Annotated in this window: 202 protein-coding genes, 2 tRNA genes, 4 rRNA genes, 1 other RNA gene and 1 pseudogene (2 of these 210 cut by a window edge); 91 read left to right on the top strand and 119 right to left on the bottom strand. The window is 64.8% G+C overall.

Annotated features, from left to right (window positions below):
- From cysW to ACDI39_RS18340, 14 genes are all read right to left on the bottom strand, one after another.
- Positions 1-32, bottom strand: partial view of a sulfate ABC transporter permease subunit CysW gene (cysW, locus tag ACDI39_RS18405; protein WP_253079837.1) — the 5' end (the start) only. 841 nt of this gene lie to the left of the window's left edge; only the first 32 of its 873 coding nucleotides appear in the window; its start codon is at positions 30-32; its stop codon lies beyond the left edge, outside the window.
- Between the two features lie 13 nt (positions 33-45).
- Entirely contained in the window at positions 46-864 is an 819-nt protein-coding gene (cysT, locus tag ACDI39_RS18400) for a sulfate ABC transporter permease subunit CysT (protein ID WP_225787627.1), read from the bottom strand.
- 89 nt (positions 865-953) lie between these two features.
- Positions 954-1,961 (bottom strand): sulfate ABC transporter substrate-binding protein, encoded by a 1,008-nt coding sequence (locus tag ACDI39_RS18395; protein ID WP_225787628.1) that lies wholly within the window; start codon positions 1,959-1,961, stop codon positions 954-956.
- A 47-nt stretch (positions 1,962-2,008) separates the two neighbouring features.
- Positions 2,009-2,191 carry a sulfur starvation response protein OscA gene (oscA, locus tag ACDI39_RS18390; RefSeq protein WP_070092048.1) on the bottom strand — a complete coding sequence of 61 codons (183 nt, stop codon included), beginning with the start codon at positions 2,189-2,191 and terminating at the stop codon, positions 2,009-2,011.
- Between the two features lie 171 nt (positions 2,192-2,362).
- Positions 2,363-5,413, bottom strand: a complete 3,051-nt coding sequence (locus ACDI39_RS18385; protein ID WP_486536977.1) for an efflux RND transporter permease subunit — start codon at positions 5,411-5,413, stop codon at positions 2,363-2,365.
- The gene (locus ACDI39_RS18380) at positions 5,410-6,477 is read right to left on the bottom strand and encodes an efflux RND transporter periplasmic adaptor subunit (RefSeq protein ID WP_486536976.1); all 1,068 of its coding nucleotides are present in this window, start codon (positions 6,475-6,477) and stop codon (positions 5,410-5,412) included. Before ACDI39_RS18380 ends, ACDI39_RS18385 begins: the two co-directional genes overlap by 4 nt.
- Positions 6,474-7,562 carry an efflux RND transporter periplasmic adaptor subunit gene (locus ACDI39_RS18375; RefSeq protein ID WP_368815376.1) on the bottom strand — a complete coding sequence of 363 codons (1,089 nt, stop codon included), beginning with the start codon at positions 7,560-7,562 and terminating at the stop codon, positions 6,474-6,476. The genes ACDI39_RS18380 and ACDI39_RS18375 overlap by 4 nt, the downstream gene beginning before the upstream one ends.
- Before the next feature lie 158 nt (positions 7,563-7,720).
- Positions 7,721-8,611, bottom strand: a complete 891-nt coding sequence (locus ACDI39_RS18370; RefSeq protein WP_225787632.1) for an ABC transporter permease subunit — start codon at positions 8,609-8,611, stop codon at positions 7,721-7,723.
- Positions 8,608-9,528: an ABC transporter permease subunit gene (locus tag ACDI39_RS18365; RefSeq protein WP_225787633.1), complete on the bottom strand. Its 921-nt coding sequence runs from the start codon at positions 9,526-9,528 to the stop codon at positions 8,608-8,610. Before ACDI39_RS18365 ends, ACDI39_RS18370 begins: the two co-directional genes overlap by 4 nt.
- Positions 9,525-10,667 carry a polyamine ABC transporter ATP-binding protein gene (gene potA, locus ACDI39_RS18360; protein ID WP_225787634.1) on the bottom strand — a complete coding sequence of 381 codons (1,143 nt, stop codon included), beginning with the start codon at positions 10,665-10,667 and terminating at the stop codon, positions 9,525-9,527. The genes ACDI39_RS18365 and potA overlap by 4 nt, the downstream gene beginning before the upstream one ends.
- A 72-nt stretch (positions 10,668-10,739) precedes the next feature.
- Entirely contained in the window at positions 10,740-11,834 is a 1,095-nt protein-coding gene (locus tag ACDI39_RS18355; protein WP_486536975.1) for a polyamine ABC transporter substrate-binding protein, read from the bottom strand.
- Between the two features lie 157 nt (positions 11,835-11,991).
- Positions 11,992-13,089, bottom strand: a complete 1,098-nt coding sequence (locus ACDI39_RS18350) for a polyamine ABC transporter substrate-binding protein (RefSeq protein WP_410045093.1) — start codon at positions 13,087-13,089, stop codon at positions 11,992-11,994.
- Between the two features lie 169 nt (positions 13,090-13,258).
- Positions 13,259-14,620: an aspartate aminotransferase family protein gene (locus tag ACDI39_RS18345; RefSeq protein ID WP_253079835.1), complete on the bottom strand. Its 1,362-nt coding sequence runs from the start codon at positions 14,618-14,620 to the stop codon at positions 13,259-13,261.
- 48 nt (positions 14,621-14,668) lie between these two features.
- Positions 14,669-16,027, bottom strand: a complete 1,359-nt coding sequence (locus ACDI39_RS18340) for a glutamine synthetase family protein (protein WP_225787637.1) — start codon at positions 16,025-16,027, stop codon at positions 14,669-14,671.
- Positions 16,028-16,694: 667 nt separating this feature from the next.
- Here ACDI39_RS18340 and ACDI39_RS18335 point away from each other — a divergent pair.
- The gene (locus ACDI39_RS18335) at positions 16,695-18,071 is read left to right on the top strand and encodes a glutamine synthetase family protein (RefSeq protein WP_225787638.1); all 1,377 of its coding nucleotides are present in this window, start codon (positions 16,695-16,697) and stop codon (positions 18,069-18,071) included.
- Positions 18,072-18,152: 81 nt separating this feature from the next.
- Here ACDI39_RS18335 and argA read toward each other — a convergent pair whose 3' ends face one another.
- Positions 18,153-19,451, bottom strand: a complete 1,299-nt coding sequence (gene argA, locus ACDI39_RS18330) for an amino-acid N-acetyltransferase (protein ID WP_225787639.1) — start codon at positions 19,449-19,451, stop codon at positions 18,153-18,155.
- A 124-nt stretch (positions 19,452-19,575) separates the two neighbouring features.
- Complete coding sequence (gene argE, locus ACDI39_RS18325; RefSeq protein WP_253079834.1) at positions 19,576-20,718, bottom strand: acetylornithine deacetylase; 1,143 nt, start codon at positions 20,716-20,718, stop codon at positions 19,576-19,578.
- Between the two features lie 147 nt (positions 20,719-20,865).
- On the opposite strand from argE, the gene ACDI39_RS18320 reads away from it, so the two are divergent.
- Complete coding sequence (locus tag ACDI39_RS18320) at positions 20,866-22,233, top strand: CYTH domain-containing protein (RefSeq protein WP_225787641.1); 1,368 nt, start codon at positions 20,866-20,868, stop codon at positions 22,231-22,233.
- 57 nt (positions 22,234-22,290) lie between these two features.
- Here the strand turns inward: ACDI39_RS18320 and ACDI39_RS18315 are convergent, their stop codons facing one another.
- Complete coding sequence (locus tag ACDI39_RS18315; RefSeq protein ID WP_225787642.1) at positions 22,291-22,761, bottom strand: Lrp/AsnC family transcriptional regulator; 471 nt, start codon at positions 22,759-22,761, stop codon at positions 22,291-22,293.
- A gap of 126 nt (positions 22,762-22,887) precedes the next feature.
- On the opposite strand from ACDI39_RS18315, the gene ACDI39_RS18310 reads away from it, so the two are divergent.
- The 3 genes from ACDI39_RS18310 (at position 22,888) to ACDI39_RS18300 (ending at position 25,409) form a co-directional block, all read left to right on the top strand.
- Positions 22,888-23,214 carry a hypothetical protein gene (locus tag ACDI39_RS18310; RefSeq protein ID WP_225787643.1) on the top strand — a complete coding sequence of 109 codons (327 nt, stop codon included), beginning with the start codon at positions 22,888-22,890 and terminating at the stop codon, positions 23,212-23,214.
- Between the two features lie 111 nt (positions 23,215-23,325).
- Entirely contained in the window at positions 23,326-25,005 is a 1,680-nt protein-coding gene (locus tag ACDI39_RS18305; protein WP_253079833.1) for a GspE/PulE family protein, read from the top strand.
- An 89-nt stretch (positions 25,006-25,094) separates the two neighbouring features.
- Positions 25,095-25,409 (top strand): DUF2388 domain-containing protein, encoded by a 315-nt coding sequence (locus ACDI39_RS18300; protein WP_225787645.1) that lies wholly within the window; start codon positions 25,095-25,097, stop codon positions 25,407-25,409.
- A gap of 84 nt (positions 25,410-25,493) precedes the next feature.
- On the opposite strand, the gene gcvP is transcribed toward ACDI39_RS18300, so the two are convergent.
- The 5 genes from gcvP to ACDI39_RS18275 form a co-directional block, all read right to left on the bottom strand.
- Complete coding sequence (gcvP, locus tag ACDI39_RS18295; RefSeq protein WP_253079832.1) at positions 25,494-28,367, bottom strand: aminomethyl-transferring glycine dehydrogenase; 2,874 nt, start codon at positions 28,365-28,367, stop codon at positions 25,494-25,496.
- Positions 28,368-28,444: 77 nt separating this feature from the next.
- Positions 28,445-28,828: a glycine cleavage system protein GcvH gene (gene gcvH, locus ACDI39_RS18290; RefSeq protein WP_225787647.1), complete on the bottom strand. Its 384-nt coding sequence runs from the start codon at positions 28,826-28,828 to the stop codon at positions 28,445-28,447.
- Positions 28,829-28,875: 47 nt separating this feature from the next.
- Positions 28,876-29,958: a glycine cleavage system aminomethyltransferase GcvT gene (gene gcvT, locus ACDI39_RS18285; protein WP_225787648.1), complete on the bottom strand. Its 1,083-nt coding sequence runs from the start codon at positions 29,956-29,958 to the stop codon at positions 28,876-28,878.
- A gap of 124 nt (positions 29,959-30,082) precedes the next feature.
- On the bottom strand, positions 30,083-31,705 hold the full coding sequence (locus ACDI39_RS18280) for an ABC transporter permease (protein WP_225787649.1): 1,623 nt from the start codon (positions 31,703-31,705) through the stop codon (positions 30,083-30,085).
- A gap of 184 nt (positions 31,706-31,889) precedes the next feature.
- Entirely contained in the window at positions 31,890-32,891 is a 1,002-nt protein-coding gene (locus ACDI39_RS18275) for an extracellular solute-binding protein (protein ID WP_225787650.1), read from the bottom strand.
- Between the two features lie 273 nt (positions 32,892-33,164).
- Here ACDI39_RS18275 and ACDI39_RS18270 point away from each other — a divergent pair, with 273 nt between their 5' ends.
- Together ACDI39_RS18270 and ACDI39_RS18265 are read left to right on the top strand one after the other, a co-directional pair.
- On the top strand, positions 33,165-34,571 hold the full coding sequence (locus ACDI39_RS18270) for a PAAR domain-containing protein (RefSeq protein ID WP_486536974.1): 1,407 nt from the start codon (positions 33,165-33,167) through the stop codon (positions 34,569-34,571).
- Positions 34,564-34,962: a hypothetical protein gene (locus ACDI39_RS18265; RefSeq protein ID WP_225787651.1), complete on the top strand. Its 399-nt coding sequence runs from the start codon at positions 34,564-34,566 to the stop codon at positions 34,960-34,962. Before ACDI39_RS18270 ends, ACDI39_RS18265 begins: the two co-directional genes overlap by 8 nt.
- Positions 34,963-35,405: 443 nt before the next feature.
- Here the strand turns inward: ACDI39_RS18265 and ACDI39_RS18260 are convergent, their stop codons facing one another.
- The 5 genes from ACDI39_RS18260 to ACDI39_RS18240 are packed head-to-tail and all read right to left on the bottom strand — an operon-like array spanning position 35,406 to position 40,218.
- Positions 35,406-36,623, bottom strand: a complete 1,218-nt coding sequence (locus tag ACDI39_RS18260) for a 2-octaprenyl-3-methyl-6-methoxy-1,4-benzoquinol hydroxylase (protein ID WP_225787652.1) — start codon at positions 36,621-36,623, stop codon at positions 35,406-35,408.
- A 9-nt stretch (positions 36,624-36,632) separates the two neighbouring features.
- Positions 36,633-37,115 (bottom strand): DUF4442 domain-containing protein, encoded by a 483-nt coding sequence (locus ACDI39_RS18255; RefSeq protein WP_225787653.1) that lies wholly within the window; start codon positions 37,113-37,115, stop codon positions 36,633-36,635.
- On the bottom strand, positions 37,112-38,311 hold the full coding sequence (gene ubiH, locus ACDI39_RS18250) for a 2-octaprenyl-6-methoxyphenyl hydroxylase (protein ID WP_225787654.1): 1,200 nt from the start codon (positions 38,309-38,311) through the stop codon (positions 37,112-37,114). Before ubiH ends, ACDI39_RS18255 begins: the two co-directional genes overlap by 4 nt.
- Positions 38,308-39,642: a Xaa-Pro aminopeptidase gene (gene pepP, locus ACDI39_RS18245; protein WP_225787655.1), complete on the bottom strand. Its 1,335-nt coding sequence runs from the start codon at positions 39,640-39,642 to the stop codon at positions 38,308-38,310. Before pepP ends, ubiH begins: the two co-directional genes overlap by 4 nt.
- 21 nt (positions 39,643-39,663) lie before the next feature.
- On the bottom strand, positions 39,664-40,218 hold the full coding sequence (locus tag ACDI39_RS18240; RefSeq protein ID WP_253081680.1) for a YecA/YgfB family protein: 555 nt from the start codon (positions 40,216-40,218) through the stop codon (positions 39,664-39,666).
- A 181-nt stretch (positions 40,219-40,399) separates the two neighbouring features.
- On the opposite strand from ACDI39_RS18240, the gene ACDI39_RS18235 reads away from it, so the two are divergent.
- The 4 genes from ACDI39_RS18235 (at position 40,400) to ACDI39_RS18220 (ending at position 41,782) form a co-directional block, all read left to right on the top strand.
- Positions 40,400-40,582, top strand: coding sequence for a TIGR02449 family protein (locus ACDI39_RS18235; RefSeq protein WP_041166806.1), 183 nt, complete (start codon positions 40,400-40,402; stop codon positions 40,580-40,582).
- Entirely contained in the window at positions 40,579-40,896 is a 318-nt protein-coding gene (locus ACDI39_RS18230) for a cell division protein ZapA (protein WP_225787657.1), read from the top strand. The genes ACDI39_RS18235 and ACDI39_RS18230 overlap by 4 nt, the downstream gene beginning before the upstream one ends.
- Positions 40,897-40,913: 17 nt before the next feature.
- A non-coding RNA gene (gene ssrS / locus ACDI39_RS18225) (6S RNA) lies at positions 40,914-41,093 on the top strand.
- A gap of 80 nt (positions 41,094-41,173) precedes the next feature.
- Positions 41,174-41,782, top strand: a complete 609-nt coding sequence (locus tag ACDI39_RS18220) for a 5-formyltetrahydrofolate cyclo-ligase (protein WP_225787658.1) — start codon at positions 41,174-41,176, stop codon at positions 41,780-41,782.
- Between the two features lie 19 nt (positions 41,783-41,801).
- Here ACDI39_RS18220 and ACDI39_RS18215 read toward each other — a convergent pair whose 3' ends face one another.
- A complete protein-coding gene (locus ACDI39_RS18215; RefSeq protein WP_225787659.1) occupies positions 41,802-41,951 on the bottom strand; it encodes a hypothetical protein in 150 nt (49 codons plus the stop codon).
- Between the two features lie 180 nt (positions 41,952-42,131).
- Between ACDI39_RS18215 and ACDI39_RS18210 the strand changes: the two genes are divergently transcribed.
- The 4 genes from ACDI39_RS18210 (at position 42,132) to ACDI39_RS18195 (ending at position 47,468) form a co-directional block, all read left to right on the top strand.
- Positions 42,132-42,581, top strand: coding sequence for an EVE domain-containing protein (locus ACDI39_RS18210; RefSeq protein WP_225787660.1), 450 nt, complete (start codon positions 42,132-42,134; stop codon positions 42,579-42,581).
- Between the two features lie 96 nt (positions 42,582-42,677).
- Entirely contained in the window at positions 42,678-43,637 is a 960-nt protein-coding gene (locus tag ACDI39_RS18205) for an HlyD family secretion protein (RefSeq protein ID WP_225787661.1), read from the top strand.
- Entirely contained in the window at positions 43,634-46,354 is a 2,721-nt protein-coding gene (rbbA, locus tag ACDI39_RS18200) for a ribosome-associated ATPase/putative transporter RbbA (RefSeq protein WP_486536973.1), read from the top strand. Before ACDI39_RS18205 ends, rbbA begins: the two co-directional genes overlap by 4 nt.
- A 1-nt stretch (position 46,355) precedes the next feature.
- Positions 46,356-47,468 carry an ABC transporter permease gene (locus ACDI39_RS18195; protein WP_225787663.1) on the top strand — a complete coding sequence of 371 codons (1,113 nt, stop codon included), beginning with the start codon at positions 46,356-46,358 and terminating at the stop codon, positions 47,466-47,468.
- Here ACDI39_RS18195 and ACDI39_RS18190 read toward each other — a convergent pair whose 3' ends face one another.
- Complete coding sequence (locus tag ACDI39_RS18190) at positions 47,469-47,873, bottom strand: flagellar basal body-associated protein FliL (protein ID WP_225787664.1); 405 nt, start codon at positions 47,871-47,873, stop codon at positions 47,469-47,471.
- A gap of 219 nt (positions 47,874-48,092) precedes the next feature.
- Here ACDI39_RS18190 and ACDI39_RS18185 point away from each other — a divergent pair, with 219 nt between their 5' ends.
- A complete protein-coding gene (locus tag ACDI39_RS18185; RefSeq protein ID WP_225787665.1) occupies positions 48,093-49,070 on the top strand; it encodes an NADPH:quinone oxidoreductase family protein in 978 nt (325 codons plus the stop codon).
- A 45-nt stretch (positions 49,071-49,115) separates the two neighbouring features.
- On the opposite strand, the gene ACDI39_RS18180 is transcribed toward ACDI39_RS18185, so the two are convergent.
- The 5 genes from ACDI39_RS18180 to trxA all read right to left on the bottom strand — a co-directional run bounded on the left by ACDI39_RS18180 (position 49,116) and on the right by trxA (position 54,551).
- The gene (locus ACDI39_RS18180; RefSeq protein ID WP_486536972.1) at positions 49,116-49,766 is read right to left on the bottom strand and encodes a gamma-glutamylcyclotransferase; all 651 of its coding nucleotides are present in this window, start codon (positions 49,764-49,766) and stop codon (positions 49,116-49,118) included.
- A 338-nt stretch (positions 49,767-50,104) separates the two neighbouring features.
- Complete coding sequence (locus tag ACDI39_RS18175; protein ID WP_225787667.1) at positions 50,105-51,073, bottom strand: CDP-6-deoxy-delta-3,4-glucoseen reductase; 969 nt, start codon at positions 51,071-51,073, stop codon at positions 50,105-50,107.
- Positions 51,073-52,539: a 4-hydroxy-3-polyprenylbenzoate decarboxylase gene (gene ubiD, locus ACDI39_RS18170; protein ID WP_225787668.1), complete on the bottom strand. Its 1,467-nt coding sequence runs from the start codon at positions 52,537-52,539 to the stop codon at positions 51,073-51,075. The genes ACDI39_RS18175 and ubiD overlap by 1 nt, the downstream gene beginning before the upstream one ends.
- 198 nt (positions 52,540-52,737) lie before the next feature.
- The gene (gene rho / locus ACDI39_RS18165) at positions 52,738-53,997 is read right to left on the bottom strand and encodes a transcription termination factor Rho (protein WP_043212134.1); all 1,260 of its coding nucleotides are present in this window, start codon (positions 53,995-53,997) and stop codon (positions 52,738-52,740) included.
- A gap of 227 nt (positions 53,998-54,224) precedes the next feature.
- A complete protein-coding gene (trxA, locus tag ACDI39_RS18160) occupies positions 54,225-54,551 on the bottom strand; it encodes a thioredoxin TrxA (RefSeq protein WP_012274768.1) in 327 nt (108 codons plus the stop codon).
- A 246-nt stretch (positions 54,552-54,797) separates the two neighbouring features.
- Between trxA and ppx the strand changes: the two genes are divergently transcribed.
- Positions 54,798-56,300, top strand: a complete 1,503-nt coding sequence (ppx, locus tag ACDI39_RS18155) for an exopolyphosphatase (protein ID WP_225787669.1) — start codon at positions 54,798-54,800, stop codon at positions 56,298-56,300.
- On the opposite strand, the gene ppk1 is transcribed toward ppx, so the two are convergent.
- Both ppk1 and hemB read right to left on the bottom strand, forming a co-directional pair.
- Positions 56,287-58,512 (bottom strand): polyphosphate kinase 1, encoded by a 2,226-nt coding sequence (gene ppk1 / locus ACDI39_RS18150; protein WP_368816221.1) that lies wholly within the window; start codon positions 58,510-58,512, stop codon positions 56,287-56,289. The genes ppx and ppk1 overlap by 14 nt on opposite strands.
- Before the next feature lie 19 nt (positions 58,513-58,531).
- Entirely contained in the window at positions 58,532-59,542 is a 1,011-nt protein-coding gene (hemB, locus tag ACDI39_RS18145) for a porphobilinogen synthase (RefSeq protein ID WP_225787671.1), read from the bottom strand.
- Positions 59,543-59,750: 208 nt separating this feature from the next.
- On the opposite strand from hemB, the gene ACDI39_RS18140 reads away from it, so the two are divergent.
- On the top strand, positions 59,751-60,395 hold the full coding sequence (locus ACDI39_RS18140; protein ID WP_225787672.1) for a DedA family protein: 645 nt from the start codon (positions 59,751-59,753) through the stop codon (positions 60,393-60,395).
- Between the two features lie 161 nt (positions 60,396-60,556).
- On the opposite strand, the gene ACDI39_RS18135 is transcribed toward ACDI39_RS18140, so the two are convergent.
- Together ACDI39_RS18135 and ACDI39_RS18130 are read right to left on the bottom strand one after the other, a co-directional pair.
- Positions 60,557-61,861 carry an IS1380-like element ISPa33 family transposase gene (locus tag ACDI39_RS18135; RefSeq protein WP_010793081.1) on the bottom strand — a complete coding sequence of 435 codons (1,305 nt, stop codon included), beginning with the start codon at positions 61,859-61,861 and terminating at the stop codon, positions 60,557-60,559.
- Between the two features lie 84 nt (positions 61,862-61,945).
- Positions 61,946-63,088, bottom strand: a pseudogene (locus ACDI39_RS18130) (sterol desaturase family protein); the annotation flags it as partial.
- 113 nt (positions 63,089-63,201) lie between these two features.
- Here ACDI39_RS18130 and elbB point away from each other — a divergent pair.
- Entirely contained in the window at positions 63,202-63,870 is a 669-nt protein-coding gene (elbB, locus tag ACDI39_RS18125) for an isoprenoid biosynthesis glyoxalase ElbB (RefSeq protein ID WP_225787673.1), read from the top strand.
- Between the two features lie 264 nt (positions 63,871-64,134).
- Here the strand turns inward: elbB and ACDI39_RS18120 are convergent, their stop codons facing one another.
- Together ACDI39_RS18120 and ACDI39_RS18115 are read right to left on the bottom strand one after the other, a co-directional pair.
- Entirely contained in the window at positions 64,135-64,587 is a 453-nt protein-coding gene (locus tag ACDI39_RS18120; protein WP_225787674.1) for a YaiI/YqxD family protein, read from the bottom strand.
- A gap of 87 nt (positions 64,588-64,674) precedes the next feature.
- The gene (locus ACDI39_RS18115; RefSeq protein ID WP_225787675.1) at positions 64,675-66,606 is read right to left on the bottom strand and encodes a cytochrome c/FTR1 family iron permease; all 1,932 of its coding nucleotides are present in this window, start codon (positions 66,604-66,606) and stop codon (positions 64,675-64,677) included.
- 212 nt (positions 66,607-66,818) lie between these two features.
- Between ACDI39_RS18115 and ACDI39_RS18110 the strand changes: the two genes are divergently transcribed.
- Genes ACDI39_RS18110 through ACDI39_RS18095 form a run of 4 tightly spaced genes read left to right on the top strand, consistent with a single transcriptional unit; the run spans position 66,819 to position 69,947 of the window.
- The gene (locus ACDI39_RS18110) at positions 66,819-68,207 is read left to right on the top strand and encodes a COG3014 family protein (RefSeq protein WP_225787676.1); all 1,389 of its coding nucleotides are present in this window, start codon (positions 66,819-66,821) and stop codon (positions 68,205-68,207) included.
- Positions 68,208-68,222: 15 nt separating this feature from the next.
- Positions 68,223-68,591 (top strand): YcfL family putative periplasmic lipoprotein, encoded by a 369-nt coding sequence (locus ACDI39_RS18105; RefSeq protein WP_225787677.1) that lies wholly within the window; start codon positions 68,223-68,225, stop codon positions 68,589-68,591.
- A gap of 21 nt (positions 68,592-68,612) precedes the next feature.
- On the top strand, positions 68,613-69,200 hold the full coding sequence (lpoB, locus tag ACDI39_RS18100) for a penicillin-binding protein activator LpoB (protein WP_225787678.1): 588 nt from the start codon (positions 68,613-68,615) through the stop codon (positions 69,198-69,200).
- 3 nt (positions 69,201-69,203) lie between these two features.
- Positions 69,204-69,947 carry a penicillin-binding protein activator LpoB gene (locus ACDI39_RS18095; protein WP_486536971.1) on the top strand — a complete coding sequence of 248 codons (744 nt, stop codon included), beginning with the start codon at positions 69,204-69,206 and terminating at the stop codon, positions 69,945-69,947.
- Between the two features lie 173 nt (positions 69,948-70,120).
- Here ACDI39_RS18095 and ACDI39_RS18090 read toward each other — a convergent pair whose 3' ends face one another.
- Both ACDI39_RS18090 and ACDI39_RS18085 read right to left on the bottom strand, forming a co-directional pair.
- Complete coding sequence (locus ACDI39_RS18090) at positions 70,121-70,576, bottom strand: REP-associated tyrosine transposase (protein WP_225787680.1); 456 nt, start codon at positions 70,574-70,576, stop codon at positions 70,121-70,123.
- Positions 70,577-70,834: 258 nt separating this feature from the next.
- Entirely contained in the window at positions 70,835-71,086 is a 252-nt protein-coding gene (locus ACDI39_RS18085; protein ID WP_225787681.1) for a DUF3077 domain-containing protein, read from the bottom strand.
- Between the two features lie 697 nt (positions 71,087-71,783).
- On the opposite strand from ACDI39_RS18085, the gene ACDI39_RS18080 reads away from it, so the two are divergent.
- Positions 71,784-72,695, top strand: coding sequence for an RHS repeat-associated core domain-containing protein (locus ACDI39_RS18080; protein ID WP_317246587.1), 912 nt, complete (start codon positions 71,784-71,786; stop codon positions 72,693-72,695).
- A gap of 65 nt (positions 72,696-72,760) precedes the next feature.
- Here ACDI39_RS18080 and ACDI39_RS18075 read toward each other — a convergent pair whose 3' ends face one another.
- From ACDI39_RS18075 to ACDI39_RS18050, 6 genes are all read right to left on the bottom strand, one after another.
- The gene (locus ACDI39_RS18075) at positions 72,761-74,179 is read right to left on the bottom strand and encodes an efflux transporter outer membrane subunit (RefSeq protein WP_410045085.1); all 1,419 of its coding nucleotides are present in this window, start codon (positions 74,177-74,179) and stop codon (positions 72,761-72,763) included.
- Positions 74,176-75,051 (bottom strand): efflux RND transporter periplasmic adaptor subunit, encoded by an 876-nt coding sequence (locus tag ACDI39_RS18070; protein ID WP_225787683.1) that lies wholly within the window; start codon positions 75,049-75,051, stop codon positions 74,176-74,178. Before ACDI39_RS18070 ends, ACDI39_RS18075 begins: the two co-directional genes overlap by 4 nt.
- Positions 75,048-75,260, bottom strand: coding sequence for a DUF1656 domain-containing protein (locus tag ACDI39_RS18065; RefSeq protein ID WP_225787684.1), 213 nt, complete (start codon positions 75,258-75,260; stop codon positions 75,048-75,050). Before ACDI39_RS18065 ends, ACDI39_RS18070 begins: the two co-directional genes overlap by 4 nt.
- On the bottom strand, positions 75,257-77,344 hold the full coding sequence (locus tag ACDI39_RS18060) for an FUSC family protein (protein ID WP_225787685.1): 2,088 nt from the start codon (positions 77,342-77,344) through the stop codon (positions 75,257-75,259). The genes ACDI39_RS18065 and ACDI39_RS18060 overlap by 4 nt, the downstream gene beginning before the upstream one ends.
- The gene (locus ACDI39_RS18055; protein ID WP_225787686.1) at positions 77,341-77,793 is read right to left on the bottom strand and encodes a MarR family winged helix-turn-helix transcriptional regulator; all 453 of its coding nucleotides are present in this window, start codon (positions 77,791-77,793) and stop codon (positions 77,341-77,343) included. Before ACDI39_RS18055 ends, ACDI39_RS18060 begins: the two co-directional genes overlap by 4 nt.
- Positions 77,794-77,936: 143 nt before the next feature.
- A complete protein-coding gene (locus tag ACDI39_RS18050) occupies positions 77,937-78,746 on the bottom strand; it encodes a tetratricopeptide repeat protein (protein WP_486536970.1) in 810 nt (269 codons plus the stop codon).
- A gap of 207 nt (positions 78,747-78,953) precedes the next feature.
- Here ACDI39_RS18050 and ACDI39_RS18045 point away from each other — a divergent pair, with 207 nt between their 5' ends.
- Positions 78,954-79,511, top strand: coding sequence for a WYL domain-containing protein (locus tag ACDI39_RS18045; protein ID WP_253168305.1), 558 nt, complete (start codon positions 78,954-78,956; stop codon positions 79,509-79,511).
- A 46-nt stretch (positions 79,512-79,557) separates the two neighbouring features.
- Here the strand turns inward: ACDI39_RS18045 and ACDI39_RS18040 are convergent, their stop codons facing one another.
- From ACDI39_RS18040 to bcsE, 13 genes are all read right to left on the bottom strand, one after another.
- Positions 79,558-80,421, bottom strand: coding sequence for an ABC transporter permease (locus tag ACDI39_RS18040; RefSeq protein ID WP_225787689.1), 864 nt, complete (start codon positions 80,419-80,421; stop codon positions 79,558-79,560).
- 14 nt (positions 80,422-80,435) lie between these two features.
- A complete protein-coding gene (locus ACDI39_RS18035) occupies positions 80,436-81,299 on the bottom strand; it encodes an ABC transporter ATP-binding protein (protein ID WP_225787690.1) in 864 nt (287 codons plus the stop codon).
- Positions 81,300-81,305: 6 nt separating this feature from the next.
- Positions 81,306-82,325 (bottom strand): ABC transporter substrate-binding protein, encoded by a 1,020-nt coding sequence (locus ACDI39_RS18030; protein ID WP_253103454.1) that lies wholly within the window; start codon positions 82,323-82,325, stop codon positions 81,306-81,308.
- A gap of 19 nt (positions 82,326-82,344) precedes the next feature.
- Positions 82,345-83,244, bottom strand: coding sequence for a TauD/TfdA dioxygenase family protein (locus ACDI39_RS18025; protein ID WP_225787692.1), 900 nt, complete (start codon positions 83,242-83,244; stop codon positions 82,345-82,347).
- Positions 83,245-83,518: 274 nt separating this feature from the next.
- Positions 83,519-87,028, bottom strand: coding sequence for a cellulose synthase complex outer membrane protein BcsC (bcsC, locus tag ACDI39_RS18020; RefSeq protein ID WP_225787693.1), 3,510 nt, complete (start codon positions 87,026-87,028; stop codon positions 83,519-83,521).
- Positions 87,016-88,128: a cellulose synthase complex periplasmic endoglucanase BcsZ gene (bcsZ, locus tag ACDI39_RS18015; protein WP_253081311.1), complete on the bottom strand. Its 1,113-nt coding sequence runs from the start codon at positions 88,126-88,128 to the stop codon at positions 87,016-87,018. The genes bcsC and bcsZ overlap by 13 nt, the downstream gene beginning before the upstream one ends.
- Before the next feature lie 2 nt (positions 88,129-88,130).
- On the bottom strand, positions 88,131-90,410 hold the full coding sequence (gene bcsB / locus ACDI39_RS18010; RefSeq protein ID WP_486536969.1) for a cellulose biosynthesis cyclic di-GMP-binding regulatory protein BcsB: 2,280 nt from the start codon (positions 90,408-90,410) through the stop codon (positions 88,131-88,133).
- Entirely contained in the window at positions 90,407-93,019 is a 2,613-nt protein-coding gene (gene bcsA, locus ACDI39_RS18005; protein ID WP_486536968.1) for a UDP-forming cellulose synthase catalytic subunit, read from the bottom strand. The genes bcsB and bcsA overlap by 4 nt, the downstream gene beginning before the upstream one ends.
- Complete coding sequence (gene bcsQ, locus ACDI39_RS18000) at positions 93,016-93,723, bottom strand: cellulose biosynthesis protein BcsQ (RefSeq protein ID WP_253081309.1); 708 nt, start codon at positions 93,721-93,723, stop codon at positions 93,016-93,018. The genes bcsA and bcsQ overlap by 4 nt, the downstream gene beginning before the upstream one ends.
- The gene (gene bcsR, locus ACDI39_RS17995) at positions 93,720-93,935 is read right to left on the bottom strand and encodes a cellulose biosynthesis protein BcsR (RefSeq protein ID WP_225787698.1); all 216 of its coding nucleotides are present in this window, start codon (positions 93,933-93,935) and stop codon (positions 93,720-93,722) included. Before bcsR ends, bcsQ begins: the two co-directional genes overlap by 4 nt.
- Positions 93,932-95,545, bottom strand: a complete 1,614-nt coding sequence (bcsG, locus tag ACDI39_RS17990; RefSeq protein WP_486536967.1) for a cellulose biosynthesis protein BcsG — start codon at positions 95,543-95,545, stop codon at positions 93,932-93,934. The genes bcsR and bcsG overlap by 4 nt, the downstream gene beginning before the upstream one ends.
- A complete protein-coding gene (gene bcsF, locus ACDI39_RS17985) occupies positions 95,538-95,714 on the bottom strand; it encodes a cellulose biosynthesis protein BcsF (RefSeq protein ID WP_225787700.1) in 177 nt (58 codons plus the stop codon). The genes bcsG and bcsF overlap by 8 nt, the downstream gene beginning before the upstream one ends.
- Complete coding sequence (bcsE, locus tag ACDI39_RS17980) at positions 95,711-97,213, bottom strand: cellulose biosynthesis protein BcsE (RefSeq protein WP_262923730.1); 1,503 nt, start codon at positions 97,211-97,213, stop codon at positions 95,711-95,713. The genes bcsF and bcsE overlap by 4 nt, the downstream gene beginning before the upstream one ends.
- A 263-nt stretch (positions 97,214-97,476) precedes the next feature.
- On the opposite strand from bcsE, the gene ACDI39_RS17975 reads away from it, so the two are divergent.
- A complete protein-coding gene (locus tag ACDI39_RS17975; protein WP_225787701.1) occupies positions 97,477-97,818 on the top strand; it encodes a tryptophan synthase subunit beta in 342 nt (113 codons plus the stop codon).
- Positions 97,819-97,884: 66 nt separating this feature from the next.
- Here the strand turns inward: ACDI39_RS17975 and lapD are convergent, their stop codons facing one another.
- Together lapD and lapG are read right to left on the bottom strand one after the other, a co-directional pair.
- The gene (gene lapD, locus ACDI39_RS17970; RefSeq protein WP_225787702.1) at positions 97,885-99,831 is read right to left on the bottom strand and encodes a cyclic di-GMP receptor LapD; all 1,947 of its coding nucleotides are present in this window, start codon (positions 99,829-99,831) and stop codon (positions 97,885-97,887) included.
- A gap of 10 nt (positions 99,832-99,841) precedes the next feature.
- On the bottom strand, positions 99,842-100,603 hold the full coding sequence (lapG, locus tag ACDI39_RS17965) for a cysteine protease LapG (RefSeq protein ID WP_253081308.1): 762 nt from the start codon (positions 100,601-100,603) through the stop codon (positions 99,842-99,844).
- 207 nt (positions 100,604-100,810) lie between these two features.
- Here lapG and ACDI39_RS17960 point away from each other — a divergent pair, with 207 nt between their 5' ends.
- From ACDI39_RS17960 to ACDI39_RS17920, 9 genes are all read left to right on the top strand, one after another.
- The gene (locus ACDI39_RS17960; protein WP_225787704.1) at positions 100,811-101,503 is read left to right on the top strand and encodes a GntR family transcriptional regulator; all 693 of its coding nucleotides are present in this window, start codon (positions 100,811-100,813) and stop codon (positions 101,501-101,503) included.
- 656 nt (positions 101,504-102,159) lie between these two features.
- On the top strand, positions 102,160-102,936 hold the full coding sequence (locus tag ACDI39_RS17955; RefSeq protein ID WP_225787705.1) for a DUF3050 domain-containing protein: 777 nt from the start codon (positions 102,160-102,162) through the stop codon (positions 102,934-102,936).
- Entirely contained in the window at positions 102,933-103,862 is a 930-nt protein-coding gene (locus ACDI39_RS17950; RefSeq protein WP_253081307.1) for a diiron oxygenase, read from the top strand. Before ACDI39_RS17955 ends, ACDI39_RS17950 begins: the two co-directional genes overlap by 4 nt.
- A gap of 10 nt (positions 103,863-103,872) precedes the next feature.
- On the top strand, positions 103,873-107,295 hold the full coding sequence (locus tag ACDI39_RS17945) for an amino acid adenylation domain-containing protein (protein WP_486536966.1): 3,423 nt from the start codon (positions 103,873-103,875) through the stop codon (positions 107,293-107,295).
- 31 nt (positions 107,296-107,326) lie between these two features.
- Positions 107,327-107,794, top strand: a complete 468-nt coding sequence (locus tag ACDI39_RS17940; protein ID WP_253091486.1) for an SRPBCC family protein — start codon at positions 107,327-107,329, stop codon at positions 107,792-107,794.
- Positions 107,795-108,047: 253 nt separating this feature from the next.
- Complete coding sequence (locus tag ACDI39_RS17935) at positions 108,048-108,548, top strand: sigma-70 family RNA polymerase sigma factor (protein ID WP_225787709.1); 501 nt, start codon at positions 108,048-108,050, stop codon at positions 108,546-108,548.
- A gap of 4 nt (positions 108,549-108,552) precedes the next feature.
- Entirely contained in the window at positions 108,553-109,521 is a 969-nt protein-coding gene (locus tag ACDI39_RS17930; RefSeq protein WP_253091487.1) for a FecR domain-containing protein, read from the top strand.
- Between the two features lie 102 nt (positions 109,522-109,623).
- Complete coding sequence (locus ACDI39_RS17925; RefSeq protein ID WP_253103460.1) at positions 109,624-112,110, top strand: TonB-dependent siderophore receptor; 2,487 nt, start codon at positions 109,624-109,626, stop codon at positions 112,108-112,110.
- 85 nt (positions 112,111-112,195) lie between these two features.
- Complete coding sequence (locus ACDI39_RS17920; RefSeq protein ID WP_225787712.1) at positions 112,196-113,380, top strand: PepSY-associated TM helix domain-containing protein; 1,185 nt, start codon at positions 112,196-112,198, stop codon at positions 113,378-113,380.
- A gap of 55 nt (positions 113,381-113,435) precedes the next feature.
- On the opposite strand, the gene rrf (ACDI39_RS17915) is transcribed toward ACDI39_RS17920, so the two are convergent.
- The 8 genes from rrf (ACDI39_RS17915) to ACDI39_RS17880 form a co-directional block, all read right to left on the bottom strand.
- Positions 113,436-113,551 (bottom strand): 5S ribosomal RNA (gene rrf, locus ACDI39_RS17915).
- Between the two features lie 110 nt (positions 113,552-113,661).
- Positions 113,662-113,777: ribosomal RNA gene (rrf, locus tag ACDI39_RS17910) — 5S ribosomal RNA — on the bottom strand.
- 129 nt (positions 113,778-113,906) lie between these two features.
- Positions 113,907-116,797: ribosomal RNA gene (locus ACDI39_RS17905) — 23S ribosomal RNA — on the bottom strand.
- A 234-nt stretch (positions 116,798-117,031) separates the two neighbouring features.
- Positions 117,032-117,107, bottom strand: a tRNA-Ala gene (locus tag ACDI39_RS17900).
- Between the two features lie 25 nt (positions 117,108-117,132).
- Positions 117,133-117,209, bottom strand: a tRNA-Ile gene (locus ACDI39_RS17895).
- 82 nt (positions 117,210-117,291) lie between these two features.
- Positions 117,292-118,828: ribosomal RNA gene (locus tag ACDI39_RS17890) — 16S ribosomal RNA — on the bottom strand.
- The 16S, 23S and 5S rRNA genes sit together here with 2 tRNA genes alongside, the layout of an rRNA operon.
- A 560-nt stretch (positions 118,829-119,388) precedes the next feature.
- A complete protein-coding gene (locus tag ACDI39_RS17885; RefSeq protein WP_225790030.1) occupies positions 119,389-120,609 on the bottom strand; it encodes a CaiB/BaiF CoA transferase family protein in 1,221 nt (406 codons plus the stop codon).
- 15 nt (positions 120,610-120,624) lie between these two features.
- Positions 120,625-121,806, bottom strand: a complete 1,182-nt coding sequence (locus ACDI39_RS17880) for an acyl-CoA dehydrogenase (protein ID WP_225790029.1) — start codon at positions 121,804-121,806, stop codon at positions 120,625-120,627.
- 162 nt (positions 121,807-121,968) lie between these two features.
- Here ACDI39_RS17880 and ACDI39_RS17875 point away from each other — a divergent pair, with 162 nt between their 5' ends.
- From ACDI39_RS17875 to ACDI39_RS17830, 10 genes are all read left to right on the top strand, one after another.
- Positions 121,969-122,886 (top strand): LysR family transcriptional regulator, encoded by a 918-nt coding sequence (locus tag ACDI39_RS17875; protein WP_253081721.1) that lies wholly within the window; start codon positions 121,969-121,971, stop codon positions 122,884-122,886.
- 429 nt (positions 122,887-123,315) lie between these two features.
- A complete protein-coding gene (locus ACDI39_RS17870) occupies positions 123,316-124,437 on the top strand; it encodes a Re/Si-specific NAD(P)(+) transhydrogenase subunit alpha (protein WP_225790027.1) in 1,122 nt (373 codons plus the stop codon).
- 11 nt (positions 124,438-124,448) lie between these two features.
- Positions 124,449-124,763 carry an NAD(P) transhydrogenase subunit alpha part 2 gene (locus ACDI39_RS17865; protein ID WP_003256966.1) on the top strand — a complete coding sequence of 105 codons (315 nt, stop codon included), beginning with the start codon at positions 124,449-124,451 and terminating at the stop codon, positions 124,761-124,763.
- A gap of 2 nt (positions 124,764-124,765) precedes the next feature.
- Positions 124,766-126,202: an NAD(P)(+) transhydrogenase (Re/Si-specific) subunit beta gene (locus ACDI39_RS17860; protein WP_225790026.1), complete on the top strand. Its 1,437-nt coding sequence runs from the start codon at positions 124,766-124,768 to the stop codon at positions 126,200-126,202.
- A 211-nt stretch (positions 126,203-126,413) separates the two neighbouring features.
- Positions 126,414-127,907, top strand: coding sequence for a succinyl-CoA:acetate CoA-transferase ScpC (gene scpC, locus ACDI39_RS17855; RefSeq protein WP_253081720.1), 1,494 nt, complete (start codon positions 126,414-126,416; stop codon positions 127,905-127,907).
- A 474-nt stretch (positions 127,908-128,381) separates the two neighbouring features.
- Entirely contained in the window at positions 128,382-128,597 is a 216-nt protein-coding gene (locus tag ACDI39_RS17850) for a DUF1127 domain-containing protein (protein WP_225790024.1), read from the top strand.
- A 314-nt stretch (positions 128,598-128,911) separates the two neighbouring features.
- Positions 128,912-129,232 carry a DUF2388 domain-containing protein gene (locus tag ACDI39_RS17845; protein WP_225790023.1) on the top strand — a complete coding sequence of 107 codons (321 nt, stop codon included), beginning with the start codon at positions 128,912-128,914 and terminating at the stop codon, positions 129,230-129,232.
- Between the two features lie 89 nt (positions 129,233-129,321).
- Positions 129,322-129,615: a DUF2388 domain-containing protein gene (locus ACDI39_RS17840; RefSeq protein ID WP_225790022.1), complete on the top strand. Its 294-nt coding sequence runs from the start codon at positions 129,322-129,324 to the stop codon at positions 129,613-129,615.
- Positions 129,616-129,651: 36 nt separating this feature from the next.
- The gene (locus tag ACDI39_RS17835; RefSeq protein WP_225790021.1) at positions 129,652-129,972 is read left to right on the top strand and encodes a DUF2388 domain-containing protein; all 321 of its coding nucleotides are present in this window, start codon (positions 129,652-129,654) and stop codon (positions 129,970-129,972) included.
- Positions 129,969-131,927 carry a DUF7844 domain-containing protein gene (locus tag ACDI39_RS17830; RefSeq protein ID WP_253091308.1) on the top strand — a complete coding sequence of 653 codons (1,959 nt, stop codon included), beginning with the start codon at positions 129,969-129,971 and terminating at the stop codon, positions 131,925-131,927. The genes ACDI39_RS17835 and ACDI39_RS17830 overlap by 4 nt, the downstream gene beginning before the upstream one ends.
- Before the next feature lie 68 nt (positions 131,928-131,995).
- Here ACDI39_RS17830 and ACDI39_RS17825 read toward each other — a convergent pair whose 3' ends face one another.
- Complete coding sequence (locus ACDI39_RS17825) at positions 131,996-132,397, bottom strand: GFA family protein (RefSeq protein WP_225790019.1); 402 nt, start codon at positions 132,395-132,397, stop codon at positions 131,996-131,998.
- A gap of 268 nt (positions 132,398-132,665) precedes the next feature.
- On the opposite strand from ACDI39_RS17825, the gene ACDI39_RS17820 reads away from it, so the two are divergent.
- The 9 genes from ACDI39_RS17820 (at position 132,666) to ACDI39_RS17780 (ending at position 143,140) form a co-directional block, all read left to right on the top strand.
- Positions 132,666-133,973, top strand: a complete 1,308-nt coding sequence (locus ACDI39_RS17820) for a CitMHS family transporter (protein ID WP_225790018.1) — start codon at positions 132,666-132,668, stop codon at positions 133,971-133,973.
- Between the two features lie 66 nt (positions 133,974-134,039).
- Positions 134,040-134,810 (top strand): TerC family protein, encoded by a 771-nt coding sequence (locus ACDI39_RS17815; protein WP_225790017.1) that lies wholly within the window; start codon positions 134,040-134,042, stop codon positions 134,808-134,810.
- Positions 134,811-135,254: 444 nt separating this feature from the next.
- Positions 135,255-136,913 (top strand): Na/Pi cotransporter family protein, encoded by a 1,659-nt coding sequence (locus ACDI39_RS17810; protein WP_225790016.1) that lies wholly within the window; start codon positions 135,255-135,257, stop codon positions 136,911-136,913.
- A gap of 30 nt (positions 136,914-136,943) precedes the next feature.
- Entirely contained in the window at positions 136,944-138,350 is a 1,407-nt protein-coding gene (locus ACDI39_RS17805; protein ID WP_225790015.1) for a M16 family metallopeptidase, read from the top strand.
- A gap of 166 nt (positions 138,351-138,516) precedes the next feature.
- Positions 138,517-139,539, top strand: coding sequence for a DUF5924 family protein (locus ACDI39_RS17800; protein ID WP_225790014.1), 1,023 nt, complete (start codon positions 138,517-138,519; stop codon positions 139,537-139,539).
- Positions 139,540-139,657: 118 nt separating this feature from the next.
- Complete coding sequence (locus tag ACDI39_RS17795; RefSeq protein ID WP_225790013.1) at positions 139,658-140,791, top strand: ABC transporter permease; 1,134 nt, start codon at positions 139,658-139,660, stop codon at positions 140,789-140,791.
- Complete coding sequence (locus tag ACDI39_RS17790) at positions 140,788-141,582, top strand: ABC transporter ATP-binding protein (protein WP_225790012.1); 795 nt, start codon at positions 140,788-140,790, stop codon at positions 141,580-141,582. The genes ACDI39_RS17795 and ACDI39_RS17790 overlap by 4 nt, the downstream gene beginning before the upstream one ends.
- A gap of 2 nt (positions 141,583-141,584) precedes the next feature.
- A complete protein-coding gene (locus ACDI39_RS17785) occupies positions 141,585-142,523 on the top strand; it encodes an MlaD family protein (protein WP_225790011.1) in 939 nt (312 codons plus the stop codon).
- Entirely contained in the window at positions 142,520-143,140 is a 621-nt protein-coding gene (locus tag ACDI39_RS17780; RefSeq protein WP_253080766.1) for an ABC-type transport auxiliary lipoprotein family protein, read from the top strand. The genes ACDI39_RS17785 and ACDI39_RS17780 overlap by 4 nt, the downstream gene beginning before the upstream one ends.
- Here the strand turns inward: ACDI39_RS17780 and ACDI39_RS17775 are convergent.
- From ACDI39_RS17775 to ACDI39_RS17750, 6 genes are all read right to left on the bottom strand, one after another.
- Positions 143,122-144,351 carry a nucleoside recognition domain-containing protein gene (locus ACDI39_RS17775; protein WP_225790009.1) on the bottom strand — a complete coding sequence of 410 codons (1,230 nt, stop codon included), beginning with the start codon at positions 144,349-144,351 and terminating at the stop codon, positions 143,122-143,124. The two genes, ACDI39_RS17780 and ACDI39_RS17775, sit on opposite strands and share 19 nt — an antisense overlap.
- Before the next feature lie 135 nt (positions 144,352-144,486).
- Entirely contained in the window at positions 144,487-145,821 is a 1,335-nt protein-coding gene (gene gltP / locus ACDI39_RS17770) for a glutamate/aspartate:proton symporter GltP (protein ID WP_225790008.1), read from the bottom strand.
- Positions 145,822-146,609: 788 nt separating this feature from the next.
- The gene (locus ACDI39_RS17765; RefSeq protein WP_225790007.1) at positions 146,610-147,080 is read right to left on the bottom strand and encodes an inhibitor of vertebrate lysozyme family protein; all 471 of its coding nucleotides are present in this window, start codon (positions 147,078-147,080) and stop codon (positions 146,610-146,612) included.
- Between the two features lie 2 nt (positions 147,081-147,082).
- On the bottom strand, positions 147,083-147,244 hold the full coding sequence (locus tag ACDI39_RS17760; RefSeq protein WP_011531543.1) for a DUF1328 domain-containing protein: 162 nt from the start codon (positions 147,242-147,244) through the stop codon (positions 147,083-147,085).
- A gap of 41 nt (positions 147,245-147,285) precedes the next feature.
- Complete coding sequence (locus tag ACDI39_RS17755) at positions 147,286-147,570, bottom strand: hypothetical protein (protein ID WP_253080764.1); 285 nt, start codon at positions 147,568-147,570, stop codon at positions 147,286-147,288.
- Between the two features lie 172 nt (positions 147,571-147,742).
- Positions 147,743-148,564: a BON domain-containing protein gene (locus ACDI39_RS17750; RefSeq protein ID WP_486536965.1), complete on the bottom strand. Its 822-nt coding sequence runs from the start codon at positions 148,562-148,564 to the stop codon at positions 147,743-147,745.
- Between the two features lie 208 nt (positions 148,565-148,772).
- On the opposite strand from ACDI39_RS17750, the gene algB reads away from it, so the two are divergent.
- On the top strand, positions 148,773-150,119 hold the full coding sequence (gene algB / locus ACDI39_RS17745) for a sigma-54-dependent response regulator transcription factor AlgB (protein ID WP_225790004.1): 1,347 nt from the start codon (positions 148,773-148,775) through the stop codon (positions 150,117-150,119).
- Positions 150,116-151,894: a KinB sensor domain-containing domain gene (locus ACDI39_RS17740; RefSeq protein ID WP_225790003.1), complete on the top strand. Its 1,779-nt coding sequence runs from the start codon at positions 150,116-150,118 to the stop codon at positions 151,892-151,894. Before algB ends, ACDI39_RS17740 begins: the two co-directional genes overlap by 4 nt.
- An 81-nt stretch (positions 151,895-151,975) precedes the next feature.
- Here ACDI39_RS17740 and ACDI39_RS17735 read toward each other — a convergent pair whose 3' ends face one another.
- From ACDI39_RS17735 to ACDI39_RS17705, 7 genes are all read right to left on the bottom strand, one after another.
- Positions 151,976-153,577 (bottom strand): EAL domain-containing protein, encoded by a 1,602-nt coding sequence (locus ACDI39_RS17735; RefSeq protein ID WP_225790002.1) that lies wholly within the window; start codon positions 153,575-153,577, stop codon positions 151,976-151,978.
- A 145-nt stretch (positions 153,578-153,722) separates the two neighbouring features.
- Entirely contained in the window at positions 153,723-154,499 is a 777-nt protein-coding gene (locus ACDI39_RS17730) for an N-acetylmuramoyl-L-alanine amidase (RefSeq protein WP_225790001.1), read from the bottom strand.
- Positions 154,500-154,560: 61 nt separating this feature from the next.
- On the bottom strand, positions 154,561-156,447 hold the full coding sequence (locus tag ACDI39_RS17725) for a GGDEF domain-containing protein (RefSeq protein WP_225790000.1): 1,887 nt from the start codon (positions 156,445-156,447) through the stop codon (positions 154,561-154,563).
- Between the two features lie 63 nt (positions 156,448-156,510).
- Positions 156,511-157,365, bottom strand: coding sequence for an endonuclease/exonuclease/phosphatase family protein (locus ACDI39_RS17720; protein ID WP_225789999.1), 855 nt, complete (start codon positions 157,363-157,365; stop codon positions 156,511-156,513).
- 12 nt (positions 157,366-157,377) lie between these two features.
- On the bottom strand, positions 157,378-158,010 hold the full coding sequence (gene dsbA / locus ACDI39_RS17715; protein WP_225789998.1) for a thiol:disulfide interchange protein DsbA: 633 nt from the start codon (positions 158,008-158,010) through the stop codon (positions 157,378-157,380).
- A gap of 152 nt (positions 158,011-158,162) precedes the next feature.
- Positions 158,163-158,780: a c-type cytochrome gene (locus ACDI39_RS17710; RefSeq protein ID WP_225789997.1), complete on the bottom strand. Its 618-nt coding sequence runs from the start codon at positions 158,778-158,780 to the stop codon at positions 158,163-158,165.
- 31 nt (positions 158,781-158,811) lie between these two features.
- On the bottom strand, positions 158,812-159,114 hold the full coding sequence (locus ACDI39_RS17705) for a c-type cytochrome (protein WP_225789996.1): 303 nt from the start codon (positions 159,112-159,114) through the stop codon (positions 158,812-158,814).
- 193 nt (positions 159,115-159,307) lie between these two features.
- On the opposite strand from ACDI39_RS17705, the gene yihA reads away from it, so the two are divergent.
- On the top strand, positions 159,308-159,940 hold the full coding sequence (gene yihA, locus ACDI39_RS17700) for a ribosome biogenesis GTP-binding protein YihA/YsxC (RefSeq protein ID WP_225789995.1): 633 nt from the start codon (positions 159,308-159,310) through the stop codon (positions 159,938-159,940).
- Positions 159,941-160,276: 336 nt separating this feature from the next.
- Here yihA and polA read toward each other — a convergent pair whose 3' ends face one another.
- Positions 160,277-163,042, bottom strand: coding sequence for a DNA polymerase I (polA, locus tag ACDI39_RS17695; RefSeq protein WP_225789994.1), 2,766 nt, complete (start codon positions 163,040-163,042; stop codon positions 160,277-160,279).
- A gap of 75 nt (positions 163,043-163,117) precedes the next feature.
- Between polA and ACDI39_RS17690 the strand changes: the two genes are divergently transcribed.
- Together ACDI39_RS17690 and ACDI39_RS17685 are read left to right on the top strand one after the other, a co-directional pair.
- Positions 163,118-163,405, top strand: a complete 288-nt coding sequence (locus ACDI39_RS17690; protein ID WP_225789993.1) for a DUF2782 domain-containing protein — start codon at positions 163,118-163,120, stop codon at positions 163,403-163,405.
- Positions 163,406-163,477: 72 nt separating this feature from the next.
- The gene (locus ACDI39_RS17685; RefSeq protein WP_225789992.1) at positions 163,478-164,428 is read left to right on the top strand and encodes a homoserine kinase; all 951 of its coding nucleotides are present in this window, start codon (positions 163,478-163,480) and stop codon (positions 164,426-164,428) included.
- A 111-nt stretch (positions 164,429-164,539) separates the two neighbouring features.
- On the opposite strand, the gene ACDI39_RS17680 is transcribed toward ACDI39_RS17685, so the two are convergent.
- Positions 164,540-165,451 carry a zinc ABC transporter substrate-binding protein gene (locus tag ACDI39_RS17680; protein WP_253080761.1) on the bottom strand — a complete coding sequence of 304 codons (912 nt, stop codon included), beginning with the start codon at positions 165,449-165,451 and terminating at the stop codon, positions 164,540-164,542.
- 66 nt (positions 165,452-165,517) lie between these two features.
- Between ACDI39_RS17680 and zur the strand changes: the two genes are divergently transcribed.
- From zur to ACDI39_RS17660, 4 genes are all read left to right on the top strand, one after another.
- On the top strand, positions 165,518-166,003 hold the full coding sequence (gene zur, locus ACDI39_RS17675) for a zinc uptake transcriptional repressor Zur (RefSeq protein WP_225789990.1): 486 nt from the start codon (positions 165,518-165,520) through the stop codon (positions 166,001-166,003).
- Positions 166,000-166,773: a zinc ABC transporter ATP-binding protein ZnuC gene (gene znuC, locus ACDI39_RS17670; RefSeq protein ID WP_225789989.1), complete on the top strand. Its 774-nt coding sequence runs from the start codon at positions 166,000-166,002 to the stop codon at positions 166,771-166,773. The genes zur and znuC overlap by 4 nt, the downstream gene beginning before the upstream one ends.
- Positions 166,766-167,548 carry a zinc ABC transporter permease subunit ZnuB gene (znuB, locus tag ACDI39_RS17665; RefSeq protein WP_225789988.1) on the top strand — a complete coding sequence of 261 codons (783 nt, stop codon included), beginning with the start codon at positions 166,766-166,768 and terminating at the stop codon, positions 167,546-167,548. The genes znuC and znuB overlap by 8 nt, the downstream gene beginning before the upstream one ends.
- A 127-nt stretch (positions 167,549-167,675) precedes the next feature.
- On the top strand, positions 167,676-168,383 hold the full coding sequence (locus ACDI39_RS17660) for a PA5502 family lipoprotein (RefSeq protein ID WP_225789987.1): 708 nt from the start codon (positions 167,676-167,678) through the stop codon (positions 168,381-168,383).
- A gap of 127 nt (positions 168,384-168,510) precedes the next feature.
- Here ACDI39_RS17660 and katE read toward each other — a convergent pair whose 3' ends face one another.
- The gene (gene katE / locus ACDI39_RS17655; RefSeq protein ID WP_253102764.1) at positions 168,511-170,655 is read right to left on the bottom strand and encodes a catalase HPII; all 2,145 of its coding nucleotides are present in this window, start codon (positions 170,653-170,655) and stop codon (positions 168,511-168,513) included.
- A gap of 224 nt (positions 170,656-170,879) precedes the next feature.
- On the opposite strand from katE, the gene ACDI39_RS17650 reads away from it, so the two are divergent.
- The 3 genes from ACDI39_RS17650 (at position 170,880) to ACDI39_RS17640 (ending at position 173,393) form a co-directional block, all read left to right on the top strand.
- A complete protein-coding gene (locus tag ACDI39_RS17650; protein ID WP_225789985.1) occupies positions 170,880-171,887 on the top strand; it encodes a methionine ABC transporter ATP-binding protein in 1,008 nt (335 codons plus the stop codon).
- Positions 171,887-172,558: a methionine ABC transporter permease gene (locus ACDI39_RS17645; RefSeq protein WP_225789984.1), complete on the top strand. Its 672-nt coding sequence runs from the start codon at positions 171,887-171,889 to the stop codon at positions 172,556-172,558. The genes ACDI39_RS17650 and ACDI39_RS17645 overlap by 1 nt, the downstream gene beginning before the upstream one ends.
- Positions 172,559-172,622: 64 nt before the next feature.
- Positions 172,623-173,393, top strand: a complete 771-nt coding sequence (locus ACDI39_RS17640; RefSeq protein WP_225789983.1) for a MetQ/NlpA family ABC transporter substrate-binding protein — start codon at positions 172,623-172,625, stop codon at positions 173,391-173,393.
- A 139-nt stretch (positions 173,394-173,532) separates the two neighbouring features.
- Here the strand turns inward: ACDI39_RS17640 and ACDI39_RS17635 are convergent, their stop codons facing one another.
- From ACDI39_RS17635 to ACDI39_RS17615, 5 genes are read right to left on the bottom strand one after another with little or no spacing between them, the layout of a single operon-like run.
- Positions 173,533-174,165, bottom strand: a complete 633-nt coding sequence (locus ACDI39_RS17635; RefSeq protein WP_225789982.1) for an SCO family protein — start codon at positions 174,163-174,165, stop codon at positions 173,533-173,535.
- Positions 174,162-175,061, bottom strand: a complete 900-nt coding sequence (cyoE, locus tag ACDI39_RS17630; protein WP_225789981.1) for a heme o synthase — start codon at positions 175,059-175,061, stop codon at positions 174,162-174,164. The genes ACDI39_RS17635 and cyoE overlap by 4 nt, the downstream gene beginning before the upstream one ends.
- Positions 175,046-176,119, bottom strand: coding sequence for a COX15/CtaA family protein (locus tag ACDI39_RS17625; protein WP_225789980.1), 1,074 nt, complete (start codon positions 176,117-176,119; stop codon positions 175,046-175,048). The genes cyoE and ACDI39_RS17625 overlap by 16 nt, the downstream gene beginning before the upstream one ends.
- Positions 176,120-176,128: 9 nt before the next feature.
- The gene (locus tag ACDI39_RS17620; RefSeq protein ID WP_225789979.1) at positions 176,129-176,713 is read right to left on the bottom strand and encodes a hypothetical protein; all 585 of its coding nucleotides are present in this window, start codon (positions 176,711-176,713) and stop codon (positions 176,129-176,131) included.
- Positions 176,679-177,419: an SURF1 family protein gene (locus ACDI39_RS17615; protein WP_253080759.1), complete on the bottom strand. Its 741-nt coding sequence runs from the start codon at positions 177,417-177,419 to the stop codon at positions 176,679-176,681. The genes ACDI39_RS17620 and ACDI39_RS17615 overlap by 35 nt, the downstream gene beginning before the upstream one ends.
- A 63-nt stretch (positions 177,420-177,482) precedes the next feature.
- On the opposite strand from ACDI39_RS17615, the gene ACDI39_RS17610 reads away from it, so the two are divergent.
- The gene (locus ACDI39_RS17610; RefSeq protein ID WP_225789977.1) at positions 177,483-177,686 is read left to right on the top strand and encodes a twin transmembrane helix small protein; all 204 of its coding nucleotides are present in this window, start codon (positions 177,483-177,485) and stop codon (positions 177,684-177,686) included.
- A gap of 21 nt (positions 177,687-177,707) precedes the next feature.
- On the opposite strand, the gene ACDI39_RS17605 is transcribed toward ACDI39_RS17610, so the two are convergent.
- From ACDI39_RS17605 to coxB, 4 genes are read right to left on the bottom strand one after another with little or no spacing between them, the layout of a single operon-like run.
- A complete protein-coding gene (locus tag ACDI39_RS17605) occupies positions 177,708-178,595 on the bottom strand; it encodes a cytochrome c oxidase subunit 3 (protein ID WP_225789976.1) in 888 nt (295 codons plus the stop codon).
- 16 nt (positions 178,596-178,611) lie between these two features.
- A complete protein-coding gene (locus ACDI39_RS17600; RefSeq protein ID WP_225789975.1) occupies positions 178,612-179,178 on the bottom strand; it encodes a cytochrome c oxidase assembly protein in 567 nt (188 codons plus the stop codon).
- A 10-nt stretch (positions 179,179-179,188) separates the two neighbouring features.
- Positions 179,189-180,778 (bottom strand): cytochrome c oxidase subunit I, encoded by a 1,590-nt coding sequence (ctaD, locus tag ACDI39_RS17595; protein WP_225789974.1) that lies wholly within the window; start codon positions 180,776-180,778, stop codon positions 179,189-179,191.
- A 52-nt stretch (positions 180,779-180,830) separates the two neighbouring features.
- Positions 180,831-181,958: a cytochrome c oxidase subunit II gene (gene coxB, locus ACDI39_RS17590; RefSeq protein ID WP_225789973.1), complete on the bottom strand. Its 1,128-nt coding sequence runs from the start codon at positions 181,956-181,958 to the stop codon at positions 180,831-180,833.
- 368 nt (positions 181,959-182,326) lie between these two features.
- On the opposite strand from coxB, the gene ACDI39_RS17585 reads away from it, so the two are divergent.
- The gene (locus ACDI39_RS17585) at positions 182,327-182,971 is read left to right on the top strand and encodes a hypothetical protein (RefSeq protein ID WP_225789972.1); all 645 of its coding nucleotides are present in this window, start codon (positions 182,327-182,329) and stop codon (positions 182,969-182,971) included.
- Positions 182,972-183,074: 103 nt separating this feature from the next.
- Positions 183,075-184,163: a hypothetical protein gene (locus ACDI39_RS17580; RefSeq protein WP_253166293.1), complete on the top strand. Its 1,089-nt coding sequence runs from the start codon at positions 183,075-183,077 to the stop codon at positions 184,161-184,163.
- Positions 184,164-184,165: 2 nt separating this feature from the next.
- On the opposite strand, the gene ACDI39_RS17575 is transcribed toward ACDI39_RS17580, so the two are convergent.
- The 6 genes from ACDI39_RS17575 to prlC all read right to left on the bottom strand — a co-directional run bounded on the left by ACDI39_RS17575 (position 184,166) and on the right by prlC (position 192,584).
- Positions 184,166-185,695: a SulP family inorganic anion transporter gene (locus ACDI39_RS17575; RefSeq protein ID WP_486536964.1), complete on the bottom strand. Its 1,530-nt coding sequence runs from the start codon at positions 185,693-185,695 to the stop codon at positions 184,166-184,168.
- Between the two features lie 202 nt (positions 185,696-185,897).
- Positions 185,898-186,617 carry a carbonic anhydrase gene (locus ACDI39_RS17570; protein ID WP_225789969.1) on the bottom strand — a complete coding sequence of 240 codons (720 nt, stop codon included), beginning with the start codon at positions 186,615-186,617 and terminating at the stop codon, positions 185,898-185,900.
- A gap of 276 nt (positions 186,618-186,893) precedes the next feature.
- Positions 186,894-187,952 (bottom strand): PA0069 family radical SAM protein, encoded by a 1,059-nt coding sequence (locus ACDI39_RS17565; RefSeq protein ID WP_225790031.1) that lies wholly within the window; start codon positions 187,950-187,952, stop codon positions 186,894-186,896.
- Between the two features lie 61 nt (positions 187,953-188,013).
- On the bottom strand, positions 188,014-190,083 hold the full coding sequence (locus tag ACDI39_RS17560; RefSeq protein WP_486536963.1) for a M3 family metallopeptidase: 2,070 nt from the start codon (positions 190,081-190,083) through the stop codon (positions 188,014-188,016).
- 138 nt (positions 190,084-190,221) lie between these two features.
- On the bottom strand, positions 190,222-190,500 hold the full coding sequence (locus tag ACDI39_RS17555; protein WP_225789967.1) for a YheV family putative zinc ribbon protein: 279 nt from the start codon (positions 190,498-190,500) through the stop codon (positions 190,222-190,224).
- Entirely contained in the window at positions 190,497-192,584 is a 2,088-nt protein-coding gene (gene prlC, locus ACDI39_RS17550; RefSeq protein ID WP_253080755.1) for an oligopeptidase A, read from the bottom strand. The genes ACDI39_RS17555 and prlC overlap by 4 nt, the downstream gene beginning before the upstream one ends.
- A gap of 66 nt (positions 192,585-192,650) precedes the next feature.
- Here prlC and ACDI39_RS17545 point away from each other — a divergent pair, with 66 nt between their 5' ends.
- A complete protein-coding gene (locus ACDI39_RS17545) occupies positions 192,651-193,199 on the top strand; it encodes a gamma carbonic anhydrase family protein (RefSeq protein WP_225789965.1) in 549 nt (182 codons plus the stop codon).
- A gap of 44 nt (positions 193,200-193,243) precedes the next feature.
- The gene (locus tag ACDI39_RS17540) at positions 193,244-193,894 is read left to right on the top strand and encodes an HAD family hydrolase (RefSeq protein WP_225789964.1); all 651 of its coding nucleotides are present in this window, start codon (positions 193,244-193,246) and stop codon (positions 193,892-193,894) included.
- A gap of 39 nt (positions 193,895-193,933) precedes the next feature.
- Here the strand turns inward: ACDI39_RS17540 and ACDI39_RS17535 are convergent, their stop codons facing one another.
- Positions 193,934-195,025: an aminopeptidase gene (locus tag ACDI39_RS17535; protein WP_225789963.1), complete on the bottom strand. Its 1,092-nt coding sequence runs from the start codon at positions 195,023-195,025 to the stop codon at positions 193,934-193,936.
- A gap of 66 nt (positions 195,026-195,091) precedes the next feature.
- Between ACDI39_RS17535 and ACDI39_RS17530 the strand changes: the two genes are divergently transcribed.
- Positions 195,092-195,505: a PA0061/PA0062 family lipoprotein gene (locus ACDI39_RS17530; protein WP_225789962.1), complete on the top strand. Its 414-nt coding sequence runs from the start codon at positions 195,092-195,094 to the stop codon at positions 195,503-195,505.
- 89 nt (positions 195,506-195,594) lie between these two features.
- Positions 195,595-196,008, top strand: a complete 414-nt coding sequence (locus tag ACDI39_RS17525; RefSeq protein WP_225789961.1) for a PA0061/PA0062 family lipoprotein — start codon at positions 195,595-195,597, stop codon at positions 196,006-196,008.
- Positions 196,009-196,207: 199 nt separating this feature from the next.
- Here ACDI39_RS17525 and ACDI39_RS17520 read toward each other — a convergent pair whose 3' ends face one another.
- Together ACDI39_RS17520 and ACDI39_RS17515 are read right to left on the bottom strand one after the other, a co-directional pair.
- The gene (locus ACDI39_RS17520; protein WP_225789960.1) at positions 196,208-196,441 is read right to left on the bottom strand and encodes a DUF1161 domain-containing protein; all 234 of its coding nucleotides are present in this window, start codon (positions 196,439-196,441) and stop codon (positions 196,208-196,210) included.
- Positions 196,442-196,513: 72 nt separating this feature from the next.
- A complete protein-coding gene (locus tag ACDI39_RS17515) occupies positions 196,514-196,939 on the bottom strand; it encodes an OsmC family protein (RefSeq protein WP_225789959.1) in 426 nt (141 codons plus the stop codon).
- Between the two features lie 156 nt (positions 196,940-197,095).
- Between ACDI39_RS17515 and ACDI39_RS17510 the strand changes: the two genes are divergently transcribed.
- On the top strand, positions 197,096-198,100 hold the full coding sequence (locus tag ACDI39_RS17510) for an LLM class flavin-dependent oxidoreductase (RefSeq protein WP_225789958.1): 1,005 nt from the start codon (positions 197,096-197,098) through the stop codon (positions 198,098-198,100).
- A gap of 104 nt (positions 198,101-198,204) precedes the next feature.
- Here ACDI39_RS17510 and ACDI39_RS17505 read toward each other — a convergent pair whose 3' ends face one another.
- Together ACDI39_RS17505 and ACDI39_RS17500 are read right to left on the bottom strand one after the other, a co-directional pair.
- Positions 198,205-198,426: a DUF1161 domain-containing protein gene (locus ACDI39_RS17505; RefSeq protein WP_225789957.1), complete on the bottom strand. Its 222-nt coding sequence runs from the start codon at positions 198,424-198,426 to the stop codon at positions 198,205-198,207.
- Between the two features lie 110 nt (positions 198,427-198,536).
- Complete coding sequence (locus tag ACDI39_RS17500) at positions 198,537-198,752, bottom strand: dodecin (RefSeq protein ID WP_225789956.1); 216 nt, start codon at positions 198,750-198,752, stop codon at positions 198,537-198,539.
- A 150-nt stretch (positions 198,753-198,902) separates the two neighbouring features.
- Here ACDI39_RS17500 and ACDI39_RS17495 point away from each other — a divergent pair, with 150 nt between their 5' ends.
- Entirely contained in the window at positions 198,903-199,226 is a 324-nt protein-coding gene (locus ACDI39_RS17495) for an ElaB/YgaM/YqjD family protein (protein WP_225789955.1), read from the top strand.
- Here the strand turns inward: ACDI39_RS17495 and ACDI39_RS17490 are convergent.
- Positions 199,223-200,119: a LysR family transcriptional regulator gene (locus ACDI39_RS17490; RefSeq protein ID WP_225789954.1), complete on the bottom strand. Its 897-nt coding sequence runs from the start codon at positions 200,117-200,119 to the stop codon at positions 199,223-199,225. The two genes, ACDI39_RS17495 and ACDI39_RS17490, sit on opposite strands and share 4 nt — an antisense overlap.
- A 107-nt stretch (positions 200,120-200,226) precedes the next feature.
- Here ACDI39_RS17490 and trpB point away from each other — a divergent pair, with 107 nt between their 5' ends.
- Complete coding sequence (trpB, locus tag ACDI39_RS17485; RefSeq protein WP_225789953.1) at positions 200,227-201,444, top strand: tryptophan synthase subunit beta; 1,218 nt, start codon at positions 200,227-200,229, stop codon at positions 201,442-201,444.
- Positions 201,441-202,250: a tryptophan synthase subunit alpha gene (trpA, locus tag ACDI39_RS17480; RefSeq protein ID WP_253102767.1), complete on the top strand. Its 810-nt coding sequence runs from the start codon at positions 201,441-201,443 to the stop codon at positions 202,248-202,250. Before trpB ends, trpA begins: the two co-directional genes overlap by 4 nt.
- 56 nt (positions 202,251-202,306) lie before the next feature.
- Here the strand turns inward: trpA and ACDI39_RS17475 are convergent, their stop codons facing one another.
- Positions 202,307-202,636, bottom strand: a complete 330-nt coding sequence (locus tag ACDI39_RS17475) for a DOPA 4,5-dioxygenase family protein (protein ID WP_253102768.1) — start codon at positions 202,634-202,636, stop codon at positions 202,307-202,309.
- Positions 202,637-202,714: 78 nt separating this feature from the next.
- On the opposite strand from ACDI39_RS17475, the gene ACDI39_RS17470 reads away from it, so the two are divergent.
- The 4 genes from ACDI39_RS17470 to ACDI39_RS17455 all read left to right on the top strand — a co-directional run bounded on the left by ACDI39_RS17470 (position 202,715) and on the right by ACDI39_RS17455 (position 207,678).
- A complete protein-coding gene (locus ACDI39_RS17470; protein WP_253102769.1) occupies positions 202,715-203,332 on the top strand; it encodes an NAD(P)-dependent oxidoreductase in 618 nt (205 codons plus the stop codon).
- A 172-nt stretch (positions 203,333-203,504) separates the two neighbouring features.
- Positions 203,505-205,022 (top strand): choline-sulfatase, encoded by a 1,518-nt coding sequence (gene betC / locus ACDI39_RS17465; protein ID WP_253080752.1) that lies wholly within the window; start codon positions 203,505-203,507, stop codon positions 205,020-205,022.
- A gap of 14 nt (positions 205,023-205,036) precedes the next feature.
- Positions 205,037-205,963: a choline ABC transporter substrate-binding protein gene (gene choX, locus ACDI39_RS17460; RefSeq protein WP_253080751.1), complete on the top strand. Its 927-nt coding sequence runs from the start codon at positions 205,037-205,039 to the stop codon at positions 205,961-205,963.
- 149 nt (positions 205,964-206,112) lie between these two features.
- Positions 206,113-207,678 (top strand): SulP family inorganic anion transporter, encoded by a 1,566-nt coding sequence (locus tag ACDI39_RS17455; protein ID WP_253080750.1) that lies wholly within the window; start codon positions 206,113-206,115, stop codon positions 207,676-207,678.
- Positions 207,679-207,718: 40 nt separating this feature from the next.
- Here ACDI39_RS17455 and aroE read toward each other — a convergent pair whose 3' ends face one another.
- Positions 207,719-208,543: a shikimate dehydrogenase gene (gene aroE / locus ACDI39_RS17450; RefSeq protein ID WP_225789946.1), complete on the bottom strand. Its 825-nt coding sequence runs from the start codon at positions 208,541-208,543 to the stop codon at positions 207,719-207,721.
- Between the two features lie 25 nt (positions 208,544-208,568).
- A complete protein-coding gene (hemF, locus tag ACDI39_RS17445; protein WP_225789945.1) occupies positions 208,569-209,480 on the bottom strand; it encodes an oxygen-dependent coproporphyrinogen oxidase in 912 nt (303 codons plus the stop codon).
- Between the two features lie 135 nt (positions 209,481-209,615).
- Here hemF and ACDI39_RS17440 point away from each other — a divergent pair, with 135 nt between their 5' ends.
- Positions 209,616-210,593: an NADPH:quinone reductase gene (locus tag ACDI39_RS17440; RefSeq protein WP_225789944.1), complete on the top strand. Its 978-nt coding sequence runs from the start codon at positions 209,616-209,618 to the stop codon at positions 210,591-210,593.
- A 147-nt stretch (positions 210,594-210,740) separates the two neighbouring features.
- On the opposite strand, the gene ACDI39_RS17435 is transcribed toward ACDI39_RS17440, so the two are convergent.
- The 3 genes from ACDI39_RS17435 to dprA form a co-directional block, all read right to left on the bottom strand.
- Positions 210,741-211,046, bottom strand: coding sequence for a DUF3077 domain-containing protein (locus ACDI39_RS17435; RefSeq protein WP_225789943.1), 306 nt, complete (start codon positions 211,044-211,046; stop codon positions 210,741-210,743).
- Between the two features lie 376 nt (positions 211,047-211,422).
- Positions 211,423-211,980 (bottom strand): L-threonylcarbamoyladenylate synthase type 1 TsaC, encoded by a 558-nt coding sequence (gene tsaC, locus ACDI39_RS17430; protein WP_225789942.1) that lies wholly within the window; start codon positions 211,978-211,980, stop codon positions 211,423-211,425.
- Between the two features lie 37 nt (positions 211,981-212,017).
- On the bottom strand, positions 212,018-213,115 hold the full coding sequence (dprA, locus tag ACDI39_RS17425) for a DNA-processing protein DprA (RefSeq protein ID WP_253168140.1): 1,098 nt from the start codon (positions 213,113-213,115) through the stop codon (positions 212,018-212,020).
- A gap of 209 nt (positions 213,116-213,324) precedes the next feature.
- On the opposite strand from dprA, the gene def reads away from it, so the two are divergent.
- From def to ACDI39_RS17400, 5 genes are read left to right on the top strand one after another with little or no spacing between them, the layout of a single operon-like run.
- Positions 213,325-213,831, top strand: a complete 507-nt coding sequence (gene def / locus ACDI39_RS17420) for a peptide deformylase (protein WP_225789940.1) — start codon at positions 213,325-213,327, stop codon at positions 213,829-213,831.
- Positions 213,832-213,891: 60 nt separating this feature from the next.
- On the top strand, positions 213,892-214,824 hold the full coding sequence (gene fmt / locus ACDI39_RS17415; RefSeq protein ID WP_225789939.1) for a methionyl-tRNA formyltransferase: 933 nt from the start codon (positions 213,892-213,894) through the stop codon (positions 214,822-214,824).
- A complete protein-coding gene (gene rsmB / locus ACDI39_RS17410) occupies positions 214,821-216,131 on the top strand; it encodes a 16S rRNA (cytosine(967)-C(5))-methyltransferase RsmB (RefSeq protein ID WP_225789938.1) in 1,311 nt (436 codons plus the stop codon). Before fmt ends, rsmB begins: the two co-directional genes overlap by 4 nt.
- 25 nt (positions 216,132-216,156) lie before the next feature.
- Positions 216,157-217,530: a Trk system potassium transporter TrkA gene (trkA, locus tag ACDI39_RS17405; RefSeq protein ID WP_225789937.1), complete on the top strand. Its 1,374-nt coding sequence runs from the start codon at positions 216,157-216,159 to the stop codon at positions 217,528-217,530.
- 11 nt (positions 217,531-217,541) lie between these two features.
- Positions 217,542-217,859, top strand: a complete 318-nt coding sequence (locus ACDI39_RS17400) for a tetratricopeptide repeat protein (protein ID WP_253102771.1) — start codon at positions 217,542-217,544, stop codon at positions 217,857-217,859.
- Positions 217,860-218,115: 256 nt separating this feature from the next.
- On the opposite strand, the gene ACDI39_RS17395 is transcribed toward ACDI39_RS17400, so the two are convergent.
- On the bottom strand, positions 218,116-219,003 hold the full coding sequence (locus tag ACDI39_RS17395) for a lysophospholipid acyltransferase (RefSeq protein WP_225789935.1): 888 nt from the start codon (positions 219,001-219,003) through the stop codon (positions 218,116-218,118).
- 41 nt (positions 219,004-219,044) lie between these two features.
- On the bottom strand, positions 219,045-219,596 hold the full coding sequence (locus ACDI39_RS17390; protein ID WP_225789934.1) for a DNA-3-methyladenine glycosylase I: 552 nt from the start codon (positions 219,594-219,596) through the stop codon (positions 219,045-219,047).
- An 83-nt stretch (positions 219,597-219,679) separates the two neighbouring features.
- Between ACDI39_RS17390 and glyQ the strand changes: the two genes are divergently transcribed.
- Genes glyQ through ACDI39_RS17370 form a run of 4 tightly spaced genes read left to right on the top strand, consistent with a single transcriptional unit; the run spans position 219,680 to position 224,027 of the window.
- Positions 219,680-220,627, top strand: a complete 948-nt coding sequence (gene glyQ / locus ACDI39_RS17385; RefSeq protein ID WP_225789933.1) for a glycine--tRNA ligase subunit alpha — start codon at positions 219,680-219,682, stop codon at positions 220,625-220,627.
- Entirely contained in the window at positions 220,624-222,678 is a 2,055-nt protein-coding gene (gene glyS / locus ACDI39_RS17380; protein WP_225789932.1) for a glycine--tRNA ligase subunit beta, read from the top strand. The genes glyQ and glyS overlap by 4 nt, the downstream gene beginning before the upstream one ends.
- Before the next feature lie 4 nt (positions 222,679-222,682).
- Positions 222,683-223,213: a D-glycero-beta-D-manno-heptose 1,7-bisphosphate 7-phosphatase gene (gmhB, locus tag ACDI39_RS17375; protein ID WP_225789931.1), complete on the top strand. Its 531-nt coding sequence runs from the start codon at positions 222,683-222,685 to the stop codon at positions 223,211-223,213.
- 43 nt (positions 223,214-223,256) lie between these two features.
- On the top strand, positions 223,257-224,027 hold the full coding sequence (locus tag ACDI39_RS17370) for a lysophospholipid acyltransferase family protein (protein WP_225789930.1): 771 nt from the start codon (positions 223,257-223,259) through the stop codon (positions 224,025-224,027).
- Positions 224,028-224,207: 180 nt separating this feature from the next.
- Here ACDI39_RS17370 and ACDI39_RS17365 read toward each other — a convergent pair whose 3' ends face one another.
- Both ACDI39_RS17365 and ACDI39_RS17360 read right to left on the bottom strand, forming a co-directional pair.
- Complete coding sequence (locus ACDI39_RS17365; RefSeq protein ID WP_225789929.1) at positions 224,208-225,827, bottom strand: MFS transporter; 1,620 nt, start codon at positions 225,825-225,827, stop codon at positions 224,208-224,210.
- 96 nt (positions 225,828-225,923) lie between these two features.
- Positions 225,924-226,206 carry the 3' end of a GMC family oxidoreductase gene (locus tag ACDI39_RS17360; RefSeq protein ID WP_225789928.1) on the bottom strand. The gene runs 1,367 nt beyond the window's last position, so 283 of the gene's 1,650 nt are visible here — the last part of the coding sequence; the start codon falls outside the window, past its right edge — the gene reads right to left on this strand; it ends in the stop codon at positions 225,924-225,926.

The raw sequence follows: 226,206 nt of genomic DNA, 5'->3' as shown, positions 1-226,206 counted from the left end.
GCGGCGGCGGCGCCAAGGGATGACGAAGACATTACCGGGCCTCCTTCAAGGGGTTTCGATGCGCCGCTGCAGCAGGTTGATCAGCAGCAGCAGGATGAAGGAAACCACCAGCATCAGCACGCCGATGGCGGTGGCGCCGGTGTAGTCGTACTGGTCCAGCTTGACCATGATCAGCAGCGGCAGGATCTCGGTCTTCATCGGCATGTTGCCGGCGATGAAGATCACCGAGCCGTATTCGCCGACACCCCGGGCGAAGGCCAGGGCGAAGCCGGTCAGCCAGGCCGGCAGCAGCGCCGGTGCCAGCACGTGGCGGAACACCTGCAATGGCCTGGCCCCCAGGCAGGCGGCGGCCTCCTCGACCTCGCGGGGGATGTCGGCGAGTACCGGCTGCACCGTGCGCACCACGAACGGCAGGGTGACGAAGGTCAGCGCCAGGGTGATGCCCAGCGGCGTGTAGGCGATCTTGAAGCCAAGGTCGGTGGCGAACTGGCCGACCCAGCCGGCGGGCGCGTACAAGGCAGTCAGGGCGATGCCGGCGACGGCGGTGGGCAGGGCGAACGGCAGGTCGATCATCGCGTCGATGATCTTGCGCCCGGGGAAGTCATAGCGCACCAGCACCCAGGCCAGCAGGGTGCCGATCACGCCATTGATGAGGGCGGCGGCCAGGGCGGTGCCGAAGCTCAGCTTGAGCGCGGCGAGCACCCGTGGTGCGCTGACGATGCTCCAGAACTGCTCCCAGGTGAGCTGCGCGGCATGCACGAACATGGCGGCCAGTGGTATCAGCACGATCAGGCTGAGATACACCAAGGTGTAGCCCAGTGTCAGCCCGAAGCCGGGTATGACGGGGGAAATACGACGTGACATAAAGGTCCCTGGTTGAACGCACGAAGCCCGGGACGCGTCCCGGGCCCATGCAGGCTACTGAAGGGTGAAGCTCGTGTCGGGCAACAATATCACTGTGCCTGGTAGATCTGGTCGAACACGCCACCGTCATTGAAGAATTTCGGTTGTGCAGTCTTCCAGCCACCGAAGTCCTTGTCGATGGTCACCAGTTCGAGTTTCGGGAACTGCTTGGCATATTCGGCGGCGACCTTCTCGTCACGCGGACGGTAGAAGTTCTCTGCCGCGATCTTCTGCCCGGCGGGGCTGTACAGGTGCTTGAGGTACTCGGTGGCGATCTCGGTGTTGCCTTTTCTCTCGGCGTTCTTGTCGACCACGGCCACCGGCGGTTCGGCGAGGATCGACAGGGACGGCACGACGATCTCGAACTTGTCGTTGCCACCGTCTTCCTTCAGTGCCAGGAAGGCCTCGTTCTCCCAGGCCAGCAGGACATCGCCCTGGCCGTTGTTGACGAAGGTGATGGTCGAGCCACGGGCGCCGGTGTCCAGTACCGGCACGTGCTTGAACAGTTCCTGGACGTATTCCTTGGCTTTTTCTTCGCTGCCGCCGGTCTTCAGGCCGTAGGCCCAGGCGGCGAGGAAGTTCCAGCGGGCGCCGCCGGAGGTCTTGGGATTGGGGGTGATGACCGAGACGTCCGGCTTGACCAGGTCGCCCCAGTCCTTGATGCCCTTGGGGTTGCCCTTGCGCACCAGGAACACGATGGTCGAGGTGTAGGGCGTGCTGGCGTCCGGCAGGCGTTTCTGCCAGTCCTCCGGCAGGGTCTTGCCGAGCTTGGCGATCTCGTCGATGTCACCGGCCAGGGCCAGGGTCACCACGTCGGCACGCAGGCCGTCGATCACGGCACGGCCCTGCTTGCCGGAGCCGCCATGGGATTGCTGGATCTTCACCTTGTCACCCGGGTGGGACTGCTGCCAGTGCTTGATGAATTCGGCGTTGTACTGCTGGTACAGCTCGCGGGTCGGGTCGTAGGACACGTTCAGCAGTTCGTAGTCCTTGGCGATCGCGGAACCGGCAAAAACGGCACTGGCCAGGGCGGCCAGGGCATAACGGCGGATGGACATGGTGAAGCTCCCGATTGGCATTTTTTCTAGTTGGAAGTGATGCGGTGTCAGCCGGACTTGTTGCCCGGCTGTTGCAGGCGGAACTTCTCCTTGCGCTCGATCTGCACCACCTGGGCGTTATGCACGGTGATCTCCACCGCGCCAAAACGCAGATCCCGCAGTGCGCTCTGGATCTCACGCAGAATGGTGGCTTCGTCCTGGCCGTCGATGCTACGCACAGATGCACTCATGCTCGTTCTCCTGTGAATGAGGGCGCCGGGCAGAGGAAGGGGTTTGCGCCTGGCTTGAGGGCAATCTTAGAGAGCGGTATTTATTCTGAAAAATACTGTTTAAGAATTTTTATATAACCAACCATCATTGGATGTGAGAGGCCTGGGCTGTTTTGCAGCCCTGGCCGGTCTTCAGCCTTGCGTCTCTGGCTCGCGGATCTTGTACCAGGCCACGTACAACGCCGGCAGGAACAGCAGCGTCAGCAGCGTTGCACTGATGATGCCGCCGATCATGGCGTAGGCCATCGGCCCCCAGAACACCTCCCGGGCGATCGGGATCATGCCCAGGCTGGCCGCCGCTGCCGTGAGCAGGATCGGCCGACGCCGGTGGTTGGTCGCCTCCATCACCGCATCCCAGGGGGCGTACCCCTGCGCCTCGAACTCGTCGATCTGGGTCACCAGGATCACCGAGTTGCGGATGATGATGCCAATCAGCGCGAGGATCCCGAGGATCGCCACGAAGCCCATCGGCGTCCCCGTGGGCACCAGCGCCAGGACCACGCCGATCAGCCCCAGCGGCGCCACGCTGACCACCAGGAACAGCTTCTGAACGCTGTGCAGCTGGATCATCAGGAAGGTCGCCATGAGGAATAGCATCAGCGGGATGACCTTGGCGATCGGCCCCTGGGCCTTGCTGCTCTCCTCCACCGTACCACCGGTGGCCACCTCGTAGCCGACCGGCAACTGGCTGGCGAACGCGTCGATGCTGGGCTTGAGCTGGGCCACCAGGTCGGTGGGCTGGATGTCGCCGTTGACCGAAGCCTTGATGGTGATGGTCGGCTTGCGGTCGCGCCGCCAGACCAATGGTTGCTCCTGTTCGTAGCGCACGGTGGCGAAGGCCAGCAGCGGGATGGACGTGCCGTTGGGGCTGACGATCTGCAGGTTCTGCAGGGTGTCGGGCGAGCCACGCTCGCTGTCCTCGGCGCGTGCGATCACGTCGACCAGGTAGATAGTGTCGTTGACCTGGGTGATCGGCACGCCGCTGACGATGCTGTTCATCACATTGGCCACATCCTCGGACGACAGCCCCAACTGGCGCGCCTTGTCCTGGGCGATCTCCACCCGCAGCACCTTGCCCGGCTCGTTCCAGTCGTAGATCATCTCGCCGATATGCGGGTTGCCATCGAGCAGCGTGGCCAACTCGATGGCATGACGGCGCACCTGGTCGATGTCCTTGCCGCTGACCCGGTACTGGATCGGCCGGCCCACCGGCGGGCCCATTTCCAGCGACTGGACGTTGGTGCCGATGCCGACGAAGTCCTTGCGCAGGCGCTCCTGCAGGCGCGCCATGAGCGCGCCACGGGACTCCAGGCCCTTGCTGACGATCACCAACTGGGCGTAGTAGGGGTTCTGCAACTGCTGGTCCAGCGGCAGGTAGAAACGAATCGCGCCCTGGCCGATATAGGTGCTCCAGCGCTCGATGTCCGGGTCGCCCTTCAGGGTCGCCTCCAGGCGATCGACCACCTTGCGGGTTTCCTCGATCGAGGCATTCTGCGGCAGGTTGAGGTCCACCAGGATCTCCGGCCGGTCCGAGGACGGGAAGAACTGGTTCTGCACGAAACGCATGCTGACCACCGACAGGGCGAACAGCACGATGGTGCCGATCACCGTCAGCCAGCGATGGCGCATGCACCACAGCAGGCCATGCTCGAACGCCTTGCCGACCCGCCCCGCCTCCGCCGCGTGGGGTTTGACCTGGGTGCTGAGGATATGCACGCCCAGCACCGGGGCGAAGAACACCGCCACCACCCAGGACACCAGCAATGCCACGGCGATCACCGCGAACAGGGTGAAGGTGTACTCGCCCGCTGAGCTGGCATTGAGCCCGATCGGCACGAAGCCGGCCACGGTCACCAGCGTGCCGGTGAGCATGGGAAAGGCGGTGGAGGTGTAGGCGAAGGTCGCCGCCTGCTCCTTGCTCTCACCCATCTCCAGGCGGGTGACCATCACCTCCACGGTGATCATCGCATCGTCCACCAACAGGCCCAGGGCGATGATCAGCGCGCCCAGGGAAATCCGCTGCATGGTGATGCCGCTGTACTCCATGAACACGAAGACCATGGCCAGCACCAGCGGGATCGAGCAGGCCACCACCAGGCCGGCACGAATGCCGAGGCTGACGAAGCTCACCACCAGGACGATCACCACCGCCTCGAACAGCGCACTGGTGAAGCCGCCGACTGCCTGCTTGACCACCACCGCCTGGTCGGACACCGTGTGCACGCCAATCCCTACCGGCAGCTCGCCGATGACGCTGTCCATCTTCGTCTTGAGCAACTGGCCGAACACCTCGATGTTGCCGCCGGCCTTCATGCCGATGGCCAGGCCGATCGCGGTCTGGCCGTTGTAGCGGAACATCGGTGACGGTGGATCGGCATAGCCTCGCTCGATGTCGGCGATGTCGGCCAGGCGGAAGAAACGGTCGTTGATACGCAGGTTGACGCCTTCCAGGTCTTTCTCCGAGGCGAACTGGCCGGTGGTGCGCACGGAGATGCGTTCGGGCCCGGCCTCGATCACCCCCGCCGGGGTCACCGCGTTCTGCGCTTGCAGCGCCTGCATGACCTGGCGCTGGTCGATCCCCAGGGCCGCCAGCTTGCGGGTCGAGAAGTTCAGGTAGAGCACTTCGTCCTGGGTGCCGATCAGCTCGATCTTGCCGATGTTGGGGACATCGCGGACCTCGGCACGCACCTGCTCCACATAGTCGCGCAGTTGGCGCAGGGTCAGGCCGTCGGCGGTGAAAGCGTAGATCGAGCCGAACACGTCGCCGAACTCATCGTTGAAGCCCGGCCCCTGGATGCCCTGGGGAAACTCGCCACGGATGTCCTGGATCTTCTTGCGCACCTGGTACCAGATGTCCGGAATGTCCTCGGCCTTGGTGGTGTCGCGCAGGTAGACGTAGACGGTGGACTCGCCCGGGCGGGTGTAGCTCTTGACGTAGTCGAGCGAATCCAGCTCCTCGAGCTTTTTCTCGATGCGGTCGGTGACTTGGTAGAGCGTCTCGTCCTGGGTCGCACCGGGCCAGCGGGTCTGGATCACCATGGTCTTGATGGTGAACGAGGGGTCTTCCTCGCGGCCCAGGTTGAAGTAGGAGAACACACCCATCAGCAAGCCAACGAACATCAGGTACCAGACGAAGGACTGGTGCCTGAGGGCCCATTCGGACAGGTTGAAGCTTCCTTTCATCGCGCGTCCTCGTCGAAGGTGACCTTCTGGCCAGGCTTGAGGCTGTTGACGCCGGCGGTGACCACCCGCTCGCCCGGCTGCACGCCGGAGGCCAGGACGATACGCTTGGCGCTGCGCTCGATCAGGGTGACGTCACGGGTGGCCACGGTCTTTTGCTGCGGGTCGACCACCCACACCTGGGTCTTGCCGTCGCGCTCGAGCAGCGCGGTGCTCGGCAGTTCGCTGCGAGGGGAAACCGCCGAGGTCAGGGTGACACTGATCGCAGTGCCCAGGTGAAAGGCATCGGGGGTACTGGCCAGGGTCAGGCGGGCGCGCCGGGTACGGGTGGTGGCGTCGGCCTGGGGCTCCAGCTCGCGCAAGGTCGCGGTGGTGTGGATGCTGGGCTCGAGCTGCAAGGCGACGGTGAAGGTCAGGTCCTTGCGCAACTGTTCGGCCAGGTGGATCGGCAGGTCGATCACGGCCTCCTTGACGTCCGGCCGCGCCAGGGTGACCACCGCCTGGCCGGCGCTGACCGTCTGCCCGGCCTCGGCCTGCCAGGCCGTCACCACCGCCGCGTGGTCGGAGCGCAGGGTGCTGTAGTCGAGCTGGTCGCGGGCCTGGCTGACTGCCGAGCGCGCCTGCTCCAGGGAGGCACCGGTGGTCTTCAGGTCTGTCTGGGCGATGTCCAGCTGGGCCTGGGCGCCGACGCCACGGTCGTACAACTGCTGCTGGCGGCGTGCGTTGGCCTGGGCATTGATCCACTGCGCCTGGACCCTGGCCAGGTCGCCCTCGGCGGCGCGCAACTGGTTCTGCTGGTCGGTCGGGTCGAGGGTGGCCAGGGTGTCGCCTGGCTTCACCTGGGTGCCCACGTCCACCCAGCGCCGGGCGATGCGCCCGGACACGCGAAAACCCAGGGTGCTTTCGTAGCGCGCCTGGATGCTGCCGGCGAAGCGCCCCAATTGCGCCTGTACCTGGGGTTCGACGAGCGTGGACAGCACCGGGCGCACCGGTTCGGTGTTTTGCTCATCGCTGCTGCACGCGGCCAGCAGCAAGGCAGCGCAGAACATCGGCAGCAGGCGCTTCATGGATCGCCCCCTTCATCCTGGGTGTCGACCTTTTCCACCTGCATGCCCGGATGCAACAACTGGCCGCCACGGACCACCACGGTCTCGCCACTCTTGAGGCCACCTGCGATCACCACCTTGCCGGTCAGGTAGCGCGACACCTGGACCTTGCGCAGCTCCACCTTGTCGCCCTCGCCCACCACCCATACCGCAGGCTCGTGCAGCGCCTTGGTCAGGGCCGACCAAGGCAGCTCGACGCTCGGCCGCCCCTGGGAACTGGCCGTGGCGGTCACCGGCGAGCCCAGGCGCATGCCCGGCGGCACGTTGCGCAGGCCCACCTTGACCTGCACCGTACCGCTCTGGGCGGAAACGGTCGGGGTGATCTCGCGGACATGCCCCTCGGCACGGACACGCGGATCGTCCAGCAGGCTGACGATCACGCCCTCATCGCTCGCCGGCGCCACCAGCAGGGACTCGTAGACGTTGAACACCGCGTCGCGATCGCCGTCGCGGGCCAGGCTGAAGATCGGCATGGTCGCCTGCACCACCTGGCCGACCTCGGCCTGGCGCGCGGTGATCACGCCGTCCGCCTCGGAAACCAACGCGGTATAGCCCAGTTGCTCCTGAGCGTTGGCCAACTGCGCCTGGGCGGCCTTCAGAGCGCTCTGGCTGCTGCGCAGGGCGGCTTCGGCGGCGTCGTATTCACTCTGGCTGGTATAGCCCTTGGGCAGCAGTTTCTGCTGGCGCACGAAGGCGGCGCTGGCCTGGGTGACCCGCGCCTGCTCGGCGAACACCTCGGCCTTGGCCGAGTCGACGTTGTTCTGCAGGTCCTTCGGGTCCAGGCGCGCCAGCACCTGGTTGGCCTTGACGTGGTCGCCCACATCGACACTGCGGGAAATGATCTTGCCGCCCACGCGAAACGACAGGTCGGTCTGGACCCGCGCCTGGACATCGCCGGTCAAGGTCACCCGGGCTGCGAAATCGGTGGGCTCGACCCGCAGGACACCGACCCTGGGCAGCGCTGGCGTGCTCTCTTCCCTGCTACAGCCCGACAGCATGTACGGCAGCACCAGGCAAACGACCAACAGCAGACGCGTCAACGTCATGCAGGCTCCTTGTTTGCGCGCAATGATTCGAGGGATGCGACTGTTAGCGTAGATCAGGGTTCGATAAACAGCACTGGGGCGGTGTGTTCGAGGCGAGGTGGGGCAGTCAGGCGGGGACGTTGTCATCCTGGGGCCGCGAAGCGGCCCCAGGAAGTGGATCAGGCGGATGCTGCAGCCGGTGGGCGCTGGCCCTCTGGCTGGCGCCACTCGCCGGCGGCACTCTCCTCGATCGCCTGCTGGATCGCCCGGCGGCGACGCTCTTCGGCGCGGCGGCTGAAATACCAGACCAGGAAGGTCATCAGCGATACCGACAGCAGGATCAGGCTGGCCACCGCGTTGATCTCAGGCTTCACGCCCAGGCGCACGGCAGAGAACACTTCCATCGGCAGGGTGGTCGAGCCCGGACCGGACACGAAGCTGGCCAGTACCAGGTCGTCCAGCGACAGGGCGAACGACATCATGCCGCCCGCCGCCAGCGACGGGGCGATCATCGGGATGGTGATCAGGAAGAACACCTTCCACGGCTTGGCCCCCAGGTCCATGGCCGCTTCCTCGATGGACAGGTCGAGCTCGCGCAGGCGCGCCGACACCACCACCGCCACATAGGCCGCGCAGAAGGTGGTGTGGGCAATCCAGATGGTGACGATGCCGCGCTCCTGGGGCCAGCCGATCATCTGGGCCATGGCCACGAACAGCAGCAGCAACGACAGACCGGTGATCACCTCGGGCATCACCAGCGGCGCGGTGACCAGGCCGCCGAACAGCGTGCGGCCCTTGAAGCGGGTCACCCGGGTCAGCACGAACGCCGCCAGGGTCCCCAGCGCCACCGCGGCGACCGCGGTGTAGCAGGCGATCTCCAGCGAGCGCATCACCGAACCCATCAGCTGGGAGTTGTCGAGCAGGCCGACGTACCATTTCACCGACCAGCCGCCCCAGACCGTCACCAGCTTGGAGGCGTTGAACGAGTAGATCACCAGGATCAGCATCGGCAGGTAGATGAACAGCAAGCCGAGCACCAGCATCAATGTGGAGAAACTGAAACGCTTCATGCCCTGCCCTCCATTTCCTTGGCCTGGCTGCGGTTGAACAGCAGGATAGGCACGATCAGGATCACCAGCATCACCACCGCCAGGGCGGACGCCACCGGCCAGTCACGGTTGTTGAAGAACTCCTGCCACAGCACCTTGCCGATCATCAGGGTTTCCGGGCCGCCGAGCAGCTCGGGGATGACGAACTCGCCCACCACCGGGATGAACACCAGCATGCAGCCGGCGATGATGCCGTTCTTCGACAGCGGCACAGTGATCTTCCAGAAGCTGTTGAAGGTGCTCGAACCCAGGTCCGACGCGGCCTCGAGCAGGCTTGGGTCGTGCTTCACCAGGTTGGCGTACAACGGCAGGATCATGAACGGCAGGTACGAATAGACCACGCCGATGTACACCGCCAGGTTGGTGTTGAGGATCTGCAACGGCTGGTCGATCACCCCGAGCCACAGCAGGAAGCTGTTGAGCAAGCCGTTGTTGCTGAGGATGCCCATCCAGGCATAGACGCGGATCAGGATCGCGGTCCAGGTCGGCATCATGATCAGCAGCAACAGTACGGTCTGGGTTTCCTTGCGTGCATTGGCGATGGCGTAGGCCATGGGGTAGCCGATCAACAGGCACAGCAGGGTGCTGAAGAAAGCGATCTTCAACGAGCCCAGGTAGGCCGAGATGTACAGTTCGTCCTCGGTCAGCAAGCCGTAGTTGGCCAGGTTCAGCACCAGCTGCACCTTGTCCTCGACGTAGCTGTAGATCTCCGTGTAGGGCGGGATCGCCACGTCGGCTTCGGCGAAGCTGATCTTCAGGACGATGAAGAACGGCAGCATGAAGAACAGGAACAACCAGATGAACGGCACACCGATCACCAGGTGGCGCCCCTGCGGGGTGACCTTGTTGAGTGCTCGCTTGAGCTTGCGGATGTTCATGAGCGCAGTACCACGCCGCTGTCGTCTTCCCACCAGACGTACACGTCGTCGCCCCAGGTCGGCCGGGTACCCTGGCGCTCGGCGTTGGCGACGAACGACTGGACGACCTTGCCGGTGGGCAGCTCCACGTAGAACACCGAGTGGCCGCCCAGGTAGGCGATGTCGTGGACCTTGCCGCGCGACCAGTTGTGCTCGCAGGTCGGCTGCTCGGTGGTGACCAGCAGCTTCTCCGGCCGCAGGGCATAGGTGATGCGCTTGTCCTCGACCGAGGTCGTGACGCCATGGCCCACATAGATGTTGCGCTCGAGCTCCGGCGAGGCGATCAGCGCGTGGCCCTCGGCATCGTCGACCACTTCACCCTCGAACAGGTTGACGTTGCCGATGAATTCGCAGACCAGGCGGCTGGTCGGGGTCTCGTAGACGTCCACCGGCGAGCCGATCTGGGCGATCCAGCCCAGGTGCATGATGGCGATGCGCTGGGCCATGGTCATGGCCTCTTCCTGGTCGTGGGTCACCATCACGCAGGTCACGCCGACCCGCTCGATGATCTCGACCAGTTCCAGTTGCATCTGCGAGCGCAGCTTCTTGTCCAGCGCGCCCATGGGTTCGTCGAGCAGCAACAGCTTCGGCCGCTTGGCCAGCGAACGGGCCAGGGCCACACGCTGGCGCTGGCCACCGGAGAGCTGGTGCGGCTTGCGCTTGGCGTACTGGGTCATGTGCACCAGCTTGAGCATCTCGGCCACGCGGGCGTCGATCTCGGCCTTGGGCATCCTGTCCTGTTGCAGGCCGAAGGCGATGTTCTGCGCCACGGTCATGTGTGGGAACAGGGCGTAGGACTGGAACATCATGTTGATCGGCCGCTCGTAGGGCGGCATGTCGGTGATGTCGACGCCATCGAGGAAGATCCGCCCTTCGGTCGGGCGCTCGAAGCCCGCCAGCATGCGCAGCAAGGTCGATTTGCCGGAGCCGGAGCCACCCAGCAGGGCGAAGATCTCGCCCTTGCTGATTTCCAGGGACACATCGTCCACAGCTACCGTTTCGTCGAACTTTTTCGTGACCCGATCGATCTTGACCAGCACCTGCTTGGGCTGCTGGCTACCCTCGAGGGCTTTCTTATAGGCTCCGGAGGCAACTGCCATGAATGAAACTCCCAACAAGATTTTTATGCCCGCACACCCTGTCGCTGCAGGGCGCGCGGCGGCTCTGGATTGTTATTTGCCCGACTTGACCTTGGTCCAGCTGCGGGTCATCAAACGTTGTACCTTGGGTGGCAACTCGGCATTGACGAACATCTTGTCCAGTACTTCCTGCGGTGGGTAAACCGCAGCGTCAGTCCTCACATCCTGGTCCATCAGGTCGCCAGCCTTGGGGTTGGGGTTGGCATAACCGACGTAGTCACTGACCCGGGCGATAACCTCAGGCTTCAGCAAGTAGTTGATGAAGGCATGGGCCTCCTTGGCGTTGCTGGCATCCTTGGGGATGGCCAGCACGTCGAACCAGAGGTTGCCGCCTTCCTTGGGAATGGCGTAGGCCAGCTTCACGCCCTTGCCGGCCTCTTCGGCGCGGGCCTTGGCCTGGAATACATCGCCGGAGAAGCCGGCGGCGACGCAGATGTCGCCGTTGGCCAGGTCGGTGATGTACTTGGAAGAATGGAAGTAGGTCACGTAGGGACGCACGGCCAGGAGCTTCTCCTCGGCCTTCTGGTAGTCCTTGGGGTCGGTGCTGTTGGGGTCCAGGCCCAGGTACTGGAGGACCGCCGGCAGCATCTCGTCGGCCGAATCGAGGAAGGCCACGCCGCACTTGGCGAGCTTTTCCATGTTCTGCGGCTCGAACAACACCGCCCAGGAGTCGATCGTGTCGGTGCCCAGCGCGGCCTTGACCTTCTCGACGTTGTAGCCGATACCGTTGGTGCCCCACAGGTAAGGCACGGCGTACTGGTTGCCCGGATCGTTCTTCTCGAGGCGCTTCATCAGCGCCGGATCCAGGTTGGAATAATTGGGCAGCAGGCTCTTGTCGAGCTTCTGGAAAGCGCCCGCCTTGATCTGCTTGCCGAGGAAATGGTTGGACGGCACCACCACGTCGTAGCCGGTACGGCCGGCCAGCAACTTGCCTTCCAGGGTTTCGTTGGAGTCGAAGACATCGTACTTGGCCGCGATACCGGTTTCCTTCTGGAAGTCGGCAAGGGTCGTCGGGCCGATGTAGTCGGACCAGTTGTAGATGTGCACCGTAGGCGCTGCTTGGACGCCGAATGCCAGCGTCAGACCCGCTCCAGCCATCATGGCCTTGCGAAATATGGAAATAGACAAGTGGGTGGTCCTCTCAATCAGTGCCTGTGACGGCGCGAAGCGGCCGTACACGCAAAACCGGCGCGCAACTTACCTTCGCGGCATCGATGCCGCAAACTTATTTGCCTCACATCGCCTCTGGGCCGGGAAGCCCCGGCCCAGAGGGCCCGCGACGGGCTTACTTGCCCGACTTGATCTTCGTCCAGCTGCGGGTGATCAGACGCAGGGTGCCTGCATCCTGGTCGCTGATCGCATACAGCTGCTTCTTCACGTCATCCGAGGGGTAGATGCTCGGGTCGCCGGAGATTTCCTTGTCCACCAGCGGGGTGGCCGCCTTGTTACCGTTCGGGAAGCGCACGGCATTGGTGATCTCGGCCATGATTTCCGGCTGCATCAGGAAGTCCATGAACTTGTAGGCGCCTTCGACGTTCGTGGCGTCCTTGGGGATGGCGACCATGTCATAGAAGGTACCGGCGCCTTCCTTCGGAATGACGTATTCCAGCTTGACCTTGTCGCCGGCCTCGTGGGCACGGGCCTTGGACTGCTCCAAGTCGCCCGAGTAGCCGACGGCCACGCAGATGTTGCCGTTGGCCAGGTCGGAAATGTACTTGGAGGAATGGAAGTAGGTGATCGACGGCCGGACGCTCAGGAACAGCTCCTCGGCGGCCTTCAGGTCCTGCTTGTCCTTGCTGTCGGTCGGCTTGCCCAGGTAGTGCAGGGCCGCCGGGATCATCTCGGTCGGAGCATCGAGGAAACTCACGCCGCAGCTCTTGAGCTTGGCGATGTTCTCCGGCTTGAACACGGCATCCCACGAGTCGATCTTGTCCACGCCCAGCGCGGCCTTGACCTTCTCCGGGTTGTAGCCGATGCCGATGGAGCCCCACATGTAGGGGAAGGCGTACTTGTTGCCCGGGTCGCTGGCATCACCGACGGCCTTGAGCAGGTCTTCGTCGAGGTTCTTCCAGTTCGGCAGCTTGGAGCGGTCCAGCTCCTGGTAGACGCCGGCCTTGATCTGCTTGGCCAGGAAGTTGTTCGATGGCACGACCACGTCGTAGCCGGACTTGCCCGCCAGCAACTTGGCTTCGAGGGTCTCGTTGCTGTCGAAGACGTCGTAGACCACCTTGATGCCGCTCTGCTTCTCGAACTTGGCCACGGTTTCCGGGGCGATGTAGTCCGACCAGTTGTAGACGTGCAGCACCTTGTCGTCAGCCTGAACAGCGGTCGCCATGACACCCATCAGGGCCGTGGCCAGCAGCGTCTTGCCCATTTTCTTCATGCGTAATGCTCCAGAATTTATTATCAAGCCATCTGTTCAGCAGCCAAGATCCCACGGTGCAGCGCTGGGCGACTGAAACAGCCGCTAGTCTGGCAAGTTACAAGGCGCTGTTTCAAGGAAAGCAGGGCCTTGTAACCGCTTAATGTCACTTCGCTAGCGTAGCAGGCGGTCACCGGACCGCTTCGAGCGTCAGGTCCAGGCATTTGCGCGCCTTTTCCACCAGCTCGTCGACCTCCTCACGGCTGATCACCAGAGGCGGTGCGATGATCATGGTGTCGCCCACCGCACGCATGACCAAGCCGTTTTCGAAGCAGAAATTACGGCAGATCATGCCCACGCCCTTGCCTTCGTAGCGGCTGCGGGTCGCCTTGTCCTTGACCAGCTCGATCGCGCCGAGCAGGCCCAGGCCGCGTACCTCGCCCACCAGCGGGTGGTCCTGCAGCTCACGCAGACGCTTTTGCAAATAGGGTGCCGTTTCCGTGCGGGCACGCTCGACGATCTTCTCGTCGCGCAGGATACGCAGGTTTTCCAGGCCCACCGCGGCCGCCACGGGGTGACCGGAGTAGGTGAAGCCGTGGTTGAAGTCGCCGCCCTCGCTGAGCACCTGGGCCACGGTGTCACGCACGATCACACCGCCCATGGGGATGTAACCGGAGGTCAGGCCCTTGGCGATGGTCATCAGGTCGGGTTGCAGGTCGTAGTAGTCGGAGCCGAACCACTCGCCGGTGCGGCCGAAACCGCAGATCACTTCGTCGGCGACGAACAGGATGTCGTACTTGGCGAGGATCTCCTTGATCTTCGGCCAGTAGGTCTCGGGCGGGATGATCACACCGCCAGCCCCCTGGATCGGCTCGGCGATGAAGGCGGCGACCTTGTCCTCGCCGACTTCCAGGATCTTCTTCTCCAACTGCTCGGCGGCCCAGACCCCGAATTCGTCCGGGGTCATGTCGCCCCCTTCGCCGAACCAGTACGGCTGCGGGATGTGCACGATGCCAGGGATCGGCAGGCCGCCCTGCTCGTGCATGCCGCTCATGCCACCGAGGCTGGCGCCGGCCACGGTGGAGCCGTGGTAGCCGTTGACCCGGCCGATGATGGTCTGCTTGCCCGGCTTGCCCTTGAGCGCCCAGTAGTGGCGCACCATGCGCAGCACGGTGTCGTTGCCCTCGGAGCCGGAGCCGGTGAAGAACACATGGGTCATGCCCTTGGGCGCCACGTCGGTGATCGCCTTGGCCAGCTCCAGCGCCGGCGGGTGGGCGGTCTGGAAGAACAGGTTGTAGTACGGCAGTTCGCGCATCTGCTTTTCGGCCGCCTGCACCAGCTCTTCACGGCCATAGCCGACCGCCACGCACCACAGGCCCGCCATACCGTCGAGGATCTTGTGGCCCTCACTGTCCCACAAATGCACGCCCTGGGCCTTGGTGATGATGCGCGGCCCCTTCTCCTTCAGCTGCTTGTAGTCGCTGAAGGGAGCCAGGTGGTGCTCACCGCTCAGGGTTTGCCATTCACGGGTTTGCGGGTTGTTGACGCTCATGTGCTTCTCCGTTATCCGACAGCCGCGCTCCTGCGGCCCCAGGGTTGATCAGACGGCAAACAGCAGGAACTCGCGCTCCCAGGAGCTGATTACCCGTTTGAAGTTTTCATGTTCCGCCCGCTTGGTGGCGACATAGCCGGTGATGAATTTCTTGCCCAGGTACTGGTCCAGGGCCCGGCAGTTCTGCATGCGCTCCAGCGCATCCTCGATGGTCAGCGGCAGGCGCAGGTTACGCCGCTCGTAGCCCCGCCCCTGGACCGGCGCGCTGGCACCGATGCCTTCGACCATGCCGATATAGCCGCACAGCAGGCTCGCGGCGATGGCCAGGTAGGGGTTGGCGTCGGCGCCCGGCAGGCGGTTCTCCACGCGGCGGTTCTGCGGGCCGGCGTCCGGTACGCGCAGGCCGACGGTGCGGTTCTCTTCGCCCCATTCGACGTTCACCGGTGCCGAGGTGTCTGGCAGGAAGCGGCGGAACGAGTTGACGTTGGGGGCGAACAGCGGCAGCGCCTCGGGAATGAACTTCTGCAGGCCGCCGATGTGGTTGAGGAACAGCTCGCTCATGCTGCCGTCCTCGTTGGCGAAGATGTTCTTGCCGGTGGCGACGTCGACCACGCTCTGGTGCAGGTGCATGGCGCTGCCCGGCTCGCCGGTCATGGGCTTGGCCATGAAGGTGGCCGCCACGTTGTGCTTGAGCGCGGCCTCGCGCATGGTGCGCTTGAACACCAGGATCTGGTCGGCCAGGTGCAGGGCGTTGCCATGACGGAAGTTGATCTCCATCTGCGCCGTGCCGTCTTCATGGATCAGGGTGTCGAGGTCCAGCTGCTGCAGCTCGCACCAGTCGTAGACGTCCTCGAACAGCGGGTCGAATTCGTTGGCGGCCTCGATGGAGAACGACTGGCGCCCGGTTTCCGGACGACCGGAGCGGCCCACCGGCGGTTGCAGCGGGAAGTCCGGGTCTTCGCTGCGCTTGGTCAGGTAGAACTCCATCTCCGGCGCGACGATCGGCTGCCAGCCCTTGTCGGCATAGAGCTTGAGGACTTTCTTGAGTACGTTGCGCGGCGACAGCTCGACCGGGTTGCCCTTCTTGTCGTAGGTGTCGTGGATCACCTGGGCGGTCGGCTCGATCGCCCAAGGCACGAGGAACACCGCGTTCTCGTCGGGGCGGCAGATCATGTCGATGTCGGCCGGGTCCAGCAGTTGGTAATAGATGTCGTCGTCGACGTAGTCGCCGGTCACGGTCTGCAGCAGGACACTCTCGGGCAGGCGCATGCCTTTTTCGGCGATGAACTTGTTGGTAGGCGAGATCTTGCCGCGGGTGATGCCGGTCAGGTCGCTGATCAGGCATTCGACTTCGGTGATCTTGTGCTCTTTCAACCAATCGGTGAGCTGGTCGAGGTTGTTACTCATAAATACCTCAGGAGGTAATGTGGCCCGGCCGGCGAAAGCCGGGCGCCGCTGACGCCTGGCGTCGGTCAAGGGGGTTGCCGTGCGACCCGAACGGCCGCGGCAGACCCGTGCCTTGATTCTGGATGGAGTGGATTGCTAAAGCAAAAACCCCCGCGCAGGACGACAGTGGATACACGCCAGTGGAGTGCGTCCGGGCAGAACTCGAAGGGCAGATGAGCGAAAAAGCGTGCAGTAAACTGCTACGAAAGGAGGATGGGCTGTACCCGCCGTCAATTATTGCGGCCAGAGCGCTCACGCGATCGGCGATGCGTGCGAAGCCCTTGCGGCAAGTGACGGAAATACCTGACTGCGCGGCGCAGGCGGCGCTTTCAGGTCGCGGCAGGCGGACCATGTGACCCTCGTATTATTGTGTTCTGGGTTGAGACCGAGCTTAGCCTTGTTCATTTTTTTACACAACACCTCTGTAAAAAATAAAACACGTTAAGCCCGAGATAGCCCTTCCACGGCAAAATAGCGGATAATGGCACGCCCCTATATGCAGCAAATCTGCCGTCGATGTGCCATTTCAGGGCATCATGGGGCTGGCTTGACTTCACCTGGTCTTTCGGATTGACTGGGCTTGCAAGCCCCCCTTGATTGATATTTTTAACAACAAAGGTGTTGCATCATGTCGGTACCCCCGCGTGCCGTTCAGCTTAACGAAGCGAACGCGTTCCTTAAGGAACATCCCGAGGTTCTCTACGTTGACCTTCTGATTGCAGATATGAATGGTGTGGTGCGTGGCAAACGCATCGAACGCACCAGCCTCCACAAGGTTTACGAGAAAGGCATCAACCTGCCCGCCTCCCTCTTCGCCCTGGATATCAACGGTTCCACCGTCGAGAGCACAGGCCTTGGCCTGGACATCGGCGATGCCGACCGCATCTGCTACCCGATCCCCGGCACCCTGTCCAACGAACCCTGGCAGAAGCGCCCCACCGCCCAGCTGCTGATGACCATGCACGAGCTCGAAGGCGAGCCGTTCTTCGCCGACCCGCGCGAAGTGCTGCGCCAGGTGGTGAGCAAGTTCACCGACATGGGCCTGACCATCTGCGCGGCGTTCGAGCTGGAGTTCTACCTGATCGACCAGGAGAACGTGAATGGCCGTCCGCAGCCGCCGCGCTCGCCGATCTCCGGCAAGCGCCCGCAGTCGACCCAGGTCTACCTGATCGACGACCTCGACGAATACGCCGACTGCCTCCAGGACATCCTCGAAGGCGCCAAGGAACAAGGCATCCCGGCCGACGCCATCGTCAAGGAAAGCGCCCCGGCGCAGTTCGAGGTCAACCTGCACCACGTCGCCGACCCGCTCAAGGCCTGTGACTACGCGGTGCTGCTCAAGCGCCTGATCAAGAACATCGCCTACGACCATGAGATGGACACCACCTTCATGGCCAAGCCCTACCCGGGCCAGGCAGGCAACGGCCTGCATGTACACATCTCCGTGCTGGACAAGGATGGCAACAACATCTTCACCAGCGAGGATCCCGAGCAGAACGCCGCGCTACGTCACGCGGTCGGCGGTGTGCTCGAGACCCTGCCCGCGTCCATGGCGTTCCTCTGCCCGAACGTCAACTCCTACCGCCGCTTCGGTGCGCAGTTCTATGTGCCGAATGCGCCGAGCTGGGGCCTGGACAACCGTACCGTGGCCCTGCGCGTGCCGACCGGCACCCCGGACGCCGTGCGCATCGAGCACCGCGTGGCCGGCGCCGACGCCAACCCGTACCTGATGATGGCCGCTGTCCTGGCCGGCGTGCACCATGGCCTGACCAACAAGGTCGACCCAGGCACTCCGATCGAAGGCAACGCCTACGAGCAGCTGGAGCAGAGCCTGCCGAACAACCTGCGCGATGCCCTGCGTACGCTGGACGACAGCGAGATCCTGAACAAGTACATCGATCCGAAGTACATCGACATCTTCGTCGCGTGCAAGGAGAGCGAGCTGGAGGAGTTCGAGCATTCGATCTCCGACCTCGAGTACAACTGGTACCTGCATACCGTGTAAACGAAAACGCCGCCCCCAGATGTGGGAGCGGCCTTTCGCGACACAAGGCCGCTCCCACACAGAAACCGCGCTACAGGCTACTTACAGGGGCTTCTCGAAGATCTTCGAATTGCGCTGGTAGTTGTACAGCGACGCCCGCGCCGCCGGCAGCCGCTCCACGCCACTGGGCGCGAAGCCACGCTCGCGGAACCAGTGGGCGGTACGGGTCGTCAGCACGAACAAGGTCTTGAGCCCAAGCTTGCGCGCCCGGCTCTCGATCCGCTCGAGCAACTCGTCCCCCCGCCCACCATGGCGATACTCCGGGTTCACCGCCAGGCACGCCAACTCCCCCGCCTCGGAATCGGCGATCGGGTACAACGCCGCGCAGGCGATGATCATGCCGTCACGCTCGACCACGCTGAACTGCTCGATCTCCCGCTCCAGCACCTCGCGCGAACGCCGCACCAGGATGCCCTGCTCTTCCAGCGGGCTGATCAGCTCCAGCAGGCCGCCGACATCCTCGATCGACGCCTCGCGGACGATCTCGAACTGCTCCTGGGCCACCAGGGTGCCGCCGCCATCACGGGTGAACAGCTCGGTGAGCAGCGCACCGTCCTCGGCATAGCTGACGATATGGCTGCGCGCCACGCCGCCCTTGCAGGCCTCGGCCGCAGCGTCCAGCAACTCGCCCTGGTAGTCGCTGCCCAGGCGCAGCAGGTGCGGTGCGACCTGCTGCGGACGCAGCTCGCGCACCAGCTTGCCGTGCTCGTCGAGCAGGCCCGACTCGGCACCGAACAACAGCAGCTTGTCGGCTCCCAGCTCGATGGCGGCGCGGGTCGCCACGTCCTCGCAGGCCAGGTTGAAGATCTCGCCGGTGGGCGAATAGCCCAGGGGCGACAGCAGCACGATGGAGCGCTCGTCCAGCAGGCGGTTGATGCCCTTGCGGTCGATCCGCCGCACCTCGCCGGTGTGGTGATAGTCGACCCCTTCGAGCACGCCGATCGGCCGGGCGGTGACCAGGTTGCCGGCGGCCACCCGCAGGCGCGAGCCCTGCATGGGCGACGCCGCCATGTCCATGGACAGGCGCGCCTCGATGGCGATGCGCAGGGCGCCCACCGCATCGATCACGCATTCGAGGGTCGCCGCGTCGGTGATGCGCATGCCGCGGTGGTAGTGCGGGGTCAACCCGCGGGCGGCCAGGCGGCTCTCGATCTGTGGACGAGAGCCATGCACCAGCACCAGCCGCACGCCGAGGCTGTGCAGCAGCACCAGGTCATGGACGATGTTGCCGAAATTGGGATGCGCCACCCCATCGCCGGGCAGCATGACCACGAAGGTGCAGTCGCGATGGGCATTGATGTACGGGGAGGCATGACGTAGCCAGTTGACGTATTCGGGCATGACGGGGCCTGTGGATAAGTGAACGGAGAACGGCGAAACGGACGCGGTTCAAAATCATCGTCGGAACAGGCTTGCGGTCACGCGCGCTCTCCTCTAGGCAGGAACGAATCAGGTCAATGGACGTTTAGCTCAGGCAATAATGCCGGATCAGGTCACGCAATAGACGTACGGTAGGCTCGATTCGTGACATTTCCAGGTATTCGCCCGGCTGGTGGGCGCAGGCGATGTCACCGGGGCCGAGCACGATGGTCTGGCAACCGAGTTGCTGAAGATAAGGCGCTTCGGTGCCGAAGGCCACCGCTTCGGCGCGATGGCCGGTCAGACGTTCGGCCAATTGCACCAGCTCGGCATCGGCGGCCTGCTCGAACGGCGGCACCTCGGGGAACAGCGGCGCATAGTCGATCTGCACCTCGAAACGCTCCGCCACCGGCACCAGCTTCTCGCGGATCGCCGCACGCAACTGCTCGGCGTCCATGCCCGGCAAGGGGCGCAGATCGAACTCCAGGGCACACTGGCCGCAGATACGGTTGGGGTTGTCGCCACCGTGGATGCAACCGAAATTCATCGTCGGCGTCGGTACCGTGAACTGCGGGTTGCGATAGGTCTGCTGCCATTGCTGGCGCAGCCCCATCAGCTCGCCCATCAGCGCATGCATGGCTTCCAGGGCGCTGCGGCCCAGGCTCGGGTCCGACGAGTGGCCACTGCGACCAAGGACCTCGATGCGCTCCATGAGAATCCCCTTGTGCATGCGGATCGGCCGCAGGCCGGTAGGCTCGCCGATCACTGCCGCACGCCCCAGAGGCTGCCCGGCCTCGGCCAGGGCGCGGGCGCCGGACATGGAGCTTTCTTCGTCGCAGGTGGCGAGGATCAGCAGCGGTCGCTTGAAGCCATGCTCCAGCAAGGGCCTGACCGCCTCGATGACCAGGGCGAAGAAGCCTTTCATGTCGCAACTGCCCAGGCCTATCCAACGGCCATCGACTTCGGTCAGCGTCCACGGGTCGCTGGCCCACAAATTCGGGTCGCAAGGCACGGTATCGCTGTGTCCGGCCAGCACCAGGCCGCCCGGGCCGCTGCCACGGCTGGCCAGCAGGTTGAACTTGCCCGGCGTGACCTGGCGGATTTCGCAGGCGAACCCCAGGTCGCCCAGCCAGCTGGCCAGCAGATCGATGACCTGGCGGTTGGACTGGTCCAGCGCAGGCTGGGTACAACTGACCGAGGGGGCGGCGATCAGGGCGGCGAACTGGTCTTTCAGCGACGGCAAGGGCATGCACGTTCTCCTCGGAATCGTTGCCCATCATAGCAACGCACGCCCGTCCCCGGGCAAGCTGACGGCCCGCCCCCAGCAGTAAACCCACAGTGCGCAAGCGACTCCTGTAAACTGCCTGGCAACGATGCCCTCTCCTTCGAGCCTGCGATGCACAAAGAAACCGAACTCAAGCTCCGTGCCAGCCGCGAAACCCTCGCCGCGCTGCGCGAGCACCCCTTGCTGAAAAAGCGCAACAAGTCCGGCTGGCAGACCCGCGAGCTGCTCAACCAGTACTTCGACACCCCGGCCCGCGACCTCGCCGCCGCCCGCGTCGCCCTGCGCCTGCGCCGCGACGGCGAGGTGATCATCCAGACCCTCAAGTGCCGTGGCCAGAGCGTGGCCGGCCTGTCCGAGCGCAACGAGTACGAATGGTACCTGGACAAGGTCAAGCTCGACCTGAAGAAGCTCGACGACAGTTGCTGGCCGGCGCAATTGGCCGACCTGGACAAGAAGACCATCAAGCCGCTGTTCACCACCGACTTCACCCGCGAATACGCCGAGATCGCCTGGGGCCGCGGCAAGGCCAAGGTGGTGATCGAGGCCGCCCTCGACCAGGGTTTCGTCATCGCCGGCAAGCGCAAGGAAGCGATCAGCGAACTGGAGCTGGAACTGCGTGAAGGCGCCCCCGAAGCCCTGCTGGAGCTCGCGGCGGAGCTGGCCGCCAGCCTGCCGCTGATGCCTTGCGACATCAGCAAGGCCGAGCGCGGCTACCGCTTGCTCGAGCCCGATAGCTACGAATTGAGCCTGCCGAGCACCCAGCTGGACGCCGAGATGGCGCTGGACGACGCCTTCGCCGCCCTCGCCTGGCAGTTGTTGGGCAGCAGCCAGCGCCTGGCCGAGCAATACCGCCACAACGGCCACTGGCGCCTGCTGCAGGACTGGGTCGGCTGCCTGGTCGAACTGCGTGCCCTGGTCGGCAGCCTGGGCCAGGCTGCGCCACGGGCCAGCACCCGCACCCTGCGCACCAGCCTCGATGCCCTGCTGGAAGACTGGCGTCCACTGGTACACGCCGGCAACGACGACGAGGACGTGCGCCGCGCCGCCCCGGAGCAGTTCGCCGAGGAGCTGGAAGACACCCGCTGGGGCCAGTTCTCCCTGGAGACCTCGCGCTGGCTGCTGGCTCGCGCCTGGACCGCCGAACGCACCGGCCGCGGCGAGCGCCAGGGCAAGGCGCAACTGGCCAGCTGGCTGCTGCACCTGCTCGCCGAGGAAGCCCGCGCCCTGCAGTTGCCACTGTATGCCCAGCGCCCGGAAGACCTGGCCGAGCAACTGCCACGTATCGAGCGCCTGCAGGCCTGGCTGCACCATGCCCGCCAGGTGGTCGAGGCGCCGCAGCTGGACCGTCTCTATGGTGAGCTGAACAAGCTGCACCAGTTGGCCGAACGGCCACTGTCGGATGAGTTGCTGGAAGCCCGCGTCGAGCAGGCACGTCTGGTGGACAAGAGCCGCGCCTGGAAGCACCTGCTCAAGGCTTGAGCCACCCGGGGCCGCCGAAGCGATATTGGGGCTGCTTTGCAGTCCCAACTGGCGGCATCACCGCCCCAGCGGCAAGCTGGTCGTGGACTTGATCTCCGACAACGCGACGATCGAGTTGACCTCCTGGATCCCCGGCACATTCGACAGTTTCTCGAAGAAGAAACGCTCGTAAGCCTCGATGTCCGAGGTCACGATGCGCAGCAGGAAGTCCACCGACCCCATCAGCACATAGCACTCCAGCACCTCTGGAAAGCCCCGGATCGCCTCGGTGAACTCGGTGAAGTTGGAGCGCCCGTGGGCGTTGAGCTTCACTTCGGCGAATATCTGCGTGTTCAGGCCGACCTTCTTGCGATCGAGCAGGGTCACCTGGCCACGGATCACCCCTTCCTCCTTGAGCCGTTGGATACGCCGCCAGCACGGCGATTGCGACAGGCCCACGCGCTCGGCAATCTGCGCGCTGGACAGCGAGGCGTCTTCTTGCAGCAGCGCCAGGATGCGTCGGTCGTAGGCGTCCAGCTCACCTTGCATGAATGATTCTCCAATCTGCCTAATGACGAATAGATCTATCTGCCCAATAGGCAAATTGATGGAATCATAGCGAAAAAATACCCGCCAAGGCGTGCAAGAATTTCTCCCTCACCGATGGAGACCGGCATGAACGCACTCGAACGGCCCGACACCCCGCACCGCACCGACACCTGGGCCGCCAGCGCCGTCCACTGCACCGTGCACTACCGCCTGCAGGCCGAAGCCGAGCCAGACAGCCTGTGCCGGGTGCTCAACCTGTTCGCCTTGCAGTTCCTCACGCCACATCGCGTCCAGGTCAACCAGCGGGATGACCTGCTCGACATCGAAGTGGGCGTCGACGGCCTGAGCTGGCACCGGGCCGAGGTGATCGCGCAGAAGCTGCGCAACCTAGTGTGCGTGGGTGACGTCAGCCTGGAGAACATGCCGAAGATGGTCGAACTCGCGGTGGGCTGAACTCATCGCGCAAGGCCCGTGCCGCAAGATCCGGAAACCCTTTGCCAGCGCGCATCTGCTTCCCCCCGGCTAGCCTTCCCCAGGACACCTACACCTGGCACGGACGCCGCCATGTATACCGACCAACACCATGCCCTGGACCTTAATCGCCTGCTCGACGCCCTGCTGGCCGAGCGACGCCTGGACGCCAACGACGTCATGCGCGTGCTCGAACGGGCCGCCAGCCACCCCGACGAACATCCCCTGGAAACCCTCGCCAGCCTGGCCCTGGACGATCGCCAGCAGCCCGGCCAGCGCCTGGACCTGGACAGCCTGGGCCAGTGGCTGGCCGGCAAGGTGGGCCAACCCTACCTGCGCCTCGACCCGCTGCAACTGGAGCTGTCGCAGGTCGCCGGGCTGATCTCCCCTGCCTTCGCCCAGCGCCATGGCATCCTCGCCGTGGCGGTCGATGAACACGGCGTCACCGTGGCCAGCGCACAACCCTGCCAGCGCGACTGGGAAATCGACCTGGCCCGCAGCCTGGGCAAGCCGATCCGTCGCGTGCTGGCCAACCCGGTGCAGATCCGCCAACTGGGCCAGACCTTCGTGCGCCTGGCCCACTCGGTACAGGGCGCGCAATACCAGGCCACTGGCCTGGGGGAGCTGGAGCAACTGCTGGAGCTTGGCAAGCGCCAGGCCGAAGCCAGCGCCGACGATGCCCATATCGTGCACATCGTCGACTGGATCCTGCAGTACGCCATCGAGCAGCGCGCCAGCGACATCCACCTCGAACCCGGCCGCGAGCAGGGCCGCCTGCGCTATCGCATCGACGGCCTGCTGCACACCGTCTACGCCTTCCCCGCCGGGGTCACCCTGGCGCTGGTCAGCCGCCTGAAGCACCTGGGGCGCATGGACGTAGCCGAAAAACGCCGCCCCCAGGACGGCCGCCTGAAAAGCCGCCTGCCCGGTGGAAGCGAAGTGGAACTGCGCCTGTCCACCCTGCCGACGCCCTTCGGCGAGAAACTGGTGCTGCGCCTGTTCGATCCGCAACAGTTGCACGAAGACTTCGACAACCTGGGCCTGGATGGCGAACTGCTGCAACGCTGGCAGGCCCTGCTGCGCCAGCGCCAAGGCATCATCCTGGTCACCGGCCCGACCGGTTCGGGCAAGACCAGCACGCTCTATGCCAGCCTCAAGCAACTGGCCACGCCGCAGGTCAACCTGTGCACCATCGAAGACCCCATCGAACGCCTGGAGCCAGCCTTCAACCAGTTGCAGGTCCAGCCTGCGCTGGACCTGGGCTTCGCCAATGGCGTGCGCGCCCTGCTGCGCCAGGACCCAGACATCATCATGATCGGCGAGATACGCGACCGCGAGACCGCCCAGGTCGCAGTCCAGGCCGCCCTCACCGGGCACCTGGTGCTCTCGACCCTGCACACCAACGATGCCTGCGGCGCAGTGACCCGCCTGCAGGAGCTTGGCGTAGCCGACTACCTGATCAAGGCCACCCTGATCGGCGTCATGGCCCAGCGCCTGGTACGCACCCTATGCCAGGACTGCCGGGGCAGTGCCCAGCACGGGGCAGCCTCCTGCCGGACCTGCCGGAGCACCGGCTATCACGGCCGCACCGGCCTGTTCGAGCTGCTGCTGCCGGGCGAGCGCCTGCGCGCCAGCATCGGCCCCGGCACGGACCTCGCCGCCTTGCGCCAGTTGGCCCTGGCCGAGGGGCTGCGCGATCTGCGGCGCTGCGGGGACGAAAAAGTGGCTCGCGGCCTGACCAGCCCAGCGGAAGTGCTACGGGTCTGTTCCTGAGGAAAACCCCTTGTATACAGGGAACTTACGTCATCGCGACACGCTCAAAGTGGTCATCCACAGCCCTCACCAACCGAGGTGAAACCATCATGCGTCTTAAAACCGCCATCGCAGTCACTGCCCTGCTCTCGCTACCCTTTGGCTCTGCCCTGGCCGACACCTTCTGGCGCAATATCATCTCGTCAGGCGCGACCACGGCATCGACCTACCTGACGTTCAAGGACCACAAGCTGATCGTTGCCGCCCAGGACGACGCCGGCAGCTTCGTCGCCAGCGACGGCGCGATCCGCGGGCCGTTCCTGGAGGCGGCGATCCGCCAGGTGCGTGCCGACAATCCGGGTGTGCAAGCCAGCGACATGGAACTGGCCAACGCGATCCTGGCCAAGAATGCCGTCGTCGAATAAACCTCCTCGGGCGAGCTTCGAGGTCGCTCACCCTGTAGGCGCGTTGTAATCCTGGGGCTGCTTTGCAGCCCCAAAGCCAATCCCTCAGCGATACGCCCCCACCGGCACGCACGCACAGAACAGGTTCCTGTCCCCATACACATTGTCGACCCGGTTCACCGCCGGCCAGTACTTGTGCTGGCGCACGTGAGCGCTGGGCGCAACGCCCTGCTCCAGGCTGTATGGCCGCTCCCACGGCGCCAGCACGTCGGCCAGGGTATGCGGCGCATGCTTGAGCGGGTTGTCCTCGGCGGGCCAGTTGCCCTCTTGCACCTCGCCGATCTCGGCGCGGATCGCCAGCATGGCCTCGACGAAACGGTCCAGTTCGGCCTTGGACTCGCTCTCGGTCGGCTCGACCATCAAGGTACCCGGCACCGGGAACGACATGGTCGGCGCATGGAAGCCGTAGTCCATCAGGCGCTTGGCCACGTCTTCCTCGGTGATGCCGGTCAGCGCCTTCAACGGCCGCAGGTCGAGGATGCACTCGTGGGCCACGCGCTGGTTGCGCCCACGATAGAGCACCGGGAAAGCCCCGCCCAGCTGGCTGGCCAGGTAGTTGGCCGAGAGGATCGCCACCTCGCTGGCGTCGACCAGTTGCGGCCCCATCATGGCAATGTACATCCAGCTGATCGGCAGGATGCTGGCGCTACCCCAGGGTGCGGCGCTGACCGCGCTGTTGTTCGGGTCCAGGCCCGGAACCGGTACCACCGGGTGGCTGGCGACGAATGGCTGGAGATGGGCGCGCACGCCGATCGGCCCCATGCCTGGGCCACCACCGCCATGGGGGATGCAGAAGGTCTTGTGCAGGTTCATGTGCGAGACGTCGGCGCCGATGTCCGCCGGCCGCGCCAGGCCGACCTGGGCATTGAGGTTGGCGCCGTCCATGTAGACCTGTCCCCCCTGCCGGTGGACCACCTCGCAGATCTCGCGGATACCTTCCTCGTACACACCGTGGGTCGACGGATACGTGATCATCAGGCAGGAAAGCCTGTCCCCGGCGGCATGGGCCTTGGCCTTGAGATCGTCGATATCGACGTTGCCATCGTCGTCGCACTCGACGATCACCACCTCCATCCCCGCCATCTGCGCCGACGCCGGGTTGGTGCCATGGGCCGACGACGGGATCAGGCACAAGGTGCGCTGGGGCTGGTGGCGGCTGCGGTGATAGCGGGTGATCGCCATCAACCCGGCGTATTCACCCTGGGCACCGGAGTTCGGCTGCATGCAGATGGCATCGAAACCGGTGATGGCGCATAACCAGCGTTCCAGCTCGTCGATCATCGCCTTGTAACCCTGGGCCTGGGCCTCTGGCACGAAGGGGTGCAACTGGGCGAACTGCGGCCAGGTGATGGGAATCATCTCGCTGGTGGCGTTGAGTTTCATGGTGCAGGAACCCAGCGGGATCATCGACTGGTTCAGCGCCAGGTCCTTGTTCTCCAGTTGCTTGAGGTAACGCAGCATCTCGGTTTCGCTGTGGTGCAGGTTGAACACCGGGTGCTCGAGCAAAGGTGTGCGGCGCACCAGAGCTGCGGGAATGCCTTCGGGCAGGGCCTTGTGGTCCAGCTCGGCGATGTCCAGGTCGTGGTCGACGCCGAGGAAGATGTCGAACAGGCGTAGCACCGTTTTTTCCGTGCAGGTCTCGTCGAGGCTGACGCCCAGGTGGCCACGGCCGAGGATGCGCAGGTTGATGTGCGCAGCCTCGGCGCTCTCGATGATGGCCGCCTGGGTGCCGCCCACGTCGAGGGTCAGCGTGTCGAAGAAGTGCGCATTCAGCCGCTTGATGCCCTTTGCCTCCAGCCCGGCGGCGAGGATGAAGGTCAGCCGGTGCACCCGCTGGGCGATCCGTCGCAGCCCCTCGGGGCCGTGGTAGACCGCGTAGAAACCAGCGATGTTGGCCAGCAGCACCTGGGCGGTGCAGATGTTCGAGTTGGCCTTCTCACGGCGGATATGCTGCTCGCGGGTCTGCAGGGCCATGCGCAGGGCGGTATTGCCACGGGCATCGCGGGACACGCCGATGATGCGCCCTGGCATGGCCCGCTTGAACTCGTCGCGACAGGCGAAATAGGCCGCGTGAGGGCCACCGTAGCCCATGGGCACGCCGAAGCGCTGGGTCGAGCCGAGCACCACGTCGGCACCCTGTTCGCCTGGCGGCGTGAGCACCACCAGGCTGAGGATATCCGCGGCGACACAGGCCAGGGCGTGTTGGCCGTGCAACTGGTCGATCAGAGGCCGCAAGTCGCGCACCTCGCCATGGGTGTCGGGGTATTGCAGCAAGGCGCCGAACACCGAGTGCTGGCCCAGGTTATCCACGGAGTCGACGATCAGTTCGAAGCCGAAACCCTCGGCGCGGGTGCGCAGCACCGAGAGCGTCTGCGGATGGCAGTGCTCGTCGGCGAAGAATGCGTTGCTCTTGCTCTTGGCCACGCGCCGGGCCAGGGCCATGGCCTCAGCGGCGGCCGTCGCCTCGTCGAGCAGCGAAGCGTTGGCCAGGGGCAGGCCGGTGAGGTCGATGACCATTTGCTGGAAGTTCAGCAGCGCCTCCAGACGCCCTTGGGCGATCTCCGGCTGGTAGGGCGTATAGGCGGTGTACCAGCCTGGGTTCTCCAGCACGTTGCGCAGGATGACGGTCGGCGTGACGGTACCGTGGTAGCCCATGCCGATCAGGCTGGTCCAGACCTGGTTCTGCCCGGCGTACTCGGCCAGCCTGGCCAGTGCTGCCTGTTCATCCAGGGCGGGCGGCAGGTCGAGAGGGCGATCGAAGCGAATGCCTGGCGGGACGGTCTGCTCGATCAGTTCGCTGCGGCTGGCGACGCCGAGGGCGTCGAGCATGGCCTTCTGCTCCGAGGCGTCAGGCCCCAGGTGACGATGCAGGAAGGGGTTGAGCTCTTGCAGTTGACTCAGGGATGGCGACTGGGACATGGCGACGCTCTCTTCCTAGACCAGGTCTCATGGAGACTTATAAGTCTAGGAAGGGATCGCCAATACCGTGGGAAAACTTACTCGCCTATGGCGGCTTTATAACCGGCGGCGTCCAGCAGGCTGTCAAGTTCAGCAGGATTGCTTGGCTTGAGCTTGAAGATCCAGGCACCGTAAGGGTCGTTGTTCAGCTCTTCGGGGCTGTCCGCCAGCGCTTCGTTCACGGCGATGACTTCGCCCCCCACCGGCGCGTAGATGTCCGACGCGGCCTTGACCGATTCGACGACGCCCGCGGCGTCGCCTGCGGCGAACACCTTGCCCACTTCCGCCAGCTCGACGAAGACCACGTCACCCAGGGCTTCCTGGGCATGGTCGCTGATACCTACGGTCACGCTGCCATCGCTTTCCAGGCGCGCCCACTCGTGGCTTTCGGCAAAACGCAGTTCGGCGGGGATATTGCTCATGTCTTGTATTCCTCGATTGGCTCAGCGGTCGGCCCGCCGGTAATTGTTCAGATCAGGATCTTGCCGTGGCGCACGAAGGTCGGCTTGACCACCCGCACCGGGTACCACTTGCCGCGGATCTCCACCTCGGCGCGATCGCCGGTGGCCATGGGCACGCGCGCCAGGGCGATGGACTTGCTCAGCGTAGGCGAGAAACTACCACTGGTGATCTCCCCTTCGCCAATCCCGGCCACCCGCACCACCTGGTGGGCACGCAGCACGCCGCGCTCCTCGAGCACCAGGCCAACCAGTTTCTCCTGCACGCCGTGCTCGATTTCCGCCAGCAGCCCGGTACGGCCGATGAAGTCGCGCCCGGCCGGCTCCCAGGCGACGCTCCAGCCCAGGTTGGACGTCAGCGGAGTATGGTTTTCGTCGATGTCCTGGCCGTAGAGGTTCATGCCGGCTTCCAGGCGCAGGGTGTCGCGGGCGCCCAGGCCGCTCGGCGCGATGCCGGCGCCGACCAGGTCGTTGAAGAAGGCCGGCGCCTGCTGGCCGGGGAAGATGATTTCCAGGCCGTCCTCGCCGGTGTAGCCGGTGCGGGCGATGAACCAGTCGCCCTCGGCGACGCCCTCGAACGGGCGCAGCTCGCGGATCAGCGCGGCGCGCGCGGCACTGAGCAGGTCGGCGACCTTTTCCCGCGCATGGGGGCCTTGGATAGCCAGGATGGCCAGCTCCGGCCGCTCCACGAACCCGACCGCGAAGCCGGCGCTCTGCGCCTGCAGCCAGGCCAGGACCTTGTCGCGGGTGGCGGCGTTGGCCACCAGCCGGTAGCCGCTTTCGGTACGGTAGGCGATCAGGTCGTCGATGACGCCACCCTGCGCGTTGAGCAGCGGGCTGTACAATGCCTTGCCGGGGCCGTCCAGGCGCGCTACGTCGTTGGCCAGCAGGTGCTGCAGCCAAGGGGTGGCGGCAACGCCATCGACGTCGATCACCGTCATGTGGGAGACATCGAAGACGCCGCAGTCGCTGCGCACCTGGTGGTGCTCCTCGACCTGCGAACCATAGTGCAGGGGCATGTCCCAACCGCCAAAATCGACCATCTTGGCGCCAAGCGCCAGGTGCAGGTCATACAGAGGCGTACGCTGTCCCATGGGTTTCTCCTTCCGGGCGTGGCGAAGCAGCGGTGGGGGGCGACGTCTGTCCGTCATCCGATCTTGTAAGGCCCGCTGCAGCGAATGCCGCGCATTGTAGCTGCAAGGGCGAAGCCTGGCACCCTCAGCGAGGGTGCCCCGGGCGCCGGGCCGAGCGGCGGATCAAGCCGATGACCGGCAACAGGCCGACCAGCACCAGGGTCAGCGCTGGCAACGAAGCCCGTGCCCACTCGCCTTCGCTGGTCATCTCGAAGACCCGGACTGCCAGCGTGTCCCAACCGAACGGACGCATCAGCAAGGTCGCCGGCATTTCCTTGAGCACGTCGACGAACACCAGCAAGGCGGCGCTCAGCGCACCGGGCACCAGCAGCGGTAGATACACCTTGAAAAACAATCTCGCCCCGCCGACGCCAAGGCTGCGCGATGCCTCCGGCAGCGAGGGACGGATACGCTCGAGGCTGCTTTCCAGTGGGCCGTAGGCCACGGCGATGAAACGCACCAGGTAGGCCAGCAGCAACGCCGAGAGGCCTCCCAGCAGCAGTGGCTTGCCGGCACCACCGAGCCACTTGGAGAGGGGCACCACCAGTTGGTTGTCGAGGTAACTGAAGGCCAACATGATCGACACCGCCAGTACCGAGCCGGGCAAGGCATAGCCCAGGTTGGCCAGGCCGACACCGGCCCGCACGCCACCGGTCGGCGCCTGGCGCCGGGCGAAAGCCAGCAGCAGGGCCACGCAGACGGTGATCAGCGCCGCCATGGCGCCCAGGTACAGGGTGTGCAGGACCAGCCCGACGTAACGCTCGTCGAAGTCGTGCCGGCCGCGCTGCCAGAACCACGCCAGCAGTTGCAGCAGCGGGATGACGAAGGCGCAGGCGAATACCAGCAGGCACCAGCCACTGGCCGCCAACGCCTTGAAGCCACGCAGGTGATAGAGCGCCTGGCCCCGGGGCCGCTCGTTGCCGATTCGGGTCGCACCACGGGCACGGCGCTCGCCATACAGCACCAGCATCACGGCCAGTAGCAGCAGGCTGGCCAGCTGGGCAGCGCTGGACAGGCTGAAGAAGCCGTACCAGGTCTTGTAGATGGCCGTGGTGAAGGTATCGAAGTTGAACACGGCCACGGCGCCGAAATCCGCCAGGGTCTCCATCAGCGCCAGGGCGATGCCGGCTCCGATGGCCGGACGCGCCATCGGCAAGGCCACCCGCCAGAACGCCTGCAGCGGCGACAGGCCCAGGACCCGCGCCGCTTCCATCAGGCCCTTGCCCTGGGCCAGGAAGGCGGTCCGCGCCAGCAGGTAGACATAGGGATAGAACACCAGCACCAGGACGATGATCACGCCACCGGTGGAGCGTACCCGCGGTAGCCGCATGGGCCCGAATACCTCGCGCAGCGCCGTCTGCACGGGGCCGGCGAAGTCGAGCAGGCCGACGAAAACGAACGCCAGCACATAGGCCGGGATGGCGAAGGGCAGCATGAGTGCCCAGTCCAGCCAGCGCCGTCCAGGGAACTCGCAGAGGCTGGTGAGCCAGGCCAGGCTCACGCCCAGCAAGGTCACGCCGATGCCCACGCCAAGCACCAGGGTGAGGGTGTTGTTCAGCAGCCGGGTCATCTGGGTGTCGAGCAGGTGCGACCAGATCTGCGTGTCGATCGATTGCCACGAGAGCACAAGGACGCTCAGGGGCAGGAGTACCAGGGCGGCGATGAGGAAGACCGGAAGGTACCAACGGCGTTGGGGGGCGTGGGACAAAGCTGAAATCTCGGTGACGTGGCGACCGCATCGCGGCGGTTCGGCGCCCCGGCAAGCCCGCGCCCAATAGGGGCCGAGTCGATCACACAATGTGATGTACCCGGCCATGTGGGAGCGGGCTTGTCGGGGCGCCGAACCGCCGCGAATCAGGGCCTGAATGGCCCCAAAGGATAAGGCCTGCCGCTTAGTTCCAGCCAGCCCGATCCATCAGGCGAATCGCCTCGGCCTGGCGCTTGCCAGCCACTTCGACCGGAATGCTGTCGGCCTTGAAGCTGCCCCAGGCGGCGACTTCATCGGAAGGCTTGACCTTCGGATTGGCCGGGAACTCCTGGTTGACGTCAGCGAACAGCTTCTGCGCGCGCTCGCCGGTCATCCACTCGACCAGTTTCTTCGCGGCCTCCGGATGCGGTGCGTGCTTGGTCAGGCCGATGCCCGACAGGTTCACGTGCACGCCACGGTCAGCCTGGTTGGGCCAGAACAGCTTGACCGGCAGGCTGGGTTTCTCCTTGTGCAGGCGGCCGTAGTAGTAGGTGTTGACGATGCCCACGTCGCACTGGCCGGCCTCGATGGCCTGGAGCACGGCGGTGTCGTCGGAGAACACGTCGGTGGAGAGGTTGTTGACCCAGCCCTTGATGATCTCTTCGGTCTTGGCCTCGCCGTGGTTCTCGATCAGGGTGGCGGTCAGCGACTGGTTGTAGACCTTCTTCGCGGTACGCAGGCACAGGCGGCCTTCCCACTGCTTGTCGGCCAGGGCCTCGTAGGTGCTCAGCTCCTCGGGCTTGACCCGCTCGGTGGAGTAGACGATGGTCCGCGCACGCAGGCTCAGGCCCGTCCAGTCATGGGACGAGGCACGGTATTGGGAGGGGATGTTCTGGTCGATGACGTCCGACTTGATCGGCTGCAGGATACCCATCTGCTCGGCCTGCCAGAGGTTGCCGGCATCCACGGTGAGCAGCAGGTCGGCGACGCCGTTCGCGCCCTCGGCCTTGATGCGCTGCATCAACGGGGCTTCCTTGTCGGTGATGAACTTGATCTTCACGCCGGTTTCGGCGGTGTAGGCGTCGAACACCGGCTTGATCAGCTCGTCGATGCGCGAGGAGTACACCACCACTTCGTCCGCCGCCTGAGCGGTGCCGCCGAACAGGGTCAGGGCCAGGGCGGCCAGTAGGGGCTTGCGGGGCAACATGGAAGGCACTCCTCGATGGGTTTAGAGGTACGAATGGTAGTGAATCCCATTTTTCCTCTCACCCGCATAGAGGTTACTGAATGTTGCAGCCCACCCATGACAGGCGAAACGAGATCGGAGAGGCGTCGAGGCCAGCTCTTTTTACTCAGTGCGACAGCATGACGGAAATTTCTGCATTGCTTGTAGGAAGCGTCTATTGCGCCGCATGCAGGGAAAAAGCCCCAGCCTGAGCTGCTAGGTTCCTTGGCTTGACCAAGCACAAGGAGCTGGCACATGCGTGTGAGTCTGGATGGCAAAGGGCAGGCGGTCGATGGCGACCTCACCACCACGGGCGCAACCTGTATCGGTACGGGCGCGGGTTATTTCTCCGGCGGACGCATGGTCCTTCGAGAGGGCGACGCCACGACACCCTGTCCGTTGTGTGGCGAGGTTGGCCGAATAGTCGAGGGGTACCCCTTCTTCATTTCCGATGGCCGACCCGTGGTGATGGACGGGGCATTGGTGGCCTGCGGGTGCCCTAGCGGGAGCAACCGTGTGGTGGCGCCGCTCTTCAGCCCGCCGCCGTCTCCGCAGGCCTCGCAGCAGGCCACGGCGCGAGCCAGTACGCCCCCTGCCCAAGCCTGGAACCCTGCGCTCGACGGCGCTTCGCGGCATTACGCCAGCGCGCTGCCCGGCACCCTCGAGCCCGGTTTCTACATCGTGCCACGCAGCATGTCCTTTTCCCAGGTGCTGCTTGAGCTGGCCGAGCATGACAACACCTTGCCGATCTCTCGGCTGCAAATGCTCAACCCCACGTTCGAGGAGGGGTTCAAGGCGGGAGAGATCTTCGTCATCGGCGACCCGGACAAGGGTGATGCCTGCACCCGTGAGGAAGCCCAGTTGATGGACGCCGCAGAGCGGGCGCGGGAAAAGCTGGCAATACTGGAGCTCGATGAAGCTGATTTCATGATGCGGCATCAGCCTGAAATCGCCGGTTTGCTCAACGGTGCCAGTCAGTCCATGGGCGTAGGCAAGGACATGCTGTCGCATGGACTGGCTCAGGTCAGGGAGACGCTAGTGAGCATCGAACGGCTGCACCAGCAGCAATTCGCCCAGCATGGTCACCTTCGCAGCAACGAGTTCTTCGCGGCTCGACAGCGCTTGCTAAAGCAGTTGGATGGCCAGTTGAAGGCGGCTTTTCTCAATAAGCAATTGAAACTGGGAAGTTACGAGAGGCTTCGGCGGGAGTTGGGCATTTCTACCAAGAGCCTGGTCCATCACTGGTCGAAGGCGGGCGGGCCGGGGCAGATACCGGGTTATGCGACACATCTGGACGAAGTTTCCAGAGCCGCGAAGTACCTCAAGTACGGCGGCAATATAGCCATTGGATTGGGCGGCACCGCTTCATATTTGAAAGTGCAAGACGTCTGTCGTGCAGGGGAAACGGAAGAGTGTAAGCGGATTCGACTGACCGAGGCAGGTAACTTCACTGGAGGACTCGGGGGTGGGGCACTCGGCGCTGAGCTTGGCGTACTGGCCACTGCCGGCCTATGTGGCGTGTTCTCAGTTGCAACTAGCGGCTTCGGAGCTCCGGTATGCGGCATCGTACTGGTCGGCGGTGGTTCATTGGCCGGAGGACTGATTGGGAATGAGCTTGGCGAGTTGGCCGGTGAATGGATCTATGAGTTCAGTCATGATTGACTTTAACGGCTGGCCGCTCCCGGTGCAGCTTGTTTTCCTTATAGGCCCCCTCGCCACAGGTTTGCTTGGTGTCGCTATCAAACTCCAAGTCGCATGCACTCATGAGTTTCACATCATGCTTGGAGTCATTAAGAGTAGTCCATGGCTTGAACAGCAAAAACGATCTTGGGGTACATCCAGTGTCAGGTCCCGCTGGATGCTCGTTTGTTGTGTTTGCGGTCTGCTCTTGTTCGCAGGCCTTCATATACGAAAAGGGCTGTTGGATGCTGATGAGCTGCGCCACTTTCCCGCAAAGCTAAAGAGAAAATTGTTGATCTCTTCGTGGCTAACCGTGGCTGGATCAGCTTGGATGGTGACCAGCTTTATATTGGTGAAGCTGAGCAAGGCATGACGCTCAAGCTTATGGATACGGAGTCCTATCTCCGTCCCGTGTTTCCATATCACGCTTGAGGATGTTCATTCGCTGAGGACTTGGACGTTTTCCCTCAGCCCTTGAAACTTCGCGCTCACGCAGGGCGCCTGCTGATGTATACAGGCCTAGCCTTGTGCGCGCTCTTCTATGTTGTGTTCCACTTCACGGCTCCCGCCTCTTGAACGGCATCCCAAAGCCCCTGTCATACACCCATGCTCCAGAATGGATCTGTTCGCGGACAAGAGCCGCCATTTGGGGCCGCTTCGCCGGCAAGCCAGTCCCACATGGTCGTGCAGCCGGCATCATTCGTGATCGACTCGGACCCTGTGGGGGCCGGCTTGCCGGCGATGGGCTGCAAAGCAGCCCCAAGACGACATAGCACCGCTTGACTGACGGCCATTGGGACGTGCCCGAGAATGGCCTCAGGCTTTCGCCAGCTCCGGCAAGTCGCCCGACAACCCCAGCGCCTGGCGCACGAACAGCGCCTTGGCCTCTGGCATCTGCTCGACCAGCTTCAGCCCGCTGTTACGCAACCAGCGCAATGGCAGTGGGTTGGCCTGGAACAGCCGTTCGAACCCTTCCATCGCCGCCATCAGCGCCAAGTTGTGTGGCATGCGGCGGCGCTCGAAACGGCTCAGCACCTTCACATCGGCCAGGCGTTCACCACGCTCGCAGGCGTGCTCCAGTTCTTCGGCCAGCACCGCGGCATCGAGAAACCCCAGGTTGACGCCCTGCCCGGCCAGCGGATGGATGGTATGGGCCGCATCGCCGATCAGCGCCAGGCCCTCGTCGACATAGCGCTTGGCGTGCCGCTGGCGCAATGGCACGCACAGTCGAGGGTCAGCCTGCAGGACCTGGCCCAGGCGGCCTTCGAAGGCCCGTTCCAGGGCCTGGCAGAAGGCCTGGTCATCCAGTGCCATGAGCTGCTCGGCCTGCTCCGGAGTGGTCGACCAGACGATCGAGCACCACGCCTGCCCGCCATCACGGGCCAGCGGCAGGAACGCCAGCGGCCCCTCGTCGGTGAAGCGCTGCCAGGCCGTGGCCCGGTGCGCCTCACTGCAGCGCACGCTGGTGACGATGGCGTGGTGCAGGTAATCCCATTCGCGTGTCTGGCAGCCGGCCAGGCGGCGCACCGCGGAGTTGGCGCCATCGGCAGCCACCACCAGCGTCGAGCGCAGGCGCCGGCCGTCGGCCAGGGTCAGCAGCCACTCGTCGCCGGAGCGGCGCATCTGTTCCAGGCGGGCGTTGGGCAACAGGCCGACGTCGCTGTCGTGCAGGCGCTCCAACAGACCATCCTGCACCACCCGATTCTCGACGATATGGCCCAGCACCGGAGCATGCACGCTACCCGCCGAGAAATGGATCTGGCCGGTGCCACTGCCGTCCCACACCCGCATGTCCGTATAGGGCGAAGCGCGTCGCCCGGCAATGCCTTCCCAGGCGCCCAGACGCTCGAGGATGCGCTGGCTGGCCGCCGACAGGGCGCTGACCCGCGGTTCGAACGGCGCCTCGGCGTCGAAGGGCCTGACCGACAGCGGGCTGCCGTCGAGCAGGAGAATCTCCAGGCCGCTATGGCGCAACGCCAGGGCCAGGGCGCTGCCGACCATACCGGCACCGACAATCAACAGATCTGCGCGCATTTCCATGCCTTAGGCGTGCCTCGCTTGCGGCTTGAGCCGCACGTAAAGGGTTTTATCGACCCGCGCCACCAGCTCGCCAGTGCCGTCGCGGATATCGACCTGCAAACGGGGCAGGTATTTCTTGCCGCTGGCGGTCTGCTGGCGGATCTCCTCCAGCAACGCATCGTCGACGTGGAACTCGGCGAACACCGGGCCCTTGCCCGGCGTGATGAAATCGATGCTGGCGGCCTTGTCCCAGACGATGTATTCGCGCCCCAGGCGCTCGATCAGCAGCAGCATGTAGAACGGATCGACCATCGAGTACAGGCTGCCGCCGAACTGGGTACCGACGTAGTTGCGGTTCCAACGGGTCAGGTTCATGCGCACCTTGATGCTGCGCATGTCCGGGCTGATGTGCTGCACACGGATGCCGGCACCCAGGTAGGGCGGGTAGAGGTTGAGCAGCCACCGCAGCATGCGAGCCTTGCGGGCGAGCCTGTGCGAATCGCTCATGCCCTGCCCCGCAGGTCTGGACGGGTGCCCAGGCCCATGGCCTGACGGGCGAACCAGCTTTTCGCCGGCGGCAGCAGGTCGAGGCCGAGCAGGCCGATGTTGCGCCCGGCCGCCAGCAACGGTTGGCTGCTGCCGAACAGGCGAGTGACCTGGTCGGAGAAGCCGATGGTCAGGGCCTGGTCCAGGCGCTGGCGCTGGTGATAGGCCTGCAGGGTGGCCAGGTCACCTGGCAGCGCAGGGCCATCCAGCAGGGCATCGGCCAGGGACTGCACGTCGCGCAGGGACAGGTTGAAGCCCTGCCCGGCGATCGGGTGCAGGCTGTGGGCGGCGTTGCCCAACACCACCAGGTGAGGGCGCACCTGCTCTTCGGCCTCGACCAGCGCCAACGGGTACAGGTGGCGCACGCCGACCTGGCGCAGGGCGCCCAGGCGGTAACCGAAGGCGTCCTGCAGCTCACGCAGGAAGCTACGTTCATCGGTCTCCACCAGACGCTGGGCGTCCATCCCCTGGCGTGTCCAGACCAGCGCGCAACGGTTTTCCGGCAGCGGCAGCAGGGCCATCGGGCCCTGCTCGGTGAAGCGCTCGAACGCCTGGCCACCATGGGCCTCGCCAGGGGTGATGTTGGCGATCAACGCACTCTGGTCGTAGGGGATGCGGCGCACATGGATACCCAGTTGCTCGCGCAGGCCGGAGCGACCACCGTCGGCCAACACTGCAAGGTCGCACTCCAGGTGAGTGTCGTCGTCCAGTTGCAGGCGGTAGCCGCCGGCGATGGCCTGCATGGCCTTGACCTCGGCGGGGCAGCGCCAGCTGACCACCTCGGTGTCCAGGGCCTGCCACAGGCACTGGCCGAGCCAGGCGTTCTCCACCACGTAGCCAAGCGCCGGCACGCCTTCTTCGCGGGCATCCAGTCGGGTAGCGCCGAAGCGGCCACGGTCGGACACCTGGATCTGGCTGATCGGCTCGGCACGCTGGCTGATGACCGGCCACAGGCCGAGCTGCTGGTAGATCTGCTGGGTGCCGAACGACAGCGCCGAAGAGCGCGCGTCGTAGCTGGGTTGGAAACTGTGGCCGGGGGCGAAGGGTTCGATCAGCAGGAGTTTCCAGCCCCGAGCCTTGGCCCCGGCCTGCAGGGCCAGGGCCAGGCTGGCACCGACCAGGCCACCGCCGATGATCGCCAGGTTGACCCGGCTCATGCCACGTCCCTGCGTGCGTCAGCCATCAGCGCCTCGATCTCGGCGACGGTCTTGGGGACGCCCGTGGTCAGAATTTCACAGCCTTGCCTGGTCACTACCACGTCGTCCTCGATCCTTACGCCGATGCCGCGCCATTTCTTCGCGACGTTCTGGTTGTCGGGGGCAATGTAGATGCCCGGCTCGACGGTCAGCGCCATGCCCGGCTCGAGCACTCGCCACTGGCCGCCGACTTTGTAGTCGCCCACGTCATGCACATCCATGCCCAGCCAGTGCCCGGCGCGGTGCATGTAGAAGGCGCGGTAGGCCTCGCTGTCGATCAGCGCCTGCACCTCGCCCTTGAGCAACCCCAGCGCCACAAGGCCCTCGGTGATGACCCGCACGGTCGCCTCGTGGGCGTGGTTCCAGTGCTTGCCTGGCGCGATCTCGGCGAACGCGGCCTCCTGGGCCTTGAGCACCAGCTCATAGATGGCCTTCTGCTCCGGCGAGAAGCGCCCACTGACCGGGAAGGTGCGGGTGATGTCGCTGGCGTAGCAGTCGATCTCGCAGCCGGCATCGATCAGTACCAGGTCGCCGTCCTTGAGCGGGGCGTCGTTCTGCTGGTAATGCAGGATGCAGGCGTTACGCCCGGCGGCGACGATCGAACCATAGGCCGGCATCTTCGCCCCGCCCTTGCGGAACACGTAGTCCAGCTCGGCTTCCAGGCTGTATTCGTGCAGCCCCGCGCGGCAGGCCTGCATGGCCCGCACATGGGCCTGCGCGGAAATCGCCGCAGCGGTGCGCATCACCTTCACTTCCGCTGCCGATTTATACAGGCGCATGTCGTGCAGCAGATGATCCAGGGCAACGTATTCGTTCGGCGGCTGGGCACCGAGGCGCGCCTTGGAGCGGATCACATTGATCCACTCCATGAGCCGGCGGTCGAACTCGGGGTTGCTGCCCATGGCCGTATAGACCCGGTCGCGTCCCTCGATCAGGCCCGGCAGGATCTCGTCGATATCGGTGATCGGGAAGGCATCGTCGGCGCCGTAGTCGCGCACCGCGCCCTCCTGGCCGGCCCGCAGGCCGTCCCACAGCTCGCGCTCGGGGTTGCGCTCGCGGCAGAACAGCACGTACTCGCCGTGTTCACGGCCCGGGATCAGGGCGATCACCGCCTCGGGCTCGGGAAAACCGCTGAGGTACTGGAAATCGCTGTCCTGGCGGTACACGTGCTCGACGTCGCGGTTGCGGATGGCGACTGCAGCGGCCGGCAGGATGGCGATGCTGTTGGGGACCATCTGCGCCATCAGCGCCTTGCGCCGACGGGCATACTCGGCCTTCGGGATGTGGCTCATGGGCAGGACTACCCCCAGGTGTCAGTGCAGCGATGGCTTGGGCGCGGGTGCGGCCGGCTTGGCCAGCTCCGTATACAGCAGCAAGGGCGCCACGCGCAGGTACTCCATGACTTCCATGTAATCGCTCTCGCCGTCCTCGGACTCCTCGAGGGCATCCTGGACCTGGGAGATGGCCACCAGGTCCTGCAGCACTTCCTTGGCCTCGCCGGAGAGTTCCTTGCCGCCGGCATTCAGGCCGAAGCCGGTGATGAAGCCCTGGCACCACTGGCCCAGGGCCGCGGCGCGCTCGGCCAGCGGTGCCTCGTCGCCGGGCAGCAGCAGGACCAGGGTGATGTCCTCGCCGGTCAGCTCGGCCTTGACCATTTCCTGCAGGCCGATCAGGGCGTTGCGCACGGCGTCCTCGGCATCGTTCTCCAGCAGGCCGGCGGCGTCGGCCAGCCAGGCGTCGGCATCGAACCCTGCGCCGGCACAGCTGCGGCCGATCAGCAGGCCGTGCAGCTCGGCCGGGGAAACAGGATGGCCATTGCTGGCGAGCAGCGTGGCGAAGGCGGTGTAGGGCGATTGGGTATTGGGCATGGGCAGCTAGGCGCCAGACGGCGCAATGACTAGAATGAAGACCTTGTATCCTAGCACCGGCAGGCGCGCCAAGACCATCGGCACTGGCCGCCGCGGCCCAGGGAGAGGCATGATCGCCTGGTGAGTCCACGATGGAGCGAATCGAGTGCAACCCACGCAAGAGAACGACCTGCAAGCGCTGATGAGCCGATTCGAGTTGCTGATCGAGCGTGTCGAGCAACTAAAACGGCAAAATGCACTCCTACTAGCTCAGGAAAAATCCTGGCGCGAGGAGCGCGCCCACCTCATCGAAAAGAACGAGATCGCGAAGCGCAAGGTCGAATCGATGATCCTGCGCCTCAAGGCCCTGGAGCAAGACTCATGAGTTCAAGCAATAGCGTCACCGTCCAGATCCTCGACAAGGAATATTCGATCATCTGCCCGCCCGAGGAACGCAACAACCTGGTCAGCGCCGCGCGCTACCTGGACGGCAAGATGCGCGAGATCCGCAGCAGCGGCAAGGTGATCGGTGCCGACCGCATCGCGGTCATGGCGGCGCTGAACATCACCCACGAACTGCTGCACCGCCAGGAGCGCCCGGACGTGGCCGGCAACGGCACCACCCGCGAGCAGGTACGCGACCTGCTGGAGCGGGTCGACCAGGCACTGTCCGACGACGCGGATACCAAAATCGGCTGAGATTGGTATACTGGCGCCACTCCCTGGGGGATGCGCCAGTCGGTTATGTCCCTGAGCCGATACGCACAACCACGGGGGTTGCACGCTGGGGCAGGTGTGCATGTCCGCTCGACGGAAAGCCTTAACGCCCCCTGCAATCTCCACCTTGAACTTTCGGGTTCAAGGGCTACACCGACAGCGGTTCCATCGGGGAGCCTGAATTCCGCCTTGCCCGCCTTCCCGGCGGGCAATTCGTCTGGCCGCAGCGGCGGCCGGCACCTCTGGGAACGCCTGTGCCATGACCGACACCGCGCCGCTCACCCGCCCTCAACTCCGTCGCCTGCTCCGTAATGCCCGCCGCGCTCTCACCCCGGCCCAACAGCGCCAGGCCTCCCTTGGCCTGTACCGCCAACTGGCCCAGCATCCACTGTTCCGCCGTGCCCGGCACATCGCCCTGTACCTACCCAACGACGGCGAGATCGACCCGCGCCTGTTGCTGCGCGAGGCCCAGCGGCGCGGCAAGCGTACCTACCTTCCGGTGCTGCACGCCTGGCCGCGCACGCGCATGGTGTTCCAGCGTTTCGAGCGTGGAGAAAAACTGCGCCCCAACCGCTTCCGCATCCCCGAGCCGCTGACCGATCGCAAGCGCCAACGACCGATCTGGTCACTGGACCTGATCCTGCTACCCTTGGTGGGCTTCGACGAAGTAGGCGGCCGGCTGGGCATGGGCGGTGGCTTCTACGACCGCAGCCTGGCCTATCAGGCGCGGCGCAAGGCGTGGAAGAAACCGTTGCTGCTGGGGCTGGCCCATGAATGCCAGAAGGTCGAGCGGCTGGCCCAGGCCAGTTGGGATGTGCCGCTCAAGGGAACGGTCTCGGACCGTGGCTGGTACCTGGCGCCGAACTGAGCGGCGCCAGCGAAGGGGGTCAGCGTTGCTGCTGGGCGGGATCGACCGGCATCTGGTAGGCAGCGTCCATCTTGCGCTCCCAGAAACTCTGCGCATAACCGGTGGTGACGACACCCAGGCCGAAGATGAAGACCAGGATCCAGAGCAAATCCGGTTTGCGTTGGTTCATCGATGAATGCCCCCCTAAGGCAAACTGTTCAGGCTCGGCAACCTTCTTGGTGTTGCCGGAGCGTCTAGCTTTAAAATCGGCGCATTTTCCGACAACGTGCGACGACACGCAAACGTTGACGCCAACCGACCGTCGGTTTAGTGGGCCAGGTTATTTCAAATTTTGTCAGGAGCAGCATCCATGGCCTATTGGCTGATGAAATCCGAGCCCGACGAGCTCTCCATCGACGCCTTGGCACGCCTCGGGCAGGCACGCTGGGACGGGGTGCGCAACTACCAGGCGCGCAATTTCCTGCGGGCCATGAGCATAGGCGACGAGTTCTTCTTCTACCACTCCAGTTGCCCGCAACCGGGTATCGCCGGCATCGCCCGGATCATCGCCGCGGCCTACCCCGACCCCACCGCGCTCGACCCGCAGAGCCCCTACTTCGATGCCAAGGCCAGTGCCGACAAGAACCCCTGGAGCGCAGTGGACGTGGCCCACGTGAAGACATTCGGCCAGGTTCTGGGCCTGGGCCTGCTCAAGCAACAGGCCGCCCTGGCCGAACTGCCGCTGGTACAAAAAGGCAGCCGCCTGTCGGTGATGCCGGTCACCCCACAGCAGTGGGCGGCCATCCTCGCGCTGGGCTGAACCTGCGACTATCGTCAGTGGCTTGACCAACATCAAGGCGCACGGCGCGGCCCTGCGTCACTATCGGGTGTGCAATACAGCAGGGACGCAGCCTCGATGAGCCGATACGCACCGAAACTCTTTGCCACTGCCCTGCTCGCCCTGTTGCTGGCGGCGGGCGGCCTGGGTTACTGGAAATCCCTGCACGATCGCCTGCCCGAAGGCGTGAGCATGGGCAACGGCCGCCTCGAGGCCACCGAAGTGCAGATCGCCAGCAAGGTCCCGGGGCGCCTGGCCGAAGTGCTGGTCGATGAAGGCGACAGGGTGACCCGCGGCCAACTGCTGGCACGCATCGATACCCGCACGCTGGAGGCCCAGCGCAGCCAGGCCGAGGCCGAAGTGCTGCGGGCGCGGGAGAACCATGCCGCCGCCGTGGCCAACGTGCAGTTGCGCCAGAGCGAGCGGTTGCTGGCCAGCCAGGAGCTCAAGCGGGTCCGTGAGATCTACCAGCGCAAGTTCGCCAGCCAGCAACTACTCGACCAGCAGCAGGCCCGCTACGACACCGCCAACGCCGCAGTCGTCGCCGCCCGCGCCCAGCTGGCGGCGATCAAGGCCGCCATCGGTGCCGCCGAGGCCCAGGTGGCACAGCTCACCAGCGAAATCGACGACAGCAGCCTGCGCGCGCCCATCGACGGCATCATCCAGTTGCGCCTGGCCGAGCCCGGCGAAGTGCTGGGCGCCGGCGGCCGCGTGCTGATGCTGATCGACCCGAGCGACCAGTACATGAACCTCTACCTGCCCGCCTCCACCACCGGTCGCCTGACCGTCGGCGACCCGGCGCGAATCGTGCTCGATGCTCTGCCGGGGCAAGCCTTGCCGGCGAAGGTAGCGTTCGTCGCGGCCAAGGCGCAGTTCACCCCCAAGCAGGTGGAAACCCGTGACGAGCGCCAAAAGCTGGTGTTTCGGGTCAAGCTGCGCCTGACCGAGCCCAGCGCCGTGCCCCAGGCCAAGCCAGGCATGCCGGGCGCCGGCTACGTGCGCACGGCCGACGTGAACTGGCCGGCCGACCTGCAATGAGTGCTCCGGCGCTGGTGGCCGAGGGCATCAGCCACCGCTACGGCGACCTGGTCGCCTTGCAAACCCTGGGTTTCAGCCTACCGGCCGGCACCCGCTGTGGCCTGATCGGCCCAGACGGTGCCGGCAAGTCCACGCTGCTAGGGCTGATCGCCGGGGTCAAGCGCCTGCAGCAGGGCGAGTTGCAGGTGCTGGGCGGCCCGATCCGCCGACGTCGCCACCGCAACCAGCTCTATCCACGGGTCGCCTTCATGCCCCAGGGCCTGGGCAACAACCTGTACCCGGAGCTGTCGATCCGCGAGAACATCCGCTTTTTCGCCACCCTCTTCGGCCTGGGCCGCGCCCAGCGCGAACAACGCATGGCCAACCTGCTGCGCGCCACCGACCTGGAGCGCTTCGCCGATCGCCCGGCGGGCAAGTTGTCCGGCGGCATGAAGCAGAAGCTCGGCCTGTGCTGCGCGCTGATCCACGAGCCCGACCTGCTGATCCTCGACGAACCGACCACCGGCGTCGACCCGCTGTCCCGCCGGCGCTTCTGGGAGCTGGTCGAGCAGGTCCGCGCGCAGCGCCCGCAGCTGACCCTGATGGTGGCCACGGCCTATATGGAGGAAGCCGAGCAGTTCGAACATTGCCTGATGCTCGACGGCGGTCGCCTGCTGGCCGCCGGCCCCAGCCGCGAACTGGCCGCGGTGACCGCCAGCGGCAAGCTGGACGATGCCTTCACCTATTTCCAGGACGGCAAAGGCGAGACGGCCGAGCCCTTGAGCATTCCGCCCCGCCAGGCGGACGATGGGCCGGTCGCCATCGAAGCCCACGGCCTGACCCTGCGCTTCGGCGACTTCACCGCCGTGGACAAGGTCAGCTTCGCTATCGGCCGTGGCGAGATCTTCGGCTTCCTCGGCTCCAACGGCTGCGGCAAGACCACCACCATGAAGGTGCTCACCGGCCTGATGCCGGCCAGCGAAGGCAGCGCCAACCTGCTCGGCCGGCCGGTGGACGCCCGCGACCTGGCCACCCGCAAGCGGGTCGGCTTCATGTCCCAGGCCTTTTCCCTGTATGGCGAGCTGAGCGCCCGACAAAACCTCGAGCTGCACGCCCGCCTGTTCGACCTGCCCAAGGCCGACAGCACCCCGCGCATCGCCGAACTGCTACAGCGCTTCGGCCTGCAGGCCATCGCCGACCAGCCCTCCGGCGCCCTGCCCCTGGGCCTGCGCCAGCGCCTGTCGCTGGCGGTGGCGGTGCTGCACCGGCCCGAGGTGCTGATCCTCGACGAACCGACCTCCGGCGTCGATCCGGCCGCCCGCGATGACTTCTGGCGGTTGCTGGTCGAGCTGTCGCGAGAGCAGGACGTGACTATCTTCCTGTCCACCCACTTCATGAACGAAGCCCTGCGCTGCGACCGTATCTCGCTGATGCACGCCGGCCGGGTCCTGGCCTGCGACACGCCTGCCACCTTGCAGGCGCAGTTCGCCGGCGCGACGCTGGAGGACGCCTTCGTCCGCTGCCTGGAGCAGGCCCAGGAACAAGGCCAGCAGGCATCGACCAATGCCACCCTGGAGCAGGCCGAGGACGCCACACGCCCGTTGCGCCAGGGCTTCAGCCTGCGCCGGCTGCTGGCGGTGGCCAGCCGCGAGGGCAAGGAACTGCTGCGCGACAAGGTCCGCCTGGCCTTCGCCTTGCTGGGTGCGCTGTTCATGATGGTGATCTTCGGCTACGGCATTTCCCTGGATGTGGAAAACCTTGCCTTCGCCGTCTATGACCAGGACCAGAGCCCGCAGAGCCGCGCCTACCTGGAAGCGTTTCGCGGCTCGCGCTACTTCGCCGAGCAGGCGCCGATCCGCGATGCCACCCAATTGCACCAACGCCTGCAGCGCTCGGAGATCAAGCTCGCCCTGGAGATCCCACCCGGCTTCGGCCGCGACCTGCATGCCGGCCGCCAGCCGGTGGTGGCAGCCTGGCTCGACGGTGGCATGCCGTTTCGCGCCGAGACCAGCCGCAACTACGTGGAGGCGGTGCACCAGGCCAACCTCGAGCAACTCGCTGCGCTGAGCTCACAACCGCAGCCTCGGCAGGCGCCGGTCAGGCTGGAGACACGCTTTCGCTACAACCAGGACGTGGTCAGCGTGAACGCCATCGGCCCTGGCGTCATGGCGCTGATCCTGGCGTTCATCCCGGCCATGCTCACGGCCCTGGGCATCGTCCGGGAAAAGGAACTGGGCTCGATCACCAACTTCTACGCCACGCCCCTGACTCGCCTGGAGTTCCTGCTCGGCAAGCAGGCCCCCTACCTGGCGGTGAGCCTGGTCAACCTGGCGCTGCTGGTGGCGATGAACCGCTGGCTGTTCAGCGTACCGCTCAAGGGCAGCCTGCCGGCCCTGGCCTGCGGCGGTTTCCTGTACCTGCTGGCGACCACCAGCCTGGGTCTGCTGATCTCGGCCTTCACCCGCACGCAGATCGCAGCGATCCTCGGCACCATGATCATCACCAGCCTGCCGACCATCCAGTTCTCCGGGCTGATCGTGCCGCGCTCGTCGCTCGATGGCGCCGCGGCGCTGATGGGCCAGTTGTTCCCGGCCGGCTACTTCCTCGACATTGCCGTCGGCACCTTCACCAAGGCCCTCGGCCTGCGCGAGCTATGGCCACAGTGCCTGGCCCTGCTGGGCTTCTTCGTCGCCTTCAGCGGCCTGAGCCTGGCCATGCTGAAGAAGCAGGAAGCCTGACATGCACCGCCTGCACCATACCCTGCGCCTGGGCCTGAAGGAGCTGACCAGCCTGCGCCACGACAGCGTGCTGCTGCTGTTTCTGCTGTACGCCTTCAGCGTGGCGATCTACATGCCGGCGGCCGGCTCGGTGATCGGCGTGCACAACGCCAGCGTGGCGGTGGTCGACGAGGATCGCAGCCAGGTCTCGCGCAAACTGGCCGAATCGCTGCAACCGCCCGAGTTCCAGCCCGCCGTGCCACTGGCCCTGGACCGCCTCGACCAGGCCATGGACAGCGGCCAGTACACCTTCGTGATCAACGTGCCGGTGAACTTCCAGGGCGATCTGCTGGCCGGGCGCTCGCCCGAGCTGCAGATCAACGTCGATGCCACGGCCATGAGCCAGGCGTTCATGGGGGCGGGCTACATCGGCCGGATCTTCGAGCGCGAACTGCTCGACTACGCCGGCGGCACCGCCGCAGCCAGCCCGGCGACGATCAGCCCGCGGGCGCTGTTCAATCCCAACCTGGAAGGTGGCTGGTTCCTGGCGGTGATCCAGATCGTCAACAACATCACCATCCTGGCCATCATCCTCACCGGCACCGCACTGCTGCGCGAGCGCGAACATGGCACCCTGGACCACCTGCTGGTGCTGCCGCTGACAGCGCTGGAAATCATGCTGGCGAAGATCGGCAGCAACGCCCTGGTGGTCGTGCTGTGCACCTGGGTATCGCTCGAGGTGGTAGTCAAGGGGGCGCTGGGCGTGCCGCTGGCCGGGTCCATGGGCCTGTTCCTGGGCGTGACCGCCCTGTACCTGTTCGCCAGCACGGCACTGGGCATTTTCCTCGCCACCCTGGCGCGCTCGACCCCGCAGTTCGGCCTGCTGGCGATCCCGGTGATCATCCCGATGCTGCTGCTCTCCGGCGGCAGCACACCGCTGGATAGCATGCCGCAGTGGCTACAGTGGGTCATGCAGGGCTCGCCCTCGACCCACTTCGTCAGCCTCGGCGCGGCAATCCTGTTCCGCGATGCCGGGTTTGCGGTGGTGTGGCCGGATGTCCTGGCCCTGGCTGTGATCGGCCTGGTGTTCTTCAGCGTGGCCCTGGCGCGCTTTCGCCGCAGCCTGACCTCCTGATCACTGCACGATCAGGTTGTTGAACAGCAGGTCCTCGACGATCGGCTTGCCCTCCTCGGCCTCCATGACCTGCTGGACCTGCCTGAGCGCTTCCTGGCGCAGCTGCTCCTTGGCCTCGACGCTGTTCATGTTGTCCACGCCCTGCTGGGTGAACAACGCCACCAGTTGGTTGCGGATCAGCGGCTCGTGGTGCTTGACCGCCGCCGCTGCGGCATCGCCGGACACGCGCAGGGCCACATCGGCCTTGTACACACGCAGCCTGGGGCTGCCGTCGAGGGCGTAGTTGCCGACGAAGGGCGGGCTCAGGCTGATATAGGAAACCTTGGGCTGCCCATCCTTGGCGTCCTCGGCCAGGGCCGCAGCTGGCAGCAGCAAGGCCAGCACCATCAAGATCCACGCTTTCACGAATTCGCTCCTCAATACAGTTGGCGCCAGCTTACCCAGCACATCGTCCAAACCCAAGCCGCTGCTTGGCAGCCCTGGCCCCCGGCTCATGCTTGCCCTTCAGGTCAATGTCGAACCGATGCGGGGCTTATGTCGGCCCATCAGGGCGGGCCATGCTCGTTGACCGGGCACCTGCCCCTCCTACACTTATCGGCCACCACACGCAAAGGAATAGCCCCGATGAAAGCCGTATTGTGCAAAACCCTGGGCCCGGCGCGGGACCTGGCCCTGGAAGAGGTGGCGAGCCCGGAGCCGAAGAGGAACGAAGTCCTCCTCGACGTGCACGCCGCCGGGGTCAACTTTCCCGATACCCTGATCATCGAAGGCAAGTACCAGTTCCAGCCACCCCTGCCGTTCTCGCCGGGTGGCGAGGCCGCCGGAGTGGTCGCCGCCGTGGGCGAGAAGGCCGGCGCCTTCAAGGTTGGCGACCGGGTCATGGCCCTGACCGGCTGGGGCGCCTTCGCCGAACAGGTGGCCGTGCCCTTCTACAATGTGCTGCCCATTCCCGAGGGCATGGACTTCACCACCGCCGCCGCCTTCGGCATGACCTACGGCACTTCGATGCATGCGCTGAAACAACGCGGCCAGCTCAAGGCCGGCGAGACCCTGCTGGTGCTCGGCGCCTCCGGTGGCGTCGGCCTGGCGGCAGTGGAAATCGGCAAGGCCATGGGTGCGCGGGTGATCGCCGCCGCCAGCAGTGCCGAAAAGCTCGCCGTGGCCAAGGCCGCTGGCGCCGACGAGCTGATCGACTATGGCCAGGCGAGCCTCAAGGACGAGATCAAGCGCCTGACCGGCGGCCAGGGCGTGGACGTGATCTACGACCCGGTCGGTGGCGAGCTGTTCGACCAAGCCGTGCGCGGCCTGGCCTGGAACGGCCGGCTGCTGGTGGTGGGGTTTGCCAGCGGGACCATTCCGCATTTGCCGGTGAACCTGGCGCTGCTCAAGGGGGCTTCGGTGGTGGGGGTGTTCTGGGGGGCCTTCGCCCAGCGCCAGCCCGAGGACAATGCTGCCAACTTCCGCCAGTTGTTCGCCTGGCATGCCGAGGGCAAGCTCAAGCCACTGGTGTCGCAGACCTATCCGCTGGCCGAGGCCGGAACGGCCATCGAGCGGCTGGGGCAACGGCAGGCGGTGGGCAAGCTGGTGGTATTGACCCGCTGAGCGCTGGGGCCTTCAGTTGTCGGCGACGGGCCGCAAAGCGGCCTGTCAGACCTCGCGCAGGTTATGGCAGCGTCGAAACCGCGCCTCTAGGTTGCGATCCGGCATCTGGTGGTGGCGCAAGGCGTTCAAGGTCTGCTCGACATACTCGCGGGTACTGCCGAAGCGGCCCTTGGCACTGGCCAGGATCTGGCTGAACAGGGTATCCGGCAGATTACCGGCATAGCACGGCAGATGCCGCTCCAGGACAAAGCCCAGGGCCTGGACCTTGCTGCCATCGCCCAGCCGGCAATTGAGCCAATGAGGCCGATACGCGGGGTAGGGCATCTCCCGTTGCCACAGGGCCAGCAACGAGTCCTCCAGGCCGTTCTCGTCCAGGCGGTAGGCGAACCCGCTGCACGAGCCGCCACGGTCGAGTCCGAACACCAACCCTGGGCACTCCGGCGTGCCGCGATGTTCGTGCGACCACAGGTACAGGCCGCGATGATAGCCATGCACCCGGGGTCGCTGGCGTTCGACCGCATTGCATTCCGGCCGCCAGATCAGCGAACCATAGGCGAACAACCACACCGGGCCGCCTTCGTGGCGCGCCATGGTCATTCTCATGGAGTTGAGCAATTGCTCGCGGGTCAGTTGCTGGCCGAAATCGAGCGACGGTGGATAGGTGATCTGCCAGGGTGAACTTTCAAGTGCCGACATGCGCTGCCGCCATTATTCAACGTGAACTATCGAAATGCTGCCCTGCAACTCCTGGACATTCAGAAAGCCATGTTTCGCGGCATGCCGGCTCTCGCCCGGATGCGGGCGAGCCTGGCGCCATGGGAGCTGCGTCGAGAACTGGTCTGTAACGTAAGACAGACGCCATCGACACTTCAAGCCCTCGCCACAAGTTTAGTGCACACTTCCGACCATTGGTGCCGATTGTTTCGAGCCACGTGAAAGTTATTAACCCGCGCAGCAACAATAAGCGGCTTATACTCTTCGCTGGCAACTTTGGTTATTAAGCACGGCACGCCATTGCGGCGAGCCGTTCATCTTCAACCGCGCGGCGCGTAGGCGAATACGTCGGCACGCATGCGGTGGGCATCCATGCCAGCCTCGACCAGGGCATCGAGAGTGGCGTAGACCATGGTCGGTGAACCGCTGGCATAGACATGCACCTGGTTCAGGTCGCCGATGTCCTCGCAGACGGCTTCATGCAGCAAGCCGCAGCGCCCTTCCCAACCGCACAGGTCGCTGACCACCTTGTGCAGGAAGAGATTCGGCAGGCGCTCCCACTCGTCCCAGTGCTCGATCTGGTAGAAGTCCTCAGGCCGTCGCACGCCCCAGTACAGGTGCACCGGGTGCTTGAAACCCTGGGCGCGGCAGTGCTCGACCAGGCTGTGCATCTGGCCCATGCCGGTGCCAGCGGCGATCAGCACCAGCGGGCCATCGGGCAGCTCGGCCAGGTGGGCATCACCGAAGGGCAGTTCGATACGTGCCACGCGGTCACGCTGCAGTTGCTCGATCAACTGGCGGGCACTGTTCTCCCGCACCAGCACATGCAGCTCCAGCTCGCGCCCGGCGTGCGGGGCCGAAGCCAGGGAGAAGGCCGCCTTGCCCGCGCCCTCACGCTCGATCATCAGGTACTGCCCGGCGTGATAGCGTGGTGGCTTGCCGGCTGGAGTGCGCAGCCGCACGCGCCAGACATCGCCGCCCACCTCCACGCACTCGCTCAGAGTGCAGGCCAACGTGCGCACCGGCAGCTCGCCCAGGGCCAGCACACCGTCCCAGAGCAGCACGCAGTCTTCCAGCGGCTCGGCGATGCAGGTGAACAGCTCGCCATGATCGCGGACCTGGCCATCCTGGCGCACGCGCCCTTCCACCAACAACGCCGCACAGGCATGGCAGTTGCCGTTGCGGCAACTGCTCGGGCAGTCATAGCCCAGGCGCCGTGCCGCATCCAGAATCCTTTCCCCGGGTTCGAGTGCCAGTACCGCTCCGGACGGCTGCAAGGTTACCTGCATCAATCTATTCCCAACTGATCCCACAGCTCATCGATACGGCGGGTGACGGCCTCGTCCTTGACGATGGCGCGGCCCCATTCGCGTGTAGTCTCGCCCGGCCACTTGTGCGTCGCGTCCAGGCCCATCTTCGACCCCAGCCCCGATACCGGCGACGCGAAGTCCAGGTAGTCGATCGGCGTGTTGTCGATCATCACCGTATCACGCTTGGGGTCCATGCGCGTGGTGATGGCCCAGATCACATCATTCCAGTCACGGGCGTTGATGTCATCGTCGGTGACGATAACGAACTTGGTGTACATGAACTGTCGCAGGAACGACCACACGCCCAGCATCACACGCTTGGCGTGACCCGGGTACTGCTTCTTCATGGTCACCACCGCCATGCGGTAGGAACAGCCCTCAGGTGGCAGGTAGAAGTCGACGATCTCCGGGAACTGCTTCTGCAGGATCGGCACGAACACTTCGTTCAGCGCCACGCCGAGGATCGCCGGCTCATCCGGCGGACGCCCGGTGTAGGTGCTGTGGTAGATCGGCTTGCGGCGGTGGGTGATGCGCTCGACGGTGAACACCGGGAAGGTGTCGACCTCGTTGTAATAGCCGGTGTGGTCGCCGTAGGGGCCTTCCGGTGCGGTCTCGCCCGGGTGGATCACGCCTTCGAGGATGATCTCGGCAGTGGCCGGCACCTGCAGGTCGCTGCCGCGGCACTTGACCAGCTCGGTGCGGTTGCCACGCAGCAGCCCGGCGAAGGCGTATTCGGACAGGGTGTCCGGCACCGGGGTCACGGCACCGAGGATGGTCGCCGGGTCAGCCCCCAGCGCCACCGCCACGGGGAACGGCTGGCCGGGGTGCTTCTCGCACCATTCACGGTAGTCCAAGGCGCCGCCACGGTGGCTCAGCCAGCGCATGATGACCTTGTTGCGGCCAATCAGTTGCTGGCGGTAGATACCCAGGTTCTGGCGGTCCTTGTTGGGGCCACGGGTGACGGTCAGGCCCCAGGTGATCAGCGGCGCCACGTCGCCCGGCCAGCAATGCTGGATTGGCAGCTGGGTCAGGTCGACGTCCTCGCCCTCGACCACCACCTCCTGGCACACCGCGTCCTTGACTACCTTCGGTGCCATGGACACGACCTTCTTGAAGATCGGCAGCTTCGACCAGGCATCCTTCAGCCCTTTCGGCGGCTCGGGCTCCTTGAGGAAGGCCAGCAGCTTGCCGATCTCGCGCAGTTCGTCGACCGACTCGGCGCCCATGCCCATGGCCACCCGCTCCGGGGTGCCGAACAGGTTGCCCAACACGGGTATGTCGAAGCCCGTGGGCTTTTCGAACAACAGCGCCGGGCCCTTGGCGCGCAGGGTGCGGTCGCAGACTTCGGTCATTTCCAGGACGGGGGAGATCGGAACCTGGATGCGCTTGAGTTCACCGCGCTGCTCCAGGCCTCGGATGAAGTCGCGCAGGTCGCGATACTGCATGCATGAGCCTCGTGGTTGGCCGTATCGGTCGGGGTTGCAGAGTGTAGCGCCGTTCAGGGCCCAATGGCCAAAAATGACTTGGGGCCGCTTCGCGCCCTTCGCAGGCAAGCCCGCTCCCCCAGGTTCGTGCGATCCCTGTGGGAGCGGGCTTGCCCGCGAAGGGCTGCGAAGCAGCCCCAGTTCACTGTGCGGTGGTGCTTATTTGCGCTTCATCGACAGGAAGAACTCGTCGTTGGTCTTGGTCTGCTTGAGCTTGTCGACCAGGAACTCGATGGCAGCGACTTCGTCCATCGGGTGCAGCAGCTTGCGCAGGATCCACATGCGCTGCAGTTCGTCGTCGGCGGTCAGCAGCTCTTCGCGGCGGGTACCGGACTTGTTGATGTTGATGGCCGGGAACACGCGCTTCTCGGCGATGCGGCGGTCCAGCGGCAGCTCCATGTTGCCGGTGCCCTTGAACTCTTCGTAGATCACCTCGTCCATCTTCGAGCCGGTCTCGACCAGCGCGGTGGCGATGATGGTCAGCGAACCGCCTTCCTCGATGTTGCGGGCGGCACCGAAGAAGCGCTTGGGCTTCTCCAGGGCGTGGGCGTCGACACCACCGGTCAGCACCTTGCCGGAGCTCGGGATGACGGTGTTGTAGGCACGGGCCAGACGGGTGATGGAGTCGAGCAGGATGACCACGTCCTTCTTGTGCTCGACCAGGCGCTTGGCCTTCTCGATCACCATCTCGGCGACCTGCACGTGGCGGGTCGGCGGCTCGTCGAAGGTCGAGGCGACCACTTCGCCGCGCACGGTGCGCTGCATCTCGGTCACTTCTTCCGGACGTTCGTCGATCAGCAGCACGATCAGGTGGCATTCGGGGTTGTTGCGGGTGATGTTGGCCGCGATGTTCTGCAGCATGATCGTCTTGCCCGCTTTCGGCGGGGCGACGATCAGGCCGCGCTGGCCCTTGCCGATCGGGGCGCACAGGTCGATGACGCGGCCGGTGAGGTCTTCGGTGGAACCGTTGCCGGCTTCCATCTTCAGGCGCTCGTTGGGGAACAGCGGCGTCAGGTTCTCGAACAGGATCTTGTTCTTGGCGTTTTCCGGGCGGTCGAAGTTGATGGTGTCGACCTTCAGCAGGGCGAAGTAGCGCTCCCCTTCCTTCGGCGGACGGATCTTGCCGACGATGGTGTCGCCGGTGCGCAGGTTGAAGCGACGGATCTGGCTGGGCGAGACGTAGATGTCGTCAGGGCCGGCCAGATAGGATGCATCCGCCGAACGCAGGAAACCGAAACCATCCTGGAGAATCTCCAGCACGCCGTCACCCGAGATCTCTTCGCCGCTTTTCGCGTGTTTCTTCAACAGGGCGAAAATCACGTCCTGCTTGCGCGAACGGGCCATGTTTTCGATGCCCATCTGTTCGGCCATTTCCAGCAGATCGGTAATCGGCTTTTGCTTGAGTTCAGTCAGGTTCATAAGGGGAGTGACGTAATCATGTAAGAAGGGAGAATTAAGCTTCTGGCTTAATGAAGCCGCGCCGCGAGATGGCGACAGGATCGCGTACTGATTCGAATTAGGAGTGCGTCGGCGACGGCGTGCAGAGGGCACTGAAGGAACAGTGCGAGGCCGAATGTAACACTTGCTTTTTTCGGCGTCTAGTGCTCGGAAAAAGAAAAGCCCCGCAGTTGCGGGGCCTTTTCACATCACAGGTGGGCGTCGAGGAACGCGGCCAGCTGCGACTTGGACAGGGCACCGACCTTGGTGGCCTCGACGTTGCCGTTCTTGAACAGCATCAGGGTCGGGATACCGCGCACGCCATGCTTGGCCGGGGTTTCCTGGTTCTCGTCGATGTTCAGCTTGGCGACGGTCAGCTTGCCCTCGTAGGTGGCGGCGATGTCGTCCAGGACCGGAGCGATCATCTTGCATGGGCCGCACCATTCGGCCCAGTAGTCGACCAGCACCGGGCCTTGAGCCTGCAGAACGTCGGCTTCGAAGCTGGCGTCGGTGACATGTTTGATTTTGTCGCTCATGGAAATCTCCAAGGTCGTAAGCAATAAAAAACGTTGCCCATCATAGCCGCACCTACGCCCTACAGGAAGTCACGGCCGATTGAGTGTAACTATAGTTGTGCAAGACACCGCGAATCGAAACTGTCACACGGCTGTCATAGCATTCCAACACACCTTGCCTTGCATCAAGCCTTGCAATGCCATGCGTTGGCGTCCGTCCACGATCGTGGCACGATTGCCGGGTTATCGACCGAGAACATCGAGATCATGCCGCATACCACCGCGAAGAACCTGTCTTTGATCGCCGCCATCGACCTTGGCTCCAACAGCTTCCACATGGTCGTGGCCAAGGCCCACCACAGCGAGATCCGCATTCTCGAGCGGCTGGGGGAAAAGGTTCAGTTGGCCGCCGGCATCAGCGAGGAGCGCCAGCTCAGCGAAGAAGCCATGCAACGCGGCCTCGAGTGCCTCAAGCGTTTCGCCCAGCTGATCAACGGCCTGCCCGCCGGCGCCGTGCGCATCGTCGGTACCAACGCCCTGCGCGAGGCGCGCAACCGCAACGAATTCATCCAGCGCGCCGAAGCCATCCTCGGCCACCCGGTGGAGGTCATCTCCGGTCGCGAGGAAGCGCGCCTGATCTACCTGGGCGTGTCGCACACCCTGGCCGATACCCCTGGCAAGCGCCTGGTCGCCGACATCGGCGGCGGCAGCACCGAGTTCATCATCGGCCAGCGCTTCGAGCCGTTGCTGCGCGAAAGCCTGCAGATGGGCTGTGTCAGCTTCACCCAGCGCTATTTCCGCGACGGCAAGATCACCCCGGCGCGCTACGCCCAGGCCTACACCTGCGCACGCCTGGAACTGATGAGCATCGAGAACGCCCTGCACCGCCTGACCTGGGACGAGGCCATCGGCTCTTCCGGCACCATTCGTGCCATCGGCGCCGCCATCAAGGCCGGTGGCCTGGGCAACGGCGAGGTCAATGCCGAAGGCCTGGTCTGGCTCAAGCGCAAGCTGTTCAAGCTCGGCGAGACCGACAAGATCGACTTCGACGGCGTCAAGCCAGACCGCCGCGCCATCTTCCCGGCGGGCCTGGCGATCCTCGAGGCGATCTTCGACGCCCTCGAGCTGCAACGCATGGATCACTGCGAGGGCGCCCTGCGCGAAGGCGTGCTGTACGACCTGCTGGGCCGTCACCACCACGAGGACGTGCGCGAGCGCACACTCAATTCGCTGATGGAGCGCTATCACGTCGACCAGGGCCAGGCGGCGCGGGTCGAGCGCAAGGCCCTGCATGCCTTCGACCAGGTCGCCGAGGCCTGGGGGCTGGAGCAAGGCAACTGGCGTGACCTGCTGAGCTGGGCGGCGAAAGTCCACGAAGTGGGGCTGGACATCGCCCACTACCACTACCACAAGCACGGCGCCTACCTGATTGAGCACTCCGACCTGTCCGGCTTCTCCCGCGAGGACCAGCAGATGTTGGCCCTGCTGGTACGCGGCCACCGCCGCAACATCCCCAAGGACCGGTTCGCCGAGTTCGGCGACGAAGGCATCCAGCTGATCCGCCTGTGCGTGCTGCTGCGCTTCGCCATCCTCTTCCACCACATCCGCGGTACCCAGCAGATGCCGAAGGTCGTGCTGCAGGCCGGCGAAGGCAGCCTGGACGTGGTTTTCCCCGACGGTTGGCTGGAACAGCACCCGCTGACCCAGGCCGACTTCGCCAACGAGGCGCAGTGGCTGGACCGGGTCGGCTTCGTCCTCAGCGTACGTTGAGGACCGGGTTGCTCAGGCGCTCCAACAGGGTCGCCTGGGCATTGCGCGGGTTCTGGTTGCCGGTCGGCGTACTGCGCACGTAGCGGCCGTCCGGCTGCAGGATCCAGGCGTGGGTGTTGTCGGTCAGGTAGCTTTCCAGCTCCTTCTTGACCCGCAGCAGCAGCTTCTTGCCCTCCACCGGGAAGCAGGTCTCGACACGCTTGTCGAGGTTGCGCTCCATCCAGTCGGCGCTGGACAGGAAGATCTGTTCTTCGCCGCCATTGAGGAAGTAGAACACCCGCGTGTGCTCGAGGAAGCGGCCGATGATCGAGCGCACCTGGATGTTGTGCGACACCCCGGGGATGCCCGGCCGCAGGCAGCACATGCCACGCACCACCAGGTCGATGCGCACGCCGGCCTGACTGGCCTTGTACAGCGCACGGATGACCTTGGCGTCGGTCAGCGAGTTGAACTTGGCGATGATGTGCGCCGGCTTGCCTTCCTGGGCGAACTGGGTCTCCCGGGCGATCATGTCGAGCATGCCCTTCTTCAGGGTGAAGGGGGCGTGCAGGAGCTTCTTCATGCGCAGGGTCTTGCCCATGCCGATCAGCTGGCTGAACAACTTGCCGACGTCCTCGCAGAGGGCATCGTCGGAGGTGAGCAGGCTGTAGTCGGTATACAGGCGGGCGTTGCCGGCGTGGTAGTTACCCGTGCCCAGGTGGGCGTAGCGCACGATCTCGCCCTGCTCGCGGCGCAGGATCAGCATCATCTTGGCGTGGGTCTTGAAGCCGACCACACCGTAGATCACCACCGCGCCAGCCGCTTGCAGGCGGCTGGCCATCTGCAGGTTGGACTCTTCGTCGAAACGCGCGCGCAGCTCGATCACCGCGGTGACCTCCTTGCCGTTGCGCGCCGCATCCACCAGGGCGTCGACGATTTCCGAGTTGGCGCCGCTGCGGTACAGGGTCTGGCGCACGGCGAGCACGTGCGGATCCTTGGCGGCCTGGCGCAGCAGGTCGATCACCGGGGTGAAGGACTCGAACGGGTGCATCAGCAGCACGTCCTGCTTGCTCACCACGCTGAAGATGTTGTCGGCGTTCTGCAGCAGCTTGGGGATGCCCGGGGTGAACGGGGTGTACTGCAGCTCCGGATGGCTGTCCAGGCCAGTGATGCTGAACAGGCGGGTCAGGTTGACCGGGCCGTTGACCTGGTACAGCTCGCTCTCGCTCAGGCTGAACTGCTTGAGCAGGTAGTCGGACAGGTGTTTCGGACAGGTGTCAGCCACCTCCAGGCGCACGGCGTCGCCATAGCGGCGCGAGAACAGCTCGCCGCGCAGGGCTCGGGCCAAGTCCTCGACATCTTCCGAATCCAGCGCCAGGTCGGCGTTACGGGTCAGGCGGAACTGATAGCAGCCCTTGACCTTCATGCCCTGGAACAGGTCGTCGGCATGGGCGTGGATCATCGACGACAGGAACACGTAGTTATCGCCCGGGCCACCGACCTCCTCCGGCACACGGATCACCCGTGGCAACAGGCGCGGCGCCGGGATGATGGCCAGGCCCGAATCACGGCCGAAGGCATCGACACCCTCGAGTTCGACGATGAAGTTCAGGCTCTTGTTGACCAGCAACGGGAACGGGTGGGTCGGGTCGAGGCCGATCGGGGTGATGATCGGCGCGATCTCGTCACGGAAGAAGCGGCGCACCCAGGTCTTGAGCTTGGGCGTCCAGTAGCGACGGCGGATGAAGCGGATCTGGTGTTTCTCCAGCTCCGGCAGCAGCACATCGTTGAGGATCGCGTACTGGCGCTCCACCTCGCTATGCACCAGGTCGCTGATCCGCGCCAGGGCCTGGTGCGGCTGCAAGCCGTCGGCGCCGGCCTGCTCGCGGGCGAAGGTGATCTGCTTCTTCAGGCCCGCGACGCGGATCTCGAAGAACTCGTCCAGGTTGCTGGAGAAGATCAGCAGGAACTTCAGACGCTCGAGCAGCGGGTAGGACTCGTCCAGCGCCTGTTCCAGCACGCGGATGTTGAACTGCAGCTGGGAAAGCTCGCGATGAATGTACAGGCTGCTGTCGTCCAGGCTCGGGATGGCGATCGCCGGAGCCGGCGCGGGCGCCGGTGCCTCGGGGGCGGGCTCCGGAGCCGTCGGCAGGTCCGGCGGCGTCTGTACCATCTCCTCGGGGATCGCCTGGGCGTCCTTGATCTCGACAGGGGTTAGCACTTCATTATTCATCTGACGTTCCTGGAGGGCCTTATTGCCCTCTCAACAATTGAGCGGCACGGACGGCGAAGTAGGTCAGGATGCCATCGGCGCCTGCCCGTTTGAAAGCAGTGAGGGACTCGAGGATCACGGCCTCGCTGAGCCAGCCGTTCTGGATCGCGGCCATGTGCATGGCGTATTCGCCGCTGACCTGGTAGGCGAAGGTCGGCACCTTGAACTCGGCCTTCACCCGGTGAACGATGTCCAGGTACGGCATGCCCGGCTTGACCATGACCATGTCGGCGCCTTCGGCCAGGTCGGTGGCCACTTCGTGCAGGGCCTCGTCGCTGTTGGCCGGGTCCATCTGATAGGAAGCCTTGTTGGCCTTGCCCAGGTTCAGCGCCGAGCCGACCGCGTCGCGGAACGGGCCATAGTAGGCACTGGCGTACTTGGCGGAGTAGGCCATGATGCGCACGTTGACGTGGCCGGCCAGTTCCAGGGCCTCGCGGATCGCCTGCAGGCGGCCGTCCATCATGTCCGAGGGGGCGACCACCTGGGCGCCGGCCTCGGCGTGAGACAGTGCCTGGCGTACCAGCGCATCGACGGTGATGTCGTTCTGCACGTAGCCTTCTTCATCGAGGATGCCGTCCTGACCGTGGGTGGTGAACGGGTCGAGAGCAACGTCGGTGATCACACCCAGCTCCGGGAAGCGTGCACGCAGGGCGCGGGTGGCGCGCTGGGCGATGCCGTCCGGGTTCCAGGCCTCGGCACCGTCGAGGGACTTCTTCTCCACCGGGGTGACCGGGAACAGCGCCAGCGCCGGGATCCCCAGCTCGACCCAGCCCTGCGCGGCCTCCAGCAGCAGGTCGATGGACAGGCGCTCGACGCCCGGCATGGACGGCACCTCTTCGCGACGGTTCTGGCCATCGAGCACGAACACCGGCAGGATCAGGTCATCGACGGTCAGGGTGTTCTCGCGAACCAGCCGACGGGAGAATTCGTCCCGGCGGTTGCGACGCAGGCGGGTAGCAGGAAACAGGCGGTTGGCGGGGGTAAAGCTCACGGCAGACTCCTGAGCCCGCGCAGGCGGGCTAGCGCGACAGTTATAAGCGGCCATTATGACGCTTGGATGACAGGCTGGGGCAACCCTGTGACCCGTGGCCGCAGCCATTGTCCTTGTAGGAATTGTTCACGTCGAGACACATTTGGACACTTTCCCGAACGCGCATGACGGAGTAGGCTGCGCGTTCATTTCGCCAGCACCCCAGAAAATGCTTCAACAATTCCTGCAGGATTTCGGCTACTTTGCCCTTTTTCTCGGCACGTTTTTTGAAGGTGAGACCATCCTGGTTCTCGCGGGCTTCCTTGCGTTCCGCGGATACATGGACATCAACCTGGTGGTGCTGACAGCCTTCTTCGGCAGTTATGCCGGCGACCAGCTCTGGTACTTCATGGGCCGCCGCCACGGCCGCGCCATCCTCGCGCGCAAGCCACGCTGGCAGGCAATGGGCGACCGGGCGCTGGACCATATCCGCCGCCATCCCGACATCTGGGTACTGAGCTTTCGCTTCGTCTACGGCCTGCGCACGGTGATGCCCGTGGCCATCGGCCTGTCGGGCTACTCACCGCGACGCTACCTGCTGCTCAACGGCATCGGCGCCGCGGTCTGGGCCTTGGCCCTGGGCGTAGCCGCCTACCATTTCGGCGCCATCCTCGAAGGCCTGCTGGGCAACGTGAAGAAATACGAGCTATGGGTGCTCGGTGGCCTGCTGGTGCTGGGCGGCCTGCTCTGGCTGCGCCGGCGTTTCCGCACCCTGCGCGCGGAGCGCAAGGCGGCGGCAGAGGGCCAGGGCCCAGAGGCTGAGCAGACTGTAGCCCAGCAGCAGGGCCCAGGCCAGGAGCGTGACCGTCCCTAGCCCGGATTTCTCATGAGGCCGGCAGGCGTGGCCGGTGAAGCCTCGGCGTATCAACAACCTGCCTTCCACCGCTAAAAATTGATCGTTTTTTATTCAATTCCCGCGTATGGGGCGCACTGCCCCCTTTCCCCCATTGAGCCGGGCCGGGGGCGCCCGCCTGTTCAGGTCGGCTTGAGGCGGGCAACCAGCCCCGCAAAGAGTTCCTGATGCGGATAGGCCTCGCTGATCAGCACGCGGATGCGCCGGCTGTTGCGAATGATCACCGCACCGATCTTGAGCAGTTTCAAGCGCAGGTTATGGATGCTCATGCGCGCCAATGCGGTGCCCTGGAGATGATCGCGTAGCCGTTCGAACAGCACATAGGCAAAGGCCGACAGCATCAGCCGCCACTGGTTGGTCCACCAGCGTGGGCTGGAGGTGCGGTCGGCGAACAGATCCAACTGTTGGTCCTTGATCCGATTCTCCATGTCGCCACGGCCGCAGTAGTCTTCGTAGTACTGCTGGGCAGCATCCTCGGCAAAGCGGGACACGACGATGAAGCGTGGATTGGCACCCTGCTCGCCATGTTCCAGGCGCGACACGACCAGGCGGCGCCTACGCCAACTACCGGCCTGATAGAGGAAGCGATACACGCCGGACATCTTCTGCCCGGTTTCTTGGTAGGCCTCGGCGACCGCTTGCATGGCCGGCGCCGCCATCCGCTGCAGGCGGGTGTTGCGGGCCAGACCCACCACATAATCCACCTGCTTGCGGTCACACCAGTCGAGCATGCGATGTCGGCAAAAACCGCCGTCACCGCGGAACACGATGCGGGTCTCTGGCCAGAAGCGGCGAATGAACTTGACCAGCAGTGCCAGGATGGCCCAACTGTGTCGGGCGCCATCGATGTTGCTCGGGCGCAAATAGCTCACCAGCAGATGGCGACCACAGAACACATAGAGCGGCAGGAAGCAGTAATGGTCGTAATAGCCATGGAAGAAGCGCCCTTCCTGATCTCCATGCACCGGCACATCGGTCGCATCGAAGTCGAGCACGATCTCAGCCGGCGCCTGGTCATGCTGGGCGATGAAGTGCTCCCACAGCAGGCGATGGGCTTGCACCACCGTTTCGCGATCGGCTTGCTGTTCCAGGCGCCCCAGAGTGGATTTGCCGGCCAGCGGTTGCAGGCGGTTGACCGCAGTCTGCAGCGCGTAGTCATGGCGCAGGCCGTCATGATCGTTGAGATCCTCGTAGCCGGCGGCCAGTGCATAGATACGCTGGGCGAGCAGTGTCTGCAGTCCATGCTGGACACGCCCAGGATCACGCCGATCGGGAACGATTTTGGCCAGGCGGCGGGTCAAGCCATGTTGCCGGTCGACCTCGCGCAGCAGCAACAAGCCCGCATCCGAGGTGATGTGACCACCGGTGAAAGAGGCCTCGACGAGGCGGCGAGAGAGGGGTGAAAAGTGGAGTTTTTCTGGTAGCATTTTGTGCGCGGCTGAAGACTTATGGGGCTTTGTTTGGCGACAAGAATCATAAGGCTTTCAGCCGTTTTTGTTTATGCGGTCATGAGAAATCCGGGCTAGCCCCAGGGCGCCGGCCAGGTACAGCGCCAGCGCATTCGACGCCAGGCGCAGCAGCTCCAGGCGCGTGGCCCAGGGCCGGTTCTCCAGCGCCGCGCCGAGCGCGAACAAGCCGAACACCATCACCGTCCAGCCCAGCACCAGGGCCGCCGCCGACACCTGCCCGTCCACGTCCATCAGGTAACTGCCCAAGGCGACGTAGGCGGCGAACTGCGCCGTCACATAGACCTGCTGCGCCCGCCCGAGGGGAATCTCGAATTTACGAAAGCGCGCCAGGTCGGGCTTGGCCTGTGGATAACGTGCCGCCACATCCGCCGGGCGCCAGCCGGTGGGCATGAACCAGATGCGCAGTTTGTCGCGCCAGCGGCGCGTGCGCCGGGCGTCGTTCCAGAGCTGGGCATAGAACTGCAAGTTGGCCCACAGCGGGTTCCAGCTGGCCAGGGGTGTGGTCACGCCGAACACCACCGGCTCGCGCGGGTCTTCTTCCTGAAAGGTGCCGAACAGGCGATCCCAGATAATGAACACGCCGCCGTAGTTGCGATCCAAGTACACAGGATTCTGCGCATGGTGGACGCGATGGTTGGACGGCGTGATCAATACCCACTCGAACCAGCCCAGCTTGGGCACATGCCGGGTGTGCACCCAGAACTGGTACAGCAGGTTCAGCGAAGCCACGGTGACGAAGACCAGCGGCGGCACGCCGAGCAGCGCCAGCGGCAGGTAGAAGATCCACGAGAAGATGAAGCCGCTGCTGGTCTGGCGCAGGGCCGTGGTGAGGTTGTATTCCTCGCTCTGGTGGTGCACCGAATGCGCGGCCCAAAGGACGTTGCGCTCATGGCCCAAGCGATGCAGCCAGTAGTAGCACAGGTCGTAGAGCACGAAGGCCAGCACCCACACCCACCAGGCCGTACCCGGCAGCGGCAGCAGCGCCAGGTGCTCCCAGGCCAGGGCATAGGTCACCAGCCCCACCCCCTTGGTCAGCAGCCCCGTGCTGGTCGACAGCACGCCGGTGCTCAGGCTGTTGATCGAGTCGGCCAGGCGGTAGTTGCGCTGGCCGCGCACACGGTCGGCGAGCAGTTCCACGGCGATCAGCACGAAGAAGAACGGTACGGCCAGCAGGATCAGGTCCATGGGCAACGATCTCCAGGGTGGTCCACGAAGATTAGGCGCTGCCCACAGAGAACCCTATGGCGACATCTGCCAAACTAGAGGACATTTAGCGCCTCGACACTGGAGTAATGAGCATGACGAAAAAAGTTGCGGTGATTCTTTCCGGCTGTGGCGTGTACGACGGCGCCGAGATCCATGAAAGCGTGATCACCCTGTTGCGCCTCGACCAGCGCGGCGCGCAGGTGCAGTGCTTCGCGCCGAACATCGCGCAGATGCACGTGATCGACCACCTGACCGGTCAGCCGATGCCCGAGTCGCGCAATGTTTTGGTCGAGTCGGCCCGCATCGCCCGTGGCGAGGTCAAGGACATCCGCGAGGCCAAGGCCGAGGATTTCGACGCGCTGATCGTGCCGGGCGGCTTCGGCGCAGCGAAGAACCTGTCCAACTTTGCCGTCGAGGGTGCCAACTGCACCGTCAACCCTGACGTGCTGGCCCTGGCCGAAGCCTTCGCCGAGGCCGGCAAGCCAGTCGGCCTGATCTGCATCTCGCCGGCCCTGGCGGCGAAGATCTATGGCCCAGGCGTGGTCTGCACCATCGGTACCGATGCCGACACCAGCGCAGCCGTGGTGAAGATGGGCGCCACCCACGAGGAATGCGATGTGCACGACATCGTCGAGGACACCCAGCGCAAGCTGGTGACCACCCCGGCGTACATGCTCGCCCAGTCGATCAGCGAGGCGGCCAGCGGGATCTACAAGCTGGTGGACCGGGTGCTGGAGCTGACTCACGAGGGTGAGCAGTAAGCCCCCGCAGCCCAATGCCGGTCAGTTAAGACTTTCAGTTGTCATTTGGGGCCGCTTCGCGCCCCATCGCCGGCAAGCCGGCTCCCACACTGTCCGTGCAAACCGCATCATGTGTGGTCGCCGCGACCCCTGTGGGAGCCGGCTTGCCGGCGATGGGCTGCAAGGTAGCCCCAAAAATGACAAAGCGCCGCTTAACTGAGTGACATTGCCCCGCAGCCTGCCTTGCAAATATTGGGGCGGCTTGGGTTCAATGCGCCAGTCAGGCTAGACCTTGGCCAACCGGGTCAGGATCCGGTCCAAGGCATTGGCGAACGCCTGTTTCTCCCGATCCCCGTAGGGTGCCTGCCCGCCACCGACCTGGCCCTGCTCCCGTAGCTCGGTGAACAGATTACGCACCGCCAGCCGCTCGCCCATGTTGCGCTCGTCGAACTCGCGCCCGCGCGGGTCGAGGGCTGCCACACCCTTCTTGATCAGGCGATCGGCCAGGGGCACGTCGCTACAGATCACCAGCTCGCCCGGCACGGCGTGCTCGACCAGATAGTCGTCGGCCGCATCCATGCCGCTGGGCACCACGATCAGCCGCACGCAGGCGAACGCCGGCTTGATCTGCGCCTGGCCGGCCACCAGTACCACCTCGAACTTGCGCTTGAGGGCGAACTTGACGATCAGGTCCTTGGCCGCCTTGGGGCAGGCGTCGGCATCGATCCATACACGCATCTCTGTGATTCCTATGCAGCCAGGCCCCCGGGTGGGACCACTGCCGATATTGTGTCAGGTCCGGCCCATTCGCGGGCAAGCCCACTCCTAGCCGGCTGCCGCGCGCCGCTTCTGCGCCAGACGACTACGTCCATAGAGCACCATGATCGCCAGCAACGCCACCACCTGCGCCGCCAACGAATACGCATCGGCATGGATCCCCAGCCAGTCGAACTCGAAGAACGCCACCGGCCGCGTGCCCAGCACACCGGCCTCCTGCAAGGCCTTGACGCCATGCCCGGCGAACACCACCGACAGCGCGCACAACAGCGCCGCATTGATGCTGAAGAACAATGCCAGCGGCAACTTGGCCGAACCCCGCAGGATCACCCAGGCCAGGCCCACCAGCAGCACCAGCGCCGTGGCGCCGCCGGCCAGCACGGCCCGGTGCCCGGCAGGCCCTGCCTGCAGCCACAGGGTTTCGTAGAACAGGATCACCTCGAACAACTCGCGGTACACCGAGAAGAACGCCAGCACCGCGAAGCCGAAGCGCCCACCGCCGCTGAGCAGGCTGCTCTTGATGTAGTCTTGCCAGGCCGCGGCGTGGCGCCGGTCGTGCATCCATACGCCGAGCCACAGCACCATCACGCTGGCGAACAGCGCCGTGCAGCCTTCGAGCAGCTCGCGCTGGGCGCCGCCGACATCGATCACGTAGGCCGCCAGGGCCCAGGTGGCGAAACCGGCGACCAGCGCCAGGCCCCAACCGACGTTGACGCTGCGCACCGCCGACTGTTGCCCGGTATTGCGCAGGAAGGCGAGGATCGCCGCCAGCACCAGGATCGCCTCGAGCCCTTCGCGCAACAGGATCAGCAGGCCGGAGATGTAGCTGAGCGACCAGCTCAAGCCATCGCTGCCCAGGCGCTTGGCCGCCTCGTCGAGCTTGGCCTTGGCCTCGGCCAGGCGTTGCTCGGCCTGGGCGACCGGCAGGCCGTCCTGCAGCGACTGCCGGTAGGCCATCAGCGCCTTCTCGGTGTCCTTGCGGGCCTGGGTGTCGATGTTGTCCAGGGAGCTCTCCACCAGCTCGAAGCCTTCCAGGTAGGCTGCCACCGACAGGTCGTAGGCCTGGTCGTGGTCGCCCTCGCGGTAGGCAGCCAGGCTCTTGTCCAGGGTGCTGGCGGTGTACTCGAGCAGTTGCGCCGGGCCGCGCTTGACCTGCGGTGGCTGGGCACGCTGGGCGCGGAACGCCGCCACGGCCTCGGCACCTTCGTTGGTGGCGACCTCGGCTGGGGTCTGGCGGGTCAGGTCGGCCAGGTTCCAGGCCCGGTCACCTTTGGCCGCCTCGGGGTCGGCAGTGAAGCTGGCGATATAGGCCGCCACGTCCCAGCGTTGGCGCTCGTCGAGCTGGTCGGCGAACGACGGCATCTCGGTGCCATCGATGCCCAGCCCCAGGGTGTTGTAGAGGTCGAACAGGCTCAGCTGGTCGAGCCGCTCGGTGCTGCGCAGGTTGGCCGGCGGCGGCTCCAGGCCTACACCGGCCGGGCCGTCGCCAGCACCGCTGTCGCCATGGCAGATCGCGCAGTTCTGCGCATACAGCGACGCGCCGCGGGCCGGGTCCGGCGTGATCACCGGGGCCTGGCTGACCTCGTAGGCCACGGCCAGGCGGGCGCCCAGCTGACGCGCCTGGCGGGCGACGCTGGCCCCGTCCTGGCGCTGGTCGATGGCCTCGCGCAGCGCCTGGACGCCCTGCACCAATGCCTCGCGCTCGGCATGGGCCGGGAGGCCGTCGACCAGGCCGGCCAGGACCGCGCTGAACTCCTGCTGCTCGCGGTATTCCCCCTCGTCCAGCACCTTGCCGTCGCGCACCGTCGGCGGGTAGTCGGCGCCGATGTAGCCCAGCAGGTGCAAGGCCTTGGTCGCCTCGGCAGGGGTTTCTGCCAGCACCAGGGTGCTGCACAGCGCCAGCACCGGCCAGAGCAGCCAGGCGAACAGTCGGGAACGGGAAATCATGGCCAATCTCAACGCAAACACGAAAGCGAACATTGTTCACTTCCACTTTCCCCGGCTCAAGGCTCCCGGGCAGATTTCATGAAAAATCTTGAGACAATTCTCTGAGTGATGGCACTCGAGTAAAAAATGAGATCAACGGGCCATCATATAGCCATAACCTTCGTTATAATCCCGCCGCTTTTTGATAGCCATTTGAAATCACGGCGCTCAGCGCCTTCATTTGTTCCAGGGAAAGAAGATCAACGATGGTACGCGCCCTCCCCTTGGCGACCCTGCTCGCCGCCTTGCAGCTGACTGGCTGCGCCGCCTTCCGTAGCTACGACAGCGAACTGCAGCAAACCAACCAGCACCTGGTGGCCGGCAACGTCGATGCCGCCCTGGCCGTGCTGGAAAGCAATAACAAGGGCGAGGACAAGGACCTGCTCTACTACTTCGAAAAAGGCGAACTGCTGCGCTCCAAGGGCGACCTGCAAGGCAGCCAGGATGCCTGGCGTGCCGCCGACGATGTGGTGTTCCGCTGGGAAGAGTCGGTAAAACTGGACACCGAGAAGTACCTCAGCCAGTTCGGCAGCTACCTGGTCAACGACAAGGTGCGCCGCTACGAAGGCTACGACTACGAAAAAGTCATGCTGACCACCCAGATGGCCTTGAACCTGCTGGCGCAGAACGATTTCGAAGGGGCCCGCACCGAAATCAAGAAAACCCACGAGCGCGAAGCGGTGATCGCCGAGTTGCGCGACAAGGAATACCTCAAGCGCGAGGAAGAGGCCGAGAAGGAAGGGGTCAAGACCGAGTTCAAGGAGCTGCAGGGCTACCCGGTCGCCAGCCTCGACGACCCGGAAGTGGTCAACCTCAAGAACAGCTACCAGAGCGCCTTCAGCCACTACCTCTCCGGTTTCGTCTACGAGGCCCTGGGCGAAAAAGGCCTGGCCGCACCAGGCTACCGCAAGGCCGCCGAGCTGCGCCCGAACACCCCGTTGCTGGAGCAGGCCCTGCTGGACCTGGACAAGCACGACGCCAAGACCACCGACAGCGACGTGCTGATCGTGGTCCAGAGCGGCCTGGCCCCGGCGCGTGACTCCGTGCGCATTCCGTTGCCGCTGCCGATCGATGGCAACCTGGTGATCACCCCGCTGTCGTTCCCGGTGATGAAGGAAGACACCTCCACCGCCCACTTCAGCGAGATCTACCTGAACGACAAGGCGCAGCCGCTGACCGCCCTCAACAGCACCAGCGCCATGTCCCGCCGCGCCCTGCGCGACGACATGCCCGGCATCATCCTGCGCACCAGCGTACGTGCCATCACCCGTGGCGTCGCGCAGAAGAAGATGAACGAAGTCAACCCGCTGGCCGGTCTGGCCATGGGTATCGCCTCGGCCGTGGTCGAGGGTGCCGACACCCGCACCTGGCGCACCCTGCCCAACCAAACCCAGGTCGCCCGCGTGCGCCTGGCCCAGGGCGAACACCGTCTGAGCCTGCCGTCGAGCCTCGGCGGCAGCCAGATCAAGGTGAAGATCGAGCGCCCCTACCAGGTGGTCAGCCTGCGCGTGGTCGGCAACCAGGTCTTCGCCGGCGGCCCTGCCGTGGAAGTCGCGCCGCAAGCCCAGGACCAGGCCATCGCCAGCCTCAAGTAACCTCAAGGAACGAACATGCGCAGAACATGCCTCGCCCTGGTCGCAGCCGCCCTCCTGGCCGGCTGCGCCACCCCGCCCCCGGCCCCGGGCAGCGCCGCCAGCAAGGTGGTGACCATGGGCCAGCTGGATGACTTCGACATCGGCCCGATGCGCGTCGCCCGCGAGAACGGCTTCCTCACCGTCAAAGTGGGGCTGAACAACACCAGCCGCAGTACCCAGACCCTGTACTACCGCTTCGCCTGGCTGGGCAACGACGGGTTCCCGGTGGCCGACGAGGAAAGCTGGAAAACCCTCACCTTGTACGGCAAGCAGGCGAGCTTCCTGCCGGCCATCGCCCCGGTGCCCCAGGCGACTGACTTCCGCCTCGAAGTCCACACCCGGTAACCCCTTTCAGGAGCATTTTCGATGTTTGCACGCATTACCCTCGCCGCCCTCTCTATCGCCCTGGTCAGCGGCTGCAGCACCACCTCGCCGGTTCTTGGCGGCAAGAACATCAGCTACGGCGACAGCAAGGCCGTTGAGTTGGTGACCAACGAGTTCGGCTCCACCGACCTGCAGATGATCGCCGAGAGCATGACCCGCTCCCTGGCCCAGTCCGGCGTGCTGCACGGCCGCCCGGTGGTGCAGGTGTACGACGTGAAGAACAAGACCAGCGAGTACATCGATACCCGCGAAATCACCACCTCGATCAAGACCCAGCTGATGAAGTCCGGCGTGGCGCGCTTCGCCAGCGACAACACCGACATGCAGAGCCAGGTCGACCAGCTCAAGCTGCAGAACCAGAGCGGCCTGTACAAGAAGAACACCGTGGCCAAGACCGGCAACATGATCGCCGCCCAGTACCGCCTGGAAGGCTCGATCAGCTCCATCGTCAAGCGCAGCAGCGACTACAAGGACGTGTTCTACAAGTTCAGCCTGCAGCTGGTGGACGTGGAAAGCGGCCTGGCCGAGTGGATGGACGAAAAAGAAATCCGCAAGACCACGGAGCGCTGACCGATGCGTGCATGGATGGCAATGATCGGCCTGGCCTGTGCGTTCAGCGCGCAGGCGGCCCCGAAGGTCGCGGTCACCGACCTGGCCTACCAGGAGCGTGTGGAGCAGTACATCCACACCATCAACGCCCAGAGCAACCACCAGGCCGGCCTGTACCACGCCAGCGGCTCGGCGAGCTACAGCGAGCATGTGAGCCTGGAGAGCTATATCGAGCAGACCGAACTGCGCAAGTTCAGTGGCGATATCAAAGGCGAGATCCTCAAGAGCGGGATGTTCCAGCTGGTGCAGGGCACGCCCTACACCGCCTCGTCCAGCGAGAACGTCTACGACGTGATCGCGCGGATCAGGGGCGGTGCCTTCGAGGGGGCCGACTACGTGCTGTTCGGCACCTTGTCGGACATCGACTTCCAGCGCGACATCACCTCGCTGGACCATACCGACAGCTACTCGGCGGTGCTGGGCCTGAGCGTGGTGGTGGACTTCAGCCTGATCGACACCCGCACCTACGAGATCACCTCGGCGTTCACCGCCATGGGTGAGGGGCAGGACACCAAGCTGGTGAAAAGCCAGGATGCGCGGGTGACCCTGAACCGGCCGCGGGTGGTACGGGAGGCGTCGAAAGAGCTAGGCCTGGATGTGGCGCAGCAGCTGGCCGAGCAGCTGGGAGGCCCGTTGCCTGGGCAACCCACGCGGCCAACGGGCGGCGGCAACCTGCCGCCTGATGAGCCGGCGCAAATTCTGCGCTGAGCCTTGGGGGCTGCTTTGCAGCCCAATCGCTGGCAAGCCAGCTCCCACAGGGTCCTGCGGGGTTCACAAATCATGTGTCATGCAGAGAAAACTGTGGGAGCCGGCTTGCCGGCGATGGGGCGCGAAGCGGCCCCTGCGATACCGAGCCACTCGCAAGAGGGGCACGGTACCGATCAAAGCCAGACGGCATCCCAGTGCGGATAATCCCCAATCCTCTCAACCAGGCCGGCCCGCTTCGGATTCATGACGATATAGCGCGCCACAGCCTGCACATCCTCTTCCCGACGCAAAGCCCGATCATGAAATCCCTGCTGCCAGAATCGTCCGCTTCGCCCTTGAAGCGCATTGATTGCCTGGGTACTGCGCGACTTCACCCGTCGCATCAGGGTCTTCAGATCCACCGCACCCAACTCCACCAGCCAGTGGAAATGGTCAGGCATTACCACCCAGGCCAGGGATCGGGCGTCTCCTTCTTCATGCGCCTTGCGCAGCTGAGTGATAAGCAGACGAGCCACCTGCAGATTTCCCAGTACCGGGGCTCTGTATAGCGTCGTGCTGGTCAGCAGGTACAACCTGCCCGGTTCGGAGAATCGGCCGAGTCTCAACTGATTGGAATGGGGACGATCCATGTGCCCAGCTCCTGCTTTTTGCAGGCCAGGCTAGTGGCTGCGGCTTCGTTCGGACAGGGATGAATTGGCACCTCGTGTGTCATTTGATTCCCACAAGGGCTTCGCTCTTGATCGCTGGCAAGCCAGCCACAGGTTCCTGCTGTGCTCACGAATCATGTGTCATGCAGAGAAACCTGTGGGAGCCGGCTTGCCGGCGATGGGGCGCGAAGCGGCCCCACATGGCGGCTGGACGCCTCGCCCGACCGGTATTCTCACTGGCTACCGAGCGCGGTTCATCCCCAACTCCACGTCATTGATCAACGCCTTGGCCATACTGCTGAGCACCCGCGCCGCACTGCCGGCCAGCAAATCGCCTTCCATCTCCGCCTCGGTGGTCAGGTGACGAATACAGCCCAGGAGCATCGACAGTTCATCGAGGGCCCGGTCCAGGGGGACGCCAGGTTGTACCCGGAACAGCTCCAGAAAGGTTTCGACGCCTGCGGTGGTGCAGGCTTTCGGATCATTGCTCATTTCATCACTCCTTGACGTGATCGACTCACATTCGGTTCCGCACGCTGTCTAGCGCGTCGGGGATGGTCGTGTCGGAGTGGATGGAGAAGTGAATATGGGGGAACGAGCTTGGGACGAGGTGGATCGGGGACGAGCTTTTTCATAGTGAAGTTCCTATGTGCCGTAAGGAACTGCCTTCCTAGTCGTCTCACTGATTGAGGGTGGCAGTCGTACGCGGGGTGAGACCCGGGCCACATAGGAAACCCGACCAGGCCGAAGCCTGCCCGCGCACGACCGCCATAGCAAGCGGCGAAGTTCCAAGTGGTCCGGGGGTCTCAATCCCGATCGCCCGAAGGCGACCCGACGACGTTATCCGTGAGGCATTTCCCCGACAACACAGAAGCTTCCGCAAGATGCGTAGGATACTTCCCAAGCGCTCAGCAACTGAACCCTTTGATTCCACATTCGGAAATCCCCTACGGGTGTCGACGCAAGCAGCATCGGTACTCCGTTCCGTCGGCAGTGTTCGACTTCATTGAGCAGCAGGCCCAACGCACACTTTGTCAGGGCTCAGCCAGGAGCAATGGCTCCAGATCTGGCAGGCAACCATGTAAAACTTCGCTGCCTACCGATGAGGCCTAGCATTTTTACCAGTTGCTATTTATAAGCCGTGAGGACATGTTCATAGCACAGACGTCGTTCAATCCGGCATATCTCTATGAACTCTCAACTTTTTTATCAAGGCACATATCTTCGCAATAAGCTCAGTAGCGAGCTGCAGTGTTCATCGCTGCTGGTGAATACTACCCCCTATGCGGAATCCCTAGTCGCCCGGCACGGTCCTGAAACCATGCTACTCACTACCGACAACCAAGACTCGGTAATCCAAGCTCACACCACTAGTGCCACTGCATTTGCGGCTTATACCCCCTATGGTCATAACGTGCCAGAAGCTCGGCCTCTCTCCATGTATGCGTTCAATGGCGAATGGCGCGACTCGGTGACAGGTTGCTACCCACTGGGGACTGGCTATCGTTTCTTCAATCCCATCCTGATGCGTTTCCATTCTCCGGACGGCATAAGTCCTTTTGCTGACGGAGGACCCAACTACTACGCCTACTGTGCAGGTGACCCCATAAATTTTCAGGATCCAAGCGGCCATGTCCGCGTTCCGTTAGCATCGATATCGTTAAATCGAGGACCTCGCCCCTCAGTGCCACCCTTAACTCGCCGAATTGTTCGTAGGCGACTGGCCAGCACTCAAGTGGCGCTTCAGCAGGCAAGTGACCTGTCAAAAAACGCCCATAACCGAGCGGCCTCATTGGCGGCAACTGCCAATGAGGCCCGGCGCCTTGCGAACGCTGCTCAAACATCCCAACTCCGGAATAAGTACAACGCAGACGCCAATACCAATAATTCACTAGCCGCCCGAGCTCGTACTCTGGCAGAGGAACTAGCAAGAAAGGTAGAGCACCTGAAGAGTATTGCCGCCTCCCAAGCGCGACTTCTGGGCCAGGACAATCGCGAAAATCTCATCTCCTCCCCCCAAGGGCCAAATGTACGACGCCCTCTCGCTAGTCCTGATCCATTGCAGATAGAGGTCACACGGCTACGCCGAACGAACAACTGAGCTAACGACTCTGTAAATAGACCCCCACAAGCGCCACGATGAGCCGCAAAACGGCCCTATTCCCCTCAAGGCTGGGCAGCCTCCTTCCACCCCCCACCCAGCGCCAGGAACACCCCGATCTGCCCCATGGCCACCTGGCTATTCGCCGCCGCCAACTGTGCACGCATGTCGGTATAGGTCCGGGTCGCCTGCAAGTCCGCCAGGAACGACTCGCGCCCGGCCTGGTAATAGCGATGGGTTTGGTCGGCCGCCTCCTTCGCCGAGCGTTCGGCCTCGGCCAGGGCATCGCGCCGCTCCAGCAGTGCGCTGTACTGCGCCAGGCGGGTCTGGGTCTCGCGGATGGCGTTGAGCACCACCCCATCGAAATGCGCCAGGGCGGCCTGCGTGGAGGCCTCGGCTTCGCGGATGCGGGCGCGGGTGCCGTTGGTGGGGATGGTCCAGCTCACCAACGGGCCGAAGCCCCAGCGGTTGGTCGAAGGTTCGCCGAGGTTCTCGAGGATACCGATGGTGCCGACCTGGGCACCGATGCTGATATTCGGGTACAGCGCGCCGGTGGCCACGCCGATGGTCGCGGTGGCAGCGGCCAGCTGGCGTTCGGCCTGGCGCACGTCGGGGCGGCGCTTGAGCAACGCGGCGCCGTCGCCGATCGGGATCAACTGGGCGATATGTGGCAGCTCGGCGCAATCAGCAGTACCAGCCGGCAGTTGCTCGACTGGCTTGGCCAGCAGCGCGGCCAGGGTATACAGGCCCGCCTCGCGCTCGGCCTGGAAACGCGGCAGCTCGGCACGCAGCGACTTGAACTGGGTCTGCGAGCGGGTGACCTGGGTTTCGTCGCCACGGCCGGCATCGCGCAGGCGCTGGGTCAGTTGCACGCTCTGCTCCTGCAGGTCGAGGGACTCGCGGGCGATGTGGTACTCCTCGTTGGCCGAGCACACCTGGGTGTAGGCCTTGACCACGTCGGCCACCAGGGTGATGCGCGCGGTGTCGGCCGCGGCCTGCACGGCATCGGCGTTGGCCTGGGCCGCCTCGGTGCCGCGCTTGAAGGTGCCCCACAGGTCGAACTGGTAGGAGGCACTGAGGATGGCTTCGCCGATATTGGCCACCGGTACCTTCTCCGGCAACAGGAAGGCTTCGCCAGACTCCTGCAGGCGCTGGGCAGCCACCTTGGCACCGCCGCTGAAGCCCCCCTGGGACTCGGCCACCTCGACCTGGGCACGGGCCTTGGCGATGTTGGCCGCGGCTACGCGCAGCTCGGTGTTGGCGGCCAGGGCCTGGCGCACCAGCTCGTTCAGGCGCGGGTCCTGGTACAGCTGCCACCAGTCCTCCGGCACCGGCGCCGAAACCACGCTGTCGGCATCCTGGCGCAGCGGGCCGTTGAGGTCGCTGCGCTGTACGGCTGCGTCTTTCGGCAGCTCGTAGTCCGGGCCGACCATCGCACAGGCACCGAGGGACAGCGCCAGCCCCACCAGCATCAGACGTTTCATGGGTGCTGCCCCTCGATGATCGACACCGTGGCGGTACGCCCGGCGATCATGCGAAAGTCCTCGGGCACCTCGTCGAAGGCGATGCGCACGGGGATGCGCTGGGCCAGGCGCACCCAGCTGAAGGCCGGGTTGACGTTGGGCAGCAGGTTGGCGCCGCTGGTGCGGTCGCGGTCCTCGATACCGGCGGCCATGCTCTGCACATGGCCGCGCAGGCGGGTGTTGTCGCCCATCACGCGGATGTCCACGGCATCGCCGATGTGGATGCCGCTGAGCTTGGTTTCCTCGAAGTAGCCGTCGACGTGATAGGACGCGCTGTCGACCACCGACAGCACCGGCCGGCCAGCGGTGACGAACTCGTGGGCACGTGGGGCGCGGTCGTTGAGGTAACCATCCACGGGGCTGCGCACCACCGAGCGGTCGAGGTTGAGCTGGGCGGTATCGACCGCCACTTGCGCCTCGTTCACCGCCGAGCGGGCACGGGCCTCGCGGGACTGGCTCTCTTCCAACTGCTCGGCCGCCACCAGGTTGCCCAGCTTGCGGTTACGACGGGCCTCGCGGGAGGCCTGGGCCAGGGTCTCCTGGCGCTCGGCCAGGGTCGCCTGGGCCTGGCGCAGGGCCAGGGTGAAGCGGTCCTGGTCAATGGTGAACAGCACGTCGCCGCGCTTGATCATCTGGTTGTCGCGCACTTCGACCTTCTGGATCAGCCCGGAGACATCCGGGGCGATCTGGATCACGTCGGCGCGGATGTGGCCGTCGCGGGTCCAGGGCGCGAACAGGTAGTACACGACCATCTGCCAGACCAGCACGGCCGCGAACGTCACCACCAGCAATGTCAGGACCACACGGCCCAGGGTCAACCAAGGTTTTTTCATGTCAGCATCAGGTTTCGGCAAAAGTGATCCACCGCACCGAGCAGCACGGCGTAGAGAGCAACGTTGAACAACGCCCGGTGCCAGACCAGGCGGTAGAAATGCAGGCGCACCAGCACGGCGTGCACGCCCAGGAACAACAGGTAGGTGAACACCATCATCACCAGCAGCGTAGGCAGGAACACCCCGCTGATATCCAGATCACCGATCACAGGGGCGCTCCATCGATGCCATGGGGCAGTTGCGGTTGGTCAGCGGGTTCGAGCATCACCTCCACCCCAGGCAACAGGGCCAGGCGCAGGCCGCTCAGGGCATGCAGCAGGTGAACGCGGGCATCGCCACGATCATGGAACGCGTCCAGGGCCAGGGCCTGGCGGGCACGCTCCATGTTGCGCAGCAGCGCCGCCGGCGCGTGCAGACGCTCATTGGCACGCAGGCAGGCGGCGTAATGCGCGCCGACTTCCTCGACCACCGTCTGCAGGCGCTCACGGGCCTGCTGGCCGACCCGTGGCAGGTAGGCCAGCAGGTCGAGCAGGTTCAGGCCCACGCGCAGGTCGCGCAGGGCCACGCCACTGTCCTGGCCGGTCTGCGACAGGCGCGGCAGGTGCTGCATCAGGCGGTCGAGCATCTGCACGCCGACCTGACGGTGCTCGGCCAGGGTCGCCGGTTGGGTCATCTCGACGATGTCGCGCCAGCTGAAACGGGTCAGGCGCTTGGCGGCCAGCTCCACGCCGAACGGGCGCAGCAGCAGGGTCCAGATGAAGGCGAACAGCAGGCCTACCGGGCCAGCCATGTTGGCGTTGATGAAGGTCAGGAAGTCCGCGTCGTAGGCACCCTGGATGCTGATGAAGGTGGCGGTGTTGACGATGGTCAGCAAGGTGCCGAGGTAGAAACGCGGCTGCACGGTCAGGGTACCGACGCAGATGAACGGCACGGCGAAGGCCAGCACCAGCATCGGGAAATCGTGCAGGTTGGGCAGCACCAGGAACAGGTAGACGCTGGAGAAGATCACCGACATCAGCGTCCAGAAGAAGAACCGGTAGATCTGCGGCGCCGGGTCGTCCATGGCAGCGAAGAAGCTGCAGGCCACGGCGGCGAGGATCACCGCGCTGCCACCATCGTTCCAGCCGAGCAGGATCCACAGGCCGCTGGCGACGACGATCGCGGTGACGGTGGAGAACACCGAATAGAGCATCAGGCCACGGTCGAAGAACGGCGTCAGGCGGCCCAGGCGCCAATGGCGATAGACCGCGCGCCAGGGCGTGGCGTCGTCCTTGCGCAGGGCGTGCTGAAGGGTGCAGCAGTCCTGCCAGAGGTCGATCCACTCGGTGAGGCGGTAGAGGGCGTTGGACAGCAGCAGCTCGGGGCGCTGGTCCAGCGCGGCGGCGCTGGGCTGCAGGCGGTCGATCCGCTCGCGCAAGGTGGTCCAGCGCGCCACCGAGGCATCCTCGGCGGTGCCTTCAAGCCACGCGCGAGCCTCGGCCAGCACAGGCTGCAACTGGGCGAACTGGGCCGGGGCGCGGCCTTCCAGGGCGACCAGGGCGTCGTCCAGGGCATCGATCACCGGCAGCAGGTGGATCATCCGCCCGCGCAACTCGCGGGCGTTCTTCAGCGTATGCGGGCCGGCGCCTTCATGGCCGAGCTGGCCGATCATCATTTCCAGGCTGTTGAAGGTGGCGACCATCGAGGCACGCAGGCCGCCGACCTTGTCGGCCGCGACCTCGCGGGCCAGGTAGGTGTCGCTGTAGCGGATCGCCTCGTTGAACCAGTTGCTGGTCGAGCCCACCACCACCGGCGCCAGGCGACGCGGCCAGAAGATCGCCCCGACCACCGCTGCGCAGACGATGCCCAGGCAGATCTCCTGGGCGCGCGAGGACGCCACGTCGAACACCGCCAGCGGGTTGTCGACCACCGCCAGGGCGATCATCGGCAGGGTGTAGCCGGCCAGCATCAGCACATAGTTGTTGGCCGTGCGCAGGTTCAGCGAGAGGAACAGCAAGGTACCGGTCCACAGGGCGATGGCGATGGACAGCAGCAAGGGCGACTGTACCAAGGGCGGCACCAGCAGGACGGCCCCACCCGCGCCAAGCAGGGTGCCCAGGGCGCGGTACAGGGCCTTGGAGCTGGTCGGGCCGACGAAGGGGCTGGAGACGATGTACACGGTGGCCATGGCCCAGTACGGACGAGGCAACTGCATGAGCAGGGCGATGTACAGGGCGATCATGGAGGCGGCGAAGGTACGCACGCCGTAGAACCAGTCGCGGGCCGGTGGTACCGAGCTGAAGAAACCGTTCATGCGACCCCGCCTGAGGTCCCGAGGCCAGCGTCCTCGAAGGCGCGGATCACCCGCAGGGTGGCCTCCAGATCGGCCTGGTCGATGCCGTGCAGCACTTCGCGGCGCAGGCGTACCAGCTCGCCTTCGATGGACTCGGCCAGGGTTCGACCCTGGGCGGTCAGGCTCAGGGCCTTGGCGCGGCGGTCCAGCGGGTCCTCGCTGCGGCAGACCAGGCCGGCCTTGCACAGCTGGTCGAGCAGGCGCACCAGCGATGGGCTCTCCAGGCCGGCGGCCTGGGCCACCGCCACCTGGTGCACACCATCGCCCAGGCGCACGATCATCAGCAACGGCACGGCGCAGGCCTCGGAGATACCGTAGCTGGTCAAGGCCGCATGGCAGATGCGCCGCCAATGACGAGCGGCCACGACCATGCCGCTGCTGACTTTCAGGTGCAGTGCATCAAGCGTCATGTGAGGAACCGAGGATATTCATAGTTTGCTAACTATCAATATACGCCTTGCCCTCCCCCTGTCGTCAACAGGAGGTGACGCAGAGATTGGATGAAAGGTTGTTCATCCAAGGGGGGCTGGCCTCTGCGTGGTGGTCTGGTTATTCAGGGCTGGATCTGGTCTTCCAGCTTCATGGTCAACGCCAGGCTGCTGCCCATCTGGATCGCCTGGTCACGCCAGGCCAGATAACGCGCACCATCACGGCTGCTGAAATGCACCGCCAGCTCCTCGGCCGCCTGCATCACCCCGGCGGCGGCGGCCAGTTCGAGCCAGTACAACGCGGCCTTCATATCAGCCTGCACGTAAAGCCCATGCAACAGCCGATAGCCCACCTCGAAGCGGCAGCGCGCCTCGCCGTGCTGGGCTCCTCGCAGGAACCACTGGTAAGCCGCCCGCGAGTCGACCTGCCAGCCCAGCGCCGCGTCGCAGACCTCCTCCTCGTAGAGATCGCCCAGCGCCGCCGCGGCATGCGACATACCCCGCTCGAACGCCTGGCGATAGCATTCGGCAGCCTGGGTATAGGAGATTTCCATACCCTTGCCGAAATAGTGCTGCTGGCCCAGGTTGAACCAAGCCGTGGCACTGCCTTGCAGGGCGGCCATGCGCAGCAGGTGCCCGGCCAGCACCGGGTCGGCGCGCCAATACTTGCCGTTGAGCCAGATCCAGCCGAGGTCGTTGAGCGCCGCCACGCTGCCCTCCAGGGCCTGGCCACGCAGGTCGGCGTACACCGCCTGCAGGTCGACAGCCTCATCCAGGCGATCGACCAGGCTGAAGCGCTCGCCCGGTAATGCCTGTTGGCTGGGCAGGCCGATGCTGGCGAAATACCTCTGGCGAGCGGCACAGGCTGGCGCCGAAGCGATCCGCTCGGGCAGCAGGCGAGCAAGCAGCGGGTGGATGTTGCTGGCAGCAGACATGTTCATCCTCATTGAACGACCCACAGCCCCGGCTGCGACCCTGATGAGGCGAGATTCTGCGCGACGCCACGACAAAACCTGTCGCGAACGATTCGATCCAGGGCAACCAATTGCGTCTTCCTTGATCTGAGCACGGCATGGCTAATTGCCATGCCCCTATCATTGCCGCCATGCTATTGCGGCAAGCCTAGACAAGGACGTTACCTTTTGCCGTTCGCCACCACTCGAGCCACCCTCAGCCGTCAGTGGGCGCTGTTGCGCCAACTGCCCAGCCGCTCTCCAGGCATCACCAGCGCCGAACTGGTATGGCGCCTGCGCGATGTAGGCTTCAACGTCAGCAAGCGCACGGTCGAGCGCGACCTCAATGAGCTGTCGCTGATCTTCCCGTTGGAGCGCAATGACAAGAGCATTCCATTCGGCTGGCACTGGTCGGCCAGTACCGTGGGCGAATTGCGGGGCAATTTCGACCTGCAGGGGTATCTGCGCAGCGACACACTGCAGCCGCCCCAGGGTGAAGGCCTGGAGCTGCAGGCCTGGATCAGCGACGCCCTGGCACGCCAACTGCGGGAGGCGCCGCTGACCGCCGACATGCAGCTCACCGCGCAGGAACAGGGGCACCGGTTGCGGGCTACGGTCAGCGATGGCTGGCCGCTGCGCTGGTGGTTGCTGAGCCAGGGGGATGGCTTGGTGGTGGAGCAGCCGCGGGAGTTGCGCGAGGAGATTGCCAGGACGTTGGCCAAGGCGGCGGCGTTGTATCGGGACTAGGGGCTGCCTTGCCGGCGATGGGCCGCGAAGCGGCCCCACCTGGCAGCTACCGCTGCATCCCCCAACGCCTCACGGTCAACCGCTCCAGGGTATTGAACACCAGCCCTTCCACCAGCAGCCCGATGAGAATCACCACCGCCAGCCCGGCAAACACCTTGTCGGTGTACAACTCGTTGCGGTTCTGGAAGATGTACCAGCCCAGCCCGCCCTTGCCGCTGCTGGCGCCGAACACCAGCTCGGCGGCGATCAGCGTGCGCCAGGCGAAGGCCCAGCCGATCTTCAGCCCCGAGAGGATCGACGGCAGCGCCGCCGGCACCAGGATGTGCAGCACCAGCCGCAGGCCGCGCAGGCCATAGTTGCGCCCGGCCATGCGCAGCGTCTCGGAAACCCCCAGGAACCCCGCATAGGTGTTCAGCGCCAGGGCCCAGAGCACCGAGTGCACCAGCACGAAGATCAGGCTGTTGTCGCCCAGGCCGAACCACAGCAAGGCCAGCGGCAACAGCGCGATCGCCGGCAGCGGGTTGAACATCGACGTCAGGGTGCCCAGCAGGTCGCGGCCGAGCTGGGTCGACACCGCCAGGCTGGTCAGGCCGAAGGCCAGGACAATGCCCAACACATAGCCCTTGAGCAGCACCACCAGCGAAACCCCGACCTTGGCCAGCAATTCGCCACTGAGCAGGCCATCCCACAGTGCCGTAGCGGTCTGCAGGAAGCTGGGCAGCAGCAAGTCGTTGCCGGTGTAGTGGGCGGCTGCCTCCCAGAGAGCGGCCAGCAGCACCAGGATCACTGCCTTGCGCAGCCAGCCCTGCTGCCACAAGCGCTGGACGATGGGCAGTTCGCGCTCGAGCGCTACCCCTGGCAGCGGCGCCAGTTGCACCTCGTATTCCTGCCGTGCAGGTGTGGTCGTCATGGCTGAGGCTCCTGTCAGTAGGCGATGCGAATATCGTTGAAACCCAGCTCGCCCGCCTGTTCAGGCTCGCTGGCCTCGTCGAACAACAGGCGGTGGATGCGCCGGGCGCTGGCCTGGAAGTCGACGCCACCGAGGCTGCCCAGGTCGTACTGGTGGCTGTGCACCTCGGCACGCACCCGCCCGGGATGGGGCGAGAGCAGCAGGATGCGGTTGCCCACCACCAGCGCTTCCTCGATGGAATGGGTGACGAACAGCAGGGTGAAACGCACCTCCTCCCAGAGCAGTAACAGCTCTTCCTGCATCTTGCGTCGGGTCAGGGCGTCGAGCGCGGCGAACGGCTCGTCCATGAGCAGGATCTTCGGCTGGGTGGCCAGGGCCCGGGCGATCGCCACCCGCGCCTTCATGCCGCCGGACAGGGTATGCGGGTAGGCATCGGCGAACGCCGCCAGGCCGACCTTCTCCAAGTAGTGCAGGGCCCGCGCCTCGGCCTCGACGCGCTTGAGCTGCCCGGACACCAGCAGGGGGAACATGACGTTCTGTTTCACCGTCTTCCAGGGCGGCAACTGGTCGAACTCCTGGAACACCACGATGCGGTCAGGACCGGGGCCACGCACCGGCTGGCCCTGCAACAGGACCTGGCCCTCCCGCGGTTCGATGAAGCCGGCCACGGCCTTGAGCAAGGTGGACTTGCCGCAACCGGAAGGCCCCAGCAGGACGAAACGGTCGGCACGGTCGACTTCGAAGCTGACCTGGTGGGTGGCCCGCACCACGCGCTGCGCCGTGCGGTACTCCAGGCTGAGGTTGTCCACCTGCAGCAGCGGTGGTGTGGCGACATGGCTCAGGTTGCTGGCCGTGTGGCCTGGCAATGGGGCGGTCATGGGCGATCAGCTCCCCTGCAGCGGGCGTTCGTCCTGGAAGAAGTAGTCCTTCCACGACTCGGGCTTGTGCTTGATGGCGCCGACCCGGTAGAGGAAATCGGCCAGCTTGTAGGTGTTCTTCGGCGTGACGGTGAACTCGTACTGAGGGTTGTCGATCAGGCGAATCAACGCGTCGCGGTCGATCTTGGCCTGGGTCACGCGGATGTAGGTGTCGGCCGCGGCGGCCTTGTCCTTCTGAGCGAAGTCCGCTGCCTCGGCCAGGGCATCGACGAAGGCCTTGTAGGTCTTGGGGTTGTCCTTGCGGAATTTCTCGGTGGCGAATAACAGGGTCGGCGAGTTGGGGCCGAGCAGGTCGTAGCTGTTCAGCACGACATGCACATCCTTGTTGGCCAGGACCTGGTCCTGGAACGGCGGGTTGGAGAAGTGCCCGTTGAGCTCGGTGCCGCCGGCCAGCAGGGCCGCGGTGGCGTCCGGGTGCGGCACGGCCAGGGTATATTTGTCCAGGCGCGCGTACTCCTTGTCGCCCCACTGCTGGGCGGCGGCGTACTGGAGGAAACGCGACTGCACCGACACGCCCACGGCAGGCACGGCGATACGGTCCTTGTCGCTGATATCGGCGATGGTCTTGACGTTGGGGTTGCTGCTGACCAGGTAGTACGGGAAGTTGCCGAGCGACGCCACGGCCTTGACGTTCTGCCGACCGCGGGTGCGGTCCCAGACCGTGAGCAGCGGCCCGACGCCGGCACCGGCGATGTCCACCGAGCCGGACAGCAGCGCGTCGTTGATCGCCGCGCCGCCGGAGAGCTGGGCCCAGTCGACCTGGATGTCGATACCCTGCTCCTTGCCGTGTTTCTCGATCAACTGCTGGTCGCGGACCACGTTGAGCAGCAGGTAGACGATGCCGAACTGCTCGGCGATGCGGATCTTGCCTTCGGCCTGGGCCACGCTGGGGGCGGCCAGGCTGCCGACGACCAGGCTGGCGCCCAGGCCGATGCTCGCCGCCAGGCGGCTGATGGATTTGCGCATGGGAACTCTCCTGATGAGGTCAGAACGGGGCATCGCCCTGGATGGTGGTGCGGTACAGCTTGCGCCGCAGGTGTGCGGGGCAGCCGGTGGCCAGGTGGATCAGCGAGCGGTTGTCCCAGAACACCAGGTCATGGGGCTGCCACTGATGGCGGTAGATGTTCGCTTCGAGCACGCTCAGGGCGTAGAGCTGCTGCAGCACATCGCGGCTTTCGTCCTCCGGCAGGCCGACGATGCGCGTGGTGAAGCCTTCACTGACGAACAACGCCTTGCGGCCGTTTTCCGGGTGGGTGCGCACGATGGGGTGGATGACTTCCTTGACCTGGGCGAGCTGCTCGGCGGTCAGGGTCGGTCGCCAGTTACCCTCGAACCGGGTCTCGGCGTAACGCGCGGTGTAGGAGTGTGCCGCGCTGCGCCCCTCGACCACCTGGCGCAGCGCTTCGGGCACCGCCTCCCAGGCCTTGTGCATGTCGGCGAAGAGGGTGTCGCCGCCTTCGCTGGGCAGCTCCTGGGCGTGCAGCATGGAACCAAGGCTTGGGAGCTCCTTGTAGGAGAGGTCCGAGTGCCAGAACTTGCCGGCATCGCCCAGGCCGATGTTGCGGCCGTCTTCGATGATGTTAGAAACGATGAGGATCTCAGGGTGCCCTTCGAGCAGGAACTGCTTGAGCACATGGATCTGCAGCTCGCCGAAACGGCGGCTGAAGGCGATCTGCTGCTCTGGAGTGATGCGCTGGTCGCGAAACACCAGGACGTGGTGGTCGAGGTGGGCGCGATGGATTCGGCTGAAATCCTCGGTGTTGACCGGCCTGGCCAGGTCGAGACCGACGATCTCGGCGCCGACGGCACCGGCGAACGGGCGGATTTCAAAGGATTGCGGCTGGGCGCTGTCGATGGACGACAAGGCGTTCGAGGCGGCTGGCATTGTTCACTCCCACGCAGTGCGCGACTTCAGGGCGCGCAACGATTAGAAACGCACGGGGATTTCCCGTGTGGGTTCAGGTCGTGCGGCGCGCCGATTGGTCGGCAGGTACGCAGTGGGAGTAACTATAAAAGCATAAGAAATATTATTTAAATATCTTTAAAGAATATTGATATGGCGGGTTTCATGGCCTTTCAAGATGCCGATCGGGCTCAGCGGTGTTCGCAGAACAGGTGTCATGCAGCAGATTCTGGGCTGCTTCGCAGCCCCACTACACTCACCGCCACTCGCTGTAAGGCTCCAGGGGCTGCACCGGCAGCAGAAGGTTGCCGCGCCACGGGTCGAAGAGGTAGCGCACGTAGAGCATGGCGTGGCTTGGCGCATAGTCGTCGCTGTATCGCCAGTCGAAGCCGCCACCAAGCGCCCAGTGGTCGCTCAAGCGCCGCTCGAACAACCCCCTGAGGTGGTAGCCCAGGCCATTGCTGGTACTCCCCTCGCTGACGTCGCCGATGTTCGAGGTGGCGATGTCATAGCGATCCAGCGCCTTGGCGTTCAGCGAACCTTTCGGGTAACGCGGCTGGCTGCCGCTCCTGGCCTGGGACCAACTGACCGAACTCTCCAGCAGCACCGACCAATCGTAGTTGCGCCAGGCATAGCTGAACGGCACGCCGATGGAGTTGTAGCGCTCCGGGCTGTAGTAGCCACCCTGGCCCAAGGTGTAGTCGCCCAGGTCCTTGTCGTGGCGCCAGTGCATCACGGTAAGGCCGATGCGCATGCGCTCATCAGCCCTTTCCACCAGGCGGTAGTAATAACCCGCCATGGCCCGGGTCCGCTGGTTATCGGCAACGTTCTCGCCACGCAGCCAGTGATGGCCGAGGCTGGCCCAGACGCCATCATCACCACCCTGATCCCAGCTCAGGCCAAGCGTGGCGCCGTTGGCAGTGACACCCCCCCAGCGTATGCCGGTACGCGGGTCCTTGGCGCCGCCAAAGGACAGCAGCGAGTTGCTCATCGGCCGCCGCGAGGCGGTCAGCGACCAGCCGTATTGCCCCAGGTCACCATTGACCGTAGCGCCGCCGAGCCAGTTGTCGACCTCGAAGCCATCGGTGGTGCCCAGGTCGGCGGCCCAGCGCTCACCTTCCCAGCCCAGCGCCATGATCCGGCCATTGGCGCGTTGCCTACCGCCGACACACCCCGACTCGAGCTGTTCGCCCGAGACCTGACAAGTGCCGAAGGCCTCGCGATGCAGGCCATCGTCATCCAGGTCGAAGCGCCCGGCATCCAGGCCGATCCGCTCGAGCCGGACGAACGCCTTGCCGTCCTGCCAAGGTGCGTCGGCATGCAGCAGGGTGGATTGGGTGGCCAGCCTGGAAATCCCGGCGGTACCGCTGTCATTGCGCCAGCCATAGTCGTGCATCAGGGTGATGCTGGGGTTGTGCCGTCGATACAGTTCGTCGACATCGCTGCGCAGGCTGCGCGCCAGCCAGTCGTCCTCATCACGCGCCCGGCTGGCGAAGGTCAAGGCACGGTCGTCACGCGGTGCCACCGCGTGGCGGTCCAGCAGGTCGGCATCGGCCATCGCCGCGGCGTACACGTCCAGTGCCCGCTGTGGCGCCTGCGCGCTCGCCAGGCGCGCGGCATCGCGGCGCAGCAGCGGGTCAGGTTGCGTCTGCTCGGCCAGCAGCCGGTCGAGCAGCGTCGCGGCTTTGTCTCGCTCGCCGACCGCCAGCCAGGCATTGGCCAGGCGGCGCTGGGCGTCATTCTGCCCAGCAGGGAAGTGCACCGGGTGTCGCTCAAGCGCCTGGCGAGCTCGCGGCAGGTCGCCTTCGGCGATCCAGCTTTCGATCAGGCCAAGACGCGCCTCGGGCTGCTCCGGCTGACGCGCCAGCACGCGCGCGTAATACGCCTGGGTAGCCTTGTGGTCACCGCGGGTCATGGCCCAGTCGGCCAACGTCAGCAGGTCATCGGGGTCGCCCTCGCCGCCGGCCAGGCTGGCCTCCAGCAGTGCCGTAGCCTCGGCTTCGCGCCCCTGGTCGCGCAGCTGCCGGGCCTTGGCCAGGGTCACGCGGCGACGCACGCGCTGATCCAACGTGCGCATGTCGTCGCTCCAGGCGCCCTTCGGTACGCGAGCCAGGCTGTCCAATGCCAGCGCATCGCGATCAGTGGATTCCAGGAACAGGCCATGGGCATAACGGGCCGCCGGGGCAGCCGGGTGACGCCGCAGCAGCCTGGCGAATGCGGCATCGGCCTCGCTCAGGCGCCCCTGTTGATGCAGGCTGCCGGCCAGCGAATAAACCAGCCACGGCTCATCGGGCGCGAGCTCGACGGCCCGGTCCAAGGCCTGGCTCGCCGCGAGCCAGTCCTGCCGCTGCATGGCAGCGTCACCCTCGCCACGCAACCGCTCCAGTTCCAGACCACGGCGCAGGTCGGCGAACGCTGCCTGTTGCCGGGGCGGCAGCCCGTCCAGGTAGGCTCGGGCCTTGTCCGGCGATTGCGCCTGGTAGATCCGCAACAAGCCACGCACGGCGCTCTCGTTGTCCGGTGCCAGGCGCCGCGCCTGGAGGAACAGGCGTTCGGCCGTGGCCTGGTCGCCTTCGGCCACGGCGACATCGGCCAGGCCGAGCACGGCGAACTCATCCCCAGGGCGCTGCTTGCGCGCCTGCTGGTAGAGCGACCGGGCAAGCGGGACATTGCCCTGCTCCAGGGCCAGGTCGGCCTTCTTGAGCTGGCCCCAGTAGCGACTGGACGCTTCCAGGTCGTTCCATTTGCTCATCCAGTGGGTGTCCTGCTCCTTGCTGGCGGCCAGCCGGAAGGCAGCATTGGCGTCCTCATAGCGGCGCTGCCCCATCAACGTCGAACCCAAGGCGCCGTGCAGCCTGGCATCGCCAGGATACTGGCGCAGGGCCCGGCGCAACTGGGCCTCGGCCTCGATGTAGCGTCCCTGCTCGAGCAGGCGCAGGCCATGCTGGCCCGCCTGCCAGGCGGGATCGGCGACCAGGCGGCGCTGCTGTGCCAGTACTTCACCGGCCTTGGGCAGCAGCGGTGAGGCCGGGTAGCGCTGGACGAACGCTTGCCAGGCGGCAACGCTGTCACGGCTCACCGATTGCTCGGACAGGTAGTCGAACTCCCGCTGGGCAGCCGCATCGCGTGCACCTGGGTCGCGGGACAATTGCTCCAGCACGGCCAGGGCCTCGGTATCGCGGTTCTCGGCGAACAACAGCCCCACCAGCGTCTGACGCAACGCGGCATTGCCTGGGTACTGGCGATCCAGCGCCTGCAGCCGGTCGATCGCTTCCAGGCGCTGGCCGGGCACGTTGCTGCGCACGCGCCAGTAGTCCAGCGCCAGGTCCAGGCTCGGCGGATCACCGGCGAACAATTGCTCGTACAAAGCGGCCGCCTCCGCATTGCGGCCAGTGATCGCCATCAGGCGAGCCTGCTGCAGGCGCCGGTTGCCTTCAGGCTGCTGCAGCTCGAGCAGACGCCTGGCATTGCGTTCCTGCACACTGCCAGGCGCCACCTGGCTGATACGCGCCAGCAACTGGCTGGCCTGTGCCTCGTCGCGCTCGCGCAGAGCCAGGCGCAACGACGCCAGCAACACCTCGGCATCGCCCGGTTCAAGCAGACGCAAGCGACCCAAGGCATCGCGCACCAAGTCATCGCGGTGCAACGCCTCGCCCATGCGGATCTGCTCGAGCAGCCATTGACGCTGCTCGTTGCGGTCGCTCGGTTGCGCCGCGACCTGGCTGGAAAGCCCTGCCAGCAACACGATGCCAATCAATCGGTACATGACGCACTCCAGGCCGGCAGCAGCCGCCCCGCTTTGTCGAAGCGATAACGCGCCTCATCCCAGCCCTGGCCGAACAGCGCCAGCACCTGGTTGTAGTAGGCACGGGGCTCGATCGCCTGTTCTTGCAGACGCAGCCGTTGGGCCCTCAGGCCTGGGCCGGCGTCAGGCGCCACGGCCAGCAAGGGCAGCAGCGCGGCCGAGAAGCCTCCCGGCCCGGCACCGCTCGCCTGGCCACTGCGCACATCCACGGTTTCCGGTGGCTGACCGTTTCGCACCGTCAGCGCGACCATCGGCGCGAAGTGGTGCTGCAGTTCGACACGTTGCGCAGCATCCTTGGCGAGCATGCCGAGCCACAGGTAGACGCGGATGGCGTCATAGGCACCGGTATTGCCGTGCTGCGGGTCCGGCGCGATGGTGCCGGCAGCGGTCCACAGCAACCAGTCCGGCGCAAACCCTTTCGCAGAGGCCTCGCGCAGCAGGCGGCGGGTATTGCCGGCGAGCTCGCCCCACAGCGGGTCGACCTGGGCGAATCGGTCGAGCAGTTGCAGGGGCAGGTAGCTCAGGTTCAGGCGCCAGCCCCGTGCATCCTCGAAGCCATGGTCGGCCGGCAGCAGCATCACCCCCAGGCCGGGCAGCTTGCGCAGTGTCTGGGCGGCGATGCGCCAGAGCAGGTGCTGGCCGAGCTGGGTATAGCCGGGCGCCTGCCACAGTCGGCCGGCTTCGAGCAGGCTGTAGGCGATCCACAGGTCGGCATCGCTGGCATTGTTGGCGTCGAGCACCTGCCATTGCCCCTGGGCGTCGCGTCCCCACAACCAGGCCGGCAGATGACGGGCCAGGTCACCCTGGGCCAGGTTGTTGGTGGTCCAGCGCAGCAACTGCGCGAAGGTCGCCCGATCATTGTTCACCAGGGCGAAGAACAGGCCGTAGCTCTGCCCTTCCGAGGTGGTGATCAGGCGCGCGTCACTGGGGTCGATGACCCGCCCGTCCCCGCTCACCAGCGCCGTCTTGAAGCGCTCCCAGGCCGGCCATGCGCAGGTTGGCGCTGCACCGGCGACCGTGGGCAGGGCAAGCGCCAAAAGCAGTAGCACAAGCCGCCGCATGTTCAGCCTGCCTCGCCCAGTCGGCGCCGGGCGGCCCAACGCAGCGCGCGCCACAGCAAGAAGGCGAACAGCACCACGCTGACGGCAGCGACAAGTGCAAGCAGCACCGGGTGCTCGGACAGATGGAACCACAGCAGCAGCCACCAGGGCAGTTGGCCGACGAAATAATGTTCGCCGACGAACTGGCTGCTCACCCCACTGCTGCGCGCCAGGGTGACCGAGCCCGCCACGGCGTCGAGCTTGCCGACATCGCCAAGGACATCACGCAGCAGCGCATGGTCGGCGTCGGTATTGGCCAACAGTGCGACCACGCTCCGTTGCTCATGGAACGGTGACTTGAGCCCGGTGATCGCGGCGATCGGCGCCTGGGCACTGACGTCCACGCGGCTGCTGGGCAATACCGATGCGGTGTCGAAGCGGTCGCTGCCAGGGAGCCCCGACGCACGCCCTTGCAACAGCCAGTCACGCTGGGCATCGAGCAGCAGGCCGAGGTTGCGCTCCTGGCCCAGCGCCTGCGGCAACGTGCCGATCACCAACAGGTCGGCATCCACGGTGCTGGCCTGCTTCCAGTCATCGACAATGCGTACGCCCAGGGCCGGATAACCGACATGGCCGGCCACACCCGCCACCACGTCGAGCAAGGTCCCCACCTGCATCGGCGTGGGCTTGGCGGGCATCAGGATCAGCGTCTCGGACAAGTCGGCCATGCGGCTGAAAGGGAAGCCGCTGCGGGCGAAGGCGCGCAAGTCGGGCATGGCGATGTAGTGGTGGTAGCCGGAGAGGTCGATCGTCGAGTTCTCGTCGATGGCCGCACGCACATCCACCGGCAAGGAGGTCTGGCAGTGATCGCGCTGGGCACTGCCGAGCTTGCTGGCGAAGCTGAAGTCGAAACGCAGGCGGTTGCGGTCGCCGATCTTCAGCGCAGGTACCAGTGCCTGCTCGCTCAGCGCGGTGCTGTCGCTGGACAGGACACTCAGGCGCAGCTCTTCCAGCGTGCCGCCACGGCGGTCGTTACCGACCAGCGGCATGCTGGTGATGTACTGGTCGTTGACGCTGATGCTCAGGCGCGACTCGTCGGTGACCGCTGGCGGTGTATAGCGATACAAGGTGCGCAGCGCAATACCCTGGTTACGCCAGACGAACAGGTCCGGCGGCAGGTTCACATCGAGCGTGATCGCCCTCGGCTGCAAGCCACTGACCTGCAGTTGCTGGGGGTAGTCGAGCAATTCGGCGAAGCGAACCGGGCGGTCGGTGCGTGTCCAGTTCGGTGCATCGTAGGGCTTGCGTGGCTGCAACTCGCTCATCTGCTCGACCGCCACCCGGGCACCGCGGAACAGTTCGTTGCCCACCGCCAGCGCCGAGGCGGCCTTGACCAGGTCGGCGTCGTCGCGGCCCAGTACCAGCAGCAACTTGCTCCAAGGGTCTTGCGGGTGGTCGATCATCTGCACCACCGGGCCATCCACGCGTGGAAACCGCTCGTAATCGGCCAGGAACGAGGGACGGCGTTCATTGCTGGCGAAGACGATGGCCGGTTTCGGCCGCTCGCCAGCGACTGGCAGGTGATCGAAGAGCACCGGGAAGGTCGCCTTGCGCCAGCCGGCCTGGCTGCCGAAGTACGAAGACAGGATCGCAGCGGCACGCTGCTCGCCGAGGGTCGGGGTCGCTGCGAAGATCACCGGCAGGTCGACCTTGCCGGTATCCCTAGCATCGAAGAACGGCAGCGGGAAGAAGGCCAGGTCGTTTTCCATCGCCAGCGCCTGTTCGCGCAGGCGGACCTCGCTCTTGCGGTTGAGGTTCAGCCACAAGCCGCTGTGTGCAGGGTCTTCGCAGATGTCGGTGTAGTGCCCCACGAACTCCAGGCGCACCCGGTTGAAATCGCCGATCAGCTTGGGGTCGAGGGGCAACTGGCGCTGCACGCGCTGGCCAAGCTGCTCCTTCTCCACTGGCAGCACGCCCATCAGCTCGTCATTGAGGTAGACCCGCAGGTGCGACAGGGTCGGCAACAGTGCTGGCGACGGGGTGTAGTCCAGTTGCAGGAGCGCCTCGGTGGCCAGCCGATCGCGGCGCACGCCGAACTCGACCTGCTCGTTGTTGCGCACGCCGAGCAACAAGGTATCGGCTGGGTGCCCAAGCTGCTCGAACGTCCTCGACACAGGCCAGTTGGGTACCACCGGCTCGGCAGGCACATCGAGGGTGGCCGGGGTCGCGGCGGCGGTTACCTGGAACACGGAGGCGAGCAGCGCCATCGCCATGCCCCAGGCATGTGCGCAGTAACGGGTCATGATGCGTCTCGGGTCAGAAGGTTCGTGGAAGGGAGTGGGCGCGGGGTACGCGGCATGAAACTGGCCAGCCAGCGCACCAGCAGGACCAGGGGTTGCAGGGGCCCCAGCAGGCGGGCCGGGACGTGCTCGAGCAACTGCAGGTAGCCGACACCGCCCAGTTTCAGGACATCGACCAGGCTGCGCAGCGGGCGGTCGGGCTGGTGCTGCTCCTGCCAGCCCAGCCAGGCATCGGCGCGGGCGAAGGTGCAGTGCACCAGGTCGATGCGCTGTTGCACATCCAGCGCATCGAAGGTCAGGCCCAGGTGCCGGCCAACACGGCGGCTGACCCGTGCACCGAAGGCAAACTCACGCTCGCCACGGCTGAGCAGCAGGCGCACCCGCTCGCCAGGCATGGGTGCCAGGCCATCGCCCAGCTCCAGGCCGATGCCGCTATCGGAGTAGTCCACCAAGGTGCACGGGTAGGCGTGCCCGTTGTCCAGGACCAAGGCGGCCGGCAGGTGCATCCGTACCCGATGTGCGCGGCGCACCTGGCGAACCTCGGCCGCCACGGCCACCGCCGCGCCGATGATCAGCAGGTTGTAGATCACCCAGAGCGAACTGACGATGACCGTGCCGATCTCATCGACCGGGCCTGTGAACAAGCGCCAGGCGGCGAAACCGAGGCCCGCGAAATTGAGCACTGCCAACAACAGGTACGGCCGGGCGATACGCCAGTCGAACTGGCTCTGCTCCATCAACCCACCTTTGGCTGTGACGTTGAACGTGCCCTTCTTCGGCGCCAGCAGGGCGACCGTGGTGGGCCGGGCGATATACCAGGCCAGTACCGTCTCGTAGACCTCGCCCCAGAAGGTCTGCCGGTACTTGCCCTGCATGCGGGCGTTGGTCAGGCTGGCATGGATCATGTGCGGCAGTACGTAGAGCAGGATCATCAGCGCCGGTGCGTAGATGATGTAGGCATGCAGGAACAGGAATGCCAGTGGCGCGGTGAGGAACACCAGCCGTGGCAGGCCCGCCAGAAAATGCAGCATGGCGTTGGCGTAGCAGACCCGTTGGAACAGGCTCAGGCCACGGCCGAACAGCGGGTTGTCGGTGCGGAAGATCTGCACCATGCCGCGTGCCCAGCGGATCCTCTGGCCGATATGCGCCGACAGGCTTTCGGTGGCCAGCCCGGCAGCCTGTGGGATACGCAGGTAGGCTGAGTTCCAGCCCTGGCGATGCAGGCGCAGGGCGGTATGGGCGTCCTCGGTCACGGTCTCCACGGCGAAACCGCCGATGCTCTCCAGGGCGCTGCGTCGCAGCACGGCGCAGGAGCCGCAGAAGAAGGCGGCGTTCCACATGTCGTTGCCGTCCTGTATCAGGCCGTAGAACAGCTCGCCTTCGTTGGGCCGGCGGCGGAAGGTCCCCAGGTTGCGCTCGAACGGGTCGGGCGAGAAGAAATGGTGGGGCGTCTGCACCAGCGCCAGACGCGGGTCCTTGAGAAACCAGCCGACCGTCATCTGCAGGAAGGAGCGTACCGGCACATGGTCGCAGTCGAAGATCGCAACCAGTTCGCCATCGGTGACGCCCAAGGCATGGTTGAGGTTGCCGGCCTTGGCGTGCTTGTTGTCTGGCCGGGTGATGTAGCCGACGCCTACCTCGGCGGCGAAGGCGGCGAAGGCTTCCCGGCGTCCGTCGTCGAGCAGGTGGATGCGCAGGCGCTCCCTGGGCCAGTCCAGGCCCAGGGCCGCGAGCACGGTGGTACGCACCACCGCGAGGTCCTCGTTGTAGGTGGGGATCATCAGGTCCACCGTCGGCCAGTGCGAAGGCTCGGCCGGCAGGGCCGCCGGCTTGCGCTCCAGGGGCCAGCAGGTCTGGATATACCCCAGGATCAGCACGAACCAGGAATAGGTCTCGGCAACCAGCAGGATCAGCCCACAGACCAGGTCCGTGGTGTCGTTCCAGTTCAGTGTCGAGGTATAGCGCCACCACAGGTAGCGGCAGGAAATGATCGTCGACAGCACGATCAGCATCAGTGTCGGAAAGCGGCCAGGCATGTGGCGCACCAGCAGGGCGATACCCCATAGCAGCAAGATGAACACCAACTGCGCCAGATAGCCGAACGGCTCGGTCACGCACAGCAGCGCCAACGCCAGTGCGCACAAGGTGAGCACCGTATAGAACAGCCGTCGGGCGCCAACGCTCAGGCGTTGCAGGCCTTGGGCCGCCTCGCGTTGCAAGGCGCTGGTGCGCATGCGCCTGGGCACTTGCTGCAATCCTTCGATCAGGCACGCATGGTACGAACGCACACGTCTGGCCAAGCCACCGGCGATGCCACCCGGGGCCTGCCCGGCACGCGCCAGGAGGCCTGGGCTGCGTGGCCTCGGCTCACGCCGGATGAGCAGCCAGGCACCCTGGATCAGCAGGCGCAGCGGGTCACCCAGGGTCGGCCGCTTGCCGGCCACCTGCGGGAACAGCCGCCGACGGTCAGCCAGCAGCGCCTGCCAGGCTGGCGACTCCAGGCGCAACAGGAGAAAAGCGAGCCACGTGCCCAAGGTGAACAGCAAGGCCGTTGGCCAGCTTGCGCCTTGGGCGATGAAGTAGCCGTAGGGATTCGAAGACGACAGCTTCATGACTGCCGCCTCGTCAGGCAGCGCACGGCCAGGCTCTGCACGTCACGGGTGGCCAGGCTCTGGGGCGCGTAGTGCCCGACCGGCGCCTTGCAGGCGAATGCCTCGGCAAAGGCCTCGTCACGGTGCACCACCTGCAAGGGCAGGCGGCGGTGGTAGAGCCTGCGCCAGACCATCAGCACATCGCTCTGCAAGCGGCTGGCCGGGTCGAAACGGTTGACCAGCAACAAGTCGTAGCGCTCCAGCGCCCGACGCCCCAGCAGTACGTGGCTGGCCATCTCGGCCTCGGCGACCAGCACGCGCACGTCCGTTTCGAGGGCACTCAACGGGCCAGCCATGGGCAGGTCGAACAGCACCCAGTCGAAGTGCCGGGTCAATTGTGCCTGGCGTGGACGCCAGGCACCGGGCGTGATCTTGCCTGCCAGGCTGGCGTGGGCCGTTTCGTCGAGATCGCCGAATGGCATCACGCACAAGCCGTCGAGCACTTCGTACACCGGATCGTCGAACGGTCGCCCATCCAACTCGGCACGCGCCCAGCCGTCACCGCCAGCGAGCGGCAGGTTGAAGTGCAGCCCCAGCAGGTTGTCCGGGCACAGGTCGACCAGCAACACCCGCTCACCCAGTTCCCGCAGGGCATATCCCAGGGCAGCGAGCAGGGCGCTGCGACCCAGGCCACCACGCAGCCCGTGCAGTGCAAGGCTGGTCATGGCACGGTCGCCTTGGGAGCGGGCGCTGCTGGGTTGCCGAGTTCACCCAGCGCCCGCGTACAGCTTTCGCCCAGCAGTGGCCAACGCTCCAGCGCCTGGCGCACGCCAACCATCATGGAGATGTCCTGGTAATGCAGCTCTGGCAGGCCTAGGTGCTGACGCAGCCGGGTGATGTCATCGCTACGGTTGGCCGGGTCGGCTTTGCTCGTCATCGATTGCTCTCCTTGGGTAATGGCTGCCAGTCACGCTGCCCTTGCAGGCGCATGTAGGTGCTGCCCTGGAAATCCATTACCTGTGCACCGGAGGTCTCAGCCACGTGCTCGGTGGTGGGAAGGCCCTCGAGCAGGCCGGCCACGTCCAGCGTTTGCCCGGCGCCCTGGTTGGCGTAGATCCGGGACACCAGCTCGGACAGGGCCAGGTAGCTGGAGGGCGCCGCAACGCGAAGCGGCTCGCGGCGATCGGGTTGGTCCATGCCGATGAACTTCAGGCCCACCGGCACGTGGGTGATCGACGGCGTAGGGATCTCGCGCATGCCGGGCAGTTGCATGCGGTCGCCATGCAGCGCCGCGCCATGCTCCGGCACGATCGCCACCACGACACGCCGGCCGCTGCGCTGCAACTCATCGAGGAACTTGCCAAGCTCATCGAACAGGCGGTTCGCCCGGCTACCGTAGTCGGCGGCACGCGTGCCCCCATCGGCCATCACTACCCGGTTGCCGTCATGCAGGCTGATGGTGTTATAGAACAGCGAGACATGCGCCTCACCGGAAGCCAGGCGGCGCTCCCACCAGCGCTGCAGGACAGCCAGGTCACTGGCGATCGGCGAGCCATCGAAGCCGACCAGCGCGCGGGGAAAGTCGGCATTGGTCAACGCCGGCTGCGGCATGCGCTGGTTGACGATATCGTCCAGGAAGCCATCGAAATGCCCGCTGTGGTTGAGCAGTGTCTCGCGCTCGAAGCCCAGCCTGGCGAGGTTCTCGAACAGCAGGCACTGCTCGGGCGTCGGTTGGTACAGCATGTCGTGCGAGGCCTGGCCACAGCTGGCGCGCAGCATGCGAATGGCCGCCGGCCCACTGTACGAGGTGGCCGAGTTGAATTGCTCGAAGATCACGTCCAGGCGTGCGAACAGCGGGTTGTCGTGCAGGCCTACGGTCGAGAGATCATCCCAGGCGAGCGAACAGACGTTGATCACCAACAGGTCGAAGGGCTGCTCGTCGGACCTTGCAGCCGGGAACAGGGTGGCACGCTGGCGCTCGCTGTCGAAGAAGCTTTTCAGCTTGGCATCGAGGGTGGCGTTGTCGGCCACCGTAACAGTTGCCTGTTGCGTGGTGACCTCGGCCGTCGCCTGCCGCGAGACGACCGGCGCGATCGATGACAACCCGCTCGCGGCCAGCCACAACAGCCCGGCCAGGCTCAGGGTGCTCAGGCGCAACCAGTGACGCAGGTAAAAGTAAGCCACCACCAACAGCAGCAGGGTGCCCAACAGGTTCCAGTTGATGAAACGGCCCAGCAGCTCCAGCAGGTAGTCTGCGGTGAAGTCGAACACACCCGGCTGTGCCAGCAGCCGCTGGAACGGCGGGAGCCAGGTGTCCTGGTAGAACAGCACGATCCCGATCGGCACCGCCAGCAGCTGTCGCCCGATGCGCAGCCAGCGCCATGGCAGCGGCACCAGCAAGAACGCGGCGAAGAGCAGGTTGGGCAATGCCTGGAAATCCAGCAAGCCTGCACCGAGCATGAGGAACTTCGCCAGGAAATACAGGTTCCAGAGGCCCAGCCCCGGCCAACGGGCCAGCGGGTTGGCGATCGATGCCGGGCTATTCATGCCGGCTCTCCCCACGCCTACGCACGCCCAGGGCCTTCAGGCGTCGGGGCGCCAGGCGGTGCTTGAGCCAACCCTGGATCAGGGTCTTCAGGTGCAGGATGGAAAGCACCAGGATCAATGTGACCAGCGCGGTGATGGCCATGACCTGCAGCAGTTGCGAGAAATTCATGCAGCTTCCCACTGCTGCAGCGATATCCGCCGGGGGTTCAGCGCCGGGCGTACCTGCGACAGCGGCATGCTGGCCGACTCGACGCTTGGCGATTCCGGCACGGTCTCGTCGAGAAATGCAGGGGCTTCCAAGGCACCGAGGTCATCGAGCAGCTCCTGGCCGATGAAGAGCTCCCGCCAGGACAACTGGAAGATATAGTCCAACGCCTGTTCGACACCCTCCGCCCGGCAGGCGAACAGGAACAGGTACAACACGCCATCGGCGATGCACGCGATATCGCCATCGCGGCGGAACAGGCTACGCGAGCAGGCCTGCAACGGCGACAAGCCGGGTGCAGGGCGCAACACCAGCAACTGATGGACGATCTCGCCATTGCGCCGGCCTTGCCACATCTGCTGTACCGCCTCGGCGAACACCCGCGGCGCCACAAGGCCACACACCGGTAGCGGCCTCAGCCGAGTGAGCAGTGCCTCGAAATCGCTGGGCAGGCGTCGGCGCCAGGCATAACCCTGAATGCTGTCGACCTGCGTCAGAAAGCGCGACAGGCTGGCACCGAAGGGCACGATCAGGCTGGCGCCACATGCCAGCAACAGTTGCTCGTCCTGGTATCGCAAGGTGGGCGCCATCTCGCGGACCACCAATTTCAACGCATTGCCGCGCAACTGGCGCAGGGTATGGAGTTGTTGGGCCAGGATGTCGAGCCGCTGCCCACCCTCCATGGCGAAGATCACCGTCGCCGATACTGCCACGCCGGCCCTGACGCCAAGTTCGGAAACACTGTCGAACAACTGCCAATGCTCGGAGAAGGCCGGTGCGCCCTCCAGAACCTTGCGCTGCGCCAGGCAAAGCAGTTCATCGCCCCCGGTCCTGCCCAGCGAATGAGGACGGCCAGCCAGTGCGAAACCACCGGCATCATGGGTGAGTTCGACATCCTCGGTACCGACGACACCCAGTGCATTGCTCCAGAAATGCAGCAGGTAACGCATGCCACCCTGGCCGCGATACAGTTGCGCCATGCCATCGAGATTCTGGTTGTGCGCTCTCAATTGCTCGACCAGCCAGACACTCTGGCCTTCGCTGACCACCAGCAGGACTGCCCCAGTGTCGCGCACGCGGTCTCGGACCTCGTGGCACCACTGGCCTATGTCCCCGCCCTCCCAGACAGCCGCAGGCAGGAAGGCAAGAACAAGCCGCCCGGACGCCTCTATACGGGACAAGTCCTCGGCCAGGTGCAGGGCGGCTTGCCGGTCGGCCTCATACAACGCCATTTCGCCCGGGCCGAGATCCGGATCGAGCGCATCCAGCACTTCACGCATACCTCGCGCATCGCTGATGAAGGCGGCCTTGGCGTCCTCTGCCATGGCGTTGACGACCTGACGGCAGACCATGGCGGCATCTTCGGCCATATCGCACGCCAGCCAGTACACACCCTGCTCATGGAACTGGCCATGCTCGGCATCAAGGCCGGGTATGGCTGAAGAGAGAATATTTTTCGCCAAAACCGTGACTCTAAAAATTCGGGAGCGACGCCTACCGATTGCGGTAGGCGTCGCTCGCCTGAAGGGTCAAAGGGGGCAAGATTTTTGACGCAGAAAAGCGTCAAAAAAACATCATAAAAGAAAGAATCTTGCGAATTACGTCAATTCTACAGCAGTCTGAAAAAATAATGTCAAGATGACATTTGTTAGGCCAGCGCAACAGGTCTTGGGATCCTTGCCTATGCTGCCTACGATGAAGGGGCAACCAGACGAGGATCGACGCCATGTTCTACGTGCAACGCGACGCCGCGGGTCAGCTGCTGCGGGTAGAGGCTGCCCCGTATGCCGGGTACACGGAAATCCTCCCGGCTGACGATGCCCGGGTCCAGGCGTGGTTCGCCGACGACGTGGTGGAAAACAGCCTCCGGCAGCTCAAGCAGAGCGACCTGGACATGATCCGCGTGCTCGAGGACCTCATCGAGGTACTGACCACCAAGGGGGTGATCAGCATCACCGACCTGCCCGCCGATGCCCAGGCCAAGCTGCTCAGCCGCTCCTCGGCGCGCAAGGCGCTGGGTGGGCTGAACAATCTGATCGAGGAAGATGAGGGAGGCGGCTTGATCTGACGACTGGAGGAGCGGGCTTGTCCGTACAACGCTGGCTGCGCTGCCAGGCAGAGGGCCTTCCCCCGGTCAGCGCCAAGGCGCAGGTTCGCCGACCCACTGCCCCTGGATACCTTGCACCCCCATCTCCCGCAGCACCTGCACCTCCCCTTCGCTTTCGACCCGCTCGGCGATCAGCGGCAGGTCGATGCTGTGCGCCGCCCGCTGGATCGCCTCGATGAACAGGCGCTTGTGCTGCTCCCGGTCGATGTTGCGGATGTAGCTGCCGTCGATCTTCAGGTAGGCAAGCCCCAGGTGGGCGAGGTTGCCGATCATGCTGAAGCGGCCACCGAAGCGCTGCAATGCAAGGCCGAAGCCCAGGCTGCGCAGGCGTCGGGTCAGGTGTTCGAGGAAGTCCTGCTCCGGCAATTGCTCTTCGCCAATCTCGAAGGTCAGCCGAGGCCCCAGCGCGGCGTTCTGGCCCAGCAGCTCATAGACCCGCCGCAGCGCCTTGTCGTCGGCCAGGGTCGCGGCCGACAGGTTCAACGCCAAGGCTTGGTCATGACCCTGGAGGTGCCCGAGCACCTTTTCCAGCACCAGCAGGTCCAGGCGTGGCATCCAGCCGAAGCGCTCCAGCCAGGGCAGGAAGCGGCCGGCGGCCAACGTCTCGTCGTGCTCGATGTGCAGCCGCGAGACGACCTTGTAGTGCAGCACCCGCCCAGGCGCCTGGCTGTCCACCACGGGTTGGAAGAACAGCTCGAACTGCCCTTTGGCCAAGGCCTGGTCGAGCCGCGTGTGCCAGGCATGATGACTGTCGGCGGCCTGGACCGCGATGCCCTGCTCGAGGCAGACCCAGCCTGGCTCCGGCTGGCTTTCGGCACGCGCCAGGGCCTCGTCGGCCAGCGTGAGCAGGGCATGCGGCGCATCGCCGGGGCTATAGGGCGCAAGGCCGATGCAGGCGACCGGGTCGACGTCGCTGGCGCCAGTCGTGTGCAGGCTCTGCAGGCTGGCCTCCAGGGCCTGGGCCAGTTGCACGGCTTCATCGTGGACCATGCCCGGCGCCAGCACGGCGAACTCGCCACCTCGGCTGCGGGTGATCAGGTCGTTGGTCTGTGGGTAGCTCGCGCAGGTGCTCAGCAGTTGTTCACCCACCGCCTGCAGCAACTGGTCGGTGCGCGGGCCGCCCAGGCGGGCATTGAGGCCGGTAAGGTCCTGGACACGCAGCAACAGCAGGTAACCGGCGCGCGCCTCCTCCGGGTGGCTGACCCGGGCATTGAGTTGCATCTCGAAATAGCGCCGGTTGGCGAGCCCCGTGAGGCTGTCCTGGTAGGACTCGGCGTGCAGCTTCTCGCTGCGCTCGGCCTGTTCGGTGAACAGCGCCTTGAGCTTCTCGACCATCTGGTTCATCGCCAGCACCACCCGGCGCAGCTCCGGCGTGCGCGGCAGCTGCTGCGCACTGAGGAACTCGCGGCGGGCGATGGCCTGGGCTTGGGCGACCATGTAGTCCAGCGGCCGCAATTGGCGACGCAGCAACAGGGCACCGAGGGCTGCGCTGAGCGCACCGCACAGCAGCAGCCAGCCGAGGCTGCCCAGCGCACCCTGCCAGAGCTTGGCCAGGGCGAACATCGGGTGGCTGATCACCTCGACCCGCGCCGCCTGCTGCCAGCCACGGCTGACGATGGCATCGCCAGCGGCCGCCTCCAGCCCGATCAAGCGGACGAACCAGGCCGGCACGCCATCACGGTCAGGCTCGGCATGGCGCTCCACCAGCACGGCGTTGGAGCCCAGGTCGATGACCCTGATGCTCGCGTAGTAGCCACTGTCGAAAATGGAACTGACCATCAGCTCGACCATCGCCGGGTCATCGATATTCGGCGTCAGCGACAAGGCCAGCGCGGTCGCCGCGTCCTGGGCATGGGAGCGCAACTGGTTGACGTATTGACTGCGCGAGCTTTCCAGGCTGACCACGAAGCTGCCGCTGAAGGCGACCACCAGGAACAGGCAAATGGCAAGCAGCAATTGTTTGAACAATGACATCTGTGCTCCTTCAGTAGACCGGTTCGGCCGGGAACCCTTCGGCCTGCATTTTCTTCAGCACATCCTGCCAGCGGGACAGGCGCTTGGTGTCGCCGACCTTCCGGTTGCCGGAGGCACCGGTCAGCCACAGGCCCTCGCCGTTGAAGGCATACACCGGCAACAGGTCGGTACGCTCGCTGGCCAGCCGGATGGCGTCGATCAGGCTGTCGAGGACCAGCGGCTGGGCCTGTGGGCTTGAATAATAGGTCAGGACCATGTGCGCCCGGTTCTGCTGCAGCGCCTTGACGTAGGTGATGCGCAGCTTGTCGCGGGGGATGCCCATGCGCCGCAGGCTGAAATACTTGGCGATGGCGTAGTCCTCGCAATCGCCGGCCCCCTTGAGCAACGCCTGGATGGGCGTGGCCCAGTAGTCCACTTCGCGCCACAGGTCGATGTCTTCGACGTAGCGCAGCTGCTGATTGAAGAAGCGGTTGACCGCCTGCAGGCGCGCCATCTCGCTGCCCTGCCCGTGGGTGGACAACAGCGCCTGCCAGGCATCGATGCGTGCCTGGCCAGGGCCAAGGGGGCCATAGAGCCCCTGCGCACGCCGGCTGATCTGGGAAAAGTCCCATTCCGCACGCAGGCCGCCCAGCAGCAGGCCACCCAGCAACAGGGCCAGGCCGAGACGCCGTGCGGCCAGTGTGAGCATCCGGGGTATCGCCACTGCGAAGACCTGCTCAGACCAATCGAAAGCAGCGATGGTGCTGCCTGGGGGACGAAAAGACAATGGCACCGTACAATCACTGCTCGACGAACGAGGTGGGATGAATTTCCCAACCATCGAAGGGAATGTACGGCTTCCTTTGACCAACGACTTCCTTCACGATAGCTGCACGTTCCTGGCACGTGGCGTGCTTGTCATCGTGACAGTTTGACACCCCTCTCGCGAATAACTAGTTTAATTGGATCCAATCTTGGACATCATCGAGGCAGACCCCGCGTGGCCGAGAAAACCAGACTCCTGAGTACTGTGCTGGGCAGCGAACAGGTACCACCGCATCTGGCGCGTAGCGTGATCGAGGAACGCTTGCGCAGCGCCATTCTCGACGGCCGTCTGCCGCCAGGCACCGCCCTGCGCCAGCAGGAGATCGCCACGCTGTTCGGCGTCAGCCGCATGCCGGTGCGTGAGGCGCTGCGTCAACTGGAGGCGCAATCGCTGCTGCAGGTGGTCATGCACAAGGGAGCGGTGGTCGCGCCGCTGATCGGCGAGGATGCGGTCGACACCTATGCGCTGCGCGTGCTCCTGGAGTCCGAGGCCCTGCGTCAGTCGATCCCGCTGCTCGATGCCAGCGACATCGCCCTCGCCCGCGGCTATATCCATCAGCTGGAACATGAGACCCGTCATGCCGAGATCGGGCGTCTCAATCGCCTGTTCCACATGGCGCTCTACAGCAAGGCGAAGAACCAGAAGCTGCTGCGCATGATCGAGGTGGAACTCAACGAGGAGGAACGCTTCCTGCGCTTCCACCTGTCCTCGATGGGGCTGGGTAAGCTGACCCAGGACGACCATATCGCCCTGGCGGATGCGGCCAGCGACAAACTGGTGGACGAAGCCATCAGGGTCCTGGAGCGCCACCTGAACAATGCGGCGCGCACCATCAGGAACTACCTCGACAAGCAGCCGGCCAACTGACGAACGCCCCCGGTGTGGGGCTTGGCACGTTGTCCTCCTGGGCCGCTTCGCAGCCCCGAATGGTGGCTGCGACCAGCATTGGCGCTTGCCCACTCCTACGACTCCCCCGCCTTTCTGCCATTGACCATGGCACCCCCAGCCGTTTCGGCACACTCTAGGGCCGGCAACGGTCGCTGATCGCCATCTGGCAGGCCGGATCGTTCGCCTTTCTCCCACCTGCAGAAGGAGTCTGCCACCGGGGCACGCGCCGAAAAGCATCAGCCGCCCCCTCGATAGTCGAATACCCCATATCCCAGTTCACCAGTGCTCCCGAGTGAGGCATTCACTCTTTTAAGTTTTTCCGATCTTATTTATCGGAGGGAGTACACTCGTGCCCAATAAAACTTTCCAGAAGTTTTATCGACACGCTCTTTTCGCCAATAAAGTTGGAAAAATAAAAATATCAAAAAAACGATTGCGCACAACTTTAAGTTTGCTCTAACTTTTCAAACGCCAGCAGCCATGCACCCTGAAACCAAGGCGCTCATGCCCTGCAGGCCTTCTGCATATCGCTCAGCATCGAAACTTCAATCGAGGCATTCGCTCGCCCGAATAAACGTCGACGCTCGACACGCAGGAACAATCTACCCGATGCCACCTCGTTATGGACATTTGCCATGAGCACATTGAAGAGCACACTTTCCGACAAGAAAGCCGAACTTTCCAGGCACCCGCTATTTTCCGAAATCGACTCGCTGGATACCTTGCGCCGTTTCATGGAAACCCATGTATTCGCCGTATGGGACTTCATGTCGCTGACCAAGCGCCTGCAACGGGAGCTGACCTGCGTCAGCCTGCCCTGGCTGCCGCCGGCCGACCCGGCCGCTGCCAGGCTGATCAACGAGATCGTCCTGGGCGAGGAGTCCGATGACCGCCTGGGCCAAGGCCACTACAGCCATTTCGAGCTGTACCTGGACGCCATGCGCGAAGTCGGCGCCAGCACCCAGGCCATCGAACGCTTCATCGAGCTGCAGCAACAAGGCGTCGACCCTGCCACGGCCTTGCAGCGCGCAGGTGCCAGCGAAGCGGCCCGGCGTTTCGTCAGCGACACCCTGCAGGTCGCCTTGCAGGCGCCTGCCCATCGCGTCGCCGCCGCCTTCCTGCATGGCCGGGAAAGCGTGATCCCGACGATGTTCCAGCAGATCCTCGACGCCTGGGGCATCGGCAGCGACCAGGCGCCAACCTTCCGCTACTACCTGCAACGGCACATCGAGGTCGACGCCGAGGACCACGGCCCGGCGGCCGAGCACTTGCTGGCACGACTGGTCGCGCACGATCCGCAGCGTCAGCAAGAGGTCTACGAGGCGGCCATCGCCGCCGTGGACAGCCGCATGGCCCTGTGGGACCGGCTGCGTGCCGCCCTGCAGGCGGAAATCGCCGAGGTCGCGCCATGAAAGCCCACGAATACCGCTCCTTCGCCGAGGCCTGGGAAGAACGCGCGACCATCCGTACCCGACCACGCCGGCGGGTGGAAGACGATAAACGGCTCATCTATCCGCTGAGCCGCCAGCCCCTGGTGCTCGGCGCCACCTTCCAACGCGAATGCCCGCAGTTGCGCGACTTCGTGCTGGTGCAGAGCCTCTACAAGTTCATCAACGACGTGGTGATCTTCGAAACCGAGATCGTCGACCGCACGGCCCGGCGCATCGCCAAGGACCGCTTCGCCGTGCCGTTCCCCTTCGCCTGCCGCTACGACGCCATGACCGTGGTGGTGGACGAGGACTACCACGCCCTGGTGGCCATGGACTTCTTGCAGCAGACCATCGCCCTGACTGGCATCGAACCGATCGACCTGCCTCGGGAGATCGAGCTGAGCCGCGCCATCCCCGCGGCGCTGGCGCAGGTGCCAGTGGTGTTGCGCGATGCCATGGAATTGATCTGCGTGGGCATCGCCGAGAACACCCTGACCGACGATGTCGCCGCCTTCGCCCGCGACGACACGGTCAAGCCTTCGGTCAAGGGGCTGATGGCCGACCATCTGCTCGACGAAGGGCGTCACTCCAGCTTCTGGGCACGCCTGGCGCGTATCTACTGGCAGGCCGCGCCGCAGGCCGATCGCGAGGCCATCGCGCAGGTCTTGCCGGTGTTTCTCGGCCAGTACCTGACCAGCGACATCCAGCAGGCCTTCGACTTCAGCCTGATCGATGCGTTGCCGGTGAGCCAGGCGGTACGCCAGGCCCTGCGCGAAGAGGCCCGGGCGCTGGCCTACCCGATCAACCACCAGCACCCCTTGCTAGGCAACATCCTGCGCTTTTTGCGCAGCAGCTCGATGCTCGAGTCGGCCTGCGTGCAAACCGCGCTGCGCGACTACCTGCCCTGAGGAGACCGCCATGAGACGCCTCGACATACTCCTGGTGGGCACCAGCCCCGCATTGCGCCAGCTTGCCAAGATGCTCGACGAACACGGCCACGGCGCGACCCTGGTCGAAATCCCGGACGCCCTGTCCCTGGCCAGGTCACTGCTGGTGGTAGAAGACGGCACCCTGGCGCTGGACAGCGCCATCTGGCAGCCCTTGGGCGGCACACCGCTGCTCAGGCTGCGCCTGGGCGCCCGTTGCGCCGAACCACTGCCGCGACTGGAACTGCTGTGCTGGTGCGCCAGTGCCAGCACCCAGCGCCTGATCGAGTGGGTGCCGCTGCAGCCGCCAGCCTCCGGCAATGGCCAGCAGCTGCGTGAAGACGCCCTGCAAGCGCTGCGCGAGCTACTGGCCCTGCAGGTCACCCGCTTCGCCCGCAATCCCCAGTACCTGCAACAGGCGCCCACGGTCGGCCCCGGCCTGCAAGAACGCGAACATGACCTGGGGTGGCTGGAATCGCTGGCCTACCGGCACCCGTTCAACCACACGCAGCGCGCCGACCTGCTGGAGCAGGCCGGGGCAGGCCTGGTGGAAGGCCTGGAACAGCGCCTGCGCCAGTTCGCCAACCACCCTGCCCTCAACCGTGACGGCCAGTATCACAGCTATCACCAGTTGCATGCCCGCGTCGTCGGTATCCAGCGCGCCTTGCTGCCCCTGTTGCCGGAGGCCGATGGACAGCCTGCAGTGGTCGCGGTGTGCATGGCCAAGTCGCCCGAACTCTATGCCAGCCTGCTGGCGGTACTCGGCTGCGCGGCCATCTACCTGCCACTGGACCCGGCCACCCCGCCCGAACGGCGCCAGCGCATCCTCGAGGATGCCGGCGCCTGCGTCCTGCTGCATGACGGCCAGGACCAGCCGGGGCTGCCCGGCCTGGATGTACGCACGCTGGGCGAGTCGCACGGACATCCCTTGCCCTCATTGCAGTTGCGCAAGGCCTCGGCGGATGCGCCATGCGTGGCCATCTACACCTCCGGCACCACCGGCCAGCCCAAGGGCGTGCTGCTCAGCCAGCGCAACCTTGCTCACTTCATGACCTGGTACGCCGAGCACGTATCGCTGGACGCCCACAGTCACGTGCTGCAGTTCTCGACCATCGGCTTCGACGCTTCGTTGCTCGACATCCTGCCGACCTTCGCCTGCGGAGCGCAGTTGGTGATCCCCAGCGACGACCAGCGCCGCGACCCGCAACAGCTGGTGCGGCTGATCCATGCCCAGGAGGTCAGCCATGCCTTCCTGCCACCGGCCCTGCTGAGCATCCTGCCCCGTGACGAGCAGCTGGGCCTGCGCCACCTGGTCACCGGCGGCGATGTCTGCGAACCCGAGGTCATCGCCCGCCTGGCCGCGCAGTGCCGGATGCACAACATCTACGGCCCGACCGAAACCACGGTACTGGCGACCACCCGGCTGTTCGCTGCTGGCGACAGCAATCGCAACCTCGGCACAGCGATCGCCAACACCCAGGTGCTGATCCTCGACCAGGACCTGCGCCCAGTGCCCGAGCAGACCCCGGGCGAGCTGTACATCAGTGGCCCGGGTGTGGGCCTGGGCTACCTGAACAACCCGGCCCTGACCGCGCAGCGCTTCGTCGAGCTGGCCCTGCCCGACGGCCAGTGCCTGCGCGCCTATCGCACCGGGGACATCGCCAAGTGGGGCGTGGACGGCATCGAACTGTGCGGCCGGCGTGACAACCAGGTGAAGATCCGTGGCTTCCGGGTCGAGCCGGAGGAGATCGAGCACTGCCTGCGCGAAAGTCACCTGTTCGCCCAAGTCGCTGTAGTGATCGACGCCCAGCGCCGGATACTGGCCTTCGCCGCGCAACCGGCCCGGGAAGACGCCGAGACGGCCCTGCGCGCCCATGCCGAGCAGCACTTGCCCGACTACATGTGCCCAACGTTCTACCAGGTGCTGGAGCGGATGCCCTACACGGCCAATGGCAAGGTCGACCGACACGCCCTGCAAGCATTGCCGCGCACCCTGCCCGGTAGCCATCGGGTCGTGCCGCGCACGCCCACCGAACAACGCCTGCGCAGCCTGTGGAGTGGCCTGCTGGACCTGCCGGAGGCGGACATTTCCATCGACGACAGCTTCTTCAACCTCGGCGGCCACTCGATCCTGCTCTCGCGCCTGCTGCTGGAGATACGCGAGCAGTTCGACCAGGGTGTGGCGATCAACCACTTCATCGAACAGCCGACCCTGCAGCGCCTGGGCGCCTTGCTCGACGGTACCGAGCGCGACCAGGCAACGCCCCTGGTGCGCCTGGAGCAGGACGCCAATCGCGAGCTGGGCCTGGAGGTGCTACCCGTGGAGTGCCTGGGTGATGTGCACAAGGTCATCGTCACCGGCGCCAACAGTTTCCTCGGCGTGCACCTGGTCGAGGCGCTGCTCGACTGGGGAGCCAGCGAGGTGGCCTGCCTGGTGCGCAGCCGCGATGGCCAGGGCGCCGCCGAACGTTTCGCCCAGGCCGTGGCGGACAATCGCCTGACCCTGGACCGGGGCCGCATACGGGTGTTCGAGGCCGACCTGCGCCAACCGCGCCTGGGTTTGTGCCAGCAGGACTACGACTACCTGGACCGCGAATACGGCGCCCTGCTGCACAACGCCGCACAGGTCAACCACGTGCTGGACTACCAGGCACTGGCCGCCGACAACATCGAGCCGCTGTTCGAGTGCCTGCGCCTGTGCGAAGGCAAGCGCAAGAAGGTCTTCAACTTCGTCTCGACCCTCTCGGCCTGCAGCGCGGTGTCCAGTGACGGCCGCGTGCTGGAGCAAGGCCCGGCAGCGACGCCGCCAGTCTACATCCGCAATGGCTACAACCTGGGCAAATGGGTCGGCGAGCGGATCCTCCAACGGGCGCGTGAGCAGGGCGTATGGGTCAACCTGTTCCGCCCGGGCAACATCACCTTCGACAGCCGTAGCGGCGTCTGCCAACCCCAACACAATCGCCTGATGCTGATGCTCAAAGGCTCGCTGCAACTGGGCCAGGTGCCGGATCTGGACATCGAGTTCGACCTCATGCCGGTCGACTTCCTGGCCCGCTTCATCGCCTTCCACGCCAGCGGCCACCAGCCTCGGCAGTGGGTATTCAACCTGCACAACCCCGAGCCGCTGCGCTGGCGCGACTACCTGGCGGCATTCCGCGCGCAGGGCCATGTGTTCGAGCTGGTGGGTATCCGACAGTGGCAGCGCCAACTCGGCCATGTCGATCGCGACAACGCGCTGTTCGAGGTCCTGGGCTTCTACCTGGATGGCTTCGAGGAAGACATCGGCGATATCAGCGCCATCGAGCACCACAACGCCCGCGCGGGGGTACGGCGCATGGGCGCCAGCTACCCGGCCAAGACGCCGCAGCTGCTGCGTCGTGGCTGCCGCTACCTGAGCGACATCGGCTTCATCTGACCCCCTTCATTCACGACAGGAGCAACACGACATGCACGTTCTCGAACCCGATACCCTGATCCGTAACCCGCAAGGCTGCCAGGTGGTTTCCAGCGTGGAAATCGCCGCCCCGGCCGCCAGCGTGTGGAACATCGTCGGCAACTTCGCCGGTTTCCCGGTGTTCATCCCAGCGCTGTCGCACATCGACATGACCGGCAGTGGCGTGCGCTCGGTACGCAAGAAGCTGTTCAAGGATGGCAACGTGGTCATCGAACAGTTGAATTCACGCGACGAGCAAGCCATGACCATGACCTGGAGCCTGATCTACACCAGCTTGAACATCGGCAACCTGTGGGCGGCGATGCAGGTCGAGGCGCTCGATGGCCAGCACAGCCGGGCCACCTGGACCATCCAGGCCGAACCCTGGGAGGGCGGCGCCGAGGCGCTGCCTGGGTTCCAGGCATTCCTGCAGGGTTTTGCCGATGAGGCGATGGGGAATGTGCGCACGCTGCTGAGCTGAATGCGGCTCGGCTGGCTACAGGCCACATGAGGCAGATGGGGTGCGTCTGTACCGGCCTTATCACGGGCAAGCCGGCTCCCAGGTTCACCACTGCCCTCGGGTCTGGTGGAGTACCTGTGGCGGCCGGCTTGCCGGCGATGGGCTGCAAGGTCTCCCCAGGCTCGATATCGATCAGTGACAGTTGCAAAATAATGCCAGCCCGCAAACAATGAGACTAATTATCATTCATACCCTTTGACGCCAGCGCCTCTCCATGCCCTCCAGAGACTCCGTGCACACGCTCTACAGCCATCATCACGGCTGGCTATACAACTGGCTGCGCAGCACACTGGGCAACGCCGCCGACGCGGCGGACCTGGCCCAGGACACCTTCGTGCGCCTGCTACAACGCGAGCAGCTGGAACTCAGCGCCCCACGCGCCTTCCTGCGCACGGTCGCCCGGGGCCTGGTGATCGATCACTGGCGGCGCGAAGAGCTGCAACGCGCCTATCTCGAGGCCCTGGCCCACCTGCCGGAAGCCCAGGTACCGTCAGCGCAAACCCGCGAACTGATGCTGGAGTTGCTCGAGCGCATCGCGCACATGCTCGACGGTCTCAAGCCCAAGGTCCGCCGCGCCTTCCTGCTGGCCCAGTGCGAAGGGCTGGGCCACAAGGCGATCGCCGAACAGATGGGCATCTCCCTGCGCTCCGTGGAACGCTACGTGGCAGAGGCGCTGTACCACTGCTATCTGCTGCGCTACGAAGACGGCTGCTGAGACAATGGGCCCAGCACATCCCCCGCCACAGGTCGTCAAGCAGGCCATCCACTGGCTGCTGAGGCTGCGCGAAAGCGGTCACGACCCGGCGCTGGCGCAGCAATGCGAACAATGGCGCAGCACCCACCATGAACATGAACTGGCCTGGCAACGGGTGCTCAGCCTGCACCAGGACCTTGACCTGCGCGCCCTCCCCGCCGCCGGTGTGGCCCTGCGGACCCTGGAGACCAGCCAGCGTCGCTTGCACCGGCGCCAGGCCCTGAAGCTGCTGGGCGGGGTCGCTCTAGTGGGCTCCGCAGCCTGGCTGGGCAAGGACCTCGATGCATTGCACGCCTGGACCTCGGACTACGCCACCGGCACGGGCGAGCGCCGCAGCTTCCAACTGCCGGATGGTTCGCTGCTGCAGCTCAATACCCGCAGCGCCGCGGACCTGGCCTTCGACCAGCGGCAGCGGCTCATTCGTCTCAGGCAGGGCGAGCTGATGCTCACCTGCAATGCCTTGCAAGGCCAGGGACGTCCCCTGCTGGTGGAAACCCGCGATGCCTTGCTGGAGGGTTTCGACGGACGCTTCGTGGTACGCCAGGACGCCGATTGCACGCGGGTCAGCGTCAGCCAGGGGAAAGTGGCCATCCACCGCCCTGGCCATGGCCAGTTGCAGTGGATCACCAGCGGCCAGGCTTGGCGTCTGGATACCCAGGGCGCGCAGCAGGTCGAGCAGCAAGCCATGGATGCCAGCGCCTGGGCCGAAGGGCTGATCGTCACCCGTGACATGCGCCTGGCCGATTTCCTCGCCGAAGTGGGCCGGTATCGCCACGGCTATCTCGGCTGCAGCGAGGCAGTCGCCGACCTGCGCCTGTCTGGTGTGTTCCGCCTGGAAGACACCGACGGGCTGCTGGAGTTGCTGCCACAGACACTGCCGGTCAGGCTCCACCAACGCACCCGCTGGTGGGTCCGGGTGGAGCGGATGGGGTGAGTCTGCTCTTTTTTGCAGATTTTTCTGGCGGGTTTTTCTCGAGCGTCCGGCTAGGACAGTAAGCGACTCCTACCAGCCCTTTCGACCCGACGGATATTCTCCATGCCTGACGCTCTGCCCTCGCTGCCCCTCGCGAGTACGAATGATTTTCGACCTGTCCTCAATTCAGCTCGCCTTGGCAAGGCGGTGCGCGCCGCGCTGTTCGGCACGGCCCTCGGCCTCGGCAGCGCGCCGCTGCTGGTTCAGGCCGCGGAGCCGACCGAGGTCAGCCAGCAGTATGCGATCCCTGCCGGCAACCTCGACGATGTGCTCAACCAGTTCGCCCGCCAGGCTGGCATCACCCTGTTCAGCACCCCGCAACTGACTGGCGCACTAGAGTCGCCCGGCCTGCAGGGGCATTACTCCACCGACCAGGCCTTGCGCCAGTTGCTCAATGGCACAGGGCTCGAGGCTGTCAGCCAGGATGGCCGCAGCTATGTGCTGCATCCCTTGCCGGAAGACGCGGCGCTATCGTTGCCGAGCACCGATATCCGCAGCTTCACCCTGGGTAACGCGCTAGGCAGCATGGAGGGCTACAACGCCACCCACAGCCAGGTCGCCACCAAGACCAGCATGCCGCTGCTGGAGACATCCCAGTCGGTCTCGGTGGTGACCCGCCAACAGATGGACGACCAGGGCGCGCAGACCGTGGCACAGGCCATGCGCTACACGCCGGGCGTCCTGACCAACCCCTACGGCGCCACCCACCGCTACGACTACGTGGCCATGCGCGGCTTCAACGATGGTTCGGTGGACAACATCTACGTCGATGGCCTGAAGTCCATGGGCGACAACGGCACCTACAGCACCATGCAGGTCGACCCGTACTTCCTCGAGCGCATCGACATCCTCAAGGGCCCCTCCTCCGTGCTCTACGGCCGCAGCTCGCCCGGCGGCCTGGTGGCACTGACCACCAAGAAACCGCTGTTCGACCCATATCGCCAGGTCCAGGCCACGGTCGGTACCCAGGGCCAGCGCGGCATGGGCTTCGACTTCAGCGGCCCGCTGGACGACGACAAGCGCATCGCCTACCGCCTGACGGGTCTGGCGGATGCCTCCGACACCCAGTTCGACCACAACAAGGAAGAGCGCTACGCCATCGCGCCGGCCGTCAGCATCGACTTCAGCGAGGACACCTCGCTGACCTTGCAGGCCTACCTGCAGCACGACCCCAATGGCGGCTATCACGGCGGCAACCCGGCGGACGGCATGTTGCACCCGCGTAACGGCCTGCGCCTGTCCGATCACTTCTTCGAAGGCGAGCCGGACATCGACAACTACGAGCGTACCCAACAGTCGTTCAGCTACCAGTTCGAGCATCGCTTCAACGATGTCTTCACGGCCCGCCAGAACTTCCGCTACCAGGACTCGGACGTGTCGATGGACCAGGTCTACTCGGCCGGCTGGGCAGACAGTACCAGCACGATCCTCAACCGCGCCTATACCGGCGGTGACGAGCGCCTGCATTCGTTCATCGTCGACAACATGCTCCAGGCGGAATTCTTCACAGGCTCGGCCAAGCACACCCTGCTGCTCGGTGCCGACTATCAGCGGCGCAAGGCGGATGTGGCCTGGCGCTATGGCACTGTCGATCCGCTGGATGCCGGCAACCCGCAGTACGGCAACGGCAACTTGCAGGTCCTCGGCGAAAACCGCTACCTGCGCCGCCTGCAGCAGACCGGCGTGTACCTGCAGGACCTCGTCGAACTGGACCAGTGGCGCTTCTCCCTCGGCCTGCGCCAGGACTGGGTGAAGGTGTCCGAGGAAAACCGCGACACCGACAGCAGGGTCAGCGATGATCGCTCCAAGTTCACCACCCGCGCCGGGGTGCTCTACCTGTTCGAAAACGGCATCGCGCCGTATGTGAGCTACTCCGAGTCGTTCAACCCCAACACCGTATCCGACCAGGACGGCCGCCCCTTGGCGCCGACCGAGGGCACCCAGTGGGAGGCGGGCATCAAGTACCAGCCGCCGGGCAGCGACAACCTGTTCACGGCGTCGGTGTTCCGCATCGAGCAAGAGAACCTGGCGTCCAAGCAACCGGACGAAGAGTTCTACCGCGCCGTCGGCGAGGTGCGCTCCCAGGGCCTGGAGCTGGAGGCCCACGTACAGGTGACCGACAACCTCAGGGTACTGGGCGGCTACACCTTCACCGATGTCGAGTACGCCAAGTCGATGCCCAGCCTGGTGTCGGGCAACCTCGACAACAAGGGCAACTCGCCGACCCAGGCGCCGAAGCAGATGTTCTCCTTGTGGGCCGATTATGATTTTCGCCAGGGCCCGCTCGACGGCCTGCGGCTGGGCGGCGGCGTGCGCTATGTCGGCTACAGCTGGGTGGATGCGGAGAACAGCATGAAGGTGCCCTCCTACACCCTGTTCGATGCCTCGGTCGGCTACGACCTGGGCAAGGTCGGGCTCAAGGGCGTGGATGTGCGCCTGAACGCCAACAACCTGACCAACGAGAGCTACATCGCCTCCTGTGCCAGCCTGAACTACTGCTATATGGGCGAGGAGCGCAATGTCAGCGCCACGGTCAGCTACCAGTTCTGACCACTCCCTCCATGTGCTCGAGGCCAGCGCCTGAAACCAGGTGCTGGCTTTTTCGTTTCTGGCGTTTTTCCTGGAGTCCCGACCGATGCGTCAATGCTATGTCTTGTTGCACCGCTACCTGGGCCTGGTGACGGCTGTGTTCCTGGCCCTGGCTGGCCTCACCGGCAGCCTGCTGGCTTTCCACCACGAGCTGGACGAATGGCTCAACCCCAGCTTCTATGAAGCGCCGGCGCTCGGCACGCCGCAGCAACCCGGCGCGCTTGTGGACAAGTTGCAAGCCGAGCATCCGCGCCTGCAGGTCTGGTACATGGAATATCCACAGGAAGCCGGACATTCCGCATTGCTGGCCATGGTGCCGCGCAACGACCCGCGCACTGACCAGCCCTATGCCGAAAAGAACACGGTGTTCTATCTCGACCCCGTGAGCGGCGAGACCCTCGGCCAGCGCTACTGGGGCGAGTGCTGCTTCTCTCGCGAGAACTTCATGCCGTTCATCCTGGAGCTGCACTACAGCCTGACCCTGCCAGGCAACTGGGGCATCCTGCTGATGGGAGTGGTGGCCATCCTCTGGGTGCTGGACTGCTTCATCGCCGTGCTGCTCACCCTGCCCCGCGGGCGGCCGTTCTGGCGCAAATGGGCGACCGCCTGGAAGATCAAGAGCGGGCACGCCTATCGCCTGAACCTGGATATCCACAGGGCCGGCGGATTGTGGCTGTGGCTGCTGCTGTTACCCATCGCCATCAGCAGCGTGGCGATGAACCTGCCGGCACAGGTGTTCAAGCCCGCCGTATCCTTGTTCTCACCCGTCGCGCCAAGCGTCTACGAGGCCCGTGGAGCAATGCCCAAGGACGAACTGGGGGTGACCCTGCTGACCTATCAACAGGCCTACCAGAGGGCCCAGGAGGAAGGGGCAAGGCTTGGGTTGTCCGCACCGATCGGCGAGCTCTACTACAGCTTCGAGTACAACTTCTATGGCGCCGGTTTCGGCCAGCATGACACCGATGCCCACGGCAAGTCCTGGCTGTTCTTCCACGGCACCGATGGGCGTTTGCTGGGCCAGGAGATAGCGGGCCAGGGGACCTTGGGCGAACAGTTCTATCGCTTGCAGCTACCCATCCATGGTGGACGGATCATCGGAACGACCGGCCAGGTGCTGATCGCCATCCTGGGCGTGGCGATAGCGGTGCTCTCGTTTACCGGGGTCTATATCTGGTGGCGCAAGTTGCAGGCACGCCGGATCGGGAAAGCGCGCAAGGCGACGATGGCGTAGGGCCGGAAAAGACAAAGCCCCTGTCCGCATCGCGGACAAGGGCTTTGGATTTGAATCTTGACGATGACCTACTCTCACATGGGGAAACCCCACACTACCATCGGCGATGCGTCGTTTCACTGCTGAGTTCGGGATGGGATCAGGTGGTGCCAACGCTCTATGGTCGTCAAGAAATTCTGTGTGCCGGACCGTCGTGGAGGACGTGCCAGCGAATCTCTGGTCTCTCTACTAAAAGACAAAACCCCTACCTGCTCGCGCAGATAGGGGTTTTGCGAAATGAATCTTGACGATGACCTACTCTCACATGGGGAAACCCCACACTACCATCGGCGATGCATCGTTTCACTGCTGAGTTCGGGATGGGATCAGGTGGTGCCAATGCTCTATGGTCGTCAAGAAATTCTGTTGCCAGAACATCCAGATGGACACTCCAGCCAATTCGGATACGTGATCTTTGTGGTTGCGAACTTTCGGCCTTGCGTCTTCACCACCGCAATCCGCTGCACGCAAATTGCTTGGGTGTTATATGGTCAAGCCTCACGGGCAATTAGTATCGGTTAGCTCAACGCCTCACAGCGCTTACACACCCGACCTATCAACGTCGTAGTCTTCGACGGCCCTTCAGGGGGTTCAAGACCCCAGTGAGATCTCATCTTGAGGCGAGTTTCCCGCTTAGATGCTTTCAGCGGTTATCTCTTCCGAACATAGCTACCCGGCAGTGCCACTGGCGTGACAACCGGAACACCAGAGGTTCGTCCACTCCGGTCCTCTCGTACTAGGAGCAGCCCCTCTCAAATCTCAAACGTCCACGGCAGATAGGGACCGAACTGTCTCACGACGTTCTAAACCCAGCTCGCGTACCACTTTAAATGGCGAACAGCCATACCCTTGGGACCGGCTTCAGCCCCAGGATGTGATGAGCCGACATCGAGGTGCCAAACACCGCCGTCGATATGAACTCTTGGGCGGTATCAGCCTGTTATCCCCGGAGTACCTTTTATCCGTTGAGCGATGGCCCTTCCATACAGAACCACCGGATCACTAAGACCTACTTTCGTACCTGCTCGACGTGTGGGTCTCGCAGTCAAGCGCGCTTTTGCCTTTATACTCTGCGACCGATTTCCGACCGGTCTGAGCGCACCTTCGTACTCCTCCGTTACTCTTTGGGAGGAGACCGCCCCAGTCAAACTACCCACCATACACTGTCCTCGATCCGGATCACGGACCTGAGTTAGAACCTCAAGGTTGCCAGGGTGGTATTTCAAGGATGGCTCCATGGGAACTGGCGTCCCCACTTCAAAGCCTCCCACCTATCCTACACAAGCAAGCTCAAAGTCCAGTGCAAAGCTATAGTAAAGGTTCACGGGGTCTTTCCGTCTAGCCGCGGATACACTGCATCTTCACAGCGATTTCAATTTCACTGAGTCTCGGGTGGAGACAGCGCCGCCATCGTTACGCCATTCGTGCAGGTCGGAACTTACCCGACAAGGAATTTCGCTACCTTAGGACCGTTATAGTTACGGCCGCCGTTTACCGGGGCTTCGATCAAGAGCTTCGCTTGCGCTAACCCCATCAATTAACCTTCCGGCACCGGGCAGGCGTCACACCCTATACGTCCACTTTCGTGTTTGCAGAGTGCTGTGTTTTTAATAAACAGTCGCAGCGGCCTGGTATCTTCGACCGACATGGGCTTACGGAGCAAGTCCTTCACCCTCGCCGGCGCACCTTCTCCCGAAGTTACGGTGCCATTTTGCCTAGTTCCTTCACCCGAGTTCTCTCAAGCGCCTTGGTATTCTCTACCCGACCACCTGTGTCGGTTTGGGGTACGGTTCCCGGTTATCTGAAGCTTAGGAGCTTTTCTTGGAAGCATGGCATCAACCACTTCGCGCTCTAAAGAGCACTCGTCATCAGCTCTCGGCCTTGAGATCCCGGATTTGCCTAAGATCTCGGCCTACCACCTTAAACTTGGACAACCAACGCCAAGCTGGCCTAGCCTTCTCCGTCCCTCCATCGCAATAACCGGAAGTACAGGAATATTAACCTGTTTTCCATCGACTACGCTTTTCAGCCTCGCCTTAGGGACCGACTAACCCTGCGTCGATTAACGTTGCGCAGGAAACCTTGGTCTTTCGGCGTGGATGTTTTTCACACCCATTGTCGTTACTCATGTCAGCATTCGCACTTCTGATACCTCCAGCAAGCTTCTCAACTCACCTTCACAGGCTTACAGAACGCTCCTCTACCGCGTCACCTAAGTGACACCCGTAGCTTCGGTGCATGGTTTGAGCCCCGTTACATCTTCCGCGCAGGCCGACTCGACTAGTGAGCTATTACGCTTTCTTTAAAGGATGGCTGCTTCTAAGCCAACCTCCTAGCTGTCTAAGCCTTCCCACATCGTTTCCCACTTAACCATGACTTTGGGACCTTAGCTGACGGTCTGGGTTGTTTCCCTTTTCACGACGGACGTTAGCACCCGCCGTGTGTCTCCCATGCTCGGCACTTGCTGGTATTCGGAGTTTGCATCGGTTTGGTAAGTCGGGATGACCCCCTAGCCGAAACAGTGCTCTACCCCCAGCAGTGATACATGAGGCGCTACCTAAATAGCTTTCGAGGAGAACCAGCTATCTCCGAGCTTGATTAGCCTTTCACTCCGATCCACAGGTCATCCGCTAACTTTTCAACGGTAGTCGGTTCGGTCCTCCAGTCAGTGTTACCTAACCTTCAACCTGCCCATGGATAGATCGCCCGGTTTCGGGTCTATACCCAGCGACTAAACGCCCTATTAAGACTCGCTTTCGCTACGCCTCCCCTATTCGGTTAAGCTCGCCACTGAATATAAGTCGCTGACCCATTATACAAAAGGTACGCAGTCACCTAACAAAGTAGGCTCCCACTGCTTGTACGCATACGGTTTCAGGTTCTATTTCACTCCCCTCTCCGGGGTTCTTTTCGCCTTTCCCTCACGGTACTGGTTCACTATCGGTCAGTCAGTAGTATTTAGCCTTGGAGGATGGTCCCCCCATGTTCAGACAAAGTTTCTCGTGCTCCGTCCTACTCGATTTCACTGACAAGAGATTTTCGTGTACGGGGCTATCACCCACTATGGCCGCACTTTCCAGAGCGTTCCACTAATCTCAAGCCAGCTTAAGGGCTGGTCCCCGTTCGCTCGCCACTACTAAGGGAATCTCGGTTGATTTCTATTCCTCAGGGTACTTAGATGTTTCAGTTCCCCTGGTTCGCCTCTTGCACCTATGGATTCAGTACAAGATACCTAGGTTATCCTAGGTGGGTTCCCCCATTCAGAGATCTCCGGATCACAGTCTGTTTGCCGACTCCCCGAAGCTTATCGCAGGCTACCACGTCTTTCATCGCCTCTGACTGCCAAGGCATCCACCGTATGCGCTTCTTCACTTGACCATATAACCCCAAGCAATCTGGTTATACTGTGAAGACGACATTCGCCGAAAATTCGCATGTCGCTCTTTCGAGCGGAACTCACAAATTTTACCTTAGCCTGATGCCACACCAGTGAAAGTGCGTCATCAGTCTTTCTATCACATATCCGAATTTTTAAAGAACGATCTGACAAAAGTCAGAAATCAACATTCATTCACGAATGCTCATTTCTAAGTTCTGCAGGTAACGGCAACATGGTGGAGCCAAGCGGGATCGAACCGCTGACCTCCTGCGTGCAAAGCAGGCGCTCTCCCAGCTGAGCTATGGCCCCGTATACAGGCTGCACCACAACAAATTGGTAGGTCTGGGCAGATTTGAACTGCCGACCTCACCCTTATCAGGGGTGCGCTCTAACCAACTGAGCTACAGACCTATCACAGGGTCGCGTCACATCGTCTTCTTCAAGGAATCAAGCAATTCGTGTGGGTGCTCATCAGCAGGCTGATGTCTTCGATTAAGGAGGTGATCCAGCCGCAGGTTCCCCTACGGCTACCTTGTTACGACTTCACCCCAGTCATGAATCACACCGTGGTAACCGTCCTCCCGAAGGTTAGACTAGCTACTTCTGGTGCAACCCACTCCCATGGTGTGACGGGCGGTGTGTACAAGGCCCGGGAACGTATTCACCGCGACATTCTGATTCGCGATTACTAGCGATTCCGACTTCACGCAGTCGAGTTGCAGACTGCGATCCGGACTACGATCGGTTTTGTGAGATTAGCTCCACCTCGCGGCTTGGCAACCCTCTGTACCGACCATTGTAGCACGTGTGTAGCCCAGGCCGTAAGGGCCATGATGACTTGACGTCATCCCCACCTTCCTCCGGTTTGTCACCGGCAGTCTCCTTAGAGTGCCCACCATGACGTGCTGGTAACTAAGGACAAGGGTTGCGCTCGTTACGGGACTTAACCCAACATCTCACGACACGAGCTGACGACAGCCATGCAGCACCTGTGTCAGAGTTCCCGAAGGCACCTCTCCATCTCTGGAAAGTTCTCTGCATGTCAAGGCCTGGTAAGGTTCTTCGCGTTGCTTCGAATTAAACCACATGCTCCACCGCTTGTGCGGGCCCCCGTCAATTCATTTGAGTTTTAACCTTGCGGCCGTACTCCCCAGGCGGTCAACTTAATGCGTTAGCTGCGCCACTAAAATCTCAAGGATTCCAACGGCTAGTTGACATCGTTTACGGCGTGGACTACCAGGGTATCTAATCCTGTTTGCTCCCCACGCTTTCGCACCTCAGTGTCAGTATCAGTCCAGGTGGTCGCCTTCGCCACTGGTGTTCCTTCCTATATCTACGCATTTCACCGCTACACAGGAAATTCCACCACCCTCTACCGTACTCTAGCTCGCCAGTTTTGGATGCAGTTCCCAGGTTGAGCCCGGGGCTTTCACATCCAACTTAACGAACCACCTACGCGCGCTTTACGCCCAGTAATTCCGATTAACGCTCGCACCCTCTGTATTACCGCGGCTGCTGGCACAGAGTTAGCCGGTGCTTATTCTGTTGGTAACGTCAAAACAGCAAGGTATTCGCTTACTGCCCTTCCTCCCAACTTAAAGTGCTTTACAATCCGAAGACCTTCTTCACACACGCGGCATGGCTGGATCAGGCTTTCGCCCATTGTCCAATATTCCCCACTGCTGCCTCCCGTAGGAGTCTGGACCGTGTCTCAGTTCCAGTGTGACTGATCATCCTCTCAGACCAGTTACGGATCGTCGCCTTGGTGAGCCATTACCCCACCAACTAGCTAATCCGACCTAGGCTCATCTGATAGCGTGAGGTCCGAAGATCCCCCACTTTCTCCCGTAGGACGTATGCGGTATTAGCGCCCCTTTCGGAACGTTGTCCCCCACTACCAGGCAGATTCCTAGGCATTACTCACCCGTCCGCCGCTGAATCCATGAGCAAGCTCACTTCATCCGCTCGACTTGCATGTGTTAGGCCTGCCGCCAGCGTTCAATCTGAGCCATGATCAAACTCTTCAGTTCAATACTGCTTGGGTTTTTAAGTAACCCTAAACTTGGCTCAGCAATCTCAAATGACTATGTGATTTCTCATATGGCCACTTGTGATGCTGATAATCTTGGCGACTATCAGTCCGTACTCACAAGCACCCACACGAATTGCTTGATTCGATTGTTAAAGAGCGTTTGGCCAAGAGCGTTTCGTCTCAACCGAGGCCGCGCATTCTACGCTTTTCTCAAAGTCTGTCAAGCGTTTATTTTGAAGTTTTTCGTTTCACTTCAACCACTTGACTCGCTGCGATCGCTCGTAGCGGGAGGCGAATCATACAGCGTTACCGCCTGCTGTCAACTGCCTTTTGCACCGCTGCCGATCTAGGGACCGAAGCCCTTCCGACACGACCTGAAGCGTTCAACTCGTTGAATATCAAGGAGTTTTTCGTTTCGACTACGTCGGAAGTGGGGCGCATTATAAGGGGATTCGAAACCCCGTCAACCGTTATTTTCATAAATCTTTAAATAAAGAGCACAGCACAGACAAAACGGGGAGGCCTACTGGCCTCCCCGTTCTCTATATAGCCACCCACTCAGAGCACCCCAGCCTCTCGCAAGCGCTGCACCGCCCCGGCCTCCAACCCCAACACATCGCCCAACACCGCCTCGGTATGCTCGCCCAGCAGCGGTGGCGCCTGGCGATACTCCACCGGCGTCTCCGACAGCCGAATCGGGCTGGCCACCTGCGGCACGCTGCCGGCCAGCGGATGAGGGATATCCACCGCCAGACCACGGGCCAGCACCTGCGGATCCTGGAACATCTGCGCCAGGTCGTTGATCGGACCACAGGGCACGCCAGCCTTCTCCAGTTCACTGACCCACTCGGCCGTGGTCTTGAATACCGTAGCCTGGCGGATCAGCGGAATCAGCTCGGCACGATGGGCAACCCGCTGCTTGTTGGTGGCGAAGCGTGGATCGTCCGCCCACTGCGGCTGCCCGGCCACCTCGGCGAACTTGCGGAACTGGCCATCGTTACCCACGGTGAGGATGAAGTTGCCATCCGCCGTCGGGAAGTCCTGGTAGGGCACGATATTCGGGTGGGCATTGCCCAGGCGCCGGGGTGGCGTGCCAGTGGTGAGGTAGTTCATCGCCTGGTTGGCCAGGCAGGCCACCTGCACATCCAGCAGCGCCATGTCGACGTGCTGGCCGACGCCGGTCTGGTCGCGATAGGCGAGGGCAGCCAGGATCGCCACCGTCGAATATAGCCCCGTCAGAATATCGGTCAGCGCCACGCCTACCTTCATGGGCCCTGCACCTTCCTCACCCTCCGGGCGCCCGGTCAGGCTCATCAGCCCGCCCAGGCCCTGGATCATGAAGTCGTAGCCGGCGCGCTTGGCATAAGGCCCGGTCTGGCCGAACCCCGTGATCGAGCAATAGATCAGCTTCGGGTTGACCGCCTTCAGGCTCTGGTAGTCCAGCCCATAGGCGGCCAGCCCACCGACCTTGAAGTTCTCGATGACGATATCCGACTTCGCCGCCAGCTCGCGCACCAGGCGCTGGCCTTCCGGCTGGGTGAAGTCGATGGTCACCGAGCGCTTGTTGCGGTTGGCCGACAGGTAGTAGGCCGCCTCGCTGGTGTTCTCGCCCTGGGCATCCTTGAGGAAGGGCGGCCCCCAGGAACGGGTGTCGTCACCCGTGCCCGGGCGCTCGACCTTGATCACGTCGGCCCCGAGGTCGGCGAGGATCTGGCCGGCCCAAGGCCCGGCCAGCACGCGCGAAAGGTCCAGCACCCGCAGATGGGATAGCGCACCCATGGCCTGGCTCCTCTATCAATAGAACGCCTGGATACCGGTCTGGGCACGGCCAAGGATCAGCGCGTGGATGTCGTGGGTCCCTTCGTAGGTGTTGACCACCTCGAGGTTGACCAGGTGACGGGCCACGCCGAACTCGTCGGAAATGCCATTGCCGCCCAGCATGTCGCGGGCCAGGCGGGCGATCTCCAGCGCCTTGCCACAGGAATTGCGCTTCATGATCGAGGTGATCTCCACCGCGGCGGTGCCTTCGTCCTTCATCCGGCCCAGGCGCAGGCAGCCCTGCAGGCCCAGGGTGATCTCGGTCTGCATGTCGGCCAGCTTCTTCTGGATCAGCTGGTTGGCCGCCAGTGGGCGACCGAACTGCTTGCGGTCCAGGGTGTACTGGCGGGCGGTGTGCCAGCAGGCTTCCGCCGCGCCCAGCGCGCCCCAGGAGATGCCATAACGGGCCGAGTTGAGACAGGTGAAGGGGCCTTTCAGGCCGCGCACCTCGGGGAAGATGTTCTCTTCCGGCACGAACACGCTGTCCATGACGATCTCGCCGGTGATCGAAGCACGCAGGCCGACCTTGCCATGGATCGCCGGAGCGCTCAGGCCTTCCCAGCCTTTCTCGAGGATGAAACCGCGGATGTCGCCGGCATCGTCCTTGGCCCAGACCACGAAGACATCGGCGATCGGGCTGTTGGTGATCCACATCTTGCTGCCGCTCAGGCGGTAGCCGCCGTCGACCTTGCGCGCGCGGGTGATCATCGAACCCGGGTCGGAACCATGGTTGGGCTCGGTCAGGCCGAAGCAGCCGATCCACTCGCCGGTGGCCAGCTTGGGCAGGTACTTCTGTTTCTGCGCCTCGCTGCCGAATTCGTTGATCGGCACCATCACCAACGACGACTGCACGCTCATCATCGACCGGTAGCCGGAGTCGATACGCTCCACCTCACGGGCGATCAGGCCGTAGCACACGTAGTTCAGGCCGCTGCCGCCATATTCCGCCGGAATGGTCGCGCCAAGCAGGCCGACTTCGCCCATCTCGCGGAAGATCGCCGGATCGGTCTGCTCGTGGCGGAAGGCTTCCATCACGCGCGGCGCCAGCTTGTCCTGGGCGAACTGATAAGCGCTGTCACGCACCATGCGCTCTTCTTCAGTGAGCTGCTGGTCGAGCAGCAGCGGGTCGATCCAGTTGAAGCTTGCTTTACCGGCCATGAGCGAATTCCTCGAAATATGGGAACAGGTTTCTCGTGCCTTGATCCTAGGCCTGATCGGCTGTCGGGACAAACGAGGATTGCGCACCGATTAGTGATATTTTCTCACTTCGAAAATCTGCAAATCGCCTTATTCGACGCCCGACAAGTGAGGTTGACGTACATGCGCCGCAAGATCCCCAGCACTACCGCCCTGGTCTGCTTCGAAGCGGCAGCCCGCCACGAGAGCTTTACCAAGGCCGCCCAGGAGCTGGCCCTGACCCAGGGCGCCGTCTGTCGGCAGATCGGTGGGCTGGAAAGCTTCCTCAATGTCGAGTTGTTCCGCCGCTCGCGCCGGGGCGTGAAACTGACCGAAGCCGGCCTGTCCTATAGCCGCCAGGTCGCCGCCCAACTGGACGCCGTGGAGCGCGACACCTTGTCGGTGATGCGCCAGCAGGGCGCCAACGTGATCGAACTGGCCGTGGTACCGACCTTCGGTACCCAATGGTTGCTGCCACGCCTGAAGGACTTCCAGCAGCGCCATCCCGAGGTCACCGTCAACCTCACCAACCGCACGCGCCCGTTCCTGTTCGCCGACACCGCGTTCGATGCCGCCATCTATTTCGGTGACGCCGACTGGTCCGGCACCCAGTCCCACCGGCTGATGGGCGAAAACCCGCTGCCGGTGTGCAGCCCGGCGCTGCTGGGCGGACAGGGCACTCTCGAGGCCCAGCGCATCGCCGAGTTGCCACTGCTGCAGCAGACCACCCGCCCCTATGCCTGGCGACAATGGTTCGACAGCCTGAGTATGAGCGTGGACCGAGACATGACAGGCCCGCGCTATGAACTATTCTCCATGCTGGCCCAGGCCGCCATGCATGAGATGGGGATCGCGCTGATCCCGCCGTTCCTGATCCAGCGCGAACTGGAAGAGGGCAGGCTGGTGATCGCCAACCGCCATGCGCTGTCCAGTGCCAAGGCCTACTACCTGATGATTCCCGATCGCAAGGTAGAGTCCGCGTCGCTGCGAGCCTTCCGCGACTGGCTAGTGGAGCAGGCCCAGCGCTATACCGCGACACACCGAAGCGAAACCTCTGCCTGAGCGTTGTAGTCAATTATTTTAAACACCTACAGATATACGTATCTGTCGCAAATACGAAAACTGTTCAGGTCACTGTCAAAACCCTCTGCGCGCTAACAACCATGCGGCCTCCAGGGATTTTTTGCGACACTCACGAGTGCATTAGCGAAATCCCTGCAAAATTTTTCAAATTTTCCATTAATCTCCCAATAGCCCGTCCTTGATGGGCTGAAGCCGAATCGTTGCGACATACGGTCACAGGGTGACTTGTAGTTTTAAGATCGTTTCGTTTCAGAACCGGTTGAAGCTCCTCAGGTTCATCTGCAAAATGCTCCGCCCGCCCCGGATCAGGCGGGTCGCGTTCAACGGTCGGGCCAGTGCAACGTTGCGGGCTCGTCCGCGATTGCCGGTATCCACAACGATAAAAAGGTCACCGCAGGAGACAAAGTCGTGCACATTGGTGTTCCTCTCGAGACGCAGACGGGCGAGACGCGGGTCGCCGCCACCCCGGAAACCATCAAGAAGCTGGTTGGCCAGGGTCATCAGGTCACCGTCCAACGGGGGGCAGGGCTTCAGGCCAGCATTCCGGACAGTGCCTACGAGGCCGCAGGCGCCTCCCTGGGCAGCGCCGCCGATGCCTTCGGCGCGCAACTGGTGCTCAAGGTGGTCGCCCCCAACGACCAGGAACTTGCCCAGATCAACAGCGGCAGCCTGCTGGTGGGCATGCTCAATCCGTTCAACGGCGAACTGATCGCCAAGATGGCCGAGCACGGCATCACCGCCTTCGCCCTCGAGGCCGCGCCACGCACCTCGCGAGCCCAGAGCCTCGACGTGCTGTCGTCCCAGGCCAACATCGCCGGCTACAAGGCGGTGCTGCTGGCCGCCCATCACTACCCGCGCTTCATGCCCATGCTGATGACCGCCGCCGGTACCGTGAAGGCTGCGCGCGTACTGGTGCTCGGCGCCGGTGTCGCGGGGCTGCAGGCGATCGCCACGGCCAAGCGCCTGGGCGCGGTGATCGAGGCATCGGACGTGCGCCCGGCGGTGAAGGAACAGATCGAATCCCTCGGCGCCAAGTTCATCGACGTGCCCTACGAGACCGACGAGGAGCGCGAATGCGCCGAAGGCGTCGGCGGTTACGCCCGCCCGATGCCCGCCAGCTGGATGCAACGCCAGGCCCAGGCAGTGCACGAGCGTGCCAAGCAAGCCGACATCGTCATCACCACGGCGTTGATCCCCGGGCGCAAGGCTCCGACCCTGCTCAGCGCCGAAACCGTGGCGCAGATGAAACCCGGCGCCGTGGTCATCGACCTGGCCGCCGCCCAAGGGGGCAACTGCCCGCTGACCGTGCCTGACCAAGTGGTAACCGAGCAGGGCGTGATCATCGTCGGCCCGACCAACCTGCCGGCCCAGGTACCCGCCGACGCCTCGGCGCTGTACGCACGCAACCTGCTGGACTTCATGAAGCTGCTGTTCGACAAGGACGGCGCGCTGGTGATCAACCTCGAAGACGACATCGTCGCCGCGTGCCTGATGTGCCGCGACGGCCAGGTCGTGCGCAAGAACGCCTAAGGAGCACGACAATGGAAGACATGCTGATCTCCCACGGGATCTACAACCTGATCATCTTCGTGCTGGCCATCTATGTCGGCTACCACGTGGTCTGGAACGTCACCCCGGCGCTGCACACCCCGCTGATGGCGGTCACCAACGCCATCTCGGCGATCGTCATCGTCGGCGCCATGCTGGCTGCCGCGCTGACGGTCACCCCGGCCGGCAAGCTGATGGGCACCTTGGCCGTGGCGCTGGCGGCGGTCAACGTGTTCGGTGGCTTCCTGGTCACCCGGCGCATGCTGGAAATGTTCAAGAAGAAAACCAAGAACGAGGCGCAGAAGTAAGTATGAGCATGAATCTGGTAACGCTTCTCTACCTCGTCGCCTCGGTCTGCTTCATCCAGGCGCTCAAGGGCCTGTCGCACCCGACCAGTTCGCGCCGGGGCAACGTGTTCGGCATGATCGGCATGGCCATCGCCATCCTCACCACGGTCGGCCTCATCTACAAGCTGGGCGCCGAGCTCGCGACGGCCGGCATCGGCTACGTGATCGTCGGCCTGCTGGTTGGCGGCACCGCCGGCTCGATCATGGCCAAGCGCGTGGAAATGACCAAGATGCCCGAGCTGGTCGCCTTCATGCACAGCATGATCGGCCTGGCGGCAGTGTTCATCGCCATCGCCGCGGTGCTCGAGCCGCAATCGCTGGGCATCGTCGCCAGCATGAGCGACCCGATCCCCACCGGTAACCGCCTGGAGCTGTTCCTCGGTGCGGCAATCGGCGCCATCACCTTCTCCGGCTCGGTGATCGCCTTCGGCAAGCTGTCGGGCAAGTACAAGTTCCGCCTGTTCCAGGGCGCACCAGTACAGTTCGCCGGCCAGCACAAGCTGAACCTCATCCTGGGCCTGACCACCATCGCCCTGGGCCTGCTGTTCACCTTCACCGGCCACTACAGTGCCTTCACCCTGATGCTGGTCCTGGCCTTCATCATGGGCGTGCTGATCATTATTCCGATCGGTGGCGCCGACATGCCGGTGGTAGTGTCGATGCTCAACAGCTATTCGGGCTGGGCGGCGGCCGGTATCGGCTTCTCGCTGAACAACTCGATGCTGATCATCGCCGGCTCCCTGGTCGGCTCCAGCGGTGCGATCCTCTCGTACATCATGTGCAAGGCGATGAACCGCTCGTTCTTCAACGTCATCCTCGGTGGCTTCGGCGCCGACGTCGACACGAGCGCAAGCGCAGGCTCGCAGGAACAGCGCCCGGTGAAATCCGGCTCGGCCGACGATGCCACCTTCCTGCTCAGCAATGCCGACAGCGTGATCATCGTCCCCGGCTACGGCCTGGCGGTGGCCCGCGCCCAGCATGCGCTCAAGGAGCTGACCGAGAAGCTGGTCCACAACGGCGTGAACGTGAAGTACGCGATCCACCCGGTGGCAGGGCGCATGCCCGGGCACATGAACGTGCTGCTGGCCGAGGCCGAAGTGCCGTACGACCAGGTGTTCGAAATGGAAGACATCAACGCCGAGTTCGGCCAGGCCGACGTGGTTCTGGTGCTGGGCGCCAACGACGTGGTCAACCCGGCGGCGAAGAACGATCCCAAGTCGCCGATCGCCGGCATGCCGATCCTCGAGGCGTTCAAGGCCAAGACCATCATCGTCAACAAGCGCTCCATGGCCAGCGGCTATGCGGGCCTGGACAACGAACTGTTCTACCTGGACAAGACCATGATGGTGTTCGGGGATGCCAAGAAGGTCCTCGAGGACATGGTCAAGGCTGTGGAATAAAAGAAGAAGGGCGGGGCGAGGGTTGCTTTGCAGCCTTCACCCACATGCCCATGCCCCCCCGGCGGACACATTCCCAGGATTCGCCACCGTTTATTGTTCCAGATCAACGGCTCTATTTCCGGCCTTCGCATTCGACCATGGTCGCGGGACGGCACCGGACGAAATCTCTAGACTGCGCTCCAGTAGCTTCAGTAGCCCGAGATAACAATCCATGTACCGTGATCGTATCCGCTTGTCCTCCCTGCACAGCAAGGTAATGAGTGCGGCTGACGCCGCTGGCCTGATCCAGGACGGCATGACCGTCGGCATGAGCGGCTTCACCCGCGCCGGCGAAGCCAAGGCCGTGCCCCACGCATTGGCCGAGCGCGCCAAGCAGTCGCCCCTGAAGATCAGCCTGATGACTGGCGCCAGCCTGGGCAACGACCTGGACAAGCAGTTGACCGAGGCTGGTGTCCTGGCCCGCCGCATGCCGTTCCAGGTGGACAGCACCCTGCGCAAGGCCATCAACGACGGCCAGGTGATGTTCATCGACCAGCACCTGTCGGAAACCGTCGAGCAGCTGCGCAACCAGCAACTGAAGCTGCCGGACATCGCGGTCATCGAAGCGGTGGCCATCACCGAGCAAGGCCACATCGTACCGACCACTTCGGTGGGCAACTCGGCCAGCTTCGCGATCTTCGCCAAGCAGGTGATCGTCGAGATCAACCTCTCGCACAACGCCAACCTCGAAGGCCTGCACGACATCTATATCCCCACCTACCGCCCGACCCGCACCCCGATCCCGCTGGTCAAGGTCGACGATCGCATCGGCAGCACCGCGATCCCTATCGACCCGGCGAAGATCGTCGCCATCGTCATCAGCGACCAGCCGGACTCGCCGTCCACCGTGCTGCCGCCGGACCACGAGACCCAGGCCATCGCCGATCACCTGATCGACTTCTTCAAGCGCGAAGTGGCCGCCGGCCGCATGACCAACCAGCTCGGCCCGCTGCAGGCTGGCATCGGCAGCATCGCCAACGCGGTGATGTGCGGCCTGATCGAGTCGCCGTTCGAAGACCTGACCATGTACTCCGAAGTGCTGCAGGACTCGACCTTCGACCTGATCGACGCCGGCAAGCTGCGCTTCGCCTCGGGCAGCTCGATCACCCTGTCGACCCGCCGCAACGCTGACGTGTTCGGCAACCTGGAGCGCTACAAGGACAAGCTGGTGCTGCGCCCGCAGGAGATCTCCAACCACCCCGAAGTGGTGCGTCGCCTGGGCATCATCGGTATCAACACTGCGCTCGAGTTCGACATCTATGGCAACGTCAACTCGACCCACGTCTGCGGCACCAAGATGATGAACGGCATCGGCGGCTCCGGCGACTTCGCCCGCAACGCTCACCTGGCCGTCTTCGTCACCAAGTCGATCGCCAAGGGCGGCGCGATTTCCAGCGTGGTGCCGATGGTCAGCCATGTCGACCATACCGAGCACGACGTCGACATCCTGGTCACCGAGCAAGGCCTGGCCGATCTGCGGGGCCTGGCACCACGCGAACGTGCCCGGGCGATCATCGACAACTGCGTGCACCCGGACTACCGCGCCGCATTGAACGACTACTTCGAGCGCGCCTGCCAGCGTGGTGGCCATACCCCGCATATCCTGCGCGAGGCCCTGAGCTGGCACGAGAACCTGGAAGAAAGCGGGCGCATGCTCGCCAGCTGAGCCAGTACCAGCCCCCTCTGAAAACCAGTGTGAGCTAGAGGGCTGCTTTGCAGCCCATCGCCAGCAAGCCGGCTCCCATAGGTTCACCACTGCCCTCAGCCCTGGTGGAGTACCTGTGGAAGCCGGCTTGCCGGCGATGGGGCCGGTACAGGCAAAAGCACGACAGTTGCTGCCCATGACTCTGTGGAAGCAGGCCTGCACAGTTCGAACAGCACATCCTCAAAAAACTGTTCTACTGTACCTATAATTTAGCGACCTCCCGCCTGACAAAATCCTGAATCCACTCATAAACGCACCAAATAAGTGCAGACCAGTACAGTTACGCCAAATTCGAGTGCAACAGCAGGGTTAAACAGTTAACTGGACCATCGCAATACTGTTGAACTGTATCTACTGTTCTGGACAGCAGAAGCGGATCATTGGCATCAGTTAAATCACTACCCAATGCCGCCACAAGCGGAAGGATGACACATCATGGAACGCACCCTGAGTTCCGGTCTGGTTTTCGAAAACAACGCTCAAAACGCCCACGCTTCGCTGCCTCTGCGCGCTCTGTCCACCCTGCTGCTGTGGCAGCGCCGCGTTTCCAGCCGCCGTCAGCTGGCTCGCCTGGACGCCCGCCTGCTGGCCGATGCCGGTATCAGCGAGTCGCAGCGCTACGAAGAGCTGAGCAAGCCGTTCTGGCGCTGAGCCTTGGTTCGCCGGGCTTGCCCGGCACCAAAGAATTCCAAGAACCCGCCACGGGAGACCGCGGCGGGTTTTTTGTCGCTTGCTTCAGGCCAAAAGGGGCTTCCGGTGGTGCCCGCGAAAAGATCACCGCGACAGGTACAGTTTTAATAAGATCTTAAAATTCCATAACAGTTATCACCCAACCTCACCATAAAACATCTGGAAACATCGCCGCGTGATACGCTTGGCTTACCAGCCTGGTAAATAGACACGTACCGCGACGAGCCGAACGAGCGTCCGATAACCAGAACCCCCTAGTGCAGGAGTCCATGACCATGTCCCGTAACCACCTGTTTGTTGGCGCCGCCCTGCTGTTGGCCCTGACCGGCACCGCCAACGCCTCCAGCTTCGTCGTCACCACTGACGCGGTCGTGCGCGGTGTCGCCGCCTCCACCGACGCCACCTCCGACCTGTCTTCGTCGCTGCGTGACGACAAGATCGTCCAGGCCGCCCGTGACGACGCCGCCAGCTTCGTCGGCAGCGAAGGCAGCATCCGGGGCGCGAAGCTGGAGAGCGCCTTCATCCATATCCGCCAGCAGATGCCGACCCTGCAGGCCAGCGACGCACAACTGGCCCAGGCCATCCTGGCGCTCTGAGCCTTCGCCGCAACGCCCGGATACGCTGGCCCTCGTCGGCGCATCCGGGGTAGCCTTCGCCGCCCGAGTCCATCGTTTACAGAAAGTCCATGCGTTATCTGTTGCCGTTGCTGTTCGCCCTCGCCGGCATGGGAAGCGCCCATGCCATGGATGTCACCACCCAGAGCCTGGTTGTCAGCGGCTACGTCACCAGCCAGGTGACCACCGCCCCGTTCGACCGCAAGCTGGTCATCCAGGCCCGCGACGACGCCGCGGCCTTCGTCGCCACCGACGGCCTGATCCGTGGCGCACGCCTGCAGGCAGCGCTGGATTCGCTGCGACGTGCCTACCCACATCACTCTGTCGGCGACCGTGAACTGGCCGAGGCCATTCTCGTCCAATGACTACACCTGACTCCCTGTATCTTTCGGAGATGCTCCATGCGTAAACCGCTGATCGCCGCCATCCTCGGCATGTTGTTGCTGGCCGACCTGGCCCAGGCACGAACCCTGGTGGCCACCAGCAACATCATCGTGCGCGCCTTCGGTCGCTCGATCGATTTCACCTCGGACACCACCACCTCCATCCGCGACGCCAAGGTCGTGCAGGAAGCCCGCGACGACGCGGCCAGCTTCGTCGCCAGCCACGGCGAAATCCGTGGTGCCCAGCTCGAGGCCGCGTTCAATGCCATTCGCCAGCGCGTCCCCGAAGCCCGCGACGCCAACGACCAGGTACTGGCCGAAGCCATCCTGGCGCTGTGAGACGCGTGCGTGCCTGGCTGCTCGGCTGCGCCCTGACGCTGCTCGGCACGCCCGCCCTGGCCGACCTACAGCTTGAGCTGCAGGCCCAAGGGCTCGACCCACGGCAACAGCATGCCACCCAGGCCTTGCTCGACGAGGCCCTGGGCAAGCTCCCGCCGCGCTTCAAGCAGCGACTGGACCGCCGCGTCCAGGTCAGTTGGAGCGAGCGCATGCCTGCCGACGCCTACGGCCAGGCCTCGCTGGTTTCCACCCTGGAGCTGAACCGCCGCCTGCTTCCCGGGCTGGTGGACGGCAGCGCGGCCCGCGAACAGACCGGGCGCCCCCATGGCACCGTGCGCCAGGAGTTGCTGGCCACCGTGCTGCACGAACTGACCCACCTCTACGACCGCGCCCGTCTCTGGCCCGCCGGCGAGCGCCAGCTGATCGCCCGCTGCACGCGCCAGCAGGGCAGCCTGGGCAAGGTCGGCCTGCCAGAGCAGTGCCGTGGCCAGGCCGAACGGCGCTTCACCCTCAGCGACGATCCGCGCCTGCTCGACCTGGCCGGCTGGCCGCAATACGTCGGCCGCCGTGGCGAGCGCGAGCTGCACAACGGCCAGCTGGTGCGCAGCCCCGACAGCTACGAACTGAGCAGCCCGAAGGAGTTCATCGCGGTCAACATGGAGTACTTTCTCCTCGACCCGAGCTACGCCTGCCGCCGCCCGGCGTTGAACCAGTACCTGCGCGAGCATTTCGCCTGGGCACCGCCACAAGCCAGTTGCGCCAAGGGCTTGCCATTCCTCAATGCCGGCAACGATTTCGCGCGCCAGCCGCTGGGCGAGATCGACCCCGAGCGGGTCTACGAGGTCGACTACCTGCTGGCCGAGGCCAACCAGAACTGGGTCAGCCGCTGGGGCCACAGCATGCTGCGCCTGGTGATCTGCGCCCCGGGCCGGCCGCGCGGCCCGGATTGCCGGCTGGACCTCGACCAACACCTGGTGCTGTCGTACCGGGCCTTCGTCAACGACCTGCAACTGTCCAGCTGGGACGGTCTCACCGGCGCCTATCCGTCGCGACTGTTCGTCCTGCCCCTGGGCCAGGTGATCGACGAGTACACCAAGACCGAGCTGCGCAGCCTGGCCTCGATCCCGCTCAAGCTCAACCGCCAGGAGGTGGAAGGGCTGGTGCGCCAGGCCGCCGAGATGCACTGGAGCTATGACGGCAACTATTACTTCCTGTCCAACAACTGTGCGGTGGAGTCGCTGAAGCTGCTGCGCAGCGGCACTGCCAACCCGCGCCTCAACGACCTGGACAGCATCATGCCCAACGGCCTGCTGGAGGTGCTCAAGGGCCGTGGGCTGGCCGACACCAGCGTGCTCGACGACCCGCGCGAGGCCCTGCGCCTGGGTTACCGCTTCGACTCCTACCGCGATCGCTACCAGGCCATGTTCGAGGTACTGAAGCAGCAGTTGCCGATCAAGCAGGTGAAGGTCGAGGACTGGCTCGCCCTGGACGCCAGCGAACGCGGCACCTGGTTCCAGCAGGCCAACCTGCGCACCAGCGCCGCCTTGCTCCTGCTCGAGCAAGCCAGCCTGCGCCGCCAGTTGCTGCTGGCCCAGGACGAGGTCAAGCAGCGTTACCTGAACGCCCAGGCGCTGAAGGATGGCAGCATCGCCAAGGCCAACGAGACCTTGCAGCAGATGTTGGCCAACAGCGGCTTCCTCAGCCGCCCGGCGGAGCTGCTGGGCAGCAGCGGCTATGGCCTGCCCCAGCCGGACGAGCGCAAGCACCTGGAGCAGGTCAGCAGCGAGCGCCAGGCGCAACTGCTGCGCCTGAGTACCGATCTGGACAAGGAAGTGCGGGCCTTGCTCGAGCCTGAGCGGGCCAGGGAGATCGCCGCAGTGGAGGCCAATGTGCAGCAGATCGGCGAGCACCTGCGTGCATTGCACAAGGCGGCCGGGGGGCTGCAACTGCCCTGATGGCTGGGCTGCGGAGCGTCAGGGGCTGCAAAGCGGCCCCAGACTCGCAGCGCCATCCCATCAGCCGCCTAAAGACGCTCCTCGGTCTCCCCAGGCAAGTCCTCATCCAGGTGCAGCCAGGGCAACCGGCTGCTGGTCCAGATATGCCGATGGGCCCGCACCCGCTGCGGATGATCCAGCGTCGCCACCGTCACATCGATGCTGTCCGGGCTGTGCGAGGTCACCAGGGCCACGTGCGCCCCGCACTGGCCACAGAAGTAACGGCTGCAGCTGGCCGGCGCCATATAGCACCTGGGCGTGCCCGCCAGCCACTGGAAGCCGGTGCGAGGCAGGGTGAGCCAGGTGACCACCAACCCGCCGCTGACCCGCCGGCAGATCGAGCAATGGCAATGGGCGACATCCGTCAGGTCACCCTCCAGGCGATAGCGCAGGGCGCCGCAATGGCAGCCGCCTTCTTGTACCTCCGGCATCGATATGACCTCCCGTCGCCTTGTCCCAGGCGAAAGCTGGCTGAAAGCTTTCGCCAATAGGATAGCCCCACTACCGGCGACAGACCGGTCAGCCAGGGCACCCGGAACATTCCGCGCCCGGCCCAATCGACAAAAACAATGGTGATACTGATGTCTTCCTGCAACCGCCTCCTCGCCGTACCCCATCCGCTATTCCATGCGCAGCGCCTGACGCGCTGATCCGCCCGAATCGACCCGCCTTTCGACGCGCCACGCCTGGAGTACCGCCATGCTGACCTTCCTCGGCTTTGCCATGGTCATCACCTTCATGTACCTGATCATGACCAAGCGCCTGTCGGCCTTGATCGCCCTGATCCTGGTACCGATCCTGTTCGCCCTGTTCGGGGGCTTCTACAGCCATATCGGCCCGATGATGCTCGAGGGCATCAGCAAGCTTGCGCCCACCGGCGTGATGCTGATGTTCGCCATTCTCTATTTCGCCCTGATGATCGACTCCGGCCTGTTCGACCCGGCCGTGCGCAAGATCCTCAAGCTGGTCAAGGGCGACCCGCTGAAAGTCTCGGTCGGTACCGCGGCGCTGGCCCTGGTGGTCTCGCTCGACGGTGACGGCGCCACCACCTACATGATCTGCTGCGCGGCCATGCTGCCACTGTACAGCCGCCTGGGGATGAGCCCGCGGATCATGGCCGGCCTGATCATCCTGGCCGGCGGGGTGATGAACATGACCCCCTGGGGCGGCCCCACGGCCCGCGCGGCCAGCGCGCTGCACGTAGACCCGTCGGACATCTTCGTGCCAATGATCCCGGCCATGGTGTTCGGTGTCCTGGCGATCCTGGGCATCGCCTACATGTACGGCAAGCGTGAGCGGGCCCGCCTGGGCGAATTGCACCTGCCCACCGACGACATCGACCACAGCGAGATCAGCGTGTCGCAGTTCCCCGAGGCACGTCGGCCCAAGCTGATCTGGTTCAATGGCGCCCTGACCGCCGCCCTGATGGTCGCGCTGATCGCCGGCGCGCTGCCGTTGCCGGTGCTGTTCATGATCGCCTTCAGCATCGCCATGATCGTCAACTACCCGTGCCTGCAGCAGCAGAAGGACCGCATCGCCGCCCATGCCGGCAGCGTCCTGGCGGTCACCGGCCTGATCTTCGCCGCGGGCATCTTCACCGGCATCCTGTCTGGCACCGGCATGGTCGAGGCCATGTCCAAGAGCCTGCTGTCGGTGATTCCCGAGGCGCTCGGGCCGTACCTGGCCGTGATCACCGCGATCGTCAGCATGCCGTTCACCTTCTTCATGTCCAACGATGCGTTCTACTACGGCGTCCTGCCGGTCCTGTCGGAAGCGGCTAGCCACTACGGCATCAGCCCGGTGGAGATGGCCCGTGCATCGATCGTCGGGCAACCGGTACACCTGCTGAGCCCCCTGGTACCCTCCACCTACCTGCTGGTGGCCCTGGCCGGCATCGAGTTCGGCGACCACCAGCGCTTCACCCTCAAGTGGGCAGTGCTGGTGTGCCTGTGCATAATGCTCGCCGCACTGCTCATGGGGATTTTCCCGTTGTTCAGCAGTCTGTAAGACAAGCCCAAACCGCGATGCGCCCCGAGCCCGGGCGCATCGCCTCTATCGTTCGAAGGAATACACATGGAATGGCTGACCAGCCCGGAAATCTGGGTTGCCTTTTTCACCCTCACGGCACTTGAGATCGTCCTCGGTATCGACAACATCATCATGATCTCGATCCTGGTCAGCCGCATGCCCAAGCACATGCAGCCACGCACCCGGATCTTCGGCCTGGCCCTGGCCATGGTCACGCGCATCCTGCTGTTGCTGTCGATTACCTGGGTGATGCGCCTGACCGACGACCTGTTCGTCGTGCTCGAGCAGGGCATCTCCGGGCGCGACCTGATCCTGTTCTTCGGTGGCCTGTTCCTGCTGTGGAAGAGCTCCCAGGAGATCTACCACGGCCTGGAAGGCGAGGACGAGAGCCCGGAAGCGCCCAAGGGCGCCGGTGGCCAGTTCTTCTACACCATCATCCAGATCGCCATCATCGACATCGTATTCTCCCTGGACTCGGTGATCACCGCCGTGGGCATGGTCTCCCACGTGCCGGTGATGATCGCCGCGATCATCGTCGCGGTGCTGGTGATGATGCTCTGCGCCGGCACCATCAGCGACTTCATCGACAAGCACCCGTCGCTGAAGATGCTCGCCCTGTCGTTCCTGATCGTGGTCGGTACCGTGCTGATCGCCGAATCCTTCGACGTGCACGTGCCCAAGGGCTACGTCTACTTCGCCATGGCGTTCTCCCTGGCGGTGGAGGCGATCAACATCCGCATGCGCACGGCCATGGCGCGCAAAGAGGGCAAGGAGCACGAGCCGGTGAAACTGCGCAAGGACATCCCGGGTCAATAAGATCAGGACGCGCAAGAAAGAAGGCCCTCCGGGGCTAATGTCAGTCAGTCAAGCGGCGCTTTGTCATTTTTGGGGCTACCTTGCAGCCCATCGCCGGCAAGCCGGCTCCCACAGGGACCGCGGCGACCACACATGATGCGGTTTGCACGGACAGTGTGGGAGCCGGCTTGCCGGCGATGGGGCGCGAAGCGGCCCCAAATGACAACTGAACGTCTTAACTGACCGGCATTGCCCTCCGGGGCCTTCTTTCATTCATGCCCGCCACAGGGCTTGTAGCAGTGGGCCGGGGCCCGCGACGAAATGTTTCAAATATGTTTCAGCCATGCCAAGCTGGCGGCAAGTCCGCAAAACAACTAAAGCTTGAGTGAGCACGGGGCAAACCCGCCTCACGGCTTCACCCGTTGGCCCCATGCTGGGGCGAAGGCATTAGGGGGGCCTCGAAACATGCTGACCCTGCTCAACCTGCTCTCCGCCGTGGCCCTGCTGGTCTGGGGCACGCACATCGTGCGAACCGGCATCCTGCGGGTCTATGGCTCCAACCTGCGCCGGGTGCTCAGCCAGAACATGAGCAAGCGCCCGCTGGCCTTCATCGCCGGCATCCTGGTCACCGCGCTGGTGCAGAGCAGCAACGCCACGGCCATGCTGGTGACGTCGTTCGTCGGCCAGGGCCTGATGGCCATGACCCCGGCCCTGGCGATCATGCTCGGTGCCGATGTCGGGACGGCGCTGATGGCCCGGGTACTGACCTTCGACCTGTCATGGCTGTCGCCGTTGCTGGTCTTCCTCGGAGTGATCTTCTTTCTTTCGCGCAAGCAGACCCGCGCTGGCCAGCTCGGCCGCGTGGGCATCGGCCTGGGCCTGATCATCCTGGCCCTGGAGCTGATCGTCCAGGCGGCCACGCCGATCACCCATGCCCAGGGCGTGAAGGTCCTGTTCGCCTCCCTGACCGGCGACATCATGCTCGACGCCCTGGTCGGAGCCCTGTTCGCCCTGGTGTCCTATTCCAGCCTGGCCGCCGTGCTGCTCACCGCCACCCTGGCCGGGGCGGAAGTCATCAGCCTGCCGGTGGCCATCGGCCTGGTGGTCGGCGCCAACATCGGCAGCGGCCTGCTGGCCTTCCTCACCACCAGCATGCAGAACGCCGCGGGCCGACGGGTGGCACTGGGCAGCCTGCTGTACAAACTGATCGGCCTGGTGCTGGTGATCCCGGTGCTGCACCCGCTGGTGGATTGGATGGACTCGCTGAGGTTCAGCCCGCAGGAGCTGGTGATCGGCTTCCACTTGCTCTACAACACCCTGCGCTGCCTGATCATGCTGCCCACGGTCAAGCCCATGGGGCGCCTGTGCAACGCCTTGCTGCCGGAGCGCGAGAACGGCAACGGCCAGATCCGGCCACGCCACCTGGACGCCTCCGCCCTCGACACACCGAGCCTGGCCCTGGCCAACGCCGCGCGCGAGACCCTGCGCCTGGGGGACATCGTCGACAGCCTGCTCGAAGCCATGCTGGGTGCCCTGCGCGGCACCCAGACCGCCATGCCGCAGCAGGTACGCGCCTTGGTCGAGGATGCCGAAGCCCTGTACAGCGCCATCAAGCTGTACCTGGCGCAGATGTCGCGGGAGGATCTCAGCGAACAGGACAACCGGCGCTGGGCCGAGATCATCGAGCTGGCGATCAACCTCAAGCTCGCCAGCGACCTGATCGAGCGCATGCTGCGCAAGGTCCAGCAGCAAAAAACCTCCCAGCGCCGCGAGTTCTCCCAGGTCGGCCTGGAGGAACTGACTGGCCTGCAGGAGCAGTTGCTGGCCAACCTGCGCCTGGGTCTGTCGGTGTTCCTCAGCGCCGATCCGCAGAGCGCCCGCCTGCTACTACGCGAGAAACGCCGCTTCCGCGCCCAGGAGCGACGCCTGGCCCACGCCCATGTCAGCCGTTTGCAACGCAAAGTGGTGCAAAGTATCGAGACCAGTTCGCTACACTTGGAGCTGATCGCCGACATGAAGCGGTTGAACTCTTTGTTCTGCAGCAGTGCCTATGTGGTACTGGGCGGCGCGGACACGGGCGGGCTTCTGCTCGACAGCGTGCCGGACGAAGCCCGCCTGTCCTGATCCCGCGTACCTGGAGACCCGAGCTCGCCCATGCGTTGCCTGATGTTCGTTTGCCTGCTGTTGTGCAGCCTGCCCACGTTCGCCCTCGATCGCTCCCGGGTCGAAGGGTATCTATTGCCCAACGGCCTGCAGGTGATCCTCAAGTCGGGCTACGAGCGCGACCATGTGGCGATCCGCCTGGTGGTGGGGGTTGGCCTGGACGATTTCGACTGCGACCAGCGGGAGCTGCCACATCTGCTCGAACACCTGCTGTTCAGCGGCATCGACGCCAGCGGCGAGGGCGGCCTGGAAGAGCGCATGCAGGCACTGGGCGGGGAGTGGAACGCCTACACCAGCAGCGCCGACACCACCTTCGTCGTCGAGGCGCCGGCGCGTAACCAGCGCAAGGTCCTCGACCTGCTGCTGGCGGCGATCCGCGACACACGTATCGATGGCAAGGCCCTGGCCACGGCGAAGAAGATCATCGAACGCGAGGACGGCGGCCACTACGGCCACCTGCAGCGCTGGCTCGACCGCCAGGACATCGGCCACCGCGCCAGCGACCAACTGGCCGTGGAACTGGGCCTGAAGTGCCCGGAGCGCTCCAACCTCGACGACATGACCCTGGAGCAGGTCCAGGCACTGCGCGAGCACTGGTATGCCGCCAACAACATGACCCTGATCGTCGTCGGCGGCCTCGACCGCCTGCTGCCGGCCTACCTGGAGCGCACCTATGGCGAGCTGCCGGCCGTGGAGCCAGGCGAGCGGCGCAGCCTGGAAAGCATCAGCCGCCAGGCCGAACAGCGCCGCGACCTGACCCGCGGCTGGCTGGGCGACAGCGTCAAGCTGCACTGGCTGTTCATCGAGCCGGTGCTGGACAACGCCCACGACCAGACCCTCGACCTGCTCTCGCGCTACCTGGACTGGGCCCTGTACGACCAGTTGCGCCTGCGCCATGGCCTGTCCTATGGGCCCTCGGTGCAACGCGAAAGCTTTGGCGACCGGGGCATGCTCAGCCTCAATGCCGACCTCGAGCGGCAGGACATCGACGAAGCGGTCAAGGTCATGCAGCAGTTGTTCGACCACCTGCGCAAGAACGGCCTGGACCCGGACACCTTCGCGCGCCTCAAGGAAGCAGCCATCGCCCGCGAAAGCTGGACCACCCAGGGTAACAGCGCCCTGGCCGACTACTACTGGGGCGCGTTGAACGACTACACCGACGGGCGCTTCGCCGACCCGGTCCGCAAGCTGCGCCAGGTCAGCCTCAAGCAGGCCGACGAAGCCCTGCGCACGCTGCTCGACGACCCAGGCTACCTGCGTATCGAAAAACCGCTGCTCGGCTACGACGAACTCTACGGCTTGCTGGCACTGCTGCTGGGCCTGGTCCTGGCCGCCGGGCTGCTGCGCCGTCGCCGCCACCCGACGCCACGCTCCAGCGGCGCTACACGCCAGCCCTGATTCAGCGGTATCCTGTAGCCATCATCCGGCCCTTTCACGGCGGTTCGGCGCCCCGACGTGCCCGCTCCCACAGGATTCGTGCCAGGCTTTGCGCAAGCCTGTGGGAGCAGGCTCGTCCTGCGACCGAGCCAGAACCGGCACCTAAATCTCTCTGTCTATCAGCCCCATGCCTCCGATACCCAATTTCATCCTGCGCGTGATCGAACTGCTCAAGCGCTACCCCGGCATCATCGCGCTCTGCGGCTTTCTCTCTGGCATCGGCAGCTTCATCCTGGTCGACCGCCAAGCCGGCCTGGCCAGCTGGATCGCCATCGTCATGCTGGTCAGCTGGGTCTGGCTGATGCTGGAAAACACCCTTACGGGCCTGTTCGCCCGAGCCTTCAAGCGCGAGATCCCGCAACCGCTGCTGCGCTACGCGACGCAGATGATCCACCAGGAAAGCCTGTTCTTCGTCCTGCCGTTCTTCTTCATCACCACCACCTGGAACAGCGGGCAACTGGTCTTCACCGGCCTGCTCGGCGCTGCGGGGCTGATCTCGATCATCGACCCGCTGTACTACAAGTGGCTGGCGCCCCGGCGCTGGCTGTTCCTCGCCCTGCACACCCTGACCCTGTTCGCCGCGCTGCTCACGGCGCTGCCGATCATCCTGCACCTGACCACGGCGCAGAGCTTCAAGCTGGCCCTGGTCGCCGCCATGGCGCTGTCCTTCCCCAGCCTGGCCAGCAGCTTCCCGATCAACACCTGGCGCCGCGGCGTGGCTCTGGTGCTGGTGACCCTGGCAGTCGGCGGCGGTGGCTGGTTGCTGCGTTCCTGGGTGCCGCCGGCCACCTTGTGGATGACCGAGGTGGCCGTCAGCACCGAAGTGCAGAACCGCCAGCCGGGCGACTCTCTGGAGGAAGTCGCTGCCAGCCGCATCCGCAGCGGCGGCCTGTATGCCTATACCGCGATCAATGCCCCGCGCGGCCTCAACGAACGCATCTACCACGTGTGGCAGCTCGATGGTAAAGAGGTGGATCGCATCGCCCTGGATATCCACGGCGGACGCAAGGAAGGCTACCGGGCCTGGACGCACAAGCAGAACTTCCCGCCCAACCCGGTGGGCAAGTGGCAGGTGAGGGTGCTGACCGAGGATGGGCAGGTGATTGGCGTGTTGCGCTTCAGGGTGGTGGACGATGCACCTGCACAGTAGCCCGAGGGCACCGCTGAACCTGTCTGGGAGCCGGCTTGCCGGCGATAGGCTGCGAAGCAGCCCCAAATGCCGCCATTACGCTATGATCTGACTCGACGCCTCGCGCCCGGTCAGATGCATGGAGCCTATGACAACCCCCAGCGCCACCCTGGACACCAGTAGCCAACCGGCCTGCTTGCGTATCGCCGGCGACTGGACCCTGGCCCACTACGCCAGCCTCAAGCGCGAGAGTGAGCGCCTGCGCCCGCAATACGGCGACGACACGGTCGCCGACCTCAGCCAGCTGGGCCGCCTGGACACCGCCGGCGCCTCGCTGCTGGCCGAACTGCTCGGTGCCGAACGCCTGTCGCGCTGCACCGGCGACCTTCCCGACGCCAGCCGCGCCCTGCTCAAGAACGTCTACTGTTCGGTGCAGGACTACTGCATCCCGGTCAAGGCGCCGGAACGCCCAGTGCTGCTGCAACTGCTCGAGCGCATCGGCCGGGCCGTCGATACCCTCTGGCAGGACACCCGGCAACTGCTCGGCTTCATCGGCCTGATCCTCGAGACACTGCTGCGACGCGCCTTGCAGCCGCATCGCTGGCGGGTCACGCCGGTGGTTGCGCACATCGAGCAGACAGGCCTCGATGCCGCGCCGATCGTGGCCTTGCTCACTTTCTTGGTGGGCGCGGTGGTGGCCTTCCTCGGCGCCACGGTACTGGCCGACTTCGGCGCGAGCATCTTCACCGTCGACCTGGTGGCCTTCTCCTTCCTGCGCGAATTCGGCGTGCTGCTGACCGCCATCCTCATGGCCGGCCGCACCGCCAGCGCCTTCACCGCGCAGATCGGCTCGATGAAGGCCAACGAAGAGGTCGACGCCATCCGCACCCTGGGCCTGAACCCCATCGAGCTGCTGGTGGTGCCGCGGGTCCTGGCCCTGCTGATCGCCCTGCCGCTGCTGACCTTCGTCGCGATGCTCTGCGGGATCATCGGCGGCGCGGTGGTCTGCGCCCTGTCGCTGGATATCTCACCAGCCATGTTCCTCTCGCTGTTGCAGAGCGACATCGGCGTGCAGCACTTCCTGGTAGGCCTGGCCAAGGCACCGTTCTTCGCCTTCCTGATCGCCGCCATCGGCTGCCTGGAAGGCTTCAAGGTCAGCGGCAGCGCCGAATCGGTGGGCGCGCATACCACCTCCAGCGTGGTCCAGTCGATCTTCGTGGTCATCGTGCTGGATGCGGTGGCCGCGCTGTTCTTCATGGAGATGGGCTGGTGAACGGCACGCGCGAGAAAGTGATCGAGGCGCGGGGCATCTGCAACCGCTTCGGCAGCCAGGTTGTCCATGAAAACCTCGACCTGGACCTGTATCGCGGTGAGATCCTCGCCGTGGTCGGCGGCTCGGGCAGCGGCAAGTCGGTGCTGCTGCGCAGCATCGTCGGCCTGCGGCGGCCCAACGAAGGGCAGGTCAAGGTGTTCGGCCAGGACCTGGCCCAGGCCAGCGATACCCAGCGCTCGCGGGTGGAGCGGCGCTTCGGCGTGCTGTTCCAGAAGGGCGCGCTGTTCTCTTCGCTGACCGTGACCGAGAACGTCGCCCTGCCACTGATCGAGCATGCCGGGCTGTCCCGCCCGGACGCCGAACACCTGGCGGGGGTCAAGCTGGCCCTGGCCGGCCTGCCGATTTCCGCTGCCGACAAGTACCCATCGTCGCTGTCCGGCGGCATGGTCAAGCGCGCCGCCCTGGCCCGGGCCCTGGCCCTGGACCCGGACATCCTGTTCCTCGACGAGCCCACCGCTGGCCTCGACCCGATCGGCGCCGCAGCCTTCGACCAGTTGATCCTGACCCTGCGCGACGCCCTGGGCCTTTCGGTATTCCTCATCACCCACGACCTGGACACGCTCTACACCATCACCGACCGGGTCGCGGTACTGTCGCAGAAAAAGGTGCTGGTGGCCGCCCCCCTGGCACAGGTCGAGCAGACCGACGACCCCTGGATCCACGAATACTTTCACGGCCCGCGCGGGCGGGCGGCCGAAGACGCCGCCCGCCGTGCGGAGCAGGAGCGCTGAAGATGGAAACCCGAGCTCATCACGTCCTGATCGGCCTGATCACCGTCCTGGTGGTGGCCGGCGCCATGCTGTTCGGCCTGTGGCTGGCCAAGTCCAGCGTCGACGACACCTTCAAGGACTACGAAGTGGTGTTCAACGAAGCGGTCTCGGGCCTGTCACGCGGCAGCACGGTGCAGTACAACGGCATCAAGGTCGGTGATGTCACCACCTTGCGCCTCGACCCGCAGGACCCACGCCGGGTACTGGCGCGCATCCGCCTGAACGCCGATACACCGGTCAAGCAGGACACCCAAGCCAAGCTGACCCTGGCCGGCGTCACCGGCAACGCCTTCATCCAGCTCAGTGGTGGCACGCCGCAAAGCCCGGAACTCAAGGGCAAGGGAGGCCAGTTGCCGGTGATCGTCGCCTCGCCATCGCCCATTTCGCGGCTGCTCAACGACAGCAGCGACCTGGTGACCAACATCAACCTGCTGCTGCACAACGCCAATCAGATGTTCTCCGAAACCAATATCGACCGCCTGGGCAACACCCTGGCGAACCTCGAGCAAACCACCAGCGCCTTCGCCAACCACAAGGGCGGCATCGCCCAGGCCATCGAGCAACTGGCCGAGGTCGGCAAGCAGGCCAGCGCCACCCTGGCCGAAACCCAAACGCTGATGCACGACGCCAACGCCTTGCTGGGCAGCGAAGGCAAGCAGGCGATCGGCAGCGCCGAGCAGGCCATGCAGTCCCTGGCCGAAAGCACCGCGACCATCAACGCCCTGCTCAAGGACAACCGCCAAGCCCTCGACGACGGCGCCCAGGGCCTGAACCAGCTGGCCCCGGCGATCCGCGAGCTGCGCGAAACCCTCAACGCCCTGAAGGGTATCTCCCGGCGCCTGGAGGCAGACCCAGGCGGCTACCTGCTGGGCCGCGACAACAACAAGGAGTTCCAGCCATGAAACGGTCGCTGCGCCTGCTCGCCCTGACAGCCTCCCTGGGCCTGGCCACGGCCTGTTCGATCCTGCCGCAAAGCGAGCCGGTGGACATCTATCGCTTGCCGGTGAGCCAGGCCAACGGCAACCAGGCGCCGCTGGACTGGTCGCTGCGCCTGAACAAGCCACTGGCCAGCGAAGCCCTGGCCGGGCCGCGCATCGCCGTGATTCCCCAGGGCGACGTCATCAGCAGCTACAAGGGTGCGCGCTGGAGCGACCCGGTGCCGCTGTTGCTGCGCAACCGCCTGCTCGACGGTTTCCAGCGCGACGGCCGGGTACAGCGCCTGAGCGCGGACGACAGCAACCTGCAGGCCGACTTCGAGCTGGTCGGCGAGTTGCAGGCGTTCCAAAGCGAGTACCGGGCCGGGGGCGTAGAGGTGCTGATCCGCTATGACGCACGGCTGGTCCAGGGCCGCAGCCAGCGTATCCTGGCCAGCCGCCGCTTCGAGGTGCGCCAGCCGCTGGGCGACAGCCAGGTGCCAGCGGTGGTCGCCGGCTTCGGCAGTGCCAGCGACCAGTTGGTGGGACAAGTGGTGGCCTGGACCATCGCCCAGGCCGGCCAGGCTCAGGCGAAGAACCAGTAGCAGACGAAGATCGCCGCGATCACCCCGGATAGCTCGGCGAGCAGGGCACAACCCACGGTGTGGCGCACACGCTGGATGCCCACCGCGCCGAAGTACACCGCCAACACGTAGAAGGTGGTTTCGGTGCTACCCTGGATGGTCGCCGCCACCAACGCAGGGAAACTGTCGACGCCGTGGGTCTGCATGGTCTCGATGAGCATGGCCCGCGCCGCGCTGCCGGAGAACGGCTTGACCAGCGCGGTCGGCAGGCCCTCGACGAAACGGGTATCCATGCCCATCCATTCCACCGCATGGCGGATGCCGTCCAGCGCCAGCTCCAGGGCCCCGGAGGCGCGCAGCACGCCGACCGCGCAGAGCATGGCCACCAGGTACGGCAAAAGGCTCTTGGCCACGTCGAAACCTTCCTTGGCGCCTTCGATGAAGGCCTCATAGACCTTGACCCGTTTCAGCGCACCGATCACCAGGAACAGGATGATCACGCCAAACAGCGTCAGGTTGCCGAGGATCGACGAGAGGCTGGCCAAGGCCGCCGCCGACAGGGTGCCGAGGAGAGCCATGAAGCCGCCCAGCAGCAGGGCGCCGGGGATCAGGTAGGCGAGTACCACCGGGTCCCACAGGCGCAGGCGCTGCATCACCGCCACCGACAGCAGGCCGACCAGGGTCGAGCAGCTGGTGGCCAGGAGGATCGGCAGGAACACCAAGGTCGGGTCGGTCGCGCCCTGCTGGGCGCGGTACATGAAGATGGTCACCGGCAGCAGGGTGAGCGACGATGCGTTGAGCACCAGGAACAGGATCTGCGCGTTGCTCGCCGTGCTGCTGCTCGGATTGAGCTCCTGCAGGGCGCGCATGGCCTTCAGGCCGATGGGCGTGGCGGCGTTGTCCAGGCCCAGGCCGTTGGCGGCGAAGTTCATGGTGATCAGGCCCAGGGCCGGATGGCCGGGCGGGACCTCGGGCATCAAGCGGGCGAACAGCGGGCCCAGGACCTTGGCCAGCCATTCGACGATTCCGGCCTGCTCGGCGATCTTGAGAAAGCCCAGCCAGAGGGTGAGGGTGCCGAACAGCAGGACCATGACCTCCACGGACAGCTTGGCCATGGCGAAGATGCTCTCGACCATCGCGGCGAAGATGCCGGCATTGCCGCCGACCAGCCATTGGGCCAGGGCGGAAATGGCCGCCACCAGGAAAAAGCCGAGCCAAAGGCCGTTGAGCATCCGTGTGTTCCCCCTGAAAAATGCCCCGAATGATAACGCATGCCGGTCGGTTGAGCGGGCTTGCCGGGCGAATGCGTCGGTACAGACGACAAAAAGCCCCGACAAGTCGGGGCTCTTCGGTGCAACGCAGCAGGGTCAGCGCTTGGCGGTCTCGCCCACCATCACGGTTTCCCGCTTGCCCGCGGCCTGCATCAGCGAGCTGTAGTACTGCTCGCCCTTGGCCGCATCGTACATGCCTTCCCAGCGCGCGATGACCAGCGCGGCCAGGGCGTTGCCGATCACGTTCAAGGCGGTACGGGCCATGTCCATGATGCGGTCGACACCGGCGATGAAGGCCAGGCCTTCCAGCGGGATGCCCACGCTGCCCAGGGTCGCCAGCAGTACCACGAAGGAAACGCCCGGCACGCCGGCGATGCCCTTGGAGGTGACCATCAGGGTCAGCACCAGCAGCAATTGCTGGCCCAGGGACAGGTCGATGCCATACAGCTGGGCGATGAAGATCGCCGCGATGCTCTGGTACAGGGTCGAGCCGTCGAGGTTGAAGGAGTAGCCAGTCGGTACCACGAAGCTGCAGATCGACTTCGGCGCACCGTACTTCTCCATCTTCTCGATCACCCGCGGCAGCACGGTTTCCGAGCTGGAGGTGGAGTACGCCAGGATCAACTCGTCCTTCATGATGCGCATGATCTTGATGACCGAGAAGCCGAATATCCGCGCCACCAAGCCCAGCACCATGAAGGCGAAGAAGGCGATGGCGAAGTACACCAGCAGCACCAGCTTGGCCAGCGGCAGCAGCGAGGCGAAGCCGAAGTTGGCGACGGTGGCGGCGATCAGGGCGAACACACCGATCGGTGCGTAGTTCATGATCATGTGGGTGACCTTGAACATGGTCTCCGACACAGCCTGGAAGGTACGTACCAGCGGGTCGCGCAGCTCCGCCTGCAGGCTCGACAGGCCCAGGCCGAACATCACCGAGAAGAAGATGATCGGCAGCATCTCGCCACGCATCAGCGCCGCGAAGATGTTCGACGGGATCAGGTTGAGCAGGGTCTCGATGAACGCGTGCTCATGCTGCACTTCGGCCGCGGTGGCCTGGTACTTGGAGATATCGACGGTGCCCAGGGTGCTCATGTCGATGCCGGCACCCGGATGGAACAGGTTGGCCAGGACCAGGCCGACGACGATGGCGATGGTGGTCACCACTTCGAAGTAGATGATGGTCTTCAGGCCGATGCTGCCCAGTTTCTTCGCGTCGCCTACCCCGGCGATGCCCACGATCAGCGACGAAATCACGATCGGGACGACGATCATCTTGATCAGGCGAATGAAGATGTCGCCGGCGGGCTGGAGGACGTTGCTGATCCACCATGCCTTTTCTGCACTGAAATGATTAAGCAGCGCGCCGACTGCAACGCCGAGTACCAGACCGATGACGATCTGCCAGGCGAGGCTTAGTTTTGCCTTCTTCATGTCATTCCCCTTTGTTCTAGTGGTCACGGGCACCAACCGGAAAAGCGCGTTGCAGAGCCGTTTCCAGCCCATATGTCAGCGTTTTGCTTCCGTTCGGCGGCTCCATGGAAGGACACCGCAAGCGAGCGACACGGCGCTCGGGTCAGCGAAAAAGGCGGCAACTATTGCGATGCAAAAGGGGGCAGTCTAATGCCGGAAACGAGTAGCCCATGCCGAATCGGCATGATACTTCCAGAGGAAATCGGGCATCAGAAGAGGTTGTCTTTTCTGCGTTCGGATTTCCGAACAAGACCAAAGCGCCATTTTTCGGCAGATTTGGCTGCACCCATTCGAGGGTGTGAACGGCCTGTTCGACAATCCGAATGGCCAAAATCGCCCCCGTCGGGGACGGTAGGGGATCGAAAAAAATTTCGATGTACGGTCGAGACAAAATGTGTCTCGGGGCAATTTCGCTTTTTTCCGTAGGAAGGCGTGCGGATCGAAAGAGGATCTTGTCGAGGGAAAGGGTGGGAGAAACGTGGATGCCTTCTTTATATAGAGGTACCTCGGAAGCCAGGCCCGAGCCCATGCCCATCCGACACGGTCGGCCTGAAGCTTCCGACGTCACCTTCACCTGACCCGGCCCATCGCGGAGGCACTCCCTGTACCCCTAGGCCACTCCGGTCCTGCAACAACCAGAACGGCCCGGCCCCTTGGTCATGCGCCATCCCTCCTCGGGGCGGCGCATCATAGAAGCCGGAAAGCGGGAAAAGTTCGGCTTCTACAGCGTTACAACGCGCGAGCTTCGGTCAGTACCACTTCGGGTCGCGCTTGAGCTGCTCGCGCAGCATGGCCTTCATGCCGTCGTCCGGATCACCCAGCCAGCGGTATTGCGCATGGCGGGTGGGCGACTTGTCCGAGGGCAGGCCCTCCGGGACTTCCACGAGCATCCCGTAGGCGTCGTCCTTGTCCCAACTGAACGCCACGATCAGGCGTTTGTAGGTGCAATTGTTCTCCGATTCGCACAAAGGCCCGACCAGATACCGGTCGCCATCCTCGGTGACCGCCGACATCTGCTCCTGCGAACTGCCGGTGAGGTTGATCACCCAATCGGGCAGCCGCTCTTCGCCCTCGAGGGTGTCCTGCCAGGTTTCCCGGTACTCGGGGTCCGTACCCAGCAGCTGATTGACCCGGACCTGGCCGTCATTGGCCGCCATCGCCGCCGCGCCACCGCCCACTAGCAGGGCGGTAGCCAGGGCTGTGCAAAGCATCCTGCGCATGTTCAACCCCTGCCACGTCCGAAGAAGAAGGAAGCCACGAACAGGACCAGGAAGATGATGAAGAGGATCTTCGCGATACCAGTGGCGGCGCCGGCGATACCACCGAAGCCCAGCACGGCGGCGACAATGGCGATGATCAGGAAAGTGATGGCCCAACTCAGCATGATGGTTCTCCTTTCTTTTCGAAATCAGCCTGGCGTGGCGCTCAGAACACCCAGCGCTCCTGGGGTGCGACGCGCTCCAGGGTGGCAGGGGACGCCTTTGCCGCCGGCAGCGGCTCGGTCGCCCTCACCAGGGTATTGGCACGGTTCGCCTGGATCTGCGCCAGCAGCGCGGTCTGCGCCGCCACCTGCTCGGCCAGCCGGGAGGTCTGCCAGCTGTAGTAGAACTGGCCAGCGGCCAGGGTCAGCAGCAGCGCCAGCCCGAGGTACAGGCACTGGCGCAGGGGCAGTGCGGTAGTCTGCGAGCGGTTGACGGATGGGCGGTTCATGCCAGCTCCTCCTGCTGTGTTTTTATTCGAACCTGCCCAGGAAGTTGCAGCCTGCATGCCAGCCTTGGCCATCTGTAAAATTCCTTTTAAAACAAAAATATAGAAAAAAACTCACGAACACCGGGGACGTATCCTGCACGATGGACCCGGCAAGGTCGTGCGTTTTGCACGATCATCCTTCCACTTTGGTGGCGATCTTCAGCAGGTCGGCGTCCACGCCTCGCACACCGATGATCTGCCTGGCTACCTCCACGGCGATGGCCTTCTGTTCGCTACTGACCACCTCGCCAGACAGCCGGACCAGCCCTTGTTCGCTGGCCACCTTGATGTTCAGGCCATCGAGGTTGCGGCTGAAGCGTAGACTGTTCTGGATCTTGGCGACGATCCAGCTGTCACTGGGTTGCGGCCCCGTGGGCGCATCCACCGGCTTTTCCCGGGCCTTGGCCATGGCGGCGCTGTCCAGGCTGACCAGGTTGTTCACCAGGTGCACGCCATCGGTGCTACGCGCCAGCACGCCGGCCAACTCCTTGGCCTCAGGGCTATCGACCTTGCCCCGCAAGGTCACCACGCCCTCACGGCTCTCGACCTCGATCGGCGCCTTCTCGGTGATACGGCTCCAGAGCAGGCGTGCGCGCACGATCGCCGCGAGCGTGGCGTCTTCCAGACGTTGGGCGTAAGCCCGCAGCTCCTGGGGCCGCTCGACCAGCTCGGGGTTGACCCGCAGCTGGTTGTCGACCTGCTCGATACCACGGGTGGCAAGGGCCACACGCTCGGCCAACTGACTCTCGACCGCGTTCTCCACTTCGCCGGAGAGACGGGCCTGGGCGCCGTCCACCTCGACCGTGATACGGAACGGGTTGAGCACACGGTTGAGCGACAGTGCGGTTTGCAGGGCGCCTTGCAGGCGCGCGTCCTGGACGGGGTCGGCGAAGGCCGGGGTGAACACCGGCAGCAGGCAGGCCGCCAACAGGGTCATTCGGGGGGAAAAGCGCATGAGACACCTCCTTGCTTGGCATAACAAAAGACAGTCGCAACCGCTGTGCCATTCCTAAAAGCCCGTGGAACCTCGTGCTGTTGGGGGACTCAGACCGAGACCAGGCCATTGGCTAGCATGCAAACAACGGATTCCTTCAGAATGGACCATGCAACTTGCCCGATTTTTCCGACACTAATTGAGATCAATCCCGAAGGAGCGTAGGAAAATGGAATCAGCCCAGGACAACCAAGGCCGCATTCTGCTGGTGGATGATGAATCCGCGATCCTGCGAACCTTCCGCTATTGCCTGGAAGACGAAGGCTACAGCGTGGCCACGGCCAGCAGTGCCGCGCAGGCGGAAGCCTTGCTGCAGCGCCAGGTGTTCGACCTGTGTTTCCTCGACCTGCGCCTGGGCGAGGACAATGGCCTGGATGTGCTGGCCCAGATGCGTATCCAGGCTCCCTGGATGCGTGTAGTGATCGTCACCGCCCATTCGGCGATCGACACTGCGGTCGATGCCATCCAGGCCGGCGCCGCCGATTACCTGGTCAAGCCGTGCAGCCCCGACCAATTGCGCCTGGCCACGGCCAAGCAGCTGGAAGTCCGCCAGTTGTCGGCGCGCCTGGAGGCGCTGGAAGGCGAGGTGCGCAAACCCAAGGACGGCCTGGATTCACACAGCCCAGCCATGATGGCGGTGCTGGAAACCGCCCGGCAGGTGGCGACCACCGACGCCAATATCCTCATCCTCGGCGAGTCGGGGACCGGCAAGGGTGAGCTGGCCCGCGCCATCCACGGCTGGAGCAAACGGGCACGCAAGGCCTGCGTGACCATCAACTGCCCCTCGCTGAACGCCGAGCTGATGGAAAGCGAACTGTTCGGCCATACCCGTGGCGCCTTCACAGGGGCCAGCGAAAGCACCCTCGGGCGGGTCAACCAGGCGGACGGCGGCACGCTGTTTCTCGACGAAATCGGCGATTTTCCCCTGACACTCCAGCCTAAGCTGCTGCGTTTCATCCAGGACAAGGAATACGAGCGGGTTGGCGACCCCATCACCCGCCGGGCCGACGTGCGGATTCTCGCGGCGACCAACCTCAACCTCGAGGAGATGGTCCGCGACGGGCGCTTTCGCGAAGACCTGCTGTACCGCCTGAACGTCATCACCCTGCACCTGCCTCCCCTGCGCGAGCGCAGCGAAGACATCCTCACCCTCGCCGAACGCTTCCTCGCCCGCTTCGTCAAGGAATACTCGCGCCCCGCCCGGGTGTTCAGCGACGAAGCCCGCACAGCCCTGCTCAACTACCGCTGGCCGGGCAACATCCGCGAGCTGCGCAACGTGGTGGAGCGGGCCAGCATCATCTGCCCGCAGGAACGTGTGGAAATCAGCCACCTGGGCATGGCCGAACAACCCACGGGCAACGCGCCGCGGGTCGGCGCCGCGCTGAGCCTGGACGAGCTGGAGCGCGCCCACATCGGCGCGGTGCTGGCCACCAGCGACACCCTCGACCAGGCCGCCAAGACCCTGGGCATCGACGCCTCCACCCTGTACCGCAAGCGTAAGCAGTACAACCTATGAAATGGTCGATGAAGCTGCGCACGCGGCTTTTCCTCAGCATCTCGGCGCTGGTGACGGTCGCCCTGCTCGGCCTGCTGCTGGGGCTCGTCAGCGTGTTGCAGATGGCCACCGTGCAGCAGCGCCTGGTCCGCGACACCACCCATGCCCTGGAAGTCGGCCTGAAGCTGCGGCAGAACCTGGGTGAGCAGCTCAACCTGATCCTCGACGAAAGCACCGATCCGCAAAGCCTGGTGACCCTGCAGGAGAGCTTCAAGACCCTGCTCGACGAGGGCCTGGCCCAAGGTGGCGAGCGCACCGGCTTCAGCAAGGCCAACAGCAACTACCAGGCCTTTCTCCAGGCGTACCGCGAAAGTCCGGCGCCGGCCCGCAGCATGGGGGTCGAGCAACCACTGGGCGCAGCGTTCAACCAGGTGCGTACCGACCTGATCGATTCGCACAAGCAGGCGCTGGAGCACATCACCCGCAGCGAGGAGCAAACCCGCGGCCGCGCACTGCTGATCAGCGGCATGCTCGGCCTGATGGGCCTGGCGGTACTGGTGCTGGGCTTCGTCACCGCGCACAACATCGCCCGCCGCTTCGGCCAGCCGATCGAAGCCCTGGCCAAGGCCGCCGACCAGGTTGGCCAGGGCAACTTCGATGTCACCCTGCCCGTGACCCAGGCCACCGAGCTGAACCAGTTGACCCGGCGCTTCGGCCTGATGGCCGATGCCCTGCGCAAGCACCAGGCCACCAATGTCGACGAACTGCTGGCCGGCCAGCAACGGCTGCAGGCGGTGCTCGACAGCATCGACGACGGGTTGTTGATCATCGACCGCCAGGGTTGCCTCGAGCACCTCAATCCGGTGGCCCAACGCCAGCTTGGCTGGGACTCCAGCCGTGTCGGCACGGGCCTGGCCGAGGCGCTGCAGCGCCCGGAGCTGGAGCAGCAAGTGCGCCAGGTCCTGCGTGGCGGCAACCTGGACCGCCCGCCCGATGACCTGAGCATCGAAGTCGATGAGGAAACCCGCCTGCTGGCTTATAGCCTCACGCCGGTCAGCCATCCCCAGGGGCCGATCCTGGGCGCCGTGATGGTGCTGCACGATGTCACCGAGCAGCGTGCCTTCGAGCGGGTGCGCAGCGAGTTCGTCCTGCGCGCCTCCCATGAGTTGCGCACGCCGGTCACCGGCATGCACATGGCCTTCGGCCTGCTGCGCGAACGCTTGAAGTTCCCGCCCGAAGCCCGGGAAAACGACCTGCTCGACACCATTGGCGAGGAGATGCAGCGGCTGACTCAGCTGATCAACGACCTGCTCAATTTCTCCCGCTACCAGAGCGGCCTGCAGAAACTGGAACTGGCGCCCTGTGCCATCGACGAGCTGCTCGAACGCGCCCAGGCACGCTTTGCCGAGCAAGCCACGCACAAGCAGATCGAGCTGCTCACCGAACTGGAGCTGCCCTTGCCACGTATCCAGGCCGATATCGCCCAGCTCGAGCGGGTGCTGGACAACCTGCTGCACAACGCCATTCGCCACACCGCCAGCGGCGGACGTATCCGCCTGCACGCACGGCGCCATGCCGAGCGGGTGATCATCAGCGTCGAGGACAACGGCGAGGGCATCGCCTATGGCCAGCAAGGGCGCATCTTCGAGCCCTTCGTGCAGGTGGGGCGCAAAAAGGGTGGCGCTGGCCTGGGGCTGGCGCTGTGCAAGGAGATCGTTCAGTTGCATGGGGGGCGCATGGGGGTGTTTTCCCGGCCAGGGCAGGGTACCCAGTTCTACATGGCCTTGCCGGTCTGAGGTGGGCGACTCGTTTCGCGGGCAATCACTCAAGACTTTGGGGGGCCACTTCGCGCCCCAGGATGACAAGCACCGGCAATGTCAGGGCTTGCCCACGCGCCGCCCCCGCGTGACCAGTTCGGCGAACTGCCGGGCATTGAGCGGGTGGGCGAACAGCCAACCCTGGCCGTAGTTGACGCCTTCATTGTTGAGCAAAATCGCCTGGTCCTCGCACTCGATGCCTTCGGCTATCACCCGCAAATGCAGGTCATGGGCCATGCGAATGATGTGCGGAGCCACACCGCTGCTGGCGGCATCATGGCCCAGCGCGTCGATGAACGACTTGTCTATCTTCAGGCAGTCCACCGGCAGGGTCTGCAAGTAGGCCAGGCTGCAATAGCCGGTGCCGAAGTCGTCGATCAGCACCTGGTGCCCCACCGCGCGCAGCGCCTGCAGGTTGTCACGCGCCACCACCACGTCGATCAGGCCGCGCTCGGTCACCTCGAAGGCGATCTGGCTGGGGGACACCCGATGGTGCGCCAGCAGGCGCGCCGCCACCCGGCCGATACGTGGCACCATGACATCGCAGGCCGCCAGATTCACCGAGATATAGAGGTGGCGGTTGGCCCGCAACAGCTGGCCCAGTTGCTCCAGTACCCGTTGCAGGACGAAGTCGGTGATCTGGCGGATCTGCCCGGTGTTCTCGGCCAGCGGGATGAACAGCTCGGGGCTGGTCAGGGTACCGTCCGGGCGACGCCAGCGCACCAGCGCCTCGGCACCGACACAACGCCGGCTGTCGAGCTCGAAGATCGGCTGATAGAGCACCTGCAGCTCGCCCCGGCGCAGGGCATTCTGCAGCTCCGAGCTCATCGAACGTCGCTGCAGCACCAGTTGCAGCACCAGCCAGCCGATGCAACAGGCCAGCAGCAGGCTGCCAGGGAACAGCAGCCAGAGCATGCCGTTCATTTTCAGCGGCAGGCTGGCGCGGGGGGCAATCAGCACCAACTGGTAGTCCGGCGATTTGGTCGGCATGCGGTAGACCAGGCGATCGCTCAGCTCGAGCAGGGCCTTGTGCGAAGGAGGAGGCCAGTTGGCGACCGGTGGCCAGACCTGGACGGGGCCCAGCACCGGGATCGCCCGGGTGCCGTGGTCGAGGACCACCAGCAGGCTGCCGCCGGGGGGGAGGTCGACCACGTCGCTGAGGTGGCCGCGGGAGGTGGACACCAGGAACCTTCCCCGGCCCAGCATCAGCGCGGCCAGGTTCTCGTTGGGTTCGGTGGTGGTGTTGAGCCAGTAGCTGTAGGTCGGGCCCTGGATGTCGGGTGCCCGCAAAGGCTCGATGAGCCGTTCGCCCCCCCGGTTGGAGCAGGCGATGTTGCCCTCGACATAAGCCGCCTCATAGATGAAGCGCGAACTCAGGCCAACCTGCTGCAAGGCCTCCAGCATCGACGCATCGCAGCCGCGCAGGGGTTGTGCCTGAAGACGGTCGACACCTTCGCGCAATTGGCCGAACACCTGCTCCAGACGCTCCAGGAAGCGCTCGCCCCGGGCGTTCATCTGCGCGCTTTCGCTTTGCTTCATCTGTTGCACGGCCACGCCGAAGCTGGCCGTCAGCAACAGCACGGCGCTGGCCAATGCTGCCATCCCGGCCAGCATCCAGGGTCGGTAGAAAAATTGGCGCAACGCGGCGAAGAGGGCTGACATCACGGGCATCCAGTTGATTACCAAGAGGTATAGCAACGGAATGGACAATCGGCCTCGCCGTTGGGCGCATGGGCCTGGCTGGCCGAGGGTGCTGCTGGCGCTATGTTGACCCGCGAAGGTCTGGGCCGCTTCGCAGCCCCAAGGTTCAGCGCATGCTGTTGAGCACCTGCAGCATCGCCGCAGTCTGGGCGTCCGGCATGCCGTCGAAACGCTGCGGGCGGAAGCGCATCTGGAAGGCGGCGATGACATGACGGGTGGCGACATCCAGCTCGCCGGTCTGCGCGATGGCATAGCCGAACCGTGCCAGTTGCTGCTGGTACCAGCCCGCCGTCGGCGGATTGACGCTGAAGTACGCCTGCTGTCGTGCCACCGCCGTCGCCTCCGGCCATACGCCGAGGCCTGCATCGGCCAGGCGCTTCCAGGGGAACACCGGCCCGGGGTCTAGCTTGCGCAGCGGCGCGATGTCGCTATGGCCGATAATGTTCCGGGGCGCGATGCCGTTGCGCTTGACGATGTCCTTGAGCAAGGCGATCAGTGCCTGGACCTGCGCCTCGCTGTAGGGGTGCCAGACACGGCCAGTGGATGTGTCGGTATAGCCCGGATTGACGATCTCGATGCCGATGGAACTGGAGTTGAGCCAGGTACGGCCTTGCCACTGGCTGTCGCCGGCATGCCAGGCGCGGCGGCTCTCATCCACCAGTTGGTAGACCTTCGCCGGGCCATCGCCGATCAGGTAGTGGCTGCTGACCTCGCCATGGGTCAGCAGCGCCAGGGAGCGCTCCAGCGAGGCGTTGGTGTAGTGCAGGACGACGAACTGGATACGGTTGTCCTGGTTGACCGACGTATGGCTGCGATCGATACGCAAGCCGGTGGAGCAGCCGGTCAGGACGATCAGCAGCAGGGCAGTGAACAACGCTTTCATGGAAACAGCCAGGGTGATGGGTCAGTAATGCAATAGCATAACGTATGCACGCCTCGCCCAGTCAGCCTTGTTCCACCCGATTTCGCCCCAGCTCCTTGGCACGGTACAGCGCGGCATCGGCGCGCTTGAGCACCTGGTCGCCACGCTCGCCGGAGCGAAACGCGCTCAGCCCTATGGAAGTGGTGATCACCACCCGCTGGCCCTTGAAGTGGAACGGGCAAGCCTCGACTGCCGCGCGTAGGGCCTCGGCCATCTCGCCCCCGTCCGCCAGCGAGGTCTGCGGTAGCAGCAGGACGAATTCCTCGCCGCCAAAGCGGGCGATGAAGTCCTGGCCACGCAGGCGCTTGCGCAACTGGTCGGCGACGATCTTCAGGACCTTGTCCCCGGCCAGGTGGCCATAGCTGTCGTTGATACGCTTGAAGTGGTCGAGGTCGAGAATCGCCATCGACAGATGGCCACCTTGCTCCTGCCAGGCTTGTACCTCGCGCTCGACACGCTCCGTCCAGGCGGCTCGGTTGGGCAGGCCGGTCAGTGGGTCGATCAATGCTTTCTGCCGCTGCTCCTCCAGGTGATCGCGATAGCCGAGGGCCTCCTGCTCCATATGCGCCACCCGTTCGGCCAAACCCTGCAGGCGGCCGGCCAGTTCCTGCTCGCGGCGGTCGCGCTCCTGCTGGTGTTCGTCCATGGTCGTCAGCAGGCCCTCGAGGCGGTTCTCCAAGATGTGCTTGAGGCTGTCCAGGTCAACGGCGCCTTGCACGCTGTTCTGCAGACCGTCGACCTGCTCGCGCAACTGGCTGTCGAGTTCGCGGGCGGCGCAACTGTTGTCGGCATGCCCGGCACTGGCCTCCTGCAGGTGGCCCTGGAAGCTTTCCAGGCGTTCGTTGAGCTGCTGCAGGTAGGCCTCGAACTCGTGCTGGCCGCTGTCGGTGATCGCCAGCATCAGCACCGCCAGGTCATCCAGTACCGGGATCAGCTCATACCAGTTGAGCCCGCGTGACACCCGCTCACGCATGGCCAGGGCCTGGGCCTTGTGACGCTCCGGTAGGCTCAGGTCGTCGAGCAGGCCGATCAGGGTCTGCTCGATGTGTGCGGCTACCGTGCTGTAGGGCGGTTCGACGGCATCGGGCAGGGCGTAGGGACCGTCTTCATCGATGGCTTCGCCTGGGCCATCGGCCAGCGGCTCGCCAGGCTCGCGGTCATCGTCCGGCGACGGCTCCACCTCGAGCGGGCACTCGGTCGGGGCCGTCTCCTGCGCCGAGGGTAGCTCGATCTCGATCGGGTCTGGACCTGGTGCCTCGGCCAGCGGCTGCAATTCATCCATGTCGCCCGGAAGGGCTACGGGCTCGGCACCCGGCTGCGCCATGGCGCCGGCGACGGGCAGCGTCTCGGCCATGGCCGCGACAGGCTGGGTTTGCGCCTGCGTCTCGTGGTTACCGAACAAGCGCTGCAGCAACCCTGGCCGGGGCTCCTCCTCCGGCCTTTGCAACACACGCAAGGCCCGGCCCTGCAAACCGCTGAGTTCGCCCAGCAAGGGCGGCAGCTCGCGGGACTGGCTGACGCCCCCTTCGAGCTTCTTGGAGAGTTTCTTCAAAGGGCGGGCGACCTCGCCTGGCAATGGCAGGCCTTGCAACTGACCAACCAGCGCCGTCAAGGCATCACTGACCTGGTTCATGCGGGTTTCGCGTCGCTGCTCAGAATCCAGCACGGCCTTTTCCAGCCGTGGGATCAAGCCGGCGAGGCCGGCGTCCAGGTTGTCACTACGGATGACTTCGCGCATTTCCTTCATGCACTGGTCGACCGCCTTGTCACTGCCCTCGGCTGCCAGGGAACTGCGCACCAGGCCACGGCGCAGCAGGTCGAGACGGGCTTCCCAGCGGCGTTCGAGCTTTTCCTGCTGTTCGATGCTCTTGAGGTATTTTTCTTTCCAGCGCTCGGCTTCGTCGGTCATGCCTGGGTCCGCAACGGGTGGTGGCATCTAGATTTCGGCGAAAAGCCCGAACTCTTGAGACCTCTAGCTCACGACCGGCAGCGTATCCACCGCCAAGGCTTCAGGCAAACGAATCTCGACGGCAACGGGAAGGTGATCGGAAATGGGCTGGGCCAGCACCTCGACCCGCTCCAGGGTCAGGCTCGGGCTGAGCAGGATGTGGTCCAGGCAACGTTGGGGGCGCCAACTGGGGAAGGTGGCCTCGACCTGCGGGGCCACCAGGCCCAAATCGCGCAGGGGTGAATGCTCGAGCAAGTCGTTGGCATGGGTGTTCATGTCGCCCATGAGGACCTGGTGGCGGTAGCCGCCGATCAGCTCGCGCACGTAGGCCAGTTGCCGGGCACGGGTCTTGGCGCCGAGCGCCAGGTGCATCATCACCACGATCAGCGCGTCCTTGCCTTCACCGAAACGCACCAGGATCGCCCCGCGCCCGGCAGGGCCGGGCAGGGGATGGTCTTCCAGGTGCTGGGGCTTGAGCCGGCTGAGCACGCCGTTGCTGTGCTGGGCGAAACGCCCCAGGTTGCGGTTGAGCTGCTGGTACCAGTAAGGGAAGGCACCAAGCTGGGCCAGGTGCTCGACCTGGTTGACGTAGCCCGAGCGCAGGCTGCCGCCGTCGACCTCCTGCAGGGCCACCAGGTCGAAGTCGCCGAGCAGGTCACCGATCTTCTGCAAGTTGCCCGCACGCCCCGTATGCGGCAACAGGTGCTGCCAGCTGCGGGTCAGGTAGTGGTGGTAGCGCTCGGTGCTGATGCCGACCTGGATGTTGAAGCTGAGCAGCCGCAGCCGGCCATCTTCCGGCAGGCCCGGGGCCTGCAGGTGATGTTCGTTGACCTGCGGCTGATGCGGGCCGATACCTCGCGTGGTCCGGAAGCGGCTCATGCAGGGCGCCGCTTACTTCGCGGCGCGCTCCTTGGCGATCAACTGGTCGGCGACATCCAGCACCCCTTCCGGGCCACCGGCGGTGCCCAGGTCGAAGCGGTACTTGCCGTTGACCACCATGCTCGGCACGCCGGTGATCTCGTACTTCTTCGCCAGTTCCTTGGCCTGCTTGACCTGGCCCTTGATGGCGAAAGAGTTGAAGGTGGCGAGGAACTTGTCCTTGTCCACACCCTGGGTGGCGAGGAAGTCGGCCATTTCCTCAGGCTTGGTCAGGTGCATGCGCTTGTTCTGGATGGCATCGAACACCGCGGCATGGACCTTGTGCTCCACACCCATGGCTTCGAGGGTCAGGAACATCTGGCCGTGGGCGTCCCACGGGCCACCGAACATGGCTGGCACGCGCTTGAAGTTGACGTCGGCCGGCAGTTTTTCAGCCCAGGGGTTGATGGTCGGTTCGAAGTGGTAGCAGTGCGGGCAGCCGTACCAGAAGAGCTCGACGACTTCGATCTTGCCTGGCACGGAAACCGGGACAGGGTTGCTCAGCTCGAAATACTGCTCGCCTGCCACAGGCTCCGCGGCCTGTACGGCGGTCATTCCGAATACGCTGGCGGCGACCAGCGCAGCGCTGAGAATCAGTTTACGCATGCTTTACTCCTGAGCAGTCATTGGTCGCCTCGACGCGACCCGTACTGTGACAGGTCGGGAAGGGCCCGAGTTCTGTAGTGTAATGGCTACGGACAGAAAAAAGGGCAGCCCGCGCCGCCCTTTCATCATCGCCTGACAGCATTAACCGAAAATTAATGCAGGCCCTGGATGTAACTGGCCAAGGCTTCGATGTCCTTGTTGCTCAGCTTGGCGGCGATCGAACGCATGGTCATGGCGTCGCCGTCATTGGTGCGGTTGCCCTCACGGAAGTCGGTGAGTTGCTTGGACACGTACTGGGCGTGCTGGCCGCTCAGGTGCGGGAAACCGGCCAGGGCGATACCCGCGCCGTTGGGCGAGTGGCAACCGGTGCAGGCCGGCATGCCTTTTTCCAGGTCGCCGCCGTTGAACAGGGCACGGCCACGCTCGACCAGGTTGGGGTCGGCGGCCCCGACGCTGCCCTTCTGGCTGGCGAAATAGGCCGCGATGTCGGCCAGGTCCTGGTCGCTGAAGGGGTCGAGCATGCCCGTCATTTCCAGCACGGTACGCTTGCCGGACTTGATGTCGTGGAGTTGTTTCTCGAGATAGCGCTGGCCTTGGCCGGCCAGTTTGGGGAAGTTCGGCGCCAAGCTGTTGCCGTCGGGGTTGTGGCAGGCTCCACAGACGGCTGTCTTGGCCTGGCCGGCAGCAGCATCGCCTTTGATGGGTTGCGCAGCATTGGCCGCACCTGCGACACCCACGGTCAACAGCAGACTCACGAATAGTTTGTTCATCAGCTAATCCAACACGGCTAAGGGTGAAATGTTATGTATCGGGACTGTCGCTCATCCAGAGGATGACCGACCGGTAGTCCTCGGTACTGCAGTCCATGCACAATCCACGCGGCGGCATAGCCTTGAAACCCTGGGTAACATGCGCCACCAGTACCTCCACACCTCGCGCCAGCCTTGGCTCCCAGGCTGCCCGGTCACCCTTCTTGGGTGCCTGTGGCAACTGCCCGGCGTGACAGGCCGCACACGTGCGGTTGTACAACGCCTCGGGATCCTGTGTAGCCTGAGCGCTGAAAAACGGCAGGAACATACCGACAGCAAGCAGCCATTTCGCCATGCGCAACGACCTTTCAGGGTTGGGGGCCGCGCTGCGTTCTGATGCGCGAGCTTCTGATCGACACCCCATGCACATCATCCTACGCCGGGATAATGCGCACACAAAAACTGGGGCATTATATACTTCCGCCATCCAAACGGAAACGACACAGCTTGCCGGGCCTGGTCTTGGCGGCACCCACATCGGATATCCCATGCAAGTCAAAAACCCCATCCTCGGCCTCTGCCAGAAAGCCAAATTCGCCCTTAGCGCCGCCAAGGTCGAACAATGCCCGGACGACCAGGGTTACGAGGTGGCTTTCGCCGGCCGTTCCAACGCCGGCAAGTCCAGCGCCCTCAACACCCTGACCCATGCCAGCCTGGCGCGTACCTCCAAGACCCCGGGACGCACCCAGCTGTTGAATTTCTTCAGTCTGGACGATGAACGGCGTTTGGTCGACCTGCCAGGCTACGGATATGCAAAAGTGCCGATTCCGCTCAAGCAGCACTGGCAGCATCACCTGGAGGCCTACCTCGGCAGCCGCGAGTGCCTGCGCGGGGTGATCCTGCTGATGGACGTGCGTCACCCGATGACCGACTTCGACAAGATGATGCTCGACTGGTCCACGGCCAGCGGCATGCCCATGCACATCCTGCTGACCAAGGCCGACAAGCTGACCTTCGGCGCCGCCAAGAACACCTTGCTCAAGGTGCAGTCGGAAATCCGCAAGGGCTGGGGCGAGGGAGTGACCATCCAGCTGTTCTCGGCGCCCAAGCGCATGGGGCTGGAAGAGGCCTATGGCGTGCTGGCCGGCTGGATGGAGCTGGAAGACAAGCCAGCGGCATGACTGGGGGCAAGCTTCAAGCTGGGGCTGCTACATGCCCGGGATCGCCGAATCGCGGGCAAAAAAAACCCCGGACTTCGTATGGGGAGGGGGAAGTTCGGGGTTCAAGTCCGGACCGCTAGGGCGGGGTCCGGGTATCTGCCAACACTTAACACAACATAGGAGCATCGAAAGGCTTCACCAGCCATTCAGTTACTCTGAGTCCCGGTTCACCGGTTTAGTTCCGACGCCCTGAAAACTATTTGCGATAGTTTCATGAACACTCAGAACCACTGACGCTGAGCCAGCTTCGGATCCGCGACACTACGCCGCAGATCCTACGCCTCTTTGTCACACCGTTCAGTGAGCTTCGTCCCAATTCGAGCCGATGCCGACTTCCACCAGCAGCGGCACGTCCAGTTGCGCGGCGTTGCTCATGTATGGGCGGATCTGCTCCCTGACCTGCTCCACCAGATCCTCGCGCACCTCCAGCACCAGTTCGTCGTGCACCTGCAGGATCACCCGCGCATCCAGGCCGCTGTCGGTCAGCCAGTTGTCCACCGCCACCATGGCGCGCTTGATGATATCGGCCGCGGTGCCCTGCATCGGCGCGTTGATCGCGGTGCGCTCGGCGCCCTTGCGCAGGGCCGGGTTCTTCGCGTTGATGTCCGGCAGGTACAGGCGGCGGCCGAACAGCGTCTCGACGAAACCCTGCTCGGCGGCCTGGGCACGAGTGCGCTCCATGTAGGCCAGCACGCCTGGGTAGCGGGCGAAGTAACGGTCGATGTAGTCCTGCGACTGCTTGCGGTCGACACCGATTTGCTTGGCCAGGCCGAAGGCGCTCATGCCATAGATCAGGCCGAAGTTGATGGCCTTGGCGCTGCGCCGCTGGTCGCTGGTGACCTGCTCCAGCGGCACGCCGAACACCTCCGCGGCGGTCGCCCGGTGCACGTCCAGGTCATTGCGGAAGGCATGCAGCAGGCCCTCGTCCTTGGCCAGGTGGGCCATGATGCGCAGCTCGATCTGCGAATAGTCGGCGGCCAGCAGCTTGTAGCCGGGGCTGGCGATGAACGCCTGGCGGATACGCCGGCCTTCGGCGGTGCGGATCGGGATGTTCTGCAGGTTCGGGTCGCTGGACGACAGCCGGCCGGTGGCGGCCACGGCCTGCTGGTAGGAAGTGTGGATGCGCCCGGTACGCGGGTTGATCTGCTCCGGCAAACGGTCGGTGTAGGTGCTCTTGAGCTTGCTCATCGAGCGGTACTGCATCAGCACCTTGGGCAACGGGTAGTCCTGCTCGGCCAGTTCCGCCAGGACCGCCTCGGCGGTGGAGGCCTGGCCCTTGGCGGTCTTGCTCAGCACCGGCATGCCCAGCTTGTCGTAGAGGATCACGCCCAGTTGCTTGGGCGAGCCGAGATTGAATTCCTCGCCGGCCAGTTCGAAGGCCTCGCGCTCCAGCTCGGCCATCTTCACGCCCAGCTCGCCGCTCTGCACCGCCAGCAGCTCGGCGTCGACCAGCGCGCCCTGGCGCTCGATCTTCGCCAGTACCGGCACCAGCGGCATCTCGATGTCCATCAGCACCGGCTGCACGCTCGGGGTCTGGGCCAAGCGCGCCTGCAGGGCATGGTGCAGCCGCAGGGTGATATCAGCGTCCTCGGCAGCGTAGGGGCCAGCCTTTTCCAGCGGGATCTGGTTGAAGGTCAACTGCTTGGCGCCCCTGCCGGCGATGTCCTCGAAGGCGATGGTGGAATGGTCCAGGTACTTGAGCGCCAGGCTGTCCATGTCGTGGCGGGTGGCGGTGGAGTCCAGCACGTAGGATTCGAGCATGGTGTCGTAGGCCACGCCACGCATCTGGATGCCCTGGGCCGGGTCGCCGCCGATGGCGCAGTTGGCCAGGATGTTGATGTCGTACTTGGCGTTCTGGCCGACCTTGGCCTTGCCCGGGTCTTCCAGCAGCGGCTTGAGGGCCAGCAGCACCTCGTCGCGGTCCAGTTGGGCGGGGGCGCCTTCGTAGTCGTGGGTCAGTGGCACGTAGGCCGCCTCATGGGGCTCGATGGCGAACGACAGGCCGACCAGCCTGGCCTGCTGGGCATCCAGGCTGGTGGTCTCGGTGTCGAAGGCGAACAGCGGCGCCTGGCGCAGCCGTTGCAGCCAGTGATCGAAGCGCGCCTGGTCGAGGATGGTCTCGTACTTGGGCTCGGCCTTGGCCACCGGCTCCTGCGCCGTGGCGATCGCTTCGCCGGCCTGGGCCGCATCGCGCTGGACCTCGGCGATCCAGCTCTTGAACTCCATCTCGGTGTACAGCGCCAGCAGCGCTTCGCGGTCCGGCTCGCCGCAGACCAGCGCCTCGACCTCGATCTCCAGTGGCACATCGATCTTGATGGTGGCCAGCTCGTACGACAGGAACGCCGCGTCGCGGTGCTCCTCGAGCTTGGCCGGCAGGCCCTTGGCGCCGCGGATCGGCAGGGCGGGGACCTTGTCCAGGTTGTCGTACAGCTCGCACAGGCCGCCACCGATGCCGGTCAGCAGGCCCACGGCGGTCTTTTCGCCGACGCCGGGCACGCCGGGAATGTTGTCGACCTTGTCCCCCATCAGGGCGAGGAAGTCGATGATGTGCTCGGGGCCGACGCCAAATTTCTCGTGCACGCCAGCAACGTCCAGCACGCTACCGGTCATGGTATTGACCAACGTGATGTGCCCGTCCACCAATTGGGCCATGTCCTTGTCACCGGTCGAGATGATCACCGGCCGCCCCAGTGCCGCGCTGCTGCGCGCCAGGGTGCCGATCACGTCGTCGGCCTCGACCCCTTCGACGCACAGCAGCGGGTAGCCCAGGGCCTTGACGCTGGCATGCAGGGGCTCAATCTGCACCCGCAGGTCGTCCGGCATGCTTGGGCGGTTGGCCTTGTATTCGGCGAACATGGCGTCGCGGAACGTACCGCCCTTGGCGTCGAAGACCACCGCGAACAGGCTGTCCGGATACTGCTTGCGCAGGCTCTTGAGCATGTTCAGCACGCCCTTGACCGCGCCGGTAGGCATGCCCTTGGAGGTGGTCAGCGGCGGCAGTGCGTGGAAGGCGCGGTACAGGTAGGAGGAACCGTCCACCAGGACGAGGGGCGCTTGGCTCATGAGGAGAATCAACCTTTTCGGCAGGTCCGGCGCTAGAATAGCGGGAACAATTGACGACAAAGGGACAAGGTTATCATGCGTACACCCATTCGCCTGTTGCTGCTCGGTCTGCTGGCCACCATGCCTGTCGTCACCCTGGCGGCGGACGACGCCCCCTCGGCCGATCCCGAGGTGACCATTCGCACGGAAGGCGACAACACCATCCAGGAGTACCGGCAGAACGGTTTCCTGTATGCGATCAAGGTCACGCCGAAGCACGGCAAGCCTTATTTCCTGGTACGCGCCGATGGCTCCGAGGGCAATTTCATTCGTTCCGACCAACCGGACATGCTGATCCCCTCCTGGAAGCTCTTCGAGTGGTAAGGTAATAACGCGTATCGTTCACATAAACCAGGCACTTCCGGGCGGAAGTGCCCGCATGGGCTTCTTTTCATCATGTCAGTCTTCACCCCTGTGACCCGGCCTGAGCTGGAAACCTTTCTGGCGCCCTACGAATTGGGCCGTTTGCTCGACTTCCAGGGCATCGCCGCCGGCACCGAGAACAGCAATTTCTTCATCAGCCTGGAGCAGGGGGAGTTCGTCCTGACGCTGGTCGAACGGGGGCCGGTCGAGGACCTGCCGTTCTTCATCGAATTGCTCGACGTGCTGCACGATGCCGACATGCCGGTGCCCTACGCCCTGCGCGACCGCGACGGCAACGCCCTGCGCGAGCTGTGCGGCAAGCCGGCGCTGCTGCAGCCACGCCTGTCGGGCAAGCACATCAAGGCGCCGAACAGCCAGCATTGCGCCCAGGTCGGCGAATTGCTCGCGCATATCCACCTGGCGACCCGCGAACGCATCATCGAACGCCGCACCGACCGTGGCCTGGACTGGATGCTCGCGGCCGGCGCCGAGCTGATGCCAGGGCTGGATGCCCGGCAGGGCCAGCTGCTACGCGCGGCGTTGGACGAGATCGCCGCGCACAAGGCGCAGATCCTCGCCTTGCCACGGGCCAACCTGCATGCCGACCTGTTCCGCGACAACGTGATGTTCGAGGGGACCCACCTGACGGGGGTGATCGATTTCTACAACGCCTGTTCCGGGCCGATGCTGTATGACATCGCCATTACCGTGAACGACTGGTGCTGCGACGAGGCCGGTGGCATCGACCTGCCCCGCGCCCAGGCGTTGCTGGGCGCCTACGCGGCGCTGCGGCCATTCACCGCGGCCGAAGCCGAACTGTGGCCGATGATGCTGCGCGTGGGTTGCGTGCGTTTCTGGCTGTCGCGCCTGATCGCCGCGCAGGCGTTCGCCGGGATGGACGTGATGATCCACGACCCGAGCGAGTTCGAGGTGCGCCTGGCGCAGCGTCAGCAGGTGGCGCTGAGCCTGCCGTTCGCCCTCTGATCCGGCGGGGCCGTCTTCGCGGGCAAGCCCGCTCCCACAGGGATCGCGATGGCCTTGCAGGCTGCGAACAAGCTGTGGGGCCGCTGTGCGGCCCCACAGCCCGCACCGGCCCTAGAGCTGCTCCAGGCACCCCGCCAGGTCATTGCCCAGCTTCTCCAGCAACCGCTCATAGCCCTTGGCATCCACCGGGTCGGTGCCTCCCAGGGCATCCAGTTCCGCCAGCCGCACCGGCAGCCCGGCCGTCAGGGTCTCGGCCAAACGCGGGCGCAGCGGCGGTTCGCTGAACACGCAGGTCTTGCCCACCGCCTGCAGGCGTTTGCGCATCGCCGCCACATGCTGCGCACCCGGCTGCACTTCGGAAGCCACGCTGAACACGCCGGTGTGCTTGAGGCCATAGGCCGCCTCGAAGTAGTCGAACGCCTCGTGGAACACGAAGTAAGGCTTGCTCGCGATCCCCGCCACGCGCGCCTTGATGCGCGCATCCAGGGCATCCAGGCGTGCATCGAAGGCCTTCAGGTTGGCCTGGTAGCGGGCGGCATTGGCCGGGTCGACCGCGGCCAGGTCACTGGCCATCTTCGCCGCGATCACCCGGGCGTTGGCCGACGACAGCCACAGGTGCGCATCGAGGCTCCCCGGGCGGTGGTCATGGTCGTGATCGTCGTGGTCTTCTTCATGCTCATGGGAATGGCTGTCTTCGCCGAAATGGCGCAGTTGCATGCCTGGCAGCGACTGCACGGCGACGGTCGGCTTGCCACGGCTGCCCAGCACGCGGGGTAGGAAGCCTTCCATGTCTGGGCCGATCCAGTACAGAAGGTCGGCCTCGGCCACCCGCCGCACATCGGACGGCCGCAGGGCGTAGTGATGCGGCGAGGCGCCCGGCGGCAGCAACACATCCGGGCTGCCGGTACCGTCCTGGACGGCCGCGGCGATCTGCTGCAGGGGCTTGATGCTGGTCAGCACGCGCACGTCGGCCTGGGCCGAAAAGGCGATGAACGCGACAAAAAGGGCAAGGAATCGGGACACGATGAATACTCGACGGCTCAGAAACGAGTAACATAATAACGTCTCTATCCAGAACCGTCGCCGCCCATGTCCATCACGCCGCTGGCCCACCGTCCCCACGATCACTCCCATTGCGTGCACAGCGCCCTGGCCGAAGCCGATGCCCTGTGCACGCGCCAGGGCCTGCGCCTGACCGCCCTGCGCCGCCGTGTGCTGGAACTGGTCTGGCAGAGCCACAAGCCGCTGGGCGCCTATGACATCCTCGCCGTGCTCAGCGAGCAGGACGGCCGCCGCGCCGCCCCGCCGACCGTGTACCGCGCCCTGGACTTCCTCCTGGAAAACGGCCTGGTGCACCGCATCGCCTCGCTCAACGCCTTCATCGGCTGCAGCCACCCCGAGCACGCGCACCAGGGCCAGTTCCTGATCTGCCGCGAATGCCACGTGGCCATCGAACTGGAGCAAGACAGCATCAGCGACGCCATCGTCACCAGCGCCAAGGGCGTCGGTTTCAGCGTCGAGTCGCAGACCGTGGAAGTGGTCGGCCTGTGCAGCAACTGCCGGGGCACGCCATGAGCGACGCGCTGATCCGCCTCGAACAGGTCGGGGTCACCTTCGCCGGCGAGGCGGTGCTCGACAGCATCGACCTGTCGGTCGCCCCCGGCCAGATCGTCACCCTGATCGGCCCCAACGGCGCCGGCAAGACCACCCTGGTGCGCACCGTGCTCGGCCTGCTCAAGCCGCACCGGGGCAAGGTCTGGCGCAAGCCACGGCTGCGCATCGGCTACATGCCGCAGAAGATCCAGGTGGATGCGACCCTGCCCCTGTCGGTGCTGCGTTTCCTGCGCCTGGTGCCTGGCGTGGACCGTGCCGCGGCGCTGGCCGCGCTGCAGGAGGTCGGTGCCGAGCAGGTGATCGACAATCCGATCCAGACCATCTCCGGCGGCGAGATGCAGCGTGTGCTGCTGGCCCGGGCACTGCTGCGCGAGCCACAGCTGCTGGTGCTCGACGAGCCGGTGCAGGGAGTCGACGTGGCCGGCCAGGCCGAGCTCTACAGCCTGATCACCCGCCTGCGCGACCGCCACGGCTGCGGCGTGCTGATGGTTTCCCACGACCTGCACCTGGTGATGAGCACCACCGACCAGGTGGTCTGCCTCAACCGCCACGTGTGCTGTTCGGGCCATCCGGAGCAAGTCAGCGGCGATCCGGCGTTCGTCGAACTGTTCGGCCAGAACGCGCCGAGCCTGGCCATCTACCACCACCATCACGATCACCGCCACGACCTGCACGGCTCGGTGATCGCCCCAGGCCCCCATGTCCACGGAGAACACTGCAAGCATGGCTGACTTTCTTCTCTACGCCCTGCTTGCAGGCCTGGCCCTGGCGGTGGTGGCCGGGCCCCTGGGCTCCTTCGTGGTCTGGCGGCGCATGGCCTATTTCGGCGATACCCTGTCCCATGCCGCGTTGCTCGGCGTGGCCCTGGGCCTGGCCCTGGACATCAGCCCCGCCCTGGCGGTGACCGTCGGTTGCCTGCTGCTGGCGATCCTCCTGGTGACCCTGCAGCAACGCCAGCCACTGGCCTCCGACACCCTGCTCGGCATCCTCGCCCCCAGCACCTTGTCCCTGGGCCTGGTGGCGCTGAGCTTCATGCGCGACGTGCGCATCGACCTGATGGCCTACCTGTTCGGCGACCTGTTGGCCATCAGCCCCACGGACCTGACCTGGATCCTCGGCGGCAGCGTGCTGGTGCTGTTGCTGCTCGGCGCCCTGTGGCGGCCGCTGCTGGCGATCACCGTGCACGAGGAGCTGGCGATGGTCGAGGGCCTGCCGGTGGCGGGCCTGCGCCTGGCGCTGATGCTGCTGATCGCGGTGGTCATCGCCGTGGCCATGAAGATCGTCGGCGTGCTGCTGATCACCTCGCTGCTGATCATTCCCGCCGCCGCGGCACAGCGTCACGCCCGCTCGCCGGAGCAAATGGCCCTGGGCGCCAGTTTGCTGGGCGTGGCGGCGGTTTGCAGCGGCCTGGCCCTGTCCTGGTTCAAGGACACCCCGGCCGGCCCATCGATCGTGGTCTGTGCGGCGGTGCTATTCTTGCTGAGCCTGGCGTTGCCAAAGCGCTGAGTTACAGGGTGTGCGCTGGCGCACCCTGCAACCTTTTCCCCTGTAAAGGGTCTGTAAGACGTGTTTTCGAGCGCGCGCACCTGGGTGTAGACTTGCTCGCTTTTTGCGCAAATAGAGAGTCGCAGGAATGAAGCCGTTCGTCTCCCGTTATCTGCTTGTTGCCGCGTTTTCCCTGTTCCTGGCTGCCTGTTCCGGCACGCCGGCCGAACAGTCCGCCGCGCCTGCCCAGCCAGATGCCTGGCAGCAGTTGCAGCAGAGCATCACCAGCAACGAACTGGCCACTGCCGAAGACCAGCTGGCCGCCCTGCAGGCCCAGTCGCCCGACGACGTGCGCCTGGAGCAGTACCAGCGACAGCTCGCCGAGGCCTACCTGCAACGCAGCCAGATCGTCCTGCAGAAGGGTGACGTCAATGCCGCCGCCACGGCCCTGGCCCGCGCCCGCGCGCTGATGCCCCAGGCGCCGGCGCTGACCGGCGGCGATGCCGTGGCCCAGGCGCGCAAGGCCGAGCTGGAAAAGGCCGAGGCCGCGCTCAAGGCCGCCGAGGCCAGGCCCAAGGCACGGCTGATCGACCCCACCGCGCCGAATACCGTCGTGGCGCTGAAGACCACGGATATCCGTGCCATGCGCCGGCAGCTCGATGACATCGCTGCCGACGTGGTGAACTACCAGTGCGAGGTGGTGTTCCAGGTCCCGCGCACCCAGGATGCGCCCTGGCTCAAGACCCTGCTGGAAAAGCGCGTGCGCAAGCTCGACGAAGGGTTCGCGCTGAAACAACGGCATGAGATCCAGCGCTCGCTGCCGGCGCAGGTGGTGTTGGTGCCGCATCGGCCTTGAGATCCTGGGGCCGCTTCGCGGCCCATCGCCGGCAAGCCGGCTCCCACAGAGTGCCGTGGTGCTCACAAAGCATGGGCCATGCGAGGACTCTGTGTGAGCTTGCCAGCGATGAGCTGCACAGCGCACCTTACGCAGGAATACCCTCGACTCCAGCCTCCCGCGCCCACACCCGGTGCTGCTCCAGCACCTTGACGAAGGCCGCCACCACTTTCTGATCATCCCCCAGTAGCAATCCCTCGTCCTCCTTGAGCCCCAGCCTGTCCAGCAAGGCCTTGGCGCCCCTGGCCAAGCCCATGGGCTTCAAATGCTTGTAGGCCTCGAGCAGGTAATGCTTGGCCACCCCACTCTCGCCCAGGGCATCCAGCGCCGCCTTGCCGGCTGGCACCCACAGCCCATCGATCATCACCGACGGCATCCCCTCCATCGACGCATCCACCGGCAACGGCTTGCCTTCGGCGGTCTTGACCGGCGCCGAAGTCGGCCCCAGCACCAAAATCCGTGCGCTCTCGGCCTCGAAGGCCTTGACCAGCCTGTCGACGCTGGCGCCTTCCACGCCATCGGCCACCAGCAGGACAATCTTGCGCCCCTTGATGCCCACGCTGCCGGGATGGTTCATCTGGCTCAAGGCCGGTGACTGCGCCGGTTTCGAGCCCTTGACCTGCACGGTACCGGCCTTGGGTGCAGGCAGGCCCAGATTGGCCGCCACCGCCGCCGCCAGCCCAAGGTCGATATTGGCCAGGATCTCGTTGACCTCGCGTACACAGATCGCCTCGCGCTCCACCTTGCCCAGCTCGAAGCTGTAGGCCTTGACGATGTGCTGCTGTTCGTTGGGGCTCATGCTCTGGTAGAACAGCCGTGCCTGGGAGAAGTGGTCGCTGAAGGAGTCGCTGCGCTGGCGGATCTTGTGCGCATCGATACGCTCCTGGTAGCTCTCGAAACCGCCATCCTCCGGAGCCGGCGGTGTCTCCTTGGGCCAACCACCATCGATGGAGTTGGGCTCGTAGGAGGCACGTCCCTTGTCGAGGGTCATGCGGTGCATGGCATCGCGCTGGCTGCTGTGGTTGGGCACGATCGGCCGGTTGATGGGGATCTCATGGAAGTTCGGGCCACCGAGGCGGCTGAGCTGGGTGTCGGTGTAGGAGAACAACCGGCCCTGCAGCAGGGGGTCGTTGGTGAAGTCGATGCCCGGCACGATATGCCCGGGGCAAAAGGCGATCTGCTCGACTTCGGCGAAGAAGTTGTCCGGATTGCGATTGAGCACCATCTTGCCCAGCGGCGTCACCGGCACCAGTTCCTCGGGAATGATCTTGGTCGGGTCGAGCAGGTCGAAGTCGAAACGGTGCTCATCCGCCTCGGACACGATCTGCACCCCCAGTTCCCATTCCGGGTAGTCGCCGGTCTCGATGGCGTCCCACAGGTCACGGCGGTGGTAGTCGGTATCCTTGCCTGCCAGCTTCTGGGCTTCGTCCCACAGCACCGAGTGCACGCCCTGGCGTGGTTTCCAGTGGAACTTCACCAGGCTGGCCACACCCTCGGCATTGATCAGGCGGAAGGTGTGCACGCCAAAGCCTTCCATCATCCGCAAGCTGCGCGGGATGGCCCGGTCCGACATGGCCCACATGACCATGTGGGCCGACTCCGGCACCAGCGAGACGAAGTCCCAGAACGTATCGTGGGCCGAGCCACCGGTGGGGATCTCGTTGTGCGGCTCGGGTTTCACCGCGTGGACGAAGTCCGGGAACTTGATCGCATCCTGGATGAAGAACACCGGCATGTTGTTGCCCACCAGGTCAAAATTGCCCTCGTCGGTGTAGAACTTCACGGCAAAGCCGCGCACGTCGCGCACGGTGTCGCCAGAGCCGCGCGGGCCTTGCACGGTGGAGAAACGCACGAAGACCGGCGTGATCTTCTCGGGGTCCTGGAGGAACCCGGCCTTGGTCAGTTGCGCATGGCAGCCGTAGCTCTGGAAGTAGCCATGGGCGCCGGTGCCGCGGGCGTGGACGATACGCTCGGGGATACGCTCATGGTCGAAGTGGGTGATCTTCTCGCGCATGATGAAGTCTTCGAGCAGCGAGGGCCCCCGCGCACCGGCCTTGAGGGTGTTCTGGTTATCGGCGATCTTCACCCCCTGGTTGGTGCGCAAGGCCTGGCCGGTGGCGTCGCTGCGAAACGCCTCCAGGCTCTGCACCTTGGCATTGGTGTTGGCCCGGTCGGGGGTCGTGGTACCGGCGACCTGGCTTTCCCTGGGCATGTCCTTCTTCTTGCTGGGCATGGTTCGGCTCTCCTTATCAGTCTCGAGCGGGCCCGTATCGGGCTTGTTCAACTAGTGACTGGAAGGCGTTCGCGAGCGTTCAATCGGGATTACCGGTTGTCGCGTTATGCCGGCCGGATTGGTTCATGACGAAATAAATGCTAAGAACAACTATGGGAAAAGGCTAAAATGCGCGCCCCGGCTAACCGCTGACCCTATTCCATGCGCCCCACAAGGTTCGCTCAGTGATCGAGTTCCAACATGTCCACAAGACCTACCGTGTCGCCGGTAGGGATATCCCCGCCCTCAATCCGACCAGCCTGACCATCGACAACGGCCAGGTGTTCGGCCTGATCGGGCATTCCGGCGCAGGCAAGAGCACCTTGCTGCGCCTGATCAACCGCCTCGAGGCCCCGAGCGGCGGCAAGATCATCGTCGACGGCGAGGACGTCACCGCCTTCGACGCCAACCAGCTGCGTCGCTTCCGCCAGCAGGTCGGGATGATCTTCCAGCACTTCAACCTGCTGGCCTCCAAGACCGTGGCCGACAACGTCGCCCTGCCGCTGACCCTGGCCGGCGAACTGTCGCGGGCCGAGATCGACCAGCGTGTCGCCGAACTGCTGGCCCGCGTCGGCCTGTCGGACCATGCCCGCAAGTACCCGGCCCAACTCTCCGGCGGCCAGAAGCAACGCGTGGGCATCGCCCGCGCCCTGTCGACCCGGCCGAAGATCCTGCTGTGCGACGAGGCCACCAGCGCCCTCGACCCGCAGACCACCGCGTCGGTGTTGCAACTGCTGGCCGAGATCAACCGCGAGCTGAAGCTGACCATCGTGCTGATCACCCACGAGATGGACGTGATCCGCCGGGTCTGCGACCGCGTGGCGGTGATGGATGCCGGGCAGATCGTCGAACAAGGCCCGGTGGCCGATGTGTTCCTGCATCCGCAGCACCCGACCACCCGACGTTTCGTCCAGGAAGACGAGCAGGTCGACGAGAACGAGCAGCGCGACGACTTCGCCCACGTGCCCGGGCGCATCCTGCGCCTGACCTTCCAGGGCGAGGCCACGTACGCCCCGCTGCTGGGCACCGTGGCCCGCGAGACCGGCGTGGACTACAGCATCCTCGCCGGGCGTATCGACCGCATCAAGGACGTCCCCTATGGACAGCTGACCCTGGCCGTCACCGGTGGCGACATGGACGCGGCGTTCGAGCGCTTCAAGGCAGCGGATGTGCATATGGAGGTACTGCGTTGATGGACGCCCTGAATTTCTTCGCCAACGTCGACTGGGCCGAGATCTGGCTGGCCAGCATCGACACCATGATCATGCTGTTCGGCTCGCTGTTCTTCACCGTGCTGCTGGGCCTGCCATTGGGCGTGCTGCTGTTCCTCTGCGGCCCACGGCAGATGTTCGAGCAGCGGGGCGTGTACGCGCTGCTGTCGCTGATCGTCAACATCCTGCGCTCGCTGCCGTTCATCATCCTGCTGATCGTCATGATTCCGGTCACCGTGCTGATCACCGGCACCTCGCTGGGCGTCGCCGGCGCCATCCCGCCGCTGGTGGTGGGTGCCACGCCGTTCTTCGCGCGCCTGGTGGAAACCGCCCTGCGCGAAGTGGACCGCGGCATCATCGAGGCGACCCAGTCGATGGGCGCCACCACCCGCCAGATCATCATGAACGCGCTGTTGCCAGAGGCCCGGCCGGGCATCTTCGCGGCCATCACCGTCACCGCCATCACCCTGGTGTCGTACACCGCCATGGCCGGCGTGGTGGGCGCGGGCGGCCTGGGCGACCTGGCCATCCGCTTCGGCTACCAGCGCTTCCAGACCGACGTGATGGTGGTCACCGTGGTGCTCCTGCTGGTCCTGGTTCAAGTTCTGCAGAGCGTCGGCGACAAACTGGTCGTGCACTTTTCCCGTAAGTAACCCCAATGGGGTCGGCCTGGCCGACCCGTTCGGGGGCCGTCGCGGCCCTCACAAGGAGTGATCGATGAAGAAACTGCTTGCTGTCGTGGCCGCCGTCGCGGCCTTCTCGGCCAACGCCGAAACCCTGACCGTCGCCGCCACCCCGGTGCCTCACGCGGAAATCCTCAACTTCGTGAAGCCGCAGCTGGAGAAAGCTGGCGTGGAACTGAAGGTCAAGGAGTTCACCGACTACATCCAGCCGAACGTACAGGTGGCCGAGAAGCGCCTGGACGCCAACTTCTTCCAGCACCAGCCGTATCTGGACGAGTTCAACAAGTCCAAGGGCACCGAACTGGTCAGCGTTACCGGCGTGCACCTGGAGCCGCTGGGCGCCTACTCCAGCAAGATCAAGAAGCTCGACGAACTGCCGTCCGGCGCCACCGTGGTCATCCCCAACGATGCCACCAACGGCGGCCGCGCCCTGCTGCTGCTCGACAAGGCCGGCGTGATCGCGCTCAAGGACAACAAGAACATCCTGTCCACCGTCAAGGACATCACCGCTAACGACAAGGGCCTGAAGTTCCGCGAGCTGGAAGCGGCCACCATCCCGCGCGTGCTGACCCAGGTGGACCTGGCGCTGATCAACACCAACTATGCGCTGGAAGCCAAGCTCAACCCCGAAAAGGATGCGCTGGTCATCGAGGGTAGCGACTCGCCCTACGTGAACATCCTGGTCGCCCGCCCGGACAACAAGGACTCGCAGGCCATGAAGAAGCTGGCCGATGCCCTGCATTCGCCCGAGGTGAAGCAGTTCATCACCGAGAAGTACAAAGGCGCGGTGATTCCGGCGTTCTGATTGCGTCGAGCTCGCTGGGCCGGTCAGTTCGGCAGGGCTGCTTTGCAGCCCATCGCCGGCAAGCCGGCTCCCACAGGTCTGCGCCAACCTGTGGGCTTGCCGGCGATGGGCCGCGAAGCGGCCCCAAATCAGCCGATACTCAGTCCCGCTTGACCAACCCCGGCAACTGCGCCACCAGCTTCTGGTTGTTGAACGGCGCCCGGATGAACCCCCGCTGGCGCCCATCCGGCCCGACGATCGCCAGGTTGCCACTGTGATCCACGGTATACCCCGGCTTGCTGGTATCCGCCGGAATGAACGGAATGCTCAGGGCATTGGCCAATGCCTGGGTGTCCTCGAGGGTGCCCGCCAATCCGAGGAAGTCCTTGTCGAAGTACCCCAGGTACTGCTTGAGCTGGTCCGGCGTATCGCGATTCGGGTCGACACTCACCAGCACCACCTGCAACCGCTCCAGTGCCTCCTTGGGCAGCTCGCTCTTCACCTGGCGCAGCTGGGCCAGGGTAGTCGGGCAGATGTCCGGGCAGTAGGTGTAGCCGAAGAACAGCAACGACCACTTGCCCTTGAGCTCGTCCAGCTCCACCGGCCGGCCTTCCTGGTCCCTCATCTTCACGTCCGGCACGGTGCGGCTCTGGGGCAGGAGAATGATGCCGGCGTCGATCAGTTCGGCCGGGTTCGCCTCGCTGCGGCCGTTGAGCACCTTGTTGACGGTCAGGCCGAGGATCAGGGCGACCACGGCGACGAGGATGAAAACGGTTTTCTGGGTTCGGGTCATAGATTCAGCAACAGGTAGTGGTCCAAGAGCAGTGCGATGAACAGCAGGAACAGGTACCCGATAGAGTACTTGAAGGTCCCGATCGCAGCGTGCGGCCTGGTGCCACGGTACAACACCCAGGCCCAGTGGACAAAGCGCAGCCCCAGCACGAGGGCACACGCCAGGTACAACGGGCCGCTCATGTGGATGGCATAGGGCAGCAGGCTCACCGCCAGCAACACCAAGGTATAGAGCAGGATGTGCAGCTTGGTGTAGCGCTCGCCATGGGTCACCGGCAGCATGGGAATGTCGGCCTTGGCGTACTCCTCCTTGCGGTGGATGGCCAGGGCCCAGAAGTGCGGCGGGGTCCAGGCGAAGATGATCAGCACCAGCAGCAGCGGCTCGGCGCCGACATGGCCGCTGACCGCCACCCAACCCAGCAGCGGCGGCGCCGCACCGGCCAGGCCGCCGATCACGATGTTCTGCGGGGTGGCACGCTTGAGAAAGCCCGTGTAGATCACCGCGTAGCCGAGCAACGAGGCCAGCGTCAGCCAAGCGGTGAGGGCATTGGTGAACACCAGCAGCAGGGCCATGCCCAGCACCGCCAAGGCCAGGGCGAAGCCCAGCGCCGGCAGCGGCGCGACCCGCCCTTCGGCCAGCGGGCGCCGGTGGGTACGGGCCATCAGCGCATCGATGCGCCGATCCACCACATGGTTGACCACCGCCGCGCCGCCCGCGCACAGGCCGATGCCTAGGTTGCCGAACAGCAGCACGCTCCACGCCACCCCGGCACGGGTAGCGAGGAACATGCCCACCAGCGAGGTGATCAGCATCAGTACCACCACCTTGGGCTTGGTCAGTTCCAGGTAGTCGCGCCAACCGGCCCGCCGTCTGCGCTCGCTCAGAAGCGTCGCCACGAGTCACCCCTCATGTGCTGGGAGAGCCCCACGCCGGTCACCGGTGTCAGGCGCCAGCCCTGCGTGATGCGGACCTTGTCGACCACGCGGATCCGGTAGTTCACCAGCACCATGCACAGCAACAACGCGGCACCGCCGGCGTTGTGCGCCACCGCCACGCCCAGGGGCAGGTGCAACAGCACGTTGCTGATGCCCAGGCCCACCTGCACGGCCAGCGCCAGCAGCACCAGGCGGGCCAGGCCGGAAAGAGCGTTGCGGTGCAGCTTCCAGCTGAGCAGCAGCAACACGGCGATGACCAGCAACGCACCGAGCCGGTGGCTGATGTGGATAGCGGTACGCGCATCGCTGTCCAGCTGCCCGCCCAGGTAGTTCGGGCCGACGTGCTGGGTCAGGTGGAAGCCGTTGCTGAAGTCCGCCGCTGGCCACCACTGGCCGTGGCAGGTGGGCAGGTCGATACAAGCGACCGCCGCATAGTTGGCGCTGACCCACCCCCCCAAGGCGATCTGCCCGATCACCACCAGCAATGCCAGCGCCGCCACCCGCCGCAGGCTCAGCGGCAGCTTGGGCAAGGGCGCGAAGGCCCGGGATAGACGCAGGGACAGCAGGAACAACAGGCTCAGGGTGGTGAAGCCGCCGAGCAGGTGCGCAGTGACCACCTGGGGCCAGAGCTTGAGGGTCACCGTCCACATGCCGAACACCGCCTGCGCCAGCACCACGCCCAGCAACAGCAGCGGCAGGCGATAGGGCTGGCCGTCACGGGCATGGCGCCTCAGTGCCTGGAACGCCAGTACGGCGATCACCAGCGCCAGGGTGCCGGCGAAGTAGCGATGGACCATCTCTGCCCAGCCCTTGGCTTGCTCCACCGGATGCTCCGGGAAGTGCAGCTCGGCATGGGCCAACTGCGCCTCGGTCTTGGGCACGCCGATGAAGCCATAGCAACCCGGCCAGTCGGGGCAGCCGAGGCCGGCGTGGGTCAGCCGGGTATAGGCACCGAGCAGGACGACCAGCAGTGCCAGCAGGGTGGCGAACACAGCGAGGCGGTATCCGGGTCTGGCCATGGCGGCCTCCTAGCCGATGTTGGACAGTTTGAGCAGGTGGCGCAGGTCGTCGAGCACATGCTTGCCCTTGGCCTTGACGTCGTAGCGCAGCACCAGGTTGCCGTGGGGGTCGACGATCCACAGCTGCGGGCCGGGTTCGTCGACCTTCTGGCCGTAGCGTTGCAGGTCGAGCGGATAACGCTGCAGCTGCGGATATTCGCGGCCCAACAACGCCTGGTAGTCAGCGTCCAGCGGCTGCGCGGCGGCCAGGGCATGGCTGGCACGGCCAGCGTCGCGGCCCAGGCCGATCTGGATCTGCCGGGCCAGGTACACCAGTTGCTGGCAATCCTGGGCACAGGCTTGCGGCGCGCTGACCAACAGTTGCCAGCCTTCCTCCTGGGCGTCGATGCCAATGTCGGCGCGGGTTTCGCCGCTGCCGATCATCGCGCCGTGGTAACTGCGGCCCTCCGGCACCCAGAACTTGAACTTGTACATGCTGGTGGCGAGGATCATCGGCCCCAGCGCCACCAGCAGGATGAGGATCAGCTGCAAGCGCCCACGCGCGCGGGACTTGTGGCGTTCAGGCACGCCCAGTGGACTCGTGAAGGCGCCCATGGTTGTTCTCCTTGTTGTTGTGCCAACCGAAATAGAGGTAGAGCAGCACCAGCGCCGTGGCCAACGCGAACCACTGCACGGCGTAGCCCAGGTGTTTTTCCGGCCCCATGGCGACCACCGGCCAGTCCAGCCGGTAGCTGGCTGGCCCCGGTTCGAGGCGCAGCTCATGGGGGAAACCTTCGCGACCGAGCTGTTGCCACACTTGCGCAGGGTCGATGGCGGTGAGCAGGTGCGGCCACTGCTTGCCGGCCGGGTCGGGGTGCAGTTGGAAGATGCTGCCCGGCGCCACGTAGACCGAGGCGTCGAGGGTCAGGGGGTGTTCGGGGGTATCGAAGCGCACCGGCACCCGGCGGTCGGGCCACGGCAGCCAGCCACGGTTGACCAGCAGCCACAGGCCGCTGGCCTGGTCGTGGAAGGGTTGCAGCAGCTCGACGCCGACCTGGCCGTCGCGCAGGCGGTTGTCCAGCAGCAGGCTGTGTGCGGCATCGAAGCGGCCGTGCAGGTGTACGCGCTGGAAGGCCGGGTCAGGCAATTGCTGCAACTGCGCGACCGCCACCGGCGCCTCGACGCGACGCTCGGCATAACTGTCGAGCAGCTGGCGCTTTTCGTCCGCTCGGCGCAGTTGCCAACTGCCGAGCGCGATCAACCCCGGCAGCAGGGCAAGCACCACCAGGGTCGGTACCAGGCCAGGGCGAAACGGCTTCACCACGGCCTCGCAAGGTCGATCGCTATACTTGAAACCATCACTGCATTCCCCCGGAGTATCGCCATGCTCAAGGCTGCGATTGTCCTGATGCTGTTGGCCACCATCGCCAGCCTGTTCAGCGGGCTGGTGTTCCTGGTCAAGGACGACGAACACTCGACCCGCCTGCTCAAGGCCCTGACCGTGCGCGTCACCCTCGCGGCGCTGACCATCGGCCTGGTCGCCTGGGGCTTCATCAGCGGGCAGCTCGTCTCGCACGCGCCGTTCTGAATCCTGTGCAGGAGCCCCCTGCTACAGCACATACACGAAGATGAACAACCCGACCCAGACCACATCGACGAAGTGCCAGTACCAGCTGGCCGCCTCGAAGCCGAAGTGCTTGTCGGGGTTGAAATGCCCGCGCAGCACACGCACGAGCATCACGATCAATATCAAGGAGCCCAAGGTCACGTGGGCGCCGTGAAAGCCCGTGAGCATGAAGAAGGTCGCGCCGTAGATCCCCGAACCCAAGGTCAGCCCCAGGTGGGCATAGGCCTCGTAGTACTCGTAGGCCTGCAACGCCAGGAACGACAGCCCGAGCAGGATGGTCAGCCCCAGCCACAGCTTCAGTGGGCCACGATGCCCCTTGCGCAGGGCATGGTGGGCGATGGTGATGGTCACGCTGGAGCTGACCAGCAGGATGGTGTTGATCAGTGGCAGGTGCCAGGGGTCGATGATGTCCTTGGGTGGCGGGAACAGCTTCGGGTCCGGTGTGTTGAGCAGCGGCCAGGCGAACTCGAAGCCGGGCCAGAGCATCTGCGAGACGCCCTTGTCGCCCTCGCCGCCGAGCCAGGGCCCGGCCAGCACCCGCACGTAGAACAGCGCGCCGAAGAAGGCCAGGAAGAACATCACCTCGGAGAAGATGAACCAGCTCATGCCCCAGCGGAACGAGCGGTCCATCTGCGCACTGTACAACCCCGCACGGCTCTCCTTGACCACCGCGCCGAACCAGCCGAACAGCATGTAGGCCAAGAACAGCGCGCCGACGAAGAAGATCCACGGCCCATGGGACGCCTCGTGGCCGGCCTTGAGGTCGTTGAACCAGGTGCCCAGGCCGAACACCGTGATGAGCAGGCCGATCGTGGCGATGATCGGCCACTTGCTCTGCGCCGGGACGTAGTAGTGCTCGTGACTTGCCATTGTTGTTCTCCTTCCCTTAACGGGCGCCCTGGACGTCCTGGGCCGCGACATGGGCGACCGGCGGGTGGCGAGCGGTGATATCGAACAAGGTGTAGGCCAGTGTCAGGTGCTTCACGTTGGCCGGCAGGTCGCGGTCGACGATGAAACGCACCGGCATCTCGATGCGCTCGCCGGGTTGCAGCACCTGCTGGGTGAAACAGAAGCACTCGGTCTTGTGGAAGTACGCCGCGGCCTCGGCCGGGGTGATGCTGGGGATGGCCTGGGCACTCATGGGCCGATCGGTCGGGTTACGGGCGACGAAGACCATCTGGTTGACCGCCCCGGGGTTGACCTCGAGCTGGTCGGCGGTGGAATGGAACTCCCAGACCATGTCGCTGGCATTGGTCGACATGAACTGCACCCGCACGGTGCGCGTCGGGTCGCTGACCTGGCTGCCCTGGTACTGCCCGCCGGTCTTGCCGTTGATGCCGAAGGCCTGGCACATGACGTCGTAGATCGGCACCAGGGCGAAGCCGAAGGCGAACATCACCACCGTCAGCATCAGCAGGCGCGTGACCAGGCGTTTGAGCGACAGGCCTTCCATGTTCGACCTCCTACTTCACGTCCGGCGGCGTCTGGAAGGTGTGGTAGGGCGCCGGCGAAGGCACCGTCCACTCCAGCCCGTCGGCGCCATCCCAGGGCTTGGCCGGTGCCGGCGCGCCGCCGCGGATGCACTTGATGACGATGAACAGGAACAGGAACTGCGTGGCGCCGAAGGTGAAGGCGCCAATCGACGAGACCATGTTGAAATCGGCGAACTGCAGGTTGTAGTCCGGGATCCGCCGCGGCATACCGGCCAGGCCCACGAAGTGCATGGGGAAGAACGCCATGTTCATACCGATGAACGACAGCCAGAAGTGCAGTTTGGCCAAGGTTTCGTCGTACATGTGCCCGGTCCACTTCGGCAGCCAGTAGTAGGCCGAGGCGAAGATGCCGAAGATCGCCCCGGGCACCAGCACATAGTGGAAGTGGGCGACGACGAAGTAGGTGTCGTGGTACTGGAAGTCCGCCGGCGCGATGGCCAGCATCAGCCCGGAGAAGCCGCCGATGGTGAACAGGATGACGAAGGCCACGGCGAACAGCATCGGCGCCTCGAAGGTCAGCGCACCCTGCCACATGGTGCTGACCCAGTTGAACACCTTCACCCCGGTAGGCACGGCGATCAGCATGGTGGCGTACATGAAGAACAGCTCGCCCACCACCGGGATGCCGACCACGAACATGTGGTGAGCCCAGACGATGAACGACAGGAAGGCGATCGCCCCGGTGGCATAGACCATGGAGGTGTAGCCGAACAGCGGCTTGCGCGAGAACGCCGGGATGATCGAACTGACCGCGCCGAAGGCCGGCAGGATCATGATGTACACCTCGGGGTGGCCGAAGAACCAGAACACATGCTGGAACAGCACCGGGTCACCACCGCCGGCGGCGCTGAAGAAGCTGGTGCCGAAGTGGATGTCCATCAGCATCATGGTCACCACGCCGGCCAGCACCGGCATCACTGCGATGAGCAGGAACGCGGTGATCAGCCAGGTCCAGACGAACAGCGGCATCTTCATCAGGGTCATGCCTGGCGCACGCAGGTTGAGCACGGTGGCGATCACGTTGATCGCGCCCATGATCGAGCTGATGCCCATCAGGTGGATGGCGAAGATGAAGAAGGTCACGCTGGCCGGCGCGTAGGTGGTCGACAGCGGAGCGTAGAAGGTCCAGCCGAAATTCGGCCCGCCGCCGGCGCTGAACAAGGTCGAGACCAACAGCAGGAAAGCCGCCGGCAGCAGCCAGAAGCTGAAGTTGTTCATCCGTGGCAAGGCCATGTCCGGCGCGCCGATCATCAGCGGGATCATCCAGTTGGCCAGGCCCACGAATGCCGGCATCACTGCCCCGAACACCATGATCAGGCCATGCATGGTGGTCATCTGGTTGAAGAACTCAGGTTCCACGATCTGCAGGCCGGGCTGGAACAGCTCGGCGCGGATCACCATGGCGAACGAGCCGCCGAGCAGGAACATGGCGAAGCTGAACCACAGGTACATCGTACCGATGTCCTTGTGGTTGGTGGTCAGCACCCAGCGCATCAGGCCCTTGGCCGGGCCGTGGGCATGCTCATGGCCTTGGGCGTGGTCGTCGATCACTGCACTCATGTCCTGTCTCCTGCAATCCGGTGGCTGTTGCGGGAACACCCGTCGACCCGGCTCATTGGCCTTCTGCCTGCTTGAGCGCCAGCACATCCTTCGGCGTGACCATATCGCCCTTGTTGTTGCCCCAGGCATTGCGCTCGTAGGTGACCACGGCGGCGATGTCGACTTCCGAGAGCTGCTTGCCGAACGCGGCCATGGCAGTGCCAGGCTTGCCGTGGAACACGATGCCCAGGTGGTCTTCCTTGGGGCCAGTGGCGATCTTCGAGCCCTTGAGTGCCGGGAACATCGGCGGCAGGCCCTGGCCCTCGGCCTGGTGACAGGCCACGCAGGCGGTGTGGTAGACCTTGTCGCCACGCTCGACCAGCTCCTCCAGGGTCCACTCCTTGCTGGTCAGCTCCTTGAGCTTGGCCGCCTCGGCCTTGCGCTCGCCGAGCCAGGTGTCGTAGTCGGCCTGCGACTTGACCTCGACCACCACCGGCATGAAGCCATGGTCCTTGCCGCACAGCTCGGTGCACTGGCCGCGGTAGATGCCGGGTTTCTCGATGCGCGTCCAGGCTTCGTTGACGAAGCCGGGAATGGCGTCGCGCTTGACCGCGAAGGCCGGCACCCACCAGGAGTGGATGACATCGGCGGCAGTCACCAGAAAGCGCACCTTGGCCCCGACCGGCAAGACCAGCGGCTGGTCGACTTCCAGCAGGTAGTGCTCGCCCTTGGGCGCCTGGTTGCGGATCTGCTCGGCGGGGGTGGCGATGTTGCTGAAGAACTCCACGTCCTGGCCCAGGTACTTGTAGTGCCATTTCCATTGATAGCCGGTGACCTGGATGTCGATGTCCGAGTCGCTGGCGTCGTAGATGTCGATCAGTGTCTTGGTGGCCGGGATGGCCATGGCCACGAGGATCAGGAAGGGGACGATGGTCCAGAGGATCTCCACCCAGGTGTGCTCGTGGAAGTGAGCAGGCTCCTGGCCGGTGGAGCGACGGTGGATGACCATCGACCAGAACATCGCGCCGAACACCACGATGCCGATGACCACACAGATCCAGAAGATGGTCATGTGCAGGTCGAACACGGCGCTGGAGACTTCCGTGGCCCCCGGAGCCATGTTCACGGTCCAGGCAGCGTGCGCCTGACCGAATCCCAACCACAACAGGAGGCCCATCCAGACATGTGGATGTCGCATCATTGCGGGTTCCCCTTATCGTTCTTGTTGTCCCGGAGGCGTGGACCTACGGCAAGGGGGGACGGCGGCCAAGACTGCCTACTTCGACGACCGAGCCCCTGCGACAGCAGTCGGGCCTCATCAACGAATCACGTTCAACCGGAGTATAGACACCGACCAATGGCACGCAACGAAGGCCATGAAATGAACTTCATGATTCCGCCGGATCGCCTGTAAACCCCGTGCTCAACGGCTCGGGGCACAATGATGGCACATTGATATAACTGCTTATGCAGGCGTGTCTTCCGGTTATAACAAATGCGTCTTAGGCATTCTCGTAAGCAAGCTAACTTAGTGTCTTCCGTTTGTAACGCCTTGTCCCTGGAGTTGTCATGAACATCGCCGCTGTACGCGAGCAGATCAGCCAAGCCCATCAACATGAAAGCCAGACCGGCCAATTGAAAGTACGCCTCGAGCAGCAACTGCCCCACCTGCATCCGTCGATCCGACTGCCGGAGCAGGACGCCCAGGGTACCTTGACGCGTTTCGTCAGCGCCTATATCGACCAGGTCCCGGAGTTGCTGGAAGCTGCGCACGCAGTGGCCCGCGAGGCCGGCATCGAGTCGCAGATCAAGCCGGTGCTGAAGATCGCCGAAGCCTATTTCCTCCAGCCTCCGAGCGTCATGCAAGGGCATGTCGGCCTCGACTGCCTGCTGGACGAGGCCTACCTGGCCCATCGCCTGGTCGAAGAGGTCAATGACCTGTACATCCGTCATTTCCAGCAACCGCTGATCCCCCTCGATACCACCGTGGCCAACCTGATCGCCCATCAGTTGATCGGCGAGACCTTCGCCAACCAGCTGGACGAGGTGGTGCACCACTCGGTGGACGAGTTGCTCGACGACGAGAGCTTTGCCGTGGAGTCGGTGGAGACCTACCGCGAGACCCTGTGCAGCCCCGCGACCGGCGAAGCCTGGAAACGCTGGCCGTGCCTGTCGCGGCAACTGAACGTGGACCTTGCCCTGCAACCCTCCTGACGCACCGAGGCGGCTGGGAAAGGCGTCCCGCTGCTGCCCCTCGTACCCGATCGCTACTGTCATCCGGCCGCCGCAAGGGCGGCCCCGACCCATCGAACAGGTGATGACAATGACGATCCAGTGGAATCGAATCTATACCGACCTGCTGCGCGGCAGCCGGCCGACGCTCTGGGGCAACTGGGCCCTGAACCCCAACATCCAGCCAGGCGCGGTCGGCATCGTCGACCCGGCCTCGGGTGACTTCAGGCTCGTCTGCGAACAATTGCCCGGCGCAGAAGTATCGAGCAGCCAGCAGGGCCGCAAGTGGCAGATCAGCTCGAGCGGCGTACAGCGCCGCGAAGTCAAGACGAGCGTGGCGGGAATGGTCTACGACCCGGCCACCGCCGCCCAGGTGCAGCCGGATGCCGCCATCGAATGGAGCTTCGACCGCGAGGAATCCATCGCCTCGGAGTTCGCCCTCAGCGGTGAACGCAGCCTCAGCAACCTCACGCTGCTGCACGACAGCTACGACTGGCTGCTGGATCACGCCAGGCGGGTGAACATGGCCACCGCCGCCGGCATTTCCGAAGGCTTCGGCGTGGTGACCACGGTGGTCTATGCCCAGAGCGGCGTCAATGCCGGCGCCAAGAAACGCAACGCCCGGTTCTCCCTCGCCGGCAGCGCCAGCGGCCTGAACAGGTTGCTCGGCGAGGACGGCATCTCCGGCAAGGGCAACGCCAGCTTCATCGTCACCAGCGACAGCAGCGCGATCGAGTCGCACACCTTGCCGGCAAGAAGCGGCGAGGTGGCCAGCGAGCCGCTGCCCGTCGCCTATGGCTTCGCATCCTTCGCCGGCAGCAGGGTGCTGGTGCCCAACTGGATCCGCAAGATGGGTGTGTTGAGCCTGGTGGTCGACAGCAAGGCCTCGGCCTTCACCACCTACACCACCCGGGTCACCTTGTCGTACGAAACCCCCAATGGCCCGGTCGAAGACACCCGGACCATCGTCGGCGGCAGCTCCGCCAGCTTCAGCGATATCCCGCTGACAGCCACCCGGATGACACTCGTCGCCGAGTTCATCAACCTCGGCAAGAACACCCGCCAGGCGCTCACCTGGAACACGCCTGCCACCGAGTGGCTCGGCGGCACCCGGGTCGTCAACCTGACCGGTACCTGGCCGGGTGCGCCGCAGATGAAGGAAGTGGACGCCTGAGGTCAGGCGCCCGCAGCGCTGCGCAAGCGCCCTTCGATCCTGCGCTTGAGGCCACGCTGCTCGATACGCAGGCTGCAACCGCTGGCCTGGCTGGCCTTGCCCCAATCCTCGAGCAATTCCAGGCAGGAATGGTCGATGTAGGTCAGGTTGGCCAGCGGGACATGCAACGTGGTGCCGGGCGGCACGCTGTCGAGTACCTGGGTCAGGGCAGGGACCTTGAGGAAGGTCGCCGCCCCGCTCAGGCGCAGTTCCATGTGCCCGGGACGGTCGAGGTGGACCAGGTTGATCTTCAGCCGCGCGGCCTTGAGCGCCAGCTTCAGTAGCGTCAGGGCGAAACCCAGGAGTACACCGGTGAGCAGGTCGGTGAAGATGATCGCCAAGGCGGTGGCGGCATAGGTGAACATCGGCATGCGCCCGTAGCGGCCAAGGCCGCGCAACGCTTTGAAATCCACCAGCTTCACGCCGGTATAGACCAGCACGCCAGCCAGGCTCGCCACCGGAATCTGCTGCAAGACGCTGCTCAAGGCCACCACGAAGGCCAGCAGCCACACGCCATGGAAGATCGCCGACCAGCGTGTCTGCGCCCCGGCCTGGACGTTGGCCGAGCTGCGCACGATCACCCCGGTCATCGGCAGTGCGCCCAGCAAGCCACAGAGCATGTTGCCGATACCTTGCGCCGACAGTTCACGGTCGAAGTCCGAGCGCTGGCCGCTGTGCATGCGATCGACCGCGGCGGCGGACAGCAGGGTCTCGGCGCTGGCGATGAACGCCAGGGCCAGGGCGGCCACCAGCAGGGTCGGGTCGGCCAGCGCGAGCAAGTCGTGCGGGCGCAACCAGTCGATGGCCTCGGACAGGTCGGCCGGTACCTGCACCCGCTTCACCGGCAGCGCCAGCCACAGGCTGATGACCGTCATCGCCGCCACGCCGAGCAGGGCACCCGGCAAGAAACGCAGGCGCTGGGGCCGCCAGCGCTCCCAGCCCCACATCAGGGCGATGGTCCCCAGCCCCAGCGCACCGGCCTGCCAGCCGCTGCCGGCGCTCTCCAGGGGCAATGCCGAGGCCAGCGTGGCGGGAAAGCCCAGCAGGTTTTCGACGCCAGAGGGCTGCGGCGCGGTGTCGAACATCACATGCACCTGGGACAGCACGATCAGCACGCCGATACCGGCGAGCATGCCGTAGACCACGGCCGGCGCGGTGACGCGGAACCAGCAGCCCAGGCGCAAGCGCCCGGCCAGCAGTTGCAGCAACCCCGCCAGCAAGAGGATCGGCCCGAGCATGGCCATGCCATGCTGGCGCACCAGTTCGAACACCAGCACCGCCAGGCCGGCGGCCGGGCCGCTGACCTGCAGCGGCGAACCGGCCAGGAAACCGACCACGATGCCACCGATGATGCCAGTGATCAGCCCTTTGGCCGGCGGCATGCCCGAGGCGATCGCGATACCCATGCACAGGGGCAGGGCTACCAGGAAGACCACGACCGAGGCCAGCAATTCGCGCGGCAGGGCCGCTTTGATCTGTGTCTTGTTCACCATGAAGCTCCTTACTTTCAGTTGCACGGCCATTCCTCTGGCCGGGACACGGGGATCCCTGAATCGCGCGCAGGGGCGCGCCGCCAGCGAGGCCGGCAAGGTATCCAGGGAATTCAAGGCAGCCGATAACCGGACCACACCACGAGGGTGCGGCCGGCGATCAGGACGTCATGTAGAGGTGTTCGGGTCGCTTGAGGCGTGGAGCCTAGTAGCGGCCTCTCGGTGTAGCGCAGGGGATCGGTTCGCCTGCGGCTAGCGGCAGGAAGCTGTCGCTGGCGGCATCGTAGGCTTCGATCTGGCTGGTCTCGATGTCGTAGACCCAACCATGGATGTACAGCTGGCCAGCCGCCAGGCGAGAAGCGACCGAAGGGTGGGTGCGCAGGTGATGCAACTGGGCGATGACGTTTTCCTTGGTCAGCACCTGCATGCTTTCGTGCTCGCTGCCACAGGAGCAGTTGTCCTCGACCACCGTGCGCGCGACCTCGGCATGACGCAACCAGGCCTTGACCGTCGGCATCTTCTCCAGCGCGTGAGGGTTGAGCACCGCCCGCATGGCACCACAGTCGGAGTGGCCGCAGACGATGATGTGATGCACGCCCAAGGCCATCACCGCGTACTCGATGGCGGTGGACACGCCACCGTTCATCTGCCCGTAGGGCGGTACGACGTTGCCGACGTTACGGGTCACGAACAGATCGCCCGGCGAGCTCTGGGTGATCAGCTCAGGGACGATGCGCGAGTCGGCGCAGGTGATGAACATGGCGCGCGGCGTTTGTGCCGTGGCGAGCTTCTTGAACAGCTCCTGCTGCTCGGGAAAGACATCGTGATGAAACCGCAGGAAGCCGTCGACGATATGCTTCAGGGCAGCATCGGCGCTTTCGGCGGGTGCAGCCGGGACGGCCTTGGAGGGGTCCTTGACGGGCATGATTCATCCTCTTGACGGTTTGTAGGCAAATTCCATCTTACCGGTTAAAGATTCTGGCTATGCAGGGTTTAGATGACGCGCACAGGCCATTGATCACAGTCTCTGTGGACTGATTTCCTACGCTACCGGGGAAAACTTAACTGAAACTGAATTCGGAGGCTCTAGAACGGGCGTTCTAGCTGATACAGGCGGGTGCTCGATAATAGCAAAAAAACATCAATCGCCAATACCCATGAGCGAAAATAACAGCTGCCATTAGTGCGGCTGGGGATGGCATCAGAACAACTTCAGTTGCCCGTTCGGCGGGCAGAACGCCGTGCAATCCAGCGCCTGCGCCTCGCGGCCTGCGAACCCCAGCCGCCGCATGGCCTTGCCGAACCGCTGCGCCAGCAACTCGGCGAAAACGCCTTCCCCACGCATGCGTGTGCCGAACCGGCTGTCATACAGCTCGCCGCCCCGGCTCTGGCGGATCAGGCTGAGCACATGGGCGGCGCGCTGCGGGTAATGGTCGTGCAGCCATTGCTCGAACAACGGCGCCACCTCCAGCGGCAGGCGCAGCATCATGTAGGCCGCACTCTGCGCACCCGCTGCCTTCGCCGCCTCCAGCAGGTGCTCCAGCTCGCTGTCGTTGATCATCGGGATCATCGGCGAACACAGCACCCCCACCGGCACGCCCGCCTCGTGCAGGACCCGTATCGCCCGCAGCCGCGCCTTCGGTGCCGCGGCGCGGGGTTCGAGGATGCGCTTGAGTTCGTCATCGAGGGTGGTGAGGCTGATCATCACCCGCGCCAGCCGCTGGCTCGCCAGCTCCGCCAGCAGGTCCAGGTCGCGCAGCACCAATGCGCCCTTGGTGACGATGGTCACCGGATGGCGGAAACGCAGCAGCACTTCGAGCAGGCGCCGGGTCAGCTGCCGTTCGCGCTCGATGGGCTGGTAGGGGTCGGTGTTGGAACCCAGGTTGATCGGCGCGCAAACGTAGCCCGGCTTGCTCAATTGCTGCTCGAGCAATTCGGCCGCGTTGGTCTTGGCGATCAGCTTGGTCTCGAAGTCCAGGCCTGGGGAAAGGTCCCAGTAGGCATGGCTGGGGCGGGCGTAGCAGTAGATGCAGCCATGCTCGCAGCCCCGGTAGGGATTGATGGAGCGGTCGAAGGGCAGGTCCGGCGAGGTGTTGCGGGTGATGATGCTCTTGGCCGTCTCGATCCGCACCTCGGTACCCTGGGTGGGCGGGACTTCCTGGTACCAGCCATCGTCCTCCTTCACCGACTGGCTCGGGGCGAAGCGGTTGTGCGGGTTGCTGGCAGTGCCGCGTCCTCGCAAGGGTGCTGGGTTCATGATGGGACACCGAGATACTGTATCCATATACAGTATCTCGGAGTTAGTCGGGTTTCCAGTACCGTCAGGCGCCAGCCGTCGCCAGGTATCGCGCGCGGTAGGCCTCGTGCGACAACGGCCTGCCCAGGAAGGCCTCCAGCGAGGCGCTCATCGAACGCAAGGCACCCGGCGCCAGGATCTCCTCGCGCAACCGCTGCCCGAGCCTGGCGTCATCCACGCCTTGCGCCTCGAAACGCGCGAAGATATCCAACGCATGGACTTCGGCCCACAGGTAGCCGTAGTAGCTTGCGTCATAACCGGTCACCAGGTAGTCGAAGGCCTCCGGGTATCGTTCGTCATCCTGGCCAGGCAATACCATGACCCGGCTGCTCGCCAGCCCGGCGATTTTCCGTACGTCGATGGGGGTATCGGCAGCCCGGTGCAACAGGATGTCGAACAGCGCCAGGCGCAGGTCCTTGGCCAGGGTCGACAATTGCTGCTTGCGCTTCGCCCGCAGCCATCGCTCGACCTTCTCCAGCGAAGCCTGCCCGCCGTGCTCGAAATGCCTGGAGAGACATTGCAGGGTCTGAGGGCTCCAGCACCATTGCTCCAGCACCTTGCCCACGAACTCCGAGGCATCCCTGCCAAGGTGCTCGATCGAGTTCAGCCGCCGCTGGGCGTTGCCCATCAGCACCTGGTGCAGGCAGTGCCCGAACTCATGGAAGAGCTTGCACAGGTCAAGGTGGCCCAGCAGGGTCGGCTGGTCGTCTTCATGCCTGGGATAAGCACAGGACAGCGCTACGATCGGCAGCGTGGTCCCCGTTTCCGGGTCTTCGTGCCGGCTCCTCATTGGAAAGGCAAACGCCCAGTCCGGCTTGCCCGGGCGCGCGAAGGCATCGATGTAGATGTACCCCAGCGTGCTACCTGCCTGGGTGACCTTCCACAACTGGACGTCCGGATGCCACGCCACGTTGCCCTGGTCTTCCAGCGTGATGCCGAACAGCCGCGCCGCCCATGCCTGCAATGACGCGAGCACACCTGGCAAGGGGAAGTAGGCGAGCATGTCCTGCTCGGGGTCCTGCGCCTCGCGCTCATGCAGGCGGCTGGCAAGGTAGGCCTGGTCCCAAGGCTGCAACCTCCCCATACCTTGTGTTTCAGCCAGATGGACCAAGGCGATGGCCTGCTGTTTCAACGCCGGTCTGGCCTGCTCGGCCAGGGCACCGAGAAATGCCTCCACCTCATCCACCGTCTGGGCGGACTTGCTCTGCAGGCTCAACGCCATGGCATTCTCGAAGCCCAATAATTGGGCCTTTTCGTGCCTCAAGCGCACCAGCGCCTGGAGGACCTTCGCATTATCCCAGCCGGTCTTGGCGGCTTGGTCCGAGGCCAAGGTCGACCCTCTGCGGTAGACAGTCTCCCGAAGCGAACGATTGTCGGCATGCTGCAGCAGGGCGGTCACCGTGGTGTCGTCGAGCGTGACCAGCCAACCCTTGCGCCCATTTTCCGTGATGGCGGCCAGCGTTTCGTCTGGAACGTCATCGCTCATCGCCGTCCTCGCTTTATCCGCCAGGGTGACGAGGGTCTGTTCTGGAATACCGGCAAGTTCGCCTGGGTCAGTGATCAACAACACCCCGTCTTTCCTGGACGCGCTCAGGTTATCGAGGAAGGTATCCTCCAGTCCCCTGATGGCCTCCTGCGTCCGAACAAGCTGCTGGCGCTCGGGCTCCGGCAGGGCCGCACCGGCAAGCCTAAGTTCCTCCAGGATGCTGGCCAAGGTCGCTTTCTGCTCGGCGTCCAGGTCACCACGGGCCACCTGGGAATAGGCCTCGAGCAGCAACGGTGCATGGGCCTCTTTCTCATCCCGGTAGGCGCTCAGATGGGCATGGCAATCATTGACCGCTGCAGCCCAGCCGTCGTCCCGGTGGGCACAGGGAACAACCATCTTGAAACGGTCCTCGATACGCAGGTCGAGGCGCTCGATAGCCATGACCAGGTTGTCCCAGGTAGGGGAGGTGGCCGCAGAGGCAAGAATCGTCTGGAGTTCACGGCGGTTGTCTTCGGCGATCTGGCGAAAGGCAGGTTCGAGGTGCTCGACCTCCAGGCGGGTGTAGTCGAGCAGCTCGAAGGGTTGCAGCAGCGGGTTATCCTGGGCCATTTCTTGCTCCATCGAATGAAAAGGAGCGCGAGAGGCTATAGGGCTGACCCCGGGGTGCAGGGTTGAATATCTACCACCTGGCCGACGGAACACACCCAACAACGCCCCGATGTTGCGAACCGGGGCGTTGCAGACGTGTCACTCCGCTGGCTTCTTCAGCTTCGGATTGGGAAAGAACTGGACCGTCTGCACCTTGGCCGGCGCCTTGGGCGCCAGCTGGTTGACCCGGGTGCCGAGCTCCTTCGGAATCGACAGGCCTTGCTCGTTGAGGGTGTCGGAGAACCCGCAGGCCACGCACTCGCGGTGCGGTACGCCGTCCTCGTCCCACATCATCAGCTTGTCGGTCTCGCTGCAGGCCGGGCAAACCGCCCCGGCGATGAAGCGCTTCTTGGTCTTGTTCACACGTACCTCACTCATGCCGCCGCGTCCTCGCTCAGGCCACTATGGCGCAGCAACGCATCGATGGAAGGCTCGCGGCCACGGAAGTCGACGAACAGCACCATCGGCTCGCGGGAGCCGCCACGGGCCAGGATGGCTTCGCGGAAGGCACGGCCGGTCTCGGCATTGAGCACGCCTTCTTCCTCGAAGCGCGAGAAGGCATCGGCCGACAGCACCTCGGCCCACTTGTAGCTGTAGTAACCCGCCGCGTAGCCGCCGGCGAAGATGTGGGCGAAGCTGTTGGGGAAGCGGTTGTAGGCCGGCGGACGCATGACCGAGACCTCGTCGCGCACGTCTTCCAGCACCTGCAGCACGCTGCGGCCGTCGCCATGGTTGGCGTGCAGCTCGAAATCGAACAGCGAGAACTCCAGTTGGCGCACCATCATCATGCCCGACTGGAAGTTCTTCGCTGCCAGCATCTTGTCCAGCAGATCCTGGGGCAGCGGTTCGCCGGTCTCGTAGTGGCCGGAGATCAGCGCCAGGCCTTCGGGCTCCCAGCACCAGTTCTCCATGAACTGGCTCGGCAGTTCCACCGCATCCCAGGCCACACCGTTGATACCGGAAACACCGGCATGCTCGATGCGGGTCAGCAGGTGGTGCAGGCCATGGCCGAACTCGTGGAACAGCGTAGTGACCTCATCGTGGGTCAGCAGCGCCGGCTTGCCAGGCGCGGCCGGGGTGAAATTGCACACCAGGTTGGCCACCGGGCTCTGCAGCGTGCCCGCGGCAGTACGGCGACGGTCACGGGCGCCATCCATCCAGGCACCGCCGCGCTTGTTGGCGCGGGCGTACAGGTCGAAGAAGAAGCGGCCCACGTGCTGGCCGTTTTCCTTGATCTCGAACAGGCGCACGTCCGGGTGCCAGCTGTCGAAGCCCTTGAGCTCGGCGATCTCGATGCCGTACAGACGCTGGACGATGGCGAACAGGCCCGAGAGCACCTTGTCGATCGGGAAGTAGGCGCGCAGGGCTTCCTGCGACACGCTGTAGCGCTGCTCGCGCAGCTTCTCGCCGTAGTAGCCGGCGTCCCAGCTCTGCAGCTCGGCGCAACCCTGCTCGGCGGCGTAGGCCTTGAGCTGCTCCAGATCCTGGGCGGCGAATGGCTTGCTGCGCTTGGCCAGGTCGCGCAGGAAGCTGAGCACCTGGTCGCTGGACTCGGCCATCTTGGTCGCCAGGCTCAGTTCGGCGTAGTTCCGGTAGCCCAGCAGCTCGGCCAGTTCCTGGCGCAGGTCGAGGATCTCGCTCATCACCGGGCCGTTGTCGAACTGGCCGGCGTTCGGGCCCTGGTCGGAGGCACGGGTGCAATACGCGGCATAGAGTTCTTCACGCAGAGCACGGTCGGCAGCGTAGGTCATCACGGCGTAGTAGCTGGGGAACTCCAGGGTGATCAGCCAGCCGTCGAGGCCCTTGGCCTGGGCGGCGGCGGCCATCTGCGCCTTGGCCGACTCGGTCAGCCCGGCGAGCACGGCCTCGTCGGTGACGTGCTTGGTCCAGGCCTGGGTGGCGTCCAGCAACTGGTTGGAAAAGCGGCTGCCCAGCTCGCTGAGGCGGCTCTGCACTTCGGCGTAGCGCTGCTGCTTGTCGGCCGGCAGGTCGATACCCGACAGACGGAAGTCACGCAGGGCGTGCTCGATGATGGTCTTCTGCGCGGCATCGAAACCTGCGGCTTGCGGGCTGTTGGCCAGCGCTTCATAGGCCTCGAACAGCGCACGGTTCTGCCCAAGCTCGGTGGAGTAGGCGCTCAGGGCCGGCAGGCAAGACTCGTAGGCCTCGCGCAGCGCCTTGCTGTTGCACACCGCATTGAGGTGGCTGACCGGGCTCCAGGCCGCGCCCAGGCGGTCGTTGAGTTCGTCCATCGCCAGCACCAGGCCGGCCCAGGTAGGGTGCTGGCCCTGCTTTTCGAGGATCTCGGCGATGGCTTTGCGGTTGTCGGCCAGGATCTCTTCGATCGCCGGTTGCACATGTTCGGCACGGATCGCCGAGAAGGGCGGCAGATCGTAGGACTGCAGAAGCGGGTTGTTCGCACTCACGGTTTGGATACCTTGGCAGGAGAAACACGCGCCCATCTTAATTACAATCGACGCCGACCGCAGCAGGCAGCCCGCCTATCGGCATTCAAGAGAGGCGCTATCATGGCCATCCGAACATTCCAGCAGCACACTCCGAACCTTGGGCCACGGGCTTTCGTCGACCGCTCGGCGGTGGTGCTGGGCGACGTGGAGATCGGCGAGGACAGCTCGGTCTGGCCGCTGACCGTGATCCGCGGCGACATGCACCGTATCCGCATCGGTGCGCGCACCAGCGTGCAGGATGGCAGCGTGCTGCACATCACCCATGCCGGCCCGTTCAACCCGGACGGCTTCCCCTTGCTGATCGGCGATGAGGTGACCATCGGGCACAAGGTCATGCTGCACGGCTGTACCCTGGGCAACCGGATCCTGGTCGGCATGGGCAGCACCATCATGGACGGCGCCATCGTCGAGGACGAGGTGATCATCGGCGCCGGCAGCCTGGTGCCGCCCGGCAAGCGCCTGGAAAGCGGCTACCTGTACGTGGGCAGCCCGGTGAAGCAGGCCCGGCCGCTGACCGACAAGGAGCGCGCCTTCTTCCCCTACAGCGCCGCCAACTACGTCAAGCTCAAGGACCAACACCTGGCCGAAGGCTACGACCGCCCCGAATGATCCCTGTGGGGCTTGCCCCCGAACACCTGAGTGGACAGCAGCGCATGCACCAGCAGAACATCCTTTTCGACCTCGACGGCACCCTGACCGACCCGCGCCTGGGCATCACCCGCTCGATCCAGTACGCCCTGGCCAAGCTGGGTATCGACGAGCCGGACCTGGCGCGGCTCGAGCACTTCATCGGCCCACCCTTGCTGCAGGCCTTCATGCAGTTCTACGACTTCGACGAGGCCAAGGCCTGGGAGGCGGTGAACTTCTACCGCGAGCGCTTTCGCGTCACCGGCCTGTACGAAAACCTGGTGTTCGAAGGCGTGCCGGCGCTGCTCGAAACCCTCAATGGCCAGGGCCGGACCCTGTACATCGCCACCTCCAAGCCGTGGGAGTTCGCCCGCGAGATCGCCCGGCACTTCGCCTTCGATCATCACTTCAAGGTGATCTACGGCAGCGAGTTGGACGGTACCCGCACCAATAAGGTCGAGCTGATCCGCCACCTGCTCGACGAAGAAGGCCTGGACCCGGCGCAGACGTTAATGATCGGCGATCGCAAGCACGACCTGATCGGAGCCCGTAGCAACGGGTTGCAGGCGGTGGCGGTGGGGTATGGCTTCGGCAGCCGGGAGGAGTTGATGGCAGAAGCGCCGGCGTTCCATTTCGACACCCTGGCGCAGATGCACCAGGCGTTCATCGGCGACTGAACGCCATGACCAGGGGCTGCTTTGCAGCGGCCCCCCCGGTCACCGTCCCCCCGACAATCTGGCCAACTCAGCCTTGCGCACCTCGGCCGGCATCCGCCCCAGCGCCTCGACCCGCGCATAGAACCGGCTCCAATCCCCCCGCACCTGCTCGAACAACGCCGCGAACCCCGCCACCCACTGGTCGTACAGCCCGAACGGCAACAGCTTGGCATTGTTCATCGGCCCGTACATCCAGGCGTCATACCGCCGGTCACCGCCCCACTGGCCATCCCGCAGCACCCGGTACTCTGCGCGCAGGCGCTCGAACTCCGCCTGCTTGGCCGCCCGCTTGCCCGCATCGTCCAGGGGGCCGGCATAGATCGCCTGGAGCCTTTCACGGCAGGCCAGCACCAGCCGGATGAACTGCTCCCGCTGGCGCACGGCGCTCTTCTGAATCGCTGGAAGCCCACGCGCCACGCGCCATTGCCGCGATCCTTCCTGCTCGACGAAGGTGGCGAAGGACTCGTTGAACGCCGTGTCGTCCTTCACATAGAAACGCTGGTGCGCCAGCTCGTGGAAGATCAGCGCGGCCAGGCGCTCGTCGTCCCAGCTGGCCATCGACGACAGGATCGGGTCGTCGAACCAACCCAATGTGGAATAGGCCTCCACGCCCCCCACATAGACGTCCATGCCCGCCTGCCGCATCAAGGCCGCCGCGCCCCGGGCAGCCCCTTGGCGGTAGTAGCCCCGGTAGGCTACGCAGCCGGCGATCGGGAAGCAGTGGGTCACCGGCTGCAACGACAACTCGGGCGTGGCGAACAGGTTCCACACCACGAAAGGCCGGCCCAGGTCGGCGTAGACCCGATAGCTACGGTTGTCGGGCAGCTTCAGTTGCTCGCTGGCGAACGCCCGGGCCTGTTCGGCATGCAGCAGGCGCTGGCGCAGTCGAGGGGACGTGGCCGGGTCCTGCAGCACACGCTCGACCGGCTGGCGGGCGCGCAACAGTTGCCACTGCCCTTGGGCCAGTTGGCCGTAATAGCCGACGCTGGCGCAACCGTTCAGCAGAAGGGCCGCCAACAGGGGAACCAAAACAGGGAAAAAGCGGTCGAGTGCCCCAGGGCTTGAGCGCAAGAAAAGAAAAAGTCTGAACATCGGGGCAGTCTGTCTCGCTCACGGCCGGTGCGTTCCAAGACTATCTCGCCAGGGGGGAGTTTCGCCATGCGTCCATTGTTTGCCGTCGGCACGCTCATGCTGCTGTCCGCGTGTTCCACCTTGCCGGACCCAGACCCGAACCAGGCCTGGATCGACCTGGCCCCGCATGACGACACCTCGCTGCACGCCGTCCAGGTGGACGAGCGTGACTGGGCCGATACCCGCTATTTCGAAGTGCCGCCTGGCCACCATGAGCTCACCGTGCGCTATCAGTTCGCCGTGACCCCGAGCAACATCGGCCCGGTGGACGAACCCCTGTGGCGCGATTGCCAGCTCAACCTGACGTTCAAGGACTTCGGCGCCGGCCAGCGCTATCGCCTGCAAGCGGGCAGCATTGGCTTTCGCCCCTGGATCAAGCTCTACGACCAGCAGCAGAAGCTGGTGGGACAAGGGCTGCCAGCAGGCTGCCAACGCACCTGAAAGGCATGCTCGACGTGACATGGCGCATGGCTGGGGACCGCGCGCGGCGCTATGCTTGTAGCTTGTAAACCGCAAGCGGGAGTCTCGCCATGCGCCAGCCCATGATGCTGATCGCCCTCAGTGCACTGGGGGCCTGCGCCAGCCCCTTGCCGCCCGTCGACCCCAAGCAAGCCTGGATCGACCTCTACACCATCACCCCCGGCAGGACCATCATGGCAGACCGCCTGGACGGCAAGCGCCTCGATGATGGCCGCTATTTCCAGGTCACCCCTGGCCGGCACGAGCTGGTAGTGCGCTTCGACTACGAAGTGTATGCGGGCGGCTTCACGACAGACCCGACCGAACGCACCTGCTACCTGACCGTGCGCTACGACGGCTTCAAGGCCGGAGAGCGCTACCGCCTGGAGGCACGGGCCCCGGTGATGCAACCGCAGGTGCTGCTGTTCGACGCCAGCCGCAAGGTGGTGGTGAACGAGCCCAGCGAAGTGTTCTGCATCCCCTGACGACGGGGCTGCCTTGCAGCCCATCGCCGGCAAGCCGGCTCCCACAGGGTACCTGTTGTGCTTTCGGTCGTTCTCGCAGCCCGAAGGGTTGGGGTAACCGCCCACAGCACACTCTGCGTACCGCAGATGTGTGAGCACCACTGGCACCCTGTGGGGGCTTGCCGGCGATGGAGCGCGAAGCGGCCCCAAGTAGCCCGTGTCAGCGGTCGTTCTTCTGGTAGATGATCTTCTTGGTACCCCCATCGCAACTGCCGACGATCATGTTCTGGTCGCGGACCTCGCTGTTGGGCACGATCTCCAGGGTATAGGACGTCACGCCGGCGGCCTGGATCTTCGCTTCGATCTCGGCCTTGAGCTCCTCGCACGGCTTGGGCGCGGCCCATGCGGTCGTGCCCAGCAGGCAAGCCAGCACGACGGTTGCAACGCGGATCATGGAACGGCTCCTGAAAAGGCAGTCGGGCTGCCAACGCTGGTTAGACTACAGGAAACCGTCCCCGTTGCGCCGCTAGGAGAGCAGGGTGGCGTCCAGGCTGATCTTCGCGTTCAACACCTTGGAAACCGGGCAGCCGGCCTTGGCCTTGTTGGCGATCTCCTGGAACTGCGCGTCGCTGGCCCCAGGCACCTTGGCCTTGAGGGTCAGGTGCACGGCTGTGATAGCGAAGCCGTCTGGCTGCTTGTCGAGGCTGACCTCGGCGATGGTATCGATACGCTCCGGGGTCAGCCCCGCCTCGCCCAGCATCATCGACAGGGCCATGGAAAAGCAGCCGGCATGGGCCGCCCCGATCAGTTCCTCCGGATTGGTGCCGGGCGAGCCTTCGAAACGGGTGTTGAAACCATACGGGTTCTGCTTGAGCGCACCGCTCTCGGTGGACAACAAGCCCTTGCCGTCCTTCAGACCGCCTTGCCAGATCGCCGATGCTGTCTTTTTCATGATTGCCTCCTGGTCATGAGGTAGGTATGCCTATGGGTTCAGAGGCCAACACCCTCCGGCAAGTTCAGATCGGTCCCACACCTGGCATTGAATCTGCCGGATATGCCCATACAGAGTCGAAAAGGCCTCTGGCCAACCACTGCTGCGGAGGCTCCGATGACGCACCTGCGTGACCTGAAGATTTCCACCCTCGACCTGGTACCGGTGCGCGCCGATACAGGCCCGGCGCAGTCGCTACGCAACGCCCTGGACCTGGCACGCCATGTCGAGCGCTTCGGCTACCACCGCTTCTGGGTCGCCGAGCACCACAACATGGACGGCATCGCCAGTTCCGCCACCGCCGTGCTGATCGGCTACCTGGCCAACGGCACCTCGACCATCCGCCTCGGGGCCGGCGGCGTGATGCTGCCCAACCACGCACCCCTGGTGATCGCCGAACAATTCGGCACCCTGGCCAGCCTGTACCCGGGGCGTATCGACCTGGGCCTGGGGCGTGCGCCAGGCGCCGACCAGATGACTGCCCGCGCCCTGCGCCGCGAGCGCTCCGGCAGCGCCGACGACTTCCCCGACGACGTGGAAGAGCTGGTGCGCTACCTGGGCCCGCGCACCCCGGAGCAGAAGGTCATCGCCGTGCCCGGCCACGGCACCGAGGTGCCCATCTGGCTGCTCGGCTCCAGCCTGTTCAGCGCCCAGTTGGCCGGCATGCGCGGCTTGCCCTACGCCTTCGCCTCGCACTTCGCGCCGCGCTACCTGCACGAGGCGATCCGCATCTACCGCGATCACTTCCAGCCCTCGGCCGTGCTGGACAAGCCCTACGTGATGCTCGGCGTGCCCATGGTGGTGGCCGAAACCGACGAAAAGGCCGAATACCTGGCCACCTCGGTGTACCAACGCATCCTCGCGCTGATTCGCGGGCAGAGCCTGATGCAGCGCCCACCAGTGCCGAGCATGGACGGCCTGTGGCTGCCCCACGAACGCGACGCGGTGGGCAGTTTCCTGGGCCTGGCGATGATCGGCAGCCCACAGAAAGTGCGGGCCAAGGTGGAGGTGTTGCTGGAACAGACCGCAGCGGATGAGCTGATCTTCACCTGCGACCTGTTCGAGCATGCGGACCGGGTACGGTCATATGAGCTGATGGCGCAGGCGCTGAAAGCCGAGTGAGGGTAGGGGCAAGCCCGCTCCCACAGCGGCCTGGGCCGCTCTTGAAATCGGCGCCAAGCCTGTGGGAGCCGGCATGCCGGCGATGGGCTGTAAAGCAGCCCTGCTCACTCACGGCGGTAGATGATTTCCTTGGTCCCGCCCTCGCAGCTGCCGATCACCTTGCCACCGCCAGCGCCCTTGTCGACGATCTCCAGCACATAGCCGGTGACGCCCTTGGCCTGGAGCTTGGCATCGATCTCGGCCTTGAGTTCTTCGCACGGCTTGCCCACGGCCAGCGCACTGCCGGCCAGTGCCATCAGGCACACCACCCCTAGCAGTCTGTTCATCGATCGCTTTTCCTTGTTCAGACCCACAGCGTAAAGGGCGCCAATCCACGACTGGCACCCTGGAAGACGCTTCACCCATCGCCCCGGGACACGCCATCCCGGCGCTGTTTTCAGCTATTGGCGATGCGGAAGCCCACCTTCAACGTGACCTGGAAATGCGCGGCCTGGTTGTCGCGGATGTGCCCGCGGGTATCGATCACCTCGAACCACTCCAGGTGCTTGATGCTCTTGCCGGCTTCGGCCAGGGCATTGTTGATCGCCTCTTCGATGCTGGTGGTCGAGGAACCGACCAGCTCGATCTTCTTGTAGGTGTGATGATCGGACATGAGCACTCTCCTTGGATGTCTGAGATTGAGCCTAGCAGCGCAGGCCCGGTTTACCTGCGAGCAATCGCCAACGACGAAAGTTCGATCGCACTTTCGCCATGCCGCGCAGTCGCAACCCTTACCACCCCTACCCAGCGAAGGAGAGTCGACATGGCCCGCAATGCGTTGCGCAAAACATCCCTGGAAAGCATGGAAGCCGAGATCGAAAGCCTGCTCAAGACCCTGGAAAACCTCAAGCACGACGCCTCGGAGGAGTCGCAGAAAAGCATGAAGGCCATCCGCAGCAATGCCGAGAATGCCCTCAAGCATTCGCGCAGCCTGCTCAGCGATGCCTACGAGGAAGTGAAGACCCGCACCCGGCAGACCGGCCTTGCGACCCGCGACTACGCCCAGGAACATCCCTGGACCACCGCCGGGGTCGCCATCGGCGCCCTCGGCCTGCTGGCCGCCTGGCTGATGTGCAAGCGCAACTAGGCGGTTTGCCGCTCCAACTCGTTGCGCAGCCATTGCGCCAACTGCCCGGCGCGCCCGTCCGCGGCGCGCCGGGGCACCCACAGCGCCAGCGCCGCGCGGGTGGGGGAGAAGCCCCAGGGCGCGCTCAAACGCCCGGCGCGCAGGTCGTCCGCCACCAGCGGCTGTGGCGCGATGGCCACGCCCAGCCCGGCGACTGCAGCTTCCAACAGGTAATACAGGTGCTCGAACGCCTGGCCGAACGTCAACGCGGCAGGCTCCAGCCCTTGCGAGGCGGCCCATGTCGGCCACGCCTGGGGGCGCGAGGTGGTGTGCAGCAAAGGCTCGTCCAGCAAGGCCCTTGCCGGTGCGTGGCGCAACCGTTCGAAGCCGCTGTACAAGGGGCTCAGCACCGGCCCGATGCGCTCCTCGGCCAGTACATGGACGTGCATGTCCGCAGGCCACGGCGGCTCGGCATAGACCAGCAGCGCATCCAGCCCAGGACGGCGCGGGTCGAGGTCGCCTTCGCCTGCCGAGAGGTGCAGGCGCAGTTCCGGCAGGTCTGCCTGGAGCCGTCCGAGCCGTGGGATGAACCAGCGTGCCAGCAGGCTGCCCGAGCAACCGAGGACGAAGGGGGCCTCGCCGACATCGCGGCTGAGTTCCACGCAGACCCCGCGCAAGCGGTCGAACGCCTCGCCACTGGCATCGCGCAGGCGAATCCCGGCATCTGTGAGTTTGATGCCGCGCCCATCCTTGACGAACAGGGCCACGCCCAGGTGCTCCTCGAGCACCTTGATCTGCCGACTGACAGCCCCATGGGTGACATGCAACGCTTCGGCCGCCAGGCTGACGCTGTTCAGCCGGGCAGTCGCCTCGAAGGCTCGCAGGGCATTGAGGGGCGGAAGGTCCTGGCGCATGACGTGTGAGTTTTCCTGACAGGTTGGCGCAATCTTATCGGTTTTCAGCCGGGCATGTCGTGGGTAGAGTAAAGCCCATCAACCACAAATCACGCCCTGGAGCGCCCATGACCCAGACCCAATACCGCGCCGGCCCCGATGCCAACGGCCTGTTCGGCTCGTTCGGCGGCCGCTACGTGGCCGAGACCCTGATGCCGCTGGTGCTGGACCTGGCCCGCGAGTACGAAGCGGCCAAGGCCGACCCCAAGTTCCTCGAAGAGCTGGCCTACTTCCAGCGCGACTACATCGGCCGCCCCAACCCGCTGTACTTCGCCGAGCGCCTGACCGAGCACTGCGGCGGCGCGAAGATCTTCTTCAAGCGCGAAGAACTCAACCACACCGGCGCGCACAAGGTGAACAACTGCATCGGCCAGGTCCTGCTGGCCAAGCGCATGGGCAAGAAGCGCCTGATCGCCGAGACCGGCGCCGGCATGCACGGCGTGGCCACTGCCACCGTGGCCGCGCGCTTCGGCCTGCCCTGCGTGATCTACATGGGCGCCACCGACATCGAGCGTCAGCAGGCCAACGTGTTCCGCATGAAGCTGCTGGGCGCCGAGATCGTCCCGGTCACCGCTGGCACCGGCACCCTCAAGGACGCCATGAACGAGGCCCTGCGCGACTGGGTCACCAACGTCGAGGACACCTTCTACCTGATCGGCACCGTGGCCGGCCCGCACCCGTACCCGGCGATGGTCCGCGACTTCCAGTCGATCATCGGCAAGGAAACCCGTGCCCAGTTGCAAGAGAAGGAAGGCCGCCTGCCCGACAGCCTGATCGCCTGCGTCGGCGGCGGCTCCAACGCCATGGGCCTGTTCCATGACTTCCTCGACGATGCCAGCGTGCAGATCATCGGCGTCGAGGCCGGTGGCCACGGCGTGCATACCGACAAGCATGCCGCCAGCCTCAACGGTGGCGTCCCGGGCGTGCTGCACGGCAACCGCACCTACCTGCTGCAGGACGAGGACGGCCAGATCACCGACGCCCACTCGATCTCCGCCGGCCTGGACTACCCCGGCATCGGCCCGGAGCACGCCTACCTGCACGAAGTGAAGCGCGTCGAGTACGTCAGCATCACCGACGACGAAGCCCTCGACGCCTTCCATGCCACCTGCCGCCTGGAAGGCATCATCCCGGCCCTGGAGAGCTCCCATGCCCTGGCCGAGGCGATCAAGCGCGCACCGAACCTGCCCAAGGACCACCTGATGGTCGTGTGCCTGTCGGGCCGCGGCGACAAGGACATGCAAACCGTGATGAACCACATGGCCGCCCAGGAGAAACAGGCATGAGCCGTCTTGAACAACGCTTCGCCGAGCTGAAGGCCGAGGGCCGCTCCGCGCTGGTCACCTTCATCACCGCTGGCGACCCGGGCTACGACGCCTCCCTGGCGATCCTCAAGGGCCTGCCAGAAGCCGGTGCCGACGTGATCGAACTGGGCATGCCGTTCACCGACCCGATGGCCGACGGCGTGGCCATCCAGCTCGCCACCCTGCGCGCCCTGGAAGCCGGCCAGACCCTGGCGAAAACCTTGCAGATGGTCCGCGAGTTCCGCACAGGCAACCAGGCCACGCCGATCGTGCTGATGGGCTACTACAACCCGATCCACCGCTTTGGCGTGGAGAAGTTCGTGGCAGAGGCCAAGGACGCTGGCGTCGATGGCCTGATCATCGTCGACCTGCCGCCCGAGCACGACGCCGAGCTGGCCACCCCGGCCCAGGTCGCGGGCATCGACTTCATCCGCCTGACCACCCCGACCACCGACGACGCCCGCCTGCCGCGCGTGCTGGAGCGCAGCTCCGGCTTCGTCTACTACGTCTCGGTGGCAGGTGTGACGGGTGCAGGTTCGGCGACCACCGAACACGTCAACGAGGCGATCGCCCGCCTGCGCCGCCATACCGACCTGCCGATCAGCGTCGGCTTCGGCATCCGCACGCCGGAGCAGGCCGCAGCCATCGCCAGGTTGTCCGATGGCGTAGTGGTAGGGTCGGCGCTGGTCGACAAGATCGCCCAGGCAAACGATGCCGACCAGGCCGTGAAAGACGTATTGGGCCTGTGCGCCCAACTGGCCGAAGGCGTGCGCTCGGCCCGAACCTGAGCTTCGCGGCCCATCGCCGGCTTGCCGGCGATGGGCTGCAAAGCAGCCCCTGGCCCTCAAGTGAAGATCGACAGATCCAACGGCCGCACCGCCCCCATCCAGATCGCATGGTCCCGGTGATCCGCCAGCTCATCCCCGGTCAGAGGATGCAGGAACACCACCAACCCCCGCCGATGCAGCGCCAGCCAAGGCAGCACCACGCCGATCACCTCCGGCCCGAAGGCCAGTTGGCAGCTCCAGTCCGGGTGCGGCCCGACCGGTTTCTGGTGCATGCGCCCCATGGTCACAGGGAACAGTTGCGACGCTTGCTCACACAGCTCCCGGGCCTGGGCCAGGGTGCTGGCGTCGTAGTACACGTGGGCGTGATACCCCTTGATTCTCTGCACGATAACTCCTGAATAACAACGAACCCGGCGCATGGCGCGCAGTCCAACGATCACCCGACCCGCAAAGGGAGCGATCCGGTGAAGAATGCCGAAACCCCAGTGTTCAAGCTGGCCCTGTTCGGCGCCGAAAGCAGCCTGGGCAGCGCCCTGGCCGTCGAGCTGCTGTCGCGCCAGCACGAAGTCATCGCGGTGGTCGATGACCTCAACCGCCAGGCACCGCGCCCCGGCCTGCACTTCAAGATAGGCGGGCTGGGCAATGCCCACCAGGCCGAGCAGAGCGTCGCCGGCGCTTCGGCGGTGATCGCCCTGGTGTCGGCCCTCGCGCCCGGCGACCTGCCGGCCCAACGGCAGATGACCGAGGCCCTGGTGGCCGGCCTGTCACGCACGACTATACGCCGCCTGCTACTGGTGGGCGATTTCGATGTGCTGGACGAGCCAGCAAAGCATAGCGACGAGCAACGTGAGTGCGTCGACCAGATCGTCGACCTGCTGCAACGCAGCACGCTACGCTGGACGCTGGTCAATGCGCCGGAGGAAGTGCCTGGGCTGGGGATCGAACATTTTCGCCATACCGAGGGCACGCTGGAGCCTGGGCTGGCCGGGCCTTTGCTGCGATTGGCGCGGATCGCGGCGGGGATGGTCGATGCCCTGGAGCTGAACTTGCACCAGGGTGAGCATCTCAACTTCGTCCCCTAGTGCGCTGGGGCCGCTTCGCGCCCCAGGATCGAAACCCACCGCCCAATTATCTGGCTAAAACATAACCCCAGCTAATCCCAGCCATTGCCCACCATGGGCTTTACCCCTGATACCCACGGCTTCATCCTCGTTCGCAAGCGGTTCCCATAACCTTCAACGATGGAAGCCAACCATGAAGCGCCCTAACATCCTGTTCATCATGGCCGACCAGATGGCCGCGCCCATGCTGCCGATCTACAACCCGTCCCCCATCAAGATGCCGCACCTGGTCCGGCTGGCCGAGCGAGCGGTGGTGTTCGACGCCGCCTACTGCAACAGCCCCCTGTGCGCACCCTCGCGCTTCACCCTGGTCAGCGGCCAGTTGCCCAGCCGCATCGGCGCCTACGACAACGCCGCCGACTTTCCGGCCGACATCCCCACCTACGCCCATTACCTGCGCCGCCTCGGCTACCGCACCGCGCTGTCCGGCAAGATGCACTTCTGCGGCCCGGACCAGTTGCACGGCTACGAGGAACGCCTGACCAGCGACATCTACCCGGCCGACTACGGCTGGGCGGTGAACTGGGACGCCCCCGACGAACGCCCGAGCTGGTACCACAACATGTCCTCGGTGCTGCAGGCCGGGCCGTGCGTGCGCACCAACCAGCTGGACTTCGACGAGGAGGTGGTGTTCAAGGCCCGCCAATACCTCTACGACCATGTCCGCGAGAGCGATGGCCGGCCGTTCTGCCTGACCGTCTCCATGACCCACCCTCACGATCCGTACACCATTCCCCGGCACTACTGGGATCTCTACGAGGCTGTGGATATCCCCATGCCCCGCGACACCCTCGCCCAGCACGCGCAAGACCCACATTCGCAACGCCTGCTCAAGGTCTACGACCTGTGGGACAAGCCGCTGCCCGAACACAAGATCCGCGACGCCCGCCGCGCCTACTTCGGCGCCTGCAGCTACATCGACGACAACATCGGCAAGTTGCTGCAAACCCTGGAGGAATGCGACCTGGCCGACGACACCCTGATCGTGTTCTCCGGCGACCACGGCGACATGCTCGGCGAGCGCGGGCTCTGGTACAAGATGCACTGGTTCGAGATGTCGGCGCGGGTGCCGCTGCTGGTCCACGCGCCCAAACGCTTCGCCCCGGCGCGGGTCGGCGCCGCGGTGTCCACCTGCGACCTGCTGCCGACCCTGGTGGAGCTGGCCGGCGGCCAGGTCGACACCAGCCTGCATTTGGACGGCCGCTCGCTGCTCAGCCACCTGCAAGGGCAGGGCGGGCATGACGAGGTGATCGGCGAGTACATGGCCGAAGGCACGGTCGGCCCGCTGTTGATGATCCGCCGCGGCCCGTACAAATTCGTGTACAGCGAGGACGACCCTTGCCTACTCTATGACCTGAGCCGCGACCCGCACGAGCGGGAGAACCTCACCGGCAGCCCGGATCACCAGGCGCTGCTGCAGGCATTTGTCGATGAAGCCCGGCAACGCTGGGACCTTCCCCACCTGCGCCAGCAGGTGCTGGCCAGCCAGCGCCGCCGCCGCCTGGTGGCCGAGGCCCTGGCCATCGGCAAGCTGAAAAGCTGGGACCACCAACCGTTGGTGGACGCCAGCCAACAGTACATGCGCAACCACATCGATCTCGACGACCTCGAGCGCAAGGCACGTTATCCACAGCCCGCACCCCTGGATTGAGTAGAGAGGCCGCCATGAATAGATTCTCCACCGCCGTGATCGCCCTGGCCCTTGGCCTGGGTGCGGTCACGGCCCACGCCGACAGTGACACGCAATGCAGCACCGTGAAGATGGCCGACCCCGGCTGGAGCGACATCGCCTCCACCAACGCCATCGCCCGCCTGCTGCTGGAGAGCCTGGGCTACCAGGTGAAGATCGACAACCTGGCCGTGCCGATCATCTATGGCGGCCTCAAGGATGGCCGGGTGGATGCCTTCCTCGGCAACTGGATGCCGGCGCAACAGGGCTTCCATGACAAGTTCATCGCCAGCGGCGACGTCCAGCGCCTGGCGCGCAACCTCGAAGGCACCGAGTTCACCCTGGCAGTGCCGGACTACGTGTGGAACGCCGGCGTGAAGGACTTCTCCGACTTGCGCAAATACGCCGACCGTTTCGACAAGAAGCTCTATGGCATCGGCTCCGGCGCCCCCGCCAACCTGTCGCTCAAGCAGATCATCGACAAGAACGAATTCGACCTCGGCCAGTGGAAGCTGGTGGAGTCCAGCGAACAGGCCATGCTCGCCCAGGTGCAGCGGGCCACGCAGAAGCAGCAGTTCATCACCTTCCTCGGTTGGACGCCGCACCCGATGAACGTGAAGCTGAAGATGCACTACCTGAGCGGCGGGGAGAAATGGTTCGGCGGCAAGGGTGACGTATACACCCTGGTACGCAACGGTTATCCACAGGCGTGCCCGAACGCCGCGAAACTGCTGGGGAACCTGACGTTCACGCTGGACATGGAAAACGCCATCATGGCGCAGGTCGTGGACAAGAAAGTCAGTTTCGACGAGGCGGCCAAAGGCTGGGTCAAGGCGCACCCGCAGTTGCTGGAGGGCTGGCTTGCCGGGGTGACCACCAGGCAGGGCGGGGATGCCCTGGCGGCGGTGAAGGCCAAGTTGTGAGCATCGCCTGTTAAGCTGTCGGGGCCGTGCTGCGGCCCTTTCGCGACACAAGGCCGCTCCCACATGCGCGATCCCTGTGGGAGCGGCCTTATCGAGGGCACAGCCCTCGCCTGCGATCTCGAATGCTGACCGGATACCAGGAACAACGCATGCCCCGCCTCCATCTCCTGCTGCCTTTTCTCACCTGGCTACCACGCCAATCGGGCCGCAGCCTGCGCCAGGACCTGCTGGTCGGTCTGAGCGGCGCCATCCTCGCCCTGCCGCAATCGATCGCCTACGCCCTGATCGCCGGCCTGCCCGCCGAATACGGCCTGTACGCAGCCATCGTGCCGGTGCTGGTGGCCTGCCTGTGGGGCTCGTCCTGGCACCTGATCTGCGGGCCGACCGCGGCCATTTCCATCGTCCTCTACGCCAGCATCAGCCCGCTGGCGGTCGCCGGCAGCGACGACTACGTCACCCTGGTACTGCTGCTGACCTTCCTCGGCGGCGTGTTCCAACTGCTGCTCGGCCTGCTGCGCTTCGGCGCGCTGGTCAACTTCGTCTCCCATTCCGTGGTGATCGGCTTCACCCTCGGCGCGGCGGTGGTGATCGCCCTCGGCCAACTGCCGAACCTGCTGGGCATGGACCTGCCAAGCCAGGCCACGGCATTGAAGACGGTGCAGGACCTGGCCAGCCATGCCGGCGAGGTGGACCTGCCCTCCCTGGCACTGGGCCTGCTCACCGTACTGATCGGGATCACCCTCAAGCTCTGGCGCCCACGCTGGCCCAGCCTGTTGATAAGCCTGGTGATCGTCAGCCTGCTGGCCTGGCTGCTGCCCGGCCTCTTCGGCCATGTACCGCGCGTGCCGGCCTTCGTCGGCCAACTGCCGCCGCTGAGCCCCCTGCCGCTGCTGGACCTGGAACTGATCCTGCGCCTGCTGCCCAGCGCCGTGGCGGTGGGCATGCTCGGGCTGGTCACCAGCCTGTCGATCGCCCGCTCCTTGTCGGCGCGCTCCGAGCAGTTGATCGATGCCAACCAGGAGATCCGCGCCCAGGGCCTGTCGAACATGGTCGGCGCATTGTTCTCCGGTTACCTGTCGTCCGGCTCCTTCACCCGCTCGGGGCTGAGCTACGACGCAGGCGCCCGCTCGCCGCTGGCCGGGGTGTTCTCGGCGCTGTGGGTGGCGCTGTTCGCCGTGGCGGGTGCCGGGTTGATCGCCCACCTGCCGATCCCGGCCATGGCCGGCAGCATCCTGCTGATCTGCTGGGGGCTGGTGGATCACCGGGCGATCCGCGCGCTATTTCGCGTCAGCCGCTCGGAGTTCCTGGTGATGGCGCTGACCGCCGCCGCCACGCTGCTGCTGGAGTTGCAGACGGCGATCTATGCCGGGGTGCTGGCCTCGCTGTTCTTCTACCTCAAGCGCACCTCGCGGCCACGGGTACAGCAGAGCCGGGAAGGGGAGGCCGATGTGCTGCGGGTCGGCGGCTCGATCTTCTTCGGCGCCGCGCATTACCTGCAGGTGCGCCTGCAGCGTTGCCAGGGGCCGCACGTGGTGATCGATGCGCGGCAGATCAACTTCATCGACTATTCAGGGGTGGACATGCTGCACCGCGAAGCCAGGCGCCTGACGCGCAACGGCGGCAGCCTGACCTTGCATCGGGCCCGTGCGCAGGTGATCGAGGAGTTGCAGAAGCTGGAAGGGGTGGAGCTGTGTCCGATCCGGTTCGAGGAGTGAAGGTGCCGGGGGCCGCTTTGCGGCCCCACAACCCCAGGGCTCACCCCCGCGCCAACTGCCGCCTCAGTTCATCCAGCACCGGCCCGGTATCCGGCCGTACCCCACGCCAGATGAAGAACGCCTCGGCCGCCTGCTCGGCCAGCATCCCCAGCCCATCGAGCACCTTGGCCGCGCCCAGCTTCGTGGCCCACTGGCAGAACGGCGTCGGCTCCTTGCCGTACATCATGTCGTAGCACACCGTGCGCCCTGGCTCGACCAGGCTGTCGGCGATCGGCGGCAACTCGCCGGACAGGCTCGCCGAGGTGGCATTGATGATCAGGTCCACCGGCTCCTGCAGCCAGGCGAAGCCACTGGCGACCACCGGCCCCAGCTCATCGAACTCGCGGGCCAGTTGCTCGGCTTTCTCCACGGTACGGTTGGCGATCACCAGCGACTGCGGCCCATGCGCCAGGATCGGCTCCAATACCCCACGCACCGCCCCACCCGCGCCCAGGACCAGGATGCGCTTGCCAGCCAGCTCCACCCCGGCGTTGACGGTCAGGTCACGCACCAGGCCTGCGCCGTCGGTGTTGTCGCCCTGCAGGGTGCCGTCGTCCAGCTTGCTCAGGGTGTTCACAGCACCAGCGCGCCGGGCACGCGGCGTCAGGCTGTCGCACAGGCGGAAGGCTTCTTCCTTGAATGGCACGGTGACGTTGGCGCCACGGCCCTGCTTGAAGAAACCGCGCGCGCAGTCGCTGAACTCATCCAGCGGTGCCAGCAGGGTGCTGTATTCCAGGTCCTGGCCGGTCTGGTCGGCGAACAGGCGGTGGATCAACGGCGACTTGCTGTGGCCGATGGGGTTGCCGAAAACGACGTACTGGTCCATGGGGGCTCCTTAAGTTTCCACCGGCTTACTGGCTGAGCCAGTCGCGGTCCTGCAGGAAGTACTCGGTCAGGCGCGCTTCCTCGCTGCCCGGCTCGGGCTTCCAGTCGTAGCCCCAGCGCACCTGCGGCGGCAGCGACATGAGGATCGACTCGGTACGCCCGCCCGACTGCAGCCCGAACAGGGTGCCACGGTCGTAGACCAGGTTGAATTCCACGTAGCGCCCACGGCGGTACTCCTGGAATTCACGCTGCTGGGCCGTGTAGGGCGTGGCCTTGCGGCGCTGGACGATGGGCAGGTAGGCGTCGATGTAGGCATCGCCGATGGCGCGGATGAAGGCGAAGCAGGTGTCGAAGTCCCACTCGTTCAGGTCATCGAAGAACAGCCCGCCGATGCCACGCGGCTCGCCACGGTGCTTGAGGTGGAAATAGCGGTCGCACCAGGCCTTGTAGCGCGGGTAGACATCGGCGCCGAAGGGCGCACAGGCCTGCTCGGCGACCCGGTGCCAGTGGATGCAGTCTTCCTCATTGCCGTAGTAGGGGGTCAGGTCGAAGCCGCCGCCGAACCACCAGACCGGCTCCTCGCCTTCCTTCTCGGCGATGAAGAAACGCACATTGGCGTGGGAGGTGGGCACGTGCGGGTTGTGCGGGTGGATCACCAGCGACACGCCCAGCGCCTCGAAGCCACGGCCCGCCAGCTCCGGACGGTGGGCACTGGCCGACGGCGGCAGGCCGGCACCGAACACGTGGGAGAAGTTCACGCCACCTTTCTCGATCACCTTGCCCTCGCCGATCACCCGCGTGCGGCCACCGCCACCGGCTTCGCGCACCCAGGCATCCTCGACGAAGCGGGCGCCGCCGTCTTCGTTCTCGAGGGCAGAGCAGATGCGGTCTTGCAGGTCGAGCAGGTAGGCTTTCACGGCCTCGGTGCGGCTGGTCATCGGGTCACCTGGAAGGAGCGGAGAAGAAATTCGCCGGCTAGCATACCACCGGCGGCCGCCACGCCGCAGTTGACGGCGATCAAGCAAAGGCGTCCGATAGAGGGCCTGTCCCAATCCCGACAACAGGAGTGCGAGATGGCCAAGCGTATCCAGTTCAGCCAGCATGGCGGCCCAGAGGTGTTGCAGTGGGTCGAGTTCGATCCGGCCCCACCCGGCCCGCAGCAGGTTCGCGTGCGTAACCATGCGGTCGGCCTGAACTTCATCGACACCTACTTTCGCAGTGGGCTGTACGCACCGCCCGCACTGCCTTCGGGCCTGGGCACCGAGGCGGCCGGCGTGGTCGAGGCGGTGGGCGAGGGGGTGACCCGCCTGCAGGTCGGCGACCGTGTGGCCTACGCCGGCGGGCCGCTGGGCGCCTACAGTGAGGTGCACACCTTGCCGGAGGCCAACCTGGTCAAGTTGCCAGAGGCGATCAGCTTCGAACAGGCCGCGGCGGTGATGCTCAAGGGCCTGACCGTGCAGTACCTGCTCAAGCAGACCTACGCCGTGCAGCATGGCGACATCATTCTGTTCCATGCCGCCGCCGGCGGGGTCGGCTCCCTGGCCTGCCAGTGGGCCAAGGCCCTGGGCGCCAAGCTGATCGGCACCGTGAGCTCGGCTGAAAAGGCCGAACGCGCCAAGGCGCTGGGGGCGTGGGAAACCATCGACTACAGCCGCGAGGACGTGGCGCAGCGGGTGCTGGAACTGACCGACGGCAAGAAGTGCCCGGTGGTCTACGACGGCGTGGGCGCCGACACCTGGCTGACCTCGCTCGACTGCCTGCGCCCGCGCGGGTTGATGGTGAGCTTCGGCAATGCCTCCGGCGCGGTGACCGGCGTGAACCTCGGCATCCTGGCGCAGAAGGGCTCGCTGTACGTCACCCGGCCGACCCTGGCGTCCTATGCCAACAATGCCGAGAACACCCAACTGATGGCCGATGACCTGTTCGGCATGATCACCAGCGGCAAGCTGGTGGTGGATATCCAGCAACGGTACCCGCTGAGCGAGGCGGCCAAGGCACAAGCGCAATTGTCGGCGCGCCGGACGGTGGGTTCGACGGTCCTGCTGCCCTGAACCAGGGGCCGCTCTGCGGCCCATTCGCGGGCAAGCCCGCTCCCACAGGGTTCTGAGTCGATCACCAACGATGTGATTTGCAGGGCCATGTGGGAGCGGGCTTGCCCGCGAATGGGCTAGACCTGATGAGGCTCTGCCTGCCTTGCTTCAGGCTCCCTGCTGCCCCGTTGGCGCAGACTCAATGTCATCCAGCATGGCCTCCACCAATCCCTCGGCCATCTCGATCGCATGCAAGCTCGACCAGTACATGCCTCGACCTGATTCACCCAGGTGGTCAAGCGCCTTGTAGCCGGTTTCGTAGGCACAGCGCAGGTAAAGCGCTACGTGGACCAGAGCATCGTGGGCGCAGATGTCGGGGTTTACGGTGAAGAGGGGTGGGTGACCGGCGTCGCAACGGCCGAAGGGGTGGGTAGTGGTAGAAGGAAGGGGTGGATCCGGTACGATTTTTTTCATGGTGCGCTCCTGATGATTGGAGCTGACACTCACCCGTTACCACACGGTTTGGGTGGCAGCTGTACGCGGGGTGGTAAGCCGGGCAGGAGGCTAGTCCCGGTAGGCACGAAGCCTCCCGCGCACAGCCGCCATAGGCTGTGAACCGCCTGAAATATCCGGGTTACCACACCCGATCGCCAAGTTGTTCGGCGACGGTCTGGAGCCTAGAGGCAGGAGTTCCCACTGAGAAGGTGATGGCGGTCGACAGGGTTCGTAGGATATTTCCCGAATTGCGAGTCAGATAGCTATCTCAGGCCAGAATCAGAAAAGTCTGCGGGGTTTTCTGGGCGGGGCTTGCCCACGAATCGGGGGCGTAGCCCCCGCCGAGAACAACCGGTTACCCCGGTCGAACGACTTCCCCAGTCGCCAGATTGCGAATCACGCTCGGATGCTTGCGCCCCCCCAGCGCCCCACCCAGCACCAGGTCCAGCTGGCCATGGAAATACTGCTCCACCCGCAACCGGCTCTTGGCCGCCGGGCGCCCGCCGGGGTTGGCGGAGGTCGAGATCAGCGGCCCTACCAACGCGCACAGCTCCCGCACCAGCGGATGATCGCTGACCCGCAGCGCCACGGTGTCATGCTCCCCGGTCACCCACTCGGGCAACAGGTCCTGATGCGGCACCAGCCAGGTGTTCGGCCCCGGCCAGGTACTGCCCATGCGGTCGATCCAGTCCTGTGGAAAATCCTCGAACAGGAAATCGAACTGGCGGATATTGTCGGCCACCAGGATCAGCCCCTTGTCCACAGGCCGCGACTTGAGCGCCAGCAGGCGATACACCGCGTCTTCGTTCCACGGGTCGCAGCCCAGGCCCCAGACCGCCTCCGTCGGATAGGCGATCACCGCGCCCGCCCGAATCTCACGTGCGGCTTGTTGCACACGCCAACTGCTCACCATCGTCGTCTCTCCGCATAAAGGCTGACGCGCAGTTTACTTAGCCGGCCCGGGCAAACCAACGCCCGGCTTCATTACCGACCCGCCCCTGCAGTTCGAGCTCGGTGAGGCTGGCCAGCACCTGGGCCAGCGGCTGGCCGCTGCGCTGGGCGAGCCCTTCGCTGGTCTGGGGGGCCGCCAGGAGCAGGGCGAGCAACGGATGATCGGGTTCGTCCACAGGCGCGGGAGGCAGGTTCTGCCAGCCGCGCAGGCTTTCCAGGATCTGTTCCACGCTTTCCACCAGCAGCGCGCCGTCGCGGATCAGTTGGTGACAGCCCTTGGCACCGGGATGATGGATCGAACCTGGAATCGCATAGACCTCCCGCCCCTGCTCGGCAGCCAGCCGGGCAGTGATCAGCGAGCCGCTGGCCAGGCTCGCCTCCACCACCAGCACGCCCAACGACAAGCCGCTGATGATCCGATTGCGCCGGGGGAAGTTGCCAGCGAGCGGCCCGGCATCGAGGGGATACTCGGAAACGAGCGCGCTGCCCCTGTCGATAATCGCCTGGGCCAACTCACGGTGGCGCTGTGGATAAAGTTTTTGCAGGCCCGTGCCAAGCACGGCGATCGTCTGCCCTTCGGCCTCCAGCGCGGCCCGATGAGCGGCGCCATCCACCCCCAGCGCCAGCCCGCTGGTGATGGTGAAACCAGCCCGGGCCAGGCACCGGGCAAACGCAGCAGCGGTATCCAGGGCAGGGGGTGAAGCACGTCTACTCCCAACGATAGCCAGCTGTGGCCGCTCCAGCAAAGCCGGGTTGCCCGCGACGAAAAGCAGCGGTGGAGCATCGTCCGTTTCGGCCAGCAAGGCCGGATAGGCAGGGTCGTCCCACATCAGCAAATGCCGCTCGGGCCGCTCTAGCCAGGCCATTGCGGCGTTGGCGCCGTCACGCACCTCGGCGCTGCGACGGGCCTCGGCACAGGCTGCGGGCAACCCCAGCGAACGCCACGCGCTGGCCGGCGCCGTGAGTGCCGACGAGGCGCTGCCGAAGGCTTCGATCAGGGTACGCAAGCGCCGCGCCCCCACTTCGGGAAGACGATGCAGGCGCAATCGCGCCTCCAGTTCGGCAGGTGGGCAAGCGGCGCAAAAAGGTGGGGTCATGGCGGATCATCCTTGATCGACAGAGGGGTATCCACGTGGCACAACCTGTGGATAACTTTGTTGATAATACTTTGACAACCTGTCCATCGAATGAGGGACGAGGCGTCCTTTCACACCCTAGCCGAGCTTTGCCAGGTGCCGAATTCCCCGTTTCCCTTTATTATGTGTGTTCAGTTTTCAACCGAACGCACAGTGACTGCCTGACCCCTATGGCCATTCTGAACATTCTCGAATTCCCGGACCCGCGCCTGCGCACCATCGCCAAACCGGTGACGGAAGTCGACGACGCCCTGCGCCAGCTGATCGATGACATGTTTGAAACCATGTACGAAGCCCCTGGCATCGGCCTGGCCGCCACCCAGGTCAACGTGCACAAGCGCGTGGTGGTCATGGACCTGAGCGAGGACCGCAGCGAGCCGCGCGTGTTCATCAACCCCGAGATCGAGGAACTGACCCACGACATGGGCCAGTACCAGGAAGGTTGCCTGTCGGTGCCTGGCTTCTACGAGAACGTCGACCGCCCGCTGCGTGTCAGGGTCAAGGCCCTGGACCGCGATGGCAAGCCCTACGAGCTGGAGGCCGAGGGCCTGCTGGCGGTGTGCATCCAGCATGAGTGCGACCACCTCAACGGCAAGCTGTTCGTCGATTACCTGTCACAGCTCAAACGCGACCGGATCAAGAAGAAGCTGGAAAAGCAGCACCGCCAGCAAGCCTGATCCACCCCTTCCAGAAGGCTTGCCACGGCAAGCCTTTTTCTTTTTTGAAGCGAGAACTCCATGCGCATCGTCTTCGCAGGCACTCCAGAGTTTGCCGCCGAACACCTCAAGGCCTTGCTCGACAGCCCCTATGACGTGGTGGCCGTCTACACCCAGCCGGACCGCCCGGCCGGGCGTGGCCAGAAGCTCATGCCCAGCCCGGTCAAGCAACTGGCCTTGGCCCACGACATCCCGGTGTTCCAGCCGCCGACCCTGCGCAGCGCCGAGGCCCAGGCAGAGCTCGCCGCGCTCGCCCCAGACCTGATGGTGGTGGTCGCCTATGGCCTGATCCTGCCCCAGGCGGTGCTCGATATCCCGCGCCTGGGCTGCATCAACAGCCACGCCTCCTTGCTGCCGCGCTGGCGCGGCGCGGCGCCGATCCAGCGCGCCGTGGAAGCGGGCGACGCCGAGAGCGGCGTCACCGTGATGCGCATGGAGGCCGGCCTGGACACAGGCCCGATGCTGCTCAAGGTGGTCACCCCCATCGGCGCCGAGGACACCGGCGGCAGCCTGCACGACCGCCTCGCCGAGATGGGCCCACCCGCCGTGGTGCAGGCCATCGCCGGCCTTGCCGATGGCAGCCTGCAAGGCGAGGTGCAGGACGATGCCCTGGCCACCTATGCACACAAGCTGAACAAGGACGAGGCGCGCATCGACTGGAGCCGCCCGGCTGTCGAGCTGGAACGTCTGATCCGTGCCTTCAACCCGTGGCCGGTGTGCCACAGCACCCTCGACGGGGAAAGCGTGAAGGTCCTGGCCGCGACCTTGTCCACAGGCACGGGCACCCCCGGCGAGATCCTCAGCGCCAGCAAGGATGGCCTGGTGGTCGCCTGCGGCGAGCAGGCGCTGTGCCTGACCCGCCTGCAACTGCCCGGCGGCAAGGCCCTGGGCTTTAGCGACCTGTTCAACAGCCGCCGCGAGAAGTTCGCCAGCCACAAGGTACTCGGCCAATGAACCCACGCCTGGCCGCCGCCCGCGCCCTGGCCGCCGTGCTCAGTGGCAAGGCCTCGCTGAACAGCTCGTTGCCGGCGCAGTTGGACAAGGTCGAGGACCGTGACCGGGGCCTGGTCCAGGACCTGGCCTTCGGCACCGCCCGCTGGCAACCACGCCTGGACCTGCTGGCCGCGCAGTTGCTGCAAAAGCCCTTCAAGGCCACCGACAGCGACGTGCAGGCGTTGCTGCTGGTCGGCCTGTATCAGCTGTTCTATACGCGCATCCCGGCCCACGCTGCCATCGGCGAGACCGTCGGCTGCGCCGACAAACTGAAGAAGCCTTGGGCCAAGGGCTTGCTCAATGCCGTGCTGCGCCGCGCCCAGCGCGAAGGCGAGGGCATCCTCGCGGGCATGGCGCGCGACCCGGTGGTACGCACCGCTCACCCACGCTGGCTGCAGAAGTCGCTCAAGGCCTTCTGGCCCGAGCAGTGGGAGGCCATCTGCGCCGCCAACAATGCCCATCCGCCGATGATCCTGCGGGTCAACCGTCGCCACCACAGCCGCGACGCCTACCTGGCCCTGCTGGCCGAGGCCGGTATCGCCGCCAGCCCCTGCCGGTACAGCCGCGACGGTATCCTGCTGGCCGAGGCCTGCGACGTACGCGGCCTGCCGGGTTTCGCCGAAGGCTGGGTCAGCGTGCAGGATGAAGCCGCGCAACTGGCCGCCGACCTGCTGGAGCTGGCACCCGGGCAGCGCGTGCTGGATGCCTGCTGCGCACCGGGTGGCAAGACCTGCCACCTGCTCGAAGCCGAGGCCGGCCTGGGCGAGGTCGTGGCCATCGACCTGGAAGAGAAGCGCCTGGCGCGGGTCCGCGAGAACCTCGAGCGCCTGGGCCTCGACGCCCGGCTGATCGCCTGCGATGCCCGCGACACCGCCAGTTGGTGGGACGGCAAGCCGTTCCAGCGCATCCTGCTGGACGCTCCGTGCTCGGCCACCGGCGTGATCCGCCGCCACCCGGACATCAAGCTGACCCGCCAGGCCGACGACATTCCGGCCCTGGCCGCCCTGCAAGGCGAGCTGCTCGATGCCCTGTGGCCGACCCTGGAAGTCGGTGGCATGCTGCTCTACGCGACCTGCTCGAGCCTGCCGACGGAAAACACCGACGTGATCGACGCCTTCCTCGCCCGCACCCCAGGCGCCCGCGAGCTGGACCTGGCGACCGAGGCTGGCCTGCGCCAATCCCATGGTCGCCAGTTGCTGGCCCAGGAAGGCGGCCACGACGGCTTCTACTATGCCAAGCTGATCAAGATCGCCGCCTCGCGCGGATAAGCAAGCACAAGGACCAGGACTCGCGATGAAGATCATCATCCTCGGCGCAGGGCAGGTAGGCGGTACGCTGGCAGAACACCTGGCCAGCGAAGCCAACGACATCACCGTGGTCGACACCGACGGCGACCGACTGCGCGACCTCGGCGACCGCCTCGACATCCGCACCGTGCAGGGCCGTGGCTCACTGCCCACGGTGCTGCGCCAGGCCGGTGCCGACGATGCCGACATGCTGGTGGCGGTGACCAACAGCGACGAGACCAACATGGTGGCCTGCCAGGTCGCCTACACGTTGTTCCACACGCCGACCAAGATCGCCCGGGTGCGTGAATCCGCCTACCTGACGCGCGCCGAGCTGTTCGACAACGAAGCCATCCCGGTGGACGTGCTGATCAGCCCCGAGCAGGTGGTGACCAACTACATCAAGCGCCTGATCGAGCACCCCGGTGCCCTGCAGGTGATCGACTTCGCCGAGGGCAAGGCCCAGCTGGTGGCGGTCAAGGCCTACTACGGTGGCCCCCTGGTGGGCCAGCAACTGCGCCAGATCCGCGCCCACATGCCGAGCATCGATACCCGCGTGGCGGCGATCTTCCGCCGCGACCGGCCGATCAAGCCCCATGGCGACACGGTGATCGAGGCCGACGACGAAGTCTTCTTCATCGCCGCCAGGGGCCACATCCGCGCGGTGATGGGCGAGCTGCGCCGTATCGACGAAACCAACAAGCGCGTGGTCATCGCCGGTGGCGGGCAGATCGGCGAACGCCTGGCCGAGGCCATCGAGAGCCGCTACCAGGTGAAGATCATCGAGATGAGCCCGGCGCGTTGCCGCCACCTCTCCGACACCCTGGAAAGCACCGTGGTCCTGCAGGGCAGCGCCTCGGACAAGGACCTGATGCTCGAGGAGAACATCTCCGACGCCGACGTGTTCCTGGCCCTGACCAACGACGACGAGGCCAACATCATGTCCTCGCTGCTGGCCAAGCGCCTGGGTGCACGCAAGGTGATGACGCTGATCAACAACCCGGCCTATGTCGACCTGGTCCAGGGCGGCGACATCGATATCGCCATCAGCCCGCAGTTGGCCACCATCGGCACCCTGCTGGCCCACGTGCGCCGTGGCGACATCGTCAGCGTGCATTCCCTGCGCCGTGGTGCGGCCGAGGCCATCGAAGCGGTGGCCCATGGCGACTCGAAGTCGAGCAAGGTGATCGGCAAGGCCATCGAGGACATCGCCCTGCCGCCGGGCACCACCATCGGCGCGATCATCCGCGACGAGGAAGTGCTGATCGCCCACGACGACACGGTGATCGAGGCGGGCGACCATGTGATCCTGTTCGTTGTGGATAAGAAGCATATCCGTGACGTGGAGAAGCTGTTCCACGTGGGGCTGAGTTTCTTCTAGGAGGAAGCAGCATGCGCGAATCACTGGAGAAGATGCTGGCCAAGGGTGTGGACAACGCCCTGCTGCGATTCGGCCTGGGCAAGGCCTGGCTCGACGAAGGCAACGGTGCCGAGGCGGCCGTGCACCTGGCGCGTTGCGTCGAGCATGATCCGAAGTATTCGGCGGCATGGAAGCTGCTGGGCAAGGCGTACCAGCTGCAGGGCGACCTGGCGGCGGCGCGCAAGGCCTGGGAGGAGGGGATCGTGGCGGCGCAGGGCCATGGCGACAAGCAGGCCGAGCGGGAGATGATGGTGTATCTCAAGAGGCTGGATAAAGCGCCGAAGCCCTGAAAAACCTTGCAGGGCGCCGTGCCGCTTCAGAACGTTCAGTTGCCTTTGGGGCCGCTTCGCGCCCCATCGCCGGCAAGCCGGCTCCCACAGGGGTGGCCAGTGCTGCGCGCAAATCATGTGGCATGCAGGGGACGCTGTGGGAGATTACCCAACCTTTGGGCTGCGCTAGTGGCTTTACGCGGCCCCTGTGGGAGCCGGCTTGCCGGCGATGGGCTGCAAAGCAGCCCCAAATGGCAGGCATCGGGCCCAGTGCCACTCAGTACCAGCGCGCCTCGCCCGCCGGGCGCTTCTTGAAGCGTTTCATGCTCCACATATACTGGCTCGGGTACTCGCGCACATAGCGTTCGACCACCTTGCTCATGGCCGCCGCCGACACCGTCACGTCCTCGCTGTACATCTCCTGCGGCGCCGCCTCCAGGAACACCTTGAACCCCGACCCATCGGGCAGGCGCAGGGCATGCAGGAACACCCCCACGGCCTTGCCGCCGGCCAGCATGTTCGGCACGAACTTGCTGGTCAGGGCCTGGGTGCCGAGGAACGGCACGAACACCCCGGCGGACTCGGCCGGCTCCGGGTCGGCGGGAATGCCCACCTGGCCGCCACGGCGCACTTCCTTGATCACGCTGAGGATGCCTTCCTTGGTCGAAGGCGCCACCCGGTTGCCCATCTGCACCCGCTGCTCGCGCAGCAGGTCGTCCACCGCCTTCAACTTGGGCGGGCGGTAGAAGATGATCGGCTTGCACTGGCTGCAATAGAAGTGGTTCAGCACCTCCCAGTTGCCCAGGTGGCTGGTGATGCCGACCACGCCCTTGCCCGAGGCCAGGGCCTGCTCCAGCACTTCCAGGCCGTGCACCTCCTTGACCAGCTCCAGCGAACGCTGCGGTGGCCAGATCCAGGCACAGGCGCTCTCGACGAAGGACTTGCCGATGTCCATCAGCGCACGGCCGACGAGCTTCTCGCGTTCGGCCGGGTCCATCTCCGGGAAGCACTTGGCCAGGTTGATGCGCACCACGTTGCGCGAGCCGTTGGGGACCTTCCACATGAGCCAGCCGATACCCGCGCCGACGCGCTGTACCGCGCTCCAGGGCAGCTTGGCGAACAGTCGCAGCACCCCGACCATCAGGGCGCCCTTGAATTTTTCCACAGGCCGATTCCTTATTTCTGCAAGGCGCGCATTGTAACCTTTCAGCGCAGCAGGGCGGCGTAGCGATCGCAGTCGGTGGTGTGGTCCATGACCATGCCGGTGGCCTGCATGAAGGCGTAGCAGATGGTCGGGCCGACAAAGGTGAAACCGGCTTTCTGCAGGGCCTTGCTCATGGCCCTGGCCTCGTCGGTGACCGCCGGCACTTCGCTACGGTCCTTGAAATGGTTGACCTTCGGCACACCGCCGACGAACGACCACAGCCATTCGCCAGGGTTATCCACAGCCAGCCAGGCCCGGGCATTGCGCCGGGCGGCGTTGAGCTTGAGGCGGTTGCGGATGATGCCGGGGTCGAGCATCAGTGCGTCGATCCGTTCGTCGCTCATCTGCGCAAGCTGCACCGGGTCGAAGCCGTGCAGCACTTGCCGGTAGCGCTCGCGCTTCTTCAATACGGTGATCCAGGAGAGCCCGGCCTGGAACCCTTCGAGCAAAAGCATCTCGAAGAGCAACGCCGGGTCACGCTGCGGCGTTCCCCACTCCTGGTCGTGATAGGCCTGGTACAACGGATCGTCGGTACACCAAAAGCAGCGTGGCATAAGGCTCCAATGAGTAGAGGGCGAGGCGAATCAGGTTATACTCCCGCTCTTTACATCCGCATCCCCAGATACAGGTGAATTTCGTGAGCCAGCCTACGCCAGCCGTGCGTACCTTCCAAGACCTGATCCTCGCCCTGCAGCAGTACTGGGCGGAGCAAGGTTGTGTGGTGCTTCAGCCCTACGATATGGAAGTAGGCGCCGGCACATTCCATACCGCCACCTTCCTGCGCGCCGTCGGCCCGGAAACCTGGAACGCCGCCTATGTGCAGCCCAGCCGTCGTCCAGGCGACGGGCGGTATGGCGAGAACCCCAACCGCCTGCAGCACTACTACCAGTTCCAGGTGGTGCTCAAGCCGAACCCGGCCAACTTCCAGGAGCTGTACCTGGGCTCGCTGAAGGCGATCGGCCTGGATCCGCTGGTCCACGACATCCGCTTCGTCGAAGACAACTGGGAATCGCCGACCCTCGGTGCCTGGGGCCTGGGTTGGGAAATCTGGCTCAACGGCATGGAAGTCACCCAGTTCACCTACTTCCAGCAGGTCGGCGGCATCGAGTGCTACCCGGTCACCGGTGAGATCACCTATGGCCTGGAGCGCCTGGCCATGTACATCCAGGGCGTCGACTCGGTGTACGATCTGGTCTGGGCCGATGGCCCGTTCGGCAAGGTCACCTACGGCGATGTGTTCCACCAGAACGAGGTGGAGCAGTCGACCTACAACTTCGAGCACGCCAACGTCGACAAGCTGTTCGAACTGTTCGACTTCTACGAAAGCGAAGCCAACCGCCTGATCAAGCTGGAACTGCCGCTGCCGACCTACGAAATGGTCCTGAAGGCTTCCCATACCTTCAACCTGCTCGACGCCCGCCGCGCCATCTCGGTGACCGAGCGTCAGCGCTACATCCTGCGCGTGCGTACCCTGGCCCGGGACGTGGCGCAAAGCTATCTGCAAGCCCGTGCGCGCCTGGGCTTCCCGATGGCCACCCCTGAACTGCGTGACGAAGTGTTGGCTAAGCTGGAGGCTGCACAATGAGTGCTCAAGATTTTCTGGTCGAACTGGGCACCGAAGAGCTGCCACCCAAGGCCCTCGCCAGCCTGGGCGACGCCTTCCTGGCCGGTATCGAGAAAGGCCTGCAGGCCGCTGGCCTGAACTACACCGGCAAGCAGGTCTATGCCGCCCCGCGTCGCCTGGCCGTGCTGATCCGTCAGCTGGACGTGCAGCAGCCTGACCGCAGCATCAATATCGACGGCCCGCCCCGCCAGGCCGCCTTCGACGCCGAGGGCAACCCGACCCAGGCCGCCCTGGGCTTCGCCAAGAAGTGCGGCGTCGACCTCGCCGAGATCGACCAGAGCGGCGCCAAGCTGCGCTTCTCCCAGCACATCCCGGGCAAGCCGACCACCAGCCTGTTGCCGACCATCGTCGAGGATTCGCTCAACGACCTGCCGATCCCCAAGCGCATGCGCTGGGGCGCCAGCCGCGAAGAGTTCGTGCGCCCGACCCAGTGGCTGGTGATGCTGCTCGGTGACCAGGTGGTCGACTGCACCCTCCTCGCCCAGCAGGCCGGTCGCGAGTCCCGTGGCCACCGCTTCCACCACCCGCAGAATGTGGTCATCACCACCCCGGCCAACTACGTCGAGGACCTGCGCAAGGCCTACGTGCTGGCCGATTTCGCCGAGCGCCGCGAACTGATCGCCAAGCGTGTCGCCGAGCTGGCCCTGCAGCAGGAAGGCAGCGCTATCGTGCCGCCGGCGCTGCTGGACGAAGTGACCGCCCTGGTCGAGTGGCCGGTGCCGCTGGTCTGCTCGTTCGAGGAGCGTTTCCTCGAGGTGCCGCAGGAAGCGCTGATCACCACCATGCAGGACAACCAGAAGTACTTCTGCCTGCTGGACAGCGAAGGCAAGCTGCTGCCGCGCTTCATCACCGTGGCCAACGTCGAGAGCCACGATCCGAAGCAGATCGTGCTGGGCAACGAGAAGGTCGTGCGTCCGCGCCTGACCGACGCCGAGTTCTTCTTCAAGCAAGACAAGAAGCAGCCGCTGGAAACCTTCAACGAGCGCCTGAAGAACGTGGTGTTCCAGGCCCAGTTGGGCACGGTCTACGACAAGGCCGAGCGCGTTTCCAAGCTGGCCGCGTTCATCGCCCCGCGCATCGGCGGCGATGCCCAGCGTGCTGGCCGCGCGGGCTTGCTGTCCAAGTGCGACCTGGCCACCGAGATGGTCGGCGAATTCCCTGAAATGCAGGGGATCGCCGGCTACTACTACGCCCTCAACGATGGCGAGCCGGAAGACGTCGCCCTGGCCCTGAACGAGCAGTACATGCCGCGCGGTGCCGGCGCCGAGCTGCCACAGACCCTGACCGGCGCCGCCGTGGCGGTGGCCGACAAGCTCGACACCCTGGTCGGCATCTTCGGCATCGGCATGCTGCCCACCGGCAGCAAGGACCCGTACGCCCTGCGCCGTGCCGCCCTGGGCGTGCTGCGCATCCTGATCGAGAAGCAGCTGGACCTGGACCTGACCGAAGCCGTGGACTTCGCCGTCGCCCAGTACGGCGCCAAGGTCAAGGCCGCTGGCCTTTCCGAGCAGGTGCTGGAGTTCGTCTTCGACCGCCTGCGTGCGCGTTACGAGGACGAAGGCATCGATGTCGCCACCTACCTCGCGGTACGGGCCCTCAAGCCAGGTTCGGCGCTCGACTTCGACCAACGTGTGCAGGCTGTGCAGGCGTTCCGCAAGCTGCCGGAGGCCGAGGCCCTGGCAGCGGTGAACAAGCGCGTGTCGAACCTGCTGGGCAAGGCCGAAGGCGCCATCGCCGAACAGGTCGAGCCGAAGTACTTCGACAATGCCAACGAGTTCTCCTTGTACTCGGCGATCCAGCAGGCCGACCAGGCCGTGCAGCCCATGGCTGCGGCGCGCCAGTACAGCGAGACCCTGGCTCGCCTGGCAGCCCTGCGCGACCCGGTCGACGCCTTCTTCGAGGCGGTGATGGTCAACGCCGAGGACGCCAAGGTGCGCGCCAACCGTTATGCCCTGCTCAGCCGCCTGCGCGGCCTGTTCCTGGGCGTGGCCGACATCTCGCTGCTGGGGTAAGGCCTTGAAGCTGCTGATTCTTGATCGGGACGGAGTGATCAACTTCGACTCCGACGCCTACATCAAGTCGCTGGAGGAGTGGATCCCCATCCCCGGCTCGATCGAGGCCATCGCGCAGTTGAGCAAGGCGGGCTGGACGGTGGCCGTGGCCACCAACCAGTCCGGCATTGCCCGCGGCTACTACCCGCTGGAAACCCTCGAGGCCATGCATGCGCGCCTGCGCGCGCTGGTGGCCGAGCAGGGCGGCGAGGTGGGCTACATCGTGCATTGCCCGCACGGGCCGGATGATGGCTGCGATTGCCGCAAGCCCAAGCCCGGCATGCTGCGGGCGATCGCCGAGCACTACCAGGCCGACCTCTCCGGCGTCTGGTTCGTCGGCGACAGCCAAGGTGACCTGGAGGCCGCCCTGGCCGTCGGTGCACAACCGGTGCTGGTGAAGACCGGCAAGGGTGAACGGACGCTGGAAAAAGGCGTCCCCCAAGCCACACTGGTTTTTGATGATTTGGCGGCCATCGCCAGAGAACTTACTCGATAGTGCGCCGCCTGGCGCACTTTTTCATAAGGCGGTACATGCCACTATGTCGATCCTGCAGGCGATCAGAGTCTTTCTTTTTTACCTGCTGCTGGGCACCAGTTCGTTGCTGTGGTGCACCCTGAGCTTCTTTGTCGCGCCCTTCTTGCCGTTCCGTAAACGCTACCGCTTCATCAACGTCTACTGGTGCCGTTTCGCCGTTGGGCTGGCGTGGGTCGTGCTGGGGATCCGCTACAAGATCACCGGCGCCGAGAACGTGCCGAAAGAGCCCTGCGTGATCCTCTCCAACCACCAGAGCACCTGGGAGACGTTCTTCCTCTCGGCCTACTTCGAGCCCTTGAGCCAGGTGCTCAAGCGCGAGCTGCTCTATGTACCGTTCTTCGGCTGGGCCATGGCCATGCTGCGGCCCATCGCCATCGACCGGAACAACCCGAAAGAGGCCTTGCGCCACGTCGCCAGCAAAGGCGACGAACTGCTCAAGCAGGGCGTGTGGGTGCTGATCTTCCCCGAGGGTACCCGCGTGCCCCATGGCCAGGTCGGCAAGTTCTCCCGCGGCGGTACCGCCCTGGCGGTGAACGCCGGGCTACCGGTGCTGCCAGTGGCGCATAACGCCGGCAAGTTCTGGCCACGTGATGGCTGGGGCAAGCGCCCGGGTACCATCGAGGTGGTGATTGGCGAACCGATGTATCCGGTAGGTACCGGCCCACGGGCGATTGCCGAACTCAACGAGCGTGCCCAGGCCTGGAACGAAGCGGCCCAGCGGGCCATGGGTTCGCTGCCGCCGGTGGCGGAAAATCCGGCGCAGCAGAGTGCCTGACGATCTGTGGATAACTTGTGAGCAATTTTTGGATTAGCGGTGTAGAAAATAATGCAACTCGTTGAATTCATTACTTATTTCAACGAGCGTCATTTTTCTGGAAATCGTGCATAAGTTTTTTCGCAGGCATAAGAAAACCGGCTTTTACAGCCGGTTTTTTTTAGCGGCCGCTATTGGCCATCAGACCTTGTCGATATCCACATCCCGAGTCTCCTTCAGGCAGAAGATCCCCACCACCAGGCTCACCCCGGTGATCAGCACCGGATACCAAAGCCCGTAGAAGATATCCCCGGTATACACCACCAGCGCGAACGACACGGTCGGCAGGAAGCCCCCGAACCAGCCATTGCCGATGTGGTAGGGCAGTGACATGGAGGTGTAGCGGATGCGGGTCGGGAACAGTTCGACCATCACCGCCGCCAACGGCCCGTAGGTCATGGTGGCAATGAGGATCATGGCCACGATCAGCACCACCACCATCACCTGGTTGACCTGTTCCGGATCCGCCGTGGCCGGGTAGCCAGCCAGGTCGATGGCCGCGCGCATGGCTGCCTCGTCGAAGCCGGTGATGGTCTTGTCGCCGATGCTCACCACCACGTCGGACCCGGTGGCATCCACCGAGCTGTAGGGCAGGCCCTGCTTGACCAGGAAGGTCTTGACCTTGTCGCAAGGGCTGTCGAAGCGCGCCTTGCCGACCGGGTCGAACTGGAAGGTGCAGCCCTGCGGATCGGCCGTGACGACGATGGGGGCCTGGCGGCTGGCGGCATCGATCTGCGGGTTGGCGTAATAGCTCAGGCCCTTGAACAGTGGGAAGTAGGCCAGCGTGGCCAGGAGCAGGCCAAGCATCAGGATCGGCTTGCGCCCGACCCGGTCCGACAACCAGCCGAAGAACACGAAGAACGGTGCCCCGATCACCACGCTGATGATCAGCAGCGTGTTGGCCTGGGCCGGGTCCATCTTGAGCATCTGGGTCATGAAGAACAGCACGTAGAACTGTGCCGTGTAGAAGGTCACGGCCTGGCCGGCGTTGATGCTGAACAGCGCGGTCAGCACCACCTTGAGGTTCGGCCAGGAGGTGAACGACTCACGGATCGGCGACTTGCTCACCTTGCCCTGGGCTTTCATTTTCACGAAGGCTGGGGACTCGTGCATGCTCATGCGGATCCAGGTGGAAATCCCCAGCAGCACGATCGACAGCAGGAACGGCAGCCGCCAGCCCCAGGTTTCGAACTGGTCGCCGCTGATATAACGGCTGCCCAGCACCACGACCAGCGACAGCAGCAGGCCGAGGGTGGCGGTGGACTGGATGAACCCGGTATGGAAACCGCGCTTGCCGGGCGGCGCATGTTCGGCCACGTAGGTCGCCGCGCCACCGTATTCACCGCCCAGGGCCAGGCCCTGGAGCATGCGCAGCACCACCAGGATGATCGGTGCGGCGATGCCGATGCTGGCGTAGGTGGGCAGCAGGCCGACGGCGAAGGTCGACAGGCCCATCAGCACGATGGTCACCAGGAAGGTGTACTTGCGCCCGATCATGTCGCCCAGGCGGCCGAACACCAAGGCGCCGAAGGGCCGCACCAGGAAGCCGGCAGCGAAGGCCATGAGGGCGAAGATGAAGGCGGTGGTGTCGTTGACGCCGGCGAAGAACTGCTTGCTGATCACCGCGGCCAGCGCACCGTAGAGAAAAAAGTCATACCACTCGAACACCGTCCCGAGGGATGACGCGAAAATGATCTTGCGTTCCTCGCGTCGGCTGTCGCTGGTCGCCGCCGCGCCTTGCTCTTGGATGTAATCCGACATCGTTGCTGTCCTCGGCCCGCAGGCCACAGTGATTATTCTTGTTGTCCACTGTCGGCGGCCTCTGACCGCAAGCCGCCGGTGTTGCACGCACCCGGGTCAGGGCGTCGGTATCGCGTTTGCGTCGTTGAAGTTGATCTGGGTAGCAGCCCCCTTGAGGATCAGTTGCGCCGCCTTCTCGGCGATCATCAATGTGGGTGAACAGGTATTGCCGGAGACGATCTGCGGCATGATCGAGGCGTCGGCCACCCGCAGGCCAGGGACGCCATGAACGCGCAGCTGGCTGTCGACGACGTCCAGCGGGCCATTGCCCATGCGGCAGGTACCGACCGGGTGGAAGATGGTGGTGCCGATCCGGCCAGCGGCTTCGTGCAGTTGTTCT

It is taken from the genome of Pseudomonas sp. Tun-23181 (genome assembly GCF_057415455.1).
The sequence above is the reverse complement of the archived record's forward strand: the minus strand, read 5'-3'. Positions and strand labels throughout refer to the sequence as shown.

What these genes read in the sequence shown, in the direction of transcription:
- ACDI39_RS18375 (WP_368815376.1), bottom strand. Translation starts at nt 7,562, where the DNA reads ATGACGTTGACGCGTCTGCTGTTGGTCGTTTGCCTGGTGCTGCCGTAC.
- ACDI39_RS18260 (WP_225787652.1), bottom strand. Translation starts at nt 36,623, where the DNA reads ATGCGCGCAGATCTGTTGATTGTCGGTGCCGGTATGGTCGGCAGCGCC.
- ACDI39_RS17950 (WP_253081307.1), top strand. Translation starts at nt 102,933, where the DNA reads ATGAAAGCCCACGAATACCGCTCCTTCGCCGAGGCCTGGGAAGAACGC.
- gcvP (WP_253079832.1), bottom strand. Translation starts at nt 28,367, where the DNA reads ATGTCCCAGTCGCCATCCCTGAGTCAACTGCAAGAGCTCAACCCCTTC.
- elbB (WP_225787673.1), top strand. Translation starts at nt 63,202, where the DNA reads ATGACGAAAAAAGTTGCGGTGATTCTTTCCGGCTGTGGCGTGTACGAC.
- ACDI39_RS18315 (WP_225787642.1), bottom strand. Translation starts at nt 22,761, where the DNA reads ATGCAAGGTGAGCTGGACGCCTACGACCGACGCATCCTGGCGCTGCTG.
- gcvH (WP_225787647.1), bottom strand. Translation starts at nt 28,828, where the DNA reads ATGAGCAATATCCCCGCCGAACTGCGTTTTGCCGAAAGCCACGAGTGG.
- bcsA (WP_486536968.1), bottom strand. Translation starts at nt 93,019, where the DNA reads ATGAAGCTGTCGTCTTCGAATCCCTACGGCTACTTCATCGCCCAAGGC.
- ACDI39_RS18210 (WP_225787660.1), top strand. Translation starts at nt 42,132, where the DNA reads ATGGCCTATTGGCTGATGAAATCCGAGCCCGACGAGCTCTCCATCGAC.
- ACDI39_RS17810 (WP_225790016.1), top strand. Translation starts at nt 135,255, where the DNA reads ATGCTGACCCTGCTCAACCTGCTCTCCGCCGTGGCCCTGCTGGTCTGG.
- bcsG (WP_486536967.1), bottom strand. Translation starts at nt 95,545, where the DNA reads ATGAATAGCCCGGCATCGATCGCCAACCCGCTGGCCCGTTGGCCGGGG.
- ACDI39_RS17750 (WP_486536965.1), bottom strand. Translation starts at nt 148,564, where the DNA reads ATGCGCTTTTCCCCCCGAATGACCCTGTTGGCGGCCTGCCTGCTGCCG.
- rbbA (WP_486536973.1), top strand. Translation starts at nt 43,634, where the DNA reads ATGAGTGCTCCGGCGCTGGTGGCCGAGGGCATCAGCCACCGCTACGGC.
- ACDI39_RS18110 (WP_225787676.1), top strand. Translation starts at nt 66,819, where the DNA reads ATGGTACGCGCCCTCCCCTTGGCGACCCTGCTCGCCGCCTTGCAGCTG.
- coxB (WP_225789973.1), bottom strand. Translation starts at nt 181,958, where the DNA reads ATGATGCGACATCCACATGTCTGGATGGGCCTCCTGTTGTGGTTGGGA.
- ACDI39_RS17775 (WP_225790009.1), bottom strand. Translation starts at nt 144,351, where the DNA reads ATGCTCAACGGCCTTTGGCTCGGCTTTTTCCTGGTGGCGGCCATTTCC.
- betC (WP_253080752.1), top strand. Translation starts at nt 203,505, where the DNA reads ATGAAGCGCCCTAACATCCTGTTCATCATGGCCGACCAGATGGCCGCG.
- ACDI39_RS18340 (WP_225787637.1), bottom strand. Translation starts at nt 16,027, where the DNA reads ATGAGTAACAACCTCGACCAGCTCACCGATTGGTTGAAAGAGCACAAG.
- potA (WP_225787634.1), bottom strand. Translation starts at nt 10,667, where the DNA reads ATGGCAGTTGCCTCCGGAGCCTATAAGAAAGCCCTCGAGGGTAGCCAG.
- ACDI39_RS18115 (WP_225787675.1), bottom strand. Translation starts at nt 66,606, where the DNA reads ATGTTCGCTTTCGTGTTTGCGTTGAGATTGGCCATGATTTCCCGTTCC.
- ACDI39_RS18070 (WP_225787683.1), bottom strand. Translation starts at nt 75,051, where the DNA reads ATGAAAAAACCTTGGTTGACCCTGGGCCGTGTGGTCCTGACATTGCTG.
- ACDI39_RS18365 (WP_225787633.1), bottom strand. Translation starts at nt 9,528, where the DNA reads ATGAACATCCGCAAGCTCAAGCGAGCACTCAACAAGGTCACCCCGCAG.
- ACDI39_RS17975 (WP_225787701.1), top strand. Translation starts at nt 97,477, where the DNA reads ATGTTCTACGTGCAACGCGACGCCGCGGGTCAGCTGCTGCGGGTAGAG.
- argE (WP_253079834.1), bottom strand. Translation starts at nt 20,718, where the DNA reads ATGCCCTTGCCGTCGCTGAAAGACCAGTTCGCCGCCCTGATCGCCGCC.
- ACDI39_RS17945 (WP_486536966.1), top strand. Translation starts at nt 103,873, where the DNA reads ATGAGACGCCTCGACATACTCCTGGTGGGCACCAGCCCCGCATTGCGC.
- ACDI39_RS17525 (WP_225789961.1), top strand. Translation starts at nt 195,595, where the DNA reads ATGCGCCAGCCCATGATGCTGATCGCCCTCAGTGCACTGGGGGCCTGC.
- ACDI39_RS17840 (WP_225790022.1), top strand. Translation starts at nt 129,322, where the DNA reads ATGCGTTATCTGTTGCCGTTGCTGTTCGCCCTCGCCGGCATGGGAAGC.
- ACDI39_RS17710 (WP_225789997.1), bottom strand. Translation starts at nt 158,780, where the DNA reads ATGAACAAACTATTCGTGAGTCTGCTGTTGACCGTGGGTGTCGCAGGT.
- ACDI39_RS18195 (WP_225787663.1), top strand. Translation starts at nt 46,356, where the DNA reads ATGCACCGCCTGCACCATACCCTGCGCCTGGGCCTGAAGGAGCTGACC.
- ppk1 (WP_368816221.1), bottom strand. Translation starts at nt 58,512, where the DNA reads ATGAATAATGAAGTGCTAACCCCTGTCGAGATCAAGGACGCCCAGGCG.
- ACDI39_RS17800 (WP_225790014.1), top strand. Translation starts at nt 138,517, where the DNA reads ATGCCTCCGATACCCAATTTCATCCTGCGCGTGATCGAACTGCTCAAG.
- ACDI39_RS17925 (WP_253103460.1), top strand. Translation starts at nt 109,624, where the DNA reads ATGCCTGACGCTCTGCCCTCGCTGCCCCTCGCGAGTACGAATGATTTT.
- ACDI39_RS17520 (WP_225789960.1), bottom strand. Translation starts at nt 196,441, where the DNA reads ATGATCCGCGTTGCAACCGTCGTGCTGGCTTGCCTGCTGGGCACGACC.
- trpA (WP_253102767.1), top strand. Translation starts at nt 201,441, where the DNA reads ATGAGCCGTCTTGAACAACGCTTCGCCGAGCTGAAGGCCGAGGGCCGC.
- oscA (WP_070092048.1), bottom strand. Translation starts at nt 2,191, where the DNA reads ATGAGTGCATCTGTGCGTAGCATCGACGGCCAGGACGAAGCCACCATT.
- ACDI39_RS17440 (WP_225789944.1), top strand. Translation starts at nt 209,616, where the DNA reads ATGGCCAAGCGTATCCAGTTCAGCCAGCATGGCGGCCCAGAGGTGTTG.
- ACDI39_RS17370 (WP_225789930.1), top strand. Translation starts at nt 223,257, where the DNA reads ATGTCGATCCTGCAGGCGATCAGAGTCTTTCTTTTTTACCTGCTGCTG.
- znuB (WP_225789988.1), top strand. Translation starts at nt 166,766, where the DNA reads ATGGCTGACTTTCTTCTCTACGCCCTGCTTGCAGGCCTGGCCCTGGCG.
- fmt (WP_225789939.1), top strand. Translation starts at nt 213,892, where the DNA reads ATGCGCATCGTCTTCGCAGGCACTCCAGAGTTTGCCGCCGAACACCTC.
- ACDI39_RS18090 (WP_225787680.1), bottom strand. Translation starts at nt 70,576, where the DNA reads ATGGATCGTCCCCATTCCAATCAGTTGAGACTCGGCCGATTCTCCGAA.
- ACDI39_RS17400 (WP_253102771.1), top strand. Translation starts at nt 217,542, where the DNA reads ATGCGCGAATCACTGGAGAAGATGCTGGCCAAGGGTGTGGACAACGCC.
- katE (WP_253102764.1), bottom strand. Translation starts at nt 170,655, where the DNA reads ATGCCCAGCAAGAAGAAGGACATGCCCAGGGAAAGCCAGGTCGCCGGT.
- ACDI39_RS18345 (WP_253079835.1), bottom strand. Translation starts at nt 14,620, where the DNA reads ATGAGCGTCAACAACCCGCAAACCCGTGAATGGCAAACCCTGAGCGGT.
- ACDI39_RS18175 (WP_225787667.1), bottom strand. Translation starts at nt 51,073, where the DNA reads ATGCAGGTAACCTTGCAGCCGTCCGGAGCGGTACTGGCACTCGAACCC.
- bcsF (WP_225787700.1), bottom strand. Translation starts at nt 95,714, where the DNA reads ATGAATTTCTCGCAACTGCTGCAGGTCATGGCCATCACCGCGCTGGTC.
- ACDI39_RS18230 (WP_225787657.1), top strand. Translation starts at nt 40,579, where the DNA reads ATGAGTTCAAGCAATAGCGTCACCGTCCAGATCCTCGACAAGGAATAT.
- ACDI39_RS17850 (WP_225790024.1), top strand. Translation starts at nt 128,382, where the DNA reads ATGGAACGCACCCTGAGTTCCGGTCTGGTTTTCGAAAACAACGCTCAA.
- ACDI39_RS17515 (WP_225789959.1), bottom strand. Translation starts at nt 196,939, where the DNA reads ATGAAAAAGACAGCATCGGCGATCTGGCAAGGCGGTCTGAAGGACGGC.
- ACDI39_RS17690 (WP_225789993.1), top strand. Translation starts at nt 163,118, where the DNA reads ATGCGTACACCCATTCGCCTGTTGCTGCTCGGTCTGCTGGCCACCATG.
- ACDI39_RS17660 (WP_225789987.1), top strand. Translation starts at nt 167,676, where the DNA reads ATGAAGCCGTTCGTCTCCCGTTATCTGCTTGTTGCCGCGTTTTCCCTG.
- gcvT (WP_225787648.1), bottom strand. Translation starts at nt 29,958, where the DNA reads ATGGGACAGCGTACGCCTCTGTATGACCTGCACCTGGCGCTTGGCGCC.
- choX (WP_253080751.1), top strand. Translation starts at nt 205,037, where the DNA reads ATGAATAGATTCTCCACCGCCGTGATCGCCCTGGCCCTTGGCCTGGGT.
- ACDI39_RS18035 (WP_225787690.1), bottom strand. Translation starts at nt 81,299, where the DNA reads ATGACCGCCCCATTGCCAGGCCACACGGCCAGCAACCTGAGCCATGTC.
- ACDI39_RS17540 (WP_225789964.1), top strand. Translation starts at nt 193,244, where the DNA reads ATGCACCAGCAGAACATCCTTTTCGACCTCGACGGCACCCTGACCGAC.
- ACDI39_RS17785 (WP_225790011.1), top strand. Translation starts at nt 141,585, where the DNA reads ATGGAAACCCGAGCTCATCACGTCCTGATCGGCCTGATCACCGTCCTG.
- zur (WP_225789990.1), top strand. Translation starts at nt 165,518, where the DNA reads ATGTCCATCACGCCGCTGGCCCACCGTCCCCACGATCACTCCCATTGC.
- lpoB (WP_225787678.1), top strand. Translation starts at nt 68,613, where the DNA reads ATGTTTGCACGCATTACCCTCGCCGCCCTCTCTATCGCCCTGGTCAGC.
- ACDI39_RS17865 (WP_003256966.1), top strand. Translation starts at nt 124,449, where the DNA reads ATGGAAGACATGCTGATCTCCCACGGGATCTACAACCTGATCATCTTC.
- ACDI39_RS17545 (WP_225789965.1), top strand. Translation starts at nt 192,651, where the DNA reads ATGGCCATCCGAACATTCCAGCAGCACACTCCGAACCTTGGGCCACGG.
- ACDI39_RS18075 (WP_410045085.1), bottom strand. Translation starts at nt 74,179, where the DNA reads ATGAAACGTCTGATGCTGGTGGGGCTGGCGCTGTCCCTCGGTGCCTGT.
- ACDI39_RS17740 (WP_225790003.1), top strand. Translation starts at nt 150,116, where the DNA reads ATGAAATGGTCGATGAAGCTGCGCACGCGGCTTTTCCTCAGCATCTCG.
- ACDI39_RS17640 (WP_225789983.1), top strand. Translation starts at nt 172,623, where the DNA reads ATGAAGAAACTGCTTGCTGTCGTGGCCGCCGTCGCGGCCTTCTCGGCC.
- ACDI39_RS17720 (WP_225789999.1), bottom strand. Translation starts at nt 157,365, where the DNA reads ATGAGCCGCTTCCGGACCACGCGAGGTATCGGCCCGCATCAGCCGCAG.
- ACDI39_RS18055 (WP_225787686.1), bottom strand. Translation starts at nt 77,793, where the DNA reads ATGACGCTTGATGCACTGCACCTGAAAGTCAGCAGCGGCATGGTCGTG.
- ACDI39_RS18380 (WP_486536976.1), bottom strand. Translation starts at nt 6,477, where the DNA reads ATGAAGCGCCTGCTGCCGATGTTCTGCGCTGCCTTGCTGCTGGCCGCG.
- ACDI39_RS17920 (WP_225787712.1), top strand. Translation starts at nt 112,196, where the DNA reads ATGCGTCAATGCTATGTCTTGTTGCACCGCTACCTGGGCCTGGTGACG.
- ACDI39_RS17435 (WP_225789943.1), bottom strand. Translation starts at nt 211,046, where the DNA reads ATGAAAAAAATCGTACCGGATCCACCCCTTCCTTCTACCACTACCCAC.
- ACDI39_RS17585 (WP_225789972.1), top strand. Translation starts at nt 182,327, where the DNA reads ATGAACATCGCCGCTGTACGCGAGCAGATCAGCCAAGCCCATCAACAT.
- ACDI39_RS17365 (WP_225789929.1), bottom strand. Translation starts at nt 225,827, where the DNA reads ATGTCGGATTACATCCAAGAGCAAGGCGCGGCGGCGACCAGCGACAGC.
- ACDI39_RS17610 (WP_225789977.1), top strand. Translation starts at nt 177,483, where the DNA reads ATGCTCAAGGCTGCGATTGTCCTGATGCTGTTGGCCACCATCGCCAGC.
- ACDI39_RS17935 (WP_225787709.1), top strand. Translation starts at nt 108,048, where the DNA reads ATGCCCTCCAGAGACTCCGTGCACACGCTCTACAGCCATCATCACGGC.
- ACDI39_RS18025 (WP_225787692.1), bottom strand. Translation starts at nt 83,244, where the DNA reads ATGCCAGCCGCCTCGAACGCCTTGTCGTCCATCGACAGCGCCCAGCCG.
- def (WP_225789940.1), top strand. Translation starts at nt 213,325, where the DNA reads ATGGCCATTCTGAACATTCTCGAATTCCCGGACCCGCGCCTGCGCACC.
- ACDI39_RS17555 (WP_225789967.1), bottom strand. Translation starts at nt 190,500, where the DNA reads ATGAGTGAGGTACGTGTGAACAAGACCAAGAAGCGCTTCATCGCCGGG.
- rsmB (WP_225789938.1), top strand. Translation starts at nt 214,821, where the DNA reads ATGAACCCACGCCTGGCCGCCGCCCGCGCCCTGGCCGCCGTGCTCAGT.
- ACDI39_RS17685 (WP_225789992.1), top strand. Translation starts at nt 163,478, where the DNA reads ATGTCAGTCTTCACCCCTGTGACCCGGCCTGAGCTGGAAACCTTTCTG.
- ACDI39_RS17620 (WP_225789979.1), bottom strand. Translation starts at nt 176,713, where the DNA reads ATGGGCGCCTTCACGAGTCCACTGGGCGTGCCTGAACGCCACAAGTCC.
- ACDI39_RS17880 (WP_225790029.1), bottom strand. Translation starts at nt 121,806, where the DNA reads ATGGCCGGTAAAGCAAGCTTCAACTGGATCGACCCGCTGCTGCTCGAC.
- ACDI39_RS17825 (WP_225790019.1), bottom strand. Translation starts at nt 132,397, where the DNA reads ATGCCGGAGGTACAAGAAGGCGGCTGCCATTGCGGCGCCCTGCGCTAT.
- ACDI39_RS17510 (WP_225789958.1), top strand. Translation starts at nt 197,096, where the DNA reads ATGACGCACCTGCGTGACCTGAAGATTTCCACCCTCGACCTGGTACCG.
- ACDI39_RS18220 (WP_225787658.1), top strand. Translation starts at nt 41,174, where the DNA reads ATGACCGACACCGCGCCGCTCACCCGCCCTCAACTCCGTCGCCTGCTC.
- hemF (WP_225789945.1), bottom strand. Translation starts at nt 209,480, where the DNA reads ATGACCAGCCGCACCGAGGCCGTGAAAGCCTACCTGCTCGACCTGCAA.
- ACDI39_RS17560 (WP_486536963.1), bottom strand. Translation starts at nt 190,083, where the DNA reads ATGGCCCAGGATAACCCGCTGCTGCAACCCTTCGAGCTGCTCGACTAC.
- ACDI39_RS17490 (WP_225789954.1), bottom strand. Translation starts at nt 200,119, where the DNA reads ATGCGCCAGGACCTTCCGCCCCTCAATGCCCTGCGAGCCTTCGAGGCG.
- ACDI39_RS18060 (WP_225787685.1), bottom strand. Translation starts at nt 77,344, where the DNA reads ATGAACGGTTTCTTCAGCTCGGTACCACCGGCCCGCGACTGGTTCTAC.
- ACDI39_RS18185 (WP_225787665.1), top strand. Translation starts at nt 48,093, where the DNA reads ATGAAAGCCGTATTGTGCAAAACCCTGGGCCCGGCGCGGGACCTGGCC.
- lapD (WP_225787702.1), bottom strand. Translation starts at nt 99,831, where the DNA reads ATGTCATTGTTCAAACAATTGCTGCTTGCCATTTGCCTGTTCCTGGTG.
- ACDI39_RS18095 (WP_486536971.1), top strand. Translation starts at nt 69,204, where the DNA reads ATGCGTGCATGGATGGCAATGATCGGCCTGGCCTGTGCGTTCAGCGCG.
- ACDI39_RS18350 (WP_410045093.1), bottom strand. Translation starts at nt 13,089, where the DNA reads ATGAAGAAAATGGGCAAGACGCTGCTGGCCACGGCCCTGATGGGTGTC.
- ACDI39_RS17780 (WP_253080766.1), top strand. Translation starts at nt 142,520, where the DNA reads ATGAAACGGTCGCTGCGCCTGCTCGCCCTGACAGCCTCCCTGGGCCTG.
- ctaD (WP_225789974.1), bottom strand. Translation starts at nt 180,778, where the DNA reads ATGAGTGCAGTGATCGACGACCACGCCCAAGGCCATGAGCATGCCCAC.
- bcsR (WP_225787698.1), bottom strand. Translation starts at nt 93,935, where the DNA reads ATGACGAGCAAAGCCGACCCGGCCAACCGTAGCGATGACATCACCCGG.
- bcsB (WP_486536969.1), bottom strand. Translation starts at nt 90,410, where the DNA reads ATGACCCGTTACTGCGCACATGCCTGGGGCATGGCGATGGCGCTGCTC.
- ACDI39_RS18105 (WP_225787677.1), top strand. Translation starts at nt 68,223, where the DNA reads ATGCGCAGAACATGCCTCGCCCTGGTCGCAGCCGCCCTCCTGGCCGGC.
- ACDI39_RS17495 (WP_225789955.1), top strand. Translation starts at nt 198,903, where the DNA reads ATGGCCCGCAATGCGTTGCGCAAAACATCCCTGGAAAGCATGGAAGCC.
- ACDI39_RS18270 (WP_486536974.1), top strand. Translation starts at nt 33,165, where the DNA reads ATGCGTGTGAGTCTGGATGGCAAAGGGCAGGCGGTCGATGGCGACCTC.
- ACDI39_RS17625 (WP_225789980.1), bottom strand. Translation starts at nt 176,119, where the DNA reads ATGGCCAGACCCGGATACCGCCTCGCTGTGTTCGCCACCCTGCTGGCA.
- ACDI39_RS18205 (WP_225787661.1), top strand. Translation starts at nt 42,678, where the DNA reads ATGAGCCGATACGCACCGAAACTCTTTGCCACTGCCCTGCTCGCCCTG.
- ACDI39_RS18255 (WP_225787653.1), bottom strand. Translation starts at nt 37,115, where the DNA reads ATGAGCGATTCGCACAGGCTCGCCCGCAAGGCTCGCATGCTGCGGTGG.
- gltP (WP_225790008.1), bottom strand. Translation starts at nt 145,821, where the DNA reads ATGAAGAAGGCAAAACTAAGCCTCGCCTGGCAGATCGTCATCGGTCTG.
- ACDI39_RS18235 (WP_041166806.1), top strand. Translation starts at nt 40,400, where the DNA reads ATGAGCCGATTCGAGTTGCTGATCGAGCGTGTCGAGCAACTAAAACGG.
- ACDI39_RS17600 (WP_225789975.1), bottom strand. Translation starts at nt 179,178, where the DNA reads ATGGAAGGCCTGTCGCTCAAACGCCTGGTCACGCGCCTGCTGATGCTG.
- ACDI39_RS17705 (WP_225789996.1), bottom strand. Translation starts at nt 159,114, where the DNA reads ATGGCGAAATGGCTGCTTGCTGTCGGTATGTTCCTGCCGTTTTTCAGC.
- ACDI39_RS18395 (WP_225787628.1), bottom strand. Translation starts at nt 1,961, where the DNA reads ATGTCCATCCGCCGTTATGCCCTGGCCGCCCTGGCCAGTGCCGTTTTT.
- rho (WP_043212134.1), bottom strand. Translation starts at nt 53,997, where the DNA reads ATGAACCTGACTGAACTCAAGCAAAAGCCGATTACCGATCTGCTGGAA.
- ACDI39_RS18310 (WP_225787643.1), top strand. Translation starts at nt 22,888, where the DNA reads ATGAACGCACTCGAACGGCCCGACACCCCGCACCGCACCGACACCTGG.
- ACDI39_RS17760 (WP_011531543.1), bottom strand. Translation starts at nt 147,244, where the DNA reads ATGCTGAGTTGGGCCATCACTTTCCTGATCATCGCCATTGTCGCCGCC.
- aroE (WP_225789946.1), bottom strand. Translation starts at nt 208,543, where the DNA reads ATGGACCAGTACGTCGTTTTCGGCAACCCCATCGGCCACAGCAAGTCG.
- ACDI39_RS17390 (WP_225789934.1), bottom strand. Translation starts at nt 219,596, where the DNA reads ATGCCACGCTGCTTTTGGTGTACCGACGATCCGTTGTACCAGGCCTAT.
- tsaC (WP_225789942.1), bottom strand. Translation starts at nt 211,980, where the DNA reads ATGGTGAGCAGTTGGCGTGTGCAACAAGCCGCACGTGAGATTCGGGCG.
- ACDI39_RS18215 (WP_225787659.1), bottom strand. Translation starts at nt 41,951, where the DNA reads ATGAACCAACGCAAACCGGATTTGCTCTGGATCCTGGTCTTCATCTTC.
- ACDI39_RS18305 (WP_253079833.1), top strand. Translation starts at nt 23,326, where the DNA reads ATGTATACCGACCAACACCATGCCCTGGACCTTAATCGCCTGCTCGAC.
- algB (WP_225790004.1), top strand. Translation starts at nt 148,773, where the DNA reads ATGGAATCAGCCCAGGACAACCAAGGCCGCATTCTGCTGGTGGATGAT.
- ACDI39_RS18140 (WP_225787672.1), top strand. Translation starts at nt 59,751, where the DNA reads ATGCTTCAACAATTCCTGCAGGATTTCGGCTACTTTGCCCTTTTTCTC.
- bcsZ (WP_253081311.1), bottom strand. Translation starts at nt 88,128, where the DNA reads ATGCGGCGGCTTGTGCTACTGCTTTTGGCGCTTGCCCTGCCCACGGTC.
- ACDI39_RS17730 (WP_225790001.1), bottom strand. Translation starts at nt 154,499, where the DNA reads ATGAAAGCGTTGTTCACTGCCCTGCTGCTGATCGTCCTGACCGGCTGC.
- ACDI39_RS18265 (WP_225787651.1), top strand. Translation starts at nt 34,564, where the DNA reads ATGATTGACTTTAACGGCTGGCCGCTCCCGGTGCAGCTTGTTTTCCTT.
- ACDI39_RS17575 (WP_486536964.1), bottom strand. Translation starts at nt 185,695, where the DNA reads ATGGTGAACAAGACACAGATCAAAGCGGCCCTGCCGCGCGAATTGCTG.
- ACDI39_RS17645 (WP_225789984.1), top strand. Translation starts at nt 171,887, where the DNA reads ATGGACGCCCTGAATTTCTTCGCCAACGTCGACTGGGCCGAGATCTGG.
- znuC (WP_225789989.1), top strand. Translation starts at nt 166,000, where the DNA reads ATGAGCGACGCGCTGATCCGCCTCGAACAGGTCGGGGTCACCTTCGCC.
- ACDI39_RS18180 (WP_486536972.1), bottom strand. Translation starts at nt 49,766, where the DNA reads ATGTCGGCACTTGAAAGTTCACCCTGGCAGATCACCTATCCACCGTCG.
- trxA (WP_012274768.1), bottom strand. Translation starts at nt 54,551, where the DNA reads ATGAGCGACAAAATCAAACATGTCACCGACGCCAGCTTCGAAGCCGAC.
- ACDI39_RS18385 (WP_486536977.1), bottom strand. Translation starts at nt 5,413, where the DNA reads ATGAAAGGAAGCTTCAACCTGTCCGAATGGGCCCTCAGGCACCAGTCC.
- yihA (WP_225789995.1), top strand. Translation starts at nt 159,308, where the DNA reads ATGCAAGTCAAAAACCCCATCCTCGGCCTCTGCCAGAAAGCCAAATTC.
- ACDI39_RS18300 (WP_225787645.1), top strand. Translation starts at nt 25,095, where the DNA reads ATGCGTCTTAAAACCGCCATCGCAGTCACTGCCCTGCTCTCGCTACCC.
- ACDI39_RS18275 (WP_225787650.1), bottom strand. Translation starts at nt 32,891, where the DNA reads ATGTTGCCCCGCAAGCCCCTACTGGCCGCCCTGGCCCTGACCCTGTTC.
- bcsQ (WP_253081309.1), bottom strand. Translation starts at nt 93,723, where the DNA reads ATGACCAGCCTTGCACTGCACGGGCTGCGTGGTGGCCTGGGTCGCAGC.
- cysT (WP_225787627.1), bottom strand. Translation starts at nt 864, where the DNA reads ATGTCACGTCGTATTTCCCCCGTCATACCCGGCTTCGGGCTGACACTG.
- ACDI39_RS18240 (WP_253081680.1), bottom strand. Translation starts at nt 40,218, where the DNA reads ATGCCCAATACCCAATCGCCCTACACCGCCTTCGCCACGCTGCTCGCC.
- ACDI39_RS18030 (WP_253103454.1), bottom strand. Translation starts at nt 82,325, where the DNA reads ATGCGCAAATCCATCAGCCGCCTGGCGGCGAGCATCGGCCTGGGCGCC.
- ACDI39_RS17635 (WP_225789982.1), bottom strand. Translation starts at nt 174,165, where the DNA reads ATGACCCGAACCCAGAAAACCGTTTTCATCCTCGTCGCCGTGGTCGCC.
- ACDI39_RS17885 (WP_225790030.1), bottom strand. Translation starts at nt 120,609, where the DNA reads ATGGGTGCGCTATCCCATCTGCGGGTGCTGGACCTTTCGCGCGTGCTG.
- prlC (WP_253080755.1), bottom strand. Translation starts at nt 192,584, where the DNA reads ATGGGCGCGTGTTTCTCCTGCCAAGGTATCCAAACCGTGAGTGCGAAC.
- ACDI39_RS17735 (WP_225790002.1), bottom strand. Translation starts at nt 153,577, where the DNA reads ATGTCAGCCCTCTTCGCCGCGTTGCGCCAATTTTTCTACCGACCCTGG.
- ACDI39_RS17820 (WP_225790018.1), top strand. Translation starts at nt 132,666, where the DNA reads ATGCTGACCTTCCTCGGCTTTGCCATGGTCATCACCTTCATGTACCTG.
- ACDI39_RS17535 (WP_225789963.1), bottom strand. Translation starts at nt 195,025, where the DNA reads ATGTTCAGACTTTTTCTTTTCTTGCGCTCAAGCCCTGGGGCACTCGAC.
- glyS (WP_225789932.1), top strand. Translation starts at nt 220,624, where the DNA reads ATGAGTGCTCAAGATTTTCTGGTCGAACTGGGCACCGAAGAGCTGCCA.
- ACDI39_RS17455 (WP_253080750.1), top strand. Translation starts at nt 206,113, where the DNA reads ATGCCCCGCCTCCATCTCCTGCTGCCTTTTCTCACCTGGCTACCACGC.
- ACDI39_RS18370 (WP_225787632.1), bottom strand. Translation starts at nt 8,611, where the DNA reads ATGAAGCGTTTCAGTTTCTCCACATTGATGCTGGTGCTCGGCTTGCTG.
- ACDI39_RS18080 (WP_317246587.1), top strand. Translation starts at nt 71,784, where the DNA reads ATGAACTCTCAACTTTTTTATCAAGGCACATATCTTCGCAATAAGCTC.
- ACDI39_RS17955 (WP_225787705.1), top strand. Translation starts at nt 102,160, where the DNA reads ATGAGCACATTGAAGAGCACACTTTCCGACAAGAAAGCCGAACTTTCC.
- ACDI39_RS17755 (WP_253080764.1), bottom strand. Translation starts at nt 147,570, where the DNA reads ATGAACCGCCCATCCGTCAACCGCTCGCAGACTACCGCACTGCCCCTG.
- pepP (WP_225787655.1), bottom strand. Translation starts at nt 39,642, where the DNA reads ATGAGCCACATCCCGAAGGCCGAGTATGCCCGTCGGCGCAAGGCGCTG.
- ACDI39_RS17940 (WP_253091486.1), top strand. Translation starts at nt 107,327, where the DNA reads ATGCACGTTCTCGAACCCGATACCCTGATCCGTAACCCGCAAGGCTGC.
- ACDI39_RS17835 (WP_225790021.1), top strand. Translation starts at nt 129,652, where the DNA reads ATGCGTAAACCGCTGATCGCCGCCATCCTCGGCATGTTGTTGCTGGCC.
- bcsC (WP_225787693.1), bottom strand. Translation starts at nt 87,028, where the DNA reads ATGTACCGATTGATTGGCATCGTGTTGCTGGCAGGGCTTTCCAGCCAG.
- ACDI39_RS17845 (WP_225790023.1), top strand. Translation starts at nt 128,912, where the DNA reads ATGTCCCGTAACCACCTGTTTGTTGGCGCCGCCCTGCTGTTGGCCCTG.
- ACDI39_RS18335 (WP_225787638.1), top strand. Translation starts at nt 16,695, where the DNA reads ATGTCGGTACCCCCGCGTGCCGTTCAGCTTAACGAAGCGAACGCGTTC.
- ubiH (WP_225787654.1), bottom strand. Translation starts at nt 38,311, where the DNA reads ATGAGCCGGGTCAACCTGGCGATCATCGGCGGTGGCCTGGTCGGTGCC.
- ACDI39_RS17795 (WP_225790013.1), top strand. Translation starts at nt 139,658, where the DNA reads ATGGAGCCTATGACAACCCCCAGCGCCACCCTGGACACCAGTAGCCAA.
- trpB (WP_225789953.1), top strand. Translation starts at nt 200,227, where the DNA reads ATGACCCAGACCCAATACCGCGCCGGCCCCGATGCCAACGGCCTGTTC.
- scpC (WP_253081720.1), top strand. Translation starts at nt 126,414, where the DNA reads ATGTACCGTGATCGTATCCGCTTGTCCTCCCTGCACAGCAAGGTAATG.
- polA (WP_225789994.1), bottom strand. Translation starts at nt 163,042, where the DNA reads ATGAGCCAAGCGCCCCTCGTCCTGGTGGACGGTTCCTCCTACCTGTAC.
- ACDI39_RS18120 (WP_225787674.1), bottom strand. Translation starts at nt 64,587, where the DNA reads ATGCGTGTATGGATCGATGCCGACGCCTGCCCCAAGGCGGCCAAGGAC.
- ACDI39_RS17930 (WP_253091487.1), top strand. Translation starts at nt 108,553, where the DNA reads ATGGGCCCAGCACATCCCCCGCCACAGGTCGTCAAGCAGGCCATCCAC.
- ACDI39_RS17765 (WP_225790007.1), bottom strand. Translation starts at nt 147,080, where the DNA reads ATGCGCAGGATGCTTTGCACAGCCCTGGCTACCGCCCTGCTAGTGGGC.
- ACDI39_RS18320 (WP_225787641.1), top strand. Translation starts at nt 20,866, where the DNA reads ATGCACAAAGAAACCGAACTCAAGCTCCGTGCCAGCCGCGAAACCCTC.
- dsbA (WP_225789998.1), bottom strand. Translation starts at nt 158,010, where the DNA reads ATGCGTAAACTGATTCTCAGCGCTGCGCTGGTCGCCGCCAGCGTATTC.
- ACDI39_RS17860 (WP_225790026.1), top strand. Translation starts at nt 124,766, where the DNA reads ATGAGCATGAATCTGGTAACGCTTCTCTACCTCGTCGCCTCGGTCTGC.
- argA (WP_225787639.1), bottom strand. Translation starts at nt 19,451, where the DNA reads ATGCCCGAATACGTCAACTGGCTACGTCATGCCTCCCCGTACATCAAT.
- ubiD (WP_225787668.1), bottom strand. Translation starts at nt 52,539, where the DNA reads ATGCAGTATCGCGACCTGCGCGACTTCATCCGAGGCCTGGAGCAGCGC.
- ACDI39_RS17570 (WP_225789969.1), bottom strand. Translation starts at nt 186,617, where the DNA reads ATGCCCGTCAAGGACCCCTCCAAGGCCGTCCCGGCTGCACCCGCCGAA.
- trkA (WP_225789937.1), top strand. Translation starts at nt 216,157, where the DNA reads ATGAAGATCATCATCCTCGGCGCAGGGCAGGTAGGCGGTACGCTGGCA.
- ACDI39_RS17805 (WP_225790015.1), top strand. Translation starts at nt 136,944, where the DNA reads ATGCGTTGCCTGATGTTCGTTTGCCTGCTGTTGTGCAGCCTGCCCACG.
- ACDI39_RS18085 (WP_225787681.1), bottom strand. Translation starts at nt 71,086, where the DNA reads ATGAGCAATGATCCGAAAGCCTGCACCACCGCAGGCGTCGAAACCTTT.
- ACDI39_RS17580 (WP_253166293.1), top strand. Translation starts at nt 183,075, where the DNA reads ATGACAATGACGATCCAGTGGAATCGAATCTATACCGACCTGCTGCGC.
- ACDI39_RS18040 (WP_225787689.1), bottom strand. Translation starts at nt 80,421, where the DNA reads ATGACGACCACACCTGCACGGCAGGAATACGAGGTGCAACTGGCGCCG.
- ACDI39_RS18135 (WP_010793081.1), bottom strand. Translation starts at nt 61,861, where the DNA reads ATGCTACCAGAAAAACTCCACTTTTCACCCCTCTCTCGCCGCCTCGTC.
- ACDI39_RS17605 (WP_225789976.1), bottom strand. Translation starts at nt 178,595, where the DNA reads ATGGCAAGTCACGAGCACTACTACGTCCCGGCGCAGAGCAAGTGGCCG.
- ppx (WP_225787669.1), top strand. Translation starts at nt 54,798, where the DNA reads ATGCCGCATACCACCGCGAAGAACCTGTCTTTGATCGCCGCCATCGAC.
- ACDI39_RS17505 (WP_225789957.1), bottom strand. Translation starts at nt 198,426, where the DNA reads ATGAACAGACTGCTAGGGGTGGTGTGCCTGATGGCACTGGCCGGCAGT.
- ACDI39_RS17530 (WP_225789962.1), top strand. Translation starts at nt 195,092, where the DNA reads ATGCGTCCATTGTTTGCCGTCGGCACGCTCATGCTGCTGTCCGCGTGT.
- ACDI39_RS17725 (WP_225790000.1), bottom strand. Translation starts at nt 156,447, where the DNA reads ATGACCGACGAAGCCGAGCGCTGGAAAGAAAAATACCTCAAGAGCATC.
- ACDI39_RS17875 (WP_253081721.1), top strand. Translation starts at nt 121,969, where the DNA reads ATGCGCCGCAAGATCCCCAGCACTACCGCCCTGGTCTGCTTCGAAGCG.
- dprA (WP_253168140.1), bottom strand. Translation starts at nt 213,115, where the DNA reads ATGACCCCACCTTTTTGCGCCGCTTGCCCACCTGCCGAACTGGAGGCG.
- ACDI39_RS17500 (WP_225789956.1), bottom strand. Translation starts at nt 198,752, where the DNA reads ATGTCCGATCATCACACCTACAAGAAGATCGAGCTGGTCGGTTCCTCG.
- ACDI39_RS17815 (WP_225790017.1), top strand. Translation starts at nt 134,040, where the DNA reads ATGGAATGGCTGACCAGCCCGGAAATCTGGGTTGCCTTTTTCACCCTC.
- ACDI39_RS18050 (WP_486536970.1), bottom strand. Translation starts at nt 78,746, where the DNA reads ATGTCTGCTGCCAGCAACATCCACCCGCTGCTTGCTCGCCTGCTGCCC.